Consider the following 227,186-nt stretch of genomic DNA (forward strand, 5'->3'; position numbering starts at 1 on the left):
GGCCCGGCTACATCTCCGCGGCCATCTTCGCGTTCGCCGTCGCGTGGAACGACTTCACCATGGCGCGCGTCGTGATGAGCCGCGACGAGATGTACACCATCACCGTCGGCGCGTCGCTGTTCTTGGACCGCGTCAGCATCGGCTGGGGCGAGACGATGGCCGTCTCGCTTCTCATCTCGATTCCGCCGTTCCTCATCGCACTGTTCCTGCAACGATACCTCCTCCAGGGCTTCAGCGTTGGAGGCCTCGAATAATGGCAACCAGCATCCACCTCGACACCGTCAGAAAGGAGTTTCGCACCCTCGGAAACACGCACGTCGCCGTCGACGACCTCAGCCTCGACATCCCCGAAGGCTCGTTTACGACCTTCGTCGGCCCCTCGGGCTGCGGGAAGACGACGACCCTGCGCATGTTGGCCGGGCTGGAGACGCCCACCTCGGGCACCGTCTCGTTCGGCGACGAGGACGTGACCGACCTCCCGCCGCAGGAGCGCAACGTCTCGATGGTGTTCCAGTCCATCGCGCTCTACCCGCACATGTCCGTCCGCGAGAACATCGGCTACGGCCTGAAGATTCACGGCGTTCCGAAGGCCGAACGCGACGAGCGCATCGACGAGGCCGCCGAAGTCCTCCAAATCGAGGCGCAGTTGGAGAAGATGCCCGCCGAGCTCTCCGGCGGCCAACAACAGCGCGTCGCCCTCGGCGGCGCGTTCGTGCAGGACCCCGACGTGCTGCTTCTGGACGAGCCGATGTCCGACCTCGACGCGAAGCTCAAATCCGACCTCCGCGTCGAGATTCAGCGACTCCACCAGGAACTCGACACGACCGTCGTCTACGTCACTCACGACCAGACCGAGGCGATGACGATGAGCGACCAGGTGGTCCTCCTGCGCGACGGCGAACTCGCGCAGGTCGACCCGCCGAAACAGCTGTTCGACTACCCGAACTCGGAGTACGTCGCGCAGTTCATCGGCATGCCCTCGACCAACGTCGTCGACTGCGCGGTGGAGGCGAGAGATAGCGGGACCGCGCTCGTCGGCCCCGGGTTCGAGCTTTCGCTCCCGGCCGGCGTCGAGGCCCCGGCCAGCAATCGCGTCAGACTCGGAATCAGGCCGCAGTACCTCGACGTGGGTTCCGGCGGGGCGTGTCGGCTCTCGGTCGACGTGGAGGTCGTCGAGACGCTCGGGACCGAGTCCGTGGTCCACGGCCGCCTCGAAGACGGCACCCCTTTCGACGTGGTGAGCGACGCCGTCGACGACGCGGTGGCGGGCGACCGACTCGACGTGTCGTTCGACCTCGAAGACGCGTTCGTCTTCGGTGCGGACGGCGAGACCATACTCTTCGGCTCCGAACGCGCCAGTGAGCGCTCGTCGTCGCCCGCCGGGGCGGGAGGCGTCACTCCATGAGCGGCGATAGCGCCGAGCGCGCCGAGAGCACCGAGAGCACCGAGACTGCCGCGGACGCGCCCGGCTCTGCGACCGCCTCGGCGTCGTCCGGCCTCCCGCTCGACGGCGTGCGCGTCCTCGAACTCGGCCACATCATCGCCGGGCCGTTCTGCTCGATGCTCCTCGCCGACCTCGGCGCGGACGTCATCAAGGTCGAACACCCGGAGGGCGGCGACCTCATCCGCGGGTCGTCGCCGGTCGGAAACAGCTCGTTCAACTACGTCAACCGGGACAAGCGGAGCCTCACGCTCGACCTCAAGTCTGACGCGGCGCTCGACGCGTTCTTCGACCTGCTCGACGAGACCGACGTGGTCGTCGAGAACTACGCGCCGGGGACCGCCGAGCGACTCGGCATCGGCTACGAGCAGTTGCGAGAGACGCATCCGGGCCTCGTCTACTGCTCCATCAAGGGGTTCAACCCCGGCCCCTACGAGTCGTACCCCGCGCTCGACCCCATCGCCGAGGCGCTGTCCGGGCTGATGAGCGTCACCGGTCACGAGGGGATGCCCCCGGTCCGGTCGGGCACGAGCATCGCAGACATGGCCGCGTCGTTCTACGGCGCGATAGCGGTCCTCGGGGCGCTCTACCGCCGCGACCGGACCGGCGAGGGGTCGAAGGTGACCGCGCCGCTGTTCGAGTCCACCGTCTCGATGATGGGCTACTGGCTCGCGTACACCGAGGCCTACGACGACGTGCCGGGGCCGATGGGCGCATCACACCCAAACTGGGCACCCTACGACGTGTTCGAGACGGCCGACGACGAGTGGGTGTTCATCGGCCCCTCCGGCGAGCGCCAGTGGACCGCGCTCTGCGAGGCGCTCGGCCTCGACCTCCACGAGGACGAGCGGTTCGCCACGCTCCCGGACCGCCGGGAGAACCTCGACGAACTCATGGACCTGCTCCGCGCCGAGTGCGAGACGCTCCCCGCCGCCGACCTCGTCGCCGGGCTGCGCGAGGTCGGCGTCCCCGTCGCCAAGGTGAACTCGATGGACGAGGTCGCGACCGACCCGCACCTGCGGGCGACCGACTTCTTCACCGAGGTCGAGACCGCCGAGGGAACGTCGCGGTCGGTCAGCGTCCCGCGGTTCCCCGTCGTCGCCAGCGGCTTCGACCGCCCCGACTCGACCGACCCGCCGAAGCTCGGCGAGCACACCGAGGCCATCCTCTCGTCGCTCGGCTACGACGACGCCGACATCGACGCGCTTCGGCGCGCGGGAGGGGTCTGAGTGGCCGCCGCGGAGCCGGTCCTCCTCGACGTGACCTGCCGCGAGGGCGAGCAGCGCCCCGGGGCGTCCTACACGACGGGACAGAAAGCCGCGGCCGTGCGCGCCCTCGACGACCTCGGCGTCGACTACGTACAGGTCGGCTTCCCCATCGCGGGCGCACAGACCGGCGAGGTCTGCGACGCGGTCGACGTGGAGACGAAACTGACGGGCATCGCCCGGGCCGTCCCGAAGGACGTCGAGGCCGCGGTCGACGCCGGCGTCGACGTCATCGACGTGTTCGCGCCGACCAGCGAGCGACAGCGGACCGAACTGCTCGGGAAGGACGCGGACGAGTTGCGCTCGCTCGTCGGTGAGACGGTCGATTCCGCGACCGAGACCGGGCTGGAAGTCCACTTCACCGCGATGGACGGCTTCCGGACCGACCCCGCGTTCCTCGATAACCTGTTCGACTCGATAGACGCGACGTACCTCACTATCGCGGACACCGTGGGCTCGAAGACGCCGTTCGAGGTGTCGTCGTTCCTCCACGACCTCGACACCGACCCGACCCGCCTCGGCGTCCACTTCCACGACGACCTCGGGGTCGCCACGGCCAACGCGCTCACCGCGGTCGCCCACGACGTGCAGAAGGTGGACGTGTCGGTCGCCGGCATCGGCGAGCGCGCCGGAAACGTCCCCGTCGAGGAGTTCGTCGTCGCGGCCGAGACGAGCCGCGCCGTGAACCGCCCCGCGCTCGACCCCTCGACGCTCATCCCCCGGGCGAGCGACGTGTTGACGGCGCTCGACGAGTCGGTGCCGGCGGAGAAATCGGTGCTCGGCGCGGACGTGTTCTCCCACGAGTCCGGCCTCCACACGGCGGCGATGCTCGACGACCCGGCGACGTTCGAGCCGTTCGACCCGGCCGTCTTCGGCGGGTCGCGGACGCTCTACTTCGGCCCGCAGAGCGGGACCGGCGCGGCCCGGCGGCTCTTGGAGCGCGCCGGCGACGACGACCCCGACGAATCGCGGGTCGCGGCGCTCGTCGAGACGCTGCGGTCGCTGGACGAACCGGTGCCGACCGACGAGGCGCTGGACATCGCCCGGGGGCTCTGAGCCGTCGGCCCGAGGCCGGGCTGGCCGACGCTCTCAGTACTCGGTTCCTTTTCTCGCGCGCTGGCCGGCGTCGATGGGGTGTTTCTCCTTTCGGACGTTGGTCACGAGGTCCGCGGCGTCGGAGAGGTAGGTCGGCTCCTCGTGGCTCCCGGTCAACACGAGTTCGAGGCTCTCGGGCTTGCGCTCCACGAGGTCGAGCACGTCGGCCTCGTCGAGCAGTCCCATCGCCACGGCGTAGAGGAGTTCGTCGATGATGAGGAAGTGGACGCCGTCCTCGGGCGGGCCGTCGAGGGCGAGCGGCTTCGAGAGGTCGGCGTCGGCCGCGGCGTCGACGAGTTCGCGCGCCCGGTCGAGGCCGGCGGCGACCTGCGCCTCGTGGTCTTCGTCGTCGCTGCCGTCGGCCATCCCGGCCCAGCCGTAGTGGCCGAGGTTCTCGAAGGAGAACCCGGGCATCGCCGCGATGGCGTTGTACTCCCCGCGGACGGCCTCGACGGAGTCCGCGCCGCCCTTCAGGAACTGGAGCATGTGGACGCGGTAGCCGTGGCCGGCGGCGCGAAAGCCCATGCCCATCGCGGCCGTGGTCTTGCCCTTGCCGTCGCCCCACCACACCTGCACGAGGCCGAAGTCGTCGGGCGCGGCGGGTTCGATGGCGGCCGCTTCCGGGCGGACGCCGCGGCCGGGGGTGTTCGCCCGAACCGAGTCGGGGCTGGTCTCGTCGTCTGTCTCGGTGGTTCCGTCGGGTGCGTCGGTCATCGTTGTGGGTTCGAAGTCGGGGTCGGTCGTCGGTCAATCGTCAGTCGGTGCTTGTCGCGGCTTCGTATATAGGGGTTCGCCGCTCTCGCGCTCTTGTGCCCTTGCGCTCTCACGCTCTCGCCGCGGTCAGTCCGTCAGTCGCGAGACGAAGCGGTCGAACGCCCCGCTTTCGGGGTGGACGTGCGCGTAGGTGCCGAGGGTTCGGTACTCGGTGAGTCCCTCGCGGCCGTCGATGCCGGAACCGCGCTCCACGTCGAAGGCGAACCGGGCGTCCGTCGCCGGGTCCGCCGACGAGTAGTGGAACTCGTGGCCGCGGAGCGTCTCGCCCGCGTCGGCGGTCAGCGTCCCGTCGGTCGCGCGGAGTTCCACGTGGTCGAGCGCCTGATAGCGCTCCTGCATCGTCACGTCGGCGGGGAGGATGCCGGCCATCTCGTGGGTGTCGCCGTCGGTCGTCGTCAGCGATTCGGTGAGCGCCATCAGACCGCCGCACTCGCCGAACACCGGCAGGCCGTCGGCGGCGCGGTCGGCAAGCGCCGAAAGCGCCGGTGACGACGCGAGGTCCGCGGCGAACCGCTCGGGGTAGCCGCCGGGGAGGTAGACGCCGTCGCAGTCCGGGAGGTCGTCGCCGGCGACCGGCGAGAAGTACGAGACGGTGCCGAGCGATTCCAATCGCGCCAGCGTCGAGGGGTAGACGAAACAGAACGCCTCGTCGCGGGCGACGGCGACCGTCGGGCGGTCCGAATCCGTAGCTTGGACTGGCTCGGCTCGCGTGCCCGATTCGACCTCTTCGGCGTCCCAGTCGGGTTCCCGCGCCACTTCAGCGAGCGCGTCGGCGCGAATCCCGTCGGCCGCGGCGTCGAGCGCCTCGTCGGACAGCGGGGCCTCGTCACCGAGGTGGAGGCCGAGGTGGCGCTCCGGGATTTCGAGGTCGTCGCTCGGCGGGATTCGACCGAGGTACGGCAGTTCCTCGGGGAGTGCGTCGCGGATGCCCTCGGCGTGGCGGCCGCCGTGAGCGCGGGAGGCGATGACGCCGGCCACGTCGGCGTCGATGCCCATCCGGTCCGCGTAGGTCCGGAAGCCGTAGGCCGTCGCCGCGACGCTCTGCATCCCGGCTCTCGCGTCCGCGACGAGGACCACGGGGAGGTCGAGGAGGGCGGCGACCCGAGCCGTCGACGTGTCGCCGTCGTAGAGGCCCATCATGCCCTCGACGACGCAGATGTCGCCCTCGCCGCGGGCGTAGGTCCGGCGCATGCCGTCGTCGCCTTCGAGCCACGGGTCGAGCGTCCGCGACGGTTTCCCGACGATTGCCGCGTGGTGCGATGGGTCGATGAAGTCGGGGCCGGCCTTGGCCGGTTGGACCTCGTAGCCCTCGCGTTCGAGCGCGCGGCACACCGCGAGCGTCGTGACGGTCTTCCCGACGCCGGAGGCCGTGCCGGCGACGACGACGCCTCTCATTCGACCACCGCGGTCCGGGTCGCTTTCGGCGCTCCCGGCGGGTCGCTCGCGAGTCGAGACGGACGTTCAGCAGTCATATCTCCAAGTGAGATTTCAGTAGTCAAAGTCGTGTTGGGTCGAGCCGGGTCGGGTCGCCGGCTCGCGTTCGCCTCAGTTCCAGAGGTCGTACATGTCGTCTTCGACGCCGTCGGCGTAGTGCGTCCCGCCGTAGACGACGCCCGGGGCCGGAGCGGTCGAGTCCGTATCCGCGTTCGAACCCGCGCCGTCGCCCGCCGATTCGACGGTTCCGACCACCGTCGCCTCGATACCCTCGCGTTCGAGCGCGGCGAGCGCGTCGTCGGCCTCGTCTTCGGGGACCGCCGCGAGGAGCGCGCCGGAGCCGAGAATCCGCATCGGGTCGACGCCCATCGCCTCGCAGAGCGCCCGCGTCTCGGGGCGGACGGGCACGTCGTCGCCGTCGACCTCGATTCGGACGCCCGAGGCGCAGGCGAGTTCGACCAGTCCGTTGAGGACGCCGCCCTCGGTCGGGTCGTGCATCGCGGTCGCGGCGGGCGCGAGCACCGCCGACTCGGGGAGGACGCTGATGTCGTCGAAGAAGCCCGCGGCGCGGTCGATGGCCGCGGGTTCGACGCTCGCCGCGTCGAGGTCGGCGCGGAAGTCGGTGGCGAGGACGGCCGTCCCTTCGACGCCGGCTCCCTTGGTGAGAACCACCGAATCGCCGGGTTCCGCGCCGCTCGTCGGGACGTATCGGTCGGTCGGTCCCATGCAGGTGAGCGAGAGGAGCGGCCGCGAGAGCCCGGCGACCGTCTCGGTGTGGCCGCCGACGATGCTGATGCCGAGTCGTTCGGCCTCCGCGTCGAGCTGGGCGGTGATGTCGTCGAGGAGGTCCACGTCCGGTTCGGGGAGGAGGACGGTGCTCACGAGCCACTCGGGGACGCCCCCGCAGGCGGCCACGTCGTTGCTGGCGATGGCGACGCCGAGGGTGCCGATGCGCTCGGCGGCGAGCGAGATGGGGTCGGTGCTGACGACCATCGTCCCCTCGCCGGTGGCGACGGCGGCGGCGTCCTCGCCGTAGCCGGCCCCGACGAGCAGGTCGTCGTTGGGTGCCCCCGTCCGCGAGAAGACGTAGCGGTCGAGGTCCGCAGGTGAGAGTTTGCCCATACACGTGGCTGACGGCGAGGGCGCTTTTGTGCCTTCCCGTCCGCCGCCGGCGCGGGCGGTCACGTTCGCCGGCTGCCGGTCGGTTATCGCTGCCGACGCGGTCGGACGCTCGCCACGGATGCCGTACTGCTAAGACGCTCTGTCCGTAACGGGGATTCATGCTGATGACACCCGGTCCCACGGCCGTCCCGCCGCGGGTCCGCGACCGGATGAGCGAGCCGATGCCGAACCCCGACATCGAGCAGTCCTTCTTCGACACCTACGACGAGGTCTGCGAGAAACTCGGGCGCGTCTACGACACCGACGACGACGTGGTCGTCATGGGCGGCGAGGGCATCCTCGGCCTCGAAGCCGCCATCGCCTCCACGGTCGCCCCCGGCGACGACGTGCTCTGCGTCTCGAACGGCCTCTACGGCGACGGCTTCGCCGACTTCGTCGAGAGCTACGGCGGCGAGCCGACCCTCGTCGGTGCCGACTACACCGACCCGCTCGACCTCGCTGGCGTCGAAGCCGCGCTCGACGACGGCGAGTTCGCTGTCGCCACGATGGTCCACTGCGAGACGCCGACGGGCACGCTCAACGACATCGCGCCGGTGCTCGAACTGCTCTCCGACCACGGCGTGCTGACCATCGTCGACGCCGTCTCCTCGCTCGGCGGCGCGCCCGTCCCGAGCGAGCACATCGACATCAACCTCGGCGCGTCCCAGAAGGCGTTTAGCTCGCCGCCGGGGCTGACGACGGCCGCCGTCAGCGACCGCGCGTGGGAGGCCGTCGAGGAGCGCGACCCCGACTCGCTCTACACGAACCTCCTCCCGTGGCGCGACACCAGCGAGGGCTTCCCGTACACCCACCTCGGCGCGAACGTCGCCGCCCTCGACGAGTCGCTGTCGATGCTCCTCGAAGAAGGGCTCGACGCCGTCTACGAACGCCACGAGGAGGCCGCCGCGCACTGCCGCGAGCGCGGAGCCGACCTCGACCTCGATATCTATCCCGACGCCGAGCGCAGTTCTCCGACGGTGACGGCGTTCCACCTCCCCGGCGAGGCGAAACGCGTCCAAGCCGAACTCGAATCGGAACACGACATCGTCCTCGCGACCGGGCTCGCCGGCCTCGCAGACGATATCCTCCGGGTCGGTCACATGGGCTACAACGCCGACGTGGAGAAGGTCGACCGCGTGATGGACGCGCTCTCGTCCGTCGTCTGAAACCGGCGACCCGTCCGCGACCGGCGACCTGTCTGCGCCCGACCGCCGTCCGGCTGTCAACGTTTTTCCCCGATGCCGACGACAGTCCCGATGAGAACGACCGTGACCGAAACGAGCGATTCGACGGGACGGCGGCGACCGGACGACGGAATCAGATACGCAATCGTCGTCGTGTTTCTGACCGGGCTCCGCCGCCGCAACCCCGCGGCGATGGTGAACGCCGCGTTCGCGCTCGCGGGCACGTACCTCCCCGACGCCGTCGAGCGACTGGTCGGCGTCGAGTTCCGCCCGTGGCAGCGCGTCTACGTCGAGTCGGCCATGCTGACCCACTCGGCCGGGATGCTCGGTCCTTACGACGACGTGTGGTGGTGGGACCATCTCACTCACACCCACTCCGCGACGATTCTCGGCGGGGTCGTCCACGTGCTGTCGCGTCGCCGCGGCCGCGACCCCGCGACCCGCGTGCTCGCGGTTGTCGTCTGCGCCGGCGTGCTCTGGGAACTCGCGGAGTACGCCATCCACCGCGGAGCCGACGCGCTCGGCATCGACCCCGTGCTCGTCTCCTACGGCCGAACCGATACCGCGCTCGACCTCCTGTTTAACCTCGTCGGCGCGGCGCTCGTCGTCCTGTTCGGTGACCGCGTCCTGACGAATCTCGTCTCGCCGCGGGAGGACTAGGCGCGCTCTTTCCCGCGGCCGCCCCGAATCGTCCCGTGGATTGGACACTGAACCGTCAAGCGCGCTGGGAGTGTTCCGCGGACTCGCTTTCGCTCCTGTTCTCGCGGGTCGGTCGCTCGTCCATGTTGTGCGTACGGACCGCGGTCCGGAGACCGACCTCAGCGACGTTGCCGACGTGTTCGGCCGTCCGTTCGAGCGCGTGGAGCGCGTGGGCGAATCGGTGGTCAACGTCGACGTCCGGGTCCGCCTCCTCGAACAGCCGTCGCTCGACCTTCCCGACGCCCTCGCGGACCCGGTCCCGCGCCGAAAGCGCCTCCCGCGCCGCGTCGGGGTCCTCGCCGTCGAGCGCGACCTGCACCGCGTCGTCGAGCGCCTCGGGGACGACCTCGGCGAGTTCGGACACCTCGTCGGCGACCGCGGGGGGCAGCGGGTCGGGGACCGCCGACGCGACGGCGGCGATTCGCTCGGCCTGGTCGGCCACGCGCTCTAACTCGCGGGCCGCGGTGTGGAGGCGGAACAGCTCCGGGCGCGTCTCGCCGAGGGCGTCCACCTCGTCGAGGCGGTCGAGCCCGCGGGTGAAGTGCCGGTCGACCATCGCAAAGAGGCGGTCGGCGCGGTCGTCGCGCTCCGCGAACCCGTCGAGCGGGGCGGCACCGGTGAGCGCGGCGGTCGCGTCGCGGTGCATCGAGACGGCGACGAACTGGAGCTGTCGGACCGACTGGCGGATGGAGACCTCGTTCGCGTCGAGGACGTTCCGAACCGTGACGGACGCGTCCGACTCCTCCGTGATGGTCACGCCGACGAGGTTGCGAGCGACCCGCCTGACGGCCTGTCGCTGTTCGGCGTCGAACGTCCCGTCGGCCTCGACGACGACCTGTTTCGACCCGGCGGCGTAGGCCGCCCGGAGCGTCTGTTCGAGACCGTCACCGGCGGAATCGTCTCCGCCGTCCCCGCCGCCCCCGTCCCCGTCACCGCCGTCGACGGTCACCGTGAACTGCATCGACGCGTCGTCCTCGCACTCGGGTGCCTGTATGACGAGCATCCCGTCGAGGTGCGTGTGGAGGTTGACGACGGTACCGGCGGTGATGCCCTCGCCGTCCGCCCACTCTCTGGGGAGCGAGACGGTGAACGTCCCGTTGCTGACCTGCTGTATCTTGCGTGTCTCCATTGTGTTGGCGTGTCTGAAATCGTGTTGTCTGCGTGCCAGTTCCGCGGTGACGCCGCCCCCGCCTCGGCGGGTGATTCGACTGACGAAAAGCGAGCGTCGCCGGACGCGGGGACGCTCGGCGGGGACCGGCGCTCAGTCCGACTCGGACCCCGGGACGGGACCGGACGTTATCCGAACTTGCCGCTGATGTAGTCCTCGACGCGCTGGCTCTGGGGGTCCTCGAACACCTGGTCGGTGTCGCCGTACTCGACGAGTTCGCCGCCGGTGAGGAACACCGCCGTCTGGTCCGAGATGCGCGCCGCCTGCTGCATGTTATGGGTGACGATGACGACCGTGTACTCCTCCGCGAGGTCGTGGACGAGGTCCTCGATTTTCGAGGTCGCGATGGGGTCGAGCGCCGACGCGGGCTCGTCCATGAGGAGCACCTCGGGGTCAGTCGCCAGCGCGCGGGCGATGCAGAGCCGCTGTTGCTGGCCGCCGGAGAGGCCGAGGGCGTTGTCGTCGAGTCGGTCCTGCACCTCGTCCCACAGCGCCGCCTGCCGCAGGGAGCGTTCGACGAGTTCGTCGACCGCGTCGTCGTCGCTCCGGCCGAGCAGGTTGGCGAGCAGACCGGTGTCGAGGTCGCCGTGCTTCCGCGGCCCGTAGGAGATGTTGTCGGCGATGCTCTTCGGGAACGGGTTCGGTGACTGGAACACCATACCGACGCGCTTGCGCAGTTCCACGAGGTTGACGCCCTCCTGGTAGATCTCCTCGCCTTCGAGCCGGACCGAGCCGTCGATGCGCGCGGCCTTGATGCGGTCGTTCATCCGGTTGAGACACCGAAGAAACGTCGATTTTCCGCAGCCCGAAGGGCCGATGAGCGCCGTGACGCTGTTCTCGGGAATCTCCATGGAGACGCCCTTCAGCGCGTGGTCGTCGCCGTAGTAGACGTCGAGGTCGGAGACCGAGAGCTTCGCGTCGCCCTCGAACTCGTGTTCGACCCACTCCTCGCGGGTCCGCTCGCGCGTCTCACCGCTCGTGACTTCGAGCGGCTGGTCGGTGCCGGGGCTCGCGCTCGCGCCGCCGGCGGGTTCGCTGTCCGTCGTCTGTGCGTCGGTCGTCGTCTGTCCGTCGTCCGCCGTCTGTCTGGTTTCACTCATGGTTACTCGTGCTGAAGTTTACTCCGGAAGTAGTACCGCGTCGCGATGCCGACCGCGTAGAAGCCCAAGACGACCACGAGCAGGATGAGCGCCGTCGCCCACCGGAACTCGTCGATAGCGCCGATGTTCGACGACTGCCCGACGCCCGCGGTGATAAGCGAGTAGAGCTGATACGGCAGCGCCGACGTCGCCTGCATCAGTTCGGGGTTGGTCACGAACGGCGGCGAAAGCGAGAACTGGAAGCCGCCGACCACGTCGACCGTCTGACTCCCCGGCGGGGCGACGCTCCCCGACATCGTCAGGAGAATCGGCGCGGTCTCGCCGGCGATGCGGCCGACGCCGAGGATGATGCCCGTGACGATGCCCGGGAGCGCCGCCGGGAGGACGATGCTCCGAACCGTCTGCCACTTCGTGACGCCGAGCGCCGCGCTCGCGTCGCGGTACTCGTCGGGGACCGCCAGCATCGACTCCCGACTCGTGATGACGACGAGCGGGAGGAGCATGAAGCCGAGCGTGAGCATCCCCGCGAGCAGCGACTTCTGGTTGCCGAGTCGGGGGACGAGGAACGCCAGCCCGAACAGCCCGAAGACGATGCTGGGCGTGCTCCACAGGCCGTTGGTCGCGATTTCGACGACCTGCGTGAAGCGCCCGCGGTCCGCGTACTCGGTGATGAAGACGGCCGCGCCGACGCCCAGCGGGACGGCGAACAGCACCGCCCCGACGACGAGCCAAATCGTGCCCGCGATGGCCGGGAGAACGCCGTTCACGTCGTTGAGGAGCGCGACGCCGTTCATGACGAACGGCCACGAGAGGGGCAGCGAGAACGTCACGCCGACGAGCGTCACTTCGGGACCCGCACCCGCGCCGAACGCGAGACCGTTGAACAGCCCCGGCAGGCCCTTTAGGACCGTGAACGCGACGAGGAGGAACAGCACCGCGATGATGGTGAGGGCGTTCAGGTAGACGAGGACGTACGCGCCGATGTGGCGGCCGCGCGCGCCGAACCCGCCGTAGGCCTTCGCGGCGGCCCAGCCGACGAGCAGGGAACAGAACGCCGTCAGGACCGGAATCGTGAACTCGGCGTTGAACGACGCCTGCTGTTCCCACCCGAGGTCCCACACCCACGACGGGCCGATGACGCCGGTGAGGAAGACGAGACCGGCGAACGCGGCGAGCGCGCCGGCGGGGAGCGTCGAGCCGATGTCCTCGCGGGGGAGCGCGCTCACCGCGAACCCGACCCCGCCGGTGACGAGCGACGCGACGACCCACCCGGCCGTCCCGAGCCCGAGCGTCTGCGAGGCGACGAGTCCACCGACGACGAACCAGACGAGCGCGAACGCTCCCGAAGCGACCAGTCCGGCGGTCGGTCTGGGGTTGGTCGCGACGTAGCCGAGTCGAGAGCCGACGCCGAAGCCGACGACGGCGAGGCCGAGGAGGACCAACAGCCCGCCGAGGAGCGCGACCATCGGCACGCCCGCGACGGGGTCGGTGATGGTCACGAGTTCGAACATCGCCGCGAGCGAGAGGGCGAACAGCACCGCCGCCAGCCCCACCGCGCCGGCGGCGACCGCCTCGGTCTCGGAGGTGTCTTCGCTGACGAGCGTGGATTCGGTCGCGCCCGCCATCAGTCGGTACCTCCGAGCTTCCGGCGCATGCGCGCCTCGATGTACTGCGACCCGATGCTGAGACACAGCACCGTGATGAACAGGATGACGCCCGCGACGAACAGCGCGGAGAGCTGGAGGCCGTCGGCGTCGCCGTAGTTCGCCGCGATGAGCGACGTGAGCGTGTCGTTACCGTAAAAGACGTTGTACAGCGGCTTCGTGAGCCCCGGACTGCCGCGGAGCATCACGGTCGCGGCCATCGTCTCGCCGATGGCGCGACCCACGCCGAGGAGGACCGCGGCCGAGACGCCCGAGAAGGCCGCCGGCAGCGTGATAGAGGTCATCGTCTGCCAGTCGGTCGTGCCGAGGGCGAGCGACCCGCTTTTCATCGACTCGGGGACGCTGTTGAGCGCGTCCTCCGCGACCGAGACGACCGTCGGCAGCGCCATCAGCCCGACGACGATACCGACGAAGAGGTAGGTTCCCTGTCCGACGATGTCGAACTGGTCGGCCGCCCACGGGCTGAGGATGGTAAAGCCGATGAAGCCGTAGACGATGGAGGGGATACCCGCCAGAATCTCGACGCCCGGTTTGACGACCTCGCGGACGGTCCGTGGCGCGATTTCGCTGAGGAAGAGCGCCGCGGCCACGCCCAGCGGCGCGGCGACGGCCGTCGCGATGATGGTGACGAGCACCGTCCCGTGAATCATCGGGACGAGCGAGTACTGAATCGGCGGCGTCACCGGACTCCAGCGCGTCTCGATGAAGAGCCGCAGGCCCGGAATCGGAATACCGAAGACGTTCACGGTCGCGTACTGCACGGTCGGCCACGCCTCCGCGAAGATGAAGACGAGGATGAGCCCGAGGACGAGGATGGTCGAGACCGTCGTCGTCAGCGTGAGCACGCGCGCTGTCAATTCTTGGTGTCTGAGCCAGCCGTACCCCGTCGCGACGAGGAACACCGCGAACGGGACGGCCGTCAGCGACGAGACGGCCAGAAAGCCCGCGAACGCCGCGAGGAGCGACACCGCCGCGACCGTGACCGTGACGAGCGCGTCCGGCGGCGTCTCGTCGACGAAGTCGCGACCGCGCCGGAGCCCTCGCCGAGCCGCCGCTCGGAGGCCGGCACCGTCGGAGTTTGGAAGTACGTTCATGATTGGAGCGTCGATGAATGGAAAGAACGAGGTTCAGGAACCGCTACCGCGTCCGAGCCGCGTTACGCTTGGCTCGGAAGCTTGTCCTTCTCGGCCTGAAGGTCCTTGTCAGGCAGTGGGATGTAGTTGTTGTCCTCGACGAACAGCTTCTGACCGAACGTGGTCAGGAACATGTTCATGAACGCGGCTTCGCGCATGTCCGTCCCGCTCGGGGTGTCCTCCGTGACGGTCGTGTACTGGTGGAGGTCGCGGTTCAGCGGGTAGTCGCTGTCGAAGATGGTGTGCTCCGCGCTCTTGTCCGGCGCGTAGAGCGTGCCCTCGAATTCGATGCCGATAGGCTGGACCTCCGGGCCGGTGAACGCGAGGGCCATGTACGCGATGGCGCCGTCGTTCTGCTGGACGACGGTCGCGACCTGCTGGTTCTGGCCCTTACGGGTGTCGACGCCCTCCATCGAGGCGTCGGCGCTGCCGAGCATGTTGAGGCGGAAGGAGGTGTCCGTCCCGGAGCCTTCCGCGCGGCCGACCACGTAGATTTCCTGGTCGTGGCCGCCGACTTCGCTCCAGTTGGTGATTTCGTCCTGGTAGATTTGGCGGACTTCTTCGCCGGTGAGTTCCGTCACGCCCGCGTCGTAGACGTCCTTCGAGACGACGACGGGCTGACCGTCGCGGCCGAGGACGTGGTCCACGTAGTTCTCCTCGGCCTCGGACTCGCTGATGCCGAGTTCTGCCGTGATCGGCCCCGACGAGTTACCGATGTCGACGAGACCGTCGCGGACGGACTTACAGCCCGTCCCGGAGTGGCTCAGGCCGATAGACGTTGCGAACGCCGGGTTCGCCTGCGTCTCGGTCGGATCGAAGCCGTAGAGGGACGCGAAGTAGTCGGCCAGACGCATGTCCGGTGCGCCGAGTTCGTCCCAGCCGGGGACGGTCGATTCGTCGTTCGAACCCCAGTACTCGCCGTCGCTCGGCGGCGCGTTGGAGTTCCAGTAGGAACTCCCCTTGTTCGCGATGGGGTACACCGTCGACGAACCCTCGGCGGTGAGCATCTGCGGTGCGCTCGATTCGCTCGATTCGCTCGTCTCCTCGGGGGTCGAGGTCGTGGTCTCGGGAGCGTCCGTCTCCGCTTCTTCGGTCGCCGGCGCGTCGGTCTCGGAACTCGACTGCCCCGAACAACCGGCGAGCCCCGCAACGCCCGCCGCACTCGACGCGACGAGGAACTGCCGACGTGATACGCTGCCTGCCAACTTCTTGGAATCTTGCGCCATCACGTGGACTGACCCGGTTTTAAATAAAATGCGTTTATAATACCGGTTTAGTTCTATCAGAGTTCACCGTAACACTAAGAGGCGAAATAGTTCGATATTAGCGCACACATCAGTACGGAGAACTATATACTCGAACGTAATCGAGACGACAGAAAATATAACGGGCGCCGAGATACGTACGGACGATGGCTCAGCAGGACGGAACCACAGGCTTCGAACGTATCATCGGTCTGTCTAAATCTGACGCGGCCGACCGCGTCGTGGACGCGGACGACTCCCGGGACCCCGACACCGTTCGGGCGGTCCTCAGTCACGTGACCGAAGACGGCGCGGTGACGGCCGACGGCGTCGATTCGGCGGTCACGGACACGTCGATGATTCTGTCGACCGCGGAGACGCGCGTCGAACTCGCGTCTATCGACCTCGACGACGCCCGCGAGGCCGCCGGCGACGACGCGGCCGTCGGTGCCGTCCGGTCCCGTCTCGACGTGTTCGAAGCGAAGGTTACGAACGCGACCGAACGGGTCGAATCGCTCGGCGAGGAGTTACAGGGACTCACCGACTGGCGCGACGACCCTCGGTCCGTCTACGACATCGTGCTCGGACTCCGCGAGGTCGCGTCCGAAGCGCAGGCGCTCACCGCGCACGCGGACGACATACAACTCGACGTCGAGGAGTTCGAGCGATGGCTCTCGAACCACGACGTTCGCGTGCGCGGACTCGACGGCGATTTGGCGGCCCTCGGACAGTCGCTCGACGGACTCGCCGGCCGGGTTGAGGCCATCGCCAACGCGGAGAGTTCCGAAGACAGCGCCGACGCCGCCGAGGGCGCTGACGACGACCGCGCGACCGAGTGGTGCAACGCCGCGCTCCGCGCCCGCGTCTCCGCCCTGTTGGTCGAGGACGTACGGGCCGAACTCGACGACTTGCGGGAGTTGGCTCCCGAGTCGGACGCGGCGACTGACGGTCTCGACGAGGCCGCCGCCGACCTCGACGAACACGGCGCCCGCGTACAGCGCCTCCGCGAGCGCCTCGACGGACTCGCCCGACCGTCGTGGACCGACGAGTACGGGGCGCGAATCGAGTCGTTCGAAGAGACGCTGGCCGCGTTCGAACCGCCGGTGTCGTGGGGGGAAGTACAGGCCGAACTCGACGACGCCAGAGTTGGTTCCGAGGCGTGAGCGAGCGCCCGAGAGTGTTTGCACCCATACATATCAAACCCACTACGTAAATCGCGTTCAGCGAAAGTACATGTGTGTTCGGTCCCTCGGTCTAACTGCGAACACCAATGTCAGACTACGAACTTGACCCCCTCCCGTACGAGTACGACGCGCTTGAGCCCCACATTTCCGAGCAGGTGCTGACGTGGCATCACGACACCCACCACCAGGGCTACGTCAACGGCTGGAACGCGGCCGAAGAAACCCTCGCCGAGAACCGCGAAGCAGGCGAGTTCGGCTCGTCCGCCGGCGCGCTCCGCAACGTCACCCACAACGGCTCCGGTCACATTCTGCACGACCTGTTCTGGCAGAACATGTCGCCGGAAGGCGGCGACGAACCCGAAGGTGCGCTCGCAGACCGCATCGCGGAGGACTTCGGTTCCTACGAGGCGTGGAAGGGTGAATTCGAAGCGGCGGCCGGCGCGGCCGGCGGCTGGGCGCTCTTAGTGTACGACTCGTTCTCGAACCAGCTTCGGAACGTCGTCGTCGACAAGCACGACCAGGGCGCGCTCTGGGGTAGCCATCCCATCCTCGCGCTGGACGTCTGGGAGCACTCGTACTACCACGACTACGGCCCGGCCCGCGGCGACTTCGTCTCCGCGTTCTTCGAGGTCGTCGACTGGGACGAACCCGCCGCTCGCTACGAGCAGGCCGTCGAACTCTTCGAGTAACGCAGCGTAGCGCAGCCGAACCACGCGCTTCCCGCGCGACCACAGGTTACCGTGAGAGGGTGCCCGACCGAGGGCATCCGGCGAGGCGAGTTCGCCCCGCCAAATCGGCACCCTCCCGCCGAACGCACGGCACATTTTTCGGTGAGTGACGCGACAGAGGCCGTCGATTGTCTCCGTTTGTTTCAATCAAAATTCATAACTACGCGGGAGAGGATGTGCGGGTAATGAGCAACCCACCGTGGACCGCCGAATTCGCCGCCCTGAAGTCCGACTGCGCCGTCGAACTCGCCGCGCTGCTGGAGAAGTACCCGCAACCGGTCGTCTACGAGGTGATGAGCGAGATGCTTCGCCGCGAGATGCGCGACCAGTTCGCCGTCTCGTTCGCCGAGTCGCAACTGGAAGAGTAGCCGGCGAACGCCGTCACATCGGCCGGCTCCGGGCTCGGCCGACGCGACGACGCCCCGTCAGTCCGTGTTCACGAGAAGGACTCCGACAGCGAGAACAGCGCCCCCGCCGAGGAGTTCGAGGCCGACCGGTTCGCGCAGGAAGACGGCCCCGAGCAGGATACCGACGACCGGCTGAGCGAAGAAGAAGACGCCGACGGCGCTCGCGTCCGCGTACTCCATTCCTTTGTACCAGCAGTACCACGCGGCTGCGGTGCTCAGGAGGCCGAGGTAGAGCACCGCGCCCACGACCGGAAGCGAGGGCGAAATCGAACCGAACGCCGCCGGGTCGAGATAGAACTCCACCGGGACCAACGCGCCGAACAGCGGCACCGACAGCACCGTCGCGTACGTCGCGGTTTCGAGCGCCGAGTACCGCCGGATGAGCGGCTTTGCGAACACGGAAAACGCGGCGAAACAGAGCGACGAAAACAGGAGTAACGCGACGCCCGAGACGCTCCCGCCGGCGAGCGCGGCCGCGTCGTACTGCCCCGAGAGGACGACGAGCGTCCCGACCGTTGCGAGCGCCGTCCCGAGCGATTTCCGGCGCGTGAGGTGCTCGTCGAGCGCTGTTACCCCCAGTACGAGCATGAACACCGGAGTCAACACGGTCAGCAACGAGCCCTGACTCGCGTTCGTCAAATCGGTTCCCACGAACTGGGTCGAAAGCGCCGCGGTCAGCCAGACGGCGAGTGCCGCGAACCGTCGCCACTCGCTTCGGTCGAACGACCGTGCGGGAGTGGTCGCCCGCACGGCGATGTAGAGGACGCCCGCACCGAGTGCGATTCTGAGGAACGCGAGCGTCAGCGGCGGTATCGACCGGAACCCCCACTTGCTGACGACGTACATCCCGCCCCAGATGCTCGCCGCGAGAAGCGGGGCGGCGGCGAGGAGTCGGTCGCGGTCCATAGCCGAGGCACACGAACCGGGACATTAAGAGTGAGGGGAATCCGGAACCGACTGCGTCGGGGGTGTCTCAGGGCGCGCCGAGCGTCGTGCCACACGGTCGCTGGTAATCGAGAGGAATACAAAATATCCGCTTTACCGGGTTTCTTTATCGAGTACGCTAGTGCATGGAACATGGCAGACGTAATCGTCATCGGCGGCGGTCCCGCTGGTCTGACAACCGCCCTCTTCGCCGCGAAGAACGGACTCTCCACGACGGTCTTCGACACCGACCAGACGTGGATGCACAAGGCGCACCTGTTCAACTATCCCGGAATCGGCTCCATCGACGGCTCGAACTACATGGAGACGCTCCGCACGCAGGTCGACCACTTCGACGCGGAGCGCCACCAAGGCGAGGAAGTCACCGACGTGAGCGAGAGCGACGACGGGTTCGTCGTCGCGACCGACGACGACGAGTACGAGGCCGACTACGTCGTGCTCGCCACGGGTGCGAACCGTGACCTCGCGGAGTCCCTCGGCTGCGCGTTCGACGACGACCTCGTCGACGTGGACGTGACGATGGAGACGAGCGTCGAGGACGCCTACGCCACGGGCGCGATGGTCCGCGCCGAGGAGTGGCAGGCCGTCATCTCCGCCGGCGACGGCGCGGCCGCCGCCCTCAACATCCTCTCGAAGGAGAAGGGCGAACACTACCACGACTTCGACGTGCCCGCCGACGCCGAGTCCGTCTTCGGCTCCCTCATCGACGAGGTCTAATCGGCGGCCCCGGTCGGCCCGGTCGGTCCGGCCGACCACGTTTTCTCGCTCCCCCCGCCCCGTTTTTCTTCGACGGCACGACCACCGCGTAGCCGCGCGGCTATCGCCCCGTAACTCTGAAAACGACCGCATCGCGCGTCAGTCGAGTCGCTCGATGAACGAGTCGATGATCCGGATTTCGTCGTCGTTGATGGCGTGGCCCAGTCCCTCGTACAGCCGACTCGCCGCGTCGGCGCCGAGTTCCGCGAAGATTCGGGCCGACGCCTCGACGCGGTCGGCCTCGACGCGGGGGTCGTCGCGGCCGCTTCCGAAGAAAACCGGCGTGCCCTCGAAGTCGGTGTCGCTGCCGTGACCGTCGTGGTCACCATTGCCGTCGTCGCCGGCGGGCCGGCTCCCGAGGTCGGGACCGAGGAGACTCCCCGAGAGCACGACGAGGCCGCCGTACCAGCGGGGGTTCCGAAGCGCGAACTCGGCGGCGAGGCACGCGCCCTGCGAGAACCCGAAAAAGACGACGCGCTCGGGGGGAACCCCGGCGTCGGTGGCGATATCGAGCGCGGCCGACACCCGGCCGAGCGCGGAGGTGAGCCACGGCTCGTTTCGCTCGATGGGACTGGCGGCCGGGGCGGGATACCACGAACTCCCGGCGGCCTGCGGCGCGAGGTACATCACGCCCCGGTGGAGGAACTCGTCGACGAGCGTGAGGACGTGCCGCGCTTTCGACCCGCGGCCGTGGAGCATGATAACGGCCGCGTCGGCGACCTGCGGCGGCGCGCCGGCCGTCGCAATCTCCTGTCCCTCGTGGGGGTCGGTTGCGGACCGGGGCGTGGTCGGACGGGGAGCCATCAGTTCGACCCGCCGTCGCTACTGGGTCCAACGCCAGCCGGCAGGTCCAGCGGGCGCAGTTGGTTCTGTATCATCTCTCGGTCCTCCTCCAGCCACGGCGGGAGGTACAGCGACTCCCCGAGCGTCTCCGGGTCGACATCGAACGTCAGACCGGGACCGTCGGTCGCGAGTTCGAACAGGACACCGCCCGGTTCGCGGACGTACAGCGACTGGAACACGTGTCTGTCTTTCACCCGCGACACGTCGTAGCCGCGCTCGCGGAACAGGTCGTGCCACTCGTACAACTGGGCCTCGTCCTCGACGCGGACCGCGACGTGGTGGATGCTCCCCGCGCCCTCGCGGCCGAACTCCCCGTCCCGGTCGAGGAGGTCCACGACGGTCGCCCGGTCGCCCGGCGCTCGGTAGCGGACGCGGTCGCCCTCCTGCGCGACGAGGTCGAACCCGAGCGTGTCGAGCACGCTTGCGGTCACGAAGGGGTTCGTCGAGTGGAGCGTGACGCCGTGGATGCCGCGAATCGCGCGCTCGGCGGGGACCGGACCGTCATCCCAGGGTTCGACCGACGACTCGCCGGTGACGAGTTCGAGGTCGGTGCCGTCGGGGTCCGAAATCCGAAGAACGGTCTCGTCGAACCGCTCGAACGGGCCGTCGACTTCGACGCCGCGGTCGGTGAGGCGGTCGGCCCAGTAGTCGACGGCGTCGGGGGGTATCACGAGCGACGCGGTCCGAATCTGCGGCGTGCCGGGGCGACCCGGCTCCTCGGCGGGGTACGGGAAGAACGTCAGGGCCGTCCCGGGCGAGCCGGTCTCGTCGCCGTAAAACAGGTGACGCGTGAACTTCTCGTTGAAGTTCACCGTCTGCTTGACGAGGCGCAGACCGAGCGTCGTCGCGTAGAAGTCGACGTTCGCCTGCGCGTCGCGGACGATTCCCGTGACGTGGTGGATTCCGGCGGTGTCTGTGAGCATCGAGTTGGGCGGAGTGTTGGAGAGTGCGTTGGGTGGCGGCGCTTCGCGGCGGGGACGGGTCGGCGCGTCGGGCCGCGGTCAGCGACCGATGGTTCCCTGTCGGGTGACGGGCGCGTCGGGGTCGACCAGGAAGGCGACGACGGTGGCGTCCTCGTCGGCGGTGAGCGTCAGGCCGGCGTCGTCGACGAGCAGGCCGCTTTCGGTCTTCCCGAAGCGCGTGCCGGCGGCCTCGACCGCGCCATCGAACACGTAGAAGTACGCGTCGCGGCCCTCGATTTCGGGGAGGTCGGCGCTCGACCCGGCGTCGAGTCGGAGGTCGAACAGGTCCACTTGGTTGCGGACGAAAAGCGGCGCGTCGGAGCCCTCGGGGCCGAACAGGTGTCGCCACTCGCCCTCGACGGGGGCGTCGATGGGTTCGTGTTGGATGTTCGGCTCCAGCCCGAGGCTGTGGGGTCGGACGAACATCTGGAGCATCCGGAGCGGCGGGTCGTCCGCGCGGGTGAACTCCTCGTGCCAGAACGTCTCGCCCGCGTTCATCACCATCAGGTGGTCGGCGTCGGTGACGAGGTCGTTGCCGTCTTGGTCGCCGTGGCGCATCACGCCGGCGGGCACCCACGAGATGATTTCCTCGTCGCGGTGGGGATGCATCGCGATGTGGGTGTCGGGGTCCATGAACGACTCGACGATGGTCGCGAGCGGGCCGTAGCCGTGGTCCGCGTGGTCCGGGAGGGCGCGACCGGGGAAGTTGAAGTAGGTCCGGAACTTCCCCTGATTCTGGGAGACGTCGGTTCGCTCCGCCTTGTAGAGCTTCGTCTCGGAGCCGACTTTCATTACGTGCGCACCTACGCGTCGAATCTATATACCTTCTCGGCGACGTGACCGAAAGCAGGTGACATCGGTGTCACTGGACTCGGAAATCGAGAACGTTGACGACTGGCCGGCCGCGAGTCGGCGGGACTCGCGAGACGGCGAGGGTCCGGCTCCGCGTCGACCGCGCAGGTGACAACAGTTTTCTTCGTGACAACCGATAGGGTAGTCGACATGGAGGCAAGTCGGCTGACGCCACGGCGAAGTTGGCTGTTCGTCGCGCTGAGTGGCATCGTCGCGGCGGGGGTAGCCTACGTGTTCGGCCCGTCCGACTCGGGTGTCCTCGCATCGGTCGCGGTCGGGTGCGTGGTCAGTCTGATGTTCGCGGTCGGCTACGCGGTCTCGAACGAGCGGGTGAAACAGACGCTCATCGATTTGCTCTCGCTTCTTCCCTGAGTCCGTCCCCGCCGAGCGCCCCCGCGTGACTCACGGCGTCACAACCCTTGTCGCAGTACGAAGGCGGCGTGTCCGAACACGGCGAGCAGGAAGGGCACCGAACCCACACCCGCTCGGCCGATTCCGTCGCCGTCCGGAATCAGCGAACCACTCCCTATCGTGTCGCCGGGCGGAGTCGCGCCAACGGGTCGAGGTCCCATTGCCGTATGCGTTCCCAGAGCAACACTGCGGGCGGGAGTGCGATTACCGCCGCCAAGAACGAATACGTGACGCTCAGACCGATGAGGACGCCGAAGTTTCCGAGAATCGGCGTGATTGCGAGCGCGAGCGCACCGGTACCCAACGCGGTCGTCAGCATACTGCCGAACAACGCGCCTCCCGTTCCGGTCAGCGTAATCATCATCGCTTCGTGCGCGCCCGTCGTCGCGTCGAACTCGTCGATGAAGCGGTGGGTCGTGTGCACCGAATAGGCGATGCCGACCCCGACCGAGATGGAGAGAATCGTCGCGGTCAGCGCGTTCAGCGTGATATCCAGATACCGCATCGTCCCGAGCAAGAACGCGATTGCAATCAGTATCGGGAAGACGTTGACCACGCCGAGCAGCGGTTTCCGCTCCAGGACACCGTATATCGCCACGAGGAACACGGCGGTCAGGACGACCGCGAGAGCGAGTCCCTGAATCGCAGACTGGAAGATACGGTCCATCACCGCTGCGCGGACGACGACATCTCCCGTAGACGTTGCTTTAAACTGGAACTCATCTGCCATCTCTTCCCCACCAGTTGTCACTTCCGTCTGTGACGCATCGGAGTCAGTCTGATATTCGACCAGTGCGGACCGGTAATCTTCAGTGAGATACTGTTCGGCCCGCCCACTCGCTGAGGAAGCGAACAGTTCGTCGTAAATTCGTTCGAGGTTCCGGTCGGGAATCCCGTTATCGTTCTGGTCGTTCCGGGCGACTAAGGCAGCGAACTCTTCGTCTTGCTCCGCGTGGGATTGAATGACCGTCACGATGCTCTGTGCCTCTGCCCGCCCACCGGGTCCAACTGCAAACGACTCCGGGGGATTGTCGTTCGGAGCTGCGAGGGCTTCGAGCGCGTGGTCTTCCTTGAAGTTCCCTCGGGCGTATATTTTCACCGTGCTCCCCTGGCTGCTCCCAAATTTATCATCGAGCAAGTTGATGGTTGACGTAATCGTGTACTCGCCCGGGCTGAACGGCTCAGGTAGCCCTGTGACGTAGGCCGGAAGCTCCTCGGGCGGCAGGAAGTCCTCGTTTTCGAACGAGGTGCCGACGCCAGCCCCGTACGCGCCCATCAAACTACTCGATAGCAGCAACACCAAGACGATCACTGCCGGGGCGTGTTGGCTCACCCGCGCAGGGAACGCTAACACTCGTCCGAGGGCCGACTCTTCTGACGCGATTGGCGAGGTGTTGAACTCCGGGACTCCGAGCCGCGTGCGCACATTGTCGCACACCAACTTGGTCGCGGGTAAAAACAGCCCGAAGATGAGGAACGTGAAGATAATCCCGACCGCCGAGGCGATACCCAGATTCCGAATCGGCGTCAGGTCGGAGATGACGTTTGCGCCGAATCCGAACACCGCTGTCACGGTGACGATGACGAACGCGATGAGGAGCTGGGCGTTCGCTTCTCGCATCGCTTCGACCGCTTCGAACCCGCGTTCGGTCTCTTCTCGGTAGCGGTTGATAATGTGGATGCCGAAGTCGACACCGACCGCAAGCAGTAACACCGGGACCGAAATCATCTGCTGGCTAAACGGAATCCCCGAATAGCCGAGGAATCCGAACGTCCAGATAATCGTCATCACGAGTGCGACAAGTCCCAACAGCACGTCGATGGGGTCGCGATACGCGACCACCAAGAAGAAGAGTAACAACAGGATTACGACGGGCATCACGATCAGAAGCGAGTCCTGTACGGACTGCGAAATCTCCGTTTCGGTCGTCCCCGACCCGAACGCACGAACGTCGCCCGGCGTGTCGTCAGCAATCGCTTGGAGGTCCGTCTGGACAGCGGTCAGGTCGTCGTCACCGAAGCTCCCCGGGAAGTCATGCGAAATCGTCGTAATCGAGGCAGACGCGGAGACGCTGGTCGGATTGAAATCGTTCGAGACCACTCCGGACAGTCGGGACGAGTCGTCGAGTTCGCGAACGGCCTGTCTGATTTCTGACGGAGTCGCCCGTTCGAGCGTTCGCCGGTAGTCTGCCGGTGTCGTCGCCGACGGATTGAGATGCTGCGCAATGATCGGAGCCGGGCCACGAGCCGATTCCATCCGGTACTCATCGTGTTCGGCAACGCGTTCGAGCAGGCGAGCGTCGCGGACGAGCGCCTCCCGAGTCAGAACGTTGCTCTTCGTCCGAATGAGTTGCGTCGTCGTCTGAGCATCCGTCTGGAACGGCTGCTCGAAGTTCTGTTCGACCTCATCGAGGGTTTTCTGTTCGGGTAAGTCATCCGTGAACGCGTCGAGTCCGCCAGCGCTCATCTGCACAGACCCTAACCCGCCGATGAACACACCCGTGAGCAGCAAAAAGGCGACGACGACTACGCGTGGGCGGTCCACGATTGTCGTGTTGAGGCGTTCGGTCGCCGTTTCAATCCTCTCAGCCAGTGACATTACTTCCGCCTCCAGTAGACGACTGCGACACCGCCTGCGACAACCACCCCCAACCCTAAGATGAGCGTCATCGGCGACACGCCGCTGTTCTGGGGCTGAACGGCATCCAGCGGTTTCCTGAACGTGTCCGTGAGGTGCGTGCTGCCGTCACTATCCGTGTAGCGGAAGTCGAACGAGATGGGGTACGTGCTTCCCGCCGTCGCCGCCGACGACGCCGTCACTTCGAACGCCAGCGTCGCGGACTCACCGGGCTCTAAGGACTCGATGTAGCTCGTGTCCGAACCAGCGGCGCTGAGGGGGTCGTCAGCGAATAGACGCGCTTCGATATCGGTGACCGTCTCGTTGAGGTTGTTCGTCACTTCGACGGTGACGACCCTCGATTTACCGACGGTAATCGTCCGGTCGGAAACCGCGAGTCCGAACTCGTCTCGGTCCGGGCCGATAGTCGTCAGGAGGTCGAGTTTGTCGTAGGTCCGCTGGTCTCCGTCGCCGTCACGATACCGAACCTCGACATTGAGTAATTTGTCGCCGACCTCCGCCTCACTCGTAACCTCCATCGGGAGGCGGAAGGATTTGGATTCGCCCGGTGCGAGCGACCCGACGGCGGTGGAGTCCTCACCCGGAATGACTGTTTCCGAACTGTCAACCGGTCGAATAGTCACGCTTCGAACCGTGTGAGGGCCGGTGTTCTCGACTGTGCCGACGACTTCTCCATCTTCGCCCACTCGGAGCGACGAGGAGACGTCCGAGAAGGCGAACGACTGCTCGGGGAGCGACTCGACAGTGGTCGTAATCGGATTAGACGTACGGCTGATACCGTCACTGTCGTCGTAATTGACCACGAGGTCCAGCGCATATGCGCGCGCGGCGGAGCCGGATTGGAGCGCTGCACGGTACGTAATCGTCCGGTTTTCGCCCGGCTCCCAGTCGCCAACGGACGCCGTCGAGGACGTGTCGCCGGACTCGAACGTCAAGGAGCTACTCTTCGACTCTGCGTTCACACTCGCGGCTTTCGCAACTTCCGAGCCGGTGTTCCTGAGCGTGAACGAGATATCGTTGTCATCACCGACTTGGGTCGTCGCGTTTGTTTCGATGATTTCGAACCGAGCGTCGTCGTTGATTCGAATCGTTATCGTGCCGGTCTCCGTTCGCGTGGAATCGGTTCCCTCAGTGGTTCCGCTGGAGCTATACCGAAGCTGGCGAGTGTGCGAATACTCGTAGGTGACCGGGAGTTGATAGGTTCCCGGTTCAGCGTCTTCCGGGATAGTGACCGAGACTGTCTTTTCGGTGCTTCCAGTCGGGAAGTTCCCGAGAGAGACCTGCCCGGTTTGGACGTCGATTGGAGCGTTTTCGTCGTCGATTTCGAACGTTAATCCCCTCGCAGTCATCACTTCCTCTTCGTACTGCGATGGACCGTGTTCGACAATCAGACCGCGATTGACGACCGAGATTGCGAGCTCGTCAGTCGTGCCCGCAGAGAGCGTTCCGGACGAAGTTGCAAACGTGATATCTGGGTTCCCAACGACACTTCCAGACTGCGATGTCTGAGCGGTCGCAACGGCGGGAATCGCGCCGGCAACCAGTCCCATGACGAGGACGGTCGTAAGCGCGACGGTCAACAACCGTGAGCTCCGAAGTATATTCTGTGTCATCCTTACTGAGTACTTAGTCAAATCCCGAGCGGACGGATTAATGTGTCGGTATCGGCCAGTAGCACCCTCAATGCGGACGGGGGAGACGACTCCGAAACACAGGTACGACCGGCCTATGGCTAGACAACTCCCGACAGAGTTGGCAGGTGATTCAATCACAGAGCCGAGTCGTCCAGAGAGAGTAACCGCTAATTGGGTGCAGGGGGAATCGGACAGTATGGACAAACGGGGCCCTCTTTTTGCCGATGAGCCTGAAGATACCAAGACCGAGATTTTGAAAGCGACGTTTGATGCGCTTGCCGAACACGGCTATGCCAACCTGACGATCGACCGGATCAGCCAGCACTTTTCCAAGTCAGAAGGGCTGGTCTTCTACCATTACGATGGAAAAGACGACGTTCTCTTGGACCTTCTCGACTACCTTCTTAACCGAGTCGTACAGGTTGGGATGCCCGTCGCTGACGACGGAGACCCAGAAACCCGACTTCGAACCCTCCTCGACCAGGTCATCCCCGGACCCGACGAGCAAGCGATTCGGGATTACGAAACGGTACTGACGGAACTGCGGATGCAGGCGGCACAAGACGAAGCGTTCCGAGCGTGTTTCAATCAGTCCCAAGACGTTTTCCGCGAAACGATACGGGAGATACTACGAGACGGCATCGAATCAGGGGATTTCAGAGACGTGGACCCAGAACTAGTCACGGACTTTCTGGTGACGCTGGTTAGCGGACTCACCTTCGAACGGGTGACGACAGGGGCCTCCCGTTCCATTCGGTCGGAGCTGGATAGCTATATCGAGTACAGGCTCTTGGCCGACGCCGAAGACGCTGACGGTGGAGACGCCTGAGAACCGTCGTCGCTTAGCTCCCCACATTCGGTTCGTTCCCGGTCGAGATCGGACTCCTCGGTCAAGACAGAACTCTCGACTGATAGCTCATCTCTCGGTTAGCGTACTGCGTTTCTCGGCGACGGCCGACCCGATTGCGGACCGCAACGCCTTCCAATCGACGCGGCCCCGGTCGAGTCGGCCGTACTCCTCTCGAACAACGGTCTCGAACACGCGTGCGTGAACTTCGTCGGTCGTGGGCGACTTCCGAGCCGCTTCGGCGGCTTCGATGGCTCGGCGGACCCGCGTGTCGGTTACGAGGTCGGCGGCGATTGCGTTCGGCTCTCCTCGTATCGGCTCGTAGTCGTCCACCTCGTCGAGGACGGGCCCCTGGACGAGTGCGCGTCCACCGCGCCTATTCTCGACGATAACCCCCGCGGCGGGTCCGTCGTACCACGCTGACTCGGGGATATCGAGCCGGTCGGGGTGAAAGTCACGGACGTTCAGTTCCTTCTGGAAAGTGTTTACCGGCGTCAGACCCAGCCGTTCGAACACTCGCTCGGACTCGTCGATGGGGACGAGTCGTTCGTCGGTCTCGTTCCGGATGGCCCGACCGAGAAGCGGCGGCATTCGCTCCCAGTCGTAGTCAATACCGACGTGACACGGTGCGACGCCGAAGAAGACGTACGACCCCGGCTCATCGACTGCGTCGCGAAACGCGTCGCGGTCGAATCGCTCTCGAACGTGTCGAACGGCGCACTCGTGCGGCGGCGGCGCGTCGTCGAAGACGCAATCCCGGTCCCCGAACAGCAGGCGGCCCGACGACTTCATCTGAAATCGTAGTCGGGGGCCGGCGACGTGCTCGCGGAGCCATAGGTGACCACTCGACAGCAACCCCTCGGGGGCGTCTGCGAGGAGAGGCGTCGACGGATACGGTTTCATGACTGATTCGTTCCACGACGAGACGGATAGTTTTGGGTGTGGCTCCGAGCGCCTCACCCGCCGCGCGCCGACATCCGAACCCCGTCTGTCGCATCGTCGTCGGCCGCACAGGTTTCGATACCCGCGAACGTCCGCCGGTGGCGGTCACAGACGACATCGAGCGAGTGGGCGAACCACCTGAAGGGATATACCGCTCGACGACCGAGAACGGATATGCAACTGTTCGACGGGCCGACGAACGCAACCGAGACCGGAGGTGTGAGGGCGCGGACCGGCGACCAGACGGAGGCCCCGGAACCGTGACCGAGGAGCCGCTTCCCGCCGAGCATCTCTCGCCGCTCGCCGCGCTCGTCGACGAGGTGCTCGCGGGCGTCGGTTACGAGATGGCCGCAGCCACCGATGCCATCGACGACGTAGTATCCGGCTACGGCGGCCTGTTCGACCCCGAGACGACACGGGGAGAGCTGCGACGCGCGCTCGGTGAACTGTCGGCAGCAGAACTCGCCAAACCGCCCGTCGCTGAGCCGACCGACGATTCGTTCGTCCTGTACGTTGACGGCAGTTCACGCGGTAACCCCGGCCCCGCGGGCGCGGGCGCGGTCATCATGGATTTGGAGGAGGCGCAACTCGCCCGACTCGGTCGCCCCGTCGGCTCTCGGGCCGGGAACAACACCGCCGAGTACGTCGCCCTCCAACTCGGCCTGTCCGAACTGCTGTCCCGCTACGAGCCACACAGCGTGGACGTTCGAATCGACTCGATGACCGTCATCCGCGATGTCTGGGGCGGTAACGACCCCACCGAGGCCGGCGTCGAGACGTACAGCGAGTCCATCGCTGCGGCGCTCTCGGAGGTTCCGAACCACCGGTACACGCACCTGGCCGATAGCGACCCGAACCCCGCCGACGCGCTGGCGACGGTCGGTGCCGATATCGCGGCGTTGGGGCCTTGACGGGGGCGACGACACCGCGAACTCCGCGGAGAGCAGACCGATTGTGCCGATTCGGTCGGGTGCTGTCCGCGTCCTCCGATATCCCTTTTCGCCCCTCTCGACGGTTCGTTTCGAGCCGACCTGTTCACGACCCGGGCGCGAACGGCGACGGCGACGGGTCGAACTCGGCGAGGCGGTCGCCGCAGTCCGTACACGAGACCGCGATAACAGCGGTCGTGTGACAGCACGACTCGACCGTCTCGTCGGAGACTCGGGTCGGCCCGCGGCAGGTCGGGCACTGTTCGACCAGTCCGCGTATTCGAGCGGCGAGATCGACCCGCTCCGCGCGACCGAGCGCGTCCCAGGCGGGTCCGGCGAGCGTCCGTTCGGTTGCGAGGTCGGCGACGAGTGCCGTCCGCGAGGGCCACTGCCCGACCCACGACCCGTCGGCCCTCATGACGACGCCGTCGGCGTCCGACTCAGCCACTGTGATCCGCGGGCGGTCGCCCGCAGTCACGGTCGCGGCCGCCCTGTCGAGTGCTTCGGGGTCGCCCGCGAGGGTTTCCGCGGTCTCGTGCCACGCGGCCCGGAACGAGGGAGTGAGCGCGGGGTCGTCTCCGGGGTCTGCCGAGAGGACGCCGAACCCGACGAGTTTCTCGACGGGGTCAGCGTCCGGCGGCACCGCCGTCGAGACGGGGGTCGATAACGTCCCGAACGCGGCGAGGACCGACGCTGGGAGGTAGCGGCGGGTCAGTGCGGGCGTTCCGGGCACGAGATAGCCGCGGAGCCAGATGGTCGTGACGCCGGCGACACCGACGGGTACCGCGGCAACGGGGCTGAGAACCCAGAGTGGACCGACCGCGAGTCCGAGCAGTACGAGGTTGACCGCGGTACACGGGAGACATCGGTTCGACTCGGTGTACGCGGGCTCACGAAGGCGGTCGACGAGCGTGCGCACGGGCATACACTCCGCCTGGGAAAGCGTGCATAAACCAGTATCGGGACGCTGATATATAGGGAACGAAACGCTACATAATCTATGAGACCGAACATAACTGTTGTTGCTGCTCCTTACACTACTGAGCCACACGGAATCGAATGAGTGGTACACATCCGACCGTACCGACCGGACTATCACAAAATATATTTACCCAAACATATCAAAATTACATAACTTATATCAGTAGTCAATCCTGCTGTCCACTCGATGACAGACGATAACGGCAGGCGACGGCGGACGTTTCTGAAGACATCGGCGGCCGCGCTCGCCGCTGGCTTTGCGGGTTGTTCCGCGTCCGGCGGCGGAAATAGCGACTCCGGTGGTTCCGGTGGCTCCGGCGGTTCCAGCGGTTCGGAGTCCAGCGGTTCCGGCGGCGACCCGATGCTCGCGGACGCGAGCAGTTTCGACCCGGCGAACCCGGCCTGGGAGGAAAACAACTACTTGTCGACGGCGCTGGTCGACGAGGACTACCAGCGCGGGTCGACGGTCGACCTCGAGAACATGCGTAACCGCGAGGTCGAGGAGATTCCTCACGGCCAACCCGTCCAGGAGACGCCCGACAACGAAGACGAGTGGCTCGACCCCGACACCCTCGTGTTCACCGAGAGCCCGAGCGAGGACGTTCAAGGCCGGTTCGAAGACGACTTCCAGGCCGTCTTCGACCGCATCGAAGAGGAGACCGGCAAACCCGTCGAGTTCAGCAAGGTCAACAGCTACGCGGCGTCCGTCGAAGCGATGCGCTCCGAACGGGCTCACATCGCGAACTTCTCGACCGGGACGACGGCCTTCGCCGTCAACCTGGCGGGGGCGGTCCCGTTCGCGGCCGGACTCACGCCCGACGAACTGTTCGGATACCGGCTGTTCGCGACCACGCGCGCCGACGCCGACGACATTCAGAGCGTCGAGGACTTCGCCCGCGACGACGTGAGGGTCGGCCACTCCGAGCCCGCGTCGAACTCCGGACACCAGGCACCGTCGGCGCTGTTCGACCAATACTTCGACGTGACCGCCGAGGAGGACTACGAGGTCAACTTCTCGGGCGGGCACGGCAACACGACCCGCGGCATCGCCGCCGGCGACTACGACGCCGGCCCCATCTGTTCGACCTGTATGGTGGACACCGTCGAGGCCCAGAGCGACCTCAGCTTCGACGACTTCAAAGTCGTGTGGGCGTCCGCGCCGTTCCCGAACGGCCCGGTCGCGTACCGATACAACCTCAAACCCGAGATACAGGAGGGAATTCGGCGGGCGTACCTCGAATCGGACTTCGCGGGGACGGCTTTCGAAAGCCGAACCGGCTACGACCAGTTCGTCCCCATCGACTACCGGACGGTGTTCAAAGACATCATGATTATCCAGGGATACAACGGTGTCGAGTACACCGAGAGCGCGCTCGGGTCGTAGATGCTCCGGGTAACCGACCTCCGGAAGACCTACCCGACGGGCGACGAGGCGCTGAAAGGCGTCACGCTGTCCGTCGAGGGAAGCGAGACCGTCGCCATGATCGGCCCCAGCGGGGCCGGCAAGAGCACGTTCATCCGGTGTATCAACCGGCTGACCGAGCCCAGCGACGGCGAGGTCCACCTCGACGACACGGAACTGACCGAACTGGGCGACGATGCGCTTCGGTCGGCCCGCCGGGACATCGGGATGATATTCCAGGAGTACAACCTCGTCGAGCGGCTGACCGTGATGGAGAACGTCCTCACGGGCCGGCTGGGATACGTGTCGGCCTGGAAGGCGTTCCGTCGGTCGTTCCCGGCGGAAGACATCGAACGAGCCTACGAGATTCTCGAACGAGTCGGCCTCGACGGCATGGAGAACAAACGCGTCGACGAACTGTCCGGCGGCCAGCGCCAGCGCGTCGGCATCGCGCGGGCCGTGATTCAACAGCCCAAGATTCTGCTGGTCGACGAGCCGACGTCGAGTCTCGACCCGGAGACGTCCGAGACGGTGATGCGGCTGTTGACGGATATCGCCGCCGAGCGCGAAGTGCCGGTGCTCATCAACATCCACGAGGTCGACCTCGCGATGGAGCACGCTGACCGCATCGTCGGCCTCCACAACGGCGAACTCGTCTTCGAGGGACCCCCGGAAGCGCTCGACGACCGCGGGTTAGATCAGGTGTACCGCGGTGCGGAGGTCCCCGACAACGCCGGTGGGAACGCGGACGCACCCGCCGAAACGGGCGAAAAAGAGGCTGTCCTCGCTAATGTTGACCGGTCGCTGCGGGGGGAGACCTAACGTGGCGGCCGGCGAACGAACCTGGGAACGCCCGACCGTCTTTCGGCGTCGAGAGCTGAAGTGGGCGGTCTACGCCGGCGTTCTCGGCTTCTTCGTGTGGTCGGGGTTCGGAGTCGGTGCCGACCCAGGACGGATCGCACGGGGACTCGGAAGCGCCGTCTCCCTCGTCGGTGATTTCTTCCCCCCGTCGGCAAGCCCACGACAGGCCGACCGAATCGTCGGGAAGATGCTCGAAAGCGTCGCGATGGCAATGGTCTCGACGCTCACCGGCATCGTTCTCAGTGTCCCGATTGCGTTCATGGCCGCGGAGAACCTCTCGCCAAAGCCGTTGTACGCGATTAATCGGGGGTTCATCTCGATTTCCAGGGCGTTCAACGCCATCATCATCGCCATCATCGCGGTCAAGGCCATCGGGTTCGGGCCACTGGCGGGCATCCTCACGATTACGTTCAAGACGGTCGGCTTCTTCTCGAAACTACTCGCCGAGGACCTCGAAGACATCGACATGGGGTCCGTCGATGCGGTGCGGGCCGCCGGGGCGTCGCCGGTTCAGACGCTACTGTACGGGGTCGTCCCGCAGATTATCCCGCGGTTCGCCGGGCTGTCGGTGTATCGGTGGGACATCAACATCCGCACGTCGACTATCATCGGCATCGTCGGCGCAGGTGGAATCGGGTCGGTCCTCCTGACCGCGTTCAACCGTTACGACTACCAGTACGTCACGGCTATTCTGCTGGCCATCATCGCGGTCGTGCTGGTGGCTGAAGGCGTGAGCGCGGTCGTCCGACGGAGGTACAACTGATGGCGACCGACGAGCGCCGATGGGAACGGTTCGACCGGCGGCGGCGAATCAGCCGCTTCGTCCTCACGTTGGTTGCCGCCGTCGCCGTGGTCGGGTCGTGGCAGTTCATGGACATCGGCATCGTCAGACCGGAGACGATTCCTCGGGAGGTCGGCGACCTCCTCACCCGGATGTACCCGCCGGACGTGGCGTACACCACTCGCATCGTCGAACCGCTGGTCGAGACGATTCAAATCGCCGCGCTTGGGACCATCGGCGCGCTGGTACTCTCAGTCCCGGTGGCGTTGCTCGCCGCCGAGAACACGACTCCGAACGCCGTGACCTTCTGGCTCGGAAAACTCATCGTGACCGTGAGCCGGTCGGTCAACACCATCATCTGGGCGCTGTTCTTCGTCGTCATGTTCGGGTCGGGGCCGCTGGCGGGCGCGGTCGCCATCGCGTTCCGCTCGGTCGGGTTCCTCGGGAAACTGCTGGGCGAGGAAATCGAGGAAATCGACTTCGGCCAAGTGGAAGCGGTCCGTGCGGCCGGCGCGTCTTCGGTGCAGGTGTTGCTCTACGGCATCCTTCCGCAGGTGAAGCCCGCGTTGGTCGGGCTCTCGATTTATCGGTGGGATATCAACATCCGCGACTCGACCGTACTCGGGTTCGTCGGCGCGGGCGGAATCGGCGTCCAACTGTTCCGAGCGGTCAACGCGTTCGCGTGGCAATCGGTCGCGACAGTGCTGCTCGTCATCCTCGGCGTGGTCGTCGCGACCGAGAGCCTCTCGGCGTACACGAGGGCGCTCGTCCGGTGACGGGCGAGACTCCCCCGCCCTCTGCGCTGTGGACGGCGTAATGGAGAGCCACGCCGCCGACGCCGCCAGACGAGGCAGTACTGAAACGGAGTCTCCACACCCCACCCCGTTCGCGTTCGTCCATCGTTGCCTGCCGGATACACCGTCCGGGACCCGTTTACTCGTTTTGTGCCCCTCAGTCGTGGGTTTGTACGGAGCCTGACCTGTTGTTACCCTTCTGACGTGGCGAACTCCGTACTCCGCTCTACCCACGACAAGAGCCAGTCCGACGACGGTAACCCGTCCAGTCAGATACCACCCGAAGGGTGTTGGACCAACGTGGGCCGGAGTAATAGGCGAGGTAACATACACAGGCCAGGTTTCATACGCCGAGACAGTGGTGCGACGCACCCCGACATTTGATATAGCGGTATATAATTTATCACTCAAACTCGCAGACCTGCCGGTATTTTACTAATCCTCATTGTCTGGCACCGACAATGAGGTAATCGAAAGTGGTAGTTCGAAGTTATATTTATGCTAACTCCGAAAACCTTGGTTCTTAGAACGAGCCACTAACGGGCGACGCTTGTTTCCGTGCGACGAGGTGCTCGACCGGTCGGGGAGTTCGAGCTGTGACTTACCCTTGTAGGCTGTCGGTTTTCGCTACCTGACAGTCTGTGAGCGACTTTTCTGGAATCGGATAGTCGATTTCAGCGACTGGCACGTCAAGTCGGTACTGTTCCCGATGAGGCCCAGTTGGCTGTCGATGTAGCCGTTGTTGTCGACGCGGACAATCCGGCGGGGGAACGTGTGCGTGGTCAATCTCGTCGAGAACGATAATCACGGTCCCGAGAGCTTGTTGAGTGCATCCCAGAGAAGACGATAGACCTTGGATTGGGGACGACCGGTTTCGGCGGATGTGGTGTTTGGGTCACACGTTCGGTCCACGGGAGGAAATAAACGGTCGAGTTTGGGGAACGGCTGTCGCGTCGCGTCCTGGTCGACGAGGTGACTCGCGCTGTCCGCGAGAGTTAGCGACGTAGTTCCACCAGTGGCTCGTCACACTGCGGGCAAGTGAGTCGCTCGACGGTCACGGACGCACAACACGTCTCGTGAGTCACCTGCTCGTATTCGGTCGGTTCGTCACACCGGAGACAGCGGTCAACCGTTGCGCGGACGCTTCGGAGGAGGGCGGCGATTTCGTCCGGCGGACGTTCGTTCCACCCAGTATATCGCTCCGAGAGGACCGCTTTCGCCCGAAGGTCCGCGTCAAGCGCAAGCGAGGACGGCCACGCTGCGATAGGGTCGCCGTCGTCCGAAAGCGTGTAGCGACCCTGCTGGCTGGTGAACGAGCCGTCGGTCGGAGGGAGTTCGAGGATGTCGCGTGCGAGCGAAGCCGATGGCGACTGCGGCGGGTCAACCGCGGCCAGCGACGCTTTGAACTCCGGGTCGAGAGCGAAGTCTCCATCCGAGGACTCGCGTAAAAGCCCCTGCGAGAGAAGCCATGCGTCGGTGCTCTCCTCGCGTGACACCGTCAGCGGCTGCTTGCCGAACCACGCGAGGAGCCGTGACGGCAGGTAGCGCTTCGTCAGTTCCGGCGTGCCCGGAACGAGGTAGCCTCGAAAGTACACCGTCGCGAGCGCCCCGGTCAACGCCACAACGGCCGCGACACCGGACAGCGGAATCAAGACGACCGCGACGAGTGCCGAGAGAGCAACGTTCACCGCCGTACAGGCCCAACACCGATTCGGGCCAGTGTACTCGTCTCGACGCAGTCGGCCACCGAGGTCGTTCGTAACGCGGGATAGAGGCACGTATGTCACTGCCCCCTACTTAGCACCAGTTCGTCCGGTCAGCACAGACCTCTTCAGCGACGGCTTCGCCGCATCCGGAGAGGGCGTCGGCCACGTCGCAGATGATACCGACGAAGCCGACACAGGTCAGGCCGGCGATGGGGACCGCAATCCCGGTGAGCCCGCAGATGAACGCGCCGGTCGCCGCGCAGCCGACGCTACAAGTGAGGCCGACGGCGAACCCACAGGCGTAACAGCCGTCGACATCGACGTCGTCGTCGAGGAGGTCCCACGCGAGGTTCGTCAGGTCACTCCCCGTGGTGAACCCGTCGTAAATCTCGTCGATGACGGCGTTCGTGTCGACGTTGTTGACGGCCCGCCGAGTCGCATCGGCATCGAGGTCGAGTTCGGTAGACGCCAAGCCATCGGAGCTGTTTGCGGCGGACACCGTCTGTTCACCGGCCCCGGCGTCGAATCGCTCGATACGGGTGGTGAATCCGTCTTTCGTCTTGTGCGTGTAATCGAGAACGCTCAGAATGAGCGAATCCGACGTGGCGTCTTCGGCGAGCACGACGGCGGCTTCGGCGTCGTCGTTCGGGTGCTTGACCGGGTACTCGACGACGTACCGGTGAATCTTCTCGCCGTCCGGCGCGTCGTCGGCGGCGACCTCGACTTCACCGACGGTGACCGACTCGCCGCGAGACACCGTCCCGTCACGGGAGTTCGCCTTCGCTTCGAGACGATCGAACTCGTCGCTCTTCGCCAACCGAGTCGCCACTTTCGCCTCAGCTTCGCCGTCGAGAATGCTGATGTTCTCGGCAGCGACGGCGTTCCCGGCGGCGACAGGGGACAACGCGAGCCCCGTCCCGACCGCGCCGGCGCGACGAACGAAACTGCGTCGGTTGAGTCCGCTCGTCTCCTGTTCGTTACTGTCGTGTTCGTTGTCGTTAGCTCGGGTCATCGTGTTACCCAATCGACACCATGGCGGGGACACACATTGCGTCATGGACCGTTAGAGAACCGCACCGACTGCGGTCGCCGCGCACGAGGTGACGTAACGACACAGCAACTGCACGAATCCGTCACGCTCTGCGGAGACGGTGCAGTTCGGAAGTGGTGACTGCAATCCGGATTTCAGTCAACAGAAATGTCAAGTAATGAAGGTCAAAAGTTGTCGGTGATGCCGTCTCCAACCACCGAAGAGATAATCGACCTCGTCACCCGCCGGTGGGACGTCTTAGAGTCGCTTTCGGATCGCGCATTATCCAAGCCGGAATTAGAGGCGACGCTCGGGGTCTCTCGTTCGACGGTGGACCGGGCAATCGGTGAACTCGAAGCGGCGTCGATGGTCGTCCGCGACCCGTCGAGCGGCTACCGGCTGACGGAGCTCGGTCGGCCGGTGTATCGGCTGTGCAAACGGACTCGACGGTGTCTCGATGCCGTGACCGAAGCGCACTCCCACGGGTCGGCAGTTCCATCGGGCGCGAACGGCGAGCTACCGATGTACGACGGGGCGAGGCTCGTGTCCTCGGAGCCGCACGTTCCGGACAAGCCACTGCAACATCTCCTCGACACGATGCGCGAGGCGGAGTCGCTACGCGGCTACACCCCGGTCGTGTTACAACAGTACGTCGAGGTGTGCCACGAGCACGCCACGCGCCGAGAGGCCGATGTCGAACTCGTCGTGCCCCCGCAAGTCCATCAGTGCCTGCGGACGACGTATCCCGACGAGTACCGACGCGCGCGTCGGGCCTCGTGCGTCCGCCTCCACGAAACGTCGGCCTCGCTGCCGTTCGGACTGCTCCTGTTCGGTGAGGGGGCGGACCGGACGTGCGCGCTCGTGTCGTACTCGAAGGCCGGTGCGACGGGCGTGCTGTTCAACGATACGGCCTCGGCGATTGGTTGGGCGACGCAGACGTACCGCGAGCTCAAGGCCGATTCGACCCCGGTCGACCAGCCGAAAGCGACGCAGTAACCGTGCGCTCATCCGTCGAACTCCGGTGTAAACAGCTCTTCGACGGAACAATCGAAATAGCGCGCGAGCTTGAACGCGAGTTCGAGCGACGGGTCGTACCGCGAGTGTTCGATGGCGTAGATGGTCTGTCGGCTGACGCCGACCGCAGTCGCCAGTTCCTCTTGAGTGATGTGTTCTTCGGCCCGCTTCACTCGGATGTCGTTCTCCATCGGTGTCAGACGCGCTGTCGGAACTCGGTCGCGCCGAGGACGCAGAACATCGTCCCGAGACCTGCGACCGCGAGGAAGGTGACTGCGCTCGGGACCGGCCGGGTACTGAGGGCGTACGACGCGAACACGCCGACTAACGACGCGAGCATGACTCCGCCGGTCGTACTGAGCGCGCGGTCGATGTTGCGCACGTCGCGTTCGTCGACCACGCTGTCGGAGGACGACCCGCTTCGAACCGCGTATCCGACGTTCGCGAAGACGGCGATGACCGCAGGAACGACCACTAACTCACCGACTGAGGGAGAGGGTTCCGCACCGAGAAAGGGAGAGACAACCGCCGACAGGAGCGCCGGAACGACGAACAGCAGGAAACTGTACGTCGGTGGGAGCCACCGCGACATCTCATCGCCCCCCACTTCCGAACTCGCTCGACAGGATTCCGGGGAGGTCGGTCAGCCAACTAACGACCGCACAGACGATCATCACGCCGACAGCGGCCATATAGCCCCACACCGTAACGGTGTCGAGCACGAAGTCGATTGCGACGAATCCCGAGAGGATGACAGCGCCGCTGACCGCCGCCGCGACGACGACGAGCAGCGCACCGTAAGCGCGCATCGGACTGTTTACCATACGAAAAACGTGTATTTCCAACAACATAAATGTAAAGGCCGCTTTCCATAATGTCAAGCGGACACGTCACCCACTCGATAACGATGGCGGCCACAGCGACGACTCTCGCGGAGTTCGAAATCCCGACAAACTATCCGATACGAATCTGGTGACTCGCTATACTGCGGTCGGGTTGGCTCTGGTTCGGCACGCTTGGTGTAGAACGACATATTCCAATCGTTCTGGTTGGAACGACTCCCGAGAACGAGTCGGACAACAGGCGACCACCGCGCTCGCTGAAACGGTCGGTCTGGCCCGCAATCTGCGAACTGCTCTTCCCCGCCGGAGCGCCGGTCGCCATGGCTTTTGGCAGTCGTTCGTCACTCGAACTTGGAGCCGCCTCGAATCAAACGACATATCGCACACTCGACGGCTCGAACAACCGCTCGTCGAGACGTTCGCTATCAGTTATTCGACAGCGTTCCTCGTCGCTCCCTCGTCGGAAGGCTGTGAATCCGCTGTCCCACCAGTCCAGTAGTCGGCTAGCGGACCGTCAACACCGGTGAGTTGAATCCACGCCTGCGAAGTAATCCCGAGAACGACGATCGAGATGATCGACGACTCCACCGAGAGTGCCGTCTGAGTGAGTAAGAAGGTCGGTGAACCGAACGTCGCATCCGGCATGACCTGTCCGAGAAGCAGACTGAACGCCATATTGATTCCGTAGGGAACGATGAGGGCTGCACCCAGTCGGAGGCGGTTCCCAGCGACGGTGCGCCAACTTTGGACGAACGCTGTCGTGACCGTCGCATCGCGAACGGCGATTTCTTGCTCGACAAACGCAAACGTCAACAGGACGAACCCGACTGGCAGCAGACCCACCAGTATCGCTGGAACAACGAGGAGAGGTGTGTACCACGCACCGACGAGCGTCGTCCGCAGTGATTCGGGAAGCACGGCGAAGACCCCGACCGTCCCGAGAGTGACGACGATCACGACGAGGAAGATCAGAACGAACATGGCCAGTACCCTGAGTAACGTGGCGATGAACAGTCGCAGCGTCGCCCAGCCAAGAGTTCGGAACACCAACTGTTCCGGGAGGTGATCGCGCCCGTCGTCGACGAGCGAACGAACCGCAACGATCTGTATCGGTACCGTCAGTACGCCGCCAGTGAGCCCGCCGAGGAGCGCGGCGCTCGCTGAGACCAGCGACGGGAGGGCCGCCCCGGGTGTCGGCGTCCCTGGTGGTGACGCCGCTCCGGCCATCCCGAGCGGGACGTACGTGGTCGCCAACACCCAGACAAACGCGCTTTGGAGAACAGCTGCAACGAAAAAGGTCGCCATGAGGAGGACGCCATTTCGCGTGAGAACGCGTCCAAGTCCGTCGGACACAGTCTGTCGAACGTGGAGGACCATACACCGCGCTTCTCCGTGCCGTGAGTTCAAACCCACGGGTGCTTTTCTGGGTCGGAAAATATCGCGTGCGGGGGAAGGAGGCCCATTCCGGGGGGCCTGACGAACGACAGGAGGACCGAGACGGAGACCGGCACGTGGGACGATGGCAGCGAGACGCTAAAGTGGGGCCGTCGACTTTCTGGCCTGGAAAAAGAGTAGAGGGTATTAATTGCTCCGCCCTGAAGTGTTCGACGTGAGTGAGGAGCCCTCCGCCGAGGAAATCTTCGCGCTCCTCGATGACGAGTACGCGCGTGCGATCCTCGCTCAGACGAGCATCGAACCGATGTCCGCCAAAACCTTGAGCGATCGATGTGATGCCTCCCTACCCACGATATACCGGCGCACGGAGCGGCTCATCGACTGTGACTTACTCGCAGAACAGACCGAAATCGGTGAAAGCGGCCACCATTACAGCGTCTTCGAGGCGCGACTCGACAGTCTTACCGTCGAAGTGGACGAGGGAGACATCTCAGTGAGTCTCGACACGGGCCGGGCCGAAGACCCGGCCGACCGCTTCACCGACCTCTGGGAGGGAATCTGAGATGGTTCAACCCAGCATGGACCTGTACGTGAACTACCTCGTGTTGCTGGCGGTGACGCTACTGGCGTTGGTTCTCAGCCTTGCCATCGTTTTTCAAGCCTACCGCGGATACCGACGCAATCGAAGCCAGCCGATGCTGTGGCTCGCGGTTGGACTGGTCCTCCTCACGGCCGTGCCGTTCGTGATATCGTTGACGGTCGCATCGGCCGGAACCGCGCTCGGGTTCGGCCCGGTTGTGTACACGTACTACGTCCCCATACTGAACAGACTCATCGAAGTCGTCGGACTGGTCTGTATCCTCTATTCGCTTTATAGCCGACCCTGAACCACTGCTATCGCTTCGAGTTCCGCTCGATAGTGCCGTCATCCCGGAACTGTGGCGTCGTTGTATCCATCGACAGGTGATAGCGCCCGGAGGTCGTCCGACAGACCGGAAACGTCTCTCTTGAGGGAGTTGTCTCAGTTCTCCGATGAGGAGACATCAGTCAGTAACGGGGGTTCGTCGTTCACGTCGACCGCTCGTTCGAAGCGACAATCCGCTGGAATCAGAAGGACGGGAGAGGACTCACCTTGCCGTCGGGTCGTCGCTTGAACGCTCGTACTGCTCCGCAGTCGCGTCACGCCGCCCTCGATAAGAGAGCCAGACGACCACGGTCAACGGAACGAACACAATCGCAACGGTAGCCGCCGGTAGAAAGGAAACGAAGGGAGCGAACACCGTCCATGAACTGATGGCGTCGCAGGACACGGACGAAGTGCGTTCGTCGCAATAGACAGTGGGCAGTTCGCGCGTTCGAGAGAAGAACCCCGTCGAAACCGATTCCGCTGGGAAGATTAGTAATCTGACCCACCGGACGGGGCAGAGTGTTTGCGGGCAAACGAACGACTGCGTACTGCGCCGTAGTTCACCCGGTCAGTTCGTCGTAGACGGCGACGGAGAACGTGAGCAGGAACGCCGACACGACACTACCGATGACCGCCGCGAGGAGACCCACGACGACGAGAAGGGGCGTCGAGAGCGTCGGCAGACCGGCCGCCGAGGCGGCGTCGGCGCTAGCCACGAGCGAGACGCCGGCGTAGACACCACCGGAAAGCGCGCCGATGACCAGTGCGAGAAGCATGTACCCGACCGTCGCCAGAAGGTTCCCTCGGACCACGCGATAGCTCCGCTTGAACGAGTCGATTGCGGACGCACCGTCGATGACGATGGCCTGGCCGTAGAACTGGACGAAGAACGCCACGACGAGATACAGGAGTCCCGCAATGGCCGCCAAACCGATAAACGCCGTCCCGATAGAGCCGTGCGTCAGGAACGCCCCGAAGCCGGCCGCGACACCGACCGCACCGATGACGCCGTTGACGACGAGCAAGAGGACGTAGGCGATCAGCAACGAGAGATAGTTGGCCTTCCCGTCGGCGACGAAACGGGACAGCGAGCTACGGGTGGTCAGGGCCTCGTCGGCCATCCCGAACATGCCGCCCTGGATGAAGGGCGTCACGAGGAGGAAAACCGCGGAGATACCCAGCGAGTAGAACGTCGAGACGAGCGGATACGACGACTGCAACAGCAGCTGGGGGACTAGCAGCGCGAACACGATCAGTTGTGGGACCAACAGACCCGGAGCACGCTTGAGCGCACCCGGTGTCCGTCGGAGGGCTTGGAGGACTCCCATGGATGAGAAAACGAGGCCCGATGGTATAACCGCCGACGCTGGTTTTCTGACTCGGAAAATAAGTCACAGTGCCGTTGTTTCGAGAGCCGGAGAACGCCACCGACGAAGAAGGTGAACGGTCTCGACGTGAATTCCGTCAATGAGACGGCTCATTGGAGAGGTCACTCTCGGGGACGTTCCCGACCCCGCATCGGCGTCCGTGAGCATTCGCTATCGCCTACTGAGTAAGAGATACACTGGCCGTGAATCGTTCAGCTCGTTTCACGCCCCCGGGACCCCAGACTGTCCATCGTTGGGGCGGAAGAGGCGGCCGATTCGTCGGGCTAGAGTGCCGAGGGCGAATCCAAGGATTCCGATGGGGATACCCCAGAGTAGTGCGAGGAACAGCGCAGTTCCGAGCGTCTCGACGGCACCGACTGTCTCGAAGTGCATCGCCGTCGTGCCGAAAAGCCGATGAAGGTTACTCGGTGAGAAGTGCGCAATCGGCAGTCCGTATCTGGAGAGACCAATCCCGAAGATGGGGCCCATCACGAGAGCTATCGTCGGCACCAACCCCGAGTTTTTCGTCGAGAAGATTGTCGCGAGCGCCACGAGCGTACTCAACCCGAGGAGGGCGACAGCGGTGGGTCCAGTGGTGCTCCAGAGACCTGCAACCCACTGACTGAGACTGTGGGTGTCACCGATGACGGCGTGCTCGACGTGGCGATACCCATACGTACTCCAAATCAGGAGACCGACAACACTCGCGGTTATCGGTGCCGATAGAACTGCGATAAGCGAAGTCGTTCGGTGTCGTCCGACGGTTCCCGCCCAAATCCGTTCAACCGATGGATAGGTGGTTACGACTGCGCTGAACACGGCGTACAACACCGAAAGCGCGGCGACGAGATGTTTGAACGCAGCGACCATGTGGCTGCGTGCTGTTCGTTCAGATGGGTTTCTTGGAGGGTCGTCGTTGCGGGGGGACACGGCGGCAAAACGTGTTCAAAGAAGTAAAAATCTTATTCCGCTTCGGAGCCGGGGTCCGATACGTCGAACGAACAGGATTTTTGTGACGGCTTCGCGTCTCTCCAGTCATGCGGTGGTCCCCGCTTGCACGCAGCGAATACCGGACAGTGCTCACCTCCAAGGGGGCGTGGATACTCGCGCTCCTTGTCGTCCTCTGGGGGTTCCGACCGACATACGCCGGGTGGGACGCGGTCGGGCGAAACATCACTATCGGGTACGTCCAGATCGGCGTCGATCTGTTCCTCCCTATCGGTGCCCTCCTCCTGTCGTATCAGTCGCTCATCGATGAACGAACCACGGGCAGTATCAAGTTCCTCCTCGGATTGCCGCTGACGCGGACGCAGATTCTCCTCGGGAAGACGGGTGGCCGGTTCGTGGGCGTCGGGACGGCGGCCGTCGCGGCGACGCTCGTTCTCGCCGCTATCGGCCTCATCGAACACGGCACGTTCGCGCTGCTTCCCTTCCTCGGGACGCTCGTCGCGACGCTGTTATTCGCCGGAGTGATGGTCGCAATCGGCGTCTTCGTCTCGACGGTCGCCCGGCGGACCGTGACCGCTGCGACGGGAGTGTTCGCGTACTTCCTCGCGACGGTGTTCTGGAGTCGGATCGTCACGTCGCTCTATACTGCCGTCACCGGCGTCCCGGTCGACCCATACGACGCGCCGGCGAGCGGACCGCTATTTCTCGCGCTCAGACTGACCCCCGACGGCGCGTACAACGTCCTGACGAACTGGTTTCTCGGCGTCGGCAACTCGACGGAGCTATTCCACATCGTCTACACCAAACTCGAACCGGGGGTTTCGGTGAACGCCTTCGTCGTCGAAGCGGCGTTCGACGGCGGTGGCCCGTGGTACCTCCATCCCGCATTGAGTCTGGTCGTCCTACTCGTCTGGGCGGTAGTGCCAGTGGCCCTCGCCCGACGTGCGTTCACCCGGGGTGACGCGCTATGAACTCGACAGAGCCCGCAATCGAACTCGAAACGGTGACCAAGAAGTACGGCGACGTTCGCGCCGTCGACAGCCTCGACCTCGTGGTCGAGCGCGGCGAAACGTACGGATTTCTCGGCCCGAACGGCGCTGGGAAATCGACGACGATCGGTCTGTTGCTCGATTATCTCCGACCGACTTCGGGAACGGTTCGCGTCCTCGGCCACGACCCACGACGCGATGTCGTGGCGGTTCACGACCGCGTAGGGGTGCTTCCGGACCGATTCGGCCTCTACGAGGACCGTTCCGCACGTCAGCACGTCGCCCTCGTCGCAGAGACGAAGCGGGCCGGCGACGACCCGGAGAACCGCCTCGAACGCGTCGGACTCGGTGATGCCGTCGACGACGAGGTGGGTGACTTCTCCAGTGGAATGGAACAACGGTTGGCGCTCGCGATGGCGCTCGTCGGCGACCCGGACCTGCTCATCTTGGACGAGCCGTTCAGCGGGGTCGACCCCCACGGCGTCCGACGCGTCCGGGAAATCGTCCGCGAGGAGAACGAGCGTGGTGCGACCGTCTTCTTCTCCAGTCACGTTCTCGGGCAGGTCGAACTCGTCTGTGACCGGATCGGCGTCCTCCACGGGGGACAGTTGGTCGCCGAGGGAACGCTCGACGACCTCCGAGCACGGACTGCATCACCCAACGACGCGACGATGGAAGACGTGTTCGTCGAACTCACCGACGCCCGTGCCGACGACGGAGGTGACCGGCGATGAAGCGTCGGACGTTCGTGACTGCGAGCACACTGTCGGTCGCCGGTCTCTCCGGGTGTCTGGGTGACACCGAGTATCGAATCGCCGACACGGCTGTGGAGACGCCTCTGGAAGGGCTCTCGCTGTCAGTGGACCTCGCGGTCGCTGACGCGACGATCGAACATCCTGCGGCGCTCACGCTCTCGCTGGAGAACACGGCCGACGACCCGATTCGAATCCGGAGCTACGGCGTCTGGCCGTTCGGTGTGCTCGCACTCGCACCCTCGCTGACGCCCGGCGAAGACACGTGGAAGACGACGCTGTTCTCCCCGTCGTACGAGGCTAGCACCCGCGTCGAAGTCGGTCGCGGCGGGTCGTCACTATCGCTTGACGGGACGCCGATAACCCGGCCGCTCGATGCCGGTGAGAGCGTCAGCAGGCGATACGAACTCCACGGCGACGACCTCTCGGGTTCGGGGACGCAATACGTCGTCGATCGGTTCGAGCGCAAAGCGTCACGATACGCGACGGGTGACGACTGGAACGCACTCGATTACCGGCTCCGTCTCAGTATCGACGAGAAGAGACGGTTTCCGTTCTAGCTGAGAGGGAGTCATAGCGCAGTTCGGCTTCGTCGGGTTCCTCGAAAGGGAAGTCACGTGAATATTCGAGGTATTTGTACAGATAGTACAATACTCTAGCTTCCGAGACCACATCACAATCAACCTATATTTTATAAATAAAACAACACTAGACGGCTCAGAGTGGTTCAGCAGTGAGCAGACAGATGATTCGTTCAAACTAGTACATCGCGAGTAGCTTGTATTGATATCGTCTGACCGTTATCAAGTTTAGTTAATCAGATTGCACTACATATATGTTGAATATAGAACATAGAGTAGCCGAAATATCTCAAAAGGTGTTGTTATAGTACGTGCGCCCTCCTTCTGGATATCATCCCAACGTCGTGTGACCTCATTGGGCCTCGCAGAGTATATTGTAGAATTATAGCAATCACCGGAAGGGAAGAACTAGAATGACGGGAGGTTTCGAAGAGAATCGTTCTCGATGAGCGCAAACTCATTCACCGTTCGGCGGGTCGGCCTCCTGTCGAACCGCGAGGAGTGATAGACTGACAGACGAACCAGATATTACAAAGCTCCCTTTGTAACACACTGTGCCACGGAAGCACGACAGAGTAGCCCAGATTCGCTTTGCATACTATCCGAATGCGGAGGTAGCTCACGCACTGCGGATGAGATTGTGACCCCGGCTGCGTAGCATCTTACAGCGACGCTGGGCTTCCGTCCGGCCAGTCCGCTATCTCGCCCCGTGATGGGCCGAATCAGTCTATCCGCGGGTCCAACGACCCGATCGCGGTCACACGACCGAGCCGTTTGAAACCCGCTGGCGGTATCGACACCGAAGTGTTAGCCCACAGTGAACAATCTACATGACTAGTCCATCGTCGCGTTCGACGAACCACCGGTCGTGACCCGAACGATGGTCGAGTCGGTCTTGCCGACGCTATTGACGGCCGTGAGTCTGTACTCGTAGTCACTGCCCGAACTCACGCCGGCGTCGGTGTACTGGGTGTAAAACGAATTTTCCGCGATTTCGTCCGCGACGACCTCGAAATCACCGTCGGGTGGCCGCCGATGGAGCGTGTAACTCTCCGCGCCTCGCGCCTCGGTCCACGACAGTTCGACACTCGACGACGACTCGTCAGACACCGACAGTGAGGGTGCAGACGGGTCGTTCGGTCCCACAATCGAGTACTCCTGGAGTGCGAACGCCGTGCCGTTCTCGCGGGGCCGTTCGAGTGGTATCGACAGGACCCTCTCGTGTTCCCACCGATATCTATCGTGTTTTCGACCGTCCACTCCACAGAACGGGCCCTCGTGGAGACAGTAGAGCGTCCAGTCGGTCCACCCCGAGGATGCTGTCGCCAACCCCGGCGTAGAGTTGCCCGTCGACGACGGTGTACACGTGGAGCGCGTCGTTGTCGTCGAACAGCAAATCACCGTGGTTTAGCAAGAAGAGATTGTCGCCCGAACCGACGCGTCGATTCGCCCCGAGACCGGCGACCGCGTCGGAATTAGCTTCCGAGACGAGGCGGCCTACCTCTTCGACGCGCAGTCCGGGACGGCCCTCAAGACGAAGACGGACACCCTCAACGCCCCACAGACGCAGTTGTGACGCGCTTCCGCGTGTGTACACGCGAGGAATCAACACCCCAGTACACCGAAGTCGGCGGCGACAACCAGAAGTGGACGTTCAACGCGCCGTGACGGCGAACCAGCGTCCGGTCGGTGCCTCATCGGGGCACGGTCCGGCCGTTATTCTCTTCGGCGTTCGAGAACACGCCGGGCGAGAGCCGCGTTGGCGAGTGGTCCCGTGCCGACTCACTCGGACGCGAGTCCGACACCTCGGATGGATCCGTCGAGTACCGCGGTATCGAACGCGTCGACGGTGGACTCACCGAGCAGGAACCCGGTGGAATCGGGGACGGTCAACGTCACCGGGTCGCTCGTGAAGTTAAGCGCCCACGTATAGCCGTCGCGCTCCATCACGCGCACGCCGTCCGGGAATCGCTCAGTGTACTCGACGCCGGCGGCGTCCAGTAACTCTGTCACGAGTGCGTCGGCAAGGTCGTCCCCCGGCCAGCAGCCACAGTACGTCACGCTCCCGTCTCCGGCGGCGTTCCGCACGATTGCGGTGTTTCCGGCTGCTTCACCCGTCCGGTACTCGCCTCGTGGAACTCCGACTTCGGGGGCCAGCCACGAAGCCCACGTTCGGAACTCGTACGTCGCACCGTCGTAGGAGAGTCGCGTCTCGACGTGGTCGGGAAGCGTTTCGTGACGCGCCACCTGCGCGCCGGTGAGAGCGGTGAGTGGTCCCGGCGCGAGCGACTCGTGAAGCCGGTTGTACGGGTCTTTCTCCCCCGTTCGAGCACCGAGGAGGAGACAGCCACCCGAATCGACGTAGTCGGTCAGCGCGGTCGACAGTTCGTCGCCGACGAGATACAAAGTCGGTGCGACGACCGCGTCGTACCGTTCGAGAGTCGCTTCCGGCGAGACGATGTCGACCTGCACGCCGCGGGCGCGAAGCGCATCGTAGTACGTCCGTAAGTGGTTCCAGTAGTCCCAGTCGGGCGAGAGAGGTTGCGAACGCGTCGCCCACAGGCTCTCGTAGTCGTGGACGAGCGCGACTGACGCATCGACCGAATCCAAGTCGAACAGTTCGTCGGCGGCGGTCGATGCTTCGCGGTACCCGCGGTCCGGAGAGCCGTCCTGCCGCCGAAGCCCGGCGTGGTACTGTTCTTGCCCTTGACGACAGCGACGCCAGCGGAAGTAGACGACGGCGTCCGCGCCGTGGGCGACGGCGTGGTGAGCCCACAGGCGCATCGCCCCGTCGGCCGGTTGCGGCGACTGCGGCGGCCAGTTGATGTCTCCCGGCTGTTGCTCCATCACCCAGAACGGCTTTCCTTTCGCGCCGCGCTGGAGGTCGTGGTTCATGCTCACTTGGTCGGGGTTCCCCGCTCGTAATTCGTCGACCGTCGGCGTGTCCGGCTGTCGGTCCTGCACGAACCCCGTCGGATAGGAGTCCCACGAGAGGAAATCGAGGTCGGCGGCGAGGCGAAAGGCGTCGAGTGAAAAACCACCCATGAAGTTGTGCGTGACGAACCACTCGTCGTTTGCTTCGCGGATGAGGGCTGCGTGCAGGCGGTTGTACTCGGCCACGCTGTCGTTACTAAACCGTTCGTAGGCGAGTACCCGCGAAGGGTGGTTGGCGGCCGGTGTCGGTTTTGGGGGGTCGATACTCTCGAAATCGTCGTACTGCTGGCTCCAAAACGTCGTTCCCCACGCGTCGTTGAGGTCGGCAACGCTCTCATAGCGAGCGGCGAGCCATTCGCTAAATGCCTCGCCACAGTCCTCGCAGTAGCAGGTAACCGTCTCGTGACAGCCGAATTCGTTGTCAGTCTGCCACCCGGCGACGTGGGGGTTGTCGGCGTATCGGTCGGTCAGCACGCTAACGATGCGTTCGGTCTCGGAACGGTAGGTGGGTGAGTTGAAACAGGTGAACCGACGGCTCCCCCACTCACGCGGCGCACCGTCTTGCTCTCGCTGTCGAACGTCGGGATGTTCGTCGACGAGCCATTTCGGCGGCGTCGCTGTCGGCGTGCACAGAACCGCTTTCATACCGGACTTCCCGATGAGTTCGACGGTCTCGTCTAACCACGCGAAATCGAACGTCCCTCGCTCCGGTTCGATTCGTCGCCACGCGAACTCCCCCATTCGAACGTATTCGATTCCAGCCTCGGCCATCTGACTGATATCGGTCTCCCAGCGCTCTCGCGACCAGTGCTCCGGGAAATAGCAGACACCAACTGTCATACACAATGATCAACGTAGTGAGATATAGTTCTTTCCGGTGTCTGAGCACCGATTGATATCCACTACTCGGGTCCTCCCGTACGGGGGTGCCGTCACAAATTTCGGCCCCACCGCCCGCAGTTATGTACCACCGTGAGAGACAGTCGTGCGAACACATGAACGGCTTAACTGTCGGCGTGAACGCCTCCGCTATCGAACGCGAGACCCGGTCGCAAGCCGCCGAGGGGTGTCGATGACGGCTGAACTCGTCACGTTCGGCGAGACGATGATTCGGCTGAGCCCGCCGGCGGGCGAGCGAATCGAGACCGCCCGGTCCCTCGAATTCCGGACCGCCGGTGCGGAAAGCAACGTCGCGGTCGCCGCCTCCCGTCTCGGCTGCTCCGCCGCGTGGCTCTCGAAGCTTCCAGACTCGCCGCTCGGTCGACGCGTTACCACGGAACTCCGAACACACGGCGTCGAGCCGTACGTCCGCTGGGACGACGACGCTCGCCAAGGCGCGTACTACATCGAACAGGGGCGCGCGCCGCGTCCGACGAACGTGATATACGACCGCGCCGATGCGGCAGTCACGACCGCGCGACCGGACGAACTCGCTGTCGACATCGTGGAAGACGCGGCGGCGTTCTACACCAGCGGCATCACGCCGGCGCTCTCCGAGACGCTTCGGGAGACGACCGGCGAGCTTCTGCAAACGGCGACCGAAGCGGGGACGACGACCGCGTTCGACCTCAACTACCGGTCGAAGCTCTGGTCGCCGTCCGACGCACGCGACGCGTGCGAATCGCTCTTTCCAAAGGTCGACGTCCTCGTCGCCGCAGAACGAGACATCCGCGCTGTTCTGGAACTCGACGGCGACGCGCCGACACTCGCATCGGAGTTGGCCGGCGATTTCGATTTCGAGACGGTCGTGGTCACTCGCGGGGAAGACGGTGCACTCGCCCGACACGGCGGAACGGTGTACGAGCAACCGGTCTTCGAGACGGACACGGTCGATGCCATCGGGACCGGCGACGCCTTTGTCGGCGCGTTCCTGTCGCGGCTCATCGCGGACGAACCAGTCGAAACAGCGCTCGCCTACGGCGCGGCGACCGCCGCGCTCAAACGGACAGTTCACGGCGACCTCGCGGTCGTGACGCCTGACGAAGTCGAACGCGTCCTCCGCGGAGGCGACGCCGGAATCGACCGATAACGACCACTTTCGCTGAACGTTTCGGTTCGCCGCGCGGACCGCGCTGAGACGGGAGCCCCGAACTTCCGAGCGGTGGGTGTGCGTCAGTCGCGGCGTGCGCGTTCAACCGCTTCGACGAAGGAACGCGCGTTGGTCTCGATGGTCGCGAAATCGCCGCGCGAGACGGCGTCGTTGTCTACGATTGCGCTGCCGACACCGACGGCAGTCGCTCCGGCGTCGAAGAACTCGTCGACGGTATCGAGGGCCACGCCACCCGTCGGAACCGTCGGGATGTGTCCGAGCGGACCGCCTAGCGCGGAGACAAACTCGGGGCCGAGCGTTCCGGCCGGGAACACCTTCACCATCTCGGCACCGGCCTCGTAGGCGTTGACCGCCTCCGTCGGTGACGCGATGCCGACCATCGAAGGGGCACCGTATCTGTTACCGGTCCGGATGACCCCCTCGTCGAACGTCGGCGTGACCAAGTACTCCGCACCCGCGAGCAGCGCCGCGCGAGCTGTCTCGCCGTCGAGGACGGTTCCCGCGCCGATGGTGACCTCGTCCGCCGTGAACGACGCGGACACGTCGCGGAGCATGCCGAGGACGCCGTCCGTGTTCGCGGTTATCTCGACGGTCGAGACGCCGCCGCGCGTGAGCGCTTCGACGGTTTCGATCGCCGTGTCGGCGTCGGTTCCACGGATGATGGCGATGAGGCCGGTCTCCCGAATGCGGCGTGCTGGGTGGTGGCTCATACTAGCTCCTCTCGGACGAACGGTTTAAACGCGGTGGTCGCCCCATCCCTCGATACCATCTCGACCCGTCGAGCCGACGGCTCAGTCGAGCGTGACCACACGGCCGGACTCGCCTGCGTCGTAGACGGCCTCGATGAGTCGCATATCGAGGACGCCGTGTTCGCCGTCGGGACCGATCGGTGCGTCGGTCAAGATGCGGTCTGCGGCGTAGTCGAACAACTCGGTCATCTGATTGACCTGCGGCGTGTCGAGCGTGACCGAAACGTCGTCGCGCGTCACTCGGATTTCGGTTTCCATGTGGAAGGCAGGCTCGACGAGAATCTCGCCGTTGGTCCCGACGATTCGGAGGCTCGTCGTCGCTTGGGCGTTTTGACTGGCGGTCGCGGCCAAGTACGTTCCGTCGTCGAACTCCACCATGAACGAGCTGTGCTCGTCGGGTACCTGGTCGAACGCGTCGTGAGAAGATTGCATGAACGCCTGCGCGGCAACCGGATCGGAATCGAGCAGGAACCGGCAGGTGTTGAGCGGATAGATGCCGATGTCCGTGACGGTCGCCCCCGGCCCCGCCAGTTCGGGGTCGAGCCGCCATTGATTCGGGTCGGAAATCAGTTCGAGCATCGCTTGCGAGTTCGTCCCGATCGCGTGGACCGGGTCGCCGATGACGCCGTCGCGAATCAACTTTCGCGCGCGTCGAATCGCGGGTTCGGTGTGCATGCGGTAGCCGACGATAAGCGGAACGCCCGCCTCGTCACACGCATCGACCATCTGCTGCCCGCGTTCACTACTGGCTTCGATCGGTTTCTCGCAGAGGACGGCCTTTCCCAACTCGGCGGCCGTTCGCGCATACGGGAGATGAAGCGCATTGGGCGAGCAGATGTACACCGCGTCGTAGGCGTCGGCGGCTTCGCCGGCGTGGAACTCGTCGTACGAGAGACCGTGTGTCGCCGTTTCGACGCCGGCCGCAACCCGTTTCGCTTTCTCCGAGGTACTGCTGACGGTGACGGTCGTCTCGCACAACTCGGACGCGCCGATAGCTGGAATCGCTTGGTCGACGGTCCACCACCCGAGCCCGATGACTGCGATGCGGACCGTCCCGTCGGAAACACGCTGCCAGTTACGGCGCTCGAAATCATCGAGGAACGCTTCTAACGACATACGAGTTGCACATCATGGACGAGTAGTTATAATATCGAGGGTTCGAAGGCGGGCACCGGCGTCACAGTCCGAGAGAAAGATTTTTTCGAGGGACACCCCAACGAATACGTATCGAACCCCATGAGTAAGATTACAGAGTATGAACTGTTCGAGGTGCCACCGCGATGGCTGTTTCTCAAGTTGGAGACGACCGACGGCGTCGTCGGCTGGGGCGAACCAGTCGTGGAGGGGCGCGCCCACAGCGTCAGGGCCGCCGTCGAGGAGTTGATGGACAACTACGTCCTTGGAACGGACCCTGCGGCAATAGAAGACCACTGGCAAGCGATGTACCGGGGCGGGTTCTATCGCGGCGGTCCGGTGTTGATGAGCGCGATTGCGGGTATCGACCAGGCGCTGTGGGATATCAAAGGGAAGCGCTTCGGAGCACCGGTCTACGAACTGCTCGGGGGGGCGACGCGAGACCGAATGCGTGTCTATCAGTGGATTGGCGGGGACCGCCCCTCAGAGGTCGCAGAACAGGCCGAACTGAAAGTCGAGGCGGGGCTGACCGCCGTGAAGATGAACGCCACGGCGGAACTCGAACGGATTGACACGCCCGCGTCGGTCCAAGCAGCGGTCAATCGACTCGAAGAGGTCAGGGAAGCCGTTGGCCCCGAAATCGACATCGGCGTCGACTTCCACGGGCGCGTCTCGAAGCCCATGGCGAAGCGGCTGGCGAAGGCGCTCGAACCGTACGAGCCGATGTTCATCGAAGAGCCCGTTCTCCCCGAACACAACGACGTGCTCCCGGAAATCGCACACCACACGACGATTCCGATTGCGACGGGCGAGCGAATGTACTCGCGCTGGGATTTCAAGCAGGTGTTCGAGAACGGCGCGGTCGATCTGGTTCAGCCAGACCTCAGCCACGCGGGTGGTATTACCGAAGTCAAAAAAATCGCAGCGATGGCCGAGGCGTACGACGTCGCACTCGCACCACACTGTCCGCTCGGGCCGATTGCGCTCGCCTCGTGCCTCCAGGTGGACACCTGTTCTCCCAACGCGCTCATCCAAGAACAGAGCCTCAACATCCACTACAACCAACGGAACGACGTGCTGGACTATCTCGAAGACAAGAGTGCGTTCGAGTACGAAGACGGCTACGTTGCGGTTCCTGACGAACCCGGGCTTGGAATACAGATGGACGAACAGTACATCCGAAAGCAGGCCGAACGCCCGGTCAACTGGCACAACCCCGTGTGGCGTCACGAAGACGGCAGCGTCGCCGAGTGGTGACCGGCCGCCGCTGTCGTTCACTAACTGTTAACAACTTATTTGTACGTCGGTCGAGTGTCGGAGGGTATGCCCAGCGCAGACGACTACGGAATCAAGGCGACGATGACGAGCCATCGAATCCTCGAGACGGTACGGAGTCGCGACCGGCCGACGTTGACGGAGATTGCGCGGGCGCTCGACCTCTCGAAACCGGCGGTCCACAAGCACCTCGCGACGCTCGAAGCTATCGGCTACGTCATGCGACGTGACGGGGGGTACGAAATCGGACTCGAACTCGTGAGTTTCGGCGTCTACGCGAGGCGACGCCAGCGGATATACGAGGTCGCCCGGTCACGGGTGGTCGAACTGGCCAACACCATGCGAGAGCAGGTCTGTCTGGTCGTTCCGGGACAGGGTAGTGAGTGGAACTGCCTCTACATGTTCACGGCCGTGCCAGCGGATGTAGACACTCCGGACCAGGAGGGGGAGATACGACCATTGCACGCGACGGCGGCCGGGAAGGTACTCCTCGCCAATATGGACAAAAACGAGGTTGCGGAGTTCCTCGACCACGACTCGCTCTCCTCGGAGACTGCGAATACGATTACCGAACGCAACGAGTTGCAGTCCAAGCTCCAAGCGATTCGCGACCAAGGAGTCGCATACGACAGACAGGAGCAATCGGACGACTATCGCGGCGTCGCCGCACCGGTCCTCGACGACGACGGTCGCCCGTTGGGCGCAATCGAAGTCCTCGGCCCTCCTCCGCGAATGAGCGGAAAGCGTCTCGAAGAGGACACCGTCGGATTGGTCGTCAGCGGAGCGAAGGACGTGGAGAATAAACTCTCTATCGACTGATAGATTTTCTATTAGTTAACAACTCGGGTGCGAGAGATAGAGATACGGGTACGGAGACCCGAATAGATGCCTATGAAGTTCATGAGAGGCAACATAGTGGATAGATAGACCGGTCGTGGGTTGGAGAGTGTTTTCTAATGGTGAACAACGATGAACTATCTGTATATGTGGCTCTGTGGGGTGGTCGGTGGAAAAAGGCGAATGAGATTACACACATAGACATGTAATTAGACGTCGAGGATTCGAGGTCGAACTCGTGAACCGGGCAAGTGAGTTTGACAGGTCGTTCGAAGGAGTAGTATTTCGATTAATATACACACGTATCGGCACCGCGCGCGCGGCGACTGGCTTACGGCTGTGGAACTGAGTGACACGCATGTGGTGAGCGTGGGATGCGTTTAGATGAACTTTCGCTCAACGTAGTCAAACATACCGACCAAGCAAAATCGAAGGGTAGCAGTCAACTAATTCCGTAATTCCCCCGAGAAATACATCGGTTAGGAGGTCGTGTTTCTCCGGGAGTCAGCAGAGAACCGGAGCAGTCTACGGTTCCATACAGTCCAAACGCTGCATCGTCAAGCAGCGGTTCACGCCAGATACTATTGATAATCTTAGACAAGAATACACCGTGAAGACGTGCCAGCCTGTCCGGTACTGGCGGTCGACATCGACAGTGAAACCTCAATCACGAATATCGTTCAGGTATTCGGTCATGAAGGCTAATGCTCGACTAGCCGAAAAATACTCACAGTCAGATAGATAGTAATAACTGACAGTCTACAAGGGAAAGTCACAACTCGAACCCACCGACCGGTCGAGCAAGTCTTCGATACCAAGAAAGCAAGCGTCGCTCGTTAGTGGTTCGTTCTCAGAACCACGGGTTTCGGAGGTAGAATCGAAATATCAGCTTAGAAAATATCTAAGATATCTTACTTCCGAAGGTAGGTATGCGTCGAAATGTGTAAGTCGACGTATTAACCCCGAAACCCACATTTCGCGAACACAACCTCGGCAAGGAGAAGGCTGGCAACCGCCCCCGCGAGACTCAGCGAAGGCCGTGGTCACTGCGAGGCCAAGCCAGCGTCAACAGAACGCTCAGCGGAGGCGAAACAGCCATGACCGTCGGTTTCGAACGGCGAACCTGAGCGTGACCCACGGAACGAAGCGGGCGGCCGAAGCGTACGACGCAGTCGAGAGTCACGAGGAGTTGATTCGGTGGTCTCGGGCGTACTGCACGCGCGCGGTCGCAGCGCACGGTTTCGACGTGATGCTCGGCCCCGTCTGCTGGGAAGTGTCCACGCGGGCGAAACGTCGCGCGGCCGCGGTGAAGACCCCGACCATCGAGAACGCCAGCGTCGGGAGGGCTATCGACTGGAGTGCACGGGCGAACGGGTTCGGAGAGTCGACGCCGCCCGAATGCACGATGTCGCTGTCGTGGCGGGCGTTCGAGTCGTTCGACCGCGAGGAGTGGTCCGCGACGCTCCGACACGAACTCGTCCACGTCGAGCAGTTTCAGGCGTTCGGCGCGACCGACCACGGACCGGCGTTCAAACGCCGCGCCGAGGCGGTCGACGCCCCGGTTCGCGTCCGCCGGTTCGCGGAGCCGAAGTACACCCTCTCTTGCGAGGCCTGCGGCGCTGACGTTGCCTACCGCTACCGCGAGTGTAAACTGGTCCGCGAGTCGTCGGCCTATCGCTCCGCGTGTTGCGAAGCGCCGCTACACTGTCGAAAACGGCGGGAGTAGCAGGCGGGAGTCGCCCGCCCCGCGAGCGACTATCGGCTCGGCGGGTGCGCCCGCGCCTCCCGAATCGCCACGAAGGCGACCGCGAGGACGAACACGAGCGCCAAGAAGAACTCGACGCCGGGAACGGTCCCGGCGATAGCCCAAACGTACACGTCCTCCGCGCCGAGGATGACGAACAGCGCGACGAGAATCACCACGCCGGTTCGACCGATGCCGAGTCTCATACGTCGATTTTGCCACCGCGACAACATAAGCGTTGGAGGCGACTGTCGTCTCGTGAGAGACAGTGGTATTGCTGATTTCACGAATACTACGTGGCGATTGACGACAAGAGAGTTGTATTGTGGCAGGAAAATTAATATTCAGGAATAATATAAATATTCAAAGAGAATATAAGAATATTCGAGTTAAAATAGTTCGAGTCTAAGAAATGATTTTGTTAAGAATTGATGTTTATTCGAAATACTGCGTAGTCTGTGAGAAGCGAGAAGAGACTCGAAGCCGACGAAATCGGGAGGCCACCACCGTTACCACGCGCTGCGAGAGGAGACTATTTACCGCGCGAGCGTGACCGGAAACCAGTATCGAACCCATGCGACACGTCCCAGGAACCTTCTCGATAGCGGCGCGCGACCCCGAGGCGAACGTCTACGGCGCGGCGGTGACGACCGGAACCGTCGCCGTCGGCGCGACCTGCCCCTACGTGAGCGCCGGCGGCGCGGCGGTCACGCAGTCGTACACGAAGCCCGAACACGGCCGCGACGCGGTCGCCCGCGCGGAAGCCGGCGAGCGCATCGACGACGCCTTCGAATCGCTCCTCGACGACGACGACCACGCCGCCTACCGACAAGTCCACGGCGTCGGCGCGGGCGGCGAGTTCGCCTTCACCGGCGGCGAGTGCGTCTCGTGGGCCGGCCACCGCGTCGGCGACGACTACACCGTTGCGGGCAATATGCTCGCCGGGGAGGGTGTCGTCGAGGCGACCGCCGAAGCCTACGAGGCCGCCGACGGCGACATGGCCGAGCGACTCGTCTCGGCGCTCGAAGCCGGCGAATCGGCGGGCGGCGACGACCGCGGCGAGCTGAGCGCCGCGCTGCTCGTCCACGCGCCGACGCCGGAGTTCTACCACAACCTCCGTGTCGACCTCTCCGACGACCCGGTGGCCGACCTGCGCGGCCTGCTCTCGGAGGCGCGGCGCGCGAAAGCCCAGATTCGACGGGAGACGGACGCGCAGTTCGGTGACTACCCGGACGAGATTCTGGAGTTCGGCGTCAAGTACTGAGTCGACCGCGGCGCTAAAAAAGTGACCGCGCGGGCGGCGTCAGTCCGAGTCGGCCGGGCTGGTCTCCGCGCGCTTCGACGGCGTGATAAACGAGTCGCGTTGGCTCATCTCCTCGTCGGAGAGGTGACAGGAGATGTAGTGGTCGCCGCCGTCGACGGCTTCGAGTTCCGGGAGGTCCTGCTCGCAGACGTCGCCGATTTTCTTCGGACAGCGCGTCTGGAACGGGCAGCCCGACGGCGGGTTGATGGGACTCGGGACGCTCCCCTCCAGCAGGATGCGGTCCGTCTCGCGGTCCGGGTTCGCGTGGGGGACCGCGGACAGGAGGCTCTCCGTGTAGGGGTGGAACGGCGGCGAGAACACCTGCTCGATGCTCCCGAACTCCGCGATTTTCCCGAGGTACATCACGGCCACGCGGTCGCAGATGTGCCGGATGACGCCGATGTTGTGCGAGATGAACAGGAACGAGATGTTCTCGTCTTCCTGAATCTCGTTCAGGAGGTTGAGAATCTGCGCCTGCACGCTCACGTCGAGCGCCGACACGGGCTCGTCGCAGACGATGAGCTTCGGTTCGACCGCGAGCGCGTGCGCGATGGCGACGCGCTGTTGTTGGCCGCCGGAGAACTCGTGGGGGTACTTGCTCGCGGCGGCCCGCGAGAGGCCGACGCGTTCGAGCAGGTCGCCCACGCGCTCGCGCTTTTCCTCGCCGGTGGCGATGCCGTGTTTCTCCATCGCGCGCCCGACGATTTGGCCGACGGTCTTCCGCGGGTTGAGCGAGCTCTGGGGGTCCTGGAATATCATCTGCATCTCGCGGCGCAGACTCCGAATCTCCGAGGAGCCGAGTTCGTGGAGCGGCTGGCCCTCGAAGTACACCTCGCCGTCGGTCGGTTCGAGGAGCCGGAGCGCGGTGCGAGCGACCGTGGACTTCCCGCAGCCGGACTCGCCGACGAGCCCGACGGTCTCGCCGGGGTAGACGTCGAAACTCACGTCGTCGACGGCCTTGACGTGCCGCCGTTCGACGGTCGGCAGGCCGCCGCCCTCCCACGAGAGGTGGACGTTGCCGAGGATTCCTTCGCCGGCGTCGAAGTACTTCTTCAGGTTCCGCACCTCGAACAGCGGCTCGCCGGTGCGGTCGATGTCGCGGCGACCGGCCCCGGCTTCGGGGACCGTGCTCTCCGAGAGGTCGAGGTCGTCGGCGTGGAGACACGCCGCGCGCGACGAGCCGTCGCCGACGGGGTCGAGCGACGGGTCGCCGCCGGTCCGACACGCCTCGGTGGCGTGCGGACACCGCGGCGCGAAGTTACAGCCGCTCGGGAGGTCCCCGAGGTCGGGCATCGCGCCGTCGAGCGTCGGCAGTTCGTCGTAGTCGGTGTCGACCTCCGGGATGGAGTCGATGAGCGAGCGGGTGTAGGGGTGTCGCGGGCGGTCGAACAGGTCGCCGAGTTCGGCCGTCTCCACGAGGTTCCCGGCGTACATGACGCCGACGTGGTCACACGTCTGGGCGACGACGCCGAGGTTGTGGGTAATCATCAGCACGGCCGTCCCCTCGCGCTCCTGCATCTCGTTGAGCAGGTCGAGAATCTTCGCCTGCGTCGTCACGTCGAGCGCGGTGGTCGGCTCGTCGGCGATGATGAGGTCCGGCTCGCAGGAGAAGCCGATGGCGACGAGGACGCGCTGGCGCATCCCCCCGGAGAACTCGTGGGGGTAGTCGTCGATGCGCTCTTCGGCGTCGGGAATGCCGACATCGTCCATCGACTCGATGGCGAGCTGGCGTGCCTCCGACTTGGAGACGTCCTGATGGCGGCGAATCGTCTCCGTAATCTGCTCGCCGACGGTCATCACCGGGTTGAGCGACGACATCGGGTCCTGCGGAATCATCGCGATGCGGTTGCCGCGGATGTCGCGCATCTCGGCTTCCGTCTTCTGGAGGAGGTCTTCGCCGTCGAAGACGACCTGTCCGCCGGTGATTTCGCCGGGCGAGTCGATGAGGCGCATGAGCGACCGCGCCGTCACGGACTTGCCCGCGCCCGATTCACCGACGAGACCCATGGTCTCGCCGCGGTCGAGCGAGAACGACACCTCGTTGGAGGCGACGATGGGTCCGCCCTCGGTGTGGAACTCGGTTCTGAGTCCGCGCACGTCGAGCAGCGGGCCGTCGTCGGCCTCGGCGTCGGTCGCGGTACTGGGTGCGCTCATTCTATCGCCTCCACTTTGGGGTCGAGCACGTCACGCAGTCCGTCGCCGAGCATGTTGAACCCGACGACGGCGATGCCGATAGCCAGCGCGGGGAACAACAACATCCACGGCGCGGTCTCCATGAAGCCGCGACCGGTGTTGATCATCAGCCCCCACGACGGCCGCGGGGGTTGCGCGCCGAGGCCGAGGAACGACAGGCTCGCCTCCGCGAGGATGGCGAACGAGACGTTCAGCGACCCCTGCACCAGCATGGGAGCCATGCAGTTCGGGAACACCTCGCTGAAGACGATGCGCGAGTCGCTCTCGCCGCGGGCGATTGCGGCCTCGACGTACGCCTCGTTGCGTTCGGCCAGCGCCGCGCTCCGCGAGACGCGGGCGATGTACGGCGTGTAGACGAACGCGAGCGCGATGATGACGTTACTCAACTCCGGGCCGAGAACGACCAAGAGCGTGAGCGCGAGCAACACCGGCGGGAACGCCATCGCGGCGTCCATGACGCGCATCAGTATCTCGTCGGTTAGCCCGCCGGCGTAGCCGGCGACGACGCCGACGACCGCGCCGACCGCGAGCGCGCCGGAGATAGCGCCGAAGCCGACGTACAGCGAGATGCGGCTGCCCATGACGACGCGGCTGAAGATGTCGCGGCCGAGGTCGTCGGTGCCGAACGGGTGTTCGACCGACGGGGCCTGCGAGCGGTCTTCGATGTTCGTCGCGTCGATGGGGTACGGCGCGATAACCGGCGCGAAGATGGCGACGAGTACGAGCAGCACCACGATGGAGAAGCCGAGCATCGCCTTCGTGTTACTGCGGAACTTCCGGACGAACCGGGCGATGCGGTCGCGCTGTGACTGCGTGATGGTGAAGCGACCGCGGTCGGTCTCCTGTTCGGTCGCCATCAGTCGTCACCTCCGTAGCGGATACGGGGGTCGAAGTACGCGTACAGCAGGTCTGCGGCGAAGTTCGAGAACATGTAGATGAGTGCGACCACGAGGATGCACCCCTGAATCAGGGGGATGTCGCGGCTCTGAATCGCGGTCAGCGTCAGCCGACCGATGCCGGGCCAGAAGAACACCTCTTCTAACACGACGACCCCGCCGAACGCGTAGCTGAACTGGAACGCGATGACCGTGATGACGGGGATGATTGCGTTCTTGAGCGCGTGGCGGAGGACGATGACCCGTTGGCTCATCCCCTTCGCACGCGCGAGATTGATGTACTCCTCGCTCAGCACCTCCAGCATCGACGACCGGGTCATCCGCATGATGTAGGCGGTGAGCGCGAAGCCCATCGCCCCCGCGGGGAGGACGAGTCGCGTGAGCGACCCGACGAGGTCCTCGCTCGGGGAGACGTACCCCCCGGTCGGAAAGAGGTTCAGCCAGACGGCGAACACCAGGATGAACACCAGCCCCCACAGGAAGATGGGCATCGAGATGCCGACGAAGGCGAACATCGAAGCGCTCACGTCGGGCGCTTCGTTCTGGTTGACGGCGGCGTAGACGCCGAGCGGCACCGACAGCACGACGGCGACGAGCGTCGCGGCGACCGCGAGCATCATCGACCGTGGAAGCCGCTCGGCGATGAGCTGTGCCACGGGCTCACCGAACCGGAGCGATTCGCCCATATTCCCCTGGAGGAGCCCGACGACCCAGTCGATGTACTGCACGTACAGCGGGCGGTTGAGTCCCAGTTGGGTTTGGAGCGCTTCGAGCGATTGTTCGGTCGCGTTGGGGCCCAAGATGAGCAGGGCCACGTCACCGGGCAGGATGTTGGTGACGGCGAAGGCGATGAGCGTGACGAAAAACAGCGTCACCGCCATGAACCCGACGCGCCGAACGACGTAGTTGTACATCGACATTGTGTGGAATCTCTGTTAGCGGTCGAGCCAGTTGTCTCCGAACTGGAGCGTCGACCCGTCGGGCGCGCCGATATCGCCTTTGTACTGCGAGGCGGCCCCGTAGAGACTCGGCTGCCACCACAGGAAGAGGTGGCCGGCGCGCTCCTCGTGGAGAATCTCCGTCGCCTGGTGGTAGAGGTCGGCGCGCTCCTGTTCGTCGTAGATGGTGCGCGCCTCCTCGACGAGCGCGTTGTAGTCCTCGTTCACCCAGTTGGTGAAGAAGAACGCCCCGTTGGGGTGCAGGAACTTGTAGAACGACACGTCGGGGTACCAGAGCGCGAGGTAGGAGCTCGTCGTCGCCTGGAAGTCGCGGTTGGAGTAGACGTCCGAGAGCCACGTGCTCCACGTAATCTGCTGGATTTCGAGGTTGATGCCGACCTCGGCGGCGTCGGCGGCGATGACCTCCGCGGCCTGCACCTGCGTCGGGTAGGACTGCGGAATCTTGAACGTCGCCGTGAAGCCGTCGGACATACCGGCGGCGTCGAGGTGCTCTTGGGCCTTGTCGAGGTCACGCGGGCGCGGCTCGATGTCCGGGTTGACCCACGGACTGCCGGGCGTCGCCGGGGACGCGGTGGTCTGGCCGGTGCCGTAGAGCGCCGCTTCAGCGACCTTCTCCTTGTCGATGGTGTAATCGAGCGCGAGGCGGGCGTCCTTGTTGTCGAACGGGGCCACGTCGCAGTTCAGGCCGAGGTAGACGAGCGATTTCGGGAACTGCTTCTCGAATCGAACGTCGGGGGCCTGCTCGACGCGGGAGACGTCCTTCGGCGCGATGCCGTTGACGAAGTCGTACTCGCCGGCGAGGAACGATTGGAGGCGGACGCTCGGGTCCGGCACCTCGCTTTTGACGATGGTGTCGATGAACGGGCCGTCCTCGTCGGACGCGCCCCAGTAGTCCTCGTTGCGCGACATCGTGAACGAGGTCTCGATTTCGCGGCTCTCGAACACGTACGGACCGGTCCCGATGGGTTCTTCGACCATGTCCTTCTCGGCGTTCTCGGCGGGCATGACCGACAGCTCCGCCGTCGCCATCTTGGCGAGGAACGGCGCGAAGGGTTCGGTGAGTTGGACTTCGAAGGTGTAGTCGTCGGGGGCGCGAAGCTCCTCGACGTAGTCGAAAAAGCCGGTGGCGAGGTAGTCGCCGTTCTGGACGCGCTCGTAGCTCGCCAGCACGTCCTCGGAGGTCATCTCCTTGCCGTTGTGGAAGGTGACGCCCTGCCGGAGGTTGAACGTCAGGAGCGTGTTGTCGTCGGACTGCTCCATCGACTCCGCGAGGTGCGGTTCGATGGAGTAGTCGTCCTGCAGCGCGACGACTTCCTCGTAGATGTTCTCAAGAACGCGCTTCGAGGCCGCGGAGGTGTCGATGTGCGGGTCGAGACCCTGCACCGGCACCGCGCCGCCCCACTGGAGCGTGCCGCCCTGCTTCCCGCCGCTCGCGGCGGTCGTCTCGGTGCTTTCGGTGTCGTCGCTTCCGCCCGAAGTGCCCGAATCTGCGGTCGTGCTGTCGTCTGAACCGCCGCCCGTACACCCGGCGAGCGCCGCCGCGCCGGTCGTCGCCGCCGCCCCGAGGAAAGTGCGGCGGTCGAACCGACTGCGACGCGTGCCGTCGCCGGTGCTGTCGGAGGAGTCGCTCCCCTTGCCATTCTCTTGCATACAGACCCTCAAATCCGCTACTGTGTGATAAAAATTGTGATTGTGTGAGTACAATCATCATATCGAGACGAGAGAGGTGTAACACCAGATACCATTTCGAGCGCCGGACGAGAGGGAACTGTGGAATGACCAATTCCACCCGGTCACGTCCGGGATTACTCCCAGAACGTCAACCCACCACCCCACAGGCGACGGTCCAAATCGACGACCCGACGACGGCCCGCAGGTCGGTCGCGAGCGACCGAGCCGTGCCGACGGACGTCTTCGAGAGACATGGTAGGGGCAGAGTCCGAGAACCCACATCCAGCGTACCGTGCCTGCTGATTTCGGAGAGTGCGCGACTGGCCGGTACTGTCATGCATGTGACCGAATTCCAAACAATAAAATAGGGTGAGTCCCGAATCCGGGAACCATGCGAGTCAATCAGCAGCGACTCCGCAGCGACATCGAGTCGAACGCGGAGTTCGGGGCCGTCCCGACGGACGAAGGTCGGGGGCGGACGGTCCTGACCGGCAGCGAGGCGGACCGGCGGGCGAGAGAGTTCTTCTGCGAGCGCCTCCGGGACGCCGGTCTCTCCATCACCATCGACGAGGTCGGCAACATCGTCGGCCGATGGGAACCCGAGAGCGCGGACCCCGACGCGGCCCCCGTCGCCACGGGGAGCCACCTCGATTCGGTCCCCGAGGGCGGCATCTTCGACGGCCCGCTCGGCGTCTACGCGGGGCTGGAGAGCGTCCGCGCGATGCAGGACGCCGGCGTCGAGCCGGTCCGCCCCGTCGAGGTCGTCAACTTCACCGAGGAGGAGGGCCAGCGGTTCGGCGGCGGCCTCATCGGGTCGGCGGTCGCCGTCGGGGAACTGGGCGTCGCGGAGGCGCTCGATATCGAGGACGACGACGGGATTCCGCTCGGTGACGCCCTCGCGGACATCGGCTACCGGGGCGACGGGCGCGTCGACGCCGCCGACTGGGACGCGTGGATAGAGCTCCACATCGAGCAGTCAGAGCGCCTCGAAGACGCGGCGGTCCCGGCCGGCGTCGTCACGAGCATCGTCGGCCTCTCGCGCTGTGCCGTCGAAATCACGGGTGAGGCCGACCACGCGGGGTCGACGCTCATGGGCGACCGCTCGGACGCGCTCGCCGCCGCCAGCGAGTTCGTCCTCGACGTGGAGCGCGCGACGAACGAGCGCGGCGAGGTCTCGGAGACCGCGGTCGGAACCGTCGGCAAACTCGAAGTCTCGCCGAACGCGCCCAACGTCATCGCCGGGCAGGTCGACCTGACCGTCGACATCCGCGACGTGGCGTACGACTCCATCGAGTACGTCATCGACGAGGCGGAAGCGAGCCTCGACCGCATCGAGGCCGAGCGCCCGGTCGAAACCGCGCTCTCGCACCCGTGGGACCGCAAGCCCGTCGAGATGAGCGAGCGCTGCCGCGCCGCGCTCCACGACGCCGGGGCCGATGCCGACCTCGACACCCTCGACCTCCACTCCGGGGCGGGCCACGACACCATGCACGTCGCGGCCGTCACCGACGCCGCGCTGCTCTTTGCCCCCTCCCGCGACGGCATCTCGCACAACCCCCGCGAGTGGACCGACTGGGAGGACTGCGCCGACGCGACCCGCGTACTCGCCGGCGCGCTCGCCGACCTCGCGACCGAGTGACGAGACCGCCCGCTCGACGACTGTCGTGTTCGTTTCCGTGCTCCGATGAACCACCGCGACTGGTGAGTCCGAGTCGGCTGACTCCCGCATCTCCGCGACGGCCGCGTCGTCGAAACCGCTCGCTCGGGCGAAACACGAATCATCAAGTAGAGCCGCTGAAGACCCGCTATTCTCACAGTTCGAGGCGAATCGAGTCACGTAACACACCGCATCGTTTGTGGAATGAGAACAGAACGAATTAGCGGTCGGATTCGCTGTTTCAGCCCGTTAGAAGACCGAATTCAGTTTCGTTGGCCCCGAAATAGCGCTACGTTGCGGTAATCCGTGCGTTTTATCGGTTCTCTCGAAAGTGAACGTTCGTCAAATACAAACATCTATGGCTCGGGAGCTTCGAACTGGACTATGGCAGACGAACACACGACCGGTTCGCCGCGGACCCTGAAGACGGTGTCTCGTGCGTTCGATGTCGTTCGTGCGCTCGAAGAGCTAGACGGCGCGCGAGTGACCGAGTTGGCAAACCATCTGGACCTCTCGAAGAGCGTCGTCTACAACTACTTGAGCACGCTGCGGGCCGAGAAGTTCGTCGTGAAGGAGGAAGACACCTACCGGCTGTCGCTGCAGTTCCTCCTCGTGGGCGAGTACGTCCGCTACCAGAACATCCTCTACCGAATCGGCAAGCCCGAAATCGAGGAGCTCGCGGAGAAGACCGGCGAGTACGCCCACTTAGCGACCGAACAGCACGGGCTGGGCGTCAACCTCTACAAGGTGAGCGGCGAGAAGGCCGTCGGGAGCGACTACCAGGTGAACAAGCTCCAGCGCGCCGACTACCTCCACTTCTCGGCGACCGGAAAGGCGATTCTCGCCCACCTTCCCAAAGAGCGCGTCGAGTGGATTATCGACCAGTACGGCCTGCCGGGGAAGACCGAGGCGACCATCACGACCCGCGAGGAACTCTTCGAGGAGTTGGAGACGATTCGCGACCGGGGCTACTCGCTCAACGACGAGGAGGAAATCAAGGGCCTGCAAGCCATCGGCGCGCCGGTAACGAACCGCCACGGACGCGTCCTCGGCTCCATCAGCGTCTCCGGGCCCGTCCGCCGGATGAAACAGCCCGAGTACCACGAACAACTCATCGAGAGCGTCGTCAACACCGCCAACGTCATCGAGGTCAACGTCAACATGGAGGAGTCCGACGACGACTTCCCGACGTTCAGTTAGTCGGTCGCGTCCTCGCCGGACATCACGCCGGAGTCGTCTTCACGTCGACATCTCCCGTCCGGTTCACAAACGGAGAACCGGCGGTCTCGACCGCGTCGCGGTCGAGTCGGGGACCCCGAAACGGGACGAGCGGTGGGCCGAGGACTCCCCCCGCTCTCAAATCTCGGCGCCGCGGTGTCGAAGCAGCACTCGGACCGTCGACGCCGTCCGCCAGCCGAGAGTGACGTTTTCGACCATCGGACGGTCAACACGCCCCCAAAAGTTGCGAGAGCGGAACATCGAGGAGTCCAGAGACAACAACTGATAGCCCGCAGTATTGACTATATAAGAACGCGAATAGATAATCAGTCGACGAATATTCGACGAGGCACGAGATTCCAGCTAGTCTCCGAAATCGTCACCGCAACCGAGACGCCTCACCGAAGGGCGGACGACGACTATCACCCCGACGGACGAGCCGAATTCTATTACGAGGCTATGTGTGTAATGCAAGTGCGGTCAAGCGACACAGTTCCGAACGCCGAAGTTCGAATGTCGTCCGCGCACGACCGGGCCGACCGAGTTCGTCGTCGATAGACGAACACTTCGTACCGACCGGACGAGTCGAGACGCGGAAGAGCAGTCGAACACGGTCTTCTGGTCGCGATGATATTGAATACTATAAACAACAGTGCGGTGCCAGATAGGGTTTATCCGTCGCCTGAATGTCCAACTGTCTCGAACGGTAACGGCGATACGAGCGGACCGGCCCAGTGACATATACTAAATATACTAAATAGGATTTCTATAAATTGTAAAATTTTTGAAATGTTCGAAATTTCCAATTCGTTCTCATCAATCAACCCTCTCCAGTGGATATGTTTTGTTGTCGCAATACTATAACGAGATCGTCAGAGAGAGAGACGAGGTGTCCCCTCACGCCGGGTCGGCGTTGTCGACGGGGTCGCCGGGGGCGTCAAACTCGTCGGGCTCGTCGGGCTCGTCGGATTCGGTGTCGAGCGGTCGCCGGACCACGAGCACCGGACCGACCGTCTGTTCGGCGACGCGGTCAGACGTTTCACCGAACAGCCGGCCGCGGAGCGTGGGTTTCTCCTCACCCATCACGACCACGTCGTGGTCGTCAGCGGCTTCGATGAGCGCCTGAAGCGGGTTCTGGGCGACGACGACGACGCGCGAGATGTGTTCGCGGCAGACCCCGAGGGCGGCCAGTTCGCCCGCGACCTCGCTGAGCAGGTCTTCGCCGTCCGAGACCGCGGCGTCCTCTTCGGCGGCGTGGAACAGCGTGAGCTCGATATCCTCGTGTCTCCCGACGGCCGCGGCGACCTTGGTAATCGTTTCGAGGTTGATGTCCTCTTTTATCGGGACGATAACGCGGTCGATAATCGGGGCGGGGTTCGAGAGCAACACCGCGTCGCAGTCCGCCTCCGTGGCGATGCGCTCCATCGTCTGGTCGGCGTCGTGAGTGAACACGAGCCGCGTCTCGACGGTCGCACCGGCGGCTTCGAACACCGAGACGAGCTCGCCGAGCTCCTCGCGCGCCTTCGGTTCGAACTGTTCTCTGGCCTGTTCGGGGGCCGTCTGCTCGGGAATCTCGTGATACGCGAGGATGACGACCGTCGTCCCCGAGAGCAGGCGGGTCAGTTGGTCAGGAATCACCTGTCCTTCGAGCACCGCGACGGGGACGAGCACGCGAACGTCGTCGGAATTACGCATCTGAGCTCACCCCCTTGAGGCGCACGTCTCTGGCGTAGACGAAGTACCACGCCAGCGCCGCGAGCGCGACGACGACGCCGACCGCCTGCGAGAGCGGTTGCATGAACGCGACGAGGCTGAAGCTCGCGAGCGCCCCGAGCACCGGAACGACCGGGTAGCCGGGGACGCGAAACGACGGGTCGTACCACGCGGGGTTCGACCGACGGAGCGCGATGAGCGCCACGCAGATGAGCCCGTAGGTGACGAGGTGCAGGAACGACGCGACCTCTGCGAGCACCTCCGTCCGGCCGACGGCGACGAGGACGACCGTCGGCCCGCCGACGAGCGCGAGCGCGACGTGGGGCGTCCCGTACCGGAGGTTGATTCGCGCGAGTTGCGGCGGGACCAGCGCGTCGCGGCTGAGCGCGTAGAGCGCGCGCGACGAACTGAGAATCGAGGCGTTCGCGCTCGACACCGTCGCGAAGAGCCCGGCGATGAGGATGGCGACCGCGCCGGGGAAGCCGAGGTACGAGCGGGCGACCTCGACGATGGCCGTCTCGCCGAAGGTGGCGAGTCGAGCGCTCCCGAACGCGCCGGTCGAGACGAGAATCGTCACGACGTACAGCACCCCGACGACGACCACGGACCCGACCATCGCCAGCGGGAGGTTCCGGCCGGGTTTCGTTATCTCGCCCGCGACCGTCGCCACCTGCGCGAACCCGAGGTAGGAAGTGAACACGAGCGCCGCCGTGGTGAAGATGCTGAGCGTCCCGTAGGGCATGAACTCCTCGGGGACGGTCTGCCGGCCGAACAGCCCGAGCGTGTCGAGCGAGCCGTAGACGAGGAACACGAGGAGGATGCCGAGAAGCAGGCTCACGATGCCGTTCTGGAGCTTCGTCGCGTTCTCGGTCCCGAACATGCTGAGCGCCGTCAGGACGATGCCGAAGCCGACGCCGAGCGTCGCCACGAGCGGCAGGTCCGAGACCATCGACGCCGCGCCCAACTCCGCCAAGACGGCGATGGCGTACTGCGCGAAGCCGACGAGGTAGAACGCCGAGGCGAACACCAGCCCCAGCCAGAGACCGATGCCGACGACCGCGCCGAACGCCGACCCCATCCCGCGGGAGATGAAGTAGTACGCGCCGCCGCTTTTCGGCATCGCCGTCGCCAACTCGGAGGTCGGAAGCGCGACCAACAGCGCGATGACCGCCCCGAGCGCGAACGAGAGCGCGGCCGCGGGGCCAGCCTGCCCGGCGGCGAGACCGGGGAAGACGAAGATACCCGCGCCGACCATGGTCCCGATACCGATTGCCAACCCGCCGCGGAGGCCGATTGTTCGCTCCAACTCGGTCCCGCTTTCGAGGACCGTCACCTCGTCGGCCGCGGCCCCGACATCGACCGCCGGGTCCGCGTCACCGACCGGTTCCCCGCCGTCGGGCGGGTCCGCCCCGAGCACTGAACCGCCGTCGTTTCCATCGGACATTGTAACGTCCTGTTATCACGGCTCCCCAATATATCTACTACCCATCATATTGAGGGCAGTCGGTCGGCCGGTGGGTGCGACACCGCCGGCGGTGCGTCGTCGCCCCCGACGAGAGAAAGGGTTAATCCGTCCGCGGCACGCCCTGCATACAGAACGATGGCGCACGGAACGCAACGCGGCGGACGGGTCGGGCGGGGTGAGCCGCGGTGAACTGGTCGCGGAAGTCGCTCGACGAGCTCGAAGCGTTCTACTGGGAGACGATAGCGCCGGCGATGGACCGCGACGGGATGGACCCGACGCGGGACGTGCCGACCTACGCGTGGCTGACCGAACGCGGCTGGTCGGGCATCGCCTACGCGCTCCGCGAGAAACACGACCTCACCCCGCGGGAGTTCTTCGTCGAGGTCGTCGGTCTCGGCGACGATGAGGCCGACGAGGGCTACGACTGGGGCGTCGACGACGACCGCACCGTCGAGGCGTTCGAGTCCTACCTCGGCATGCTCGAATCGCGGCGCGGCCTCGCGGACTCGACGCTGCCGACCCGCCGCACCCACCTCGCGCGGTTCGCCCGAATCTACCGCGACCGGTACGGGTCGGCGGACCTGCTTTCCCGGCTCGACGACCGCGACGCCGAGCCCGACGAGATAGACCGCTGTCTCGCGGTCCTCGACGAGTTCGACGCCGAGCTCGCCACCGACGGAACGAAGCTCAAATACCTCCAGACGGTCCGGTCGTTCTACGAGTACCTCGTCGACTTCCGGCGCGCGCGGTACAACCCCGTCGAGAACGCCGCAAAGCAGTTCCGCTGGGAGCAGGGCCAACCCGACAACCGCACGATGACGGCCGACCAAGTGAGCGACGTGTACGCCGTCGCCGACGACCTCGAAGACCGGCTTCTCGTCCTCGGACTCGCCGGGTGGGGGCTGCGACCGAACGAACTCGCGTCGCTCCGCGCCTCCCAGCTCGTCCTCTCCGGCGACGACCCCCACATCGCGTTCGACGAGCGCAAAAACGGGCCGGGAACCGTCGCGCTCCTCTACGGCGTCGACGCCGTCGCCGCGCGCATCGACGCGCTCGCCGCGGACGACGACTGGAACGGCGCGCTGTTTCCCTCCTCGCGGGCCGCCTCGGGACACATCGCCCGCGAGACGGTCAACCGCCGGTTCAAGCGCCTCGCCGACGAGGCCGGCGTGACCGTCGACGGCGAGGTTCCGACCGCGAAACTCTGTCGGCGCTTCTGGTACACGGCATATCAGGAAGCGGTCGACGAGATGCTCGCCCAGTTGGAGGGCGTCGCCGCCGACCAAGGGTCGAAAAGCGCCGGCGTCGTCATGTCGAACTACCTCTCCGAGGAGCGCCGCCGGTCGTTCCGCCGGCAGGCGATGCGCGAGACGCTGGCCGACGTGTTCGAGTCCGCCGGCGAGTCTGCGACCGTCGAGACGCAGATGCCGTGACTGTCGCGTCGGTCGCTGCGCAAGACACGAGGTGGGTCGGCGGCCGGGTAAATCATATGTCGCGATATACAACTATCTCGTGGTGGGAGTGGTATGCAGACCGACAGCGACGCGACCGCATTTCTGTACTGAAAAGCCGCCAGCGTTCGGAACGGACCGGCGGTTCGACGGAAACGCTCTGCTCAGTCCAGAGAGACGTTCTTCCCATCGAATCGCTGGCAGACTACGCACCCGTCGGACACTCGTCCACCCCCGATAATGATGGCTCACCGACGTTTTTGTTACACGACTAACTTTGTAAAGTATAGTGACTCTCGTTCCGGGGAGTAAGACACTTGCGAGCGTCGAAGAGTGTCCGGCGCACACGTCGTCAGGCGTGGGCGACGCTCTCGGCACCGCGCAGACGGTCACCTGTGGCCGTTCGGAATCTATCCCGCAATCTCCTCGGCGGCGAACGCCTCACGGAGTCGGTCTTCGTCCTCGGGCGAGAGGTTCGTCTCGATTATCTCGAACTCGTCGTCCGACAGTTCCGCCTTGATTCGGTCCATCTGCGCGCCGCGGGACAACAGGAACAGCGCGGAGGTTCCGGGTTCGACCGTGTTCGCGACCTCTTTGATGAACGAGTCGTCGACGCCGATGTCGGTGAACTTCCCGCTGAGCGCGCCCGTCACCGCTCCGACCGCCATCCCGAGCCACGGCATCCAGAAGATGACGCCGATGAGAAGCCCCCAGAACGACCCCCCGAGCGCGCCCACGCCGACGAGGCTCTGTGCCTGTTTGACCTTCACCTGCCCGTTCTCTTTTCGAACGGCGATGGCGGCGTCCTCTATCGTAATCAGTTCGCGCTTCTGGAGGTGGTACAGTTTCTCCCGCATGTTCTCCGCGCCGTCCATCGTATCGAACGCGAGTACGACTAGTGAACTCATCTCATCAACTCACTCACACGTAAGCGGGAAACCATAATAAACTGTGTTTACCGCGTCGCTGACTGTCTCGAAGCCGGTAATTCGTCGCGTTCGAAACAGTCAGCCGTCCCTCGAACGAGTGTTTCCCGCGAAGTTCGAGGGATGGCCACCCGACCCGTCACGACCTACGGCTCTATACTCGTCGCCCGCCAACGCTCCGGTATGACTAGTCGGAACTCGTTCACGCCCGCGGAGTGGCGGGCGCTCGCACAGACGCCGGTCGAGGTGATGTACGGCGTCGTCGTCGCCTCGAACGGCGGCCTGCGGCGAGAGCTGAAGACGATTCGTCGGACTCTCCGACACACCGACGAGTTCGGCCCGGAGTCGGAGCTCGTCACCCACGTCGCCGGGGCCGTCCGGGTGAACGCCGACCGGGTGCGACGCGACGCGGAGACGCGAGATTTCACTCGCCCGGTGGCAATCGCTCGCGCGGGCGACCACTGCCGGGAAGCGACGGCAATCGTCCGAGCGCGGGCGACCCCGGCGGAGCGAGACGAGTACGGACGGTTCGTTCGCTGGTGCGCCGAACGGGTCGCGGACGCCGGGGTCGAAGGCGGGATACTCCGACTGGGCGGCCGGCGGGTCAGCCCGGCCGAGCGGGCGTTCATCGACGCCATCGAGGATACGCTCGCCGTTGCCGATACGCCGAGCGAGACAAGCGGGTGAGCTATCCTATCAAAGCACTCATATTATTTAGTGCTTCGTGACGTTGTATCCCGTATGCGACTCGTTCAGGTGCTGATACCCCGGGGGAGCCGAGAGAGCGTGCTGGAGTCGCTCGACGGACAGGGAGTCGACTACGCCGTCTTCGAGGAGGTCGGCCGGGGCGACTTCGAGGCGATGGTGCAGTTTCCGGTCCCGCCCAGCGGCGTCGAGACGGTGATGGAAAAGCTGACGAACGCGGGCGTCCGAGACGACAGCTACACCATCGTGCTCCCGACGGAGACGGTCGTCTCGCAGCGGCTCTCGGCCCTGAAAGAGCGCTTTCCCGGGCTCAGAATCTCCCGCGAGGAACTCCACGCCAGGGCGGAGGACCTCGCGCCGGCGAACTCGACGTTTTTCAGTTTCCTGATACTCAGCACGGTCATCGCCGCGACGGGACTGCTTCTCGACTCCGCGGCGACGATTATCGGCGCGATGGTCGTGGCCCCGCTGATGGGACCGGCGGTTTCGGCGTCCGTCGGGGCGATACTGGCCGACCAACGGATGGCGACTCGCGGCGTCGTCCTCCAGGTGACGGGCCTCGCGGCGGCCATCGCGACGGCCGCGGTGCTCGGAGTGGTGCTCCAGCAGACGATTCTCATTCCGCCGGGCGTCGATATTCAGGCGATACCGCAGGTCGCAGAGCGAACCAGTCCGAACGTCCTGTCGCTGTTTCTCGCGTTGGGGTCGGGCATCGCGGGAGCGATAAGCATCATGCGCGGGTCCGGGTCGACGCTCGTCGGCGTCGCCATCGCTGTCGCGCTCGTCCCGCCGGCGGCGACATCTGGGCTGGGTATCGCGTTCGGACTCCCCGCGGTCGCCGTCGCGGGCGCGGTGCTCGTCGTCGTCAACCTCCTCGCCATCAACCTCTCGGCGCTGATTCTGTTCTACCTGTCGGGGTTCAAACCGCTCGACGCCGACGAGCGGGAGGGCGTCAGAACGTCGGTCGCCACCCGAATCGCCGTCATCGGTGTGGGTATCGCCGTGCTCTCGCTCGTCCTCGCCGGGGTGACGTACGCGTCGTTCCAGACCGCGTCGTTCGAGCAACAGACGCAGGCCGAACTCCAGCGGCAGTTCGACGAGGCGGACATCGAGGGCGTCGAACTCGTCAGCGTCACGGTCGACTACCGGCCCATCGATTACCTCCTCGGGAACCAGCCGCGAGTCGACGTGCTGGTCGGGATTCCGCGGGACCTGCAAGCGCCGCCCGACCTCGCACAGCGGTTCGACGACCAACTGACCGCGGAGTTGGGCCGGGACGTGGTCGTCAGAGTCGGCTTCGTGGAAGCGCAGGTCTCCGACGAGGACGCCGAGCTACTCATCAACGGCGACGCGTTCGGGCTGTGGGAGTTCACCGACGTCGACGGCCTCGACAAGTTCGACGCGCTCGTCGACCGCTATCCGGAGCTGTTCGACCAGTTCGAAGCGACCGGCGAGCGAGTCCCCATCACGCTCATCCCCGGGAATCACGACTACGAACGCGTGGCGAAGGACGCACCGAACGAGGAGACGTGGTTCCAACGGCTCGTCACACCAGCGCCGGGGCGGGGAGACGATATTCCGTCCCGGACGGTCGTCCGACCGACCACCGAATCAAGCGGCGCGGCCGCAACTAACCCGAGTGGCGGTGACGCGACGACCGAGGCTCCGAGGCGTCCGGTGCGCAGAGAGGTTTATCGAACGGGACGTGGTATCGAGGACGATGGACTCTGACGCGAACGCGCACGTTCTCGACGAGGGGGTGGCGAGGACCGATTCGGCGAGCGGGCTGGCGTACTGGGGGCCGGCCGTGGCGGTGAGTCTCGCGATGTTCATCGGGGTCATCGACTCGACACTGATGAACGTCGCGATTCCGTCTATCGTCACCGACCTCGACACGACCGTCACGGTCGTCCAGGGCGCGATTTCGTTCTACGCGATGGTCATGGCGGCGCTGATTCTCCCCGGCGGCAAGCTGTCGTCGATGTACGGGGTTCGACGGCTGATGACCGCGACGCTCCTCGTGTACGGCGTCGGGACGACGCTGGCGGCGCTGAGTTGGAACGTCGTCGTGCTCTACGTGGGCTGGTCGGTCATCGAGGGGGCCGCCGCCGCCGTGTTGCTCCCGCTGACGTTCACCGTCCTCCTCGTCAGCTACGAGGGCGCGGACCGGGCGAAAGCTCTCGGCATCCTCGCCGGCGTGAACGCGGCGGGTGCCGCCTTCGGGCCGCTTTTGGGCGGCGCGGTCACGACGTTTGCGAGTTGGCGCTGGGGGTTCGGCATCGAGGTGCTAATCGTCCTCGTCGCGCTCGCGTTCGTCAGGTATCTTCCGGAGGCGTCCCTGAACGAGACGCCGACGAAACTGGACATCGGCGGCACGCTCCTCTCGGTGGCGGGGACGACCGCCCTCGTCGCCGGCGTCCTCTTGGCCGGGCGGTACGGCTGGCTAGCGGCCCGCCGACCGTTCGTCGTCGGCGGCGTGCAACTGGACTCGTTCGGCGCGTCTCCGACCGTCTGGCTCGTCGGCATCGGCGTCGGCGTCTTCGCGGCCTTCGTCCAGTACGAGCGCCGCGTCGAGCGCGAGGGCGGGTCGCCGCTCGTCCCGGTCCGCCTCCTGTCGAACGGGGCGTTCACCGCCGGCATCGCCACGAACGCCGTTCGGTCGCTGGTCCTCGCGGGGTTCATCTTCGTCGTCCCGGTCTTCCTCCAGACCGGGGCCGGGTACACGGCATTCGAGACCGGCGTCGCGATGCTCCCGTTCTCGGTTGCGACGTTCGTCGCGTCCGTCTTCACGACCGGCTGGCGGCGGTTCGTCGCGCCGAAACTGCTGGTTCAGGCCGGCGTCGTCCTCATGGGAATCGGCGTGCTCGCGCTCGCGTCGCAGACGGCGCTGGACGCGACAGTCGCACAGCTCGCCGTGCCGATGGCGCTCGTCGGCCTCGGGCTCGGCCTCGTGATGGCACAGCTCATCGATATGACGCTCTCGGCGGTCGACCAGCGGGACTCGGCGGCGGCGTCCGGGCTGTTGAACGCGACGATGATGCTCGGCTACTCGTTCGGGACCGCTATCGTGGGCACGTACCTGCTCAGGCGGTTCTACGACGGCGTCGTCGACGGCGTGTTGGCCGCCGCGGGCGCGAGCGTGTCAGCGAGCGAGCGAGGGGCGCTCGTCGTCGCGCTGGAAACCGCCGCCGAGACGGCGACCGAAGGGACCCAACGGGCGTTTCTCGCCGGCCTCACGCCGGCGCAACGGGAGCTACTGGCCGAGGTGTTCGACGCCGCGATAGTGCAGGCACAGCGGGCGACGCTGTTCCTCCTCGCCCTGTTCGCGTTGCTCGTGCTCCTCGTTTCGACGCTGCTACCGGACGAAGGGACCAGCGGCGACCCGTGAGCCGTGAGTACGGCGTCGCTCGCTGCCGTCGCTCTCATCGCTGTCGTCGTCGTGACCAACAGTGCGTCGAATGAGCAGACTGGCGGGAGAGACCGCCATTCGAGATATCCGTTCTGATAATCTCACTCAGAGCAGTATAGTATATATTTAGCAATATAGTCTCAGGATTCCTGAAGAATACCATCTTAGATGCCGATTTTAGCCCTCTAAACCACAAATTTTTAGAATTTTTGAAATGTTTACCAGATGTAGTCGTGTTATATTCGAACATAACCATATTGATTCAGAGACACTTTTGAAATAGTTATATTTGAAGAGTTGTGTTTATTCGATATTATTATATGATATTCCAGACAGTCTGTATCGCCTAATTATCGGATGTGAATCCGCATCTGGCAGCAGTATGATATTTGAGGGAATCAGGGGCCACGGCAGGACGGACAGAGAGGCGAACACTCGATGACGAGGGGGGTCGGGATAACGCGACAGCGGGTGAGTACAGTCGTGTTGGCGTTGGTAACGGTGATGTCGCTCGTCGCGTGGGTACCGGTCGGCGCGGCGCTGACGATATCTGACCCGCCGTCACCGACGGCGACGAACGAGTGAGCGCGTCGGCGAGCGCGAACCCGAAACCGTTCCGAGTCAGGACGAGAAGATAGTCCGAGAGAGAATCCGGCGTCAGCGCTTCTCGCGCGCGGCTTCGACCGACGCGAAGAAGCCGAAGTACGCGACGACGCCCGCACCCATACAGAGGTAGAACGCCCACTGCGGTCCGTCGAGAACGTCGAACAGGACCGAAACGACCGTCACCCACGCCAGGGCGAACAGCAGGTCGGTTAGCATCCCCGAGCGGTGTTCGCGCACGTGGGTGCGAATCGTCTCCGCGAGGCTCATCGACGGGGCACCTCGCCGGGAGTCGCGGGCGACGTGGTCGTCGTCGCGCGGGTGGTGGCCGTTCTCGCGTGGGTCGCGTCGTACATCGGTTACGCGTCCGCTTCTGCTTCCGTTTCCGCGTCCTTTTCGTGGACGTCGACGACGAGCACCGGGAGCCGCGTCCGCCGGAGGACGCGTTCGGTCACGCTCCCGAGGACGACCCGGGAGAGACCGGAGCGACCGTGCGAGCCCATCACGACGAGGTCGATATCGTTGTCCTCGACGAACTTCCTGATGGCTCGCGCCGGTTCGCCCGGGACGACGTGTTCCCGGACGGCCAGCCCGTGTTCGGCGGCGGCGTCGGCGACGTAGCCCGTGGCCGCGTCGGCCGCGTCCTTCACTTCGGGCATGTCGTCGAGGTGGCCCTGCCGGATGCGGTCGACCTGCTCCGTTCCCAGCGAGTAGCTTGTGGCGTCGACGTCGACGACGTACAGCGCGTGGACCGTCGCGCCGTACTTCGAGGCGAGGTCGACCGCCTGTTCGACGGCGTACTCCGCCGCGTCGCTTCCGTCAGTCGGAACGAGGATGTGTTCGTACATTGGTTAATCGTCCGCGGGGGACTGGCCCCCGTCGGCGCTCATGACGACGTCTTCTGCGGACTGTTGCTGGCCCATCGGTTCGGGGCTGTGACACTGCCGGACCATCTTCTTGATTCGCTCGGGCGGTTCGTCAGTCGCCATCGAGACGGCGATGGTGACGACGAACACGAGCGGCGTGCCGACCAGCGCCGCGCCGATGGCCGGCACGAACTCGGCGAAGAGGTCGCTGAAGTGGAAGATGAGGTCGTTGACCACGGCGGCGACCCAGAGCGTGAGGCCGACGCTCATGCCCGCGAGCGCGCCCTGACGGTTGGTGTTCTCCCACCAGAGACCGAGGAAGAACATCGGGAACAGCACGATGGCCGCAAGGGAGAACGCGAGCGCGACCAGTTCGCCGACGAGCGCCGGCGGGTCGAACGCGGTTACCGTCACGATGATGCCGAGCGCGACGATGGTCGCGCGACCGACGAACACCTGCTGACGCTGGGTCGCGTCGGGGTTGATGATGTTCGTGTAGATGTCGTGAGAGACGGCGGACGAGGCGGTGATGAACAGCCCCGCCGTCGTGGCGATGGCGGCGGCGATGCCGCCGGCGGCGACGAGGCCGACGAACCACGTCGGCAGGTTCGAAAGCTGCGCCGCGAGCACCACGATGAGGTCGCCCTCACCGCCGCTCATGCCGCCGTTGGCCGCGAACGTCGGGCCGTACTGGGAGGCGTCGTAGAGGTCGACGCCGAACGCCGCCAGCGCCGGGGCGCTCCAGTACAGGAGCAGGATGAAAAACAGCCCCCAGACGGTCGACTGCCGCGCCGTCTTCTCGTTTTCGACGGTGTAGAACCGCACCAACACGTGCGGGAGCCCGCAGGTGCCGAAGATGAGCGAGAACGCCGTGGCAATCCAGAGGTAGAACCCGGCGTTGGCGAACGGCTCGGAGAACTCGGTGGAGAGTTCGCCGATGAGTTGGCCGTATTCGATGTGCGGGAGGACCGTCGAGTAGCCGCCGGTGAAGCCGACGACGTAGACGGCCGTCAGGAACGCGATGATGAGGATGACGTACTGGACGGCCATGTTCTTCGTCGCGCCCATCATGCCGGAGATGGTCAGATAGCCCACCGTAATCGCCATCATCACGATGACCATCGTGACGTAGTCGGTCCCGAAGACGTACAACCCGACGAGACCCATCCCGCGGGCCTGCCCGACCGAGTAGACGAACCCGATGAGGATGGTCGTCAGCGCGCCGATTGCCCGCGCCGTGTCGGAGTTGAATCGGTCGCCGACGAAGTCGGGTGCGGTGTACTTCCCGAACCGGCGCATCTGCGCGGCCAGGAAGATGAGCAGGACGAAGTAGCCGGCCGTCCAGCCGATGATGAACGCGAGCCCGTAGAAGCCCGAGAGGGCGACGAGCCCCGCTAACCCGAGGTACGAGGCCGCAGACATCCAGTTCGCACCGATTGCCATCCCGTTTTCGATGTTGCCAATCGACCGGCCGGCGACCCACATTCCCTCGGTGTCGGCGACTTTGAACACGTAGCCGATGGCGAGAAACAGGGTCAACATCCCGACGACCATGATGGCAGGCACGAGTTTGAACGAGATGTTGAGCGCCTCGGGAAGCAGGTCACCCGACTGGAGGAACACGCTCGCCGTCATTCGACGCGCCCCCCGTCGGCGACGGCGGCCTCACGCTCGCCCTTCGAGCGCGCTTTCGACGCCGTGTGGTCGATGCCGTACCGCTCGTCGAGCTGGTCGCGCTTGCGCGAGTAGATGAACGCGAGCACGAGCGAACTCGTCGGTGACAACACGGCGACGAGGAAGTAGTGCAGCGGGAAGCCGATGACCGGGAGCTGTGCGGTCATCGTCGCCGGTGCGAAGTAGGTGAGCACCGGCGGTCCGAACGTGAGCAGCGCCCACGCGATAAAGCCGGTCCAGATTACTTTCAGGTGGTCTCGCATGAACGGGGTGCTCGGCTTCAGCAGGTTCACCTCCCGCGACAGGTAGTCTATCTCGTCGTGTCTCGGAGCCGTACTCCGGTCGGTGCTCGCGTCGTGTGAGTCAATCTCTGACTCGGTTGATTCGCGTGACATAGATTGGTTGGTCGTCTCGTAGTTACGCACGATACGCCCGCCGAGTGGGGATTCAGTCGCCCCGCGCGCGGACCTTCGCCGCGATTTCCTCGACGATGTCGGGGTTCCGCAGCGTCGAGGTGTTCCCCAGTTCCGCGCCGTTCGCCACGTCTTCGAGCAGGCGACGCATGATTTTGCCCGAGCGCGTCTTCGGCAGTTCGGGCGTGAACACGACCTGTTCGGGGCGGGCGATGGGGCCGATGGCGTCCTCGACGCCCTCGACGATGCGCGCGCGGAGGTCCTCGCCCTCCTCGTACCCGTCTTCGGTGATGACGTAGGCGTAGACGGCCTCGCCTTTCACCTCGTGGTTCCCGCCGACGACCGCCGCCTCCGCGACGCCCTCGACGCCGACGATGGCCGACTCGATTTCCATCGTCCCGAGGCGGTGGCCCGAGACGTTGATGACGTCGTCGACGCGGCCGAGCACGGTGATGTAGCCGTCGTCGTCGACTTTCGCACCGTCTTCGGGGAAGTAGACCCAGTCGTCGGGGTCGTCGCTGTCGGTGTCGGAGTACTCCGCCCAGTATTCGGAGATGTAGCGCTCGTCGTTGTCGTAGAGCGTCCGAAGCATCCCCGGCCACGGCTTGTTCACCGTGAGATAACCCGCCCGACCGGGTTCGACTTCGTCGCCGTCGGTGTCGACGATTTGGGCGTCGATGCCCGGCAGCGGCGGCCCGGCGGAGCCGGGTTTCATGTTCTTGACGCCCGGGAGCGTCGTTATCATCATCCCGCCGGTCTCGGTCTGCCACCACGTGTCTACCACCGGGCAGTCCTCGTTGCCGATGTGCTCGTAGTACCACTTCCACGCGCGCGGGTTGATGGGTTCCCCGACGGTCCCGAGCAGGCGGAGACTCGACAGGTCGCGCGATTCGGGGTACTTGCTGCCCCACTTCATGAACGCGCGAATCGCCGTCGGAGCCGTGTAGAAGATATCGACGGCGTACTTCTCGACGAGTTCCCACATCCGGTCGCGGTTCGGGAAGTCGGGCGTGCCCTCGTACATCACCGTCGTCGAACCGAGCGCGAGCGGCCCGTAGACGATGTAGGAGTGACCCGTAATCCAGCCGATGTCGGCCGAACACCAGTAGGTGTCTTCCGTCTCGATGTCGAGGACGGCGTGGGAGGTCCACGTCGCGTAGGAGAGATAGCCGCCGGTGGTGTGTTTGACCCCCTTCGGCTGCCCCGTCGTGCCCGACGTGTACATGAGGAACAGCATATCCTCGGCGTCGCGTTCGACCGGCGCGACGCGCTCGCCGCCCTGTTCGTCGAGAAGAGTATCCCAGTCGTGCTGGTTGCCCTTCAGGTCGTGGTCGAAGCCGTCGTCACCCAGTCGGTCGACGACGACCGTGGCATCGACGCCGTGGTCGACGCTGTCGAGTCCCTCGTTGGTTTTGTCGAGGTGGTCGAGCGGGTCGCCGCGGCGGTAGTAGCCGTCGCAGGTGACGAGGAAGCGGGAGTCCGCGGCGTTCATCCGCGTCGCCAGCGCCTCGGCGGAAAAGCCGGCGAAGACGACGTTGTGGGGCGCGCCGATGCGGGCGCACGCGAGCATGGCGATGGGGAGTTCGGGAACCATCGGCATGTAGAGCGTGACTACGTCGTCCTCCTCGACGCCGAGGTCGCGCAGGGCCGCCGCGAACTCGTTCACCTCGCGGTAGAGGTCCTGATACGTGTACGTCCGCGTCTCGCCGTGTTCGCCCTCCCACTTGATGGCGACGCGGTTCTTGTCCCCGTTTTCGACGTGGCGGTCCACGCAGTTGTAACAGGCGTTCAGTTCGCCGCCGGTGAACCACTCGTAGAACGGCGGATTCGAATCGTCCAGTACCTCGTCGTAGTCGGCGTCCCAGTCGAGCAGGTCGGCCGCGCGCTCCCAGCAGTCGGGCCAGTTCTCCTCGAACTCGTCGTAGATGTCGGGGTCCGAGACGTTCGCCTGCGCGACGAACTCCTCGGTGGGTTCGAACTCGTCTTGTTCTGCCAGCCGTGCCTCCAGTTCAGCGTCACCCTGTGCCATAGTACGTGCTAACGAGTCTCGACAAAGGGCATAAGTAGGATAACTAATTATCGAAAGTTAACACCACGAATATACATAATAGTCTGTGAGCACGTGTATAGGCTTCAGAGCCACAGATGAACGGTTCATACTATTGTCCATAAATTTTGGTAATCTATCAATCAATAACGGACGTTCGTGTGCTAATTCGTCGCACGCCTAAGGGTCTAGGGTCGAAGCGCGTTCGTCGGTGTCGTCGTCGAAGAACGCGGTCATGAGTTTCTGCTGTGCGGTTCGGAGGTGCTGGTGGAGCGTCGGTGACGAGATATCTATCGAATCAGCGAGGTCTTCGGCGGTACTGCCGCGGGGCCACTCGAAATAGCCGGCGAGGTAGGCCGCCCGCAGGACGGACTCTTGCTTGTCGGTGAGTCGCGCCACGAGCGATTCCCGGAAGTCGGCGGTGTTTCGCGTGGGCCGTTCGACCTCCTGTTTCGCGACGAGTTCGGTGGCGGGATAGGCGTCGGTCAGGTCGGACAGCACGTCTCGGAGCGGCGTTTCGTTCGAGAACTCGCCGACGAAACGGGCGACGCCGTCCTCCGCGACGAACCGCGAGACGGTGCCGTCGTAGGAGGTGAGCGTCGTAATCGTCGACCCCGCCGAGAGCGCGACTTCGAGGAGGGACTCCGTCCCTCGGTCGCGAATGAGGCGGATGTGCTCGACGGCGTCCGTCGTTTGCAACTCGTCGAACACCGCGTCCGTCGTCGCCTCCCGGACGGTGAGGAAACACAGCAACGACCGCTCTTCGATGGGGACGACGCCGCGGAGCCGAATCGAACAGCCGAGGGCCGCGGAGAGTCGAACGAGCACGTCCTGCTCGTCCGAGGATTCGAACTCCAGTTGGACGACCGTGTCTGCCAGCAGTAGCTTCCGACGCTCGGCGGCGGCGATTGCCTGTCCGACGTGGCGACCCAGCGTCACCAGTACGTCCGCCTCGACGTCGGGAACCGCTTGGCCGTCGAGCGCGACGTAGAGCGCTCCATAGGCGGTGTCGCCGTGCGCCAGCGGAACGACCGCAATCGGCACGGGTTCCGAGTTCGGGAGCGAGTCGGGACGCACCGTCTGTACGTCGCGGGTGTCGCACGCGCGTCGAGTGAAGTCGGTGCCGCGACCGGCGAGCGACCCCCGGACCGCTTCGAGCGACGTCTCGTCGAGACCGGCGGCGGTGCGCGACGTTCGCGCGTCGGTTTCGCCCGATTCAATCCAAGCGAAACGGTAGCGGTCTGAATCGGTGAGCCGGTCACAGACGGCCTGTTCGACCTCGCTTCGGGTGTTCACCGCCGAGAGCGCCGACCCGACGCTTCGCGCGGCTTCGATGACCTGACGCGTTCGGTCGGGGTCGCCGCTGACGGCGCGCCCGTCGCTGTCGGCAGGGGCCGGCGAAAGCGCATCGAGCACCTCGTCTTCGCTCGGTTCACCGAGGAGCGGCGCGAGGCTCTCGATGCGGTCCCAGCCGCCGATTCGCATGACGACGCTCGGCGGGATGCCGTCGGCGAGCATCGTTCGGGCGAAGTGCCGTCGCAGGTCGCGAGTCGAAACCTCCGCCAGTTCCTCGCGGCCGGTCTCCTCGGCGGCGCGCGTGCCGACCGACGCCACGAGCATCTGGAGACGCCGCGGCGTGACCGGAAGCACTCGCTCCGTCTCGTCGATGCCGGTCGCCGTGACGTACTTCCGAACGTCGTGTTCGACCTCGCTCGGCAGATACGCCTCTCGTCCGTCGGTCGGGACGGCGACGAAGTAGAGCTCCGTTCCCCCGTGTCGCCGCTGAGTCACGTGTGCGGGTTCGAACCGGCTCATCTCGGCCGGCGTGAGGCCGACTTCCGCGCCGAGGCGGAGCACGAGGTCCTCGCGGTACGTCTCGGTCGCCCGGCGCAGTCGCTCGTACCCGCCCGCCGACAGCGGCGTCGGTTCGGAGTTTTCGTCCCGCATCCGTTTCGCAACACTGTCGATAAGCGAACTAAAGCTTCCGATGAGAGCACAGAACCGACATGGTGAAAGCGACAATCGGCGTGGAAGTCGCTCCCGAACGATAGTAACTGCGTTTCGCTTAGAGAGAACTGTCCGAAACGTCGTCAGCCGTCACGGACGATGGATTCGAGTTCACCGACGATTTCCGGGTTCTGGAGCGCGGACGTGTCGCCGAACTCCTCGCCGTTGGTGATGTTTTCGAGGAACCGGCGCATAATCTTCCCGGAGCGCGTCTTCGGGAGGTCGGGCGTGAAGACGACGGCGTCCGGCGTGGCAATCGGCCCGATGCGCTCGCGGACGTGTGCGGCGATGCGCTCGCGGAGGTCGTCGTCCCCGGAGACGCCCGTCTCCAGCGTGACGTAGGCGTGGATGCCGCCCGCCTCGGCGTCGTCGACGCTGACGACGGCGGCTTCGACGACGCCCGCGACGCCGACGATGGCCGACTCGATTTCCATCGTCCCGAGGCGGTGGCCCGAGACGTTGATGACGTCGTCGACGCGGCCGAGCACGGTGATGTAGCCGTCGTCGTCCACTTTCGCGCCGTCGCCGGTGAAGTAGTGCCAGCCGTCCACGTCGAGTTTCGCCGCCTCCTCGCCCCAGCGGTGGCCGTGTCGCAGGGCGAGCGGCATCCCGGGCCACGGGCGCGTGAGAACGAGATAGCCGGCCTCGTTCACGGGAACCTCCTCGCCGCGGCCGTCGACGACCCGCGCGCCGACGCCCGGGAGCGGCGGTCCGGCTGAGCCGGGTTTCATCTTCTCGACGCCCGGCAGAGTCGTAATCATCATCCCGCCGGTCTCGGTCTGCCACCAGGTATCGACGATGGGACAGTTCCCGTTGCCGATGTGTTCGTAGTACCAGTGCCACGCGCGCGGGTCGATTGGTTCGCCGACGGTTCCGAGCAGGCGGAGGCTCGACAGGTCCCGCGACGCCGGGAGCGACGTGTCCCACTTCATGAACGAGCGAATCGCCGTCGGGGCCGTGTAGAACACGTCGACGGCGTTCTCCTCGATGAGGTCCCAGATGCGGTCGCGCTCCGGGTAGTTCGGCGTCCCCTCGTACATGACCGCCGTCGCCCCGAGCGCCAGCGGCCCGTAGACGACGTACGAGTGGCCGCTAATCCAGCCGATGTTCGCCGTACACAGATACGTGTCCTCGGGGTCGAGGTCCAACACCGTCTGCGACGTCCACGCGACGTGGGCGAGGTAGCCGCCGGTGACGTGTTCGACCCGCTTCGGTTCGCCCGTGGTTCCCGACGTGTGGATGAGAAACAGCACGTCGTCGGCCGCCCGCTCGACCGGGGCGACCTCCGCGCCGGCGTGGGCGTCGACCAGTTCGTCGTAGGTGTGCTGTCCCGCGCCGAGGTGTTCGGTCTCTCCGAGGTGCTCGACGACCACCATCTCTTCGAGGTCGTGGGCGGCCTTGAGACGGGCGTCGTCGGCCTTGCTCTTCAGGAAGATGGCGCTCCCTCTCCGGTAGTAGCCGTCGCAAGTGACGAGGTACGCCGAATCCGCGCTCTCCAGTCGCGTCGCGAGTGCGTCCGCCGACAGCCCCGCGAAGACGACGTTGTGGGGCGCGCCGATGCGGGCGCACGCGAGCATGGCGATGGGGAGTTCCGGAATCATCGGCATGTAGAGCGTGACCACGTCGTCGGCCTCGACGCCCTGCGCGCGGAGCGCGGCCGCGAACTCGTTGACCTCCCGGTAGAGGTCCTGATACGTGTACGTCCGCGTCTCGCCGAGGTGGCTCTCCCACTTGATGGCGACGCGGTTTTTCGCCCCGGCTTCGACGTGGCGGTCCACGCAGTTGTAACAGGCGTTCAGCGTCCCGCCGGCGAACCACTCGAACGGGGGTTCGTCGTCCGGAAGGACCGACTCGTAGGGGTCGAACCAGTCGAGCGTCGCCGCCGCTCGGGCCCAGCAGTCGGGCCAGTTCTCCTCGAACTCGTCGGAGACCGAATCGTCGGTGACGGTGGCCTGTTCGACGAACTGCGGCGACGGCGGAATCTCCTCGTCTTCGGCCATCCTCGTTTCGAAGTCCGGCCCACGACGGTTCGACATACAGGTGGTACGTCGGCCTCATCGCATTAAAACGTTCGTCGGGGTGGGCGACCCGGCGCGTCGAGCGCGTCCGCCAAGCTTCTTGTGTCAGCCAGTCCCAGCCCACGTATGCCGACACCGTCCCCCTTTTCTCGACGCATCGGGAGCGAGCGCGTCGCGGGAACCCGCGAGTCCGTCATCCGGGAGATGACCCGCGAGGCGCACGAACACGACGCCATCAACCTCTCGCAGGGGATTCCCGACGAGGACGAGACCCCCGCGAGCGTGAAGGAAGCCGCCAAAGCCGCAATCGACACGTCGAGCCAGTACACCATCACGTGGGGGCTGCCGGAACTCCGCGAGGCGGTCTCGGAACGCTACGCCGACTGGAAGGGCGTCCGCTACGACCCCGAAACGGAGGTCACCGTCACCACGGGCACGAGCGAGGCCGTCGTCTCGACGCTCCTCGCGCTCTGCGACCCCGGCGACGGCGTCATCTACTTCGAGCCGACCTACGAGAGCTACATCCCCGCCGTCCAGTTCGCCGGCGGCGAGCCGATGCCGCTCGACATCACCGACGGTCTCGAACTCGACGCCGACGCGCTGTGGGACGCCGCCGAGGACGCGTCCATGCTGATTCTCAACCACCCGCACAACCCGACGGGAAACGTCTTTTCGCCCGCCGAACTCGAACTCGTCGCGGAGGTCGCCGCCGAGGAAGACCTTATCGTCGTCACCGACGAGATATACGAGCACATCGTCTACGCCGACGACTACGTCAGCCCCGTCGAAGTCGACGGCCTCGCCGGGCGGACCGTCGTCTGCACGGGGCTGTCGAAGACGTACTCCGTGACGGGTTGGCGCGTCGGGTTCGCGCTCGCGCCCGAACCGCTTTCGGCCGAGTTGCGGAAGGTCCACGACTACACGAGCATCTGCGCGCCGACGCCGTTCCAGCGGGCGGGCGTCGAGGCGCTGTCGCTCCCGGCGGACTACTACGACGACCTCTCGGACGCCTACGAGCGCCGCGGCGAACTGCTGTACGACGGCCTCCGGGAGGTCGGCCTCGACCCCGTGAAACCGGACGGCGCGTACTACATGCTGACGCGCTATCCGGGCGACGCCGACGACACCGAGTTCGCCCACAGACTCGTCCGCGAGGCCGGCGTCGCGGTCGTCCCCGGGAGCAGTTTCTACACCGAGGGCTCCGCCGACTGGGTCCGGTTTACGTTCTCCCGAAACGAGGCGACCATCGAGGAGGCGCTGCGGCGGCTCGACGAGAACCGCTTTTGGTAGCTCGGCGGCGGTCCAGTAGCGGCCTAGTCGGCCAGTGGCCCGCCGTCAGGCGTCGTCCGACGACGCCGGCCCCGACTCCTGCGCCGAGTCCCCGGCGCGCTCGACGCCGCGAATCACGAACCGCGCGCCGGCGTCCGCAACGTCCTCGTAGCCGACCGACCAGCCGTGAGCGTCCGCGATGGTGCGGACGATGGCGAGGCCGAAGCCGGTGCCGTCGTCGGCCGTCGTGAAGCCGGATTCGAAGAGCTTCGGGCGGTCCGCCGGCGGCACGCCGGGACCGTCGTCCTCGACGAAAAAGCCGTCGCGGGTCGCGCCGACCGTGACGGTCACGCCGTCGCCGACGTGTTCGACCGCGTCACCAGACGCAGTCTGGTTGCCCGTGGAACCATGTTCCACGGCGTCGTCGGGAGAATCCCGACTGCCCGTCGAGCCGTGCTCGACGGCGTTTCGAAACAGGTTCTCGAACAGCTGGAGGAGCCGGGTCCGGTCGGCGGCGAACGACGCGCTCGCTTCGATATCGAGCGTCGCGGCCCCGGTTTCGACGTTCGTCCACGCTTCGGCCGCGACGGCGTCGAGCGAGACCGTCTCGTGTTCGTCGACCGTCCCGCCGCGGGCGAGCGCGAGCACGTCGGCGATGATTTCGCCCATGCGCTCGTGAGCCGCCTCGATTCGCTCGACGTGGTCCGGGTCGGGGCGGTCGGCCTCCTTCACCAGTTCGAGGTAGCCCTCCGCCACGTTCAGCGGGTTCCGCAGGTCGTGGGAGACGATGTTGGCGAACGTTTCGAGCTGTTGTTCGTGCTTCCGTCGGTCGGTCACGTCCTGGGCGTTGACGACGACGCCGCCGACGACGGGGTCGTCGAGGAGGTTCCGACACCGGACGCCGAAGACGCGCCACCCGCGAGTCGAACTGCGGAACCGGAGTTCGGCGGTGGCGTCCTCGTCGGGGCGCTCCAACGCCTCCCGAAACGTCTCGATGGCGGCGTCCTCGTCGTCGGGGTGGAGGAACCGCCGCAGCGACCGCACCTCGCTCGGGTCCTCGTCGGTCCCGAGCGTCTGGGCGGCCGAGTCGCTCAGATAGGTGACCGAGCCGTCGGCGTCGAGGACGAAGATGAGGTCGGAGGCGTTCTCCGTGAGCGCGCGGAACCACCGCTCGCGGACGCGGCGCTCGGTGATGTCGTGGAGGATGTGCAGGTGGCCGCGAACCGCGTCTCGACCGTCGGTCACGGCCGACCGGTCGACCTCGAAGTGCCGCGCCTCGCCGTTGTCGTCGACGACCCGCAGTTCCCCGCCGGATTCGAGCGCCTCGACGGTCTCCGGGTCGAACGCGTCGGCGACGGGCGAGCCGAGCGGCGGGTGTGAAACGTCGAACAGCGCCCTCGCCGCCGGGTTGCTGTCGGCCAGTCTGCCCTTCCGGTCGACGACGAGGACGGGGTCGGCCATCCGCTCGATGACGAGGTCGCGCGCGATGGGGCTGATGTCGAGGATGCGGTACCGCGAGAGCCCGACGGCGAGCAGCGACGACGTGGCGGCGAACGAGATAGCGATGGGGTTCGCGGGCGAAAACGGTATCAGGAGATAGACCGCGCCGACGACGGCAGGGATGAGGGTTGCGACGAACAGGACCAGCGCCTGCTTCCGGTATATCTGTCGGCTCCGGAGACAGTGGACGCCGAGGACGACGAGCGCGGCTCCGATGGCGACGTAGCTGTAAACCACGTCGACCCAGAACAGCGGCCCGGGAACGACCTCGGTCGCGGTGATTCCGCCGACGGTCGCAAACGACAGCGACTCCCACAGAAGCGCGTGGACGCCGAGGGCGTTCGTCGCCACACCCGCGATGGCAAACGCGGGCCACACGGCGAGCAGCGCGGCGGTCCGCCGCGAGACCCACCGCTCGTAGCCCGCGATTTCGAGGGCGAAAAGCAGGGTGAAAAACACCGACGACTCCGCGGGAATCGGCTCCAGCGCGAACCACAGAAGCCGGGTGAACGGCGAGTCAGCGAGGAGGAGAAACGCCTCGAAAAGCGACCAACAGCCGGCGCTGACCGTGAGGGCGATGAACCACCGACCGCTCGGTTCGTCTCGGTATCGCCACCCGTAGCTCGCGACGCCGGCGGATATCACGGCCGCGAGGAAGAGCGCACCCACGTACGGTGACAACGAGAAGGTCACTACTACGTCGGTAGCCGACTCGGCTACTTAGAGACACCGGCAGTCGGACGGCTGTGGGATTCTCTGACGGGGAGATTCGCGGTCCAAAGCCTCTTAACTGACCGGTTAGTAAGCCCGACAGAAGATGGACGCAGAGACCAGAGCCGAGATACTCGAAGCGACCAATCGGGCGCTCTGCGAACACGGGTACGCCGGCCTCACGGTACAGCGAATCGCGGACGAGGCGTCGGTGACGAGCGCCGCGATTCACTACCATTTCGACACGAAAGAGGAGCTTTTGAACGCGTTTCTCGACGACTTAATCGGGCGGTTCGAGTCGGAGCTGTCGTGTGAGTCGGCCGACCCGCGGACGCGACTGAATACGGTTCTCGACGCGGTGTTCAGCCCGAAGAACCCCGGAGCGGACGGCTTTCCCGTGGCGGTCATGGAACTGAAGGCCCAAGCGCCCTACCACGAACTGTTCCGCGAGCGCTTCCTCGACTTCGACGGCGTGATGCGGGAGGTCGTCGCAGACATCGTCCGCGACGGCGTCGACGGCGGAGAGTTCGACGAGACCGACCCCGAGAAGATTGCGCGGCTCATCACGACCATGAGCAACGGCGCGCACGCCCGCGTCGTCGCGCTCGACGAACACCCCGCAGAGACCCGACGAATCGTCGAGGACGCGCTGGAACTCCACCTCGGCTGGCGGCCGGACGCGAGGGCGGACGAATGAGTCTGTTCAAGGGGCAAGACGAGCTCAACCTCACCGAGGGCGGCATCGTCAAGCCGCTTCTCTACCTGTCGCTACCCATCGTCGTCACGAACCTCCTCCAGACGGCGTACAACCTCGCGGACACGTTCTGGCTCGGCCAGTACTCGACGGAGGCGCTGGCCGCCATCTCGTTCGCCTTCCCGATGGTGTTTCTCCTCATCTCGCTCGGGATGGGGCTGTCCGTCGCCGGAAGCGTCCTCGTCGCCCAGCACACCGGGGCCGAGGAGACGGACAAAGCCGAGTACGCGGCCTCACAGACCGTCACGTTCGCGTTCCTCGGCTCCGCGATGCTCGGCGCGTTCGGCTACCCGCTCGTCCGACCGTTCCTCGATTTCCTCGGGGCCTCGCCGGACGTGTTGCCGGGCGCGACGGCCTACATGCAGGTCATCGCGCTCGGCCTGCCGTTCATGTTCGGCTTCTTCGTGTTCATCTCGCTGATGCGCGGGGCGGGCGACACCATCACGCCGATGCTCGTGATGTTCGGGACCGTCGTCCTCAACGTCGTCCTCGACCCGTTTTTCATCAACGGATGGGCACTCGGGCCGGTACAGTTCCCCCGACTCGGGATTCAGGGCGCGGCCATCGCCACCGTCATCTCGCGAGTCCTCGCGATGGTCGTCGGCATCGCCATCATGGTGTCGGGGTCCAGAGGCATCCAAATCCACCTCACTGACATGCGACCCGACTTCCGATATCTGCGGAAGATTCTCCGCATCGGCATCCCCGCCAGTGTCGAGGGGACGGGTCGCGCGCTCTCTATCAACGCGCTTCTCATCGTCGTCGGGCTGTTTTCGACCTCCGTCGTCGCGGCGTTCGGTATCGGGACCCGCGTGTTCTCGGTCATCTTCCTCCCCGCTATCGCCGTCGCCCGCGGCGTCGAGACGATGTCCGGCCAGAACATCGGCGCGGGGAAGTACGACCGCGCGGAGCAGGCGAACTACGTCGCCGCCAAGGGGCTGTTTTTCGTCCTCGGCCTGCTCGGCGTCGCCATCTTCTTCGTTCCCGAACCCATCGTTTCGGTGTTCACCACCAACGCCGAGGTGCTCGACGTGGGCGCGGAGTTCCTGCGATACGTCTCGCTGTCGTTCGGCTTCATCGGCATCATGCGGGCGTTCACCGGCGGCTTCCGGGGCGCGGGCAAGACCCTCATCGCCGCGGTGATATCGGTCGTCACGCTCGCCGGCATCCGGCTTCCGGTCGCCTTCGTCGCGTCGCAGGGGCTCCTGCCGACCGACGTCTGGTTCCTCGGGAGCACCGACGTTCGGGGCATCTGGATCGCCTTTTTCGTCTCGAACGTCGTGGGCGCGGCCATCGCGTGGCTCTGGTTCCGCCGGGGGACCTGGCGCGAGGGCGACGTCCGCGGGACGCCGGCCGGCGGCGAGTTGGAGAACGACGACGTGGAGCTATCGAGCGGGATGGACTGAAAGGCGGGTCGCTGTCGCGGACCCGTCGGGTATCGACCACCGAGAACCGGGCGACCACGGCCGCAAATCGGGCCGGCGGGCGAACACCACCGTGTCCGGAGTAAATCGAAGCTCCAGTTGCCGTCGGAGATAACGGGAGGCGACGAACGTCGCGACGAACCGTCGACCGGTGACCGCGAACGACCCGTTCGAAGGTGTGTGCCGCAGCAGAGACGATACTATCTGTGTCGCGTTGTTACCGATAGCTCTATCATGTTCGCGTCTCAAATTTGAGAGGGCAGAATCGAGGCGGCCGTGACGGCTCGCGAGACTCCCCCCAGCGGGCCAGCGCCGGCACGGTCGGTTCCGGCGGAGGGAAGCGTTGATAACGACCGCTCGAATAGGGGCGAGTGAATGCCCGCAGACTCTTTAGAGACGTTACTGGACAATCCGGCGATGCGGGAGGCGGTCTCGGTCGTCGTCGAACGGTCGAAACGGGGGACCGAAGAACTCCGCTGGTGCGACGTGAACGACGCGCTGTCGAGCGGTCAGTGGGGCCGCCTCATCGAGCGCGGCGTCCTGACCGACGCTGCCGCCGGCGGCTTCGTCCTGTCCGACCCGGACCGAATCGCCTCGAAACTGCAATCGCGCGACCCCGGCGTCGAGGGCGGGAGCGACGACGCCGATTCGTCGTGGTCTCGGTGGGACAGACTCGGCGCGCTCGGCGTCGTCGTCCTGTTCGCCGGCTACTGGAACGCCGGCGTTCGAAACGCGGTCGCCGGCATCGACAACGTCGTACTCGGGGCGCTGGCGCACTCGATACCGTTCTACGCCGTGGTCATCGTCCTCGCCGCGGCGACCGGCCTCTACTCGACCGTGATGCAGGACCGACTGAAGGACACGGAACTCCTCGAACGCCACCAAGCCCGGATGGACGACCTGAAGTCGCGCCGGGAGGCGGCGAAAGAGCGCGGCGACGACGACGCGCTCGAACGCATCGAGGCGGAGCAGATGGAGGCGATGGGCGACCAGTGGAGCGTCATGAAAGCGCAGTTCAAGCCGATGGTCTGGATAATGCTCGTCACCATCCCGGCGTTTCTCTGGATGCGCTGGAAGGTCCGCGGCGGCCACGTCGCCGCCGGCTCCGCGCACGTGATTCTCCCGCTCGTCGGCCGAGTGGGCTGGCAGGACGCCGTCTTCGGCCCCATGCCCGCGTGGATTGTCTGGTACTTCCTCTGTTCGTTCGCCGCCAGACAGCTCTGTCAGAAGTTCCTCGGTATCGACCCCTCCGGGACCGCTCGCTCGGACTCGGAGTCCACGACCTCGTCCTGAGCGACGCGAACTGCCCCTCGAAACTCGCATCGAGGGAGTTGTGACAACCCCTAAGTGATTTTCAAATCGGTTCGTATAAACCGACGCCGCGACGAGAGTTCGACATGGACCGCGAGGAATCCGAGCGGCGAGAGTCGAGCGGCTCGCCCGCGACGACGCCCGAACTCGTCGAAAGCGAAATCGAGGCGCTCGTCGGGTACGTCGAAAACGGTCGGGCACGCGGAGCGCCGAGCGGACGCCGCAACAGGGGCGAGAACCGCGACGGCGACGGGGAAGGCGGGGGCGGAGGTGGAGGCGAAGGCGACGACCCCGGCGACCGAAACGGCGACGCGCTCGACCGTGAGGCGGCGATAGAGCGCTTCCGCGGGCCGGACGAGGTGCTCACGCGAGTCGTGCCGCACGCGGGCTACCTCGAAATCCACAAGCGCGCGCCGTGCGCCGAGGGCTGTCCGTCGTGCCCGCACGGGCCGGCCGTCTACCACGTCCGGTGGGAGCGCCACCCCGGCGGAGAGGACCGGCTCCATTGGATTCTCATCGGCCCCGAGGTCGGCGCGAACTGAGTTTCCGTCGCCGGCTCCGGGGTCGGCTCAGCTGTCGCCCGCCGCGGTTGAGCTCCGCCCGCGAGTCGGACTGCACCCGCGCACCAGTGCACCAGCGCTCGCAGGGGGAGACGCATCGCTCGCGTTGTGGAGCATTCGAGTCACTCTTGCGCGGGAAGGCGTGTCTGTGTCGCGTCGAACAGCCGGGCGACGAGCGGCCGCGAAGCGGGTCAGGGGGTGGCCACGCGCGAGCGCGACGTGCGTCGTGACGACGCAGCCGCCCGCGACGACGCCGACCCACATCAGGAGGTGACCCGCGCCGGGGTCGAACGACACGCCGACGAGCCACGGTCCGACGAGGGTACCCGCGGACTTCGTGGCGTCGGAGAGGCCGCCACGCGCCGCGAGCGTAACGGGCCGGTACAGGCGACGCCCAACAGGAGGACGCTGACGACGGCGTCGGCGTCGTCCGCCGGGGCCGCGGAACACGACGGCCGCGACGGCGAGCGCCGCCGCCGACGCGAGGTCGGCGCCGAGCGTCGTTCGCGCGAGCGAGCGTTCGACCGGCAATCGCGGCTGCGGACTCGTCATGGCTGTCGACCGCGCACCCGCCGACGCGATGCCGAAACAAGGGGGAGTGCGCCGGATGGGGTGTCGCGTGTCGAAGCGGTCAACGGTGGCGACACCGGGCAGGCTAAACCACCGAAGGGGCTGTCAGATCGAAGACGACGGATAGCAGTTGGCCGCTTCGTGGCCGTGAAACACGGCAATCGGTGGTTTGGCGTGGATGCTTATAGTCTTTTTCAAGGACTAATCTTTCGAAACAGCCGACAACCACTTAGTGATTGCCAAACCGAAAACGACACCGCGGCTGCCCGACCACAGCACACCGATGAACCGCGCTTCCGTCGCCCGTTTCACTCGTCTCGTCACCGCAGTCGGGGCCGCCTTCGTCCTCGCCGGACTCGCCGTGCAGGTCACGACGCTTCGACTCGGAGTTCCGCACCTCCAGTGGGGGCTCCGAGCCGCGAGCGACGCCGAGGTGCTGGGCGTCGGCCTCTGGTGGGTCGCCGTCGCCACCCGCCTCGTCGGGCCGCGGCGCACCCAACGACGTGTCGGCCGGGAACGCGACCCGACGCGGCAGGCGGTCTACGTCACTCGCGGGCTGCTCGACGCGCTGTTGGACCGGGCCGCGCGGGCCGAACCGAGCCGCGAATCGCTGTCGCTCGGCACGACCGCCGCGGGCGAGTTAGACGGGGCGGAGTCGCTCAACGCGACCCGACCGGTGTTCAGCCATTTCGTCCACCCGAGCGCCGGCGCGGCGGTCCGGGGCGTCTTCGGCGTCGACCTCTCGACCGCGCCGGGGCGGACGCCGGGGCAGTTCGTCTCGCACCCGTGGGGACCGCTGGCGGCGACGAAGCGCGACACGCTCCGCGAGGTCGTCCTCGTCGCGGTCCCGCCGTGGGACGACGACTGCGTGGCCGCGTTCGACCGTGCGGGGCGGCGGCGTCCGCTCCGCGTCGTCGACGCCGAGCCGTGCGAGTCGTTCGACGAGGCGATTTCGGCGGCCGGTCCCGCGGCGTCTCCGCCGACCTCCTCGGCGGCGGACGGATAGTCACCGCATCGATACAGTTATACACGACGGCTGGCCACGACTGACTGAACCGCCGATTCGCGAGCACAGCGACGGCGTCCGGTGTGGCCCCCGTGCGGCCCCCCGTTCTGACGCCGCTCGCGTAGTGACGACGCCGGTCGGCGCGACAGACCATGCAATCGCCAACAGCCACTCGCAATCGACCATGAGTTGGAAAGACACCGCAGCGCCAGTGCTGAGTCGGATGCCCGCCGTGGCCCGCCCGGAGGGTCACGTCCCGTTCCGCCGAAAGCTCGGCTGGACCGCCGGGATTCTCGTCCTGTACTTCTTCCTGACGAACGTCACGCTGTTCGGCGTCGGGACCGGGAGCCAGGACGTCTTCGGACAGTTCCGCTCCATCCTCGGCGGGGGACAGGGAACCGTCCTCCAGTTGGGTATCGGTCCCATCGTCACCGCGAGCATCGTCCTCCAACTGCTGCAAGGCGGGGACTTGCTCGGCCTCGACACGGACGACCCGGGCGACCAAATCCTCTATCAGGGCCTCCAGAAACTGCTCGTCTTCGGGATGATTGCCCTCCAAGGCCTCCCCATCGTCTTCGCCGGGGGCTACCTCCCGGCCGACCCCGCGGTCGCGAGCGCTCTCGGCGTCGGCGCGGTCGGCGTGAAGTGGCTCATCTTCGCGCAGATATTCGCCGGCGGCGCGCTCGTGTTGTTCATGGACGAGGTCGTCAGCAAGTGGGGCGTCGGCTCCGGCGTCGGCCTGTTCATCATCGCCGGCGTCAGCCAGCGTCTCGTCGGCGGCCTCTTTGCCGACCCCGCCATCGGCGCGTCGACGACCGGCATCGTCTCCGAGTGGGCCCACGTCCTCGCCGGAACCGAGACGGTCCCGTCGCTCGCGACGGCGAGCGGGGTACAGGCGCTCCTGTTCGGCGTGGGGGGCGTCGTCCCGCTCGTCACGACGCTGCTCATCTTCGGTATCGTCGTCTACGCCGAGAGCGTCCGCGTCGAAATTCCGCTCTCGCACGCCCGCGTCAAGGGCGCTCGCGGTCGCTTCCCGGTGAAGCTCATCTACGCGAGCGTCCTGCCGATGATTTTCGTCCGCGCTCTGCAAGCGAACGTCCAGTTCGTCGGGCGCATCCTCAACAGCCAGTGGGCCGGCATGCCCGCGTGGCTCGGTCAGTACACGAGCGGGCAGGTCACCGGCGGCCTGTTCTACTACCTGAACCCGATTCACGCGCCCAGCCAGTGGATGTGGTGGCTCGGGTCGGCGTCCCAGGAGCCGTGGCAGATTCTCGTCCGCGTCGCCATCGACCTGACGCTGATGCTCGTCGGCGGGGCTATCTTCTCCATCTTCTGGGTCGAGACCGCCGACATGGGCCCGGAAGCGACCGCGCGGCAGATTCAGAACTCCGGGATGCAGATTCCCGGCTTCCGCCGCAACCCGCAGGTGATAGAGCGGGTCATGGAGCGGTACATCCCGCAGGTGACGGTCGTCGGCGGCGTCCTCGTCGGCCTGCTCGCCGTCATGGCGAACATGCTCGGCACCATCGGCGGCGTCTCGGGGACCTCGCTCCTCCTCACGGTCTCCATCACGTACAAGCTGTACGAGGAAATCGCGGAGGAACAGCTCATGGAGATGCACCCGATGATGCGGACGATGTTCGGCGGGTAGCGCGCCGGAACGCACCCGGTCGAAAAACACCCGCATGCTGCGGGTGAGAACCCGGCGACGGCGGCTCGAACGCGGCCCGTCGCCCATCGGGCTTTTTCTATCCGGCCTTCGAGGGTTCACCTGATGGCCGACACGCAATCGACCGCGGGGAGCGGCGACGCTCCCCCTGAGGAGTCGGTGGAAACGGAGCTCTCGCGCGACATGAGTCTCGCCGACATCACGTTCATCGGCGTCGGCGCGATGATTGGCGCGGGCGTCTTCGCGCTGACCGGATTCGCGGCGGGGCTGGCCGGCCCGGCGCTCACGGTGGCGTTCGTACTCAACGGGCTGGTGGCGATGTTCACCGCCGTCTCCTACGCCGAACTCGGGGCGGCGTTCCCCGAGGCGGGCGGCGGCTACCTCTGGGTGAAAGAGGCGCTGGCCGACCCCAACGGCTTCTACGCCGGGTGGATGAGCTGGTTCGCCCACGCCGTCGCGTGCGCGCTCTACGCCGTGACGTTCGGCGTCTTCCTCACCGAGTTCTTCGTGGTGTTCGCCGGCCTGCCGGACGGGTTCGTCCTGTTCGGACTCGTCGACCGCCTGCTCGTCGAGAAACTGCTCGCGGTCGTGATGGTGCTCGCGTTCGCCTACATCAACTACCGCGGGGCCGAGGAGACGGGGAAGGCGGGCGTCGTCGTCACGACCATCAAGATTCTCATCCTCGGCGTCTTCGTGGCCTTCGGTATCCTCGCGACGGTGCGCGAGCCGAACTGGACGGCGACGTTCCTCGATAGTCCGTCGTTCGCGCCCAACGGCCTCGTCGGCGTCATCGGCGCGATGGGCTTCACGTACATCGCCTTCGAGGGCTACGAGATAATCGTCCAGTCGGGCGAGGAGGTCGTCGACCCCGGCACCAACGTCCCGAAGGCGGTGTTCTACTCGATGGCAATCGTGGTCCCCATCTACGTCCTCGTCGCCTTCGCGGCCATCGGCGGCATCGACGTGACCGCCGAGCTCGCGGGGCGCGCGGGGCTCACGACCGCCGCGCCGACGTGGCAGGTCCTCGGGAACCTCGGTGAACTCGGCATCATCGAGGCCGCCGGACAGTTCGTCCCGTACGGCGTCCCGCTCCTCCTGTTCGCCGGGCTCGCGGCGACGATGAGCGCGCTCAACGCGACCATCTACTCCTCGTCGCGGGTGTCGTTCGCCATGGGCCGCGACCGCGTCCTTCCGGGCTTCTTCGGGCGCATCCACGACGACAAGCGGACGCCCCACTGGGCAATCGGGCTCTCGGCGGTCCTCATCGGGCTCATGGCCGTGTTGCTCCCCATCGAGAGCGTCGCGGCCGCCGCCGACATCATGTTCATCTTCCTTTTCATCCAGGTGAACTGGACCGTCGTCAAGATGCGGGCGACCCACCCCGACCTCCCGCGGACGTACGAGATACCGTACATGCCGTGGCCCCCGCTCGTCGGCATCGTCCTCCAGTTCATCCTGACGCCGTTTTTGCTCCTCGAACTCGGGCTGACACCGGGACTCGGCGCGGGCTCCGAGGGCTTCGTCGCGCTCGTGACCACGGCCGTCTGGATGGCGCTCGGACTCGTCGTGTACTACGGCTACTCCGAGGGCAAGGAGGCCGAAAAGCTCGAAGCAGAGACCCCGACCGTCGTGACCGAGCGCGCCCCCGAGCGGCGCGAGTCGCAGGTGCTCGTCCCGATTGCCAACCCGGAGAACGCGGCGCAGTTGATGCGGACCGCCATCGACGTGGCGCGCGACCGCGACGCCGAGATTCTCGTGATGAGCGCCGTCGAAGTGCCGTCGCAGACGCCGATTTCGGAGGGGCGGCGGTTCGTCGACGAGAAGCGCGAGACCATCGCCGCCGTGATGGAGCTGGCGACCGACGCCGGCGTACCCGTCGGCGGGACCGTCAGACTGGGCCACGACGCCGGAACGGCCATCCTCAACACAATCGAGGAACACGACAGCGACGCGGTGTTGATGGGCTGGCGCGGCCGGGGTCGCCGCCGCGACTACATCCTCGGGAGCAACGTCGACGAGGTCGTGACCAAGGCCCCCTGCGACGTGCTCGTCGAGCGCATCGGCCCGACGGACGGCGAGGTGGATTCGATTCTCCTGCCGACCGCGGGCGGCCCGCACGCCGAACTCGCCGCCGAGGTGTGCCGCGCCATCGCGCGGACCAACGACGCCACGGTGCACGTCATGAACGTCGTCGCGGCCGACGCCGGCGAGCGCGACCGCGAGGACGCCCAGCGCCGGGTGAATTCGACGGCCGCGGCGCTCGGTGACGACGAGTTGGTGACGACCTCGGTCCGCGAGGGCGACGACGTGGCGGCGACCATCGTCGCCGCGACCGAGGCGTTCGACCTGACGGTCATCGGGGCGACCAGAGAGGGCCTGCTCCAACAGCTCGTCTTCGGCGCGATTCCGGAGACGGTCGGCCGCGACGCCGCGAGCACGGTCATCATGGCGAAGCGCGACCTCGGCATCATCTCGTGGGTGACGCGGTGGTTCAAGCGCCGCCGCGACGACGACCACGTCCCGAACAGTGGCGGCGAGTGAGCGGCCTCACTCACGCCACGGAAGCAGTCGCGCCGAGAGCGCGAACAGCGCGACGGTGAAGCCACAGAGGACAGCGAGGTCGAAGACGGCGGTCAGGAGTTCGCCGCCGGCGACCGCGGCGCGAACGCCGCGCGCGAAGTAGGTGAGCGGGAGCGCGTCGATAACCGGGCGGAGCGCCGCTGGGAGTCTGGACGCGGGGACGAACGTGTCCGCGAGGAGGACCATCGGGATGCCGACGGCGTTGCTGGCGGCGATGACGCCGTCTTCGGAGTCCGCGAGCGAGCCGACGAGGGAGCCGAGCCCGCAGAACAGGGCGATGCCGACGACGAGAAAGGCGACGACCAGCGCGTCGCCGCCGAGCGAGGGGGCCGCGCCGAGGTCGCCGACGGCGGCGAGGACGCCGACGAGCAGGACGCCCGCGAGGCCGATGAGCGCGATGTTCACGGCCGCGTGCGCGGAGAGCCACTCCAGACGCGAAAGCGGCGTCGTCGCCAGCTTCTCGAAGCGGCGGGACGCCCGGTTTCGCGCGACGGTGCTTCCGACCCGCGACAGTGGCGTCAACACGACGACGACGCCGAGATACGCGGGCAGATAGTAGGTGTCCGAGCGGGAGAACAGACCGCCGGTCGCGCCGGTCTTGACGAGGACGCCGAAGATGAGGACGATGAAGACGGGAAAGAAGAACGTGAAGAAGACGGCCGTCCGCCGCCGGAGAAACGCGCGCGTCTCGGCGACGGCCTCCGCGCGGACCCGGCGGGTCGCCCCGGCGAGAGCGCGCGACCGACCGCCGTCGCCCGTCTGTTTCGTCTCGGCCGCCGGGGACGTCTCGTCCGTTCCGCCCGCCTCCGTCGCGCTCATCGCGTCACCCCCGCGTCGCCAGCGACGCCCGCCGGACCGGCGCTCGCGATGCAGTCGTGGCCGCGCTCGCTGGCGAGGTTGAGATACACGTCCTCCAGCGTCGGGTGGACGAGACTCACTTCCTCGTAGGCGATATCGGCCGCGTCGAGATGGTCGAGCATCGCGGTCAGGTCGTCGGGACCGGCGTCGAAAAAGCGGTACTCGTAGTCGCCGTACCGGCGGCCGTCGAGGGGCGTCGCGTCGAGGTCGAGCGCGCGCGGGCACTCGGTCCGGACCGCGAGTCGGGTCTCGCCGCCGAAGCGCTCGACGAGGTCCCGGGGCGGACCGACGCGGACGAGTTCGCCGTCGGTGAGAAGCCCGACGCGGTCGGCGAGGCGCTCGGCTTCGGCCATGTAGTGCGTCGTGAGCACGACGGCGGTCCCGTCGTCGGCCAGCGAGTCGACGAGGTCCCACACGTCGCGGCGACCAGCGGGGTCGATGCCGGTGGTCGGCTCGTCCAGAAACAGGAGTTCGGGGTCGTTGACGAGCGCCGCGCCGACGCAGACGCGGCGCTGTTGACCCCCCGAGAGGTCGGTGTAGGCCGTCGCCGCGTCCTCGTCGTCGAGGCCGACTCGGTCGAGCACCTCGTCGACCGGTCGCGGGTCGGGGTAGAGCCCGGCGTAGTAGGAGACGAGTTCGCGGCCCGTGAGTCGCCGGTGGGGTGAGAACTCCTGGGGGAGCACGCTCAGCCGCGAGCGGTCGACCGCGGTCGGGGACTCACCGAACACCCGAATCGAGCCCTCGGTCGGGGTTCGCGTCCCCGTCAGCAGACCGATGAGCGTCGATTTCCCGGCTCCGTTCGGACCGATGAGCCCGAACACCTCCCCGTTGCGAACGTCGAGCGACACGTCCCGAACCGCGACAGTGTCGCCGTACTGTTTCCGCACGGCCGTCGCCGTGACCGCCGGGCGCGTCGACTCGGCGGCCGCGTGTCTGGACATACTCGTGTTCGAGTCGATATTGACAACGGCTTAGTCCTTGTCAAATAGGCCGGGTACGTGTCGGTGACACAACTATATCAACCGTCGGGACGACCGTACCGTAGACAATGCCAAACCGGCGACACCGGCGGACGGCCCCGACGCACCGCGAGTTGCTCTCGGTGACCGACGAGTTAGCGCTCGCGCGGAAGGGAGAACGCATCCTCGAACGCCGACGCGACAGTCTCGTCTTCGTCCTCCTCGACCTCTTGGACCGGTGGACGGAACTGCGCCGCGAGACCGACGAGGCGTTCCGCGAGGCGGCGGACCTCCACGTCTGGGGCGCAGAGCGGGAGGGCGAAATCGCGCTTCGCACGCTCTCGGAGGCGCGGAGTTCTCACACGGAGCTCATCATCTCCGAGACGAAGCTCGTCGGGCTGACCGTCCCGTTCTTTCTGAGCACGTCGGCGCGGCGGTCGCTCGACGGGCGAGGGTACGGCGTCCTCGGTACGAGCGCGCTCGACGACGAACTCGTCGGCTCCTACGAGTCGGTCGTGGAGGACGTCGTCAGGCTGGCGGAGATACGGGCGGTTCTCCTGCGCCTCCTCGCGGAGATTCGGCGGCTCCGGCTCCGCGTCAACTACCTCACCCAGCGGCTCATCCCGGAGTTGGAGGTGGAAAAACGGTATATCCGCCGATACCTCGACGAGCGCGAACAGGAAGAGCGCTTCCGACAGTTCCGGACCAAACAGCGCAACGAACGACGGCAAGCGGAGCGACGGGAAGCGGAACGGCGGAAAGCAGAACAGCAAGAAAACGAGCGACGGGAAGCCGAGCAACAAGAAAACGAGCGGGGGGTGGAGACGCGACGAGCCGACGGCGGCGACCGCGACTGAGACGAGGTCACCCGCCAAGCGTAGTCTTATTACCGTCGCGCCACCAGTTCCGTGCAACGAGACAATGTGCAAGGTCGACGTGGCAATCGAACGGTACGGACTCGCCGCGCCGACCGGCAGGTACGACTCCGTCGACGACTATCTGCTGGCGCGGTGGACCGGGGCCGACGGCGGCGAAAGCGAGGGGTACAAGTCGCTCACGACGTGGTTCAACAAGCGACTGCTCGCGCGCGTCTACGAGCGGAACGGTCGCGACGTGACCGACGTGCGCCTCGACGCGGAGTACGAGGCCCTCGTCGGTGACGACGAACTCGACTACGGCGACGTGGCCGCGGACCTCGCCACCGACGACATCGACGCCGACGAGGTGACGGGCGCGATGGCGTCGTGGAGCACGATGCGACGCCACCTCAACGACTGCCTCGACGGCGAGAAACCGACCGTCGAGGCGTCCTCGGACTGGGAGCGAAACAGCGTCGACATCGCGCGCGAGACGGTCGTAGAGAAGGCCGAATCGGCGCTCGCGTCGCTGGGGAAGAAAGGGCGACTCGCCGGGGCCGAGGACGCCGGCGTCGACGTGCAGGTGAAGGTGTCCTGCGCGGAGTGCCCGACGCGGGTCCCGCTCGAAGACGCGCTCGACCGCGGGTTCGTCTGTCAGGAGCACCACGCCGGTGCCGACGAGATGGCCGAGGAGGCCGTCCGCGAGACCGGCGTCGCGCCCGACGGCGGGGCCGACTCGGGCGGGCGGCTCCGGGCGGTGCTCCCCATCGGCGCGCTCTCCAGCGCCGGCCTCGCGCTCAGCGAGTACACCGGGACGGCGCTCGAACTCGTCGCGGCCGCCGGAATGGCATGAGCTGGCACCTCGACGTGGAGCACGTCGCCGGGATTCGACGCGGGAGCGCGACGCTCGAACCGGGGTTGAACGCCGTCCGCGCGAGCAATTGGCAGGGGAAATCGAGCTTTCTCGCCGCGATAGCGACCGTCCTCGGGACGGCGTCGCCGCTGACCGAGGGCGCGACCGAGGGGCGCGTCTCGCTTTCGACCGACGACGGAGAGTACGCGGTCGAGTTGGCCCGAGACGGGAGGAACGTCCGGACGACCGGCGAGCCGTATCTGTCCGCCGAGGCCGACCGCGTCTGCGCCGACCTGTTCGCGTTCCTCGGCGAGGAAAACGAGATTCGGCGGGCCGTCCGCGAGGGAGACGACCTCGAACCCCTCCTCACGCGACCGCTCGATTTCGAGGATATCGACGCGAACATCGCCGAGGCGCGCCGCGAGCGCGACCGCGTGGACGAGGCGCTCTCGGAGGCCGAAGACGCGGCCGACCGCCTGCCGACGCTGGCCGGGCGGGTGTCGGAACTCGAAGCCGAGGTCGAGGAGTTAGAGGCGAAGCGCGCGGCGGCCGACGCCGCCGGCGGAGACGAGACGCGCGAGGCGCTCAGCGACGCCCGCGCGGAGCGCTCCCGCGTCCAGAGCCGCATCGACCGACTCGAATCGACCGCCGAGCGGGTCCGAGAACAACTCGACGCGCGCGAGGAGGAACTCGACGGACTCGACGTGGAAGACGACGAGGAACTGGCGCGCGAACTCGACGCGGCGAAGCGGGAACTCGACCGGCAGGAACGCGATATCGAGCTTCTTCGGGGCGTCTACGACGCGAACCGCCGCGTCGTGGCCGAAGACCGGACCGAACTGCTGACCGACGTGACCCACGGCGTCGTCGACGACGAACTCGCGTGTTGGGTCTGCGGTGCCGAGACGGACGCCTCGTCGGTGACCGAGCGGCTCGACGACCTCGCCGAGCGTATCGAACGCCGAACCACGGCGGCCGAAGCCAGCCGAGAGCGCGTCGAGGAACTCACCGAGCGCGTCGAGTCGCGCGAGAAGCGACGCCGACGCGAACGGGAACTTCAGACCGAACTCCGAGAGCTCCGCGAGCGCCGGTCGGACCTCGAACGCCGCCTCGACGACGCGCGCGAACGCGACGCCGAACTCGCCGAGCGTATCGACGACCTCCGCGAGCAAATCGAATCAGATTCCGAACATGTGACCGATATCGAAAGCGAACTGAAGTACGCGAACGCGCGTCTCGACGACGCGAAGTCGGAACTCGAATCGGCTGAATCGGAGGCCGAAAAGCTCGAATCACTGCGTTCACAGCGACAGTCGCTGACCGAGGAGATAACCCGTCTCCGGCGGCGAAAACAAGAGATAAAGAAAGAGACACGAGACGCGTTCGACGACGCGATTCGCGAAATCGTCCCGCTGTTCGAGACGGGGTTCGAGAGCGCGCGGTTGACGAGCGAGTTCGACCTCGTCGTCGCCCGCGACGGCCGCGAGGCGTCGCTGGGCGCGCTCAGCGAGGGCGAGGTCGAACTCCTCGGGCTGGCGACGGCGCTCGCGGGGTACCAGGCGTTCGACGTGGCCGAGCGCGTGCCGGTCATGCTCGTGGACCGCCTCGGCGGCATCGCCGACGAGAACCTCGGTCGGCTGACCGAGTATCTCTCCGGGACGGCGACGTATCTCGTGATGACGGCGTATCCAGAGCACAGCGCCGTCGAGGGGAACGATATCGACCCCTCGGAGTGGTCTGTCGTCTCGGACTCGGCCGCCGCACGGGGAGCCGAATAAAGCCCGCGACGGGTCAGCGGTCGTATTCGGAACCCGTGTGTCTCACTCCAGCGTGAGCGAAAAGCCCCACGCCGCCTCCTGTCTCCCGCCGTCGGACCCCGAGAGCCCACCAGTAGCGAAGTCGGCCTCGAAGCGGAACTCCCCGACCGGGAGACAACTCGCTTCTTCGCCCTCGGACTGGGCGACGCCGTAGAGGTCCACCAGTGCCGACTGTGATTCGCCGGGGTCGAGCGAGAGAATCCGATACTCCTCGGTCACGGCGATGTTGTCTTCGAGCCGCCAACAGCCCGCCTCGACGGGGTACTCACCGCCCGCGGGGAGGAAGATGAGGTCGTTCGTCGTGTCCGAGACGTACTGGAAGAAGACCGTTCTTCCCTCACCGACCTCGACGACCTCGTCGCCGGTGTTCGTCAGCGTGATGCGGACCTGCGGCGGGTGCTCGTCGGTCGCGAGGTCCTCCGTTATCTCGATGTCGTGTTCGACGGGCACGTCGGGCGCGTCGTCGACGCTGACCAGTGAGATGCCGGGACCGCCGGACGGGCGGGTGCCGCCGGCTCCGTCGTCGGTGCCGTTTCCGTCCGGAAGGTCGTCCGTCGTGTCCGTCGGCTCGTCGGTCGTGGGGTCGTCAGTCGGCGTGTCCGTCCGTTCGTCGTCAGTCGGCGCGCCGTCGTCCGACCCGCCGTTGCCGACACAGCCGGCGAGGAGGCCAAACGAGAGGAGGGCGGTCGAACCGAGGACGGTGCGTCGTGTCAGGGACATACCCGGAAGTCGTCGCGGACGGGAATAACCCTACGCGAGAGTCAAATCGCGATTTGAGTCACGGGGCGGCGTCGCGGTGGCGGCGGTAGTGCTCCCACTCCGCGTCGGTGCCGTAGTGGACGACCAAGTCGGTCGCGGTCTGCTCGGCGACACCGGACGCCCGCGTGAGCGCGGCGGTGTTCCGTTCGAGCACCGCGGCCGCGACGGCGTCCGCGCTCCCGAAGTGGTCGAAGAGCGCCCGCGAGACGCGGTCGCCGGCGTTCGGGACCGGCGCGCAGGCCGTCCGGATGCGCGCCCGCTCGGCCCGGTCGTCCACGCGCTCGACCCACGTCTGCGTCCACGCGGCGACCGCCCCGCGCTCGGCGTCGGACGCCGGCGGGTCGAACTCTCGGACCGAGTCGTCGACGACGCCACCGAACCGGGCCGAGACGGAGAGACCGCCGGGGTGCGGGAGGACGTGGACGCCCGGCGAGTCGCCGGAGTCGACACCGACGAGCACCGCGGGGACGGCCTTCTCGAAGCGGAGCGCGAAGTTCGCCGGCCGCGGCTCGCCGGGCGGGTAGATGACCCACTCGTCGCTCGGCAGTTCGACGCGCTCCGGAAGCCAGCCGAGCGCGTCGCTCTCGGCCGGGGTGGCGTCGTCAGTCGCCGGGTCTGTGTCGCGTGTCACGTCGGTCCCTCGGTCCGGGGCGTCGGCAATCGACGCCCCGACGTTCGTCGGGTTGAGGGTCCGACGGAGAACTGATAAGACACGCGGTTGTGACTGACGCGCGACGCGGAGTGTCGCTCCCGACGACAGCTCACGACCAGACCCAGACCGCGATTACTCACACCCGGTCGCTCAAGTATGTCGAGCACGAACGCGTCTCTATGCCCGTCGTAGAAGTCAATCTCCCGGACGAACTGCTCGTCGAGTTCGAACAGCTCGTCGACGAAGAGTTCATCAGCGAAGAACAGGCCGTCGAGGAACTCCTCTCGATGGGAATGGACGCCTACGGTGCCCCCGTCGACGACGAGGACGGCGTCCAGTCCGACTTCGTCCAGAGCGCCCAGAACAACCTCTTCGACACCGCCGGCGACCCCGGCGGCCTCGACGACGACGTGCTCTGAGGCGGCGGTCAGCCCGCGCCATCTGAGTCGTCGCCTCGTGCGGCACCGCGCCGAACTGCTAACTGTTCTTTGTCTTTCGGTCGAGAGCGACTGCCTCGCCACCTCGGTCGGTTCGTCCCGGGGCGACAGTTTCGCCAGTCCCCCGGTATGCTGTGGATAACCGACCCGAAACCGTCGGATTGCTCGACTTTCACGAATCGAATCCGGTTCGTCGCGTCCGAATCCACAGTTCGGTCGCAGGTGCGGCGCTCGCGCAGCGGCGCGGTCCGACCCCGTCGCGGACGGCCGCCCGCGTTCCGACCACCGAGCCGACCGGGGCGAATCGGCTCCCCTCTCCCACCCCGAATCCGTTAGCCGACCCATACTAATTCCGTCACCGCGCGACGGTTCAGGCATGTCCAAACGCGCGCACGCCCGGGAATCGGTACTCGTTCCATCGGGCAACTACACCTGCGTCCGGTCGCTCGGCGAGCGGGGCGTCCACACGGTCATGGCCTCCGAACACGACGACACGCCGGCGGCCTCGTCTCGCTTCTGCGACGAACTCGTCCGCATCCCCGCGCCGAAAGACGACCTCGTGGCCTACAAAGACGCCCTCGTCGGCATCGCCGCCCGGCCGGACGTGAAGACCGTCATCCCGACGCGGCCGGAAGACGGCTACGTCTTCTCGAAGTACCGCGACGAGTTCGAGCAGTACGTGGACCTCGTCGTCCCCGACTTCGAGACGCTCCGCCGGGTCCACGACCGAAAGCTCCTCTACGAGGCCGCCGTCGAGGCCGGCGTCCCCATGCCGCGGACCCGCCTGTTCAGCGAGGTCGAGGCGTTCGACGAGCCGTCGATTATCAAGCCGCGGTACAACGTCGTCGCCGGCGAGTACGTCGAGGGCTACGACCCCCACGAGTACGACATCGTCAAGAGCGTCCGCCACGTCCGGCCCGGCGACCGACCCGACGCCGACGAGATATACGCCGAGATGAAACACGACCCCATCGTACAGGACTACGTCCCGGCCGAGGACAAGTACATGTTCGCGGCGCTGTACGACCACGGAGAGCCACTCGCGACGTTCCAGCACCTCCAGATTCGCGGGAACTCCTACACCGGCGGCGGCGGCGTCTACCGGACCTCGGTGTACGACCCCGAACTCGAATCCGTCGCGCGAAAGCTCCTCGGCCACATCGACTGGCACGGCCTCGCGTGCATCGAGTACCTCAAGGACGCCGAGACGGGCGAGTTCAAACTCATCGAAATCAACCCCCGGATGTGGCAGTCGCTCCCCTCGACCGTCCGCGCCGGGGCCGACTTCCCGTACTACTACTGGTTGCAGGCGACCGGGCAGAAACACCGCATCGAACCGGGCTACGAACTCGGCGTCGGCACCCACTACCTCTGGGGCGAACTCGGCTACGTGATGAGCGTCCGCCGCGACGACTCGCCGCTCGTCGAGCGCCCGTCGTTCGTCAAGACCGTCTGGGAGGTCGCCGCCTCAATCTACCGCGAACCGAGATTCGACCTCGCGCGCCTCGACGACCCGGTTCCCTTCGCCCGCTACGTGCACCACGCGCTGTTCAACCGGGGCGGCGACGAAGCCGACGAGGAATCGACCGCCGACCACGACCGCGGGGGCGACGAATCGGAAGAGCCGAGGACCGGTATCACGCTGACGCCGGGACTCAACTTCAGAGGTCGCTGAGTCGGCCGGGCGTCGTGGCGTCGCCGCTCGCCGTGGCGCTGTGGAACGCCGCGGAGCGCGGTTAGCGGTCGGACCTCGTCAGGAGCGCGCCTTCGCACGCTCGTGATACCATCCGCCGAACGCGCCGAGCGGAACGACCAACCAACCGGCAGCGATAACGGCGAAAACCACGGTCACTGGTAGCAGGAGCGCGGTGAAGACGACGGCCTCCCGTAGAACCATCTCACCGCGGGTGACGTTCGAGACGCCGGCGAGGAACGCAGGCCCGAACCCGCCCGTGACAAGACTTCCGAGTGCAGTCAGCCCGCCGAAAAGCGCACCGTAGCGTTGGCGGTCGTCGTCGGGTCGCAACCGTCGCCAGAGTAGCGTGCCCACGATAAACGAGGTCGGTATCGCTACCGGGACGGCCAGCAGTCCGAGGCCGAAGACGAACCCGAGCGTCCCGTTCATCGCGCCGACGAGGGTCAGCAGCCCCGCAGCACCGAACCAGAGGGTGATTGCCAACAGCCCGGTGGCAGCCATCGCTATCCCGCCGCCGATGTCGTTTCGTCCGGCGTACGGGAGCCGTCCGGGACCGTACCGATGACAGAGCCGAACCATAGGTCGAACTGCGGCGCGCGTCCGGATAAATGGTAGTTTGGATACAGTTGTCGGTTTGCAGCGGAACCGAGCCGGAGTTGCTCTGTCGGCGCTCGCCGTGGCGCTGTTAAACCGACCGGTGACCCGGTTCGATGCGGTCGACGAGTCCGTCGAAATCCGTGTCGAAACTCAACACGGCGTCGATGCCACGCGACTCACACAGCGAGGCGATGGTCGCATCGGTGAAACTGAGGTCGTGGTCCTCGTATCGACGGAGCGTCTCCAGCGACGCCCGGACGTCGTCCGGTTCGACGTGAATCATCCGGAACACGTTCGGGAACGGCTCCTCACCGAGAATGCGACCGGCGACGGTGTCCGCCGCCTCGAACGAATCCGTTCGGGCGCGCGTGAGCGTCACCGTCTCGTCGAGAACGTAGTCGTTCGTGTACGGCTGTCCGAACTCCCCGTCGAACAGGTCGTCGAACGCGCTGACGGCTTGGTCGTGCCGGTCGGCATCCGTATCGTGGTGCGCGAAGAACACGCCGGTATCGACGAAGACGCTCATCCGTACAGCACGTCGTCGATGTCTTCTTCCGTCGTCGTGACGCCGGACGAAACCATCCCGTCGTGGAACCGCTCGCGCTCGGATGCCGAAAGCGGGATGCGCTCCTCGCGGAACGAGTCGATGAGGTCCGCCTTGGACTCGACGGCGTTCTCGACGAGCCGCGCCAAGACCTCCTGCTGCGTCACTCGCGTCCCGGTTTTCAGCCGAATCTCGGCCTGTAACCGTTCGAGACGGGATTTCGTCTCGTCATCCATCTTCACCGACGTGGCCATGTTCGCCGGTAGAACATACTACTGGGTAAGGTTTGCTACTGTGCTGACCAGTGTGGGACGGACCGGGCCACATGCGATAGCCAGTATCCAGCGCGTTCACGGACGGCTGCCGACAACTGAGGACGCAGGCAGTGCCTTCTCAGCGCCCGACGCTCACTCGTCGCGGAACGCGCAGGTCGCGGTGTAGGTCACGTCGTCGAGCGCGAGTTCGACGCCGCGGGTCCGCGTCGGCGGGCCGCTGACGTTGATGCTGGAGTGCTCGATAGCGCAGCCGGACGCGCGGTTGACGAGCACGCCGCCGACCCGGCCGTTCGGCAGGTAGATACAGCTATCGACGATGCGGGAGCCGTTTCGGTTCTCGTCGACGACGACCGCAGAGCCGTAGGGCTGACTCTCGCACGCCCCCGAGATGGTGACGTTTTCGAGGTTCACGCCCCACGGCTCCCGCGCGATATCGGTGTCGACCGGCCCCGCGTAGATGGTCTGGACGCCGGTGTCGTTGATGATGCGGCAGTTACGCATCGTGAAACCGCCGTGGCTCCCGTAGGTCGGGACGGTGATGATGCCCGGCGAGGACGGACTCGACCGGTAGACGAAGTCGCAGTCCTCGATGAGGACGCCCGTGTAACCGTGTCCCGTCGAGTCGATGCGAAGTCCTTCGGGGCTGTCGAGTCGGTCCCCATCCCGGGCGTGCTCGTTGAGGTTGTCGGCGTCGACGATGACGGTTGCGCCCTTGATCCACGAGGTCTTGGTCGGGTGGTCGCCCGCGGAGATGCGCATGTTGGTGTTGTCGTTGTTCTTGAACAGGCCGCCCTCGACGCGGAGGACGCCGCGGGTGTGGGTCGCGCGGAACGACGACGACCCGCGCTGTTCGATGTGGCAGTCTATCATCCTGACCTCACCGACCGACCGCTCGGTGATGCGAATCCCGGCGACGCCGTTCGGATAGCCGGGGAGCGCCGCGCCCTCGCGCATGTAGACGCGCCGGATGACGTTGACGCCCTCGACCGAGGTGCAGTCGAACAGCAGGAGTTGGTCGCGCGCGTGGCTGTCGGTGGGAGTGCGGCCGAGCCACTCGACGTCCTCGATGAGCGCGCCGTCGTCGTTGGCGAGCCAGATGTCGGCGCTCGTGGTGTCGTCGTCGGTCTGCTGGATGGAGAAGTTCTTCAGGACGTGGTTCGTCCCGCTCGTGATGCGGAGCATCCGGAACCGCTCGCCGGGGTCCGCCGGCGGGAAGACGAACTGCACGTCCGTGTGCGAGTCGCCGAGGCCGACGAGTCGGAAGTTCGAGACGCCGCGGTCCCAGTCGTGCTCGCGGGTGATGAGGTACTCGCCCGGCGGGAACTCGATGGCCGTGTCTTCACGGTACGTCTCGTCGAGGATGTCGTCGACCGGCTCTTGGCCCGTCGGGTCCATCCCGAGGTCGTCGACCGCGTCGAAGACGGTGAGTTCCGGCTCCGGCGTGGGCGTCTCCTCGGTCGGCCTCGGCGTCTCGGTCGGCGTCTCCTCGTCCGGCGTGTTACAGCCGGCGAGCGCGGCCCCGACGCCGACCGCGCCGAGCGTCCGCAGATAGGTTCTGCGCTTCACCGGCGGAGAACCTCCGTGCGCTCGCGGCGTTCCGGGCGACTATCCGGCGTCCGTGCAGCGGCGTCGAGTCGTCTCGAAGGGCGAGATGAAAGCGGGAGAGAGAGGGACCAACATCGGTTGCACATGTTTCCCGTCAGTTGGACGGGGAAGGTGATTGGTAAACGGTGTGTAACCGCGGCTGACGGCGCGAGGGGCGCGGAATCAAGGCTCGTCGGTGGCGGCGAATCCGGTGAAGGAGACGTACGAAAACACGGGACAGAACCGGCGTCGCCGCAGTGTTCGCCGCGTTCAGTCCGGTGCGACCGAGATTACGAGTCGCATTACTATCCACTCGTGGCGACAGTTATCCGTATGAATCTTTCACGGCGTTCATACCTCGGACTGGGCGCCGCCGTGCTCAGCGGCTGTGTCGCGAGGGGTGGAGAACCGGCCGGAACGCCCGAGGCGACCGCGACCAGCGTGCCGCCAGTTCCGACCCCACGCTTCAGCTACGACGACCCGAGCGTCGACGCGCCGGGGGACCCGCTTGCGGTCGCGTTCAACAGCCGCGAGCGGTTCAGAGACGCCGGATGGCTCGTCGACGACTTCGAGGACGAGCGCCGGTGGGAGACGTTCGCGGGGCGGTTCGCCGTCGAGGAGGACGTCGTCTACTGCGGGTCTCAGTCGCTCCGGCTCGAGGCGACGCCGGCCGACGAACGGGTGTGGATTTACCGGACGTTCGACGGCGGTATCGACCTCTCCGGGGCGGACCTCTCGCTGGCGGTCAACCTCGAAACGCCCGACACCGAAGGCATCACGGTTCGCCTCGCCGCGCCCGACTACGACAACACGCTGCTTCTCGGCCGGCACATCTGGCGGGCGGGCTGGCAGCGCCTCGACCTCGGGCCGCGGCGCGTCACCGGGTCGCCGGACCTGACGAACGTCACCGAGATAAGCATCCAACTGTACACCGGCGGCGGCACGACGGCGCGGTTCTACGTCGACTCGCTCCGGGCCAAACCCCGGGCCGACGCGGGTAAGGTGATGATTACGTTCGACGACAACACCCGGAGCCAGTACGACACGGCGTACCCGATACTGGAGTCCCACGGCTTTCCCGGCGTCGTCGGCGTCATCCCGTGGACCGTGGGGTCGAGCCACCGCATCCCCCGGGACGGGATGGACGAGATGGTCGACGCCGGTTGGGACATGGTGAGCCACCCCCAGCGGTCGGACTCGTTCCGCGACCTCTCGCCGGTCGACCAGCGCGCGAGCATCAGGGAGTCGAAGGCGTGGCTCGTCGAAAACGGGTTCGAGCGCGGGGCCGACTTCATCATCTGGCCGTACGGCCGGTACGACGAGTCGGCGCTCGACGCCGCGAGCGACTACCACTACCTCGGTTTCGTGACGGTCGGCGGGCCGACCGGCGCGATATCCGACCCGCAAATCGTCGGCCGGACCGACGGCGACGACGTGAAGAAGGCGAAGCAGGCGCTCGATTTCGCCGCCCAGTACGACCAACTCGCGGTGCTCATGTACCACGACGTGACCGGGAAGGGGCGCTCCGTCAGCCCGGCGGCGTTCGCCGAGACGATGGACTACGTGGACGAACTCGGGCTGGACGTGGTCACGGCGTCGAGCTACTGGGAGTCGGTCCGAGACGCCGTCTGACGCGGCGACTCGCTCGGAACGGAACCCCGCCCGGCACGCCGGCCCTGCGGGCGACATACCGATTTTCATGACAGTCTCGAATAACTTGATTCGAAGGTAGTCAGTCACGTTTCGAAGAACGTTAGACACCCGCACAAACCGTCTGAAACGCCTGAAATTCGCGTTTACGTACGTGTTGCTGACGACTAACAAAGACCCGAACCGCCCAATCTGCGGGTCGAAGTATCGATGTTCCTACGCACTCTCCAGCTCGATTCGTCGCCGCGGGGACGACGCCCCCGACGCGGTGGGCCGGCGGCCGCACGGCGTTCACCACAGCGGACCCACGCGAGGGACGATGTATCGCGGTAACGCCGTGGGCGTCGTCGTCCCCGCGTACGACGAGGCGCGGTTCGTCGGCGGCGTCATCGACACGCTCCCCGCGTTCGTCGACCGCGCCTACGTCGTCGACGACCGCTCGACCGACGGGACGTGGGAGGTGATTCGGCGGCACGCCGCGCGCGAGAACGAACGGGAGGCCGCGCCCGTCGTCGCCGCGGCCGACGGCGGCGCGCCTCTCGACCGGCGCGTCGTCCCGATTCGACACGCGGTCAACCGCGGGCGCGGCGCGGCCGTCAAGACCGGCTACGAGCGCGCGCTCGCCGACGGCATGGACGTTATCGTCGTGATGGACGGCGACGGCCAGATGGACCCGGACATCATGCCCGCCATCATCGACCCCGTCGTCGACGGGGACGCCGACTACGCCGTCGGTGACCGGCTCGCGGCTCGGGACACCCGCCGGGGGATGCCCCCGTGGCGGCTGTTCGGCAACCTCCTGTTGTCCGGGCTGACCCGCATCGCCAGCGGCTACTGGCACATCCGCGACCCGCAGAACGGCTACACGGCCGTCTCGGCGGACGCGCTCTCGGAGTTGGAGTTCGACCGGCTGTACGACCAGTACGGCTTCCTGAACGACCTGCTCGTGAACCTGAACGTCGCGGGAAAACGCGTCGCGACCGTGCCGATGCGCGCCCGCTACGGCGACGAGGAAAGCGGCATCAGGTACTCGACGTTCGTCCCCGGACTGTCGTTCCTCCTGCTCAGAGACTTCCTCTGGCGGCTCCGGGTTCGGTACCTCGACGGCGGCGTTCACCCGGTGGCGGTCCTCTACGCGCTCGGCGTCGTGGGCGTCCTCGCCGGCGTGCTCCGACTGGTCGGCGGCGTCGCGTCGAAGGACCGCGACGGTGCGGGGCGAGCGACCCTCGCCGGGGTCATCGGGGGGGTTGCGTCCCTGGGCGGCGCGATGCTCCTCGACAGCCGCGCGAACGAACCGCTTCGAATCGCGGCGGCACCGTCCGCGTCGTTCGAGCGGGACGAGCCGAGCGACTCGCAGTCGTCTCGCGTCGGCGGCGACGACGAGAGCGACCGACGAGGAGACAGCGAGAGCGAGACCGACGGTGTCGCAGACCACGAGGTAATCGGGGGTTAGTCACCTCGTACCGCCGAAATCGGGGGCGTGAGGCGCTCAATAACAACAGCCTAGTCGCGTCATCTATCCAGTAATGGGGTCCACATCACACAGCAAAAGACGGTTAAACCGGGCGCTCGGCGAACTCTCGCTGGACGTGCCCTTCGCGCTGGTCATCGTCGTTGCGAGTAGCCTCGTCGCGGCGCTCGGCGTCGTTCCGACCGTCCAAGCCCTCGTCGGGCTCCCCGTACTGCTGTTTCTCCCCGGATACGCGCTGTTGCTCGCGCTGTTCCCCGCCGGGTCGTCGGACGCGCCCACCGAGGGACCGTCGTTCGGTCGGTTCGAGTGGCAGCCCAACCTCAGCCTCGCGGAGCGCCTCGCGCTCGCCTTCGGAATGAGCGTCGCGCTGCTGCCGGTCGTCGGGCTGACGCTCCTCTGGACCGGCGTCGGGTTGGACACCGCGCCCGTCCTCCTCGCTCTGGCGGCGGTCATCGTCGTCGGTCTCGCGGTCGGTGAAGCCCGGCGGCAGCGACTCCCCGAAGCAGAGCGGTTCCGCGTTCCGATTCGCCGCTGGTACGCCGACGTGGTTCGGTCGTTCGACCAGCCCTCGCGGGTGGACTCGTTTCTGAACGTCGCGCTCGCTTTCGCGGTCATCGTGGCCGGCGCGAGTCTGGGCTACGCGCTCGTCGCGCCGGGGACGGGCGAGTCGTATTCGAGCCTGTCGCTTCTCACGCAGGACGCCGGGGGCGAGTTCGTCGCCGCCGACTACCCCGAAGCGCTGACGGTCGGCGAGCAGACCTCCCTGTTCGTCTCCGTCGAGAACGTCGAGGGCGAGGCGACGAGCTACACGCTCGTGGCCGAACTCCAGCGAGTCGAGCGAGCGAACGGCGAGGTGACGGTCGTCGAGCGGCAAGTCCTCGGGTCGCGGACGGAGACCGTCGAAGACGGCGAGACGTGGCGGACCCGCCACAACTTCGCCCCGGCGCTGACCGGCGAGGACCTCCGGCTCACCTACTTCCTGTACGAGGGCGACGCGCCGGCGGAGCCGAGCACCGAGACGGCGTACCGCTCGGCGTACGTCTGGGTCACCGTGACCGAAGAGCCGACCGCCGGCGGCGCGGACGACGCGGGCGACGACGCGTAACGCGAGCTCGCCCGCGGCGCGTCGGCCCCGGCGAAGCTGGCGGTCGTTCGGTCGTCGAGTAGAGCATCGAAAAAACCGCGTCGGAATGCGAACGTGGGTGCCTCTGTCGTCTGCGGCGTCACCGCGCGAGCGGCGCGCCGCGCGTAGTTTCTGTGTCCGTGCTGTGCCGTCGTGTCGTTTTCCTGCGTCGCCTCAGCCGTCGTTGTCTTCGAACGTCAGCGCCGCGTCGCCGGCCAGGTTCATCTTCGTGATGTCGCCCGAGAACCGGAAGGCGTCGATACCGTCCGTGACCGACCCCTTCGCCTTGCCGTTGGTGAGGCTGTCGTCGCTCTCCGTCGGCCCGACGAGCGGGTCGTTCAGGATGTCGCCGGAGACCATGAAGTCGTACGTCGTCTCCGTGCCGTCGCCCTCGACGACGAGGGTGTTCGGCAGGGAGAACACGGCGGGGTCGACCCGCGTGCCGTTGACGTAGACCTCGGCCTCGCCTTCGAGGAACGACAGCGACGTAATCGTACCCGTGAAGGCGTACACGTCCTCGACGCCCTCGGTGGTCACCCAGCCCGTCGCGGAGCTTTCGGACACGTCGTCCCACTGTTCGATGGTGTCGCCAGAGGCTTCGAGCGTGCCGCTGACGGTGACCTCGTACTGCGTCTCGGCACCGGTGCCGACGAGGCGCAGTTCGTTCTGACTGTCGGTGGTGTCGTCGGTCGAATCCGTCGACCCGTCCGTGCCCGAGTCGGTCGAACCGTCAGTGCCCGAGTCCGTCACGGCGTCCGTGACGGTACTCTCGGTCACCTGCTCGCCGTCGACGTAAATCTCGGCCTCGCCCTCGACGAAGCCGAAGGAGGTGACGCTTCCAGCGAAGTTGAACGTGTCCTCGACGCCCGCGGTCGTAATCCACCCGCTGGCGGAGGTGCCGTCGATGGTGTCCCACGTCTCGATAGTGTCGCCCGAGGCTTCGAGCGCGTCGCTGACGGTGAACTCGTACTGGGTCTGCGTGCCCGTACCGACGAGGCGCAGTTCGTGCGAGAGGTCGGTGGAGTCGGTCGTCGAGTCGTCGGTCGAATCCGTCGACCCGTCCGTGTTCGAATCGGTGGAGTCGTCGGTCGTCGCGCCCGTGACGGTACTCTCGGACACCTGCTCGCCGTTGACGTAAATCTCGGACTCGCCTTCGAGGAACGAAAACGAGTCGATGTCGCCGGAGAACGTGTAGGCGTCTTCGACGCCGTCGGTCGTAATCCAGCCGGTCGCGGTGCCGCTTTCGATGTCGTCCCACTCCTCGATGGTGTCGCCCGACGCCTGGAGCGAGTCCGTCACCGTGAACTCGTACTGGGTCGTCGTGCCCGTGCCGACGAGTCGAATCTCGTTCGGGAGGGGCTCGGTCGTGGAGTCGTCGGTCGAATCCGTCGAGTCGTCCGTCGTCGACGAGTCGCCGCCGGTACTGCCATCGGCGCTCGGGAGCGGACAGGAATCGCCGCTCGTGATGTTGCTCGTGTCCACGTCGGCCCCGCTGAACACCGTCGCCTGCCCGGAGACGTTGATGTTCGAGTCCACGATTTCGCAGTTCGTGGCGTCGTTGACGAGGACGCCGTCCACGTCGCCGTTCGGGAAGTGGATACAGCTGTTCTGGACGGTCGAGCCGTTGCGGTCGTTGTCGATGCAGACCGCCGCGCCGGCGGGCTGAGACCGCGTGCTGCCCGTGATGGAGACGTTTTCGAGGTTCACGCCCCACGGTTTGTCCGCGGTGTCGGTGTCGACGGAGTCGGCGTGAATCGTCTGGACCGACGTGTCGTTCTGGATGCGGCAGTTGCGCAGGGTGAAGCCGCCGTGGCCGGCCCACGTCGGCGACGAGACGATGCCGCGCGAGGTGGGGCAGGACTTGAAGATGAAGTCGCAGTCCTCGATGAGAACGCCCGCGTACCCGTTGCCGGTGGAGTCGATGCGGAGCCCCTCGGGGCTGTCGAGGCTGTCGCCGTCGCGGGCGTGCTCGTTGAGGTTGTCCGCGTCCATGATGACGGTCGCGCCCTTGATCCACGAGGTCTTTTCGGGGTGGTCGCCCGCGGAGATGCGCATGTTGGTGTTGTCGTTGTTCTTGAACAGGCCGCCCTCGACGCGGAGGACGCCGCGGGTGTGGGTCGCGCGGAACGACGACGACCCGCGCTGTTCGATGTGGCAGTCCACGAGGCGAATTTCGCCGACAGAGCCGCCCTGCACGCGGATGCCCGCGACGCCGTCGGGGTAGCCCGGAAGCTCGGCACCCTCGCGCATGTAGACGCGGCGGGCGACGTTGACGCCGTCGACGGAGGAACAGTCGTACGCGAGGAGCTGGCGGCGAGCGTTGTTGTCGGTGGGGGTGCGGCCGAGCCACTCGACGTCTTCGATGAGGCCGCCGTCGTCGTTTATCATCCAGATGTCCGCCGTGGTGGTGTCGTCGTCGGTCTGCTGGATGGAGAAGTTCTTCAGGACGTGGTGGTCCCCGCTCGTGATTTCGAGGAACCGGTACTTCTCGCCGTTGTTGCCCGACGGGAAGACGAACTGCACGTCCTTGTGAGAGCTACCGGTGCCGACCATCCCGAAGCGTGAGACGTCGTCGTTCCAGTACTGCGTCTCGGTGGCGAGATACTCACCCGGAGGGAATTCGATGAGCGTCCCGCTCTCGTACGCGGAATCGAGTTGGTCGTCTATCGGTTCGTTTCCGTTGGGGTCCATTCCAAGGTCGTCCACCGCGTTGACGACGCGGTCCCATTGGATACCGAAGCGCTCCTCTGGTCCAGACGCAGCCGACGCGACGCCGGCAGAGAGGGCAGTCGATGCGGCCATCGCACCGAGTTTGAGGTAGTTCCGCCTGTTGAGTTGCGATTCGAGGATGGAGTCCGAATCCGCGGCGGATTCGTCGTCGTCTCCATCGGTTAGTCGTACCATATCTCAGGAAAGCCCTCGTTAAGGTGATAATCATTATTGCAAGGTATAATCTGATTAGCTACGATTACTTGCGGGATTGCTTCGGATGGAGGCCAGTTAGTTACCAGTTGTATATCAAAGACACACCTTATATTCTCACAGATAAGCATCAACTAAATACTAATATCGCGGCGATTTGAGCCCGTAAAACAACCGCTTAATCGGGACAATACGGGGCGAATCGGTAGCCCGTGTCGAGTCCGCTTTGGCCCGTGAAACGTCTCTACCCGTCGGATAATCAATCTATGAACTGGTAATTACGCTCCCACCGAACCTTGCGAGGGCGTTCGTTTCACCGCACCCACATTTTCTGACTGTGTTCTGATAGGTTTGATTCACGTCGAAGCTTCAGCTAGCAATGAGAGTCAGTCGAATCGACCACTCGCCGGGGCGTCAAATCGGCCGAACGCCTCCCTCACTTCGACATCACGGAGACGAGTTCCCGGAGGTTCTGTTTGACCCGCCAGTCGAAGAGCGTCATGAGCGACGCGGCGCTGACGACGTAGGCGGCGACGCCGATGGCGACGAGGAGCGCGAACTCGACGAGCGGCGACCCGACGCGGTTCTGCGCCGCGAGGACCGCCAGCGCCATCGCGCCGCTGGCCGCGACGGGGTACGAAAGCTCCCGGAGGAACCGTCGGTAGGTCGTGTCGAGGGTGCGTTTCATCTCGCGCGCGTAGAGGGGGACCATCGGGAACGCGAGGATGCCCGTGACCGCGAGGGCGGTCCCCTCGATGCCGTAGGCGCTCGTCGCGGGAACGATGGCGACGGCGAGCAGGGCGACCCTAAGGAAGCCGAGTTTGGTCTGTACGTCGGGGCGGCCGACGGCGCGCCAGACGGGGTTGAACGTCGCGAAGAGCGTCCGAAAGAGCCCGTAGGCGACGAGAATCTGCATGGCGAGCACCATCGGCAGCCAGTCCGCACCGAGGAACGCGCCGACGAAGGCGGGCGCGACGAGGTAGATGCCGACCGACATCGGCAGGGCGACGAACGCCGTGAGTCGGAAGGTGCTGAAGAACGTCTCGCGGAGGGCGCGCTGGTCCTCTTGGAGCTTCGAGTACGTCGAGAACATCACGCTGGAGACGACGACGGCGATTTCGGTCGCCGGCGCGTTGGAGATGCGGTAGGCGAGCTGGTAGTAACCGAGCGAGGTCGCGGTCAGGAGCCAGCCGACGACCGCGTCGTCGCCCTGCCCGTAGAGGAACTCGACGATGGACGACCCCGTGACCCACTTCCCGTAGCCGATGAGCTCGGCGGCGTACGCGCGGTTCAGCGCGGGACGCGGGCGGTAGGGGTGCAGGAAGTAGGTCGCGACCGACCGGACGCCCGCGTCCGCGAGGTAGCCGAAGATGAGCGCCCAGACCGTCGGGCTGACCGCGGCGTAACCGAGCGCGACCACGACGTAGGCGGTCGTGCCGCTGACCCGGTAGGCGAACTCCTTGTGAAACGCGAGGTCCTTCTTGAAGTAGACCATCGCGGGGTTCCGCAGCGCGAGGAAAATCGGGACCAGCGCGATGGCGCGGATGAGGTCCCGCGCCGCGGGTTCGCCGAACAGCGAGGCGAGCGACGGCGCGGCGAGGTAGAGAATCGAACTCATCAGCAGGCCGCGGAGGAGTTCGAGCGTGAACGTCGTGTTCAGGTAGTCGTCCACGTCGTCGTCGACGCGCTGGATGAGCGCGGCGTCGATGCCGAGGTTCGTCAGGCTCAGAAGCGCCGAGATGGTGAGCAGCGCGATGCCCATCAGCCCGATGGCCTCGGGGCCGAGCAGTCGCGCGAGGACGATGAACATCACGACCTTCAGCACCCGGTCGAGGACGTTCATCGCCGACACCCACATCCCGCTTTTCACCGTCCGCTCTGCGAGGTCGCCGTCGTCGTCGCCGGGGACGAACCGGCGGCGAATCGTCCGGACGACCGAGCGTATCCTATCTCTCATCGAAGGCACCTCTCGGGCCGCCGCTTCGACGACGACCCGGCGTATTCACGAACGGTAACACTCGGCTACACATCGGCTCACGAGGCGATTAATTATTGACTCGCTACTGGACTCCGCGGGGGGCGGGGCTCCCGCGGCCGCGGGAATTAGGCGCTGTTTGACGGGACGACGGACCCGACGGCCCGACGGCGAGTGACGGCGACCGAGGGAATCGAGATGGTGGGCGACCGGACGACAACGCCCACGGACGCCGACGAGTGTGGGGGCTCCCGGAGTCGAAGCGGAAGTCGAAAGTCGCGGAGTTTTAGGCCACGCGAAAAATGATAAGAATCAGATTATAGAAGGTTCGTGTCGCCTAAAACTGCGCTGTAAGCCCTATATCCTCCGAATTTAGGCACCCCTAATAGGACATATTTATTACAAATAAAGCCGTACGTTCACCTGTAATATGAGCGCGCAATCACTCGAGCGACGAACCCGGAACTACCTGAGCAACAACGTCCCGCAGATTCAGGAACACGGCGGGCACTTCGAAATCGAAGACGTGGACGACGAGACGGGCGAGGTCACCATCGCAATCGGCGGGGCGTGCTCCGGATGCGGCATCGCGCCGATGACGATGAAGGCCATCAAACAGCGCATCGCCACCGAGGTCGACGACGTCTCCGAAGTGACCGTGCGACAGGCCAGCGGCCCGCGGGCCGCCGTGATGCCGTCGAAGACCGACGAGATGGACCAGATGGAGGAGTACGAGGACTACAACCCGCCGTTCTGAGCCGGTGGGGCGTCGACACCTCCCCTCGTTTTTCTGACCCGCGGGTCGAAGCGGGCGAGCAACCGAACGGAAGAGACAGCGGCGGCACCGGCCGGAGCGGCGAAATCGACGGCAGCAGCTACGGCGGCGAAAAACGAAAACTCGGACTCGGTGTCGCTACCCGGACACGTAGTAGAGGTCGGCCGCGCCGTTCGACATGACGCGGTTCACGTTCGGCTGATTCTGGACCGCGGTGAGGTTCGCCTCGGTGTAGCGGAGTTCGCGGTACGCGACCACCTCGCGGTCGTGATCGGTCTTCGAGACCATCAGATACCGCGGGCCGTCGTAGTAACTCGGCAGGTCGGTGAGTGCCTCGTCCGGCGTCGTGAAACCGAGCGCCGGCGTGGGGCTGTCGGGGAGCGCATCGACGAAGCGGTCGGGGTTCCCGCGGATGCCCACGTACCGAATATCCTCGTCCGACATCCCGAACGCGGTGTCGTACGCTCCGATCTGCTGGGCGGGGACGTGGTTCGACGGCAGGTAGATGTACGGCGACGGGAACATCACCATGAGCGTGAGCCCGATGACGAGCGCCGACGCGACGGGCGCGCCCGTCCTGACCGCCGCCCCGTACTTCGACCAGTACTCCGTCCCCGAGAGCCACTCGAAGGCGTAGAACAGCCCGACGCTCCCGACGACGGTCGAGAGAATCATCGCGAAGCCGACGTGTCGGAAGAAGAAGTTCGTCTCCGAGATGACGCCGAGGAGGTGCGCGAAGAAGTACGGCACCAACACGACGAGGCCGAACGTCAGCGTCCGCAGGACCGACCGGCCCTGAGCCGACAGCCGCGAGAACCGCCCGAACAGGACGCCGAGGAAGACACCGAGAGTCATCAGGGCGTACACCGCGTTCACGAGGAACAGCTTCACGAACACGTCGAAGATACCGCCGCCGACGGCCGTGACGGAGCCGGTGCGCTGGGAGATGGCCGTCCCGGCCTCGGAACTTCCCGAGAGGATGCCGAGCACCCCTTCGACGAACAGGCCGCCGGTCGAAAAGCCGACCGTGTACTGCGTCAGCCAGTAGACGAACGCCGCGGCGAAGACGAGCGTCAGGCCGTACACCGGACGCTGTTCAGCGACGGCGTCCGGGGTCCGCCAGCGCTGGACGAGCTGGATGCCCGCGGCGACGGCGAACAACACGAGATAGTTGACGGCGACTTGCAGATGGTACGACACCAGCGCGACCGTCCCGACCGCGAACAGGACGGAGACGGGCGTGACGTGGCCGCGCCACCGGCTCTCGACGGCGTCGGTCCCGGAGAACTGGTGTTTGAAGAAGAGGTACAGAAGCACCAAGCCGAGGAACGACGCCATCGAGTACGGGAAGAACATGAGCTTGAAGCCGTTGAGGTTCACCGGCAGGAACAACAGCGCCGAGAACACGGCGACGAGGACCGCCCGGCGGTCGGAAACGACGAGCGAGACCAGAAGCGGGACGAACACGAGGTAGACGGCCGAGACGAAAAACACCACCAGCATCATCGCGGTAGTGAGTTCGACGCCGAGGGCGGCGCTGACCATCCCCGCCGAGACGTGGCCGCTCGGGTAGACGATGTCCAGCGGCGTCAGCGTCTCGGAGACGAGCGACTTCGCCCAGCCGAGGTGCGTCAGCGAGTCGTTGAACCCGTAGAAGTGGTACGCTCGGACGAGCGGGAGGGCGGAGACCGCGGCTATCGCGAGCGCCGCCAGCGCCACCCCGCCGGCCGCGAACCGACTGTTCGGGGCGCGAACGACGACGACCAGCGCGGTCAACACCGCCACCGCCACGCCGACCCAGAACGCCGCCGGCGTCGACTGGTAGATTGAAACTTCGTACGCGCGCGCCGGCGACGCGCGAGCGACGAGGATACCGACGGCTATCGCGAGAAATCCGACGAGGAGGAGCGTTCTCGTGAGCCGCGAATCACGTTGCGTCATCCCGTGAGAGAACGCGAGTCGCGTAGTTTGTTATTGAGCGTGTAATCGACTCAGGCGGCGTTATAGGCGTTCTTCCCGGTGTTTTCATCGGGCGTCGCGCGCCGAACGAGCGAACGCCGAGGGTCCGGCCGGCACAGAGGCCCCATGAAGCCGGGCTACCGTTCGGTTCGGCGGCGTTCGACACCGCCACGCGGCCGTATAGGTGCGTGATAACAAAACCCGACGCACGCGGATATCGGGCAACGATGTCACTCACAGCAGTCACGCCGCAGACCGCCGAGCGAACCGAACGCGAGGGCCGTCGATGACCGGCTTCGTCGGCGGCGCGCTCGACGCGGCGACGCTCGACGCCTGCGCGGCCGAACTCCACCACGAAGACTGGTACGAGTCGGCGGCGCGGTCGACCGGCCGCTTCGGCGTCTCGGTGCTCCACCACGGCGCGAGAGACCCCGAGGGCTGTACCGTCTGGGAAGACGGCCCGCGCGTGGGAGCGATATACGGCGCGGTGACGAACCTCGACGAACTCGAACTCGACGTAGACGGGCTGTTCGCCCGACTGTTCGAGGACCCACACGCCCTGCTGCCCGAACTCGACGGCTCGTTCCTCGTCGTCGCCGTCGACGGCGACGCGGAGCGCGTCGTGCTCGCCAGCGACAAACTCGGGACGCGACAGTGTTTCTACGTCGCGGGCGAGCCGTTCGCCTTCGGGACCGAAGTCGGCGCGCTGACGACCCTCCTCGACGACCCGCAGGTCGACGAACGCGCCATCAGCGACCTCCTCATGATTGGGCACGTCTGGGGCGACAAGACGCTCGTGCAGGGCGTGAAGTTCCTCCCCTCGGGGACCGTCCTCGACTACCGGGCCGACGCGGGGCCCGAGCTCGACTCCTACTGGCACCACACGTTCGAACAGAGCCCCGACGACTCCTACCTCGACGACCTCACCGAGGCCTACCGCGAGGTCATCGCCGACATGGCCGACACGATAGACGGCGATATCGGCCTGTGGCTCTCCGGCGGCCTCGACAGTCGCTCGATGGCCGGGGAGCTCAGCCGCTACCACGACTTCACGACCTACACCTACGACTCGAACCCCGCGAACGGGAGCAATCTCGAACTCGCCGCGAAGGTTTCTGCGGTGCTCGGCCTCGAAAACCGGCGCGTGCCGGTCGAGTCCGACGCCCTCGTCGACTCGCTCGACAAATCGGTCCAACTGACCAGCGGGATGGTCGGTCTCTCCACGTTCGTCAACCTCGCGAACGTGTTCAACATCGAGGACATGCCCGACGTGCTCATCGAGGGCTGCGGACAGGGCGGGATGATGGGCGACGGCATCGGCCGGGCCGCCGTCGAGGGGAGCAAGTCGCCCGAGGCGGCGCTCTACCGCGCGAAACACCGCATCGACGTGGACGACGCCCGCCGGCTCCTGCGGACGGAGTTCGACCCGATGACGACCTACCGCGAGGAGGTTCGCAAGAGCGACCAGCCGGACCTCTTCAGCACCGCGATGGACTGCTACTACCGCAACTACTTCCCGCGGTGCGACTTCGCCAGCAACCCCATCGCCGAGAGCCAGGCCGGCACCCGAGTCCCGTTCAGCGACACCGAGTTCCTCCGGGCCGTGACGCGGATGCCGCTGTCGCACCGCGTCGGCTCGATTCCACTCACCAACGGGAAGATTCCCGCCGGAACGGCCTACCCGAAGGTCGAACTGGTCCGCCGCCTCGACAGCCGACTCGCGGCCATCCCCTACGAACGGACGAAAGTGCCGCCGGCGCGCCCGATGTGGCAACACGCCGCCGGCTTCGTCGTCGGCACCTCCGTCGACCGCATCCGCGAGCGCCTCGTCGGCGACGTCCACACCTACGGCGGCCGCTCCACTATCGGCGACTGGTACCGGACGAACCGCGCGCTCCGCGAGCGCATCGACGACCTGCTCGACTCGGCGTGCGAGCGCCCGTACTTCGACGCCGACGAGATTCGCCGCCTCCAGCGCGAGGAGCGCACGGGCGAAGTCGAACACATGAGCGCCATCTCCGGCATCATCACCGGCGAGCTCTGGGTCCGCAAATACATCGACCGCGAAGGTCGCGGCGTCGAGGAAGGTCCCGTCGGTGCGGCGGAAGCCGAAGACGCGCCGCAACCGGCCGACTGAGTTACTCGAACCACTCGATGGACTGTCCAGTCGTGTGGAACTGCGATTCGTTTCCGTCGACCCCCCGGGGAAGCGAGGACTACTGAGGGTCGACGGAAACGTTCTTTTGAATTCGGTTCGTACGCGACGCTACGCCCGTGATTTCGGGACGGTTTCAGACGAACCCTTGTGGGATTGAAGCAGGCGTTCGAGAGCGCGATTCTCGACCTCGCGTTTCAGACGAACCCTTGTGGGATTGAAGCGTCTATCAGACTGTCGTCAACAACGACGTGCATGCGGTTTCAGACGAACCCTTGTGGGATTGAAGCTCGTACCCCGACCCCGACATCGACGCGCTCGACGGTTTCAGACGAACCCTTGTGGGATTGAAGCGCGTGACCGAGCGAATTGTCGACGTGAGGGAAGGTTTCAGACGAACCCTTGTGGGATTGAAGCGTGGACGAGACCTTCTACACGCGGATGGACGACCGCGTTTCAGACGAACCCTTGTGGGATTGAAGCGGAACTAGAGCGCTCGCCAGTCAGCGGGTTGACGAGTTTCAGACGAACCCTTGTGGGATTGAAGCTCGCTCGTCGCTTGTCGCTCCTGTTGCGAGCCTTGTTGTTTCAGACGAACCCTTGTGGGATTGAAGCCGCGCGCTCGAACCCGAGACGTGGGAGAAGGTGCTCGTTTCAGACGAACCCTTGTGGGATTGAAGCGTCGTCGTTGAACGTGCGGCCGTCGTCCTCAACAACCAGTTTCAGACGAACCCTTGTGGGATTGAAGCACGGCACGCTGCCAGTTGGTCGCCATACCGGACTATCGTTTCAGACGAACCCTTGTGGGATTGAAGCGACAAGTGGGAAATCGACAGCGTGACGTTCAAGAACGGTTTCAGACGAACCCTTGTGGGATTGAAGCGTGCTCGGTCGTGAAATCAACCTCTGCGATTTCGTTGTTTCAGACGAACCCTTGTGGGATTGAAGCGAAACGCAGGGTTCGGACCAGAACATCAACGTGAGTCGTTTCAGACGAACCCTTGTGGGATTGAAGCCGTCGTCCTCGACGCTCTCAACGCCGTGATAGACGGCGTTTCAGACGAACCCTTGTGGGATTGAAGCTGCCGGGTTGAAGCGCGCGCCGTTGGGCCGGATGGGTTTCAGACGAACCCTTGTGGGATTGAAGCTTAGTCGTCGAACCTCCCCTAAGGGGTCTGAAGACGGTTTCAGACGAACCCTTGTGGGATTGAAGCGCTCACGCCGGACCCTCCTCGGCCGGGTCATGCATCGTTTCAGACGAACCCTTGTGGGATTGAAGCTTGCGCGAAGTCGTCGTTGACCCGGACCTTGAGGATGGTTTCAGACGAACCCTTGTGGGATTGAAGCAAGTGCCTACGGCGGGAGTGGTCTCGACGACAACGTGTTTCAGACGAACCCTTGTGGGATTGAAGCGAAGACCTGGACCTCACCGCCGAGGACGTCGAGGCGTTTCAGACGAACCCTTGTGGGATTGAAGCGTGCTGTTCGACGCGGACGGGTCGCCGGTCAACTAGTTTCAGACGAACCCTTGTGGGATTGAAGCGGTATAGCTATCGCCAGTCGCCGCCGTTACGTCGCCCGTTTCAGACGAACCCTTGTGGGATTGAAGCTACAACGCGTTCGCCTACGAGGGCGGCGGCGATGTCGGTTTCAGACGAACCCTTGTGGGATTGAAGCCGCGCCGCCAGTCTTGCGTACCTCAGGCATGATTGTTTCAGACGAACCCTTGTGGGATTGAAGCCCGTAGATGCCGTTCGAGACGAGGTCCATCCACTCGGGTTTCAGACGAACCCTTGTGGGATTGAAGCGCAGAACGACCAGACGCAGGCGTGGCCGACCGGGTCGTTTCAGACGAACCCTTGTGGGATTGAAGCTCCGTGAGCAGGGACGAGGGCCGGACGGCTACCGAGTTTCAGACGAACCCTTGTGGGATTGAAGCGACGAGGCGAGTTCGGAACTCACGGCTCAGAACGGTTTCAGACGAACCCTTGTGGGATTGAAGCCACTCACGCCTCCCGGAAGGCCCGGTCCCGGACGAACGTTTCAGACGAACCCTTGTGGGATTGAAGCCCGAGGATGCGCCCATCCCCGACGATATTGCCACGTGTTTCAGACGAACCCTTGTGGGATTGAAGCATCGTCTCCGAGGAGTTCACGAACGCGTCGACCGGCGTTTCAGACGAACCCTTGTGGGATTGAAGCCGCACCGGGCCGGTTGTGTGTGCCTGCTCGGCAAATGTTTCAGACGAACCCTTGTGGGATTGAAGCTCCTGTTGCCACTCGGGTACGTTATGCCCATAGCTGGGGTTTCAGACGAACCCTTGTGGGATTGAAGCTACTGCGAGCTTTGCGAGGCCAACGTCGACATGTCGGGGTTTCAGACGAACCCTTGTGGGATTGAAGCCGTCGACGAGTCGCGGACCTCAAAACGCGACTCGTCGTTTCAGACGAACCCTTGTGGGATTGAAGCCTCCCACGTCTCCGATGGCACGAATCGGTAGACGTAGTTTCAGACGAACCCTTGTGGGATTGAAGCCGCTGTTGCTGTAAAACAGCTTGCAGTGCGTGCAGCGTTTCAGACGAACCCTTGTGGGATTGAAGCCGCTGTTGCTGTAAAACAGCTTGCAGTGCGTGCAGCGTTTCAGACGAACCCTTGTGGGATTGAAGCGACGAAGAGACACCAAACGATGACGGTGGCCTCGAGTTTCAGACGAACCCTTGTGGGATTGAAGCCCGAAGCGCAGGCGGTCGCCGGCGCTGACGAGATGGTTTCAGACGAACCCTTGTGGGATTGAAGCGATGACTTCGAGTCCGAACCCCGGCATTACATCGGTTTCAGACGAACCCTTGTGGGATTGAAGCGCAGCCTCGTCGGCGGCGATGGTCCGGATGGCGCGTGTTTCAGACGAACCCTTGTGGGATTGAAGCTGGGTCGAACTCGCAAATGACGGCTCCACGTTCACGCGTTTCAGACGAACCCCTGAGCGATTGAAGCAGAGAAACCACCCAACGAAAACAATCACCCGAACAGTCAATCCTGGTTTCAATTATTGCTGACCCGTCAAACTACGGGCATAATTTTATGTCGGGGAGCAAACAATCACAGGTACAACAATGAGTAGAGAAGGAGGTATCGGATAACGTGCGAATCATGGCACACTTATCAGCGCGTTCCGATGCTGCGTATCAGAACGATTACCATCACAAGATTCGCGGGCGAATCTGGAACGCGCTCGATGGGACGGCCTACGGAGAACGACACGATTCCGGCGAGCCGCCGGGGTTCGCTTACTCGAATCCGTTTCCGCCTCGAGATATGCGGGAAGGTGACGACCGGAAGTTACTGGTCGCGTCGCCCGACGAGGAACTACTCGCAAACGTGGCGGCGAATCTGCTCGACGACCGAGAGTTCAACGTCGGTGAGATGCCGTTTCACGTCGACGAGGTAACATCCCTCGAACCCGACGTGGGCGAGCCAGGGACCAGGGGGACGCTCGAAACCGGGACCGGACTCCTCGTTCGAATCCCGCCGTGGCGGTGCGACGAGTACGGAATCGACCATCCCGGTGGCGATACTGCGACGTTCTGGCGGCCGGAACACACCACGGCCCCGCTTCGAGAGCAGTTGGAGGCGAACCTCGACCAGAAACACGACCGGTTCGTTCACGACCATCTCCCCGGGCCGAGCGAGGTCTCGGGCGAGTTGTTCGACGGCTACGAGCTATTGAAGACCTTCGCGCTTCCATTGACCGTGACCGAGGGACAAGAGATGACCTACGTCCTGAGCAAGTGGAAGTTCGAGTACACCGTTCGAGACGACGACCACCGAAGACATCTGAACCTCGCGCTCGACTGCGGACTGGGAGAGCGGAACTCGCTCGGACTCGGATTCATGAACGTTGCAGAGCGAACTCGTCCGGGTGAGACGATGGGAGAGGAGCGCGATGCTTTCGCCTAGCGAGTTTCGCGACCGATATCCAGAAGACGAGTTGGTCGACGACCTCCCGGATTCACCGGTCGGCTCGCTCCGCGATTTGCAGTACCTCTACGGGAAACTCTACACGCTCGCCACGACGGGTGGCGGAGAGTACGCCCCGTATCTCACACCGGATGCGGCACGGGACCTCGTAGACACGGACGACAGTCTCATCGTCGTTCGCGTCGATATCTCGGGAGACGAACCACAGCTAGCCGACGATGCCCGTGGGCCAGTACTGGTGACGCGGTACACGGAAGACCTGATTCAACAGGTAGGACACTCAAAATACCCGGCTGCGCGCGGAATCGACCACAGTATCACCCACCAAGCCGGGCGAAACAGCGACCCCGAAAAGCTCGCGCGATACGCCAAAGAACGGCTCACGAAATGGGCGACCGACGACGTCGTCGCGACTGCTGCCAGTGAACACCCGGACGGCTGGGTTATCGACCGTCTCGCTGAGCTTGGAACACGGGACGCTGCGCTCGAAGCCATCGAAGAAGCGGTCGTTCGGGCGTTAGGCGGCGAATCTGCAACCGCGCTGTTGACGGTCCAAGTAAAGACCGAACGAGATGGCGACTATCGATGGCCCGGCGACATCGCCGCGTTCAACGAGGCGATGCGCCAACGCAAACTATCGAAACTCGTCACGAAGAACAAGGCCGACGACTCGTCGGGAGACGCGACCGATATCGTAACCGGGCGACCCTCCCGAACGGTTGGAACCGCAGAAGATCCACAGAACTACTTCCTTGGCAAGCAACTCGAAAAGTTCCCGGGGCTGGATATCGAAAACGCGTGGCGTGCCCACCCAATCTCGGAGGACGCCGCAGTGACGGTGATGAACGCCGAGGCGTTCGTCGAGGCGTGTACGTATCGGACGTTCGGTGCGAAAGTGTACTATCTGCCGTATTTCTTCGGACGGCTGACGCCAGAGCGAGTGTATCGCCTCTACGAGATGCTGTGTAGTGCAGTCGAAGACGGCGGTGACGTGACACCAATCGAGCAGGCGTACATGAAGGAACGAGAACTCGACGACGCCGATACGAGGCTCCGGTTCTACGTCTCGGCGGTCATGCCACACCAGATGTCCAGGTACGACGTCTTCGGCGAAACGCTAAACGGCCGCTTACACTATCCGAAAGAACTCGCGTTCACCCACAATCGATTCGTCCGAGACGCGTCCGCGTTCAACTCGGACACCGACTGGACGGCACCACTCCCGAAAAACGACAAGTGGGGGCTGCTGTCGGTGAACGACGAGCAACTCCACGCGGTTTCGACGGGGTGGTACTTCTATCAGACGTTCGCAGAGCGGGACGACGCCGAAGCGGACGCGGACGACCCGCGAATCGAAGCGCTCGTGAGCGTACTGAGCGGGGACGCGATAGCCGTCGAAGTGCTGCTCGAAGAGTACGTCGCCCGAATCATCGACGGGGAGTCAGACGACGACTTCGAGGGGTTTCCGTCGTTTCTGGTCGCCAGCCAGTTTGCACAGCTCTGTGCGCTCGCCGATGGCGAACTCGAGCTGTTGAAGACGAACGACCCCGCGAAAAGCCAGATTACCCGCGAACCGACCTACGGGAGATTGACGATGCCAACACTAGACGAAATCCTTATCGCCGACGGGGGTCACCCCGCCGAACAGAAACTCGAATCGTTCATCACCGACACGCCCGCGCTCTCGCCGGCGCACGACGACGACGAAGACTCCGTGACCAGCGAGCGCCGGGGGGCGTTCCTTCTCGGTGCGCTCGTCGGAGACATCGGAAGTTACCAGGAGTACTCCGAGGACCGGTCCACGACGCTCGTCGACCAGTACCCGGTCAAGTCAATCACGCGAGCGCGAATCAAGAAAGTCACGCAGGAGACCGTCGCCAAGACCCTGACCTACACGCGCCAAGAAAAGAAGAAAGGAAAGAGCTACCCGGGGACGAAAGCCGAACACATCGTCGAACGACTCCGAGAGACGGTTCTCGACCCCGACCCCGACGACTGGGAGATCGACACCGACGATCTCCGCTTCTACTACGCCCTCGGCGTGACCTACGGCATGAACGACCATCCGGACTGGAACCAACAGAACAGCGACGCGAGCGACAAACGAACCACCGACGAGGAACACTAAGATGTCAGACACGAACGACGCCGTCACGAATCGCTCGGAAATCGTATTCCTGTACGACGCGGTCGACGCGAATCCGAACGGGAATCCCCTCAGCGGTTCTAATCGACCTCGAATCGACCCGCAGACTCAGCAGGCCATCGTCACCGACGTTCGGCTGAAGCGCTACCTCCGCGACCAGTTGGACGACGACGGCCACGGCGTCTACATCAGGAACGTCCAGCGCGAGGGGAACCAGTACACGCGGGGCGAACTCCTCGAAGACCGCCTCAAAGAAGTCGAACCGGACGAATACGACCTCGACGATAGCGACGAGGCAGAGCGGTTCCGAAACGACGTGTTCGGCGAGTTCCTCGACAACAGCGTCGACGTTCGATACTTCGGCGCGACGATGTCTGTCGATACCGACGACGTGTACGCAAAGCACCTCCCCGACCACTTCACCGGCCCCGTCCAGTTCTCGCCGGGGAAATCAGTACACGCTGTCAGCGAAAACGAGGAGTACGACAGCCTCACGAGCGTTATCGCCACGCAGGACAACAAACAGCAAGGAGGGTTCGACCTCGACGACCACCGAATACAGTACGGACTCATCCGGTTCCACGGACTCGTCGACGAACACGGTGCCGCCGACACGAACCTCACCGTCGGCGACGTCGAGCGACTCGACACGCTCTGTTGGCGGGCCATCAAGAATCAGACCATAAGCCGAAGTAAAGTCGGTCAGGAACCGCGGCTCTACTGCCGCGTCGAGTACGCCGACGAGAGTTTCCACCTCGGCGGTCTCGACAGGGACCTCGTTCTCGACGACGACCGTTCAAAGCCGGACGAAGAACTCCGGACGGTTCGGGACCTCACCCTCGAAATCGACGGGTTCGTCGACCGACTTGCGGACGCGAGCGCCCGGATTAACCGGATTCGAATCGTCGCGAGCGACGTCCTCGACGTCTCGTACGACGGAGACGTGGGCAGTGCCGAACTCCTGTACGATGCGCTTCGGGAGGTCGTGGGGGACGACGCCGTCGAGATCGTCGATGTCTACGAGGAACACACCGAGACGCTTCCGGCCGGCGACGCCGCATAAGATGGAACAGGAATCGTTGGACGAGTGGGCCGATGACGGCGGTGACGGCCGCCTGGATCGCTGTCTGTCGTTCACCGTCAGCGGGCCGTGGGGACACTTTCGGCGGGTCGAGGGGAACGTCGTCAAGCAGACGTACCGAATCATCCCGCGGACGACGGTGGCCGGACTGCTCGCAGCCGTACTCGGAATCGAGCGCGACGGCTACTACGACCTGTTCGCGCCCGGTTCGTCGGGGATTGCAATCGAACCGGTTCGGGCGGTTCGAACGCTCAATATGCCGATGAACACGTTGTCGACCGCGAGCGGGAACTTACAGTCGCTCAACGGTCACGGGAAGATCAGCGTGAAGCTACCGAATCCGACGGCGCTCCGCCAACAACACAACTACGAGGTGCTCGTCGAACCCGCTTACCGGGTCGACGTGTGGCTCGCAGAAACCGCTCGGTACAGGGAGCTTCGAGAGCTACTGGAAGCCGGGAAGTCACACTACGTTCCGAGCCTCGGTCTGTCGGAACACCTCGCAGAAATCGACTATCACGGCGAGTTCGATATCGAGTCAGGCTCCGAAGCCGGCCGAGTCGAAGTAGACTCCGCCGTTCCGAACGCGGTGGACGACATCGTGCTGCGAGAAGGGATGCGGTGTCAGGTGGAAGAATCACCCGCGTTTATGCGAGCGGACTCCGGTGGCCGAACGACGACGGAGTTCACGACGTACGCGTACAACCCTGACGCGGAACCGCTGGTCGTCGACGGTGTCGACAGCGTCGAGGTCGACGGCCGGAACGTGGTGTTCGTCTGATGCCGGAGCGGTACTCTCACCCGCCGAACGACGTTCACGACGGCGTTCCGCTGGTCGGCCATCTCGGAGACGTCGCCGAGCGTGTCAGATACGTCATTCCGGCCGACGCGAAGACGCCGGCCGGAGAACCGCTCCGGGCGGTCGTCGAAACGCTCGCATACGTGCACGACTTCGGAAAGGCGACGACGTACTTTCAGGACTACCTGTTGCGGTCGAAAGAACCGAGATACGAGCAGTATCGCTACCACGCGCCGCTCGGCTCGTTCGCCGCGTACTACGCGCTCAGCACCCAGAACTTCGACTCGGAGACCTGTCTCGCCGGCTTCGTCGCGGTCGCAAAACATCACGGTCGACTCCCCGACGTTGCGGCGTACGTCTTCAGCCGATCGAACCGCCGCGAGAACGTTTCGCGGGGGAGCCAAAACAGTGCCGAGCTGCAGCAGGCGGCGATTGCGAAGCAGCTCAAAGACATCGACGAGCACGCGCCGGAACTCGCCCGAGAGGTGTTTCAGAGCGCGACCGACGGGGAGGGGTCGTGGTCGTCGTTCCGAGGGTCGTTCAGGGAACTCCTGACGGAAGTCAAAAGATCGACGGGGTCGAGCGCAACGACGATTAACCGTGAAACGCTCTCAGAGCGCTGTTACGGGCTTGTGTTGGAGTGTTGGGGGTCGCTGGTCCTCGCAGATAAGACGAGCGCCGCGGCGGCCGCGAGCGGTTCCGACGCGTCCGCGGGAACCTACGACGCAGAGAAGCCAACGTTCGAACGGCTCGACGAGTACATCGAGTCGATAGAGCGAACCGCCGACGCCGACCGAGACGGAAACCGGAGCGAGCGATTGAATTTCCTCCGAGCGAAAGCGAGGACGTCGGTCCTGTCGAATGTCGAATCGTTCGCCGACACCGACGGTGGGGTCGCGACGGTCACGCTTCCGACCGGGATGGGAAAGACGCTCACCGGCCTGTCAGCGGCTCTCAGCGTTCGCGACCGAGTCGGTGGGAGGCGCGTGGTTTACGCGCTCCCGTTTACGAGCATCATCGACCAAGTCGTCGCCGAAGTCGAAGGGATATATCAAGTCGATACGACCGGGCGGTTGCTGACCGCGCATCATCATCTCTCGGAGGCGACAATCGTCGATGAAAGCGACGAGAGCGCCGACGAAGCGGACGCGAACGACGATGTCGCCGGGATGCTGGCCGAAAGTTGGCGCGCCGGAATGACGGTGACGACGTTCGTCCAACTGCTCGAAAGCCTCGCCGGACCGGCCAACAGGCAGTCGATGAAGCTCCCGGCACTCCGGGACAGCGTCGTCGTGTTGGACGAACCGCAGAGCCTCCCGTTGGACTGGTGGAAGTTGGTTCCGCGGCTCGTGAGAATGCTCACTGAGCAGTACAATGCAACGGTTATCGCCATGACCGCCACGCAACCGCAGTTGTTCGACGACGCGACTGAACTGGTCTCCGAACCCGAGACGTACTTCGAGGCGACGGAACGCGTCCAATACGAGCTTGACGACTCAACGACTCGGTATATCGAATCACGGGAAGAACCGAAATCGTATACCGAGGCGGCAAGTGCGATAGTCGACGAGACTGCCGAAGCCAATGGAACCAACAGCGACGAGGCTGGTGAAACAGAGTCGGTGCTCGCGATTTGCAACACTATCGACAGTGCACAAGCGCTGACGGCGCACGTCACCGAGAGCCTCTCAGACGCGATATCAGTCGGGTCGGTCTACGCCGACGTGCTCGAAAGCACCGACCGAGATAGTACGGACACAGAGGTGACGACAGTCGCAGAGCGAGTCGCCGACGCCGGAGGGCAGCCAGTCCTCCACCTCTCCACTCGATTACGTCCGGTCGACCGGCTTCGGCTCATCGAGACCGCGAAACTGCTCACCGAACGAAGTTGCTCGCTCGTCGTGGTTTCGACCCAGCTCGTCGAAGCCGGCGTCGACATCAGTTTCGACCGCGTCTACCGAGACCTCGCACCGATAGATAGCATCGTCCAGGCCGCCGGACGTTGCAACCGTTCGTTCGAGAGGGACCGCGGTCGCGTCGTCGTCTGGTGGCTCGAAGCGCCCGACGAACAGACGAAGACGCCGTCGGAAGCGGTGTACAACCGAGGAACGGCGCTACTCCCCGTTGCGACCGAGACGCTCGACGATATCGGTGGGGGCGAAGGCACGATTCCGGAAGCGGCGGTTTCGAAAACGGCCGTCGAAGAGTACTACCGTCGACTCCACGACGAGAAGAACGTCGGCAAAGACGCGTACGTCGAGTACGTGAACGAGGCGAGAGCGGACGAACTCGGGGAGTTGTCGCTGATCGAACAACGGCGGAGCGTGGAGGTCGTCGTCTGTCGGACCGCCACTGAACGAAAACGAGTCGAAGCCGCCAGAGTCGCGTGGCGGGACTACGAGTTCGAGCGGGGACGCCAACTTATGGATAGTCTAAAGGAAGCGACCGTGTCGATTCCGATATATCGGAGCGATTCGGAAGAGGCACAGGCACTCAGCGGCTTAGCGCGTATTCACGAAGACACTGAAACGCGGTGGATCGACACGAGAGACGTCCGGCACGACAGTTACTTCGATTCGACGACCGGACTGGTTGCAGAGAGTAGCGTCGACAACCGGATATTATGACGACGAGCGATCCGGTCGACCGGCTACTCGCGACCGCACGGGGGGCGCCCGTCGACGAGCCGTTTCGCGTCACCGGAGTGATGATGCAGTACTACTACGTCTGCGAGCGGGAGCTCTGGTTCGAAAGCCGGAGTCTCGAAATCGACCGCGAGAACGCGACCGTCGTGAGAGGAACTCGGGTCGACGAGACCGCGTACGACGAAAAACGGGAGAGCCTCCGCCTCGGAATGATCTCACTGGACTTGCTCGACGACGGCCGAGTCGTCGAAGTCAAACCCTCGTCGGCGCTCACCGAGCCCGCCGAAATGCAACTGTCGTACTACCTGTGGTATCTCGACAGAGTCGCCGGCGTTCGTCGTGATGGCGTCCTCGCCCACCCGCGAGAGCGCCGCCGGCAGTCGGTTGAGCTCACGGAAGAACGAGCGAAAAAAGTCGAGTCGTCGATTCGTGCGATTCACGAACTCGTACGCCGACCTTCGCCGCCGCCCGCCGAGCGAAAGCCCTTCTGCGAGTCGTGTGCGTACCACGACTTCTGCTGGTGTTGACAATGGACAGTAACTATCACGTATTCTCCGACGGTCGACTCGAACGAAGCGACGACACGCTCAGGCTCGTCACCGAAACCGGCGACAAGAAGTACGTCCCGATAGAGAACGCGGAGGCGTTCTTCTTGCACGGACAAATCGACTTCAACACCCGACTGATGTCGTTTCTCAATCAGCGCACGGTCGCACTCCACGTCTTCGGCTGGGAGGATTACTACGCGGGCTCGGTGATGCCGAAGCGCGGGCAAACCTCCGGTCGAACGGTCGTCGAGCAGGTCCGTGCGTACGAGGATACCGACCACAGGCGGCGGCTCGCGGCGGCAATGGTCTCGGCAAGCATCCACAATATGCGGACGAACGTCGTCTACTACAACAACCGGAATCGAGGGTTAGAGACTGAGATTGACGATTTGGACGCCGCGTCGGCGCGCGTCGACCAGACGCGTCCGATTGACGAACTCATGGGCGTGGAAGCGACTGCCAGAAAGGCGTACTACCGGAGTTTCAATCAGATTCTCCCCGAAGAGTTCCGATTGGAACGCCGCGAATACAACCCGCCGCCGAACGAAGTCAACAGCCTGATTTCGTTCGGCAATGCGCTCGTCTACGCCAACTGCGTCTCGGCGATTCGCGCGACCGCGCTCGACCCATCGATTAGCTATCTCCACGAACCCGGCGAGCGTCGCTACTCGCTCTCGCTTGATCTCGCCGACCTGTTCAAACCCGTCCTCGCTGATCGCGTGCTGTTTCGACTCATCAACAGAAATCAGATTACTGCGAGCGATTTCGAGTCCGAACTCGGGTCCTGTCTCCTCAACGAAGGCGGTCGAAAGACGTACACGAAAGCGTTCGAGGAGACGCTCGAACGAACCGTCGAGCATCCGAAGCTCAACCGCAAAGTGAGCTATCAGTACCTGATGCGGCTCGAAGCGTACAAACTCAAAAAGCATCTGCTGACCGGAGAGGAGTACGAGCCCTTCGAACGGTGGTGGTGAAATGTACGTCGTGATGGTGTACGACCTCGAAGCCGAACGGACGCACAAAGCGCTCAAGCTTGGGCGACGCTATCTGACGCACGTTCAGAACTCCGTCCTCGAAGGCGAAATTTCAGAGGGTGATTTAGCGACGCTTCGAAACGAGGTCGAAGACCTGTTGAAGCCGGGTGAGTCAACGATTATCTACGAACTGTCTTCTGACACACTTCTCAACCGCTCGGTCTACGGCGACGACCCGACCGACGAGAAACGCTTCCTCTGAGTTTCCGTCGACCCCCCGGTCGGCTCGGGTTACTGACGGTCGACGGAACTTCTTTATCGTAGTCACCCCTCAGAGAGTCTGTGTCCTCGATATCGGACATGGTTTCAGACGAACCCTTGTGGGGTTGAAGCGGGTGTGAGGGTCCCGGTGAGAAGATCAATCTTGAAGACGTGTTTCAGACGAACCCTTGTGGGGTTGAAGCGTGTGAATCAGTAGTACGTCGCCGACCGGAGACGCGTTTCAGACGAACCCTTGTGGGGTTGAAGCGACCGAGAGACGGCTCGGCTGTCGTGGTCTGAGTACGGTTTCAGACGAACCCTTGTGGGGTTGAAGCAGCCCCAGAAGGGCGAGCCACGCCACAACGAGGAGCAGTTTCAGACGAACCCTTGTGGGGTTGAAGCGCTTGCAGAGTGATTGGAGACGGTATAGACTAACTCGTTTCAGACGAACCCTTGTGGGGTTGAAGCTTGTACATCAGCTCGTAGACCTCGTTATACGGGAGGTTTCAGACGAACCCTTGTGGGGTTGAAGCCGCTCGCTCACGAGTGACACGAAGAGCCGGTACGACGGTTTCAGACGAACCCTTGTGGGGTTGAAGCGGTGTCGGCGGCGGTGAGAACGAGGCGCTCCGGCGGAGTTTCAGACGAACCCTTGTGGGGTTGAAGCGACCATCGTGAACATGTCGGCGAGCATCATCCCCAGTTTCAGACGAACCCTTGTGGGGTTGAAGCTCTTGCAACGCCGACCAATGTCCGCAAGAAGTCCGGTTTCAGACGAACCCTTGTGGGGTTGAAGCACTGACTGGGTCGGCGTCGAGGTCGTCGACGCTCATGCGTTTCAGACGAACCCTTGTGGGGTTGAAGCCGACGACTCTCGCCAAACGTCGAGCACTCGCGGCGCTGTTTCAGACGAACCCTTGTGGGGTTGAAGCTTGTGGAAGACTGTCCACATCCCGGTCTGTGCCGAGGGTTTCAGACGAACCCTTGTGGGGTTGAAGCTTCTCGTGTGTCGAACCCGTCGACGAACGACGCCAGTTTCAGACGAACCCTTGTGGGGTTGAAGCGCATACGGTCGACCCGCACCTCAGCAACGGCTTGTTTGTTTCAGACGAACCCTTGTGGGGTTGAAGCCCACAGACGCCGCTGGCGGGCGGTGCTGGCGGGGAGTTTCAGACGAACCCTTGTGGGGTTGAAGCGGTCGCGCTCGTAGCAAGAGTCACCCGCATAGGGGGTTTCAGACGAACCCTTGTGGGGTTGAAGCTCCATTCGATATTTCAAATCCGTCCCCTCCCCCTGTTTCAGACGAACCCTTGTGGGGTTGAAGCCGCCAAATCACATCCGCTCGTCTCTCCATCACGTGTTTCAGACGAACCCTTGTGGGGTTGAAGCGCATCCGAGAGACGATTGCGTCATTTAATATCAACGGTTTCAGACGAACCCTTGTGGGGTTGAAGCGACCGGCGCGTCGCAGGTCGGACACGAGACGGAGCCGGGTTTCAGACGAACCCTTGTGGGGTTGAAGCGTGTACGCGGGAGCTCTCGAGCGCGTCGTAAGCGTGTTTCAGACGAACCCTTGTGGGGTTGAAGCATCGACGAACACCCCCGTCTGCCGCGACGACCTCGTTTCAGACGAACCCTTGTGGGGTTGAAGCGACCTGTTCGGTGACGACCGCGACGTCGTCGACGTCGTTTCAGACGAACCCTTGTGGGGTTGAAGCGTCGGGTCAAGGTCCCCAGCCGAATACGACGCATGTTTCAGACGAACCCTTGTGGGGTTGAAGCGCCGGGGTCAGAACCCAGTACGAACTCACCGGCGTGTTTCAGACGAACCCTTGTGGGGTTGAAGCGTCGAACCAGTAGGCCGTGTTGTCGACGAGTTCGTGAGTTTCAGACGAACCCTTGTGGGGTTGAAGCGGGAGTTTCGGGAGTCCTACCTCGAAATTCCACGCGTTTCAGACGAACCCTTGTGGGGTTGAAGCGGGGTCGGCCTCACGCCGGAGGGCGGCACGGACTTGTTTCAGACGAACCCTTGTGGGGTTGAAGCTGTTAAGATTGAGGACGGGTGGTACCTGAGATGTAGTTTCAGACGAACCCTTGTGGGGTTGAAGCCTATCGTCGAGGTCGGTTACGTCTGCCGAGTTTGCACGTTTCAGACGAACCCTTGTGGGGTTGAAGCACGACTGTTTCCTGTGCGCCGAATGCCGGTTTCAGGGGTTTCAGACGAACCCTTGTGGGGTTGAAGCGCGTGTGTAAGCACCCAAATCCAGACGCGGCGCGGGTTTCAGACGAACCCGGGGTTGAAGCGCTCACCTCGGCTCTGCCGTCGACGAGGACGACGAGTTTCAGACGAACCCTTGTGGGGTTGAAGCTGCATCACCGCGACGTCGCCGCCGCCCTCGTAGGCGTTTCAGACGAACCCTTGTGGGGTTGAAGCGGCACCTACGACCGCCGCTACAACGACGACCCGCGTTTCAGGCGAACCCGTGTGGGATTAAATCGAAAACTCGTCGGGACGAAACCACGCGAAAGAAACAGAACCCGGCGCTACGCCGCCTCGGCGTACATCGCCACCAGCTCGTCCGCGTTCGACTGCCACGAGTAGCGCTCTTCGATGGCCGAGCGGTTCGTCCGACCCATGCGGACGGCTTCCGCGGGGTCGGAGACGAGTCGGGCGAGCGCCCGCGCCAGTTCCTCGGCGTCGCCGGGTGCGACGAGAATCCCGCGGTCGTCGGTGATGACCTCGGGGATGCTGCCGACGGGCGTGGTCACGATGGCGTTGCCGCCGGCCATGCCTTCGAGCATGGCGATTGGAAGCCCCTCGGCGTAAGTCGGGAGGACGAACACGGTTCCGCGGCTGATGAGGTCGCGTTTGTCTTCCTCGGAGAGGAAGCCGAGGTACGAGACGTTGTCGTGGGCGGCGGCGACCGCCTCGGCGCGGTCGGCGTGGGGGCCGCGGCCGCCGATGCTCACCACGAAGTCGAGGCCGGGCGTGGATTCGAGTATCTCGACGGCGTCGAGGAACTCGCGGATGCCCTTGCGGTCGATGAGGTTCGAGACGAAGACGAGGTGGACGGGGTCGGTCGGGTACGTCGGGTCGTACTCCGCGGGTTCGACGGCGTTGGCCATGACGTGGACTTTCTCCTCGCCGGCGAGTCGGGAGACGAGGCCGCGCCAGTACTCCGAGAGGACGACCACGTCGTCGACGGCGTCGAAGACGAGCGACTGGAGTCGGCGGACGACCCGCGAGTCGGTGGCGAGGAAGTCGTCGAACGACGAGCCGTGGATGTGAAAGACGACGGGGACGCCCCAGACGTACTTCGAAAACAGGGCGAAGAACGCCGCGCGGTAGAACGAGTAGGTGTGCGACGAGTGGACGTGGACGATGTCCGGGCGTCGCTGGAAGGGAAACAGAGCGACCGCAATGAGCGACGAGAGGAGCATCCGCGCGGCGAGTTCGAGCCCCTCGCCCTTCGGCGCGGTGTAGCGGGTGTAGACGCGCACGTCCATGCGGTCTTCGAGGTAGCGACGCTGTTCGGTGATGTAGCGGTCGATGCCGCCGGTGCCTTTCGGGCCGACGATGAGGAGTGTTTGCTTGGGTGTCATGGGTTGAGTTTGGGGTCGCGGTCGAGGAGTCGCGGACCGAGTCACGGGACGCGACGCGGACGCGAGGTGAGGTGAGACGCGTCGAGACGGGCGCGAGCGCGCCGGTCACTGCGGGAAAATTCGGTGGTTCGGCGGTTAGTTATGGGTCGATTGAACGACCGTGGAGAGGCGAGGAACGCGCGGAGGGAGCCGCTACGCCGGGACACTGTGTCGCGTCAGCGACTCGACCGTCTCGACGGAGCCGTAGTTCAGCGCCACCTGGACGATGACCTCGGTGAGGTTGACTTTGTCCGCGAGGAACGCGTCGCGCTTGTCGGCCCAGCGGGCCTTCGCGCCGTCGTCGTCGAGGAGTTCCTCGGCGCGGGCCAGCACGTCGTCGAACGATTTGAGGTTGGAGATGAGCCCCCGCCGTTCGAGTTCGACGAAGTTGCCCATGTCGTCGTCGCCGACGAAGGAGTTCGACCGGATGGCGGGCGTCCCGAGGAGCGCCGCCTCGGTGACCATGGTCTGGGTGTCGGCGACGAGTAGGCTCGCCTCCGCGAGCACGTCGTGGACGAGCGCGGGGTGGAAGTCGAACGGGCGGGCGTCGAGGTCGCCGTCGCGGCGCTCCTCGCTCTCGTCGAGGACGAAGACGGTCGCGCGCTCGCCCAGCAGCTCGATGAGTTCGCGGCGGCGCTCGGGCGTGAAGCCGCCGTGGCCAACGTCGTGGTGCGAGCCGAACGCGTTGAACCGGACGACGACGAACGTCTCGTCGGGGTCGAGGCCGAGTTCGGCCCGGATATCGACCGAGGGCTCGTACACGTCGGGGTGGAGGTACGCCGTCTCTTTGAACCCGCGGAACTGGTAGTGGTTGTCCGCGAGGTCCTTCCCGAAAGTGTGCGGCGTCAGAATCGCCTTGGCGAACGGCCGGGAGACGACGTGGTCCAGCGAGGTCGGCTCGGAGTCGAGGAGGAGAATCACGGGCGTCCGCGAGACGGCCCCGGCGTGGGCCGCGTAGCCGCCCATTCCGAAGATGAGGTCGGGCTTGAACCGCCGCACGGCGCGGAAGATATTGACGTAGTGGAACGGGAGCGACTTGAAAAGCGAGTACTTCGTCGTCCCGCAGGAGCCGTAAATCTCGTGCGGGAGGTCGTAGTATTCGAGGAGGTCCTTGGTACAGCCGTAGTCGCGGCCGAGGACGAGCACGTCGTGACCCATCGCCTGAAGCTCTCTGACGGCGTACTTGTAGAGGTGAACGTGCGCGGGCGTGTTGGTGAAGAACAGGTATCGCATACTCTCTGGCAGTTCCACGCGCCCCGCGAGAGTAGTTATACGGCGTCTACCCGCCGCGGGCGGTCGGAGAGACGCCGGGTCGCCGCCGCGACGACCGACCCGGGGCCGTTACGGTCGCCATAACAAAATCCGGACGAGCACTCGGGTTCCCTGACCGGGCGCTCGCGCGCCGTTTCGCCCGTTCGCGTCGACGCAGACAGGCAGTCCGCACCCCCGACGCGGACGGCATCCCCGCCCTCCAAACCGACCGCGACGCGCCCCACAAGCCAAATGTTTCAGACGCCTATTCCGACGCTCACTCCGCGACGACGAACCGCCGACGCCAACGCGACGACCCGGAGCGACCGCTGATGTTTCCGTGGGAACACGCCGCCGTCGGCTACATCCTCGTCTCGCTGTGGGCGCGAGTGACCGGCCGGCGACTCGACGGCTGGGCCGCGCTGGCGGTGCTCGTCGGAACGCAGTTCCCCGACCTCGTCGACAAGCCGCTGGCGTGGTCGTTCGGCGTCCTCCCGAGCGGTATCTCGATGGCGCACTCGATTCTCGTCTCGGTTCCGTTCTCGATAGTCGTCGTGGCCGTCGCGCGGCGCTACGGGGCGGCGACGGTCGGCGTCGCGTTCGCACTCGGCTACCTCTCGCACATCCCCGCGGACCTGCTGTTCAACGGCTTTTTCTTCGGGAACTACGACGTGATTCGGGCGTTCCTCTGGCCGCTGTCCCACGGGAGCGAGTCGTCGATGGGCGGCTTCTTCGCCCAGACGTGGTTCTACCTGCGCCGCTTCGTCGTGTTCCTCCGCCGGCCCGAGGCGTGGGTGCTGGTCGCGTTCGAACTCGCGTTGCTCGGGAGCGCCGTCTGGCTCTGGCTCGGCGACGGCGCGCCCGGCGTGGCGCTTCTCAAGCGCTCCGTGACCGGAATCCGCCGCGGCGTTACGAAGTGACTGCGACCGGAATCCGGGCGGCAATCACTCCATAACAAAGCCCTCACCGAGACTGAATTTCGCTAAGGCAGGCAGACTCCCCGCCGACATGATATGAGATTCCAGATTTTCCAGTCAATTCGGCCGACCGCCGAGTCGACACAGACGGCCGACGGAGCGCGACCGACGCGAGGTGGACGCCGATGAGCGCCGAGGTGGGCGTCGAATCCCACGTCGACGACGGCGTCACCATCGGCTACGGCGACGGCGACGACCCGGTCATCGGTGACCGGGCGCGAATCCGCGCCGGCACCATCGTCTACGACGACGTGACCATCGGCGACGACTTCGTCACCGGCCACAACGTCCTCGTCCGCGAGCACACGACCATCGGCGACGAGGTGCTCCTCGGGACCGAGACGGTCGTCGACGGCACCACGACCATCGGGTCGCGCGTGAGCATCCAGACGAACGTCTACATCCCCACCAACACCCGCATCGGCGACGACGTGTTCGTCGGTCCGGGCGTGGTGATGACGAACGACCCCTATCCGGTCCGCACCGACGCGGAGCTGGTCGGCCCGAGAATCGAGAACCACGCCTCAATCGGCGCGAACGCGACGCTCCTCCCCGGCGTGACAGTCGGGGAGGGCGCGTTCGTCGCCGCCGGCGCGCTCGTCGTGAACGACGTGCCGCCGCGCACCCTCGCCGTGGGCGTCCCCGCCGTCCACCGCGACCTGCCGGAACAACTGCGGGGAGAAAACAGGATACGACGATGAGTGCAGACCACATCTCAATCGCCGCGCCCCAGCTCGGCGCGGCGGAACGGGACCGAATCGCGGCCGTCCTCGAAAGCGGCATGATAGCCGACGGCCCCGAGGTCCGGGGCTTCGAACGGGAGTTCGCCGACTACTGCGAAGCCGACCACGGCGTCGCCACCTCCAACGGGACGACGGCGCTCCACGCCGCGCTCCACGCGCTCGGCGTCGGCCCCGGCGACCGCGTCCTGACGACGCCCTTCACGTTCATCGCCACGGCCAACGCCGTCGCCTTCGCGGGCGCTGAAGTGGGCTTCGTCGACATCGACCCGCGAACGTACAACATCGACCCCGACGCGCTCGAAGCGCGGCTCCGGGCCGGCGAGCGGGTGGACGCGGTCATCGCGGTCCACCTCTACGGCCTCCCGGCGGACATGACGCGGCTCGCGGAGCTCGCAGCGGAGTACGACTTCCTGCTCGTCGAGGACGCCGCGCAGGCTCACGGCGCGGCAGTCGAGGGACGACGCGTCGGCTCCTTCGGCGACGCCGCGTGCTTCTCGTTCTACCCGACGAAGAACATGACCACGAGCGAGGGCGGCATGATTACGACAAACCGCGCCGACGTCGCCGAGCGCGCCGCCCGGTTCGTGGACCACGGCCGCGTCTCCGGCTACGAACACGCCGAGGTCGGCCACAACTTCCGCATGACGAGCATCGCCGCGGCCATCGGCCGGGTCCAACTCGAACGTCTCCCCGAGTTCACTCGCGCGAGACAGGCCAACGCCGCCGCGCTCACGGAGTACCTCGAAGACTCGCCGGTCACGACGCCTCACACGCCGCCGGGCCGGACCCACGTCTTCCACCAGTACACCGTCGCCTGCGACGGTATCGAGCGCGACGCCCTCAAGTCGTACCTCGACGCGAAGGGCATCGCCACGGGCGTCTACTACCCGAAGCCCGTCCACAAGCAGCCCGCCTACGAACACCTCGCGGTGTCGGCTCCGGTCGCGGAAGAAGCCGCGACACGGGTGCTCTCGTTGCCGGTCCACCCCGGACTCAGCGAGGCCGACGTGGAGCGCGTCGGGACTGCGGTCGCCAACTACGCGGAGGTGGCGAGGTGAGCCGAAAATCCGCCGGACTCCGCGCCGACGGCGGCCAAGAGCGGCCGGTTCGAGCGGGCGTCGTCGGCGTCGGGTCGATGGGAACCAACCACGCGCGGGTCTACGCGGAGCTTCGCGGCGTCGAACTGGTCGGCGTCGCCGACGCGGACGCGGACCGCGCCGCCGAGGTCGCCGCCGACTTCGGCACCGACGCGTACGGCATCGACGGCCTGCTCGACCGCGTGGACGTGGTAACGGTCGCGGTGCCGACGCCCTATCACGCGTCGGTCGCCCGGCAGTGCATCGACGCCGGCGTCCACGCGCTCGTCGAGAAACCCTTCGTCGACGACCTCGGCGTCGGCGCGGAGTTGGCCGCGCTCGCGGAGGACCGCGGCGTCGTGCTCCAGGTCGGCCACATCGAGCGGTTCAATCCGGCCGTCCGCGCCCTCCCCGACCTCCTCGACGGCGTCGAACCCATCGCCATCACCGCGAACCGGCTCGGCCCGCCGCTGAACCGCGAGATGGGCGACGGCGTCGTCATGGACCTCATGATTCACGACATCGACGTGGTGCTCTCGCTGGTCGATGCCGAGGTCGACCGCGTCGCCGCGACCGCCACGCCCGACGAGCAGTACGCGACGGCGCAGGTGACGTTCGACAACGGCGTCATCGCCTCGCTCACGGCGAGTCGGCTCACCCAGCAGAAGACGCGGACCCTCGACATCACCGCGCGCGACCGGCTCATCCGGGTGGACTACCTGAACCAGTCGGTCCAGATTTTCCGCCAGTCGCGCCCGGACTACCTCCGGGACAACGGGGGCGTCCGCTACCGCCACGAAGTGGTGATGGAACAGCCGATGATTTCCACCGGCGAGCCGCTGAAACGCGAGTTACAGGCGTTCGTCGACGCCGCGACCGACGGCGGCCCCGTCCTCGTCTCGCCGGCCGACGGCCTGCGCGCTATCGACCTCGCCCGGCGCATCGAGGCCGACGCCGAATCGACGGTTCGGAGCGTCGAGACCGCGGAGACTGCGGAAAATGCAGAGACCGCGGAAGCCACGGAAAACGCTGAGACTACGGAACCCTCGGAGGGTCGACGATGAGCCGCGAGCACCCCGGACTGTACGGCTCCGACCGCTCGCCCGACGAACAGACGCGGGCCCTGCGCGCCGGCGAGGTCCCCGTCGCGGTGTACGGCCTGGGGAAGATGGGCCTCCCGCTGGCGGCCGTCTACGCCCGCGCGACGGGCACCGTCACCGGCGTCGATATCAGCGAGGACGTGGTTCGCGGCGTCAACGACGGCGAGTGCCACGTCGCGAAGGAACCGGGACTGCCCGAGTTAGTCGCCGAGCAGGCCGAACGCGGCGCGCTCCGGGCGACCACCGACGGCGTCGCCGCGGCCGAGGGAGCCGCGATTCACGTCATCATCGTCCCGACCCCCCTGACCGACGACCGCGAACCCGACCTCGCGGCGTTCGAGGCCGTCCTCGACAGCATCGCGCGGGGGCTCGCGCCCGGCGACCTCGTCGTCGTCGAGTGTACCGTGCCGCCGGGAACGAGCAAAGACCTCGTAATGTCGTACCTCGCGGACCGAAGCGGCCTCTCGGCCGGCGAGTTCGGCGTGGCGTTCTGCCCCGAGCGAACCTCGTCGGGCCGGGCGCTCCGCGACATCACCGAGTCGCACCCGAAAATCGTCGGCGGCGTCGACGCCGAGAGCACCCGCGTCGCGGCGCTCGTCTACGGCGAGCTTACCTCGAACGAGGTGATTCCCGTGCGCGACGCGACGACCGCGGAGGCCGTGAAGCTGTTCGAGGGCGTCTACCGCGACGTGAACATCGCGCTCGCCAACGAACTCGCGCGGCTCCGCGACGACCTCGGCATCGACGTGACCGAGGCAATCGACGCGGCCAACACCCAGCCGTACTGCGACATCCACGCGCCCGGGCCGGGCGTCGGCGGCCACTGCATCCCGTGGTACCCGTACTTCATCACGAGCCGCGTCGAGGCCGGGACGCCCCTCCTCCTGACCGCCCGCGAGGTCAACGACAGCATGCCGGCGTTCACCGCCGACAAGCTCCGTGACGAGCTGGCTGCGGCGGGCCGAGAGATACGGGGCGCGACCGTCGCCGTCCTCGGCGTCACCTACCGCCCGGGCGTCGCCGAGACCCGCGCGACCCCCGCCGCGGGCGTCATCGACCGACTGAACGACCTCGGCGCGACCGTCCTCGCGGTCGACCCGATGCTCTCAGACGAGGTCGTCGCGTCCTTCGGCGCGACCCCCGTCTCGCTCTCCGACCTCCCGAACCGCGCCATCGACGCGGCCGTGGTCGTCACGCCGCACGAGGAGTTCGACGGCATCGACTGGGCCGCCTTCGACGACCTCGTCGTCGTCGACGGCCGCGGCACCCTCGGTGACATCGGCCACCGCGTGTACGAAATCGGCGGCGGACCGCGGGGCGAGTCGTCCGAGACCGAGGCCGGCCCCGAGATTGCGGCCGACTCGTCGCACGGAGGGCCGGGCCGATGAGCCGTCTCAAGGTGCTCTCGGTCGTCGGCGCGCGCCCGCAGTTCATCAAGGCGTTCCCCGTCTCCGACGCGCTCAGACGCGACCACGACGAGGTGCTCGTCCACACCGGCCAGCACTACGACGAGTCGATGTCGGGCGTGTTCTTCGACGAACTCGCCATCCCGGAACCGGACTACAACCTCGGGGTCGGCTCGGGCGGCCACGCCGCCCAGACCGCCGAGATGATGACCCGGCTGGACGCCGTCGTCTCCGACGAAGCCCCCGACGTGGTGCTCGTCTACGGCGACACCAATTCGACGCTCGCGGCGGCGCTCGTGGCCGCGAAGCGCGACCCCGCGCTGGCGCACGTCGAGGCCGGCCTGCGGAGCCACAACTGGGCGATGCCCGAGGAGGTCAACCGCGTGCTCACCGACCACTGCTCGGACCTGCTGTTCGCGCCCTCCGAGTCGGCCGCCGAGACGCTGGCGGCCGAGGGCATCCGAAACGGCGTCTCCGTCACCGGCGACGTGCAGTACGACGCCGTCCTCCGGGTCCGCGAGGCCGCCCGCGAGCGGTCGACGATACTCGACGACTTCGACCTCCGAGACGGCGAGTACGTCCTCGCGACGGTCCACCGCGCCGCCAACACCGACGACCGCGACCGCCTCGGAGGCATCGTGGAGGGGCTGGCGTCGTCGGAACTCCCGGTCGTCTTCCCGGTCCACCCGCGGACCGAAGGGGCGCTCGAAGCCAGCGGCCTCTGGTCGCGGCTCGCAGACGCCGAGAACGTCGTTCTCGTGGAGCCGGTCGGCTACCTCGATTTCGTCCGCCTGCTCGACGGCGCGGAGCGCGTCGCCACCGACTCCGGCGGCGTCCAGAAAGAGGCGTTCTACCTCGACACCCGGTGTCTCACGCTCCGCGACGAGACCGAGTGGACAGAGACCGTCGACGCCGGCTGGAACGTCCTCGTCGGCGCGGACGCGGCCGCGATTCGGGCGGCGCTGGCCGACGACGACCCACTTCCCGAAAAGCCCTCGCTGTACGGCGACGGGAGCGCCGCCGAGCGAATCGTCGCCGCGCTCTCGGAGTACGGGGATGCGTGAGAAGACGGGAGATGCGGACGCGCGAGATGGCCCCGGCGAGACCGCCTCGGAACCGAGCGGGCCCGGCGAACCCGGCTCCGGTCCCGGCTTCGCGGTCTGTCTGACTCACGACGTGGACCGCCCGTACAAGACGTATCAGGGGCTGTACTACGCGGCGAAGTCGAACCCCGGCTACCACCTCCGGACGCTCCTCCGGCGGGAGAACCCCTACTGGCAGTTCGAGGATATCATGGCGCTCGAACGCGACCTCGGCGTCCGCTCGTCGTTCTACTTCCTCAACGAGCCGAGCCTCCTCGAAACAGGGTCGCTCTCGGACTGGCTCGAACCGAAAAACTGGGTCGAACACCTCGGCCGGTACGACCTCGACTCGGCGTCGATAGCCGACGCCGTCCGCGACCTCGACGGGGGGGGCTGGGAGGTCGGCATCCACGGCTCGTTCCGGTCGTGCGACGACTTCGACCGCCTCCGAACCGAAACGCGCGAACTCGAAGCGATACTCGGCCACGAACTCGTCGGCGGCCGCCAGCACCACCTCAAACTCGGGCCGAACACGTGGCGCTACCACCGCGAACTCGGCTTAAAGTACGACGCCAGCCCCGGGTCGAGTTCGGAACACGGCTTCCAACACGGTTACCGGCCGTTCAGACCCTTCGACGACGACTTCGTCGTCTTCCCGCTGACGCTGATGGAGGTGTCGCTTCCCGACCCCGGGTCGGCGTTCGATGAGGCGTGGGCCGAATGCGAGCGCCTGTTGGACGAAGCCGAGGCGAACGACGCCGTGATGACGGTGCTGTGGCACCCGCGGTACTTCAACGAGGACGAGTTCCCCGGCTACCGCCGGCTCTACCGCCGCATCGTCGAACGGGCGCTCGACCGCGGCGCGTGGGTCGGCCCCGTCGCGGACTACTACCGCGAGTTCCTCGCCGAGCGCGATTCCAGCGACTCCGACGATGCCGGCGACGATTCGGACGGGAGGGCGACCGACAACGCGACCACCGACAACGCGACCGCCGGCGGTTCGAACTACTCTCTCCCCCGGTAGAATCCGGCGTCGTCGGTCGGTATCGGCCCCATAACAAAGCCACGAGCGGGCTTCCTCTCGGACAGCCAACACCCTTCAGAGAGGCTATTCTGCACCATGAAACAACCAACGCAGTATCACCGCGACGGCGACGACGCGGCCGACACGGAGCGACTCCAGCGGTACGTCGAGGTGCTCGACGACGTGCTCGACTACGCCCGCGACCGCGACTACAAGGGCTGGGACTACGGCGACGGCATGAGCAGCAGGCTCCTGCTTTCGGTCCCCATCGACAACCGCTGGTTCAACCTCGCGGTCCAGGAGTTCATCAAGCGCTCGCCCGTCAACGTCCGCCCGCTGTTCCTCGTGGAGCAGCGCCGGAATTTCAAGGGCATCACGCTGTTCGCCATGGCGAACCGGACCCGCGCCCAGTTGGCCGAGCGGTTCGACGGCGACCGCCCGGCGGAGACGTACCGCGACGACGCGGCATCGCTGACGGAGTGGCTCGTCGAGAACCAGGCCAGGGGGTACAGCGGCTTCGCCGGCAGTCACCGCCACGTCATCCAGCACATCTCCGGTCGCAACGGCCCGCGGTCGGGGATTCCGCACTCACCGAACATCGTCTCGACGGCCTACGGCGTCAAGGCGCTCCTCGCGGGCCGGGAGTTCGACCCCGACTACCCGGACATCGCCAAGACCGCCGTGGACGTGCTACTCGACGACCTCAACTACCGGCCGAAAGACGACGGCGCGGTCATGGACTACTACCTCTCGCACCCGAAAGACAGCTACACGCTCAACGCGCTGGCCATCGGGGCGCGGCTGTTCGTCGAGCTGTACGACCACTTCGATGACGAGGAACTGCTCGAACGCGCCGAGAAGGTGTACGACTTCGTCGCGTCGAAGCAGACCGACCGCGGCGGGTGGTACTACCGCGAGCCCGCGAGCGCCTCGCACCTCTCGATGGATAACCACCACAACGGCTTCATCGTCGAGTGCTTCCAGCGCTACGAACAGGTCGTCGGCAGCGGTCGGTACGACGAGACGCTCGCTCGCGGCCTCGACTTCTACGCCCGCGAACTGTTCGACGAGGACGGCGCGCCCAACTTCGACGAGGAGCATCCCTACCCGCGGGACATCCACGCGACGGCGCAGGGCATCCTCGTGTTCGCCTACGCCGGCCAGTACGACCGCGCCGAGCGCGCCATCGACTGGGCGCTCGCGAACATGTACGTCCCGTCCGAGGGCCGGTTCTACTTCCGCAAACACCGCTTTTACACCAAGCGCATGACGCTCATGCGGTGGTGTCAGGCGTGGATGGCCTACGCCATCGCCGAGTACGTCGCCACCAGAATCTCCGGGGAACCGACGCACGGCTACGGCATCGACGCCGACGGTATCGAGCGCCTACGGGCGGCGACAGAGACCCCCTGACGGCGTGTAGGCCGGCGCGAACGCCGGCTAGTCGCTTCATAACAAATCCCCGTCCTCCCGTCACAGTAGTTCGAGAATGTCTTTTCGAATGATACACGCCGACGCGACCCGACCGAATCGCGGGTCGATTTACGGAGCCGCCGAATCGGCCGGTGAATCGGCTTATTTCGGCCGGTTCGGTCGGACCGGACATCTCGAACGCGTCGCCCGGAATCGCTGCTGTCGACGACAACGGACGCAATGCGAAGACCGCCGGTCGGCCCGCAGTCTATGACCATCGAAATCGTCGAGTTCGACGAGCGCGACCGCGACGAGTGGGACACGTACGTCAGTCGGTCGAGTCAGGCGAGCCTCTTTCACCAGTACGAGGCGCTTCGGCTCCAAGCGAACTACTCGAACTCGAAGCTCCACCTGCTCGTCGGCTACAAGACCGAGGAGCCGGTCGGCCTGTTCCCCGTCTTCGAGATTCGAAAGGGGCTGGTCAAGACGGCGTTCTCGCCGCCGCCGCACATCGGCGTCCCCTACCTCGGGCCCGTGATGCTCGACGCCGGCAACATCAAGAGCCGGAAGTTCGAGCGCCGCCGCAACCAGTTCATCGACGGCTGTACCGAGTGGCTGGGCGAACACATCGGCCCGAGCTACACGCACGTCCGCGTCGGTGACTACTACACCGACATGCGGACGTTCCTGTGGGGCGGCTGCGACGTGTCGCCGAAGTACACCTACAACGTCGACCTGACCCGCGGCGAAGAGGACCTCCTCATGTCGTTCAGCCGGAGCGCCCGCCGGAACATCCGCGACGGTCGAAAGCTCGTCTCGGGTATCGAGGAGGGCGACCGCGACGACATCTGTTCGATTCTCACGCTGGTCAAGAACCGCTACGAGGAACAGGATTTGTCGTTCGACGTGCCGCCGCAGTTCGTCATGGACCTGTACGACTCGCTCCCGAAAGGCCAAGTTCGGCCCTACGTCTTCCGGTACGACGGGGCGTTCGTGAGCGGAATCGTCGTCCTCCAGTACGGGGACACGCTCTACCGCTGGCTCGGCGGCGTCCGCCCCCAGTTCGATTTCGGCATCGACGTCAACGACCTGCTGGACTGGCGCATCATGCGCGACGGCATGGACGACGGGATGCGCCGCTACGACCTCGTCGGCGCGAACAACCGCCGACTCAACCGCTACAAGAGCAAGTACAACCCCGAACTCGTCACGTTCTACCAGATAGAACACGGCGCGCTCCCGGTCAGAACCATCGCGCACCTGTACAAGAGCCGCCTCGGCCCCGGCATCGAGATGCTGTCCCGGGGAAACGGGACGAGCCTCCCGTCGCGGCTCGTCTCGGGGTTCCTCCAGCGATGACGACCCGCTCGACGAGCCGACCGACGCACCGACCGACGCGTCAACCCACGCACCAACCGACGACCACCCACCCACACGACCACGACCTATGTCACAACTCCGTATCGAACCCCTGAGCCTCGACGAGTGGGGAGCCGCGCTCCCCGCGTCGGGCACCGAAGTCTTCCACACCCCCGCGGTGCTCGCCGCCATCGACGAGCACTTCGACGGCGAAATGCACCTGTTCGGCGTCTTCAAGGGCCAAGAGCCGGTCGCGCTGTTCCCGACGTTCGTCCGCCGGAACCCCCTCGGACGGGTCGTCGTCTCGCCGCCGCCGTCGATGGCGATTCCGTACATCGGCCCGGTGATGATGCCGAACAGCCCGAAACAGAGCGCCTACGAGTCGGTGAACCGCGAGTTCGCCGACCTCGTGGTCGAGGAGCTCGGCATCCGCTCGAACCGGACGTTCGTCCGCCTGCTCTGTTCGCCGGCGTACCTCGACCCCCGCCCGTTCGAGTGGACCGGCTTCGCGGTCAAGCCCTCCTTCACCTACCGACTCGACCTCGGCGGGCGCTCGCTCGACGAGATACAGGCCCAGTTCAGCAGCAGCCTCCGCCGCGAGATTCGGCAGGCGCGCGAACTCGACATCACCATCGCGGACGAGGGACTCGACGGCGCTCGCGTCGTCTACGACGACGTGGTCTCGCGGTACGACGAGCAGGACGAACCGTTCGGGATGCCGTGGGAGTTCGTCGAGTCGCTGGTCGAGAACCTCGGCGACCGGTGTCGGGTGTACGTCGCCCGCGACCCAGGCGGCGAGTATCTCAGCGGGATGATTGTCCCCTTCTCCGACGAGGTGGGCTACTTCTGGCTCGGCGGTGCGCGGGGAGAGTACGACGGCGTCAGCATCAACAGCCTGCTGCACTGGACCATCATCGAGGACATCGTCGAGGACGAGGCGCTCGCGTCGGTCACGAAGTACGACCTCGTCGGCGCGAACACGGAGCGGCTCTGCAACTACAAATCCAAGTTCGGCGGCGAACTCGTCCCGTACTACGTCGTCGAGTCGACCGGCGTCGGGATGAACCTCGCAAAGCGGACCTACCAGCTCCTGAACAAGGGGTCGGAGCGAATCGCCACGAAGTGAGTCGTCGGGGTCACACGACACGCCGCAGCGCCCGCGAGACGCGGGCGACCGCGCTCACGCCATCTGCTGTGTTTGGATGACGTGCCAGATGTTCTCGGCGTCGTCGGTGATGCCGTACACCCGCCCTTTTCGGCGCTGTTCCGGGACGAGCAGTTCCACGAGCGAGCGGTCTCTGAGTTCCTGTAACGCCCGCGAGACGTGGGCGACCGCGCTCTCGGAGTCGGTGGCGATTTGCGTCGGCGTCGCCGGCCCCTCCGAGAGTCTATCGAGAACGGAGACGCGGTAGCGAGAGCTGATGACGAAGCCCACGTCGTCCCACGGCACGTCGTCGGTTCCACCGACGGAGCTCACGCAACGCCCACCTCGCTTAGGGCGGCGGGGCGGTCGGCGGTCGTGACAGCCAACGGGGACGGGACCGCCGACCGTGACAGAGACGAAACTACCGAAAACAGACGAGTTAACGGAACGTTAACCGCGATGTCGGCGGGTGCCCGGCGTGCCGGCCGCATCGGTTCGGTGCGCATTCGTTCGTTAGTACGAACTTAATTACATAAAGTCACCGTTTGAATTATATTCGGCTATTCCTGAGTGTCTCGAGTTTATGGATGTCACGCTGACAGGAGTTCGGTCGAGTGCCCGTCGGCGTGGAGGAGGCTCGGCGGTCGACGGCGACGCGGCGATGCAGCGGCACGGCGATGCAGGCGACGCGCGGGAGGACGCGGCCTCGGCTCAGAATCCGGAATAGCTACGGCGACCGGCGGAAATGCACGACTCGATGACCGACACCTCGTCTTCGCTTCGAATCCTCCTCACCAACGACGACGGTATCGACGCGCCCGGCATCGCCGCCATGCGCGAGGAACTCACCGCCGTCGGCGACGTGACCGTCGTCGCGCCCGCCGAGAACCAAAGCGGCGTCGGCCGCGCCCGCAACGAACACGCGGTCCGCCGCGACCACCCGTGGGGGTACGCTCTCGAAGGAACCCCCGCGGACTGCGTCGCCTACGCCCTTCGCGGCCTCGACGCCGACTTCGATATCGTCGTCTCCGGTATCAACGACGGCCCGAACGCGGGCAACTACGTCGTCGGCCGGTCGGGAACCGTCGGCGCGGGCGTCGAGGCCGCGTTCCTCGGGACGCCCGCCGTCGCCGTCTCCAGCTACCACGCCCGGGACTTCTTCTGTCACCCGCCCGAGGAGTACGACTTCTCCCGTCCCGCGCGGGTCGCCCGTGCCCTGACCGAGCGCGTCTTCGGGACCGACGCGTTCGACGAAGTCGACCTCCTGAACGTCAACGCCCCGGCGGACGTGCCGAGCCCCCGAATGCGCGTGACCCGCCCCTTCGCGGACTACGACCAGCAGGTCGACCACGACCCGGACGCCGGCGCGCTTCCGGACGGCGACCGCGAACACGACCTCGACGACGACGAGGTGTACGTCCGGTTACAGGACATTTCGTGGCCGGACTCCGTCGGCTTCGAGAACCCGTTCCCGCTCGACGACGAACACCGCGACCGCTATCCGGTCGGGAGCGACCGCCGCGCGATGGTCGACGGCGAAGTGAGCGTCTCGCCCCTCGCGGTCCACCACGGCCACGCGACGGACCCGCGGCTGGCGAGCATCGTCGAGAGCCTCTCCGAACAGGTGGAGTAGCGCGGAAGTCAGCCGGAAGCGACGACGCTACGACCGCGCCAACTGCCCGGTCTGCGAGAGGTACGCGGCGAGGTCCGACGTGGCAATCATCCCGATGACGCCCTCCTCCTCGTCGACGACGGGCATGTGGTGAAAGCCGTGTTCGGTCATCGACTCCGCGACGGAGAGGATGGAGTCCTGCGCGCCCGCGGTAATCACGTCCGTGGTCATGTACCGCTCGACGGTCGTCTGCGCTTTCGGCTGGCTCTTGGCGACGATGTCGACGAAGTCCGTCGTCGTCAGGATGCCTTCGAGCCGGTTGTCCTCGTCGACGACGATGACCGAACTGATGTTGTTGTCGAGAATCAACTGCGCCGCGTCTTCGACGAGCGTGTCTGGCGTGACCGTGTGGAGGGTCGTGGACATGAGTCTCGCGACGAATACGTCTTCCATGGTAATTGCTGACAGACAGGGCGGATAAATGTTGGCTTCGCGTACAGTTTCGTGGGGAGGTACATCGGGATGACGACCGCGGGCCCCGGCCGCGACTGCCCCCGCCGCGGGGCTTAATTCCCCGGCGACGTAACCGAGGCTATGGGAAGCACACAGACTGCGACGTTCGGCGGCGGCTGTTTCTGGTGCGTCGAAGCCGCGTTCAAGGAACTCGACGGCATCAGCGAGGTCACCTCTGGCTACGCCGGCGGCGAGACGGAGAACCCGAGCTACGAGCAGGTCTGTTCGGGGAGCACCGGCCACGCCGAGGTCGTGCAGGTCGACTACGACCCCGCGGTCGTCGGCTACGACGAACTGCTCGACGTGTTCTTCGCGGTCCACGACCCGACCCAACTCAACCGACAGGGGCCGGACGTGGGGACGCAGTACCGCTCTATCGTCCTGTTCCACGACGACGAACAAAAGCGACAGGCGTCGGCCTACATCGATGCGCTCGACGAGGAGTACGACGACGAGGTGGTCACGGAGTTAGTTCCGCTCGAGACCTTCTACGAGGCGGAGGAACACCACCAGGACTACTTCGAGAAAAACCCCAACGATGCGTACTGCCAGTTCCACGCGAGCCCGAAAGTCGAGAAAGTCCGCGAGAAGTTCGCCGACAAACTCGCCAACTGAGCCGGGTGCGGCGGCCGGTGGACACCACCATGTCCGCAGTATACTCTCGATAGCGCCGCTGAGTAATCGATTTCTGGTGAAGATGGTGACCCGTGCAACGTCGGAGGCGACGTTCGAACAGTCGAAACCGGACGGACTTCGAGCGCGGTGGAAACCGCGAGGAGAGCGCGGACAGTCGGGGCAGTCTGAACAGTCAAAGCGGTCTCGACAGTCAGAGCAGTTCAAACGGCGCGAACAGCGAAGGCAGTCGAAACCGTCCACGCGGTTCGCACCGCTCGCGAAGTCCGCACTTCCCCCGAGTTTTAGAATTCGTATACAGTCTACAAATTGTGGGAATTGTAGAATCTTCAGACAGTTTGTGCCGCGTGAGATTCGTACGCTGTGAGAACAGCAAAGAATGCGAGCGATGTCCGAGAATCGGACACGGTGAGCGAAGTAGAGACTTCTCAGGCCGGGACGGAGGCGAGTCACCGGCCGTCGATGGTCGAACGTTTACAATTTGTAGAAATTGTAAAAATTATAAAGAGTGCAGAATGTAGACGAAGTCCCAACGGTTCAAAAGTCGTGGATAAAATTATGTGGCATGCCGCGGAACGTCCGTTCGAACCTCCAGATGTCCGCACAGTCCGCAGTTCAGACGGAGTTTGCACCGCCCAAACAGCAGACACAGTGTAGACTGTGTACAATTTGTAAACATCGCGTTCCGCGGGAGGGCAGATAGGTGTCGCGAGCCGTGAGCGTCTCCCTCCAGAAGGGCGGGGTCGGAAAGACGACGATAGCCATCAACCTCGCCGATGCACTCGCCGCGCGGGGGAACGACGTGCTGTTGGTGGACCTCGACCAGCAGGGGAACGCGACCGAGGGCGTCGGGCTGAAAGACGACTACGAGTCGTCGGAGCCGAACATCGGCGACGTGCTGACCGACGACGACCCCATCGACGTGCGCGAAGTGATACGCGACCGCGAGGGCTTCGACGTGCTCCCGTCTCACGTCGACCTCGACGACATCGAAGACCGCGTTCGGAACTCGACGTTCGGCATGCTCTGGGTCCGTCGTCGAATCGTCGACCCGCTTCTCGGCGACGACTACGACTACATCGTCATCGACTCGCCGCCGAGTCTCGGCCCGCTGTCCGACGCGGCGCTCATCGGAACCGGGAACGTCGTCGTCCCGCTCCTCATGAGCGAACCGAGCGTGAGCGGCTTCGAACGGATGTTCGAACAACAGATCGGCCCGATTCGCCGCGAGGTCGACCTCGACATCCTCGCTATCGTCCCGAACGACCTCACCGGAAACAACGAGGAAAAACGAATCATCCGCGACCTCGAAGACTCGCCCTTCGAGCAGTTCATCCCGCCGTTCGCCCGCTCGGACCTGTTCGACGACCCCGACTCCAAGGGGCCGGGCATCAGACACCGAATCGCGTTCAGTCGCGCCTGGCGCGACGGGAAGACCCTCCGAGAGTACGACCCGTCGAACGACATGTTAGACCGACTCGACCGGCTCGCGGAAATCGTCGAGCACGGAGGGACCGACGATGCCTAAGGAGAACCGATTCGCCGGTCTCGGCGAGGCGATGGAATCCGAGTCGGAACCGGACGCAGAATCCGACGACGAGCAGACCGCGGACGAGGGCACCACTGACAAATCCGAGAAGTCGGAACCCGAACCAGCGGTCGAATCCGAGTCCGAGGGCGACTCTACGCCGGACTCGAAAGCCGAATCCGACCCGGAATCAGACGAAGCGAGCGAGAGCGATGACGCGGGCGAAGGCAGCGAAGTCGCTGAGAGGAACGACGGCGACGAAGCCGAAGAGGCAACTGAATCGAACGCCGAGGCAGACGGCGCGGAAAGCGCCGCCGACACGGAGCAGGCGACGGAGACGGCGGGCGGCCCGGCGTTCGAGTTCGAGGCGACGACCGCAAAGAGCATCTACGTCCGAACCGCGACGCTCGACCGACTTGACGACGCCGAGTTCGAAGTCGAGTCGCTCCTCCGCCGAGAACACGACGTGCGCGACCTGACCGGCCGCGAGTTCCACGACGCGCTCGTCCGCGTCGCCGCCGAGTACCCCGAAGAAATCGTCGATGCCGTCCTCGAACGTCGCAACGAGTGACGCGTGGCAAACGAGTCCGGGGAGACCGTACGGTGATGGCGCGGAGCGGGACAAACGAGCGCTGGAAGAGACAGTAAAACCGTTCCGGACATCGGAAAAACAGCGGACAACGTGGTGTTCGAGACCCGTGGTCCGTCGACTGCCGACTGACCAGCGATAATCGACGACGAATCCGAGATAAGAGATAAGCGACTGGCGAACACCGCCGCGTCCGCTGTTGTCACAGCCCCGAGACCGCAGGTCGATTTTACACGGTGAAAACGCGACATCGAACACCAGTATGTCCGCTGTTGTGACGATGACGAGCCGCACAGAGCGTCGCTACCGGGGAGATAGCTCGTCGTGGGCGGACGGTCACACCACGATGTCCGCTGTTTCAGTAGTCGGCTAACGTTGCCGGATTACTGCGGACAGAGTGGTGTTCCGACTGGTCGGGACTGAACCGAGCGGTCGGCGCACCCGACCGAGCCACGTTTCCGCAGAGCAGGTCAACGACCAGTCGTGCCGACGCCGCCACGGGGAACTGTTCCACCGAAACCGGATGTGCCACCGAAACCGGATGCGAGGTCACACCACGATGTCCGCGGTACTGAGCGTCGACCTACCTACTGCTCGATGAAGTCGTCGAGCGTGCTCGTTTTGTCGCCGTCGAGGAAGGGTTCGACCGTCTCGTGAACGCCGACGAGTTCGATGGTGTCGCGCATGGCCGAAACGATAAGTCCGACGTCCATATCGAGGGCGTATTCGCGGTACGTCCCGCCGCGTCGACCCTCGTTTCGCTCGGTGACGGAGACGATACCGAGCATCGCGAGCTCGCTGAGGTGGTCGCGCATCCGCCGCGGGACGAGCGGGTCGCGGTTGGCGAGTTCGGTAAACCGGGTGTAGCGGGGGCGAACGTCGCGGGAGCGAATCGGCGTCTCGTCTTCCAGTTCGAGCGTCAAAAGCGAGTAGAGCACGAGGTGGCCGTGTTCGGTCAGTCCGTTGATTCCCTCCTTGATGCGGCCGCGTTCGAGGGCGCGTCGGCCACGTTTGACGTGCTCTTCTTCGATGCGGTCGGTGTCGTCGTCGCGGGCCAGGTCGCCGGCTTTCATCAACAGGTCGATAGATTGGCGGGCGTCCCCGGCGTCTTTCGCTCCGTAAGCGGCACAGAGCGGTATCACCTCGTCGGAGAGGACGCCCTCGCGGAACGCCACTTTCGCGCGCTGTTCGAGGATGGCTCGGAGGTTCTTGGCGTTGTACGCCGGGAAGTGAATCTCCTGTTCGCACAGGGAGCTTTTGACCTTCGGCGAGAGGTCGTCGCGGAACGAGAAGTCGTTGGAGATGCCGATGAGTCCGACCTTCGCCGCGTCGAGGTTCCCATTGGCCCGCGCTCGCGGAAGTTGGTAGAGAATGCTGTCGTCGTTGACGTGGTCGATTTCGTCGAGGACGATGATTATCGTCCCGCCGCAGTCGTCGAGTTCCTGCCAGAGCATCTCGTAGACGGAGCCGAGCGGGTAGCCCGTCGTGCTGATCTGGTTCGACTCCGACCGGAACTCGTTGACGAGGCGGGTCGCAATCTGATACGAACTCGTGAGTCCGTCGCAGTTCAGGAAGACGACGGTGAGGTGGATGTCGTCGTAGTGGCTCGCGTCCTCGCGGAGGTGACCGAGTAAGTACCGCGACGCGGCGGTCTTGCCGACGCCGGTCTTCCCGTAGAGGAAGATGTTGTTGGGCTGTTCGCCGTTGATAACCGGTTGCAGTGCAGCCTGGAAGGTACGGAGTTCCTCGTCACGCCCCACGAGTTCCTCGGGTTGGTAGTCCTCGCGAAGGGCGTCCCGGTCCCGATAGATCTCGGTGTCCCGCTCGAATAGGGGCATACTACCACGGTTCGACCACTTCGTTGATAAAACCACCGCGTCCGGAGTGTCCGCTGTTCTCGTTCTTTATATATTTAGGCGGGGACACACCCCCTCCACTTTGTCCGCTGTTCTGGGAGACGACGGTAACCGGTGGAACAAGTGGACGGGTTTGTTTGTCTTGATATAGAGAAAGATTTATAATACTATAATTTAAACTAAGTCCGTAATACAGGCAACTATACTAGTTATATAGTAGCTGTTTGAGGACGGCTTGTTTTATTCGCTCATCTATACATCTAAACTAACCTTCCCGATTGGAAATCCGTGGAAAAGAGCCGTCTCACGCCGACGGGGGGTACCGCTTCGCACCGAGAACAGCGGACAAAGTGGTGTGAGTGTTCCCCGTCTCACCAGCCGACTCGTCTTCACACCCACATTCGTCGAGAACAGCGGACAACGTGGTGTCTGTGTCAACACTCACCGAACACATCTCGACCGCTCGTCGACGTGGGTCGTCACACAATCGCGTGGTTTGTCTCGTCCGGTCGAGTCGACCGACTTCGTCGCTCGCCTTCGGTTACCGACGGAATCCGTTCTCCGTGGTTCTCTGTGACTCTACGAAGCTCCGTGAGTCGGTAAAAGCGTCTTTTTAGGAGCTGACACGACGAACAACTGCGGACATAGTGGTGTTGTAGGGGAATCGTGGATGGCCTCGTCAAATCGTGAACGACCCCGTCACCGCCTGCTCTCAGCGACGACTCAGTGTCGACTCAGTGACCACCCAACGACGAACCGGCGATGGCCGACCGCGAACATGGCCGACCGCGAGCGAGGCCTCCAACGGAATCACCAACGAAACCTCGAACAGTGTTTGTGGGTCGTTGTCACGACGTATCTCCCTCTCTTGGCGGCCAATCTGTCGGAAAACAGCGGACAACGTGGTGTTCGAACCCCCAACCATCCAGTTTCAACGCCGTGACATTTGCTATCACGAGTATCCGATAAGTTATCCGTCTCCGTCCCCGAGCAAGAATGTGAGTGAAAATCAAGGGCGTCGAAACCTTCGAATGCCCAACGACAACGAGCTGTTCGCAGTCGTCACAGAGCACAACGGTGGCAACCACGTCCGAATCCGCTGTGAAGACGGAAAGAACCGCATGGGCCGCATCCCCGGCCGCATGAAGTACCGCACGTGGATCAACGAGGGCGACGTCGTGCTGGTCGAACCGTGGGACTGGCAGGACGAGAAAGCCAACATCGAATGGCGCTACACCGGCGAGGACGCGGACCAGCTTCGGCGCGAAGGCCACATTCAGTAATCATTTTCTCCGAAAGGAGAGTTTATCTCGCCTGACGACCAGCCGCGGCTCTACGATAATCTCGGAGTTTCTCTCCAGCGATACTCACTTCGCGCCGACCGACCAGAACAGCGGACATAGTGGTGTTGTTCTCGTCGCGGTCCGCGGCGGACCGTATCGGGTGTCCGCCTCGATTCTGCGTTCGCCTCACTCGAACACGTCGACGAACCGCGGCGCGGAAAGCGCCCGCAGGTCGTCCGGCGTGAGTTGGAACACGGCTTCGGGAGTTCCCGCAGCGGCCCAAATCCGGTCGAACGACTCGAACGTCGGGTCCGCGAGGACGGGACAGTCGGTCGCGTGGCAGGTCGGCGGTACGCCGCCGATGCTCCAACCGGTCGCCGCTTTCACTTCGGAGGGGTTGGCGCTTCGAACCGAGCCCTGTTCGGCATCGAACTCGGAGCCGAGCGAGGCTTCGTCGACGCGGTTCGCACCGCTCGTGAGGACGACGACCGTCTCGTCGCCCACGCGCATCACGATGCTCTTGACGATTTGGGCGACGTCGCAGCCGACGGCCGCAGCCGCGTCGTCGGCCGTCTTGGTTCCCTCGGGGAACTCCTCGATGGTCGCTTCGAAGCCGTGAGAATCGCGTACTTGGTCGGCAAACTTGCGCGCCGTGGGATGCATGCCCAGGGCTTCTGCGTCGGTGGATATGAACGTTTACCGCCGTGGCAGATACTGCGCTGCACTCACCACTCCCCGTCGAGTCCGTCGCGAAGCGCCGCCACGTCCGACTCGTCGTTGAAGTTGTGGAACGACGCGCGGACCGCCGTCGGTTCGGGAAGCGTCCGGACGACAACCCCCGCCGATTTGAGCCGTTCGACCGTCCCCTCCGGGTCAGGGACCTCGAAGGAGACGAGCCCCGACTCCGGGTCGTGCGGACTCAACAGCCGTCCCTCCGGGACGGTTTCGATGAACCGGCCTGCGAGGTCGCGCACGTGTTCCTCGGTTCGGTCGAGGCCGACGCGCTCGGCGATATCGATAGCCTCTCGGAGCGCGACGTGCGGCGCGGGGTTGGTGGTTCCGACCTCGAAGCGTTTCGCTCCGGGCGCGAAGTCGAGCCCGTCGGCGTTCGGCTCCGTGACGCCGCGGTAGCCGACGGCGTGGGGTTCGATGCCCTCCGCGACTTCGCGACGGACGTAGAGGAAACCCGCGCCCCACGGCCCGAGCAGCCACTTGTGGCCCGCGCCGGCGACGATGTCTGCCCCCCAGTCGTCCACGGCGACGGGGTACTGGCCGAACGACTGGACCGCGTCGACCACCGACAGCGCGCCGGCGTCGCGGGCGATGTCGGTGAGTTCGCGCACGGGGAGCCGCGTCCCGTAGTTCCACGTTAGGGCGCTGAAACAGACGAGGTCGGCGTCGCTGACGGCCTCGGCGTACTGGTCCATATCGAGCCGCCCTGCCTCGCTCTCGACGACGCGGACTTCGACCCCCTCGCGTTCGAGTCGCCGCCACGGGAGGATGCCGGCCGGGTGTTCGAGGTCGGTTCGGACGACCACGTCGCCCGGCTCCCAGTCGAGCGCGGTGGCGATGCGGTTGATGCCGTCGGTGGTGCTCTGGGTTAGTGCCACCTCCTCCGTTTCGGCACCGATGAACGCGGCCACGTCCTCGCGGACGGCCTCGTAGGCGTCGAACGCGGTCGGATAGGGGCCGTCGTCGCCCGGCGACTCGTACTCGTGGTATTCGAGGAACTCGGTCGCACGCTCCACGATGGGGCGCGGACTCGGGCCGTGCGCGCCGGTGTTGAGATACGTGACGTCGTCGAGGGCCGGAATCGTCGTTCGGAGTTCGTCGGGTGTCATAGTGTGTTATCGGGTGTCATCGGAGGTGTTCTCTCGTCGGTCGCGCCGCGAAGGAGTCGTGTCTGCTGGTGATACGCCCGTCGAATCAAACGTTCTGGTACCACTATCGAATTGCCGCAACAACTCGTCGGGGAGGCGGGCGTACACCTCGGCGTTGCCGACGAGCGCCTCGACGGTGGTGAACTCGTCGACCGCGTGCGCCGTCTCGGTCCCCAGCCCGAACTCGACGGTCGGGACGCCGGCGTTTCGCATTCGCTTCGCGTCGCCGCCGCCGGTCGCGCTCCGGCGGTACACACGCCCGCCGGTGACGCCTTCAGCGACCGAGACCACGGCGTCCGCCAGCGCGCTGTCGGGGTCTTCGAACGTCCCGACCGACCAGTCCGCGTCCGAAGTCTCGACGCCGTCGTGACCGGCGACGACCTCCCGAACGCGGTCGAGCACCGCCGCCGTCTCGACGCCCGCCGTCACGCGAATATCGAGCTTCGCCCGCGCCGCGTCGGGGACGACGTTCACCCGGTCGCCGCCCGAGAGGACGCCCAGATTGACCGACGGCCGCTCGAACAGCTCTCGCGCCGCATCCGCGCCGAATCGCGGCGCGTAGTACTCGACGGACTCGTCGACGAGCGCCCGCACCGCGGGGTCGAACTCGAATCGGTAGTCATCGAGCGTCGATTCGATGTCGCTCACGGCGCGGTAGAGCCGGTGAATCGCGTTCTCACCGAGCATCGGTCGGGAGCCGTGGGCGGCGGTCCCCGTCGCTTCGAGTTCCAACCAGATGCTTCCCCGGTCCGCGACGGTCACCGAGTGGCGGTCGCTCTCGCAGGTCGTCTCGCCGATGACGCAGGCGTCCGCGGCGAGTCCGCGCCGGTCGAGAAGCGTCGGCAGCCCCGCGCTCCCGGCGACTTCCTCGTCGCTCACGAACGCGAACACGAGGGTCGTCGACGGCACTGTGTCGGTTTCGACGTACGCGTTCGCCACCGCGAGCATCGCGGCGACCGCTCCCTTCATGTCGGTCGCGCCGCGCCCGTAGAGCCGGTTTCCCGCCCGTTCACCGAGCGGGTCGCGCGTCCACTCGCCAGCATCGAACGGGACCGTATCGAGGTGCCCCAGCAGGACGAGCGTCCGGTCTGTCGCGCCCGGGAGCGTCGCCACGAGATTCGGCTTTCTCGGGTCCGAGGTGACGCGTTCGGCCTCGATACCGAGGTCGGCAAGGAACGATTCGACCCACGACGCGAGGTCCCGCGTGTCTCCCGGCGGGTTCTGCGTGTCGTGGCCGACGAGCGTCGCCGCGAGGTCGACGACGTCCTCGCGGTGCTCGCGGAGGGAGGCGACGACGGCGGGTGGGTCGCTGGACATGGACTCTCTGTCCGGATGTACGTACTGACGACGAATAAGTTTGTGCTAAAAATACAATATTGGTGGGGCGAGATACGGGTGCCTCTGTGGGACGGGTCCGAAAGAAATCGTCACTCCGAGTGGTGGAGGGTGGGGTGGGATGGGATGCGGTGCTGATTCCGGTATCAGGCGTTGTAGGTCCACCGCTGGAGCGTCGCGGAGTTGGAGCCGGATTCGGAGGTCCAGACGACGCGGACTGTGTCGCCGTTGGCAAAGCCGTCCTCGTCAGTGTCTTGGACGACGACGGACTCACCCGCGCTGATGGTGTCTGAGCCGAGGGCCGACCACTTGTTTGCCTCGCCATCAACGGTGACGTTGATGTCGCCAGCGATGGTGACTAAATCGCCGTCAATCTGCGCGCCGCTTTCGTGCGTAATGGTCAGTTCCGTTCCGTCGTAGTCGAACGTGAAACTCGCTTGGGGAGCGGTGTCACCGACCTGGTCGCCGAGACCGAGGACGAAGGTGCCGATGACGGCCGCGAGGATGACGGTAATCGCGACCATGAGGATGACGCCGATGACCGGCGAGACTGCGCGGGACTCCGTGAACATTGTCTTGATTTGCATAGTTGTTTCTCCTAGGTGTGCCGGACGAGAGGCGACCGTTGAGAAAAATACGAATCGGTCCTCGAACGCCTGCGTTCTAACCTAACAGATTGTCTGACGTTCTCCGATGATATAAACTAGTATTGAGAAGGCGTTTCACGTCTCATGCGTGATTCGTACCAGAATTGGCTGGTGCTGTCGCTCACGGTGTAACGTTCGAAAAAATCGAGGTTCGGTTGGCTGTGTCGCCGCGGACCGTTTAGTGCGTGTACGTTTGCAGGGTCGCGGAGTTGGAACCGGATTCGGAGGTCCAGACGAGGCGCACTTCGTCGCCATCCACGAGCGGGCCACCGAACGTGACCTCGATACTGTCACCTGCACCCATGTTTCCGTCACTGTCTCCGTCGTTGTCGACCGTACTGCTGGTCTCGTCTGAAGTCTCGGACACGCTCAGACTCTCGAAGTCGATTGCGTCACCGCTTTCGTGCGTGATGGTCACGGTGTCGACACCGTCGTAGTCGAAGCTGAAACTCGCCTGCGGGGCGGTGTCACCGACCTGGTCACCGAGACCGAGGACGAAGGTTCCGATGACGGCCGCGAGGATGACGGTAATCGCGACCATGAGGATGACGCCGATGACCGGCGAGACTGCGCGTGATTCGCTAAGGAATTTCTTGATATCCATTGTTCTACCCAGGGCCGGCCTCTGACCCACCTCGTGCCCACCTGCACGGGACCGCGAGCGGCCACATGTTCCGGCTCCTGTTGGCCTTCCGTATGTTCCGGATATATTTAATTTCGCAGCGACTTACCGGTCTATTCGAGGGGTTAGGGCGCTCCTAACCGTCGAATTCGGGATTTAAGCCGTTCCATCCCACCTGCGTACCATCCGCAGGGGAGGTCGGTGCTGAACCGCCGACCTGACGCGCTACACACGCGAATCCGACTCTCTCGCTCGCGCGACGCACTCGCTCGAACTGTTGCGCTCCCGATTTCTGCGGACATGGTGGTGTGGGTTCGGGAGGGTGTCGGCCGCGGCGCGCGTCCCATACGCGTCGCTCACGCGACTCGAAACGCGGGGGCGGTCGAAAACGTCGGGAAAACGGCCTACTGGGAGGCGTTCCAGAACCGCGGCGTCGACTCGAAATCTATCTTCGCGTCGGAGGGCGCGCGCTCGTAGAGTGCGTCGTGGACGGCCTCGTAGGCCGCGCGCGGGCCTTCCTGTGCGAGTTTCGGGTGGTCGCGGGTGTCGAAGACGACGCGCCACGTCCCGTTCGTGAGGTGCAGTCCGAGGATGTACTTCCCGCGGACGTTCACGACCAGTTGGTAGGCGTGCTGGACCGTCTCGCCGTCGCGTTCGATGTTGTAGCCGCGGACGGCGACGGCCTGCTGAATCGCCTCCTTCGTCTCGAGTTCGGCGACGAACGATTTGGGGACGGCCCGTCCGGGGAGCGACTCGACGAACGGTTCGCTCACGGTCGCACCACCTCGCGTCGCGCACCTGTCGGTTCCATCGTACCCTATCTGGGCGGCCGAGCGGGTATATGCGATACGGTCTTCGCCGGCGCGGGTCCGGACACCGACCGACTCGCGTCGCCCCGCGTTCCGAGCGAAGCGCCTTTGAGGCTCTGCGCGCGCAGACGAACCGTGAACTCCACCGCACACCACGTCGGTCTCACCGTCCGCGACCTCGATTCGACGCTCGAATTCTACCGCGACGCGCTCGACCTGCCGGTCGTCTCTCGCTTCGAAGTCGGCGGCGAGGAGTTCGCCACCGCCGTCTCCGTCGACGGCGCGTCGGCGCGCTTCGCCCACCTCGACGGCGGCGACGTGCGCGTCGAACTCGTCGAGTACGACCCGGTCGGCACCGACACCGACGAACCGACGCTCAACCGTCCCGGTGCGACCCACCTCGGGCTCTCGGTCGAGGACGTCGACGCCGCGGTCGCTCAACTCCCGGCCGACGCCGAGACGCTCAGCGAACCGCAGACGACCGAGACCGGCACGCGAATCGCGTTCGTCCGCGACCCCGAGGGGAACCTCGTCGAACTCCTCGACGCCTGACCCGGCCGCTTCGTTCGACGGGTTCGCCGCTCGAAACTCGCCGTTGAATTGTTCTCGAACTGCAATACTAGGGCGCTGGTGTGGTCACTCGTCGGTCGAAAACCACGCCCGCGGCCGCTCCGACCCGATTGGAAGCTTCAGCGTCACGGCCGTCCCCCCGAGGGAAGACGGTTCCAACTCCATGCTCCCGCCCGCTTTCTTGACGACCCAGTGGACCAGCCACAGGCCCATCCCGGTCCCGTGTTCGAGCGGCGTCTCCTCGCCGCGCTTGATGACTCGCCACTCCTCGTCGGGGATTCCCGGCCCGTCGTCGTCGACGCGCACGACGAGTTTCGAGTCGTCGGCTTCGGTTCGGCGCACGTCGATACGGACCGTTTCGCCGCCGTGTTTGAGCGCGTTCGCGATTAGCTCGTCGAGCGCCGCGCCGACGCGGCTGTCGACTCGCGCGTAGAGCCCCGTCTCGATGTCCGTCCGCACCGCCGCCTCCGGGTACGTCGATTCGGCCCTCGACACGGCGTCTTCGACGAGCGCCGAGACGCGCCGCGGCGTTCCCTCGGATTCGAGGGCGTCCGAGACCGTCTGCGCCTTCTCGGAGAGCGACGCGAGGTCGTCCGCCGCCTCGACGATGGCCTCGGCGGCCTCGGCGAGTTCCTCGTCGGTGTCCGTGGCCTCGTTCTGGCGAATCAGCTCCGCGTAGCCCTCGATGACGTTCATCCGGTTTCGGAGGTTGTGCCGGAACATCCGGTTGAGGACGCCGAGTCGCTGTCTGGTCACCTCCGACTCGGTGACGTCGGACTGGATGGCGACGTAGCCGTCGATGTCGCCGTTGCTCTCGATGGGCGCGATGGTCTGTATCGCGGTGTAGAGCTCGCCGCTCTTCCGTCGGTCGATGATTCGCTCTTGCCACGTCTCGCCGGACTGGAGGGCGCGCCACAGTCGCTCGTAGTACGTCTCCGGCATCTCGCCCGAACTGAGTATCGACGCCGGTTCACCGATGACCTCCGCGGCGTCGTAGCCCGTCGTCTCCTCGAACGCCGGGTTGACGTACGTAATCTCCCCGTCCGGCGTGGTGAGGTAAATCGCGTGGCCCGCCTGCTCGACGGCCTGCTCGAACTCGCGGAGGCGGCGCTCCCGCCGCTGCTGTTCTGTCACGTCGACGAAGACGCCGACGACTTCGGCCACCTCGCCGTCGGCGTCGCGGACGACCGCCGTCGAAAGCCGAAACTCGCGGAGGTCGCCGTCCGCCGGCTGTCGCTCGACTTGAACGTCCGAGAGGCCGTTTTCTGCGATGGTTCGCCGGATAATCTCCTCGCTATCCTCGCTGTCCGCGCCCGCGTCGTAGGGGAGCGGTCCGCCGAGCACCTCCTCGCGCCCCCAGCCGAACGTCTCCGTGGCGGCGTCGTTCCACCTCGTCACGCGCCCCTCGGGCGTGGCCGCGATAATCGGCACCGGCGACGCGGCGACCACGGTCCGAAGCTGGTCCAGCGACGACCGAACCGACGCCTGCTGGCGCTCGATACGACGGTTCTTCCGGGAGACGAGCGCCCAGACGAACGCGGTGGAGACGGCGACGAACGCGAGTCCCTTGACGAGTTCGGCCTCGGGGGCCGGGGGCGCACCCAGCGTGGCCGACAGGAGTAGCTCGCCGCCGAGGATGCCCGCGGTCCCGAAGCCGAGATACGCCAGCGCGATGGCGCGGGCGTCGAGACCGTCGAGCGGCGAGTCGTTCATCATCCGAACGGAGCGCGAGCGAAAATATAAACGTGGTGCGGTAATCCGGGAGTTGATAACGACGGCACCACCCCTCGAAACCCGACGCGGAAGCGCAACCGACATTGCCACTGGGCCGCTAGCACGGGTGACTCCCCGCTTCCCGAGACGCACGACATCGTACCCATGCCCACCACGAGCCGGCGAGACGCCATCGAGACACCATGAAACGACGAGACGCACTCAAGACACTCGGCATCGGCGCACTCGCCGCCACCGCGGGCTGTCTCGGCGGCTTCGAACAGCAGTCGGCGTGGCGCGACCCGCCGCTCGTCGACGACCGCCCGGACGCGGTCTACCTCCCCGCCGTCACCGAAGGGATGAAGATGTACGGGAAGACGACCGCCGGCCCGTACGGCGTCGCGCTCACCTACTCGTACCCCCATCGCTTCTGGACCGCCGCCGGCTCCGACCTCGGGAAGACCGTCGTCGAGGCCGACGACTCGATTCACCTCATGGCGTCGCTGTGGGACGCCGAGACGGGGACCGTCCTCCCGCTGGACGCCGGCGTCTCCATCGAGATTCTCCGCGACGGCGACCTCGTGAGCGAGGAGGTCGCCTACCCGATGCTCTCCCAGCAGATGGGGATGCACTACGGCTCGAACTACGTCCTCGACGGCGAGGGCGACTACGTGGCCCGCGTGCACGTCGGCGGCACCTCGCTTTCCCGAACCGGCTCGTTCGCCGGGCGGTTCGAGTCGGCCGAGACGGCGACGTTCGAGTTCGCGTTCGACACGGACGACCTCTACGACGTGGAACTGCGCCGCCTCGGCGACGAGGCCGGGTCGCGCGGCGCGGTCCCGGCGATGGAGATGATGGGCGTCCCGACCGGCAAAGCCCCCGCCGTCAGCGACCTCCCCGGTCGCCACCTCGGCCGGCAGACGAGCGCCGACGCCCTGTTCGACGCCTTCGTCGTCGACGACGGCTCCCGGTTCGGCGTCGACGGCGCGTACCTCTACGTCTCGGCGCGGACGCCGCACAACGAGTTCGTCCTGCCGATGATGGGCGTTCGGGCCACGCTCGAACGCGACGGAACGACGACCCTCGACGGCGCGCGACTCGCCCGGACGCTCGACCCCGACCTCAGCTACCACTACGGCACGGGCGTCGAGGCCGTCGACTCCGGCGACGCGCTGACGCTCTCGGTTGACGTGCCGCCGCAGGTGGCCCGCCACGACGGCTACGAGACGGCGTTCATGGCGTTCGAGCCGATGCGGTTCGAGGTCTGAGGTGTCGCTTCGTCGCCGCTTCACCCCCCGTCGGGCGACCGGGGCACCCCGACGCGGACGGCGCGATGGAAACGTTCAGAAGCCAACAACCCCGAACTCTCGGTGACTCTCGGATGACCACGGACACAGACGCGACGCGCGACCGCCACACCTGCACAGCGTGCGGCGAGGCGTACCCGACCGAGCGACTACTGGTCCTCCACCGGGGTGCGAGACACCCCGACGACCTCGACGCCGAAGAAGTCGAGGCGTACCGCGAGGCGTACCACGAGGAGGAAGCGGAACTCAAGTCGTTCCGCGTCCGTGCGCTCGGCGTCATCGTGCTGCTGTACTTCGGCTTCCTCATGCTGTTCATCGTCTTCGCATCATGACCCGACTCCGACCCATCTCCCTCAGACGATTCGGTCTCGGTCTCCTGCTGGCGAGTCTTCTGTCGCTCCTCGCGGACCCGGCGGCCGCGAGCAACGCCGCGGTCGGACTCGCGGGCGCGTCGCAGGACAACCTCGCGGTCCCGCGGTGGCTCTATCTCGCCACCGGCGGCGCGACCGTCGGAGCCTCCGCGCTCCTCGCCAGTTTCGTCACCGACCGCCGATTCATCGAGCGCGTCCACCTGTGGCAGACCGGTCCCGATGCGGGCGTCTCGGACGGACTCCTGCGCGCGCTCCGAGTCGCGGGCGGCGTCCTCGGCCTCGCGGTCCTCGCGCTCGCGGTCTCCCTCGGCTACACCGGCCCGCAGGTCCCGACCGTCAACTTCGCCGTCATCGTCGTCTTCGCGGGGCTCCGCGCCGGCTACACGATGCTCTCGTATCTCGTCGCTGATACGTGGCGCGCGCTGAACCCGTGGCGAACCGTCGTCTCAGCGGTTCCGAACGGCTTCGTCTCGTACCCCGAGCGACTCGGCCGCTGGCCCGCGGTGGCGGGGATTCTCGCGCTCGTCTGGGTCGAGACCGCGACCGCCGTCACGACCCGGCCCTCGGTCCTCGCGACCGCGCTCGTCGCCTACTCGGTCGTCACGCTCGCCGGCGCGGTCGCCGTCGGCGCGGACGCGTGGTTCGACAAGGTCGACCCCGTCTCCGTCTTCCTCCAGTTCTACGGCCGGGTCGCGCCGGTTCGCCTCGACGACGACGGCCTCTCGTTCCGCCTGCCGGGGATGCGACTCGTCACCGACGACGACCTGACCGACCTCGGTGACGTGGCCGTCGCGGTCGTCCTCGTCTGGGAACTCACCTTCAGCGGTTTCGTCACGACCGAACAGGGCGCGGCGGCCGTCCGGTGGCTCGCGGGCGTCGGCCTCCCGCCGCTTTTCGTCTACGGACTGCTCTACCTCGGCGGCTTCGGGGTCTTCCTCGGTCTCTACGTTCTCGCCGCGCGGGTGACCGCCCGCCGCATCGACACCTTCGAGACGCCGCTCGACCTCGCGGTCACATTCGCGCCCTCGTTGCTCGCTATCGCCGCGGGCTACCACCTCGCGCACTACGTCGGCTTCTTCGTCTCGCTGTCACCGATGCTCGTCCACGCGCTGTCGTCGCCGCTGTCGTCGCCGGCGAACCCGGTCGTGCTCACGCTCCCCGCGTGGTTCGGCGGCCTGAACGTCGCGTTCGTCCTCCTCGGCCACCTGCTCGCGGTGTGGGTGGCGCATTCGCAGGCCTACCGAACCTTCCCCAGCAGACTGCAAGCCGTCCGGAGCCAGTTCCCCTTCGTCGCGGTGATGATTCTCTACACGATTCTCAGCCTGTGGCTCATCTCGCTGCCGACCGCGAACCCGCCGTTCCTCTGATTATTAACTAACTGGCTTCAATTTGTGAAGTTACAATATCTAACCCCCGTTTTCTAACAGGTGAATTATTAACCGGTCGCTGACTACTGCCGAGTATGAGCGAACACGACGGACGCGACCCCGGCCCCGGTGACGGGGCGGACGCGTCCACGGACCCGCAGGGCGGCGACAACTGCGGGTGCGACGACGCCTGCGAGGTCGGGGGCGCGTCGGCGTCGGGAGTGCCCGGCGAGACGGAGCCCGGCGACTCGGCCGGCGAATCCGCCGGTGCGGTCCGCGCGGAATTCAGCGTCCCGGACATGGACTGCGCGTCCTGTGCGAGCAAGGTCGAAACGAGCGTCCGGAAACTCGACGGCGTCGGTGATATCGACCCGCGGGCGACGACCGGCCGACTCGTCGTCGAGTACGACCCCGACCGGACCACGCCCGACGACATCCGGGGTAACGTCGAGGGCGCGGGCTACGCCGTCGAAGACGGCCCCTCGACGCGCGAGGTGTCGTTTTCCGTCCCCGACATGGACTGCGCCTCCTGCGCCGGGAAGGTCGAACACGCGCTCCGCGGCGCGCCGGGCGTGCTGTCGTACGAGACGCGCCCGACGACCGGGACCGCCGTCGTCACGCTCGCGGCCGACGCGGACCTCGATGCGGTCGTCTCGGCCATCGAGGGCGCGGGCTACGAAGTCGTCGGGACCGACGTCGCTGACGCCGTCGACGGCGACGACGGCCACGGCCACTCTCACTCCCACGGCGGGACCACCGGCGCGGACCGCGGGAGCGTCTGGCGCAGCACGCGCGCGGCGAAAACGTGGGTGAGCGGCGGCTTCCTCGCGGCGGGCATCACGGTTGAGTACCTGCTCGGGTTGGAACTCGTCGTCGCCAGCGTCCTCGGCGTCTCGTTCACGGCCGCCGAACTGCTGTACGTCCTCGGGGCCGCGGTCGGCGGGCAGGCCATCCTCCGCAACGGCTACTACTCCGCGAAGAACCGCAGTCTCGACATCGACTTCCTGATGTCGACGGCGATTCTCAGCGCCGTGGCCGCCAGCCTCATCTCCGGGCCGACGAGCCTCTACTTCGAGGCGGCGACGCTCGCGTTCCTCTTTAGCGTCTCCGAACTGCTCGAACGCTACTCGATGGACCGCACGCGCGACTCCCTCCGCGAACTGATGGACCTCTCGCCCGACGAGGCGACGGTCCTCCGCGACGGCGTCGAGACGGTCGTCCCCGTCGAGGAACTCGTCGTCGGCGACGTGGTCGCCGTCAAACCCGGCGAGAAGATCCCCGTCGACGGGACGGTGGTCGAAGGCGACAGCGCGGTCAATCAGGCCCCCATCACCGGCGAGTCCGTCCCGGTCGACAAGGCCGACGGCGACGAGGTGTTCGCAGGCACGGTCAACGAGGCGGGCTACCTCGAAGTCCGCGTCGACTCCGCCGCGGGCGACGACACCCTCTCGCGCATCGTCTCGATGGTCGAAGACGCGCAGGCCAACAAGACCGAACGCGAGCAGTTCGTCGAGCGCTTCTCGTCGTACTACACGCCCCTCATGGTCGTCATCGCGGTCGCGGTCGCGGCGATTCCGCCCATCGCGTTCGGCCTCGACTGGGTGACGTGGTTCGTCTACGGCATCACGATGCTCGTGCTCGCCTGCCCCTGCGCGTTCGTCATCTCGACGCCCGTCTCGGTCGTCTCGGGCATCACGTCGGCCGCGAAAAACGGCGTGCTCATCAAGGGCGGTACGCACCTCGAAGCGATGGGCTCGGTCGAGGCCGTCGCCGTTGACAAGACGGGCACGCTCACGAAAGGCGAACTCACCGTCACCGACGTGGTCCCGCTCAACGGCAACTCCGAGGCGGACGTGCTGCGGTGCGCCCGCGGCCTCGAAGCCCGGAGCGAACACCCCATCGGCGAGGCCATCGTCTCCCACGCCGAGGGCACGGGCGTCGCGGCCCGCGAGGTCGACGACTTCGAGAGCGTCACCGGCAAGGGCGTCCGCGCCGACCTCGACGGCGTCCCGCACTTCGCCGGCAAACCCGGCTTCTTCGAGGAGCTCGGCTTCGACCTCGAACACGTCCACGTCACCGGCCCCGGCGAGGCGCTCTCCGCGGAGGTCCGACAGCTCTGTGACCGCCACGGCTGTCTCAACCTCGTCGCGGACACGATTCCGCGCCTCCAGTCCGAGGGCAAGACGGTCGTCGTCGTCGGGACCGAAGACGACCTCGAAGGCGTCGTCGCCGTCGCCGACGAGGTCCGGCCCGACGCCCGCGAGACGGTCGCAAAGCTCCGCGAGGCCGGCCTCTCGGTCGTCATGCTCACCGGCGACAACGAGGGGACCGCCCGCGCCATCGCCGAGCAGGTCGGCGTCGACGACTTCCGCGCGGGCCTCCTCCCGGAGGACAAGGTCGCCGCCGTCGAGGGACTGCTCGACGAGTACGGCTCGGTCGCCATGGTCGGTGACGGCATCAACGACGCCCCGGCGCTCGCCACCGCCACGGTCGGCGTCGCCATGGGCGCGGCAGGTACCGACACCGCCCTCGAAACGGCCGACATCGCCCTCATGGCCGACGACCTCTCGAAGCTCCCGTACCTCTACGAACTGTCCCACCGGGCCAACGGCGTCATCCGGCAGAACATCTGGGCGTCGCTCGCCATCAAGGCCGTCCTCGCGGTCGGCGTGCCCTTCGGCTACGTCTCGGTCGCGCTCGCGGTCCTCGCGGGCGACGCCGGGATGACGATGGGCGTGACGGGCAACGCGATGCGACTCGCCCGGATTCGGCCGGACGAGTGAGACGTGAGACGCGGGAGGCTGACCTTCTCCGAATTTTCCGGTCCGTTCCTGCCAGATTCGCGCATCCGTGTTACTTAGTAGCGTGACACTATCAACGCGTCCGCAATTCTTGCCACACGAGAAACGGCTGGCTGGGTTTTGCCGACGCCGCGCGTCAGAGATTGGCATGGGAGACGACGAGCGGACGCCACGCAGAGACGCGAGCGAGCGACCGGCCCGACCGATACGGAGCCGAGACGCCCGCGACGCCGGCGATTCCGACCGCACCCGACGACGGTTCATCTGGCTCGCCGGGACCGCCGCGATGGCGGGATTGGCCGGCTGTTCCGGCGGCGGTGGCGGCGGGGCCGAGCCGTCCGAGACGACCGCGACGACGACGCAGTCGTCGGGTTCGACCGGGGGCGTCCCCGAGGCGTACGCGACGGCCACCTCGCTCGACGGCACGCAGCGCAACCCCGACAGCCTCTCGTCGCAGGAGGCCGTCTCGTATCAGGACGAACCGAGCGAGGGCCGGCAGTGTTCGACCTGTCGGTACTACATCGAGGACAGAAACGGGGACGGCGTGGGCGCGTGCGCCATCGTCGCGGGCGAAGTCGCTCCCGAGGGCTACTGCGTCTCCTACGTCGAATACGAGGGGTAGCTCGGGGGCGGCTTCGTCGTCAGGACTCCTCGTCCGTCGGCCCGACGGCGCTCTGAATCCGACAGCGGATGGACTCCTCGACGCCGTCGCGCTCGACCGGAATCACCCACTTCTCGCCGCAGCCGAGGACTGTCACCATCTCGCCGTCCTGTCGGTGTTTCACCGAGACGAACACCTCGCCGCGCTCGGGGTCGTAGTCCACGAGTTCGACGAGCACGTCCTCGCCGGCGATGAGGAGGTTCTTCGCGCCGTCCAACTCGGTGACGTAGGACTCGGTGTTCCCGGCGGGGTCGGTGACGAACAGTTCGACGACCGGCACGTCCTCGCCGTCGGGATAGCTCGCGTCGACTTCGATTGCCCCGTCCTCGAGCCGGATGCCGTGTATCTCGACGAGCGACGCCGCGACGCCGAAGCTGTCAGCGACCTGCTGACGGAGGTCCCCCAACGGGATTCGAACCGACTCTCGAATCGTTCCCATGCCAGCCCCTACGAACGGGGGGTGTATGAGCGTGTCCGCTAGTCGTCGCCCCAGAGGGCGTCCGCGAGCCGCGACCCCGACGGGACGGCCTCGCGGAAGGCGACCGAGTCGAACGCGAGCGGCCCGTTGAGCGACAGAAAACCGAGTTCGCCTTCGGGCGCGCGGTCGAGGTTCGTCAGAAAGGCCACTTTGCGGGCGGCCTCGACGCCTTCGACGGTCGCCTCGGGGTCGACCGACTCGTACAGGGCGGCGTGTTCCCGGACGTGTTCGACGCAGCGTTTCGTCGGCGCGAACAGCAACAGCGCGTGGACGCCCGGCCCCTCGCGGCCGAGTTTCGTCCGGATGGCGTGCTCGTCGTCCTTGTAGAAGTAGCGCTCCATGCGGCGGTACTGGCGGAGTATCTCGTTCGCGCCGGTGGCGTGGCGGACGGCGGCGTCGGCCTTGAGTTCGATGAGGTAGTCCACCGGCTCGGGCGTCCGCACCCGGACGTACACGTCGGCGACGCCGCGGTTCCCGTAGTGGTCGTACGGCTCTTCGAGGTGAATCTCCACGTCGTCGAAGGCCGCCCGGAAGTGCTCGACCACCCGCGTCGCCAACTCGTCCTCGCGCATCTGTCGGTCGAGACGTGGCGACCGTCGGGGAAATGTCCCGCGGTTCGGCCGGCGGCGACCCAGTGCATCGGAAAACACATACCGCCGGCGTTCGGTTGGGGAACCGACAGATGTCCCTGCCGACCCGCAGACAGGTCCTCCGCGCCGGCGGCGCATCGCTCGTCGCCGCGCTCGCCGGATGTTCCGGCGAGGGCTCCGGTTCCAGTTCCAGTTCGGACGTGCCGTCCGGTCCCTCCCCGGACACGCTCGTTTCCGACTACGACCAGCTCCATCTTCGAAACGACGCCGAGAGCGGCATCTTCCGGGACGCCGCCCGCGACGACGAACAGACGGAGTCGTCGTATCTCGACGACTTCCTCGTCACCACCGACGAGGAACGCGGGGACGTGACCTTCGCGGCCGAACCCGACGGCGTCGACGAGGCCCGCGCGTTCATCGACGAGACGGATTTCGACGAACAGACGCTTGTCATCACCCAGCACCGCGTGGACGCCTGCCACCGGGTGAAACTGCTGTACGTCACGCACCCGCCGGACAGCGTCGTCGACCTCGACTTCTGTCGCCCGCTCCGGCCCGCGTCGGTCGAGTGCTCCGTGGACGACCGCCACGTCGTCGCCTCGCTGGTCCGACTGCCCTACTCGTCGCAGGGCGAGTCGAGCTGGGGCCACGGCGGCGGAAGCAGTTGCCGCATCCCGTCGTCGCTCCGAACCGAGACGGAGGACGCCTGAGATGTCCCGAACGCGACGCGACGTGCTCGCCTCGCTCGCCGGAGTCGGGGTCGCCGGACTCGCGGGCTGTACCGCCCTCGACGCGGGCGAATCTGACTCCGATGACCCGACGCTCGACCCGGCGGCGCTCCGGGAGGTCATGGAACTCGGGTCGCCGGCGTTCCCGGCCCGCGTCCCGGCCCCCATCGCGGAGTCGTACCTCGAACAGAGCCGCGGCCGCGCCCGCGAGCTCCTCGATTCCTGCCCCGAGACGATGTCTCCCGAGGAAGTCCCGAACGAGGGCGTCCGCAACGTCTACGCCGAGGCGTACGCAGACGCTACCGCGGCCCTCGCCCCCTCGGACACCGACGAGTCGCCCTTCGAGACGCTTCAGGGACTGCGCTACGCTCGCGGGGCCGCGGCGATGGCGAAGGGAACCTACGACGCCGCGGTCGGTGACCTCACCGAGGCCGACGTGCGCGACGAGGCCGAATCGGTCCGCGCGGATATCGAGTCGTTCCGGCTCGGTACGCGCTACCTCGGTGACGACCCCGACCGGGCGCTCGTCGTGTACGAGGCCGTCGAGAACCTCGTCGCGGGGGCGGTCCGGTCTCTCGACAACGCCGACGAGTACGGCCGCTACGCCGACAGCGCCCCGCGGGTCGGTGAACTACTCGACGCGGTCGAATCCGCGCGGGCGTCGCTCGACGGCGCGCGCCACGTCCGCGACCGCTATCTGGCGTCGATTGCCGACCCGATAGACTTCACCGACGCGTTCGCGTCGACCGCGTCCTCGCTCGGCGGCGTCACCGAGGACCGCCGGGCCGAGTATCCCGAGGAGAGAGGGCTCGAAGCCGTCGTCGCGGGCGAGGGGTTCGACCTCGAACAACTCGAATCCACGCCGGCCAAGGACCTGCTGGTGGAGACGTTCGTCGAAGTCGAACGCGGGCTTCGAGACGCCCGTGAGGGCCTCCGAAGCGACCGCTTCGCCACCGCGCTCGTGGGAGCCCACACCGCCGAGACGCACCGCCGGGCGTTCGAGGAGGCAGTCACGGCGGTCAAACGAGGCCGGTACGAGTCGGCCGAGTCCGCGGCCGCGGTCAGAGACGCGAAACTCGGCGCGCTCGAAGCCCTCGAAGCCGCCCGTTCGGACGGGTCGAACCCGCACCTGACGCGGCGCGCGCTGGTCGATATCGCCCACATGGTCGACCGCGGAGACGGCTACTTCCGCGACGACTACTACGAGGACGGCGACCCTCGGGCCGCGCGAAACGCGCTCGCGCAGTACGCGACCACCGAGTTCGCCGCGCGCGAGACGCCCGACGTGAGCGCGTGGGTGCTCGGGACGCTCGCGGCCGAGCGCGGCGGCGTCGGCCACTGACGGGCCGGTACCTCCGTCTTCAGCACGCTCTCGACCGTCGCCGGCGCGTCCGTGCGCCCGCCCCGTCCGGCCGGGGAAATTACGTGTCGGCGGGTGTACCACTCTCTCACGATGCCTGCCGAACCATTCGTCGTCGTCGGCGGCGACGCCGCCGGACTCTCCGCCGCGAGCAAGTTCGCCCGCGCCGACACCGACCGCGAGGTCGTCGTCTTCGAGAAGGGCCGCTGGGTTTCCTACGCCCACTGCGGGACGCCCTACTTCGTCAAAGGCGAGGTCGACACGCTCACCGACATGCTCTCGCTGTCGCCCGAAGCGGCCGCCGACCGCGGCATCGACCTCCGGCGCGAACACGAGGTCGTCGCCGTCGATACCGACGAGCGGGTCGTCACGGTCGAGGGCCCGGACGGGACGTTCGAACAGCCCTACGGCGACCTCCTCGTCGCCACCGGGGCGCGGGCGCTCCGCGAACCGATAGACGGTATCGACCTCGACGGCGCGTTCACGCTCCACGGCCTGGACGACGCGGCGGCGATTCGGTCGTTCCTCACCGACCCGGACGAGGCCTCGGTCGCCGACCTCGGGGGCGGCGGGTTCGTCGACGAGGCGCGCGCGGCCCGCTTCGGCGCGATGGAACCGCCCGAGTCGGTCGCCATCGTCGGCGGCGGCTTCGTCGGCGTCGAGATGGCGGAAGCGTTCACCGTCCACGGCCTCGATGTCCACCTGTTCCAGCGGTCCGGGCACGTCCTCAGCTCCTTCGGCGACGCCGTGGGCGAGCGGGTCGAGGAACATCTCGAAACCCACGGCGTCACGCTCCACCTCGGCGCGTCGGTGGAGCGACTCCGCGGCGACGACGCGGGCCGGGTCGAGGCCGTCGTCTGCGAGGGCGACGAACTCGCGGTCGACGCGGCGATGGTCGGTATCGGTCTCCGCCCCAACTCGGACCTCGTCGCCGACGCGGTCGACCTCGGTGAGACGGGCGCTATCGCGGTCGACGACTACGGGCGGACGAGTGCCGAGCGCGTCTACGCCGCGGGCGACTGCGCCGAAATCGACCACGTCGTCACCGGCGAGCCGACGTGGAACACGCTCGGTCTGCCCGCGAACCGCGCCGGGCGCGCCATCGGCCAGACCGTCGCCGGCGACCCCGAACCCATCGGAACCGTCGCGAACACTTCGGTCGTGAAGGCGTTCGACCTCGAATGCGGCCGCGCCGGCGTGACCGACTTCGACGAGGCGCGCGATGCGGGCTTCGACCCCGTCTCGGAGACCATCACCGCCGGCTCGCGGTCGGGATACTACCCCGGCTCCGCCGAGACGACCGTCACGCTCGTCGCCGACCGCGACACCGGCAGACTGCTCGGCGGGACCATCGTCGGGGCCGACCGCGCCGCCGTCAGAATCGACACCGTGGCGACCGCGCTCGCCGCCGAGTTGACCGTCGCCGAGGTGGAGCGACTCGACCTCGGCTACGCGCCGCCGTTCAGCCCCGTCTGGGACCCGATTCTGACCGCGGCGAAGGTCCTCCGCGGCTCGCTGTAAGCTGCGAGCGGTTCGAAATTCGAACCGAACAAAACGACTATTATTGATTGTGTGGTAACGATACGCTCACGTGCTGGATATTACTGCAACCGAACGCGGGCGTCTCGAATCCGTGTCGGCGGAGACGGAACGGTCGACGCGGCTGAAACGGACGGCGGAACCGACGGAGCGGCCGAGTTCGCCGGAGCCGCGCCGCCGCCCGTCGAGCGGAGCGTGGTGTCGGTGAACGGCCGGGTCGCCGCCGGGCTGTTCGTCCTGCTGGGACTGCTCTGGGGGAGTTCGTTCGTCGCAATCGAAGTCGGCCTCGCGTACTTCCCGCCGCTCCAGTTCGCGGCGCTTCGGTTCTTCCTCGCGGGGCTCATCGTCCTCGGCTACGCCGCCGTCTCGACCGACTACTGGCGGCCGCACAGCCGGACCGACTGGACGCTCGTCGGCGTCTCCGGCGGCCTCCTCATCGGCGCGCACCACGCGTTTCTCTACCTCGGACAGGAGCACGTCCCCGGGGCGGTGGCGGCCATCGTCATCAGCCTCGGGCCGGTCCTGACCGCGCTGTTCGCGACGGGTATCCTCGGTGACCGCATCTCCCCGCTCGGCGTCCTCGGCTTCGGCTTCGGCTTTCTGGGTGTCGGCCTCGTCGCCCGACCGGACCCGAGCGCGCTCCTCTCCAGCGACGTGGTCGGCGTCGCCACCGTCCTCGTCGCCTCGGCGTGTTTCGCCCTCGGTGCCGTCCTGACGCGCCCCTTCTCCTCGGACATCCCCGCGCGGACCCTTCAGGCGTGGGCGATGCTGTTCGGGGCCGCGCTCCTGTCTGTCGCAGGCGTCGCCACCGGCGAGTCGCTCGCGACCATCGAGTGGTCCGGCGTCGCCGTCGGCTCCCTGCTCTACCTTGCCGTCGTCAGCGGCGCGGGCGCGTTCCTCATCTACTTCGAACTGCTCGGTCGCTTCGGTCCGACGCAGATAAACCTCATCGGCTACCTCGAACCCGTCTCCGCGACGCTTCTCAGTTGGGCCTTCCTCGGCCAGCTCATCGACGCCGTGACCGCGCTCGGCTTCGTCTCCATCTTCGCCGGCTTCGCGCTCATCAAGCGCCGGGCGCTCGGGGAGTTGGTCGCGGGTGCACGCGACGGGGCGGCGGAGTGAGTCCGCGGTCGCGTCCCGCGTCCCGCGTTTCACCCCCGGAGCAACGGGCACAAGTAGTCGAGCGAGCGAACACTCACTCACCATGCCCGCCGACTCCGTGCCGCCCGAGCAGAAAGCACAGATTGCGAACGCGGTCCGCGCGGCGCTCGCCGAGCACGGCTACGCTCGGCTGACGACGAAGAAGGTGGCCGCGGAGAGCGACAAGAGCGAGGCGGGACTGTACTACTACTACGACTCGAAAGACGAGATGATAGTCGCGTTCCTCGAAACCTCCGAGGACTACCTCGCGCGGAGCCTTGACGACATCGACGCCGAGGGCCCCGAAGCGCGACTGCGAGCGGTCTGCGACATCCTCCTCGTCGACGAGGGCGACGCGGCCGCCGCCGGCGTCAACATCGCCGTCATGGAACTCCTCTCGCACGCGCCGCACAACGAGACGCTCCGCGAACCCCTGCTCAGGATGGAGCGCCACACCCTCGGCGTCATCGCCGACATCGTCCGCGACGGCGTCGAACAGGGCGTCTTCCGCGAGGTCGACCCCGAAGGAACGGCCGCGTTCGTCCTCTCGGCGACCGACGGTTACACCGGCTTTGCCCTCGCGCTCGGGATGGAGGGCGTCGGGGACGACCTCCGGGCGTCGCTGTCGGCGTACATCGACTCGCTGTTGGTCGTCGCGTGAGCGCGCCCCCGACCGTCTACTTCCGCCGACCACCTTTCGGTCCGGCGCATCTCCGCCGAATCGGCCGTATGGAGTGGACGAACGCCTGTCGAAGGGTCGTGGTACCTTGACTCTCAGAAGTGTTATCCGTCGGACGACCCTCGATTTGTACGTAATGGCACACGGCAAAGTTGATTTCTTCAACGACACTGGCGGCTACGGTTTCATCTCTACTGACGACGGCGACCTCGACGACGACGAAGACGTGTTCTTCCACATGGAAGACGTCGGCGGCGACGACCTCACCGAAGGCACCGAAGTCGAGTTCGACATCGAGTCCTCGCCCAAGGGCCCCCGCGCGGCGAACGTCGTCCGGCAGTAACATCGAGACGCGACTGCCGGTCACAGCTGGCAGACGCCGACCTCGATTTTTCAGACGACTACGCCCCGAGCAGACGCGCTCGACACGACGGTTTCACCCCCGTCGCACTCCCACCCGTCTCCAAGTAAGTACTTACTCAGTAGATTTATATCGCTTCTCGAACGACTCGATTCCATGCCGAACCCGTTCAGCGTCCGCGTCCCGTCACATCGAACCCAGCATCCGCGCCCGGCCACAGCTCTCGGAGTTCCCCGATGACGCTCGTCGAGGACGCGACGCTCGGCGTCCACATCCTCGCGGGGTTCGCGGCGCTGTTCGCCGGCTTCGGCGCGATAGTCACGACGAAAGGCGGTCGTCGCCACCGGCGAGCGGGGCGGATTTACGTCGCGGGGATGACCGTCGTCGCGGTCACGTCGCTCGCGTTGTTCGCCCTCGCGCCGACCCGCGGGCGGACGTTCCTCGCGCTCGTCGCCGTGTTCAGCTACTACTTCGTCTTCTCGGGCGACCGCGTCCTCTCGCGGAAGCGCCCGACCGACGGGCCGGAACCGCTCGACTGGGTCGCGGTCGGCCTGCTCACCGCCGCCGGCGTCGGTCTCCTCGCCATGGGCGCGCTCCGGTTTCTCGCCGGTGACGGTTTCGCCGCCGTGATGCTCGTGTTCGGCGCGGCGGGTACCGGCTTCGGCGTCCGCGACCTCGTCACCTTCCGCCGCGAGCGCGCCGCGTCGCGCGAGTGGTTCTTCGAGCACATCGGCCGCATGGGCGGCGGCTACATCGCCACCGTCACCGCCTTCTCGTCGGTCAACTTCGACTTCCTCCCGACCGTCGCCGCGTGGCTCTGGCCGACCGTCGTCGGCACGCCGCTCATCTTCGCGGCCATCCGGAAGTACAGACGCGGGCCGTCTAGTGGGGCCGCCCCGACCGCGGATTGACGCCGGTCCGCGGGTGGTCGCTCGCCTCGCAGTCTGCGCATTCTCTCTTATCGACGTTCCGCTCACCACCACGAACAGCGGCGCTCACCGGCGACTCCGTCACCAGCACAAACTAATAACATAGCAATATAGAATAGCAGAACTTATTATCTCTAAGCAGTTTTCTAATAACATGCCAACGAAGACCCGACGCAGGTTCCTCGCGACAGTCGCCGGAAGCGCCGCCGTCGGCCTCGCGGGTTGTCTCGGCGGTGATGACTCGTCCGATTCGGCTGGTTCGACCGACTCACCCGCCGCCCCGGAGACGACGGCGACGGCTTCCTTTTTCGTCTTCGGGGACGTGGCGCGCCACGTCGCTGGCGACGCCGCGTCCGTCGAGACGCTCGTCCCCATCGGCCAGCACGGCCACGGCTGGGAGCCCGGCCCGGACGTGCAGGGTCGGGTGCTCGAATCCGACCTGTTCGTCCACGGAATGCCCGGTTTTCAGCCGTGGGCCGACGACATCCGCACCTCGCTCGAAGCCGACGACTCGGGTGTCTCCGAAGTCGACGCTTCCGCCGACGTGGAACTCCACGAAATCGGCGCGGACGGGCACGTCCACGACGACGAGTCACACGACGAGACGGAACACCACGAGGAGGAGACGCACGCCAACGAGACGGACCACACCAACGAGACCGAACACCACGAGGAGACCGAACACCACGACGACGAGCACGCCGAGGAGTCGGAGACGCACGACCACGGCGAACTCGACCCGCACTTCTGGCTGGACCCCACGCGGGTCGCCACCGCGACCGAGACGCTCCGCGACGCCTTCCAGTCGGTCGATGCCGCGAACGCCGACGCCTACGCCGCGAACGCCGAGTCCTACCGCGAGACGCTCTCGGAACTCGACGCCGCATTCGAAGACGGCCTCGCGGACCGCGAGCGCGACGTGCTTCTCGTCGCCAGCCACGACGCCTACGGCTACCTGGCCGACCGCTACGACCTCGACATCGTCGCGCTCACCGGCATCTCGCCCGACGAGGAGCCGTCGCCGCGGGACATCGAGCGGGCGCAGGCGACCATCGAGGAACACGGTATCCGACACGTCCTCGCCGACCCGCTGGAGTCCGACCGCGCCGCGCAGCAACTCGTCTCCGAGACGGACGCCGAAAACGTGCTCCCGCTCACGCCGCTTCCCGGCGTAATGACTGAGTGGGAGGAAAACGACTGGGGGTACGTGGACATCATGCGCGAGGTGAACCTCCCGTCGCTCCGGACGGCGCTCGGCGCGCAATGACGGCCGTCTCGCTCAGCGACGTGACCTTTTCGTACGGCGATGTCCCGGTCGTGGACGGGGTTTCGCTCGACGTGCCCGAAGGCGAGTTCCTCGGGCTCGTCGGCCCGAACGGGTCGGGAAAGAGCACGCTCCTGACGCTGATGCTCGGCCTCCAACGCCCGACCCGAGGCGAGGTGCGGCTGTTCGACCGCCCCGCCCACGAGTTCTCCGACGGCGAGCGCGTCGCCTACGTCGCACAGGACGCGACGGACGCGGCCCGCGACATGCCCGTCACCGTCCGCGAAGTCGTTCGGATGGGGCGCTACCCGCGGAACCTGTTCGGCCGCTTCTCGGCCGCCGACCGCGAGGCGGTCGCCGCGGCGCTCGACCGCGTCGATATCGCGGACCTCGCTGACCGCCGGGTCGGAGCGCTCTCCGGCGGCCAGCGCCAGCGGGTCTTCGTCGCCCGGGCGCTCGCGGCCGAAGCCGACCTGCTCGCGCTCGACGAGCCGACGGTCGCCCTCGACGCCGAGTCCCGCGAGGCGTTCTACGACCTCCTCGGCGACCTGAACGAACAGGGGATGACGGTCGTCCTCGTCGAACACGACATCGGCGTCGTCACGACCCGCGCGTCCCGAATCGCCTGTCTCAACAAGCGGCTGTACTTCCACGGCGACCCCGACGACTTCGCCGACAGCGACGCCCTCGCCGCGGCCTACGGCGCGAACCAGCGCGTGCTCGACCACGACCACGGTCACGGCCACGCCGAACCGGAGGACGAGTCGTGACCGGCCCCGTCGCGCTCGCGGCGACCGACCTCCTCGCGGTCGAGTTCTCCGCGGCCGACTCCCTCGCGCCGCTCCTCGTGACCGACGCGCTCACGGGACTCTTCGACTGGTTCCTGACGGCGGTCGTCGGCGGCGCGTTCTCGTGGCTCGCCGGCGTCACCGGCCTCGACTTCCTCGGCTATCCCTACATGCAGCGGGCGTACCTCTCGGTGCTCTGCATCGGCGTCGTCGGCCCGCTCGTCGGGTCGTTCCTCGTCTATCGCGACCTCTCGATGGTCGGGGACACGCTCGCCCACACCGCCTTCGCGGGGGTCGCGCTCGCGCTCTTTCTCGACGCGACGCTCGGCCTCGCGGTCCCGCCGCTCCTCGGCGCGCTCGTCGTCGCCGTCGTCGCGGCGCTCGTCGTGCAGGCGCTCATCGAGTACACCGACGCCCGGAGCGACGCCGCGCTGGCGATGGTTCTGACCGGCGGCTTCGCCCTCGGGAGCGTGCTCATCTCGCTGACCGGCGGCGGCATCTCGGTCGGCATCAACCAGTATCTGTTCGGCTCGCTGGCGACCGTCTCGCGGGCCGACGTGGGCCTCCTCGTCACGATGGGGCTCGTCGTCGTCGGCTCGGTCGCGGTCGCCTACCGGCCGCTCGTCTACGTCACCTTCGACGAGACGGCCGCCCGTGCCTCGCGGCTCCACGTCCGCGCCGTCAACACGCTCCTGTCGATTCTCACCGCGTTCGTCGTCGTCAGCGCGATGCGAATCATGGGCGTCATCCTCGTCGCGGCGCTGCTCGTCATCCCCGTCGTCACCGCCTCCCGGCTCGGGCGGAGCTTCAAGCAGTCGCTCCTGTACGGCGTTCTCGCGGGCGAACTCGCCGGCCTCGCCGGCGTCACCGTCGCGTACCTCTACGGGCTCGCCGCCGGCGGCTCCATCGTCCTCGTCGCGCTCGCGGGCTTCGTCGCCGTCGCCGCCGGCCGCCGACTGGCCTGAACGCGCCTCGCTTCGGCCCTCCCACCGAACCCCGGCCGCGCCGACTCCGGAGTGATTCCGGAGAGCCCGGCTGCGACTCCGGAGAGCCCCGCCGCGACGCCGACCTTGACGGCACAACTGATTTCACCACGACCCGACGATTTCCGGTTCTATCAGCGCCGGTAGTCTGGTATCTATATCGTAATATCCTGCTCGTATCTGTCCTCTCAGGCCGCTTCGAGGCAATTAGCGGCAATATGGGGTTATCTCGTTTGATACTGCTCGCGAATACTTATCACTTTACTCTCACACTCGTTCGTATGGAACTCGAGCGAAACGACCGGGAACCGGCCGCCGGAGACGGGCCCGCCTCCCGACAGCACGACGCGTATTCCGGCCCCGGTGCCGCCGGCGCGGCGACAGACGAGGTCCTCGACGACGTGGACGACGTTGACGACGCGACCGACGAAATCGGCACGGCCGTCGCCGAACTCTCCCGCGCCTCCGAGAGCGTGGCCGTCAGCGCACAGGAGATAAGCGACCTCGCGGGCGACCAGTCGACCAACATGCAGGAGGTCGCCGGCGAGGTGTCGAACCTGAGCGCCAGCGTCGAGCAAATCGCCTCCAGCGCCGACCAGACGAAGGCGATGAGCGACCAGGCGCGCGACCTCGCCGCCGAGGGCCGAAGTTCCGCCGACAACGCCGCGGACGCGATGGAGACCGTCGACGACGTGACCACCGACGTGTACGACGAAATCACCGCCCTCCGCGCGAAAGTCGACCAGATAGACAACGTCGTGGAAGTCATCAACGACATCGCCGACCAGACGAACCTGCTCGCGCTCAACGCCTCCATCGAGGCCGCTCGCGCCGGCGAGGCGGGAGCCGGCTTCGCCGTCGTCGCCGACGAGGTCAAGAGCCTCGCCGAGCAGTCCCGCGACAGCGTCTCCGAAATCGAGGCGGTCGTCGGTGACATCCAAGAGACGACCGAGACGACCGTCGACAACATCGAAGAGGCCAACGAGGAAGTCAACGACGGCATCTCTGAGGTCGACGCGGCCGTCTCCGCGCTCCGGAACATCGACGCCGCGGTCGGCGAGGCGGCCGCCGGCGCGGAGGAGGTCGCCCGCGCGACCGACCAGCAGGCCGCGAGTACAGAGGAGGTGGCGAGCCTCGTCGACGAGACCGCTCGGGGCGCGGAGGAGGTCGCCGGCGAAATCGACCAGGTCGCCGCGGCTACCGAAGAGCAGACGGCGAACATCTCGGAGGTCGCGCTCCTCGTCGACCACATCGACGACGAGGTGGACGACCTCGAAGACGAACTCGACGCGGCCGACGACGGGCGCTTCGCCCGGGGTGCGTAGATGTCGCTCACCGACGCGCCCGACGGCGCGCTCGCGGAGCCGACGCAGGTCCTCGAATTCGAACTCGGTGAAGAACGGTACTGCGTCGTCCTCGACGCCGTCACTGAAATCATCGACCGCACATCGGCGCGCTCGCTGCCGGACTCGCCGCCGCACGTCGTCGGCGCGATGGACTACCGGGGCGCGACGACGATGCTCGTTGACACGGCCTCGCTCCTCGGCGTGGGATCGAACCCCGACGCCTCCCGCGTCGTCGTCTTCGACGCCGCCGAGGACGCGACCGCCTTCGGCTGGCTGGTCGACGAGGTCGACCGCGTGACGGAAATCGACCCCGAGGCCGTCGACGACGCGCCGTTCGGTGACGAACTCACCCGCGGCGTCGTCAGGACCGACGACGGCCTCGTCGTCTGGGTCGACCCGCCGGGCGACGACTGAGCCGACCGCACCGTACTTTCTTGAACGCTCCCGCGAACCACTCGGACGATGAATACGCGTCGGGACGCCGCCGTCGATAGCTTCGATTCCTTTCGGCAGTTCATCGGGCTCGAACGCGACGTGCTCGTCCTCTCGGTGGCGATGTTCGCGTTCAGTCTCTCGTTTCAGATGACCGGGCGGTACGTCCCCGAGTACCTCCGAGTGCTCGGAGCCGGCGCGACCGTCGTCGGTCTCTACGGGAGCGTCGGCAACCTCATCGGGGCGCTGTACCCGTATCCGGGGGGCGCGCTCTCCGACCGACTCGGGTCTCGCCTCTCGCTCACGCTGTTCGGCACACTCTCGTCGGCCGGCTTTCTCTTCTGGTTCGTCGCCCCGCAGGTCCCCGAGGTGACGCTCGCGGGCGTCTCGCTCGAACCGTGGCTCTGGATTTTCGTCGGCCTGTTTCTCACGCAGGCGTGGAAGTCGTTCGGCCTCGGCGCGACGTTCGCCATCGTCAAACAGAGCGTCCCGCCGGAGCGGCTGGCGATGGGGTTCGCCAGCACCGAGATTTTCCGCCGCGTCGGCTTCCTCCTCGGGCCGCTCATCGCGGCCGCGCTGCTGGCGGCGACGGCGACGTTCGTCGAGGGTTTTCGGTACGTTCTCATCGTCGCCGCGGCGTTCGGCATCGTCGCCACCGTCGCCCAGCACCTCCTCTACGACGCGGGCGAGGACTCGCTGGGCAGGTCGTTCGAGGGGCTCGCACAGCTCCGCGACGACCTCCGGTCGCTCCCCGAGACGCTCCGGCCGCTCCTCGTCGCGGACACGCTCATCCGGTTCGCCAACGGGATGGTGTACGTCTTCTTCGTCATCGTCGTCACGGAGTTCCTCGAAGTCGGCTTCACCGGCTTCGGCGTCTCGCTCCGCCCGGACGCCTTCTTCGGCGTCCTCCTCGGCGTGGAGATGGTGGTCGCGCTCCTGACGAAGCTCCCCGTCTCGAAGCTCGCCGAGCGGACCGGGCTCAAGCCGGTCGTCGCCCTCGGATTTTCGGTGTACGCGATGTTCCCGGTCCTCCTCATCTTCGCGCCGGCGGACCAGTGGGTCGTCGTCGCCCTCTTTGCGTTCTCCGGGCTCCGGTTCGCCGGCCTCCCCGCGCACAAGGCGCTCATCGTCGGCCCGGCGGAGCGAAACGCCGGCGGGCGGGTGACGGGCGCGTACTACCTCGTGCGGAACACCATCGTCATCCCGAGCGCGGCGCTCGGCGGCTGGCTCTACGCGCGCGACCCGACCCTCGCGTTCTCGGTCGCGTCGCTCGTCGGCGCGGTCGGCGTGGTCTACTTCGCCCTCCGCGGCAAGGAGTTCGCGGCGTACGCGGGCGGGGCCTGACGCTCAGCCACCGGGAGCGCCCCGCGATAGAGACGGTCTGAGCCGCCGATACGGCATTTTAACGGCAGTATAACCAGCTCGGCTGGTGACCGGTCGCTCCGCCCCCGACCACACAAAGATTGAACTTCGTTAACATACATCTTTGTTCATGGATATAGGAATCCTCGGTGCTGGTCGACTCGGTGGGACGTTGGCCCAGCTTTTGGTGGAGTCGAACCACGAGGTGGCGATAGCCAACGACAGCGGAGTCGAGTCGCTCGAAGACCTCTCGGAGACGCTCGGCCCGCAACTGCGCCCGGTGGAACCGAAGCAAGCCGTTCGGTTCGGTGACGTGGTCTTTCTCGCGATTCCGTTCCGCGAGCGCGACTCGCTGCCCGACGCGGCCCGGTTCGCGGAGAAAATCGTGGTCGACGCGATGAACCCCTACACGGAGAACTTCCACGTCATCGACCTCGGCGACGACACCTCCTCGGAGCTCGTCGCGTCTCAACTCCCGGACGCGAGGCTGGTCAAGTCGTTCAACACCATCCACTGGGAGACGCTCCGAGACCTCGGCCACCCGGACCTCCCCGAATCCGAGCGCCTCGCGGTCTTCCTCGCCGGTGACGACTCGGACGCCAAAGCGCGCGTCGCCGGCCTCATCCGTGACATCGGATTCGGCCCCGTCGACGTCGGCGGTCTCGTCTCCGGCGGCGAACTGCTGGAGCCCGGCTCGGCGCTCTACAAGCGCGAAATCACGGTCGAAGAGGCGCAAGACACCGTCCAAACGCTTCGTGCCCGACAGGGCTGACCGTCGTCACCGCAAAACTATCATGGTTTTTGATTGTGTATGTTCGGCACCAGATTCCCCGCGTCGAGTACCACTCCTGTATCCGTTCGATTCCGTGACAGTCACGAATTACAACTGTTCACAAATAGCATGGATTTAAGGGTCACCGTCGCACACAGACGCCTGTTAAGGCACCCATGATGGCACAGACGAACGACTGGAAGGACTCGCGCGTGACGTACGACGAGTCGACCGGCTCATACCGGGTCGACCGCGATTCTTCCGAACTCCTCAGCACGAACGTTGTATTGAGTATTGCGGCAATCGAGGGCGTCCGCCCCACGCAGCTTCCGCCGCTCGCACAGACTATCGACCCCGACGCCCTCGAAACGGTGTTCGGCTGTTCCGAAGACGCGATTCTCTCGTTTTCTTACGCGGGCTACCGCGTGACGCTCGACGCGCTCGGTTCTATCGAAGTGGTCCCCATCGGCGACTCCCAGCCCCTCCAGTGAGGCGACTCGCCGCCTAACCGCCGACCACTCACCGCTCACTCGCCCCGACGAGTGGCGACGCGGCCCCGATTCGGTGCGCCGACCCCGCGACTCGTCCGCGTTCGCGGTAGGTGCCGCCTGACCGACCGGTCGTGACAGTAGGCGAAACATACCAAAACGTCCTGTCACCGTCTCCCACGGTATGTTCGGAACGAGTGGAATCAGAGGTCCGGTTGGCCGAACCGTGACCGCCGAACTCGCCCTTCGAATCGGCCGCGCGGTCGGCTGCGACGCCTGCACCGTCGTCGTCGGCCAGGACGCTCGGCTCAGCGGCGATGTCCTCGCTGACGCCGTGAGCGCCGGGGTCCGCGAGTGCGGCGCGAACGTGGTCCGACTCGGCGTCGCCTCGACTCCGACGGTCGCCCGCGCGGTCGGCTGGGCCGGCGCGGACGCCGGCATCGGAATCACCGCGTCCCACAACCCCGCCGCCGACAACGGCCTGAAGCTCTGGACGCCCAGCGGCCGCGCCTTCGACAAGGCCCAGACGCGCGATATCGTCCATCGACTCAACCGCGACGAGGTGTCGCTCGCCGCGTGGGACGAACACGGCGAAGAGCGCGCGTGGCCCGACGCCGCGACCCGCCACGTGAGCCACCTCGTCTCGTCGTTCGACGACCTCGACGACGTGTCCGTCGCGTTCGACCTCGGCAACGGCACGGGCCGCGTCTCGGTCGACGCGCTCTACGAACTCGGCGCGACGGTCAACACCATCGACGCTCAGCAGGACGGTCGGTTCCCCGCCCGAAAGAGCGAGCCGAACGCCGAGACGCTCACGGCGCTCCGCCGAACCGTCCCCGCGCTCGGCGCGGATGTTGGCCTCGCTCACGACGGCGACGCCGACCGACTCGTCGCGGTCGACGAGACCGGCGCGTACGTCCCCGGCGACGCGTTGCTCGCGCTGTTCGCGCGCGACGCCGTTTCCCCGGGCGACGCCGTCGCCGTCCCCGTCGATACGAGCCTCCTCGTGCAGGACGTGGTCGAGGCCGCCGGCGGGCGCGTCACCTACACCCCGGTCGGTGACGTCCACGTCGCCGAGGCGGTCGCCGAACCCGGCTACGTCTTCGGCGGCGAGCCCTCCGGCGCGTGGATTTGGCCCGACGAGACGCTCGCCCCCGACGGCCACTACGCGGCGCTCACACTCGCTGACCTCGTGGCCCGGGGCGCGCCGCTGTCCGAACAGGTCGCCGACCTCGGCGGCGCGGGGTACGCCACCCGTCGCGCGAGCCTCTCGTTCGACGACAAACACCAGGCGATGGACCGTATCGCTCGCGACATCCACGCGACCTACGACGAGGTCGACACCATCGACGGCATCCGCGTCGACACCGACGACGGCTGGTTCCTCGTCCGCGCCAGCGGGACCGAACCGCTGGTCCGCATCACGGCGGAGGCCCGCGACGAGGACGACGCCGACCGCCTGTTCGAGGACGTTCGCTCGCTCGTCGAGGGCGCGCGCATCGTCGCCTGAAGCCCTCGATTTTGTGACCCGTCCGCCTCCTCGCCCGAGGGTAGTTCAGTTCGCGCACGCGAGCGACCGTTCTCACGGTTTATGTACCGTGACGCCCGACCTCCGCGCAAGCGACGATGCATCACGACTCTCCGCCGCGCGACGGTTCGACGGGTTCGCTCACGCGCCGCGCCGCGACGAAAGCCGTCTCTCTCGGCGCGCTCGCGGCCCTCGCGGGCTGTCTCGGCGGCGGTTCGAACGCGGGGCCGACGCCCGAACCGGTCGATCTCTCGGGCGGGAAGGAAGACGACCAAGGCGGGATGGTCATCGGCCTCCACGCCGGCCCGAACGGACAGATTTTCTACCGCGACAATGCGCCCGAGGGCCACGACAACCCGGCGTGGTTCCACACCCTCAGCATGGGGCTGTTCCCGTACTACTTCGAACACCGGGAGCGGGGTTGGGAGGCGACGGCGGTGTACGTCACGGACTACTCGACGGTCGACTACGAACTCTCGACCGAGGGCGGCGACACGTTCATCTCGACGCCCACCGGCGCGGATACGTTCGGTGACGCCACCGAGATGACCTACGCCGTCGAAAGCGAGGTGCTCGGAGGAATGGGTAAAGACCTGATTCCCTTTTCGTCGGAGTCCGACGCCGACGGGTTCGTCGCCGAACACGGCGGGAAGACCGTGGTGTTCGACGACGTGACGCCCGAGTGGCTCCGCGGCTACATGCGGTCGTAGCGCCTCGCGCCGCCGCTGTCGTCGGGTGAAAACAACGAGCAGCTCGGCGGCGCTCAGAAGGAGTTGTCGGGGACGCGGACGCCGTCGACGTAGACCGACACCGCGTCGGTCGACCGGAAGTCGGTGATGTCGCCCGCGAACTGGTAGCGCCGCGAGTCGTCGCTGACGGTCCCCTCGGCGGCGGGCCCGACCGTTCCGGTCGTGCTGAGCGCGCCGTTCGACTGGAGCGGTGAGATGGACCCGCTGACCGTCACTTCGAACGACGAGACGGAGCCGGTGCCGGCGACGACGAGCGTGTGCCCGTCGCCGTCGGCGGACTCGCCTGTCTGTTCCGTCGCCGAGCCGAGCCCAGAGAAGCCCGCGAGCGCGCCGGCGGCCGATACCGACCCGCACAGCGCGAGGTATTTGCGTCTACCGACGTCGTCGTCAGTCGTCGTCTCTGGGTCCTGCCCGGTGGACCGTTCTCTTACCATGTCTCAGGGGTTGCGGATTACACCCATAAATGTTGCGATAATTACATTAGTAGGAATACATGAATGTCTATCGATGATATTATTGGCGGTGTTACTGTTCGATTTGACGACAAGTCCTGTCGATTCGTTCGAGGGACGAAAACGCTTGACTGTGCTCTTTTATTCTCGAATTAATCCGTTTCTTATGGCTGCATTAATCCCGGATTCGGGACGCCGATTCGACTATCCGAGTTCTGATATTTTTGGCGCTCCCTGAGTGTACTAACTTCTGATACGAACACTCGGCGCGGTGCGCCGCAGTCCGCTGCCCGCGGATATCACGCCGCGCCACGCCTCGTTCTCCGCTCAGACTCCGGCCGGGTCGGCCGGGGCGGCTCGGCGTCGAGCGTCGTCGGATGCGGTCGCGCTCGGTGTGGGTTCGGTGCGGTCGGACGGAGTCAGCGCTCGGTGCGGTCGCTCGGGTCGAACCGGCGGCGAAAGGAGGAGGGGGCCAAACGAGACCGCGGGGACCGATGCGGCCACCAGCGACGAGTCGTTCTCGTCTTCGGTTTCTTCCGGGGCGAGCGTCCCACTCGCGCCCGCGGGCGTTCGAACGGACGGTTCTTCTGTCTACGAGCGTGCGCTATCCGAGGAACCCGACGCGTCGGTTTTCCCAGTCTCGGCGTTGGACGATGGACTCGCGTCCTTTCTCGGACATCTCGTAGAAGTTCGTCCGACGGTCGTGTTGTCCCTTGTTGACGTACCCCTGTTCGACGAGGGCGTCGAGGTTCGGGTAGAGCCGACCGTGATTCACCTCCCCGACGTCCTTGCTGATCATCTCTTTAATCTCCTGCCCGGACGGGCGCTCTGCGCCGGCGATCACGTACAGCAGGTCGCGCTGGAAGCCAGTCAGTTCGAACATGTAGTCTCGAATCTAAGTATCGCCGCCATCGGGTATTGTTAGCCACCTCTATACTGGACAATTGGGTTCCTTACCGCCGTTGTCGCGAGTTTGCTCCCGTTTCGGCGCGAGGTTTTTTCTCTGAATCCGCGAGGTGTGTACTCGTCTCTGAGACCGCAATTACTCCCTCTCGCTGACGGTCTGCGCCCCGATAACAATCGCGTGAAGATGAGCTTAATACGCGGGAGGGACCGACTCGGTGCCTCCCGGAAACGTCACGATAACAAAGGTTGGGTGTGGTGTAGTACGACCCAACCGGGTCGGGTCCCCCTTTCGCACCGCGTGCGGGACCACCCCCGCACACGACGATGACAACACTATCAAAAGACGAGCTATTCCGCATCCTCAGCAACTCCCGGCGGAGGCAGATTCTCTACTTCCTCCATCGGGGGGGCGAGGCGATTTCGCTGAAGGAACTCGCAGCGATGGTCGCTGCTCGAGAGAACGGAACGGCGGTCGAAGACGTGACCGACGAAGAGCGACAGCGCGTGTATATCTCGCTGTACCAGACGCATCTCCCGAAACTCGAGAGCGCCGGTCTGGTCGATTACGACGAGGAGGAGCGCTCTGTCGAACTCGTTCCGAACGTCGCCAAGCGGGGGTTCTTCTGGATGCAGCCCGGCGCGAGCGAGTCGTGGAGTCGGTACTACGCGCTGCTCGGCGCGCTCAGCTGGGCGCTCATTCTCGGTCTGTGGGCGGGGCTCCCCGGATTCGCGCTCGTCTCGTGGAGCGCCGTCGCGGTGTTCGTCTCCGCGGCGCTCCTCGTGTTGGTGCTCGCGCAGTATCTCTCGGAACGGAACGGGGGAACTTCGGCCGACGCCTTCGAGGCGCTCGTGGAATAACCGCCGAATAAACCTGTCTTGTCGCGGCTCCCGAGAGGGCCGTCGCCAACCGCACACGTATTCTCAGTCGATGCTACTGCCGAACCGTCGTGCTCGTGTGACTAACTGACAGTACGAATTTATTTCCTCATCTAGAAACGACGCTCGCCAGCCAAAAACGGGATACGCGGTCGTCTTCTGGTCGGATTCTATTACTGTTGGATGTATTGAAAGTCTGAGTTGGTATAGATTGTTACAACCACTTTACTTGCAGATTTTGAGACCCTAACAGTCGGAGAAATCAGAGTGTGGGATTGTCAGACAAGTATATATCCTCGTTTAACCTATTAGTTCACTGACCCTCTGTATCTGGGGCGCGCTTGGTGGGGCGCATCCAAAGGTTGTGGTCTGTGCTAACGTCTCGTGGTCACCCCTCTCGACCGACCACGACACACGGTAGCACCCGACTACACAGTGGGGGAGGAAGGAACAATGGTTACCGATTCACTGCAAGCCGACACCGACGTTGTTGACCAGACGGCGAACGAACGACTCGCGGAGACGACTGGTGGGTCTCACGCGGCCGCAGCACAGCAGCAACAACCCGAAATCGAAGCGCTCTCGAAGGACATCGTCTTCGAGATTCTGAAGAACCAGCGCCGGCGCGACGCGCTCCGGTTCCTCAAGGAGAACGACGGCGAAGCGAAGCTCGGCGACATGGCCGAGTTCATCGCCGCGAAGGAAAACGGCATCGAGATAAAGGCGCTGTCGTCGAGCCAACGCAAGCGCGTGTACATCGGTCTGTACCAGTGCCACCTGCCGAAGATGGACTCGGCGGGCATCGTCGACTTCGAGAAGAACCGCGGTGACATCACGCTTCTCGACACCGCGAAACAGCTCGACCAGTATCTCGACGGCGACATCGTCAGCACCGACGCCGACGACGAGCAGTCGGCGTCGCTCGCCGCGTCGCCCAAGCGGAACCTCGTTATCGCCGCCGGCGTGGCCGCGACCGTCTCCGGCGGACTGCTCGGCGTCCCCGGACTCGAACAGGTCCCGGCCGCCGGCTGGGCCGTGTTGAGCACCGCGACGCTCATGGCCGTCACCGCGATGGAGTCGTACAAGGACCGCCTCGACCTCTGAGTGGGTCAGTCCTCATCGCGTCCGCGACGATACCGATTTCGAACGACTGCACCCGGATTTTACTTCGCTCCGCTTTCGAACAGCCGCGGCGCTCGGCCCGCCTCTTTCCGTTTCCCTCCCCGCTGTCTGCTCTCCTTTTTCCTCCTCCCGCCGAATCAGCTCTCCCCGGCTCCCCCACCGCTGTCAGCTCTCACCCCGCGGGTGTGATTCGCAGTCCATACCACCGACGCGGCGGCTTCGTCGCGCCGCGACACTGTCGGTGGGACACCATCCGATTAGGCGCGTCCGAACCGTCCGCCCTGCCGATTTCGGACTGTGGCCTCCGCTTGCAACAGTCTCACACGCGACCCTAACGCGAGACCGGTTCGGGGAACTCGCTGTATAACAATCCCCGTCGCGGTCCCTGTTGCTTTCATGACTCGCACACCGTCACGGTCACGTTCTGAACGCCCGTCGCTCGCGGGAGGTCACGCATGAACGGCCGTCTCACCGAGGCGGTCGTCCTCGCGGCCGGCGAGGGGCGGCGGCTCCGTCCGCTCACCACCTTCCAGCCGAAGCCGATGCTCCCGGTCGCAAACCGGCCGGTCGTCGAGTACGTCCTCGACGCGCTGTTCGAGTCGGGCATCGAGCGCGTCGTCGTCGTCGTCGGCCACCGCGCCGACCGCATCCAGTCGCACCTCTCTGCGACGTACCCCGACGCGGACATCGAGTTCGTCCACCAGGACACCCGGCTCGGAAGCGGGCATGCGCTCCTCCTCGCCGAGGAGCTCGTCACCGGCCCGTTCGTCGTCTGCAACGGCGACAACGTCGTCGACGCCGACATCGTCTTGAAGGCGCTCGAACGCTTCTCGACGACCGACTCGGTGGCGACCATCGCGGTCGCCGAGTCCGACACGCCCGAGGAGTACGGCGTCGTCGTCGAGGACAACGGTCGCATCGCTGACATCGACGAACACGCCGTCGACAGCGAGGGCTATCTCGTCAACGCGGGCGTCTACGTCTTCGACGACGCCGTCTTCGAGGCGCTCCGGCGCACCCCGCCGCACGACGGCGAGACGCGGCTTCCCGACGTGATTCACTACCTCGACGGGCACGTCACGTCCGTCCTCGTCAACGGCGGCTGGCTCGACCCCTCCCACCCGTGGGGGCTCCTCTCCGTGACCGAGACGCTCCTCGCGCGCAGACACGACGACGCGGTCGCCGCGTCGGCGCGGGTCCACGAGCGCGCGCTCCTCGGCGACCACGTCGTCGTCGGCGACGACTGCGACGTGGGGCCGGGCGCGGTCGTCAGCGGTGGCTCGTGCCTCCAGAACAACGTCTCCGTCGGCGCGAACAGCGTCATCGAGCGCTCCATTCTCTCGACCGACGCGCGGGTCGGCGCGGGCGTCGTCCTCCGCGACTCCGTCGTCGGCCCCGGCGCGACCGTCGGCGACGGCGTCGTCTCGCCCGGCGGCCGCGCCGATGTCATCCTCGAAGGCCGGCTCTACACCGACCGCCGCCTCGGGAGTATCATCGGTGACCGCGCCGAGGTCGGCGCGAACGTGACGCTCACGCCCGGGAGTCGCGTCGGTGCTGAGGCCGTCGTCGGCCCCGGCACGGTCTTACACGGCGACGTTCGCGAGCGCGTGGAGGTGACCCACTGATGTGCGGCATCACCGCCTGCATCGGCGCGGACGACTCCGTGGACTCGCTCGTCGACGGCCTCCAGCGACTGGAGTACCGCGGCTACGACTCGGCCGGTATCGCCGTCAAAAACGGCTCGGGCATCTCGCTGACGAAGCGCGTCGGCGAGGTCTCCGAACTCGTCGCGGCCGTCGAGCAGAACCCCATCGCCGGCGACTACGGCATCGGTCACACCCGCTGGGCGACCCACGGCGGCGTCACCGACGGCAACGCCCACCCGCACACCGACGAGTCGGGCCGCATCGCCGTCGTCCACAACGGCATCATCTCGAACTTCCAATCGCTCCGGAGCGACCTCGAAGCCCGCGGCCACGTCTTCAGCAGCGAGACCGACACCGAGGTCGTCCCGCACCTCATCGAGGAGAACCTCCGCGACGGCGCGACTCCCGAGGAGGCCTTCCGCGCCGCGGTCGGCAGCCTCTCGGGAAGCTACGCCCTCACGGCCATCATCGGCGACGAGGAGGCCATCTTCGCCACTCGCTCGGGGTCGCCGCTCGTCCTCGGCGTCGGCGACGGCGAGTACTACCTCGCCAGCGACGTGCCCGCGTTCATCCAGCACACGGCGCGCGTCATCTACCTCCACGACGGCGACTTCGTCGTCACTCGCTCGGGCGGCTACGAAATCACCGACTCGGCCGGCCGGGCGGTCGACCGCCCCGTCGAACACGTCGAGTGGGACCCCGAGACGGCGACGAAGGGCGGCTACGAGCACTACATGTACAAGGAGATTCACGAACAACCCGGCGCGCTCCGGCGGACCACCCAGAGCCGGCTGAACACCCACGCCGGCGGCGTCGAACTAGAGGAGTTCCCGCCGGAGTCGTTCGCCGACGTGTCGCAGGTCCACCTCCTCGCGATGGGGACCTCGCACCACGCCGGAATGTACGCGGCGTCGCTGCTCAACTCCCGGGGCATCCCCGCCTACGCGTTCATGGCCGGCGAGTACTCGGTCATCAAGCCGCCGGTGACGACAGACACGCTCGTCGTCGCGGTCAGCCAGTCGGGGGAGACCGCAGACACCCTCGACGCCGTGCGCCGCGCCCGCGCGGCCGGCGCGCGGACCCTCGCGGTCACGAACGTCGTCGGCTCGTCGATAACCCGCGAGTGCGACGACGAACTGCTCATCCGCGCCGGCCCGGAAATCGGCGTCGCGGCCACCAAGACGTTCTCGTCGCAGGTGACGGCGCTGACGCTCCTCACCGAGCGCATCGTCGAAGACGTGACCGGCGCGAAGTCGCCCGAAGCGCGCGACCTGATGGAGGCGCTGTCGCGGCTCCCGGGCGACGTACAGGAGGTGCTCGATACCTCGATGGCCCGCGAAATCGCCATCGAGTACGAGGGCAGCGACGCGTACTTCTTCATCGGCCGCGGGGTCGCCCACCCCGTCGCCCTCGAAGGCGCGCTGAAGTTCAAGGAGATATCCTACGAGCACGCCGAGGGGTTCGCCGCCTCCGAACTCAAACACGGCCCGCTGGCGCTCGTCACGCCGCTGTCGCCGGTGTTCGCTATCTTCACGGGCCACGAGGACGAGGCGACGCTGAGCAACGTCAAGGAGGTCCAAGCTCGCGGCGCGCCCGTCATCGCCATCACGAGCGACCGCTCGGGCGAAGTGACCGAGTTCGCGGACCACGTACTCAGAATCCCGGACACGCATCCCGACATCGCCGGCGTCCTCGCCAACGTCCAGCTCCAGCTCGTCGCGTACCACGCCGCTGACCTGCTCGAACGACCCATCGACAAGCCGCGCAACCTCGCCAAGTGCGTCACCGTCGAGTGAGCCGTGAGCGAGCGGTGAGCAGGTGGTGCGGTCGTGGCGGGTCTCACCGCCGTGTTCCGACGTTTCGCACCCATTAATTCGCCGCAGTCGTTCGGTTTCGGTCCCCGACCGCTGTTTTCAGAGATTCGAGACTGTTCGTGGATAAGCGAAGCTTATCTCGATTGTAGGCACCGATTACATATTACCCGCCCGCGTCAGGTAACATGCGATGACCCGACGCGACCTCGTCGACGACGTTCTGTCGGCTTCTGACGAGCCTCCCGGCCCACTGACTGACGAGAGCGACGCCGCGGCGGCGGCCGACGAGACCGATATCACTCCGGAGTCGTCCGACGACGACCTCCTCGACGCGCTCGGAGACGACGTTTCCCGGAGCGTGCTGTTGGCGTGCAACCGCGCGCCGATGACCGCCGAGGAGCTGGCCGAGAGCTGCGAGGTCTCCGAATCGACAATCTACCGCCGGCTGGAGACGCTTTCGAGCCTCGGCTTGGTCGAACGGACTCAGCGAGTCGACGCGCCGAGCAAGACGTGTTACGAGACGGCCGTCGACGGCCTCTCGATTCACCTCGGCGACGGCCTCCGCGTCGAGGCGGGGTCGAGCAACTACGTCGTCGACGCGATGCGCACGCTTCTGGCCGCCATCGACGTCCAGCAGCTCGCGTACGACCGCGAGCAAAACAGCGTTGACGTTCGGTTTCGACTGGCTCCGACCCTGCTCGACTCGCTGGTCGAACTGTACGTCAGAGACACGAATTCGCGCGAGAAGTAGTCCGCCGGCCGCCGAGTCCGCGTCGCTCGCCGCGACGAGCGACCTATCGCCGCCACGACCCGTCGACCTCGCCGAGGACGAGCGCGAGCGCGTCCCTCGCGCGGCCGACCGCGATGAGTTGGCGGGCGGCCGCCGCGGTGACCGGACCGATGGACTGCGAGGCTTCGAGTCCGGCGACGATGTCGGGGACCTCGGCGGCGAACCACGGGCCGTCGCCCGTCCCGCGTTCGTCGTCGACTTCCGCGGGGGTCCGAGAACGGGGCGCGTCGGAAATCATACTGAACGTACACGCTTGTGGGGCATAGTTAGGACGCTGTTCTCTCCCGGTAACGACTTCCTTCCGGGCGAGTCGACCGGTTTCGCGTCCCGACTCGCCGGTCTCGCATACCATATTATTGCAAAGAATGATAACCCGTTGTAGCGTTCTCCCGGTAATGTCTCTCAGCGAACTCATCTCCGGCGTCGCCGCCTCGGAACGAACGCTGACGGTGTTCAATCCGACGCCAGGCGTCGTCGGGCGACTCGCCGAGCATTTCGCGGATCGAAACGTCTCGGTGGTGTCTGCGAGTTCCGACGAGGGTCCGTCGAACTACGCGGTGCTGGGTACCGGCGACGAGTTCCACACGGCCGTCTCGGTCGACGACCTCCTCGCGCACCCCGAGGACGTCGAACCGGGGTTCGAACGCGACTCGTACGCGCCGATTCTCGACCACCTCGACGAGACGCTGTTTACCTCCTACGACCGGCAGCAGATGCTCAACGCCACCCGCGAAATCGAGGACCGCGCGTGGCGCGTCGGCGCGGGCGAACTCCACTCGGGCTTCCAGTCGGGCGGGAACCTCCGCCCGCAACTCGAAACCTACCGCCGCCTCGGCGGCCGCGACGACCTCTCGGTCCACGCGTACATCTACCCGAACGGCGAGGTCCCGCAGGCCGACCAGTTCCAACTCCATCTCGCGCGCTCCGACGAAATTCGGCGCTCCTGGTTCGTCGCCTACGACGGCAACGGCGTCGGTGACTACAAATGCGCGCTCGTCGCCGAGGAGACCGAACCGGGGTTCAGCTTCACCGGCTTCTGGACGTACGACCCCTCGACGGTCGACTACATCGTCAACCACCTCGTCTCGTCGTACTCGATTATCGAATCCGATGGCTCTGGCGACGACGCGGACGACGGCTGCCAGCTGACTGCTTGACTGAGCTCCCGTCGGTAGCCGAGTGCTCCACGGAACCTCGAAAATCAATTCGGAGAACTGGACGCGAATACTTAGGAGCGCCCGCTCGGAATCGGGCGTATGGTTGACGGAATTCTCCTCGACGCCTCGCACCTGAAAGGCAAAGTCAAGGGCGGTCGCGCCGGGGCCGAAATCGCCGGGATGAGCTACGTCGGCTACGAACTCGCGGTCACGGAGCGGAGCATCCACGTCTACGGCGACCACTGTAACGCCGACATCCAAGACGAGGAGTACCGCTACCTCGTCATCCCGCTCGATTCGGTCCGGGGAATCGAGTTGAAGGACCTGTCGGACCGGGGCCGCTGCGTACAGATTCACGGGCCGGACGACGGCGTGACGCTCTACTCGGAGAATCAATCGAGCCTCTCGAAGAACCTCAAGCGCGTGTTTCTCCTCCTCTCGCGGCTGCTCGCCTGAGCGACCCGGTCGGCTGGTCGGCAGCCAGCCGGTCGTCGGTCGGTGATGGGTCAGTCGGAAGCCAGCCGGCCGGTCTGTCGGTCCGGAGCCGAATCAGGTAACGTTTCGAAAGCAGGTGTACTAACCGAACTGCTAAAGAGGGTCGAAGTCGATGTGGGGATATGGCCACGGATATGACCCTCGACGACGCCCCCTGCCCCATCATCGACTCGCTGAAACAAATCGGGTCGCAGTGGCGTCTCATCGTCCTCCACGACCTCCAAGACGGTGAAAAGCGGTTCAACGAGCTGAAGCGTTCGACCGGCGCGAGCTCGCGGACGCTCTCTCGCGTCCTCGACGACTTGCAGGAACACGGCTTCGTCGACCGCCGGATGGAAGAGGACGCGCCGGTGGCGACGTACTACTCGCTGACCGACAAGGGCGTCTCGCTGTGCCCGGTGTTCGACGAGATACAGGAGTGGGCCACCGAGTGGCTCGACGCCGAGCGCGAGGAGTCGGCCGAGGGTGAGACGGTGCAGTCGACGGCCTGAACCGCGCTCCACGCCGCGCTACGCTTCGAGCGGGTCGCCGTCCGCCGTCTCGACGATTTCCGCGTGGACGTCCGCGACGGTGACCGAGTCGAGTTCGTCGAGCATCGCCTGAATCGCCGGTTCGAGCAGTTCCCCGAGCACCGGCTGGATGTGTTCGCCGACGGTGCACTCGTCGTTCGGTTCGTTCGTGTGGAAACAGAACGGCTCGGCGTCCTCCACCGCCTCGTAGATGTCGCGAAGCGTGATGGCGTCCGGCTCGTGGGCCAGCGTGAAGCCGCCGGTCGGGCCGCGCTTGGAATCGACGAGGTCCGCCTCCCGAAGCGAACACAGGAGCTGCCGGATGACCACCGGATTCGTGTTGACGCTCCACGCGAGACGGTCGGAAGACAGCCGCTCGTCGCTCCGCACCGCCAAGTTAGTCAGCACGTGCGTCGCGACGACGAATCGGCTGCTGTTCGACATACACGTTCTTTGGAGCTACGGGCATTTTAGATTTCACGGTGCTGCGCCGATTTCGCCGGATTCGTCGCGGAATCGACGTTTTTCAACCCTCATCTCGACTCGGGGACCCGATATTCGACTTCGACGACGAGAACTGACCGAATGGAGGCTTCGAATCGTCGAAGCGGAGACTCGTGGTGGTGCCGTCGGCCGGTCGCTCGGCGCGACGGCCGATTCAGCCCTCGTCTCGTCCCGGTCGCGTCTCGTCTGTGCCGTCCTCGTCGGCGCTCGTCGGGAGCGCGTCGACGTCGGTCGCTCGCATGAGCGCGATGACCACGTTGTCAGCGACCTCAGCGGCGAACCGCCGCTCGTCGCTCCGCCACCGTCGCGGCTCGCCGACGTGTTCGTGACAGACGACGCCGACGACTTCGCCGCCCGACCTGACCGTCGCGTCGAGCAGCGACGCGATGCCCTTCTGTTCGAGGTAGCCGCCCCGAAGCTCTGCGGTCGCGGGGTCGGTCCGAACGTCGTCGACGCCGAGCGACCGATTCGTCTCCAGCGCCGCGAAGTACGACGGGTAGTTCGAGGCTGTCAGCGTCGTCCCGGCGTTGTGCTCGCCCGACGACCGGTCGTACTGGTCGACACAGCGGAGCGTCTCGGCGTCGTCGAACAGCCAGACGCTCGCGCGCTCGACGTCCAACACCGTCGCCATCGTCTCGGTGATTCGCGGCAGCGCGTCCTCGAACGAGCCCGCGATGACCGTCTCGTCGGTCGCGAGGTCGATGAGCGCCCGCTGTTGGCGCTCCCGTCGCTCCCGCTCGCGGTAGGCCTCGGTCACGTCGCGGAACACGGTGACGACGCCCTCGACCGACCCGTCGTCGGTCCTGATGGGCGACATGCTGTCTTCGATGTAGCGCTCGTCGCCGTCGCTCGTCACGAGTTTCGTCCCCGCGGCGAGTTCGACCGCCCCGTCCGCGTCGGCGACGCGTCGCACCGGGTCGATGCGCTCGCCGGTCGCGCCGTCGACGAGGTGGAGCACGTCCGAAAGCTGCTCGCCGACGGCGGCCTCGGCGTCGTAGCCGGTTATCTCCTCGGCGGTCCGGTTCAGTTGGACGACCGTCCCGTCGGCGTCGGTGGCGACGACGCCCTCGGCGATGGAGTCGAGGGTGACGCGGAGATACGCCTCGCGCTCGCGGAGTCGCCGTTCCGCGCGCCGGTGTTCCGTGATGCGGACGAGCGTCTGCCGGAGGACGCCGTACTGCGCCGTCGGGTCGCCGCCCTTCTGGAGGTAGCTGTCCGCCCCGAGGTTCAGCGCCTCGATGGCGACCTCCTCGCGGCTCCGTCCGGTGAAGATGACGAAGGGAATGCCGGAGTCGCGCCCGTCGCGGAGCTCCGACAGCAGTTCGAGTCCAGACATCTCGGGCATCTGATAGTCGGAGACGACCGCGTCGAACGACTCCGATTCGAGGAGTCGCAGCGCCCGCCGCGGCGAGTCGGTCGTCTCGACCTCGATACCGTCGTCCGACGATTCGAGAAACCGCTTCGTCAGCGCCAACAGCCCCTCGTCGTCATCGACGTAGAGCACGCGTATCGCCGACGACTCCCCCTCGATTACGTCCATGCGCTGTGGCTGTTGTTCGACGGTCTGTCTGATAACTGTTTGGCAGATTAACTGTTATTATATTGTCAAAACGAATCCGACGCGTGTTCGTTCACGCCTCGCTCACTCGTCTCTCCCGTCCGTCTCGTCCGCAGCCTCTCGCTCGTCGATGCGGTCGTAGAGGACGGACTCGCCGGGTTTGACCGTGCCGCCGGTCGGGATTCTGACGCCCGCGTTCAGCGAGGCGTTGATGCCGGTTTTCACCTCGTCGCCGAGGACGACGCCGTACTTCCGGCGACCCGAGGAGACGAGTTCGCCCTTGAGCATCTGCCGGACGGCTTCGCCGTCGTGGCGGAGGTTCGCCACCTTCGTCCCCGCGCCGAAGTTCACGTCGCGGCCGAGGAGGCTGTCACCGACGTACGAGAGGTGGCCGACCGTCGCACCCTCCATCAGAACGCTGTTTTTCACCTCGACCGCGTGGCCGACCTTGGCGCGCTCGCCGACGAGCGTGCGCCCGCGGACGTAGGCGTTCGGCCCGACCGTGGCCCCGCTGCGGACGAGGACGGGACCCTCGATGACCACGCCCGAACGGACCGTCGCGCCTGCCTCGACGACGACCGGCCCGTCGAGTTCGGCGCGCTCGGACACGTCGCCGTCGATTCGCGGGTCGAGTTCGTCGAGTTTCCACTCGTTGGCTTCGAGGAGTTCCCACGGCCGCCCCACGTCGAGCCAGCGGTCGAAGGCGACGCCGCGCACGTCGTAGGCCTCGCAGGTCGCCGCGAGCACGTCGGTCAGTTCGAGTTCGCCCCGGTCGCTCTCGGCCACGTCGAGCCAGTCGTGGGCCTCGGCGGGGAAGACGTACGCGCCGGCGTTGACGAGGTCCGACGGCGGGTCGGCGGGCTTCTCGACGACGCCGGTGACGAAGCCCTCGTCGTCGGTGTCGAGGACGCCGTAGGAACTCGGGTCGTCGACGCGGAACGACCCGACCGCGGGCGTCCCCTCGTACAGCGTCGACAGCGACGGCACGTCGTACAGCGCGTCGCCGTTGAGCACGACGAACGGCTCGTCGGGGTCGAGATGGGGGGCCGCGGCGCGGACCGCGTCGGCCGTCCCGCGCTGTTCCGACTGGACGGCGAACTCGACGGGGACGCCCCCGCGCTCGTCACCGAAGTAGTCGCACACGTCAGCGGCCTCGTAGCCGACGACGAGCGTGATGTCCGTCGCGCCGGCCGCGACGGCGGCGTCGGCGGTGTGCGCGACCAGCGGCCGGTCGGCCACGGGGAGCATGGGCTTGGGTCGGCGGTCCGTGAGCGGACGCATCCGAGTGCCGCGGCCGGCGGCGAGAATGACTGTCTGCATACCCTCCTAAGGGACTGCGCGGAAGAAATGTCTTCGGTCGGAGATGTACTGAGGCGGGGACCAATCGCGACGTTGTGGGTTGCCTCTGATCCACCTACCGATACCGACTCGAGGTGGCACGGCCGGTACGGCAACTATCTGTCAATATCAGCCTACCAAAACGCTTGCGAACTCCGCGCCGGATTCGAGTCCGGTAGCTCGCTCTCGCGCGGTGCGGTCGCTCGCGGACGGTTCGAACCACACGGCCCGCGAACGGCGACTGTGTTGGGGTTACGATGGGTCGGAGATTCGCACGAGCGCGGCGCCGTGTGTTAGTGAACGGACGAACGCCAGCGTGTAATAGTTTCGTTCCGCGGCGACGCGAACCGCGTTCGTCGGCGTTATGACCCTCGCACCCTTCGGCTGTGGAGGGTTACGATGGAGATTCGCACAGGACTCTCTTACGGAGACGTATTGCTGGTTCCGCAGCGCTCCCCGGTCGACAGCCGGAGCGACGTGGACCTCTCGACCAACGTGACGCCCGACTTGCGCCTCGACACGCCGCTCGTTAGCGCGGCCATGGACACCGTCACCGAAGCTGAACTCGCGGGGACGCTCTCGGGCCTCGGCGGCCTCGGCGTCGTCCACCGCTTCCTCGACGTGGACGAGCAGGCCGAACAGGTCCGCCGCGTCGCCGAGGCGGGCGGGACCGTCGCGGGCGCGGTCGGCATCAACGAGGACTACCTCGACCGGACCGAGGCGCTCCTCGACGCCGGCGCGGACGCGATTGTGATGGATATCGCCCACGGCCACATGGAGCGGTGTCTCGACGCCGTCGAACGGATTCGCGACGAGTTCGACCCCGAAATCGTCGCGGGCAACGTCGTCACGCCGGCGGCGGTCGAGGACCTCTGGGAGGCCGGCGCGGGCTGCGTGAAAGTCGGGGTCGGACCGGGGTCGCACTGCACGACCCGCGAGGTCGCGGGCGCGGGCTACCCGCAGCTCACGGCCGTCTCGGAGTGCGCCGAGCGGGCGCACGACCTCGGTATCCACGTCATGGCAGACGGGGGGATTCGGACCTCCGGCGACGCCGCGAAGGCGCTCATGGCCGGCGCGGACACCGTCATGATGGGCAGTTTCTTCGCCGGGACCGACGAGGCACCGGGCCGGGTCGTCGAGGTCGACGGCGAGACGTACAAGCGCTCCCGCGGGATGGCCTCCACGGAGGCCGCCGACGACCGCGAGGACAAACAGAGCGACGTGGACGCCGGCGAGGGCGTCGAGGCGCTCACGCCCTACAAGGGACCGGTCGAACCGCTCGTCGAGGAGTTCCTCGGCGGGATTCGCTCCGGCGTGAGCTACTGCGGCGGTCACACGCTCGCGGACGCTCGCGAGAAGGCCTCCTTCGTCCGCGTCGCGGCGAGCGCGAAGGAGCGCGAGGGCGCACACGGCGTCGTCTTCGCCGAGGGTCCCGTCGAGGTCGACGAGGAGGCCGAACGCGAGTTGCAGGCCCCGATGGCCGACTGACTCCGGCGTCGTCGCGGCCGACCCGCGACGCGATACGACGCGATAGAGCGAGGGTGAAACCGCCACGCCGGCGACCGCGCCCTCGCAGAGCGACGGCGCTCGCCTCGACACGTCGGTCGCGCCGCGCTCGTCCGATTGTCAGATTAACCGCTGTTCCCACGTTCATTTTTGAAAACTGCCACGTACTTCGAGTCGATATATACTCCCGGACCGACTCGAAGCGCTCGACACTCGAACCGAAAACGGGCCGCCCCCACCGAATCACTCGTCACGACGACAACCGACTTTTCGCTCGAATACACCGCGTATAGCATCAAAAACGCATCGTTCGTCCTGTTTGCGTCGCCGCGAGTGGAACTCGCTCCCGGCCGTCGAAACGCTGACCCCGAATCGAGTTTCCTCTCCCCGCGAGAGTCGGTGACGAAAACATATCATACTCGTGTGTGTTCCAATCTTAGTGATATGTCCGCCGACGTGCTCGCTCGATTCCGGCCGTGGCGCGTGACGCCCGTATCCGTGTCACGGGTCGTGCCGAGTCGATTCGTTCACCATTACAGAGCTAACTTTGTAATTCAAATCGGACTTCGTCGGTTCGGTCCGAGCGACGCTGAGTCCGACGCGTCCGTCGTCGACTATCGCTCGCGATACGGCACAGCCGAACAGTTGTTCCTCACGGTAAGACGCTACGAGTACGTCGCGCGGATGCCGATGACGCGGGCGGCCTGCGTCACCATCTCCGGGACCTCCGTGTGGTACCACTCGCCTTTCATCCGGGTGGTCGGGCCGGAGACGCTAATCGCGCCGAGGATGGTTTCGTCGTCGGAGAGAATCGGCGCGCCGACCGCCCGCATGCCGGTGATGCGCTCTTCGTCGTTGAAGGCGTAGCCGCGCTCGCGAATCGTCGCCAACTCGGCTTCGAGGGCGTCGCGGTCGTCTATCGTCTTCGTCGTCAGGCGCGTCAGTTCGCCGTCGAGTATCTCGTTTCGACGCTCCTCGTCGCAGAACGCGAGGTAGGACTTGCCGACCGACGTGGTGTGGAGGTCGACGGTCGTGCCGATGTGCGAGTCGGTCTGGAGGCCCTGTTCGGACTTCACCTGATAGATGTAGACGCCGCGGCCGTTCTCCTCGACCATCACCTGTCCGCGCTCGCCGACGGCCTCGACGAGGTCGTCCATCTCGCCGATAGAGGCGTGGTACAGCGCGTGTCGCGTCCGGGCGTGGTCACCGAGGTCGAGGAACTTCAGGCCCAGCGCGTACTCGTCGCCCTGCCTGACGACGTACCCGAGTTCCGCGAGCGTCTTGAGGTGGTTGTGAGCCGTGCTCTTCGAGATTCCGAGGCCGTTCGCAATCTCCGACACCCCGCTCGCGTCGTGGTCTCTGATGTGTTCGACGATGCCGAACGAGGTTTTCGTAGCGCCGATTGTTCCCGCCGCGCCGTTTCCGTCCGTGTTCATAGTTATCACTAATCGAGTGCGGTAATAATTGTTACCGTCTCGTTCGGACTGAACGAACGAGTGTTCGGTTTATCGCCGCGTCAGCGCGGCGACGGTCTCGCGGACCGGGTTCGCCCCGACCGACGAGAGCGCGTCGAGCGCCGCATCCGCGGCGTCCTCACCGAGACCGAACGCGAGCAACGCGCGGTTGCGCGCGGTGAGGTCGGACTCCGACAGCGGGTCGCGGAAGTCGCCGCGGGGGTACTCGCGCTCGCCGACGTAGCGGCTCCCGTCGCGGGCGGTCACTTCGACGCGCGCGCCCCAGTCGTCGGGGAAGGCCCGCTCGAACGCCTCGTCGGCGTGGAGGTGGACGCGCTCCGAGAGCGCCTGCACGGCCTCGTCGTCGAGCGCGTCGTCGAGGAAGTCGTCGAGTTCGACGCGCCCGTCCGCGACCCAGCGGGCGAGGACGTACGGCGTCGAGAACTTCGCCGCGGTGAGCGTCTCGGGCCGCGCGTGACTCATCTCGACGCCGTTGCGGTAGGTGTACACGTCGATTCGGTCCACGTCGTCGGGTGCGAGGTCGTCCGCGCCGGCGTCCCGAAGCGCGTCGAGCGGGGCGTGGGTGTAGCGACACGACGGGTACGGCTTCTGGTAGGCCTCGGTGAGCCACCAGTCGTCGCCGAGCGAGTCGAACAGCGCGGCGAACTCGCCGTCCGCGAGGAGCGTCTCGAACGGGTCGTAGACGGCCTCCATCGCCGCGGGCGACCCGCGGAGGCCGACGGCGGTCAGCGTCGCGGCGCTCACGCCGGCCTGCGCGGAGAAGCCGGCGGTGACGTTCCGCGACGGCGCGCCCTCCGCGAAGGGGTCGTGCATGGAGACGACCGCGAGGTTCAGCGCGGTGCGAACCGTCTCGCGCACCTCGTCGGGCGACTGCCCCGCGCAGACGGCGGCGGTCAGCGCCGGGCCGAGCGTCGTCCACGTCGAGTGCGGATCGCGGACGAGCCACGGTATCGCCTCGTTCATCCGCGCCTTCATGGCGAAGATGGCGTACTCGAAGCGCGCGCAGAGCTCGTACGAGCGGACGCAGGCCTCGACGAACGTCTCGCCGTCGACGTCGTTGGCCTCGGCGACGCCGACCGCGCCCGCGACGATGCTCGCGCCCACGTGGCCGCCGCGGTTGTGGCCCTCCTCTATCTCCTGTGTTATCGCCGCCGTCGCGTTCAACAGCGCCGCCTGCGACGGGTCGACCCGGCGGTCGGTCCCGAGGACGGACGCCGGGCCGTCGGCCAGTTTCGCGTCGCGGAAGACGCCCGCGTGTTGGGGCGCGGCCGCTCCCGCGACGGTCGCCGCGAGTACGTCCGCGACGATTCGCTCGCCGTCCGCGCGCACGTCGTCGGGGAGTTCGTCGGTCAGAAAGCCGTACAGCTGTCGTTCCCAGTCTCTGACTGGCTCGTGTGAAATCATGGTTTCAGTGGTCTCAGTGAGTGTCGGGGTGCTCAGGCCCGAGTGAGGGCGCAGAGCACGCGGGGTGCGGCGGGCTCGGTCGCCGCGGTCCAGAGGCCGTCGACGCCGCCGTCACCGATGACGGGCGCGACGAGTCGGTCGAACTTCGCTCGGAGTTCCGATTCGGTGACGGGGTCGTGTTCGCCGCCGCGGGCGGCGCGCACCTCGCGGGCGTACCGCTCGCCATCGGCCGTCTCGACGGTGACGCGCGCGCCGCGCTCGTCTGGTGCGCGGGCCGCGAACTCCTCGGTGGCGACCACGTCCACGCGCCGGGCGAATCCGAGGGCGGTCTTCGTCAGCGCCTCGTCGGTGAACGCCTCCTTGCCCGTCTCGCCGGTCGTCAGCGCCGAAGCGACGGCGAAGGGAACCGAGAACTTCGCTTGCAGGGCGTTCTGGGGTGCCGGCTCCGATAACGCGGCCGCGGCGGGGTACGTCTCGACGGTGACGGCGTCGATGTCGGCCGCGCCGACGCCCGTCTCCTCGACGAGGAGCGCCACGGCGTCGAGGGCGGCGTGGGTGTAGCGGCAGGCCGCGTGGACCTTGAAGTAGCCGCGCTCGATTTCCCAGCGCTCGCCGAGGCCGTCCGCGAGGGCGCTCCGGTCGGGGCCGTTCGCGGCGACGGGTTCGAGGTGTCGGGCCACGCCGTCGTCGAGGCCGGTGAACCCCGATTCGGCTTGGTCGACCGCGAGCAGCCCCGAGAGGTTGCTCATCCCGACGTAGCCGTTTCTGACGGTCGCGCCCTCGGTGGCCGCCTCGAACCGGGTGTGCTGGGCGTAGTTCGCCGCCATGCGCATCGCGTCGAGCGTCGTCTCGGCGTCGAGGCCGCGGAGTCGGGCGACGGCCGCGGCGGTCCCGACGCTGCCCCACACGCCGTGGGGGTGGAGACCGTCCGCGAGCGGGACCACCGTCTCGGCGGCGCGGACCGCCGCCTCGTAGCCGGCCACGAACGCCGTCAGGAACTCGTCGCCGCTGCGGTAGGCCGATTCGCCGTCCGCGAGGAGCGCGGGCAGGACGTGAATCGCCGGGTGACCGGCCGCGAAGCGGTGGCCCTCGTCGAGTTCGAGAACGCTCCCGGCGGTCGCGTTGACGAACGCGGCGCGGTACGCGGTGGTCCGCTCGCCCGCAGTCCCCATGATGGTCGATTCGCCGCCGTTCTCGTCGGCCCAGCGGCGCGCCAACGCGGCGACCGCGGGGTCCGACGCGCCGCCCAGCACCGCGCCGATGGTGTCAGCGACGACGAGGGACGCGCGCTCGACGACCGACGCGGGGAGGTCGGTCCGGTCGAGGTCGGAGACGAACGACGCGAGCGCTTCGTCGGTCATCTTACACCCCGAGGTACGCCTCGACGACGCCCTCGTCTTCGAGGAGTTGGTCGCCGTCGGCGGTCATGCTGATACGGCCGTTCTCCATGACGTAGCCGCGGTCGGCCAGCTTGAGCGTCTGCTGGACGTTCTGTTCGACCATGAGCACCGTCATGCCCTGCGCGTGGATGTCCTCGATGACGTCGAACACCTCTTGGACGAGGTGCGGCGCGAGACCGATGGAGGGCTCGTCGAGGATGAGCAGGTCGGGTTCGCCCATGAGCGCGCGAGCGAGGGTCAGCATCTGCTGTTCCCCGCCGGACATGGTGCCGGCGCGCTGGTTTTTGCGCTCCGCGAGCCGGGGGAACAGCTCCAGCATCTCGTCGAGGTTCTCCTCGCGGTGCGCCTTCGCCTCCTCGGTCTGCGCGCCGAGAAGCAGGTTGTCGATGACGGTCATGTTGGTGAACAGGTCGCGATTCTCCGGGACCTGCACGATGCCGCGCTCGACGATTTCGTGGGACGCCTTCGAGTGAATCGCCTCGTCGCGGTAGGTTATCTCGCCGTGACTCGGTGAGAGGATGCCGCAGATGGTGCGCATCGTCGTGGTCTTGCCCGCGCCGTTCGAGCCGATGAGCGCGACGATTTCGCCCTCGTCGACGTGCATGTCGACGCCGTGGAGCACCTCGATGTCGTCGTAGCCGGCGCGGACGCCGCGCAGCTCAAGCATCGACGTCGAACCCCCCGATGTAGGCCTCGATGACGCGGTCGTCTTCGACCACCGTCTCCGGCGCGCCGAAGGCGATGCCCTTCCCTTGGTCAAGCACTTTCACGTAGTCCGAGATGTTCATGATGGCTTTCATGTCGTGTTCGATGACGAGCAGGCTCGTCCCGCGCTCGCGCAGTTGGCGGAACAGGTCGAGCATCTGCTGCGACTCCGACGGGGTGAGCCCCGCCATAATCTCGTCGAGAAGCAGGATTTCCGGCCGCGTCGAGACGGCGCGGGCGAGTTCGAGGCGCTTCTGTGCGCCCACGGTGAGTTCGCCCGCCTCCTCGTCAGCCTTGTCCGCGAGCCCGACGAATTCGAGGTTCTCCATGGCGATTTCGCGCGCCTCGCTCCGGCGGCGCGTGTGGATGTGCGCGCCGACCATCGCGTTTTCGACGACGGTCAGCTCCTCCAGCGGGCGCGTGATTTGGAACGTCCGCGCCAGCCCCGCCCGCGCGATTTTGTGCGCCGGGAGGCCGGAGATGACCTCGCCGTCGAGTCTGACGGTCCCGCTCGTCGGCGGGAACGCCCCGCTGATGCAGTTGAACAGCGTGGTCTTGCCCGCGCCGTTCGGCCCGATGAGGCCGATAATCTCGCCGCGGTTGACGGTCATGTCCACGTCGTCGAGCGCTTGCAGGCCGGAGAAGCGCTTGCCGACGCCCTCGACCGACAGAATCCGCTCGCCGTCGCGGTCGATGTCGGCGTCCGGGTCGTCGACGCTCTGCGCGTTCGTCTCGTCTGCCGACATCACTCGCTCACCTCCTCGTCACCGCGGACGCGGGTCCAGAGCGCGCGCGCCTGACTCGGCCAGCTCACCACGCCGCGCGGCGAGTAGATGACGATAGCCACGAGGAACGCGCCGTAGATGATGCGGTCGAGGCCGTTGATGTCGGAGAACGTCGTCCGCGCCACCTCGCTGACCGGGGTGACGATGAACGAGCCGACGATGGGGCCCAAAAGCGTTCCCGGGCCGCCGACGACGGCGGGGAGGAGCAGTTCGACGTTCTTGAACAGCGCGAACACGGTGTCGGGGCGGATGGTGTTGAAGTACATCGACCAGTAGGCACCGCCGAGGGCGGTGAAGAAGGCGCTGACGGCGACGCCGATGAGCTTGTACCGGAAGCTCGGCACGCCGACGCTGGCGGCGGCCCGCTCGTCCTCGCGGATGGCGAAGAAGTACAGCCCGACCCACGAGTTCTTGATGACCCACGAGACGAGCGTCACGACGAGCAGGAAGCCGACGATGAGGTAGTAGTACGGCAGGTCGTTCTGGAACTGGAAGGCGACGAGGCCGTACTCCGCGCCGTAGTCACGCGGGAACGGCTTGAAGTAGCCGTTGGCCCCGCGGAGCTCCGACATGTTGGTGACGACGAAGCGGAGCAGTTCCGCGAACGCCAGCGTCGCCAGCGCGAAGTAGTGGCCTTGTAGGTTGAAGCGGAACGACAGCGCGCCGATGACGAGGCCGTACCCCGCCGCGAGCACGCCGCCGACGAGCATGCCGACCCACGGGTTCACCGCGAAATCGACGACGAGCGCCTGCGTGGCGTACGCGCCGACGCCGAAGAACGCCGCGTGCCCGAACGAGAACTGCCCGGTGTAGCCGGACATGATGTTCCACGCCTGCGCCGTGTAGGCGTAGATGACCGTGAGGATGAGCACTTTCAGGCTCAACAGCGCCGCGATTTCCATCCCGGCGACGTCGATTTCGATGAGCGTCGGGAGCGCCGCGAGCAGGCCGAACAGCGCGACGCCCTTGACGAGCGGGGCGTACCGCCGGTCGTCGAACGTCCGGTAGCGGTCGCGGACGGACTCGATTGCGCTCACGCCTCAGCACCTCCGAAGAGTCCCTCGGGCTTGACGAGGAGCGTCCCGATGAAAAGCAGGAAGATGAGCACCTGCGCGGTGGTTCCGGGGAGGTAGTAGCCGCCGAACACCTGAATCAGCCCGACGATGAGGCCGCCCACGAACGCGCCGGGGAACGAGCCGAGGCCGCCGAGGATGACGATGACGAAGGCGTTGATGAGGTACGTCTCGCCCGTGAAGGGGTCGAACCGCTGGAACAGCGCGATAGAGCCGCCGGCGACGCCGGCCAGCGCCGCGCCGATACCGAAGGTGAGGTAGTTGATGCGGCGGACGTTGATGCCGACGTAGCGCGCGCCGTCGCGGTTGTCGGCCGTGCCGCGGATTTTCCGGCCGAGGTCGGTCCGGTTCAGGAACGCCCGCACGGCGAGCATCGTCCCGAGCGCGATGACGAGCGCGTAGAACTGTCCGAGCGGGATGAACACGTCGCCGACCTGCACCGACCCGAGCGACAGTTCGACCTGCTGGGGGTCGGGCGTGAACACGATTTCGATGGCCGACTGGATGATAAAGAGGACGCCCAGCGTGGCGATGAGCTGGTTCTGCTGGGGGGCCTCGATGATGGGTTCGACCGTGAGTATGTGGACGACCACCCCGAGGGCGAACAGCACCGCGGCGGCGATGGGTATGCCGAGAAACGGGCTGATGCCGGCCGTCTCGGAGACCAACCACACCGAGTACATCCCGACGACGAGGAAGATGCCGTGGGCGAAGTTGATGACGTCCATCACGCCGAATATCATCGTCAGCCCCAGCGCCGTCAGCGCGTAGACGCCCCCGAGCAGGAGGCCGAACGCGAGCAGCTGCAGGAGGACGGGCTCCAGATTGGTGATGTCGGTCAGGAACTGTGCGAACGGGTCGATGAATCGGCCGAGGCCACCGCCCTGGAGCGGCAGCGGCGCGACCGATGTGACTAGGTGTCCCATGCGGTTTCTACGCTCGGGAATTGTTGGCAACCCCCATAAAAGGTGGCTATCTTTCGAGACGGTTCGTTGACGTGACGGCGGTCGCGGGTAGCGGTTAGACCTGCGGTTCGGCCTCCGCGTACTCCTCGGGGTAGACCACTCTGACCGAGAGGTCCTGGACCTGGTTCACCGGGCCGAGCGCGTTGACGTTCTCGCCTTGGTCGTCGAACTCGATTGCGCCCATCGCGGAGATGTGGTCCTCGTAGCTGAGCCCCATGAGCGCCTCGTTGATGTCGTCGGGGTCGACGCTGCCGGCTTCTTCGACCGCCTGGATGATGACCTCCGCCGCGGTGTAGGCCATCCCGACCGACGCCGAGAACTCTTGGTCGTAGTTGTCGCGGAACTGCGAGCGCACCTCGGCGGTCTTGTCGACCGTCGGGTTCAGCGCGTAGTTGTTGTCCAGCACGCCGTTCGCGAACTCGCCGATGTCGCTGACGGCGTCGTCGTCGGTGAACGTCGCGGACGCCGAGGCGGTCAGGTACGGCGGCCGGTAGTCCTGGTCCTGCAACGCCTGTGCGAGCAGGACGCCGCCGGCGACGTACGTCGTGGCGATGATGGTGTCGGGGTCGGCGCTCCGGAGCCGCGACACCTGCGTGTTGGCGTTCGACGCGCCGAACTCGATGGCCGTCTCCTCGACGATTTCGACGTTCTGCTCGGGGAGGAACTCGCGGAGGCTGTCCCGAATCGCCTGCCCGTAGCTGTTGTTGATGTAGAACAGCCCCGCCGTGTCGATGGTGCCGCCGCCGTCGCGGATGACCGACGGCACGAGGTCCGCGTAGTCGCTCGCCAATCGGCGCGCCGGGGGTTGGGGCCGGTAGACGTAGTTGAAGTCGCGGCCTTGCAGGATGTTGTCCGCCGCCGCGATTGAGATGACGAAGGGGACGCCCTGTCGCTCCGCGACCTGCGTCGCCGCCGTCGTCACCGGCGAGGAGTAACAGCCGGTGAGGACGTCCGCGCCCTCGCTGAGCAGTTCCTCGCTGACCTGTCCGCCGAGCTCCTGTGCGCCCTGGTTGTCGCCCTCGATGACGGTCACTTCCGCGCCGTCGAGCGACTCGATGCCGCCCTCCTCGTTTTTCCGCATCGCGGCGAGTTTGATGGCGTTGCTCATCCCGACGCCCGTCGCGGCGAGACTGCCCGAAAGCGGGTGGTTCGACCCGATGACGACCTCGTCGACGGACTGCTCGGGCGTCCCCGTCGCGGTGCCCGTCTCGCCGCCGGACCCGCCCGAGTCACCGCCGGAGTCGCCGCCCGACCCGCCGCCGTTTCCGGCGTCGTCGCTCGCACAGCCGGCCAGTGTCAGTGCCGCGACGCTCGCGCCCGTTGCTTTGAGGAAGCGTCGCCTGTTGCTCGTCGAAGACTTGAGAGTCTTACCCATGGCAATCGGTATCGAGGTTAGTGCCTACTGTAATAAATCCTCCCGTACTCGTGTTGTCACGTTCTGTGGATATTCCTGCAACGAATCGAGTACGGGTCGGCAAATTGAGTCGAAAACGAGTCGTTTCGATTGTTCTACTCCGGGGCCGTGACCCCGCCGCGGCGTCAGTCGAGCGATTCGCGGGCGTGAATGCCAGCGAGGCGGCCGTAGCCGAGCGCGGTCGTCAGCCCGTTGCCGGAGAGATAGCCGCCCGCGCCGTGACCGCTGATGCCGCAGGCGGTGCCGCCCCCGGCGTAGAGGTTCTCCACCGTGCTCCCGTCGGTTCGGAGGACGCGCCCGTGTTCGTCGACGACGAGGCCGCCCTGCGTGTGGAAGAGCGCGCCGGTGACTTTGGCCCCGTAGAAGGGCGCTTCCAGCGGGCTCGCGCCGTCGACGCGACCGACTTCGTCCGGCTCGCCCGCCGCGGCCGCCTCGTTGTAGGCGGCGACCGTCTCCGCGGCGGCCTCGCCGTCGGCACCGAGTCGCTCCGCGAGGGCCGCGACCGAGTCGGCGGTGTGGTAGGTCCCCCGCTCGATGGCGTCGTCGAAGTCCTCGAACTGCCCGCGGAGCTTCTCGAAGATGCGTTCGTCGAACAACTGAATCGCCTGCTCGCCGGGTTGTTTGAGCACCGAGATGGCGAACTCGCTGTACCCCGCGGACTCGTCGCCGAAGCGCTCGCCGTCTCGGTTCACGAGGATGCCCCCGTTCATCGTGACCGCGTAGGTCGACAGCACGCCCGTCTGGCTCGCCACCGTCGCGTGGCCCTGATAGGCGTCCATGCAGGCGAGTTCGCCGCCGAGCTCCGCGCCGAAGCGGACGCCGTCGCCGGTGTTGCCGTCAGCGCCGAAGTACAGCGCCCGCTCGACATCCGCCTCGCAGTAGTCGGTGACCATCTCGCGGTTGCCGGCGAAGCCGTCGGTGGCGAGGATGACCCGCTCGGCCTCGATGGCCTCGTCGTGGCCGAGGCCGGCGACGACGCCCCGAACCGCGCCGTTCTCCGCGACCAGTCGCTTCACGGGCGCGTTCGTCAGGAGTTCGATGTTCGGCGTCGACTCGACGCGCTCGACCAGTTCGGCGACGAGGTTCTCGCCGTTTCGGCCCTCCGGGGCGTGCATCCGGTACTCGGAGTGTTTGGGATACTTGAAGTCGTCCACGATGTGGAGCGTGATGTCCCAGTCGTCGACGAGCCAGTGGATGAGGTTCGCGCTCTCCTCGCAGAGGTACTGGACGCGCTCCTCGTCGGCCTCGTAGTCGTTTTTCTCCAAGATGTCTCGGGCCATGTCCGCGGGCGTCTCCTCGATGCCGGCCTCGCGCTGGAGGCGCGTCCCCGCCGCGGGGACCATCCCCGTCGACAGCGACGTGTTGCCGCCGCACTCGGGCGCTTTCTCCAGCACCGTCACGCGAACGTCGGGGTTCTCGCTGGCCGCGAGCGCGGCGACGAGGCCGGTTCCCCCGCCGCCTGCGACGAGTACGTCCGTGTCGATGTCCCACTCGATGTCGTCGACCGAGACGACTTCGGTGACGCCGTCGCTCGGCGTCCGCCGGGCTAGTTCGTCCATGCAGTCTGCTAGGTAGACTCTATCGTAAAACTACCGCCTCCGGCGGCGGTGGTGTCGCCGTTTCTCACCCCGCGTCGCCGCCGCGTCCGCCGGTTTTCTCGGTCGCGCGCGTGAGAACAATACCCTCGTCTCCTGCGGCGTTTGCCGTCGCGCCGACTCGAACAGTCAGGAACGGCAGACGGTCAGCAATCCCGGAGTGAAAAACTATGTGTGTCGAGAACACCCATACCGCATGGACTCGCCACGAGACATCGTCGAGGAGTTCTTCGACCGCATGGAAGACGACCGCAGGAACACCGTCGGCGACCTGTTCGCCGAGGACGCCGTCATCACCCTCCCGGGAGCGACCTTCGAGGGACCGACCGCGGCCTACGACTTCCTCGCGCACCTCGAACCGCGGTACGAGTGGGCGGCGAAGGAGTTCGACCGCTGGCTAGAGGCGGGTGACACCGTCGTGAGCGTCGGGTCGCTCTACGGCGTCGCCAACGACGGTTCGGAGTTCTCCGACGTTCGCTACGTCGATATCTACGTCGTCCGCCGGGGTCTCATCGAGCGCCTCGACATCTGGAACGACCTCGCGGTCGACGGCGTCGTTCCGGTCTCGGACGCGGACGCGCCCGCGACCCCGGCGGAGGAATGAGCGACCGAACCGCGGTTCTGTTCGCGCTTCGCGACGACCCCTCGCTCGTCGTGCGCGCCGAGGAACTCGGCTACGAGTCGGCGTGGGCCGCCGAGGGACAGGGCAAGACCGCCTTCGGAAAGCTCGAACGCTGGGCCGTCCACACCGAGGAAATCGGCCTCGCGACCGGCATCGTCAACGTGTTCTCGCGGACGCCCGCGGCGCTCGCGGCGGCCGCGGCGACGCTCGACGACCACTCCGACGGGCGCGCGATTCTCGGCCTCGGCGTCGCCCACCCCGGCGTCGTCGAGGCGTTCCACGGCGTCCCCTTCGACCGCCCGCTGTCGCGCCTCCACGAGTACGTCGAACTCGTCCGGCGCTACCTCCGCGGCGACGCCGACTCCTTCGACGGGGAGTTCTTCTCGCCCGAGCGCACGAGCTTCTGGGACGCCTTCGAACCCGTCCGCGAGGAGATACCCGTCTACAACGGCGCGCTCGGCCCGGCGAACGTCCGACTCACCGGGCAGGTCGCCGACGGCTGGCTCCCGAACCTCTATCCCCGACCGCAGTTCGAGGCGGCGCTGGAATGGCTCGACACCGGGGCCGCCCGCGCCGGGCGCGACCCGAGCGACGTGGACGTGGCGATGTACGTCCTCACGGCCGTCCACGACGACCCCGACGAGGCGCGGCGGGCGGCGGCCGAACACGTCGCCTACTACCTGCGGGACGTGCCGGGCTACTACGACCGCGCGGCCGAGCAGGCCGGCTTTGCCGACGAGGTCGAGGCGGTCCGCGCCGCGCCGACGACCGAGGTCGGGGCGCGCGAACTCTCGGCGGAGTTCCTCGACCTCGTGGCGCTGGTCGGCGCGCCCGACGACGTGCGGGGGCGACTCGTCGAACTCCGCGAGATGGGCGTCGACCTCCCGGTCGTCCGCGCGCCCGCCGGCGTCGACCGCGAGTGGGTCGCGCGGACGCTGGAGGTGTTCGCCCCGTAACATGACGCCGGCGGACCGTGCCGTACTTTTATGCTGGATGCCACCGCATCTCAGGCGAAGCGAGTCATGACAGACCGTATCTGGGAGGACCTGCTATCCGAACAGGATAAACAGGTCATCACGAAGGCTGGTTACGACAAGGAGGGCGCCTCGTCGTGGGAGTCCCGCGGCATGGGCGAGAACCCGATGGTTCTCGTCATCGACATGCAGCGGCTCATCGTCGGCGAGAACGCCCCCATCCTCGACGCCGTCGAGGAGTATCGCACCGCGATGGGCGACATCGCGTGGGACGCCATCGAGCACATCGACCCGTTCCTCGACTTCGCGCGGGAGCGGGGGCTTCCGGTGACGTACACGCGGGTCGTCCCGTCGAGCTACGACGACCCCGACCACCCCGACCTCGACATCGTCGACCCGGTCGCGCCCGAGGAGGGCGACACCGTCGTCGACAAATCCTACGCGTCGGCGTTCTACGGGACCGACCTGCTCTCGCGGCTCGTCCGCGGCGGCCACGACTCGGTCATCATCGTCGGCAACTCCACCAGCGGGTGCGTCCGGGCCACCGCGGTGGACGCGAAACAGAACGGCTTCAGCGTCGTCCTGCCGCAGGAGTGCATCTTCGACCGCATCGAGGCGTCGCACAAAATCGGCCTCCTCGACCTGTGGATGAAGTACGCCGAGGTGCTGGAGACCGAGTCGGTCGAGGAGTGGGTCGAGACGCTATGACCCACGACCTCGTCATCTCGAACGGCACCGTCGTCACGCCCGAACACGGCAGCTTCGCGGCCGACGTGGCGGCCGACGGCGAGACAATCTCCGCCGTCGCCGCGCCCGGCACGCTCTCGGGCGAGACGGAAATCGACGCGACGGGCAAGCACGTGCTCCCGGGCGCGATCGACCCGCACACGCACCACGGCATCTACCGCGGACTGGAGGCCGACGCCGAGTCCGAGTCCAAGTCCGACCTCGTCGGCGGCGTGACCACCATCGGGAACTACTTCCGGCGGGCCGGGGCCTACGAGGAGATTATGCCGGGCTACTTCGACGAGGCGGAGCCGAACTACTACCACGATTACTTCTTCTCGCTCGGCCTGCTCTCGATGGAACACGTCGAGGAGATTCCGACCATCATCGAGGAGTTCGGCATCACGACGTTCAAGTGGTACATGAACTACAAGGACGCCGCCCGCGAGAAGTTCGGCGTCGACTGCGACATGCACGACGACTTCGGCGACGCCTTCGTGCGGAAACTCGCCGAACAGGACGTGCCGACGACGCTCGGCTACCACTCCGAGAACGTCGAAATCACGAACGCGCTCGCCGGCGGCAACGTCTACGTCACCTCCGAGTCCGACGACACCGACGCCAGCGAGGACGAGGGCTACGAGGTGATGGTCGAGGAGTTCCCCGGCTACGCCGAGACCCAGAGCATGGTCGCCGGGGCCGCGCTCGCCAAGGTTCACGGCTACGACGACCGCTTCTACGCGGTCCACATCTCCGCCGGGGAGACGGCCGACGAACTCGCCGCGCTCCACGACGCGGGCTACGAGGCGTGGGGCGAGACGTGCATCCACTACCTCGCGCTCACCACCGAGGAGTGCGACGAGCGCATGAAGGTGAACCCGCCGGTCCGGTCGAAAGCCGACCAAGAGACGCTCTGGGAGCGCCTCGCCGACGGCACCATCTCGACTATCGGCACCGACCACTGCGCCAACCTCGCGGAGAACAAGTTCGGCGAGGGCATCCGCGACAGCCTGCTCGGCTTCCCCTCGACGCCCGTGATGCTCCCGCTCATCCTCTCGGAGGGCGTCAACGAGGGCCGCATCTCGCTCGAACGCGCCGTCGAGGTGACGAGCACCAACGCGGCGAAGGCGTTCAATCTCTATCCGAAGAAGGGGACGGTCCGGGTCGGCAGCGACGCCGACCTCGCCGTCGTCGACCTCGACGAGACGAAGACGGTCACGCCGGAACTGTTACACAGCGTCAGCGGCTACTCCCCCTACGAGGGCCGAGCAGTCACCGGCTGGCCGACTCAGACCGTCGTGAAGGGCGAACTCGCCTACGACGACGGCGACATCGTCGGCACGAAAGGGCACGGAACCCACATCGACCGGCCGGTGTGACCCCGTCGGACGGCCGGAGCCACCACCCGACCGGCTCGACCGACTCGACCGACCCGACCGACCCACCCCACCGACGACGCGGACTGACCGGCCACGCAGAACCGGGCACACCGACGACCGGCCGCCCGCGACCGGGCACGCGGACGCGAACACGCACCACCAGACGACCACCACACGCGACACAGAACGAGAAGACACACACGACATGACGAACGACACGAACGGACCACTCGACGGCCTCGTCGTCCTCGAAGCCGGGTCGATGATATCCGGCCCGACCGTCGGCCGCTTCATGGCCGACTTCGGGGCGACGGTCATCAAAATCGAACACCCGGCGTTCGGTGACCACATCCGCCGCTTCGGTCCACAGAAAGACGGCGTCGGCCTCTGGCACAAGTATCTCTCGCGGAACAAGCAGTCTATCACCCTGAACATCTCCACCGACGAGGGTGCGGCGGTGTTCGAGGACCTCGTGGGCGAGGCCGACCTCCTCATCGAGAACTTCCGACCCGGCACGCTCGAACGCTGGAACGTCGGCTGGGAGCGACTCTCCGAGGTCAACGACGACCTCGTGATGCTCCGGATGTCCGGCTTCGGCCAGACCGGCCCGTATTCCGAGCGCCCCGGCTTCGGGACGCTCGCGGAGGCCATGTCCGGCTTCGCCTACCTCAACGGCTTCCCCGACTCGCCCCCGTTGCTCCCGCCGACCGGCCTCGCAGACAACATCGCGGCGCTGTTCTCGACGTTCGCGGTGATGTTCGCGCTCTACCACCGCGACGTCCACGGCGGCGGCGGCCAGTACATCGACACGAGCCTCATCGAACCCATCTTCGGCCTGCTCGGGCCGCAACCGCTCCGCTACGACCAACTCGGTGAAATCGAGTCGCGGTCGGGCAACCGCTCGACCTCGTCGGCTCCGCGGAACGTCTACCGGACGGGCGACGACCGCTGGGTCGCCATCTCCGCGAGCGCGCAACCGCTCGCAGAACGGACCTTCGACGCCATCGACCGCCCCGACCTGAAGGACGACCCGCGGTTCGAGACCAACGAGGACCGACTGGAACACGTCGATGAACTCGACGCCATCATCCAAGACTGGATGGACGACCACAGCCGCGAGGAGGTGCTCGACGCGTTCGAGGCGGCCGACGCGACGCTCGCGCCCGTCTACAACGTCGAGGACATCCTCAACGACGAGCACTACGCGGCGCGCGAGGCGTTCCTGACGGTCGACGACCCGGACCTCGGCGAGGCGGTCGTCCAGAACGCCTTCCCGAAGTTCTCGGAGACGCCGGGGCGAGTGGACCACCTCGGACCGTCGCTCGGTGAACACAACGACGCGGTCTACCGCGACCGACTCGGCTACGACGAGTCGGTGCTTTCGGACCTCGAATCGGAGGACGTGATATGAGCCTCCTCGACTCGCTCCCCGAGCGCGTCCACGTCGTCGAGATGCTCCCGCGTGACGGGTTCCAGCGTCTCGACGAGTTCGTCCCGACCGACGAGAAAGTCGAGATAATCGATACCCTCTCGGACACCGGCGTGGACGAAATCGAGCTCTCCTCTTTCACCCACCCGAAGGCCGTCCCGACGCTTCGGGACGCCGACGAGGTGGCGACGCGAATCACCCGCCGCGACGGCGTGACCTACCGGGCACTCGTCCCCAACCTCCGGGGCATGGAGCGCGCCGTCGAGGCCGAGGTCGATAAGGTGAACGCGCTCGTCACGGTGAGCGAGACCTACACGAGCAAAAACCAGAACCGCACCCGCGAGGAGGTGCTCGCGGAGATGGACGACATCGTCGCCCTCGCCCACGACCACGGCATCGAGGTCGAAGCCGGGATGGGAACGAGCTTCTACTGCCCCTACGAGGGCGCAATCGACCCGGCGGAGACGCTCGCGGTCGTCGACAGCGTCGTCGACTCCGGCGTCGACGAGGTGACGCTGGCGACGACGATGGGTCTCGCCAACCCCGTCGAAATCACGGAGCGGTTCACCGCCGCGTTCGAGGCCCACCCCGGCCTCGACATGGGCCTGCACCTCCACGACACGAACGGGATGAGCCTCGCCAACACGCTGGCCGCGATGGCCGTCGGCGTCGACCGCTTCGACGCCTCGGTCTGCGGACTCGGCGGCGGCGTCGTCCTCCCGGGCGATATGTCCGGCGTCGGCAACACGCCGACCGAGGACCTCGTCCAGATGCTCGACCGCATGGGCGTCGGCCACGGCGTCGACTTCGGCCGCATCGAGGCGGCCGCCCACGACGTGTCCGACCGACTGGGCCTCGGCCTGACGAGTCACGTCCTCGCGGGCGGCACCGTCGAGGGCGTCCTCGACACCGTCGCGGCCGACGGGGAGGGCGACTGAGATGTCCGGCAAGACCCTCGCGGAGAAACTGCTCTCGGAAAAATCGGGCACCGACGCCCGCGCCGGCGACTACGTCGAGGCCGACGTGGACGTGGCGATGGCCCACGACATCACCGGGCCGCTCGCGTTCCAGACGTTCGACGAGGTGACGGGCGACGACGGCGAGCTGTTCGCGCCCGACCGGACCGTCTTCACCATCGACCACCACGCCCCCGCAGACGGGGTGCAGGCCGCGAACAACCACAACGCCGTCCGCGAGTTCGCGGCGAAACACGGCGCACACCAGTTCGACGTGGGCGACGGCATCTGCCACGCCGTCCTCGTCGAGGAGGGCTTCGTCGGCCCCGGCGACCTCGTCATCGGCGCGGACTCCCACTCGACGACCTACGGCGGCATCGGCGCGTTCGGGACCGGCGTCGGCTCGACCGACCTCGGGACCGCGCTCGCGACGGGCGAACTCTGGTTCCGCGTCCCGAAGACGCTCCGCTTCGAGGTCGACGGCGACCTCGGAGACGGCGTCTACGCGAAGGACCTCATCCTTCGGTTCATCGGTGACGTGGGCTTCGACGGCTGTACCTACATGGCCGCCGAGTACGCCGGGAGCACCATCGAGTCGCTCCCGATTCACGAGCGCCTCGTCCTCTCGAACATGGCCATCGAGATGGGCGGCAAGACGGGCCTCGTCGCGCCCGACGAGCGCACCGAGTCGTACCTCGAACGCCAGACCGGGAACGGAATCGACCTCGCGGACGCGTTCGTCTCCGACGAGGACGCCGACTACGAGGCGGTCCACACGTACGACGCGACCGCCCTCGCCCCGCAGGTCTCGAAGCCGTCGAACCCCGAGAACGCGGTGGACGTGACCGAGGTCGCGGGAACCGAACTCGACCAGCTGTTCGTCGGCACCTGCACGAACGGCCGGTACGAGGACATCAAGGTCGTCGCCGACATCCTCGAAGGCGAGACCATCGCCCCGAACGTCCGGCTGGTCGTCGTCCCCGCCTCGAAGGCCGTCTACCAGCACATGCTCCAGACGGGCGTCTTCCAGACGCTCACCGACGCCGGCGCGGTCATCCAGAGCGCCGGCTGCGGCCCCTGTGCGGGCTACCATCAGGGCGTCCTCGGCGACGGCGACGTCTGTCTCGCCACGGCGAACCGGAACTTCCCCGGCCGCGAGGGGTCGATGGAGTCGTCGGTCTACCTGTCGAGTCCGGCGACCGTCGGCGCGAGCGCGCTGTACGGCGAAATCACCGACCCCCGCGAGGTCGAGACGAAACGCTACGACGACACGGTGTTCGCGGAGGTGCTGCCATGACGGGAGCCTCCGACGGCGCGGACGGCGGCCGTCCCGACCCCGCCGAACCCGGTCGCGCGTGGGTGTTCGGCGACAACATCGACACCGACCAGATAACCCCGTCGCGCTTCATCGTCTCGTCGGACCCCGACGAACTCGCCAGCCACGCCTTCGAGGACCTCAGACCCGAGTTCTCCGAGTCGGTCGAGACCGGCGACTTCGTCGTCGCCGGCGAGAACTTCGGAAGCGGGTCGTCGCGGGAGCACTCGCCGCTGTCGCTCGTCGGCGCGGGCGTCTCGGCGGTCGTCGCGCAGTCGTTCGCGCGCATCTTCTTCCGCAACGCCATCAACCTCGGCCTGCCGGTGCTCATCTGCCCCGGCGCGGACGCCATCGAGGACGGCGACGAGATTCACGTCGACCTCGACGCGGGCGTCGTGACGAACCACACGCGAGACGAAACCTACGAGGCGGAGGCGCTCCCCGAGTTCCTCCAGTCGCTCGTCGAACAAGGGGGATTGAAACCCTACACGAAGGCGAAACTCGACGGCTGAGCGGGCACTCGGCTCACGTCATACCGCTACCGCCACACCCGACGCACCGACCGACGACCGAAACAGAGGCACCCGCGAACGCCATTCCGAGACGACGATTTTTATCTGCTCTCACTACTTTCGCGCGTCCCAGTAGAGCAGCCCGGCGGCGACGACGAGACAGACCGCGAGTCCCGCGAACGCGGCGACGTAGCTCGCGTAGGTGGCGACGATGCCGACGTAGGCCGGCCCCAGCGCGTTCGCGCCGAGGAACAGCGCCCGCGCGGCCCCGAGGTCGGCCCCACGGTCGGCGTCGGGCGCGTTGTCCATGATGATGGCGTCCGCGAGCGGGAACTCCGTCTTGTAGCCGGCCGCGAGCGCGACGACGGAGACGTAGATGAGCGGGCGGGCCGCCACGGCCGAGAGGACGGCGAGCGCACCCGCGGCCGCGAGCATCCCGACGACGGCGATTGATTCGCGTCGGAACCGGTCGCTCAGGCCGCCGGCGACGGGTTTGATGGTGATGCCGACGGCGAAGACGATGGCGAACGTCGCGCTCGCCA

General features: G+C 65.9%; 200 protein-coding genes and 2 CRISPR repeat arrays (2 of these 202 cut by a window edge). Of the genes, 115 read left to right on the forward strand and 85 right to left on the reverse strand.

Features of this window, described 5'->3' with window-relative positions:
• The 4 genes in view from DEQ67_RS16885 to DEQ67_RS16900 are tightly spaced (each overlapping or abutting the next) and all read left to right on the forward strand, a layout consistent with a single transcriptional unit that may run on beyond the window.
• On the forward strand, positions 1-254 hold the end of the coding sequence (locus DEQ67_RS16885; protein ID WP_004040845.1) for a carbohydrate ABC transporter permease. 613 nt of this gene lie to the left of the window's left edge; only the last 254 of its 867 coding nucleotides appear in the window; its start codon lies beyond the left edge, outside the window; the stop codon is at positions 252-254.
• Complete coding sequence (locus DEQ67_RS16890) at positions 254-1,405, forward strand: ABC transporter ATP-binding protein (protein ID WP_006600949.1); 1,152 nt, start codon at positions 254-256, stop codon at positions 1,403-1,405. Before DEQ67_RS16885 ends, DEQ67_RS16890 begins: the two co-directional genes overlap by 1 nt.
• Entirely contained in the window at positions 1,402-2,670 is a 1,269-nt protein-coding gene (locus DEQ67_RS16895; protein WP_115891601.1) for a CaiB/BaiF CoA transferase family protein, read from the forward strand. The genes DEQ67_RS16890 and DEQ67_RS16895 overlap by 4 nt, the downstream gene beginning before the upstream one ends.
• On the forward strand, positions 2,671-3,762 hold the full coding sequence (locus DEQ67_RS16900) for a LeuA family protein (protein ID WP_115891600.1): 1,092 nt from the start codon (positions 2,671-2,673) through the stop codon (positions 3,760-3,762).
• Between the two features lie 33 nt (positions 3,763-3,795).
• Here the strand turns inward: DEQ67_RS16900 and DEQ67_RS16905 are convergent, their stop codons facing one another.
• From DEQ67_RS16905 to DEQ67_RS16915, 3 genes are all read right to left on the reverse strand, one after another.
• Positions 3,796-4,515 (reverse strand): cob(I)yrinic acid a,c-diamide adenosyltransferase, encoded by a 720-nt coding sequence (locus DEQ67_RS16905; protein WP_004064463.1) that lies wholly within the window; start codon positions 4,513-4,515, stop codon positions 3,796-3,798.
• Between the two features lie 126 nt (positions 4,516-4,641).
• Complete coding sequence (locus DEQ67_RS16910) at positions 4,642-5,970, reverse strand: cobyrinic acid a,c-diamide synthase (protein WP_115891599.1); 1,329 nt, start codon at positions 5,968-5,970, stop codon at positions 4,642-4,644.
• 150 nt (positions 5,971-6,120) lie between these two features.
• Positions 6,121-7,131, reverse strand: a complete 1,011-nt coding sequence (locus DEQ67_RS16915; protein WP_115861926.1) for an AIR synthase family protein — start codon at positions 7,129-7,131, stop codon at positions 6,121-6,123.
• Positions 7,132-7,289: 158 nt separating this feature from the next.
• On the opposite strand from DEQ67_RS16915, the gene DEQ67_RS16920 reads away from it, so the two are divergent.
• Together DEQ67_RS16920 and DEQ67_RS16925 are read left to right on the forward strand one after the other, a co-directional pair.
• Positions 7,290-8,336 (forward strand): pyridoxal-phosphate-dependent aminotransferase family protein, encoded by a 1,047-nt coding sequence (locus DEQ67_RS16920; RefSeq protein ID WP_004064469.1) that lies wholly within the window; start codon positions 7,290-7,292, stop codon positions 8,334-8,336.
• Between the two features lie 90 nt (positions 8,337-8,426).
• The gene (locus DEQ67_RS16925; RefSeq protein WP_115803723.1) at positions 8,427-9,014 is read left to right on the forward strand and encodes a hypothetical protein; all 588 of its coding nucleotides are present in this window, start codon (positions 8,427-8,429) and stop codon (positions 9,012-9,014) included.
• A 55-nt stretch (positions 9,015-9,069) separates the two neighbouring features.
• Here the strand turns inward: DEQ67_RS16925 and DEQ67_RS16930 are convergent, their stop codons facing one another.
• From DEQ67_RS16930 to DEQ67_RS16950, 5 genes are all read right to left on the reverse strand, one after another.
• Positions 9,070-10,182 (reverse strand): PhoU domain-containing protein, encoded by a 1,113-nt coding sequence (locus tag DEQ67_RS16930; RefSeq protein WP_115891598.1) that lies wholly within the window; start codon positions 10,180-10,182, stop codon positions 9,070-9,072.
• A 167-nt stretch (positions 10,183-10,349) separates the two neighbouring features.
• Positions 10,350-11,321, reverse strand: coding sequence for a phosphate ABC transporter ATP-binding protein PstB (gene pstB, locus DEQ67_RS16935; RefSeq protein ID WP_115803721.1), 972 nt, complete (start codon positions 11,319-11,321; stop codon positions 10,350-10,352).
• Between the two features lie 2 nt (positions 11,322-11,323).
• Positions 11,324-12,946, reverse strand: coding sequence for a phosphate ABC transporter permease PstA (pstA, locus tag DEQ67_RS16940; protein WP_115891597.1), 1,623 nt, complete (start codon positions 12,944-12,946; stop codon positions 11,324-11,326).
• Positions 12,946-14,079: a phosphate ABC transporter permease subunit PstC gene (gene pstC, locus DEQ67_RS16945; protein ID WP_115891596.1), complete on the reverse strand. Its 1,134-nt coding sequence runs from the start codon at positions 14,077-14,079 to the stop codon at positions 12,946-12,948. The genes pstA and pstC overlap by 1 nt, the downstream gene beginning before the upstream one ends.
• A 62-nt stretch (positions 14,080-14,141) precedes the next feature.
• On the reverse strand, positions 14,142-15,344 hold the full coding sequence (locus DEQ67_RS16950; RefSeq protein WP_115861934.1) for a substrate-binding domain-containing protein: 1,203 nt from the start codon (positions 15,342-15,344) through the stop codon (positions 14,142-14,144).
• A 185-nt stretch (positions 15,345-15,529) separates the two neighbouring features.
• Here DEQ67_RS16950 and DEQ67_RS16955 point away from each other — a divergent pair, with 185 nt between their 5' ends.
• The 3 genes from DEQ67_RS16955 to DEQ67_RS16965 all read left to right on the forward strand — a co-directional run bounded on the left by DEQ67_RS16955 (position 15,530) and on the right by DEQ67_RS16965 (position 17,642).
• Positions 15,530-16,525: a halo transducer protein gene (locus DEQ67_RS16955; RefSeq protein WP_115891595.1), complete on the forward strand. Its 996-nt coding sequence runs from the start codon at positions 15,530-15,532 to the stop codon at positions 16,523-16,525.
• A gap of 107 nt (positions 16,526-16,632) precedes the next feature.
• Positions 16,633-17,235, forward strand: a complete 603-nt coding sequence (gene sod, locus DEQ67_RS16960) for a superoxide dismutase (protein ID WP_170076540.1) — start codon at positions 16,633-16,635, stop codon at positions 17,233-17,235.
• Positions 17,236-17,459: 224 nt separating this feature from the next.
• The gene (locus tag DEQ67_RS16965; protein ID WP_006600938.1) at positions 17,460-17,642 is read left to right on the forward strand and encodes a hypothetical protein; all 183 of its coding nucleotides are present in this window, start codon (positions 17,460-17,462) and stop codon (positions 17,640-17,642) included.
• 57 nt (positions 17,643-17,699) lie between these two features.
• Here DEQ67_RS16965 and DEQ67_RS16970 read toward each other — a convergent pair whose 3' ends face one another.
• Entirely contained in the window at positions 17,700-18,587 is an 888-nt protein-coding gene (locus DEQ67_RS16970; protein ID WP_004064489.1) for a DMT family transporter, read from the reverse strand.
• 171 nt (positions 18,588-18,758) lie between these two features.
• Here DEQ67_RS16970 and DEQ67_RS16975 point away from each other — a divergent pair, with 171 nt between their 5' ends.
• The gene (locus tag DEQ67_RS16975) at positions 18,759-19,343 is read left to right on the forward strand and encodes an NAD(P)/FAD-dependent oxidoreductase (protein WP_004040826.1); all 585 of its coding nucleotides are present in this window, start codon (positions 18,759-18,761) and stop codon (positions 19,341-19,343) included.
• Positions 19,344-19,481: 138 nt separating this feature from the next.
• Here the strand turns inward: DEQ67_RS16975 and DEQ67_RS16980 are convergent, their stop codons facing one another.
• From DEQ67_RS16980 to DEQ67_RS16990, 3 genes are all read right to left on the reverse strand, one after another.
• A complete protein-coding gene (locus DEQ67_RS16980) occupies positions 19,482-20,186 on the reverse strand; it encodes an alpha/beta hydrolase (RefSeq protein WP_115861938.1) in 705 nt (234 codons plus the stop codon).
• Complete coding sequence (locus DEQ67_RS16985) at positions 20,186-21,148, reverse strand: ring-cleaving dioxygenase (protein WP_115861940.1); 963 nt, start codon at positions 21,146-21,148, stop codon at positions 20,186-20,188. The genes DEQ67_RS16980 and DEQ67_RS16985 overlap by 1 nt, the downstream gene beginning before the upstream one ends.
• 78 nt (positions 21,149-21,226) lie before the next feature.
• The gene (locus DEQ67_RS16990; protein ID WP_115803878.1) at positions 21,227-21,979 is read right to left on the reverse strand and encodes a pirin family protein; all 753 of its coding nucleotides are present in this window, start codon (positions 21,977-21,979) and stop codon (positions 21,227-21,229) included.
• A gap of 210 nt (positions 21,980-22,189) precedes the next feature.
• Here DEQ67_RS16990 and DEQ67_RS16995 point away from each other — a divergent pair, with 210 nt between their 5' ends.
• Positions 22,190-22,411, forward strand: a complete 222-nt coding sequence (locus tag DEQ67_RS16995) for a hypothetical protein (protein ID WP_004040822.1) — start codon at positions 22,190-22,192, stop codon at positions 22,409-22,411.
• A gap of 154 nt (positions 22,412-22,565) precedes the next feature.
• Here the strand turns inward: DEQ67_RS16995 and DEQ67_RS17000 are convergent, their stop codons facing one another.
• Together DEQ67_RS17000 and DEQ67_RS17005 are read right to left on the reverse strand one after the other, a co-directional pair.
• Positions 22,566-25,049, reverse strand: coding sequence for an efflux RND transporter permease subunit (locus tag DEQ67_RS17000; protein ID WP_004064510.1), 2,484 nt, complete (start codon positions 25,047-25,049; stop codon positions 22,566-22,568).
• Entirely contained in the window at positions 25,049-26,437 is a 1,389-nt protein-coding gene (locus tag DEQ67_RS17005; RefSeq protein ID WP_115803877.1) for a COG1361 S-layer family protein, read from the reverse strand. The genes DEQ67_RS17000 and DEQ67_RS17005 overlap by 1 nt, the downstream gene beginning before the upstream one ends.
• Before the next feature lie 481 nt (positions 26,438-26,918).
• Between DEQ67_RS17005 and DEQ67_RS17010 the strand changes: the two genes are divergently transcribed.
• Positions 26,919-27,551, forward strand: a complete 633-nt coding sequence (locus DEQ67_RS17010) for a TetR/AcrR family transcriptional regulator (RefSeq protein WP_115803876.1) — start codon at positions 26,919-26,921, stop codon at positions 27,549-27,551.
• Positions 27,552-27,638: 87 nt separating this feature from the next.
• On the opposite strand, the gene DEQ67_RS17015 is transcribed toward DEQ67_RS17010, so the two are convergent.
• The gene (locus DEQ67_RS17015) at positions 27,639-28,361 is read right to left on the reverse strand and encodes a hypothetical protein (protein WP_115861942.1); all 723 of its coding nucleotides are present in this window, start codon (positions 28,359-28,361) and stop codon (positions 27,639-27,641) included.
• 410 nt (positions 28,362-28,771) lie between these two features.
• Here DEQ67_RS17015 and DEQ67_RS17020 point away from each other — a divergent pair, with 410 nt between their 5' ends.
• Complete coding sequence (locus tag DEQ67_RS17020; RefSeq protein WP_115861944.1) at positions 28,772-29,422, forward strand: ribonuclease HI family protein; 651 nt, start codon at positions 28,772-28,774, stop codon at positions 29,420-29,422.
• Between the two features lie 124 nt (positions 29,423-29,546).
• On the opposite strand, the gene DEQ67_RS17025 is transcribed toward DEQ67_RS17020, so the two are convergent.
• On the reverse strand, positions 29,547-30,365 hold the full coding sequence (locus tag DEQ67_RS17025) for a hypothetical protein (protein WP_115861946.1): 819 nt from the start codon (positions 30,363-30,365) through the stop codon (positions 29,547-29,549).
• A gap of 417 nt (positions 30,366-30,782) precedes the next feature.
• Here DEQ67_RS17025 and phnD point away from each other — a divergent pair, with 417 nt between their 5' ends.
• The 4 genes from phnD to phnE (DEQ67_RS17045) are packed head-to-tail and all read left to right on the forward strand — an operon-like array spanning position 30,783 to position 34,241.
• The gene (gene phnD / locus DEQ67_RS17030; RefSeq protein WP_004064519.1) at positions 30,783-31,805 is read left to right on the forward strand and encodes a phosphate/phosphite/phosphonate ABC transporter substrate-binding protein; all 1,023 of its coding nucleotides are present in this window, start codon (positions 30,783-30,785) and stop codon (positions 31,803-31,805) included.
• On the forward strand, positions 31,806-32,645 hold the full coding sequence (gene phnC / locus DEQ67_RS17035) for a phosphonate ABC transporter ATP-binding protein (protein WP_115861948.1): 840 nt from the start codon (positions 31,806-31,808) through the stop codon (positions 32,643-32,645).
• Position 32,646: 1 nt separating this feature from the next.
• On the forward strand, positions 32,647-33,447 hold the full coding sequence (gene phnE / locus DEQ67_RS17040; protein ID WP_004040815.1) for a phosphonate ABC transporter, permease protein PhnE: 801 nt from the start codon (positions 32,647-32,649) through the stop codon (positions 33,445-33,447).
• Entirely contained in the window at positions 33,447-34,241 is a 795-nt protein-coding gene (phnE, locus tag DEQ67_RS17045; protein ID WP_004040814.1) for a phosphonate ABC transporter, permease protein PhnE, read from the forward strand. Before phnE (DEQ67_RS17040) ends, phnE (DEQ67_RS17045) begins: the two co-directional genes overlap by 1 nt.
• Positions 34,242-35,254: 1,013 nt before the next feature.
• On the opposite strand, the gene DEQ67_RS17050 is transcribed toward phnE (DEQ67_RS17045), so the two are convergent.
• Positions 35,255-35,947 (reverse strand): hypothetical protein, encoded by a 693-nt coding sequence (locus tag DEQ67_RS17050; protein ID WP_004064528.1) that lies wholly within the window; start codon positions 35,945-35,947, stop codon positions 35,255-35,257.
• A 109-nt stretch (positions 35,948-36,056) separates the two neighbouring features.
• Positions 36,057-36,977, reverse strand: coding sequence for a halocin C8-like domain-containing protein (locus tag DEQ67_RS17055; protein ID WP_006600928.1), 921 nt, complete (start codon positions 36,975-36,977; stop codon positions 36,057-36,059).
• Positions 36,978-37,196: 219 nt separating this feature from the next.
• Here DEQ67_RS17055 and DEQ67_RS17060 point away from each other — a divergent pair, with 219 nt between their 5' ends.
• A complete protein-coding gene (locus DEQ67_RS17060; RefSeq protein ID WP_008605799.1) occupies positions 37,197-37,991 on the forward strand; it encodes a helix-turn-helix transcriptional regulator in 795 nt (264 codons plus the stop codon).
• Positions 37,992-37,999: 8 nt separating this feature from the next.
• Here the strand turns inward: DEQ67_RS17060 and DEQ67_RS17065 are convergent, their stop codons facing one another.
• The 4 genes from DEQ67_RS17065 to DEQ67_RS17080 form a co-directional block, all read right to left on the reverse strand.
• Positions 38,000-38,200, reverse strand: a complete 201-nt coding sequence (locus DEQ67_RS17065) for a helix-turn-helix transcriptional regulator (RefSeq protein ID WP_004043228.1) — start codon at positions 38,198-38,200, stop codon at positions 38,000-38,002.
• A 5-nt stretch (positions 38,201-38,205) separates the two neighbouring features.
• Positions 38,206-38,601, reverse strand: coding sequence for a hypothetical protein (locus tag DEQ67_RS17070; protein WP_206042983.1), 396 nt, complete (start codon positions 38,599-38,601; stop codon positions 38,206-38,208).
• Between the two features lies 1 nt (position 38,602).
• A complete protein-coding gene (locus tag DEQ67_RS17075) occupies positions 38,603-38,833 on the reverse strand; it encodes a hypothetical protein (protein ID WP_049896198.1) in 231 nt (76 codons plus the stop codon).
• A gap of 447 nt (positions 38,834-39,280) precedes the next feature.
• Complete coding sequence (locus tag DEQ67_RS17080) at positions 39,281-40,228, reverse strand: hypothetical protein (protein WP_008605801.1); 948 nt, start codon at positions 40,226-40,228, stop codon at positions 39,281-39,283.
• Between the two features lie 223 nt (positions 40,229-40,451).
• On the opposite strand from DEQ67_RS17080, the gene DEQ67_RS17085 reads away from it, so the two are divergent.
• Complete coding sequence (locus DEQ67_RS17085; protein ID WP_004064541.1) at positions 40,452-40,808, forward strand: winged helix-turn-helix domain-containing protein; 357 nt, start codon at positions 40,452-40,454, stop codon at positions 40,806-40,808.
• 1 nt (position 40,809) lies between these two features.
• On the forward strand, positions 40,810-41,133 hold the full coding sequence (locus DEQ67_RS17090; protein ID WP_004064542.1) for a DUF7521 family protein: 324 nt from the start codon (positions 40,810-40,812) through the stop codon (positions 41,131-41,133).
• A gap of 580 nt (positions 41,134-41,713) precedes the next feature.
• On the opposite strand, the gene DEQ67_RS17095 is transcribed toward DEQ67_RS17090, so the two are convergent.
• A complete protein-coding gene (locus DEQ67_RS17095) occupies positions 41,714-42,421 on the reverse strand; it encodes a hypothetical protein (protein WP_006600926.1) in 708 nt (235 codons plus the stop codon).
• 321 nt (positions 42,422-42,742) lie between these two features.
• Positions 42,743-43,450: a hypothetical protein gene (locus tag DEQ67_RS17100; RefSeq protein ID WP_233506110.1), complete on the reverse strand. Its 708-nt coding sequence runs from the start codon at positions 43,448-43,450 to the stop codon at positions 42,743-42,745.
• A 107-nt stretch (positions 43,451-43,557) separates the two neighbouring features.
• Here DEQ67_RS17100 and DEQ67_RS17105 point away from each other — a divergent pair, with 107 nt between their 5' ends.
• Genes DEQ67_RS17105 through DEQ67_RS17115 form a run of 3 tightly spaced genes read left to right on the forward strand, consistent with a single transcriptional unit; the run spans position 43,558 to position 45,769 of the window.
• Positions 43,558-44,439 carry an ABC transporter permease gene (locus tag DEQ67_RS17105; RefSeq protein ID WP_049896187.1) on the forward strand — a complete coding sequence of 294 codons (882 nt, stop codon included), beginning with the start codon at positions 43,558-43,560 and terminating at the stop codon, positions 44,437-44,439.
• The gene (locus DEQ67_RS17110) at positions 44,436-45,191 is read left to right on the forward strand and encodes an ABC transporter ATP-binding protein (protein ID WP_008605803.1); all 756 of its coding nucleotides are present in this window, start codon (positions 44,436-44,438) and stop codon (positions 45,189-45,191) included. Before DEQ67_RS17105 ends, DEQ67_RS17110 begins: the two co-directional genes overlap by 4 nt.
• Positions 45,188-45,769: a hypothetical protein gene (locus tag DEQ67_RS17115; RefSeq protein ID WP_004043238.1), complete on the forward strand. Its 582-nt coding sequence runs from the start codon at positions 45,188-45,190 to the stop codon at positions 45,767-45,769. The genes DEQ67_RS17110 and DEQ67_RS17115 overlap by 4 nt, the downstream gene beginning before the upstream one ends.
• 855 nt (positions 45,770-46,624) lie before the next feature.
• Here DEQ67_RS17115 and DEQ67_RS17120 read toward each other — a convergent pair.
• Positions 46,625-46,936, reverse strand: coding sequence for a fibronectin type III domain-containing protein (locus DEQ67_RS17120; RefSeq protein ID WP_233509324.1), 312 nt, complete (start codon positions 46,934-46,936; stop codon positions 46,625-46,627).
• Positions 46,937-47,572: 636 nt separating this feature from the next.
• The gene (locus tag DEQ67_RS17125) at positions 47,573-49,495 is read right to left on the reverse strand and encodes a beta-galactosidase (RefSeq protein ID WP_008605805.1); all 1,923 of its coding nucleotides are present in this window, start codon (positions 49,493-49,495) and stop codon (positions 47,573-47,575) included.
• A 301-nt stretch (positions 49,496-49,796) separates the two neighbouring features.
• Here DEQ67_RS17125 and kdgK2 point away from each other — a divergent pair, with 301 nt between their 5' ends.
• Complete coding sequence (gene kdgK2 / locus DEQ67_RS17130; protein ID WP_115803867.1) at positions 49,797-50,753, forward strand: 2-dehydro-3-deoxygalactonokinase KdgK2; 957 nt, start codon at positions 49,797-49,799, stop codon at positions 50,751-50,753.
• 83 nt (positions 50,754-50,836) lie between these two features.
• On the opposite strand, the gene DEQ67_RS17135 is transcribed toward kdgK2, so the two are convergent.
• On the reverse strand, positions 50,837-51,484 hold the full coding sequence (locus tag DEQ67_RS17135) for a bifunctional 4-hydroxy-2-oxoglutarate aldolase/2-dehydro-3-deoxy-phosphogluconate aldolase (RefSeq protein ID WP_004064554.1): 648 nt from the start codon (positions 51,482-51,484) through the stop codon (positions 50,837-50,839).
• An 81-nt stretch (positions 51,485-51,565) separates the two neighbouring features.
• Positions 51,566-52,639, reverse strand: a complete 1,074-nt coding sequence (gene gfo6 / locus DEQ67_RS17140; protein WP_115891621.1) for a D-xylose 1-dehydrogenase Gfo6 — start codon at positions 52,637-52,639, stop codon at positions 51,566-51,568.
• A 120-nt stretch (positions 52,640-52,759) separates the two neighbouring features.
• On the opposite strand from gfo6, the gene dgoD reads away from it, so the two are divergent.
• From dgoD to DEQ67_RS17155, 3 genes are all read left to right on the forward strand, one after another.
• Positions 52,760-53,914, forward strand: a complete 1,155-nt coding sequence (gene dgoD / locus DEQ67_RS17145) for a galactonate dehydratase (RefSeq protein WP_115861954.1) — start codon at positions 52,760-52,762, stop codon at positions 53,912-53,914.
• Positions 53,915-53,980: 66 nt separating this feature from the next.
• The gene (locus DEQ67_RS17150; RefSeq protein ID WP_115861956.1) at positions 53,981-54,751 is read left to right on the forward strand and encodes an IclR family transcriptional regulator; all 771 of its coding nucleotides are present in this window, start codon (positions 53,981-53,983) and stop codon (positions 54,749-54,751) included.
• 1,147 nt (positions 54,752-55,898) lie between these two features.
• The gene (locus DEQ67_RS17155) at positions 55,899-56,495 is read left to right on the forward strand and encodes a SprT-like domain-containing protein (RefSeq protein ID WP_004043246.1); all 597 of its coding nucleotides are present in this window, start codon (positions 55,899-55,901) and stop codon (positions 56,493-56,495) included.
• Positions 56,496-56,524: 29 nt separating this feature from the next.
• Here the strand turns inward: DEQ67_RS17155 and DEQ67_RS17160 are convergent, their stop codons facing one another.
• Complete coding sequence (locus tag DEQ67_RS17160; protein WP_004043247.1) at positions 56,525-56,719, reverse strand: hypothetical protein; 195 nt, start codon at positions 56,717-56,719, stop codon at positions 56,525-56,527.
• Positions 56,720-57,087: 368 nt separating this feature from the next.
• Between DEQ67_RS17160 and DEQ67_RS17165 the strand changes: the two genes are divergently transcribed.
• Positions 57,088-57,777, forward strand: coding sequence for a DUF1028 domain-containing protein (locus tag DEQ67_RS17165; RefSeq protein WP_004043248.1), 690 nt, complete (start codon positions 57,088-57,090; stop codon positions 57,775-57,777).
• A gap of 39 nt (positions 57,778-57,816) precedes the next feature.
• Here DEQ67_RS17165 and DEQ67_RS17170 read toward each other — a convergent pair whose 3' ends face one another.
• The 4 genes from DEQ67_RS17170 to DEQ67_RS17185 are packed head-to-tail and all read right to left on the reverse strand — an operon-like array spanning position 57,817 to position 63,514.
• Complete coding sequence (locus tag DEQ67_RS17170; RefSeq protein WP_115861958.1) at positions 57,817-59,970, reverse strand: ABC transporter ATP-binding protein; 2,154 nt, start codon at positions 59,968-59,970, stop codon at positions 57,817-57,819.
• Complete coding sequence (locus tag DEQ67_RS17175) at positions 59,967-60,866, reverse strand: ABC transporter permease (protein ID WP_004064566.1); 900 nt, start codon at positions 60,864-60,866, stop codon at positions 59,967-59,969. Before DEQ67_RS17175 ends, DEQ67_RS17170 begins: the two co-directional genes overlap by 4 nt.
• Positions 60,866-61,825 (reverse strand): ABC transporter permease, encoded by a 960-nt coding sequence (locus tag DEQ67_RS17180; protein ID WP_004064568.1) that lies wholly within the window; start codon positions 61,823-61,825, stop codon positions 60,866-60,868. The genes DEQ67_RS17175 and DEQ67_RS17180 overlap by 1 nt, the downstream gene beginning before the upstream one ends.
• A gap of 15 nt (positions 61,826-61,840) precedes the next feature.
• Positions 61,841-63,514, reverse strand: coding sequence for an ABC transporter substrate-binding protein (locus tag DEQ67_RS17185; RefSeq protein ID WP_008605829.1), 1,674 nt, complete (start codon positions 63,512-63,514; stop codon positions 61,841-61,843).
• Positions 63,515-63,926: 412 nt separating this feature from the next.
• On the opposite strand from DEQ67_RS17185, the gene DEQ67_RS17190 reads away from it, so the two are divergent.
• Positions 63,927-65,174 carry a Zn-dependent hydrolase gene (locus DEQ67_RS17190; protein WP_004064586.1) on the forward strand — a complete coding sequence of 416 codons (1,248 nt, stop codon included), beginning with the start codon at positions 63,927-63,929 and terminating at the stop codon, positions 65,172-65,174.
• Between the two features lie 402 nt (positions 65,175-65,576).
• Positions 65,577-66,392, forward strand: a complete 816-nt coding sequence (locus DEQ67_RS17195; protein ID WP_004043255.1) for an IclR family transcriptional regulator — start codon at positions 65,577-65,579, stop codon at positions 66,390-66,392.
• A 915-nt stretch (positions 66,393-67,307) separates the two neighbouring features.
• Here DEQ67_RS17195 and DEQ67_RS17200 read toward each other — a convergent pair.
• Together DEQ67_RS17200 and DEQ67_RS17205 are read right to left on the reverse strand one after the other, a co-directional pair.
• Entirely contained in the window at positions 67,308-68,105 is a 798-nt protein-coding gene (locus DEQ67_RS17200) for a universal stress protein (RefSeq protein WP_115803861.1), read from the reverse strand.
• Positions 68,098-69,567 carry an APC family permease gene (locus DEQ67_RS17205; protein WP_115861962.1) on the reverse strand — a complete coding sequence of 490 codons (1,470 nt, stop codon included), beginning with the start codon at positions 69,565-69,567 and terminating at the stop codon, positions 68,098-68,100. The genes DEQ67_RS17200 and DEQ67_RS17205 overlap by 8 nt, the downstream gene beginning before the upstream one ends.
• 206 nt (positions 69,568-69,773) lie before the next feature.
• On the opposite strand from DEQ67_RS17205, the gene DEQ67_RS17210 reads away from it, so the two are divergent.
• A complete protein-coding gene (locus DEQ67_RS17210; protein WP_006600917.1) occupies positions 69,774-71,021 on the forward strand; it encodes a tyrosine-type recombinase/integrase in 1,248 nt (415 codons plus the stop codon).
• Positions 71,022-71,449: 428 nt separating this feature from the next.
• On the opposite strand, the gene DEQ67_RS17215 is transcribed toward DEQ67_RS17210, so the two are convergent.
• Positions 71,450-71,914 carry a DUF1269 domain-containing protein gene (locus tag DEQ67_RS17215; protein ID WP_115861964.1) on the reverse strand — a complete coding sequence of 155 codons (465 nt, stop codon included), beginning with the start codon at positions 71,912-71,914 and terminating at the stop codon, positions 71,450-71,452.
• A gap of 234 nt (positions 71,915-72,148) precedes the next feature.
• Here DEQ67_RS17215 and DEQ67_RS17220 point away from each other — a divergent pair, with 234 nt between their 5' ends.
• From DEQ67_RS17220 to DEQ67_RS17230, 3 genes are read left to right on the forward strand one after another with little or no spacing between them, the layout of a single operon-like run.
• Positions 72,149-72,652, forward strand: coding sequence for a hypothetical protein (locus DEQ67_RS17220; protein WP_115891623.1), 504 nt, complete (start codon positions 72,149-72,151; stop codon positions 72,650-72,652).
• Positions 72,653-72,706: 54 nt separating this feature from the next.
• Complete coding sequence (locus DEQ67_RS17225) at positions 72,707-74,401, forward strand: TIGR00341 family protein (RefSeq protein ID WP_115803857.1); 1,695 nt, start codon at positions 72,707-72,709, stop codon at positions 74,399-74,401.
• Positions 74,391-76,058 (forward strand): MFS transporter, encoded by a 1,668-nt coding sequence (locus DEQ67_RS17230; protein ID WP_115891620.1) that lies wholly within the window; start codon positions 74,391-74,393, stop codon positions 76,056-76,058. Before DEQ67_RS17225 ends, DEQ67_RS17230 begins: the two co-directional genes overlap by 11 nt.
• Positions 76,059-76,736: 678 nt before the next feature.
• Here DEQ67_RS17230 and DEQ67_RS17235 read toward each other — a convergent pair.
• The 7 genes from DEQ67_RS17235 to acs (DEQ67_RS17265) form a co-directional block, all read right to left on the reverse strand.
• A complete protein-coding gene (locus DEQ67_RS17235; RefSeq protein WP_004064598.1) occupies positions 76,737-76,952 on the reverse strand; it encodes a hypothetical protein in 216 nt (71 codons plus the stop codon).
• An 89-nt stretch (positions 76,953-77,041) separates the two neighbouring features.
• On the reverse strand, positions 77,042-77,530 hold the full coding sequence (locus tag DEQ67_RS17240; protein ID WP_004064599.1) for a universal stress protein: 489 nt from the start codon (positions 77,528-77,530) through the stop codon (positions 77,042-77,044).
• A gap of 3 nt (positions 77,531-77,533) precedes the next feature.
• Positions 77,534-79,183 (reverse strand): VC_2705 family sodium/solute symporter, encoded by a 1,650-nt coding sequence (locus DEQ67_RS17245; RefSeq protein ID WP_115861970.1) that lies wholly within the window; start codon positions 79,181-79,183, stop codon positions 77,534-77,536.
• The gene (locus tag DEQ67_RS17250; RefSeq protein WP_115861972.1) at positions 79,180-79,617 is read right to left on the reverse strand and encodes a DUF4212 domain-containing protein; all 438 of its coding nucleotides are present in this window, start codon (positions 79,615-79,617) and stop codon (positions 79,180-79,182) included. Before DEQ67_RS17250 ends, DEQ67_RS17245 begins: the two co-directional genes overlap by 4 nt.
• A gap of 52 nt (positions 79,618-79,669) precedes the next feature.
• Positions 79,670-81,664 carry an acetate--CoA ligase gene (acs, locus tag DEQ67_RS17255; protein ID WP_115803855.1) on the reverse strand — a complete coding sequence of 665 codons (1,995 nt, stop codon included), beginning with the start codon at positions 81,662-81,664 and terminating at the stop codon, positions 79,670-79,672.
• Between the two features lie 198 nt (positions 81,665-81,862).
• Positions 81,863-83,629 carry a bacterio-opsin activator domain-containing protein gene (locus DEQ67_RS17260; protein WP_115803854.1) on the reverse strand — a complete coding sequence of 589 codons (1,767 nt, stop codon included), beginning with the start codon at positions 83,627-83,629 and terminating at the stop codon, positions 81,863-81,865.
• A gap of 143 nt (positions 83,630-83,772) precedes the next feature.
• Positions 83,773-85,689, reverse strand: a complete 1,917-nt coding sequence (acs, locus tag DEQ67_RS17265) for an acetate--CoA ligase (protein WP_115803886.1) — start codon at positions 85,687-85,689, stop codon at positions 83,773-83,775.
• Positions 85,690-85,833: 144 nt separating this feature from the next.
• Between acs (DEQ67_RS17265) and DEQ67_RS17270 the strand changes: the two genes are divergently transcribed.
• Positions 85,834-86,997, forward strand: a complete 1,164-nt coding sequence (locus DEQ67_RS17270; protein ID WP_008609988.1) for a pyridoxal phosphate-dependent aminotransferase — start codon at positions 85,834-85,836, stop codon at positions 86,995-86,997.
• A gap of 45 nt (positions 86,998-87,042) precedes the next feature.
• On the opposite strand, the gene DEQ67_RS17275 is transcribed toward DEQ67_RS17270, so the two are convergent.
• A complete protein-coding gene (locus DEQ67_RS17275) occupies positions 87,043-89,145 on the reverse strand; it encodes a histidine kinase N-terminal 7TM domain-containing protein (protein WP_115803853.1) in 2,103 nt (700 codons plus the stop codon).
• 148 nt (positions 89,146-89,293) lie between these two features.
• On the opposite strand from DEQ67_RS17275, the gene DEQ67_RS17280 reads away from it, so the two are divergent.
• The 7 genes from DEQ67_RS17280 (at position 89,294) to DEQ67_RS17310 (ending at position 99,022) form a co-directional block, all read left to right on the forward strand.
• Complete coding sequence (locus DEQ67_RS17280) at positions 89,294-89,884, forward strand: TetR/AcrR family transcriptional regulator (protein WP_006600907.1); 591 nt, start codon at positions 89,294-89,296, stop codon at positions 89,882-89,884.
• Positions 89,881-91,347: an MATE family efflux transporter gene (locus DEQ67_RS17285; protein ID WP_004064615.1), complete on the forward strand. Its 1,467-nt coding sequence runs from the start codon at positions 89,881-89,883 to the stop codon at positions 91,345-91,347. Before DEQ67_RS17280 ends, DEQ67_RS17285 begins: the two co-directional genes overlap by 4 nt.
• A gap of 393 nt (positions 91,348-91,740) precedes the next feature.
• Positions 91,741-92,658, forward strand: a complete 918-nt coding sequence (locus DEQ67_RS17290) for a DUF106 domain-containing protein (protein ID WP_158543173.1) — start codon at positions 91,741-91,743, stop codon at positions 92,656-92,658.
• A 104-nt stretch (positions 92,659-92,762) separates the two neighbouring features.
• On the forward strand, positions 92,763-93,218 hold the full coding sequence (locus tag DEQ67_RS17295; protein WP_115861978.1) for a hypothetical protein: 456 nt from the start codon (positions 92,763-92,765) through the stop codon (positions 93,216-93,218).
• 871 nt (positions 93,219-94,089) lie between these two features.
• Complete coding sequence (locus tag DEQ67_RS17300; protein WP_115861980.1) at positions 94,090-94,812, forward strand: hypothetical protein; 723 nt, start codon at positions 94,090-94,092, stop codon at positions 94,810-94,812.
• Between the two features lie 184 nt (positions 94,813-94,996).
• Positions 94,997-96,463 (forward strand): preprotein translocase subunit SecY, encoded by a 1,467-nt coding sequence (secY, locus tag DEQ67_RS17305; RefSeq protein ID WP_004064623.1) that lies wholly within the window; start codon positions 94,997-94,999, stop codon positions 96,461-96,463.
• 123 nt (positions 96,464-96,586) lie between these two features.
• Positions 96,587-99,022 carry an amino acid permease gene (locus DEQ67_RS17310; RefSeq protein ID WP_115861982.1) on the forward strand — a complete coding sequence of 812 codons (2,436 nt, stop codon included), beginning with the start codon at positions 96,587-96,589 and terminating at the stop codon, positions 99,020-99,022.
• Between the two features lie 6 nt (positions 99,023-99,028).
• On the opposite strand, the gene DEQ67_RS17315 is transcribed toward DEQ67_RS17310, so the two are convergent.
• Complete coding sequence (locus DEQ67_RS17315; RefSeq protein WP_115861984.1) at positions 99,029-99,880, reverse strand: ABC transporter permease; 852 nt, start codon at positions 99,878-99,880, stop codon at positions 99,029-99,031.
• A complete protein-coding gene (locus tag DEQ67_RS17320; RefSeq protein ID WP_115803848.1) occupies positions 99,877-100,860 on the reverse strand; it encodes an ABC transporter ATP-binding protein in 984 nt (327 codons plus the stop codon). Before DEQ67_RS17320 ends, DEQ67_RS17315 begins: the two co-directional genes overlap by 4 nt.
• Before the next feature lie 107 nt (positions 100,861-100,967).
• On the opposite strand from DEQ67_RS17320, the gene DEQ67_RS17325 reads away from it, so the two are divergent.
• The 3 genes from DEQ67_RS17325 (at position 100,968) to DEQ67_RS17335 (ending at position 104,366) form a co-directional block, all read left to right on the forward strand.
• Positions 100,968-101,735: a V-type ATP synthase subunit D gene (locus DEQ67_RS17325; protein WP_115861986.1), complete on the forward strand. Its 768-nt coding sequence runs from the start codon at positions 100,968-100,970 to the stop codon at positions 101,733-101,735.
• A 64-nt stretch (positions 101,736-101,799) separates the two neighbouring features.
• Positions 101,800-102,588: a rod-determining factor RdfA gene (gene rdfA / locus DEQ67_RS17330; RefSeq protein ID WP_115861988.1), complete on the forward strand. Its 789-nt coding sequence runs from the start codon at positions 101,800-101,802 to the stop codon at positions 102,586-102,588.
• Positions 102,585-104,366 carry an archaea-specific SMC-related protein gene (locus tag DEQ67_RS17335; RefSeq protein ID WP_115861990.1) on the forward strand — a complete coding sequence of 594 codons (1,782 nt, stop codon included), beginning with the start codon at positions 102,585-102,587 and terminating at the stop codon, positions 104,364-104,366. Before rdfA ends, DEQ67_RS17335 begins: the two co-directional genes overlap by 4 nt.
• Before the next feature lie 42 nt (positions 104,367-104,408).
• On the opposite strand, the gene DEQ67_RS17340 is transcribed toward DEQ67_RS17335, so the two are convergent.
• Positions 104,409-105,125 (reverse strand): hypothetical protein, encoded by a 717-nt coding sequence (locus tag DEQ67_RS17340; RefSeq protein WP_115803844.1) that lies wholly within the window; start codon positions 105,123-105,125, stop codon positions 104,409-104,411.
• Between the two features lie 58 nt (positions 105,126-105,183).
• Positions 105,184-105,795, reverse strand: a complete 612-nt coding sequence (locus DEQ67_RS17345) for a hypothetical protein (RefSeq protein WP_115861992.1) — start codon at positions 105,793-105,795, stop codon at positions 105,184-105,186.
• A 200-nt stretch (positions 105,796-105,995) separates the two neighbouring features.
• Between DEQ67_RS17345 and DEQ67_RS17350 the strand changes: the two genes are divergently transcribed.
• Together DEQ67_RS17350 and DEQ67_RS17355 are read left to right on the forward strand one after the other, a co-directional pair.
• Positions 105,996-106,235, forward strand: coding sequence for a DUF7120 family protein (locus tag DEQ67_RS17350; protein WP_004978002.1), 240 nt, complete (start codon positions 105,996-105,998; stop codon positions 106,233-106,235).
• 394 nt (positions 106,236-106,629) lie between these two features.
• The gene (locus DEQ67_RS17355; RefSeq protein ID WP_115861994.1) at positions 106,630-107,928 is read left to right on the forward strand and encodes a carboxylate--amine ligase; all 1,299 of its coding nucleotides are present in this window, start codon (positions 106,630-106,632) and stop codon (positions 107,926-107,928) included.
• 78 nt (positions 107,929-108,006) lie between these two features.
• Here DEQ67_RS17355 and DEQ67_RS17360 read toward each other — a convergent pair whose 3' ends face one another.
• The 4 genes from DEQ67_RS17360 to DEQ67_RS17375 all read right to left on the reverse strand — a co-directional run bounded on the left by DEQ67_RS17360 (position 108,007) and on the right by DEQ67_RS17375 (position 110,931).
• Positions 108,007-108,450: a hypothetical protein gene (locus DEQ67_RS17360; RefSeq protein ID WP_115862103.1), complete on the reverse strand. Its 444-nt coding sequence runs from the start codon at positions 108,448-108,450 to the stop codon at positions 108,007-108,009.
• A 184-nt stretch (positions 108,451-108,634) separates the two neighbouring features.
• Positions 108,635-109,072 carry a type II toxin-antitoxin system VapC family toxin gene (locus DEQ67_RS17365; RefSeq protein ID WP_115861996.1) on the reverse strand — a complete coding sequence of 146 codons (438 nt, stop codon included), beginning with the start codon at positions 109,070-109,072 and terminating at the stop codon, positions 108,635-108,637.
• Positions 109,069-109,344: a hypothetical protein gene (locus tag DEQ67_RS17370; protein WP_199506019.1), complete on the reverse strand. Its 276-nt coding sequence runs from the start codon at positions 109,342-109,344 to the stop codon at positions 109,069-109,071. The genes DEQ67_RS17365 and DEQ67_RS17370 overlap by 4 nt, the downstream gene beginning before the upstream one ends.
• A 153-nt stretch (positions 109,345-109,497) precedes the next feature.
• Positions 109,498-110,931: a twin-arginine translocation signal domain-containing protein gene (locus DEQ67_RS17375; protein ID WP_115803838.1), complete on the reverse strand. Its 1,434-nt coding sequence runs from the start codon at positions 110,929-110,931 to the stop codon at positions 109,498-109,500.
• A 393-nt stretch (positions 110,932-111,324) separates the two neighbouring features.
• Here DEQ67_RS17375 and DEQ67_RS17380 point away from each other — a divergent pair, with 393 nt between their 5' ends.
• The 3 genes from DEQ67_RS17380 to DEQ67_RS17390 all read left to right on the forward strand — a co-directional run bounded on the left by DEQ67_RS17380 (position 111,325) and on the right by DEQ67_RS17390 (position 115,175).
• Complete coding sequence (locus DEQ67_RS17380) at positions 111,325-112,581, forward strand: polysaccharide deacetylase family protein (protein ID WP_115861998.1); 1,257 nt, start codon at positions 111,325-111,327, stop codon at positions 112,579-112,581.
• A 337-nt stretch (positions 112,582-112,918) separates the two neighbouring features.
• Positions 112,919-114,052: a glycosyltransferase family 2 protein gene (locus tag DEQ67_RS17385; RefSeq protein WP_115862002.1), complete on the forward strand. Its 1,134-nt coding sequence runs from the start codon at positions 112,919-112,921 to the stop codon at positions 114,050-114,052.
• 136 nt (positions 114,053-114,188) lie between these two features.
• Complete coding sequence (locus DEQ67_RS17390; RefSeq protein ID WP_199519425.1) at positions 114,189-115,175, forward strand: DUF1616 domain-containing protein; 987 nt, start codon at positions 114,189-114,191, stop codon at positions 115,173-115,175.
• Positions 115,176-115,367: 192 nt separating this feature from the next.
• Here the strand turns inward: DEQ67_RS17390 and DEQ67_RS17395 are convergent, their stop codons facing one another.
• Positions 115,368-118,097, reverse strand: a complete 2,730-nt coding sequence (locus tag DEQ67_RS17395) for a hypothetical protein (RefSeq protein ID WP_115862006.1) — start codon at positions 118,095-118,097, stop codon at positions 115,368-115,370.
• Between the two features lie 454 nt (positions 118,098-118,551).
• Positions 118,552-120,072 carry a lipopolysaccharide biosynthesis protein gene (locus tag DEQ67_RS17400; protein WP_115862008.1) on the reverse strand — a complete coding sequence of 507 codons (1,521 nt, stop codon included), beginning with the start codon at positions 120,070-120,072 and terminating at the stop codon, positions 118,552-118,554.
• A gap of 448 nt (positions 120,073-120,520) precedes the next feature.
• Here DEQ67_RS17400 and DEQ67_RS17405 point away from each other — a divergent pair, with 448 nt between their 5' ends.
• On the forward strand, positions 120,521-120,847 hold the full coding sequence (locus tag DEQ67_RS17405; protein WP_004064658.1) for a NifU family protein: 327 nt from the start codon (positions 120,521-120,523) through the stop codon (positions 120,845-120,847).
• Between the two features lie 156 nt (positions 120,848-121,003).
• Here the strand turns inward: DEQ67_RS17405 and DEQ67_RS17410 are convergent, their stop codons facing one another.
• The gene (locus DEQ67_RS17410; RefSeq protein WP_115862010.1) at positions 121,004-122,806 is read right to left on the reverse strand and encodes a hypothetical protein; all 1,803 of its coding nucleotides are present in this window, start codon (positions 122,804-122,806) and stop codon (positions 121,004-121,006) included.
• 304 nt (positions 122,807-123,110) lie between these two features.
• On the opposite strand from DEQ67_RS17410, the gene DEQ67_RS17415 reads away from it, so the two are divergent.
• The 9 genes from DEQ67_RS17415 to cas2 all read left to right on the forward strand — a co-directional run bounded on the left by DEQ67_RS17415 (position 123,111) and on the right by cas2 (position 137,413).
• Positions 123,111-124,961: an asparagine synthase-related protein gene (locus DEQ67_RS17415; protein ID WP_115891619.1), complete on the forward strand. Its 1,851-nt coding sequence runs from the start codon at positions 123,111-123,113 to the stop codon at positions 124,959-124,961.
• Positions 124,962-125,112: 151 nt separating this feature from the next.
• Positions 125,113-127,974: direct repeats of the CRISPR family, unit length 30 nt; unit sequence GTTTCAGACGAACCCTTGTGGGATTGAAGC.
• A gap of 156 nt (positions 127,975-128,130) precedes the next feature.
• The gene (gene cas6 / locus DEQ67_RS17420; protein ID WP_115803831.1) at positions 128,131-128,937 is read left to right on the forward strand and encodes a CRISPR-associated endoribonuclease Cas6; all 807 of its coding nucleotides are present in this window, start codon (positions 128,131-128,133) and stop codon (positions 128,935-128,937) included.
• Positions 128,924-131,086: a type I-B CRISPR-associated protein Cas8b/Csh1 gene (gene cas8b / locus DEQ67_RS17425; RefSeq protein ID WP_115862012.1), complete on the forward strand. Its 2,163-nt coding sequence runs from the start codon at positions 128,924-128,926 to the stop codon at positions 131,084-131,086. Before cas6 ends, cas8b begins: the two co-directional genes overlap by 14 nt.
• A 1-nt stretch (position 131,087) precedes the next feature.
• Positions 131,088-132,167, forward strand: coding sequence for a type I-B CRISPR-associated protein Cas7/Csh2 (gene cas7b / locus DEQ67_RS17430; protein WP_115891618.1), 1,080 nt, complete (start codon positions 131,088-131,090; stop codon positions 132,165-132,167).
• 1 nt (position 132,168) lies between these two features.
• Positions 132,169-132,966, forward strand: coding sequence for a type I-B CRISPR-associated protein Cas5b (gene cas5b / locus DEQ67_RS17435; protein ID WP_115891617.1), 798 nt, complete (start codon positions 132,169-132,171; stop codon positions 132,964-132,966).
• Positions 132,966-135,611: a CRISPR-associated endonuclease Cas3'' gene (locus DEQ67_RS17440; RefSeq protein ID WP_115891616.1), complete on the forward strand. Its 2,646-nt coding sequence runs from the start codon at positions 132,966-132,968 to the stop codon at positions 135,609-135,611. The genes cas5b and DEQ67_RS17440 overlap by 1 nt, the downstream gene beginning before the upstream one ends.
• On the forward strand, positions 135,608-136,156 hold the full coding sequence (gene cas4, locus DEQ67_RS17445) for a CRISPR-associated protein Cas4 (protein WP_115803826.1): 549 nt from the start codon (positions 135,608-135,610) through the stop codon (positions 136,154-136,156). Before DEQ67_RS17440 ends, cas4 begins: the two co-directional genes overlap by 4 nt.
• Before the next feature lie 2 nt (positions 136,157-136,158).
• Positions 136,159-137,151 (forward strand): type I-B CRISPR-associated endonuclease Cas1b, encoded by a 993-nt coding sequence (gene cas1b / locus DEQ67_RS17450; RefSeq protein ID WP_115891615.1) that lies wholly within the window; start codon positions 136,159-136,161, stop codon positions 137,149-137,151.
• A gap of 1 nt (position 137,152) precedes the next feature.
• On the forward strand, positions 137,153-137,413 hold the full coding sequence (cas2, locus tag DEQ67_RS17455) for a CRISPR-associated endonuclease Cas2 (protein WP_115803825.1): 261 nt from the start codon (positions 137,153-137,155) through the stop codon (positions 137,411-137,413).
• A gap of 101 nt (positions 137,414-137,514) precedes the next feature.
• Positions 137,515-139,656: a CRISPR direct-repeat array (repeat unit 30 nt; unit sequence GTTTCAGACGAACCCTTGTGGGGTTGAAGC).
• A 300-nt stretch (positions 139,657-139,956) separates the two neighbouring features.
• Here the strand turns inward: cas2 and DEQ67_RS17460 are convergent.
• Both DEQ67_RS17460 and DEQ67_RS17465 read right to left on the reverse strand, forming a co-directional pair.
• Positions 139,957-141,015 carry a glycosyltransferase family 4 protein gene (locus DEQ67_RS17460; RefSeq protein ID WP_115803824.1) on the reverse strand — a complete coding sequence of 353 codons (1,059 nt, stop codon included), beginning with the start codon at positions 141,013-141,015 and terminating at the stop codon, positions 139,957-139,959.
• A 192-nt stretch (positions 141,016-141,207) separates the two neighbouring features.
• Entirely contained in the window at positions 141,208-142,287 is a 1,080-nt protein-coding gene (locus DEQ67_RS17465; protein WP_115862018.1) for a DUF354 domain-containing protein, read from the reverse strand.
• A gap of 350 nt (positions 142,288-142,637) precedes the next feature.
• On the opposite strand from DEQ67_RS17465, the gene DEQ67_RS17470 reads away from it, so the two are divergent.
• The 10 genes from DEQ67_RS17470 to DEQ67_RS17515 all read left to right on the forward strand — a co-directional run bounded on the left by DEQ67_RS17470 (position 142,638) and on the right by DEQ67_RS17515 (position 153,611).
• A complete protein-coding gene (locus DEQ67_RS17470; protein ID WP_115803822.1) occupies positions 142,638-143,225 on the forward strand; it encodes a metal-dependent hydrolase in 588 nt (195 codons plus the stop codon).
• A 182-nt stretch (positions 143,226-143,407) separates the two neighbouring features.
• Entirely contained in the window at positions 143,408-143,983 is a 576-nt protein-coding gene (locus tag DEQ67_RS17475; RefSeq protein WP_006601032.1) for an acyltransferase, read from the forward strand.
• Positions 143,980-145,083, forward strand: a complete 1,104-nt coding sequence (locus DEQ67_RS17480) for a DegT/DnrJ/EryC1/StrS family aminotransferase (protein WP_004043138.1) — start codon at positions 143,980-143,982, stop codon at positions 145,081-145,083. The genes DEQ67_RS17475 and DEQ67_RS17480 overlap by 4 nt, the downstream gene beginning before the upstream one ends.
• Complete coding sequence (locus DEQ67_RS17485) at positions 145,080-146,165, forward strand: Gfo/Idh/MocA family protein (RefSeq protein WP_115803820.1); 1,086 nt, start codon at positions 145,080-145,082, stop codon at positions 146,163-146,165. Before DEQ67_RS17480 ends, DEQ67_RS17485 begins: the two co-directional genes overlap by 4 nt.
• Positions 146,162-147,589: a nucleotide sugar dehydrogenase gene (locus DEQ67_RS17490; RefSeq protein ID WP_115862020.1), complete on the forward strand. Its 1,428-nt coding sequence runs from the start codon at positions 146,162-146,164 to the stop codon at positions 147,587-147,589. Before DEQ67_RS17485 ends, DEQ67_RS17490 begins: the two co-directional genes overlap by 4 nt.
• On the forward strand, positions 147,586-148,671 hold the full coding sequence (gene wecB / locus DEQ67_RS17495) for a non-hydrolyzing UDP-N-acetylglucosamine 2-epimerase (RefSeq protein ID WP_115862022.1): 1,086 nt from the start codon (positions 147,586-147,588) through the stop codon (positions 148,669-148,671). The genes DEQ67_RS17490 and wecB overlap by 4 nt, the downstream gene beginning before the upstream one ends.
• Positions 148,664-149,713, forward strand: coding sequence for a polysaccharide deacetylase family protein (locus DEQ67_RS17500; protein ID WP_115803818.1), 1,050 nt, complete (start codon positions 148,664-148,666; stop codon positions 149,711-149,713). Before wecB ends, DEQ67_RS17500 begins: the two co-directional genes overlap by 8 nt.
• A gap of 96 nt (positions 149,714-149,809) precedes the next feature.
• The gene (locus DEQ67_RS17505) at positions 149,810-151,126 is read left to right on the forward strand and encodes an antibiotic ABC transporter permease (protein WP_115862024.1); all 1,317 of its coding nucleotides are present in this window, start codon (positions 149,810-149,812) and stop codon (positions 151,124-151,126) included.
• Between the two features lie 270 nt (positions 151,127-151,396).
• Positions 151,397-152,485, forward strand: a complete 1,089-nt coding sequence (locus DEQ67_RS17510; protein WP_115803816.1) for a lipid II:glycine glycyltransferase FemX — start codon at positions 151,397-151,399, stop codon at positions 152,483-152,485.
• Between the two features lie 88 nt (positions 152,486-152,573).
• Positions 152,574-153,611 (forward strand): lipid II:glycine glycyltransferase FemX, encoded by a 1,038-nt coding sequence (locus DEQ67_RS17515; protein WP_115862026.1) that lies wholly within the window; start codon positions 152,574-152,576, stop codon positions 153,609-153,611.
• A 54-nt stretch (positions 153,612-153,665) separates the two neighbouring features.
• Here the strand turns inward: DEQ67_RS17515 and DEQ67_RS17520 are convergent, their stop codons facing one another.
• Entirely contained in the window at positions 153,666-153,962 is a 297-nt protein-coding gene (locus tag DEQ67_RS17520) for a winged helix-turn-helix domain-containing protein (RefSeq protein ID WP_004043146.1), read from the reverse strand.
• Positions 153,963-154,386: 424 nt separating this feature from the next.
• Between DEQ67_RS17520 and surE the strand changes: the two genes are divergently transcribed.
• Positions 154,387-155,262, forward strand: a complete 876-nt coding sequence (surE, locus tag DEQ67_RS17525) for a 5'/3'-nucleotidase SurE (protein ID WP_115891622.1) — start codon at positions 154,387-154,389, stop codon at positions 155,260-155,262.
• A 27-nt stretch (positions 155,263-155,289) separates the two neighbouring features.
• Here surE and DEQ67_RS17530 read toward each other — a convergent pair whose 3' ends face one another.
• On the reverse strand, positions 155,290-155,694 hold the full coding sequence (locus DEQ67_RS17530; protein WP_004043148.1) for a CBS domain-containing protein: 405 nt from the start codon (positions 155,692-155,694) through the stop codon (positions 155,290-155,292).
• A gap of 141 nt (positions 155,695-155,835) precedes the next feature.
• Between DEQ67_RS17530 and msrA the strand changes: the two genes are divergently transcribed.
• The 3 genes from msrA to DEQ67_RS17545 all read left to right on the forward strand — a co-directional run bounded on the left by msrA (position 155,836) and on the right by DEQ67_RS17545 (position 158,486).
• Positions 155,836-156,369 (forward strand): peptide-methionine (S)-S-oxide reductase MsrA, encoded by a 534-nt coding sequence (msrA, locus tag DEQ67_RS17535; protein WP_004064715.1) that lies wholly within the window; start codon positions 155,836-155,838, stop codon positions 156,367-156,369.
• A 721-nt stretch (positions 156,370-157,090) separates the two neighbouring features.
• Positions 157,091-157,915, forward strand: a complete 825-nt coding sequence (locus DEQ67_RS17540) for a ParA family protein (RefSeq protein WP_115803814.1) — start codon at positions 157,091-157,093, stop codon at positions 157,913-157,915.
• Positions 157,908-158,486 carry a hypothetical protein gene (locus DEQ67_RS17545; RefSeq protein ID WP_115862028.1) on the forward strand — a complete coding sequence of 193 codons (579 nt, stop codon included), beginning with the start codon at positions 157,908-157,910 and terminating at the stop codon, positions 158,484-158,486. Before DEQ67_RS17540 ends, DEQ67_RS17545 begins: the two co-directional genes overlap by 8 nt.
• Before the next feature lie 605 nt (positions 158,487-159,091).
• Here DEQ67_RS17545 and DEQ67_RS17550 read toward each other — a convergent pair.
• Positions 159,092-160,342, reverse strand: a complete 1,251-nt coding sequence (locus DEQ67_RS17550; protein WP_004040991.1) for an orc1/cdc6 family replication initiation protein — start codon at positions 160,340-160,342, stop codon at positions 159,092-159,094.
• A gap of 1,016 nt (positions 160,343-161,358) precedes the next feature.
• Here DEQ67_RS17550 and eif1A point away from each other — a divergent pair.
• Positions 161,359-161,643 carry a translation initiation factor eIF-1A gene (eif1A, locus tag DEQ67_RS17555; protein ID WP_013035036.1) on the forward strand — a complete coding sequence of 95 codons (285 nt, stop codon included), beginning with the start codon at positions 161,359-161,361 and terminating at the stop codon, positions 161,641-161,643.
• A 186-nt stretch (positions 161,644-161,829) separates the two neighbouring features.
• Here eif1A and DEQ67_RS17560 read toward each other — a convergent pair whose 3' ends face one another.
• The 6 genes from DEQ67_RS17560 to DEQ67_RS17585 form a co-directional block, all read right to left on the reverse strand.
• Positions 161,830-162,306 carry a YbaK/EbsC family protein gene (locus tag DEQ67_RS17560; RefSeq protein ID WP_004040989.1) on the reverse strand — a complete coding sequence of 159 codons (477 nt, stop codon included), beginning with the start codon at positions 162,304-162,306 and terminating at the stop codon, positions 161,830-161,832.
• A 62-nt stretch (positions 162,307-162,368) separates the two neighbouring features.
• The gene (locus tag DEQ67_RS17565; RefSeq protein WP_115891614.1) at positions 162,369-163,484 is read right to left on the reverse strand and encodes an aminotransferase class V-fold PLP-dependent enzyme; all 1,116 of its coding nucleotides are present in this window, start codon (positions 163,482-163,484) and stop codon (positions 162,369-162,371) included.
• Positions 163,485-163,490: 6 nt separating this feature from the next.
• Positions 163,491-164,840 carry a M20 family metallopeptidase gene (locus tag DEQ67_RS17570; RefSeq protein WP_115891613.1) on the reverse strand — a complete coding sequence of 450 codons (1,350 nt, stop codon included), beginning with the start codon at positions 164,838-164,840 and terminating at the stop codon, positions 163,491-163,493.
• 164 nt (positions 164,841-165,004) lie between these two features.
• Positions 165,005-165,445 carry a type IV pilin gene (locus tag DEQ67_RS17575; protein ID WP_115891612.1) on the reverse strand — a complete coding sequence of 147 codons (441 nt, stop codon included), beginning with the start codon at positions 165,443-165,445 and terminating at the stop codon, positions 165,005-165,007.
• A gap of 238 nt (positions 165,446-165,683) precedes the next feature.
• Positions 165,684-166,109: a type IV pilin gene (locus tag DEQ67_RS17580; RefSeq protein ID WP_115891611.1), complete on the reverse strand. Its 426-nt coding sequence runs from the start codon at positions 166,107-166,109 to the stop codon at positions 165,684-165,686.
• 422 nt (positions 166,110-166,531) lie between these two features.
• Positions 166,532-166,900 (reverse strand): hypothetical protein, encoded by a 369-nt coding sequence (locus DEQ67_RS17585; protein WP_004040984.1) that lies wholly within the window; start codon positions 166,898-166,900, stop codon positions 166,532-166,534.
• Between the two features lie 171 nt (positions 166,901-167,071).
• On the opposite strand from DEQ67_RS17585, the gene DEQ67_RS17590 reads away from it, so the two are divergent.
• Positions 167,072-167,488, forward strand: coding sequence for a VOC family protein (locus DEQ67_RS17590; protein ID WP_115891610.1), 417 nt, complete (start codon positions 167,072-167,074; stop codon positions 167,486-167,488).
• 84 nt (positions 167,489-167,572) lie between these two features.
• On the opposite strand, the gene DEQ67_RS17595 is transcribed toward DEQ67_RS17590, so the two are convergent.
• Complete coding sequence (locus tag DEQ67_RS17595) at positions 167,573-169,222, reverse strand: PAS domain-containing sensor histidine kinase (RefSeq protein ID WP_115891609.1); 1,650 nt, start codon at positions 169,220-169,222, stop codon at positions 167,573-167,575.
• A gap of 200 nt (positions 169,223-169,422) precedes the next feature.
• Between DEQ67_RS17595 and DEQ67_RS17600 the strand changes: the two genes are divergently transcribed.
• The 5 genes from DEQ67_RS17600 to DEQ67_RS17620 all read left to right on the forward strand — a co-directional run bounded on the left by DEQ67_RS17600 (position 169,423) and on the right by DEQ67_RS17620 (position 175,687).
• Entirely contained in the window at positions 169,423-170,487 is a 1,065-nt protein-coding gene (locus tag DEQ67_RS17600; RefSeq protein ID WP_115862034.1) for a DUF7350 domain-containing protein, read from the forward strand.
• Between the two features lie 113 nt (positions 170,488-170,600).
• A complete protein-coding gene (locus DEQ67_RS17605; protein ID WP_004064732.1) occupies positions 170,601-170,858 on the forward strand; it encodes a hypothetical protein in 258 nt (85 codons plus the stop codon).
• A complete protein-coding gene (locus tag DEQ67_RS17610) occupies positions 170,855-172,264 on the forward strand; it encodes a hypothetical protein (RefSeq protein ID WP_115803806.1) in 1,410 nt (469 codons plus the stop codon). The genes DEQ67_RS17605 and DEQ67_RS17610 overlap by 4 nt, the downstream gene beginning before the upstream one ends.
• Before the next feature lie 95 nt (positions 172,265-172,359).
• Entirely contained in the window at positions 172,360-175,047 is a 2,688-nt protein-coding gene (locus DEQ67_RS17615; RefSeq protein ID WP_115891608.1) for a heavy metal translocating P-type ATPase, read from the forward strand.
• Between the two features lie 166 nt (positions 175,048-175,213).
• Positions 175,214-175,687 (forward strand): high-potential iron-sulfur protein, encoded by a 474-nt coding sequence (locus DEQ67_RS17620; RefSeq protein WP_115891607.1) that lies wholly within the window; start codon positions 175,214-175,216, stop codon positions 175,685-175,687.
• 19 nt (positions 175,688-175,706) lie between these two features.
• Here the strand turns inward: DEQ67_RS17620 and DEQ67_RS17625 are convergent, their stop codons facing one another.
• Both DEQ67_RS17625 and DEQ67_RS17630 read right to left on the reverse strand, forming a co-directional pair.
• The gene (locus tag DEQ67_RS17625) at positions 175,707-176,165 is read right to left on the reverse strand and encodes a hypothetical protein (protein WP_115803804.1); all 459 of its coding nucleotides are present in this window, start codon (positions 176,163-176,165) and stop codon (positions 175,707-175,709) included.
• 38 nt (positions 176,166-176,203) lie between these two features.
• Entirely contained in the window at positions 176,204-176,776 is a 573-nt protein-coding gene (locus DEQ67_RS17630) for a hypothetical protein (RefSeq protein WP_004064755.1), read from the reverse strand.
• Positions 176,777-176,886: 110 nt separating this feature from the next.
• Between DEQ67_RS17630 and DEQ67_RS17635 the strand changes: the two genes are divergently transcribed.
• The 17 genes from DEQ67_RS17635 (at position 176,887) to DEQ67_RS17715 (ending at position 193,203) form a co-directional block, all read left to right on the forward strand.
• The gene (locus tag DEQ67_RS17635) at positions 176,887-177,504 is read left to right on the forward strand and encodes a hypothetical protein (RefSeq protein WP_115803803.1); all 618 of its coding nucleotides are present in this window, start codon (positions 176,887-176,889) and stop codon (positions 177,502-177,504) included.
• 1 nt (position 177,505) lies between these two features.
• Positions 177,506-178,864 carry a hypothetical protein gene (locus DEQ67_RS17640; protein WP_115862038.1) on the forward strand — a complete coding sequence of 453 codons (1,359 nt, stop codon included), beginning with the start codon at positions 177,506-177,508 and terminating at the stop codon, positions 178,862-178,864.
• A 111-nt stretch (positions 178,865-178,975) separates the two neighbouring features.
• On the forward strand, positions 178,976-180,403 hold the full coding sequence (locus tag DEQ67_RS17645; RefSeq protein WP_115862040.1) for an FAD-dependent oxidoreductase: 1,428 nt from the start codon (positions 178,976-178,978) through the stop codon (positions 180,401-180,403).
• Positions 180,404-180,619: 216 nt separating this feature from the next.
• Complete coding sequence (locus tag DEQ67_RS17650) at positions 180,620-181,543, forward strand: DMT family transporter (RefSeq protein ID WP_004064762.1); 924 nt, start codon at positions 180,620-180,622, stop codon at positions 181,541-181,543.
• A gap of 82 nt (positions 181,544-181,625) precedes the next feature.
• Positions 181,626-182,222 carry a TetR/AcrR family transcriptional regulator gene (locus DEQ67_RS17655; RefSeq protein WP_006601011.1) on the forward strand — a complete coding sequence of 199 codons (597 nt, stop codon included), beginning with the start codon at positions 181,626-181,628 and terminating at the stop codon, positions 182,220-182,222.
• A gap of 154 nt (positions 182,223-182,376) precedes the next feature.
• Positions 182,377-182,583, forward strand: coding sequence for a cold-shock protein (locus tag DEQ67_RS17660; protein ID WP_004040969.1), 207 nt, complete (start codon positions 182,377-182,379; stop codon positions 182,581-182,583).
• Positions 182,584-182,837: 254 nt separating this feature from the next.
• Positions 182,838-183,512 (forward strand): hypothetical protein, encoded by a 675-nt coding sequence (locus DEQ67_RS17665; RefSeq protein WP_115862042.1) that lies wholly within the window; start codon positions 182,838-182,840, stop codon positions 183,510-183,512.
• 172 nt (positions 183,513-183,684) lie between these two features.
• A complete protein-coding gene (locus tag DEQ67_RS17670; protein WP_115803799.1) occupies positions 183,685-184,797 on the forward strand; it encodes a metal ABC transporter substrate-binding protein in 1,113 nt (370 codons plus the stop codon).
• Positions 184,794-185,564, forward strand: coding sequence for a metal ABC transporter ATP-binding protein (locus tag DEQ67_RS17675; protein WP_115862044.1), 771 nt, complete (start codon positions 184,794-184,796; stop codon positions 185,562-185,564). Before DEQ67_RS17670 ends, DEQ67_RS17675 begins: the two co-directional genes overlap by 4 nt.
• The gene (locus DEQ67_RS17680; RefSeq protein ID WP_004064772.1) at positions 185,561-186,547 is read left to right on the forward strand and encodes a metal ABC transporter permease; all 987 of its coding nucleotides are present in this window, start codon (positions 185,561-185,563) and stop codon (positions 186,545-186,547) included. The genes DEQ67_RS17675 and DEQ67_RS17680 overlap by 4 nt, the downstream gene beginning before the upstream one ends.
• Positions 186,548-186,846: 299 nt before the next feature.
• Positions 186,847-187,890 carry a methyl-accepting chemotaxis protein gene (locus tag DEQ67_RS17685; RefSeq protein WP_115862046.1) on the forward strand — a complete coding sequence of 348 codons (1,044 nt, stop codon included), beginning with the start codon at positions 186,847-186,849 and terminating at the stop codon, positions 187,888-187,890.
• A complete protein-coding gene (locus tag DEQ67_RS17690; RefSeq protein WP_004064776.1) occupies positions 187,891-188,325 on the forward strand; it encodes a chemotaxis protein CheW in 435 nt (144 codons plus the stop codon).
• Positions 188,326-188,373: 48 nt separating this feature from the next.
• Positions 188,374-189,687 (forward strand): MFS transporter, encoded by a 1,314-nt coding sequence (locus DEQ67_RS17695; RefSeq protein ID WP_115862048.1) that lies wholly within the window; start codon positions 188,374-188,376, stop codon positions 189,685-189,687.
• 148 nt (positions 189,688-189,835) lie between these two features.
• Positions 189,836-190,477 (forward strand): NADPH-dependent F420 reductase, encoded by a 642-nt coding sequence (locus tag DEQ67_RS17700; protein ID WP_013035211.1) that lies wholly within the window; start codon positions 189,836-189,838, stop codon positions 190,475-190,477.
• Between the two features lie 176 nt (positions 190,478-190,653).
• Entirely contained in the window at positions 190,654-190,968 is a 315-nt protein-coding gene (locus DEQ67_RS17705) for a HalOD1 output domain-containing protein (protein ID WP_008610372.1), read from the forward strand.
• A gap of 223 nt (positions 190,969-191,191) precedes the next feature.
• Positions 191,192-192,475 (forward strand): phosphopentomutase/phosphoglucosamine mutase, encoded by a 1,284-nt coding sequence (locus tag DEQ67_RS17710; RefSeq protein ID WP_008610371.1) that lies wholly within the window; start codon positions 191,192-191,194, stop codon positions 192,473-192,475.
• 116 nt (positions 192,476-192,591) lie between these two features.
• Positions 192,592-193,203, forward strand: coding sequence for a nitrous oxide reductase accessory protein NosL (locus DEQ67_RS17715; RefSeq protein ID WP_115862050.1), 612 nt, complete (start codon positions 192,592-192,594; stop codon positions 193,201-193,203).
• A 53-nt stretch (positions 193,204-193,256) separates the two neighbouring features.
• On the opposite strand, the gene DEQ67_RS17720 is transcribed toward DEQ67_RS17715, so the two are convergent.
• Together DEQ67_RS17720 and DEQ67_RS17725 are read right to left on the reverse strand one after the other, a co-directional pair.
• Positions 193,257-193,676, reverse strand: coding sequence for a hypothetical protein (locus tag DEQ67_RS17720; protein WP_004064785.1), 420 nt, complete (start codon positions 193,674-193,676; stop codon positions 193,257-193,259).
• Positions 193,677-194,298: 622 nt separating this feature from the next.
• Positions 194,299-194,577 carry a PadR family transcriptional regulator gene (locus DEQ67_RS17725; RefSeq protein WP_004040955.1) on the reverse strand — a complete coding sequence of 93 codons (279 nt, stop codon included), beginning with the start codon at positions 194,575-194,577 and terminating at the stop codon, positions 194,299-194,301.
• 347 nt (positions 194,578-194,924) lie between these two features.
• Here DEQ67_RS17725 and DEQ67_RS17730 point away from each other — a divergent pair, with 347 nt between their 5' ends.
• From DEQ67_RS17730 to DEQ67_RS17750, 5 genes are all read left to right on the forward strand, one after another.
• Positions 194,925-195,458, forward strand: coding sequence for a DUF7344 domain-containing protein (locus tag DEQ67_RS17730; protein ID WP_049896204.1), 534 nt, complete (start codon positions 194,925-194,927; stop codon positions 195,456-195,458).
• A gap of 471 nt (positions 195,459-195,929) precedes the next feature.
• Positions 195,930-196,580: a DUF7344 domain-containing protein gene (locus DEQ67_RS17735; RefSeq protein WP_115803792.1), complete on the forward strand. Its 651-nt coding sequence runs from the start codon at positions 195,930-195,932 to the stop codon at positions 196,578-196,580.
• Between the two features lie 473 nt (positions 196,581-197,053).
• On the forward strand, positions 197,054-198,223 hold the full coding sequence (locus DEQ67_RS17740) for a sugar phosphate nucleotidyltransferase (RefSeq protein ID WP_115862054.1): 1,170 nt from the start codon (positions 197,054-197,056) through the stop codon (positions 198,221-198,223).
• Entirely contained in the window at positions 198,223-200,040 is a 1,818-nt protein-coding gene (gene glmS / locus DEQ67_RS17745; protein ID WP_115862056.1) for a glutamine--fructose-6-phosphate transaminase (isomerizing), read from the forward strand. The genes DEQ67_RS17740 and glmS overlap by 1 nt, the downstream gene beginning before the upstream one ends.
• A gap of 208 nt (positions 200,041-200,248) precedes the next feature.
• Positions 200,249-200,809 (forward strand): helix-turn-helix domain-containing protein, encoded by a 561-nt coding sequence (locus DEQ67_RS17750; RefSeq protein WP_004064794.1) that lies wholly within the window; start codon positions 200,249-200,251, stop codon positions 200,807-200,809.
• 43 nt (positions 200,810-200,852) lie between these two features.
• On the opposite strand, the gene DEQ67_RS17755 is transcribed toward DEQ67_RS17750, so the two are convergent.
• Complete coding sequence (locus DEQ67_RS17755; protein ID WP_004040949.1) at positions 200,853-201,086, reverse strand: hypothetical protein; 234 nt, start codon at positions 201,084-201,086, stop codon at positions 200,853-200,855.
• A 157-nt stretch (positions 201,087-201,243) separates the two neighbouring features.
• On the opposite strand from DEQ67_RS17755, the gene DEQ67_RS17760 reads away from it, so the two are divergent.
• The 3 genes from DEQ67_RS17760 (at position 201,244) to DEQ67_RS17770 (ending at position 202,991) form a co-directional block, all read left to right on the forward strand.
• Entirely contained in the window at positions 201,244-202,005 is a 762-nt protein-coding gene (locus DEQ67_RS17760) for a DICT sensory domain-containing protein (protein ID WP_115803789.1), read from the forward strand.
• Between the two features lie 99 nt (positions 202,006-202,104).
• Positions 202,105-202,461, forward strand: a complete 357-nt coding sequence (locus DEQ67_RS17765; RefSeq protein WP_004040947.1) for a hypothetical protein — start codon at positions 202,105-202,107, stop codon at positions 202,459-202,461.
• A 161-nt stretch (positions 202,462-202,622) separates the two neighbouring features.
• On the forward strand, positions 202,623-202,991 hold the full coding sequence (locus DEQ67_RS17770) for a winged helix-turn-helix transcriptional regulator (protein ID WP_004040946.1): 369 nt from the start codon (positions 202,623-202,625) through the stop codon (positions 202,989-202,991).
• An 18-nt stretch (positions 202,992-203,009) separates the two neighbouring features.
• Here DEQ67_RS17770 and DEQ67_RS17775 read toward each other — a convergent pair whose 3' ends face one another.
• The 3 genes from DEQ67_RS17775 to glmU all read right to left on the reverse strand — a co-directional run bounded on the left by DEQ67_RS17775 (position 203,010) and on the right by glmU (position 206,391).
• A complete protein-coding gene (locus DEQ67_RS17775; protein WP_004040945.1) occupies positions 203,010-203,453 on the reverse strand; it encodes an Rrf2 family transcriptional regulator in 444 nt (147 codons plus the stop codon).
• A 214-nt stretch (positions 203,454-203,667) separates the two neighbouring features.
• Positions 203,668-205,053 carry a response regulator gene (locus DEQ67_RS17780; RefSeq protein ID WP_115862058.1) on the reverse strand — a complete coding sequence of 462 codons (1,386 nt, stop codon included), beginning with the start codon at positions 205,051-205,053 and terminating at the stop codon, positions 203,668-203,670.
• 102 nt (positions 205,054-205,155) lie between these two features.
• The gene (gene glmU, locus DEQ67_RS17785) at positions 205,156-206,391 is read right to left on the reverse strand and encodes a bifunctional sugar-1-phosphate nucleotidylyltransferase/acetyltransferase (RefSeq protein WP_115862060.1); all 1,236 of its coding nucleotides are present in this window, start codon (positions 206,389-206,391) and stop codon (positions 205,156-205,158) included.
• A gap of 417 nt (positions 206,392-206,808) precedes the next feature.
• Between glmU and DEQ67_RS17790 the strand changes: the two genes are divergently transcribed.
• Complete coding sequence (locus DEQ67_RS17790) at positions 206,809-207,897, forward strand: guanosine monophosphate reductase (protein ID WP_115803786.1); 1,089 nt, start codon at positions 206,809-206,811, stop codon at positions 207,895-207,897.
• Positions 207,898-208,580: 683 nt separating this feature from the next.
• Here the strand turns inward: DEQ67_RS17790 and DEQ67_RS17795 are convergent.
• From DEQ67_RS17795 to DEQ67_RS17835, 9 genes are all read right to left on the reverse strand, one after another.
• Positions 208,581-209,351, reverse strand: a complete 771-nt coding sequence (locus DEQ67_RS17795; protein ID WP_004064807.1) for an IclR family transcriptional regulator — start codon at positions 209,349-209,351, stop codon at positions 208,581-208,583.
• Between the two features lie 69 nt (positions 209,352-209,420).
• Positions 209,421-210,794, reverse strand: coding sequence for an MmgE/PrpD family protein (locus tag DEQ67_RS17800; protein ID WP_115891606.1), 1,374 nt, complete (start codon positions 210,792-210,794; stop codon positions 209,421-209,423).
• Positions 210,795-210,826: 32 nt separating this feature from the next.
• A complete protein-coding gene (locus tag DEQ67_RS17805; RefSeq protein WP_115891605.1) occupies positions 210,827-212,155 on the reverse strand; it encodes an MmgE/PrpD family protein in 1,329 nt (442 codons plus the stop codon).
• Between the two features lies 1 nt (position 212,156).
• Positions 212,157-212,861: an ABC transporter ATP-binding protein gene (locus tag DEQ67_RS17810; protein WP_004040938.1), complete on the reverse strand. Its 705-nt coding sequence runs from the start codon at positions 212,859-212,861 to the stop codon at positions 212,157-212,159.
• A complete protein-coding gene (locus tag DEQ67_RS17815; protein ID WP_115803783.1) occupies positions 212,854-213,645 on the reverse strand; it encodes an ABC transporter ATP-binding protein in 792 nt (263 codons plus the stop codon). The genes DEQ67_RS17810 and DEQ67_RS17815 overlap by 8 nt, the downstream gene beginning before the upstream one ends.
• On the reverse strand, positions 213,645-214,721 hold the full coding sequence (locus DEQ67_RS17820; RefSeq protein ID WP_004064811.1) for a branched-chain amino acid ABC transporter permease: 1,077 nt from the start codon (positions 214,719-214,721) through the stop codon (positions 213,645-213,647). Before DEQ67_RS17820 ends, DEQ67_RS17815 begins: the two co-directional genes overlap by 1 nt.
• A complete protein-coding gene (locus DEQ67_RS17825) occupies positions 214,718-215,683 on the reverse strand; it encodes a branched-chain amino acid ABC transporter permease (RefSeq protein WP_006600998.1) in 966 nt (321 codons plus the stop codon). The genes DEQ67_RS17820 and DEQ67_RS17825 overlap by 4 nt, the downstream gene beginning before the upstream one ends.
• Positions 215,684-215,777: 94 nt before the next feature.
• Positions 215,778-217,097: an ABC transporter substrate-binding protein gene (locus DEQ67_RS17830; protein WP_115803781.1), complete on the reverse strand. Its 1,320-nt coding sequence runs from the start codon at positions 217,095-217,097 to the stop codon at positions 215,778-215,780.
• A 164-nt stretch (positions 217,098-217,261) separates the two neighbouring features.
• Positions 217,262-218,695 carry an FAD-dependent oxidoreductase gene (locus DEQ67_RS17835; RefSeq protein ID WP_115862065.1) on the reverse strand — a complete coding sequence of 478 codons (1,434 nt, stop codon included), beginning with the start codon at positions 218,693-218,695 and terminating at the stop codon, positions 217,262-217,264.
• Positions 218,696-218,927: 232 nt separating this feature from the next.
• Between DEQ67_RS17835 and DEQ67_RS17840 the strand changes: the two genes are divergently transcribed.
• From DEQ67_RS17840 to DEQ67_RS17875, 8 genes are all read left to right on the forward strand, one after another.
• Entirely contained in the window at positions 218,928-219,335 is a 408-nt protein-coding gene (locus DEQ67_RS17840) for a nuclear transport factor 2 family protein (RefSeq protein ID WP_115862066.1), read from the forward strand.
• The gene (locus tag DEQ67_RS17845) at positions 219,332-220,309 is read left to right on the forward strand and encodes an LLM class flavin-dependent oxidoreductase (RefSeq protein WP_115862067.1); all 978 of its coding nucleotides are present in this window, start codon (positions 219,332-219,334) and stop codon (positions 220,307-220,309) included. The genes DEQ67_RS17840 and DEQ67_RS17845 overlap by 4 nt, the downstream gene beginning before the upstream one ends.
• 66 nt (positions 220,310-220,375) lie before the next feature.
• On the forward strand, positions 220,376-221,035 hold the full coding sequence (locus DEQ67_RS17850; protein WP_115862068.1) for an isochorismatase family protein: 660 nt from the start codon (positions 220,376-220,378) through the stop codon (positions 221,033-221,035).
• On the forward strand, positions 221,032-222,432 hold the full coding sequence (locus DEQ67_RS17855; RefSeq protein ID WP_115862069.1) for a dihydroorotase: 1,401 nt from the start codon (positions 221,032-221,034) through the stop codon (positions 222,430-222,432). Before DEQ67_RS17850 ends, DEQ67_RS17855 begins: the two co-directional genes overlap by 4 nt.
• 205 nt (positions 222,433-222,637) lie before the next feature.
• The gene (locus DEQ67_RS17860; RefSeq protein WP_115862071.1) at positions 222,638-223,843 is read left to right on the forward strand and encodes a CaiB/BaiF CoA transferase family protein; all 1,206 of its coding nucleotides are present in this window, start codon (positions 222,638-222,640) and stop codon (positions 223,841-223,843) included.
• On the forward strand, positions 223,840-224,799 hold the full coding sequence (locus DEQ67_RS17865) for a hydroxymethylglutaryl-CoA lyase (protein WP_006600992.1): 960 nt from the start codon (positions 223,840-223,842) through the stop codon (positions 224,797-224,799). The genes DEQ67_RS17860 and DEQ67_RS17865 overlap by 4 nt, the downstream gene beginning before the upstream one ends.
• Before the next feature lies 1 nt (position 224,800).
• Positions 224,801-226,114 (forward strand): 3-isopropylmalate dehydratase large subunit, encoded by a 1,314-nt coding sequence (locus DEQ67_RS17870; protein ID WP_115862075.1) that lies wholly within the window; start codon positions 224,801-224,803, stop codon positions 226,112-226,114.
• Entirely contained in the window at positions 226,111-226,644 is a 534-nt protein-coding gene (locus DEQ67_RS17875) for a 3-isopropylmalate dehydratase small subunit (RefSeq protein WP_006600990.1), read from the forward strand. The genes DEQ67_RS17870 and DEQ67_RS17875 overlap by 4 nt, the downstream gene beginning before the upstream one ends.
• Before the next feature lie 114 nt (positions 226,645-226,758).
• Here DEQ67_RS17875 and DEQ67_RS17880 read toward each other — a convergent pair whose 3' ends face one another.
• Positions 226,759-227,186 carry the 3' portion of an MFS transporter gene (locus DEQ67_RS17880; RefSeq protein WP_049896210.1) on the reverse strand. The gene runs 703 nt beyond the window's last position, so the window shows 428 of its 1,131 coding nt (coding positions 704-1,131); its start codon lies beyond the right edge, outside the window; its stop codon occupies positions 226,759-226,761.

Origin of the sequence: Haloferax sp. Atlit-48N, assembly GCF_003383015.2 — an archaeon.
In the GTDB taxonomy this organism is placed as follows: Archaea; Halobacteriota; Halobacteria; order Halobacteriales; family Haloferacaceae; genus Haloferax; species Haloferax volcanii.

What these genes read in the sequence shown, in the direction of transcription:
- cas2 (WP_115803825.1), top strand. Translation starts at nt 137,153, where the DNA reads ATGTACGTCGTGATGGTGTACGACCTCGAAGCCGAACGGACGCACAAA.
- sod (WP_170076540.1), top strand. Translation starts at nt 16,633, where the DNA reads ATGTCAGACTACGAACTTGACCCCCTCCCGTACGAGTACGACGCGCTT.
- DEQ67_RS17320 (WP_115803848.1), bottom strand. Translation starts at nt 100,860, where the DNA reads ATGTCCAGACACGCGGCCGCCGAGTCGACGCGCCCGGCGGTCACGGCG.
- DEQ67_RS17825 (WP_006600998.1), bottom strand. Translation starts at nt 215,683, where the DNA reads ATGGGACACCTAGTCACATCGGTCGCGCCGCTGCCGCTCCAGGGCGGT.
- DEQ67_RS17250 (WP_115861972.1), bottom strand. Translation starts at nt 79,617, where the DNA reads ATGTCACGCGAATCAACCGAGTCAGAGATTGACTCACACGACGCGAGC.
- cas8b (WP_115862012.1), top strand. Translation starts at nt 128,924, where the DNA reads ATGCTTTCGCCTAGCGAGTTTCGCGACCGATATCCAGAAGACGAGTTG.
- DEQ67_RS17830 (WP_115803781.1), bottom strand. Translation starts at nt 217,097, where the DNA reads ATGGGTAAGACTCTCAAGTCTTCGACGAGCAACAGGCGACGCTTCCTC.
- DEQ67_RS17180 (WP_004064568.1), bottom strand. Translation starts at nt 61,825, where the DNA reads ATGTCGATGTACAACTACGTCGTTCGGCGCGTCGGGTTCATGGCGGTG.
- DEQ67_RS16925 (WP_115803723.1), top strand. Translation starts at nt 8,427, where the DNA reads ATGAGAACGACCGTGACCGAAACGAGCGATTCGACGGGACGGCGGCGA.
- DEQ67_RS17840 (WP_115862066.1), top strand. Translation starts at nt 218,928, where the DNA reads ATGGACTCGCCACGAGACATCGTCGAGGAGTTCTTCGACCGCATGGAA.
- DEQ67_RS17550 (WP_004040991.1), bottom strand. Translation starts at nt 160,342, where the DNA reads ATGCCCCTATTCGAGCGGGACACCGAGATCTATCGGGACCGGGACGCC.
- DEQ67_RS17285 (WP_004064615.1), top strand. Translation starts at nt 89,881, where the DNA reads ATGAGTCTGTTCAAGGGGCAAGACGAGCTCAACCTCACCGAGGGCGGC.
- DEQ67_RS17770 (WP_004040946.1), top strand. Translation starts at nt 202,623, where the DNA reads ATGGCCACGGATATGACCCTCGACGACGCCCCCTGCCCCATCATCGAC.
- DEQ67_RS17200 (WP_115803861.1), bottom strand. Translation starts at nt 68,105, where the DNA reads ATGCGTAATTCCGACGACGTTCGCGTGCTCGTCCCCGTCGCGGTGCTC.
- msrA (WP_004064715.1), top strand. Translation starts at nt 155,836, where the DNA reads ATGGGAAGCACACAGACTGCGACGTTCGGCGGCGGCTGTTTCTGGTGC.
- DEQ67_RS17205 (WP_115861962.1), bottom strand. Translation starts at nt 69,567, where the DNA reads ATGTCCGATGGAAACGACGGCGGTTCAGTGCTCGGGGCGGACCCGCCC.
- DEQ67_RS17340 (WP_115803844.1), bottom strand. Translation starts at nt 105,125, where the DNA reads ATGTCCCTGACACGACGCACCGTCCTCGGTTCGACCGCCCTCCTCTCG.
- DEQ67_RS17800 (WP_115891606.1), bottom strand. Translation starts at nt 210,794, where the DNA reads ATGATTTCACACGAGCCAGTCAGAGACTGGGAACGACAGCTGTACGGC.
- DEQ67_RS17315 (WP_115861984.1), bottom strand. Translation starts at nt 99,880, where the DNA reads ATGAGCGCGACGGAGGCGGGCGGAACGGACGAGACGTCCCCGGCGGCC.
- DEQ67_RS17310 (WP_115861982.1), top strand. Translation starts at nt 96,587, where the DNA reads ATGGCCGACACGCAATCGACCGCGGGGAGCGGCGACGCTCCCCCTGAG.
- DEQ67_RS17110 (WP_008605803.1), top strand. Translation starts at nt 44,436, where the DNA reads ATGAACTCGACAGAGCCCGCAATCGAACTCGAAACGGTGACCAAGAAG.
- DEQ67_RS17630 (WP_004064755.1), bottom strand. Translation starts at nt 176,776, where the DNA reads ATGCGCGAGGACGAGTTGGCGACGCGGGTGGTCGAGCACTTCCGGGCG.
- DEQ67_RS17505 (WP_115862024.1), top strand. Translation starts at nt 149,810, where the DNA reads ATGAAACAACCAACGCAGTATCACCGCGACGGCGACGACGCGGCCGAC.
- DEQ67_RS17565 (WP_115891614.1), bottom strand. Translation starts at nt 163,484, where the DNA reads ATGACACCCGACGAACTCCGAACGACGATTCCGGCCCTCGACGACGTC.
- DEQ67_RS16970 (WP_004064489.1), bottom strand. Translation starts at nt 18,587, where the DNA reads ATGGACCGCGACCGACTCCTCGCCGCCGCCCCGCTTCTCGCGGCGAGC.
- DEQ67_RS17300 (WP_115861980.1), top strand. Translation starts at nt 94,090, where the DNA reads ATGAACCGCGCTTCCGTCGCCCGTTTCACTCGTCTCGTCACCGCAGTC.
- DEQ67_RS17500 (WP_115803818.1), top strand. Translation starts at nt 148,664, where the DNA reads ATGCGTGAGAAGACGGGAGATGCGGACGCGCGAGATGGCCCCGGCGAG.
- DEQ67_RS17600 (WP_115862034.1), top strand. Translation starts at nt 169,423, where the DNA reads ATGAAACGACGAGACGCACTCAAGACACTCGGCATCGGCGCACTCGCC.
- wecB (WP_115862022.1), top strand. Translation starts at nt 147,586, where the DNA reads ATGAGCCGTCTCAAGGTGCTCTCGGTCGTCGGCGCGCGCCCGCAGTTC.
- DEQ67_RS17440 (WP_115891616.1), top strand. Translation starts at nt 132,966, where the DNA reads ATGCCGGAGCGGTACTCTCACCCGCCGAACGACGTTCACGACGGCGTT.
- DEQ67_RS17160 (WP_004043247.1), bottom strand. Translation starts at nt 56,719, where the DNA reads ATGAGACTCGGCATCGGTCGAACCGGCGTGGTGATTCTCGTCGCGCTG.
- DEQ67_RS16980 (WP_115861938.1), bottom strand. Translation starts at nt 20,186, where the DNA reads ATGGCTCCCCGTCCGACCACGCCCCGGTCCGCAACCGACCCCCACGAG.
- DEQ67_RS16905 (WP_004064463.1), bottom strand. Translation starts at nt 4,515, where the DNA reads ATGACCGACGCACCCGACGGAACCACCGAGACAGACGACGAGACCAGC.
- DEQ67_RS17640 (WP_115862038.1), top strand. Translation starts at nt 177,506, where the DNA reads ATGTCCCGAACGCGACGCGACGTGCTCGCCTCGCTCGCCGGAGTCGGG.
- DEQ67_RS17695 (WP_115862048.1), top strand. Translation starts at nt 188,374, where the DNA reads ATGAATACGCGTCGGGACGCCGCCGTCGATAGCTTCGATTCCTTTCGG.
- DEQ67_RS17410 (WP_115862010.1), bottom strand. Translation starts at nt 122,806, where the DNA reads ATGACGCAACGTGATTCGCGGCTCACGAGAACGCTCCTCCTCGTCGGA.
- DEQ67_RS17065 (WP_004043228.1), bottom strand. Translation starts at nt 38,200, where the DNA reads ATGGAGAACGACATCCGAGTGAAGCGGGCCGAAGAACACATCACTCAA.
- DEQ67_RS17175 (WP_004064566.1), bottom strand. Translation starts at nt 60,866, where the DNA reads ATGGCGACCGAACAGGAGACCGACCGCGGTCGCTTCACCATCACGCAG.
- DEQ67_RS17725 (WP_004040955.1), bottom strand. Translation starts at nt 194,577, where the DNA reads ATGTTCGAACTGACTGGCTTCCAGCGCGACCTGCTGTACGTGATCGCC.
- DEQ67_RS17240 (WP_004064599.1), bottom strand. Translation starts at nt 77,530, where the DNA reads ATGTACGAACACATCCTCGTTCCGACTGACGGAAGCGACGCGGCGGAG.
- DEQ67_RS17245 (WP_115861970.1), bottom strand. Translation starts at nt 79,183, where the DNA reads ATGACGGCGAGCGTGTTCCTCCAGTCGGGTGACCTGCTTCCCGAGGCG.
- DEQ67_RS17480 (WP_004043138.1), top strand. Translation starts at nt 143,980, where the DNA reads ATGAGTGCAGACCACATCTCAATCGCCGCGCCCCAGCTCGGCGCGGCG.
- DEQ67_RS17625 (WP_115803804.1), bottom strand. Translation starts at nt 176,165, where the DNA reads ATGGGAACGATTCGAGAGTCGGTTCGAATCCCGTTGGGGGACCTCCGT.
- DEQ67_RS17845 (WP_115862067.1), top strand. Translation starts at nt 219,332, where the DNA reads ATGAGCGACCGAACCGCGGTTCTGTTCGCGCTTCGCGACGACCCCTCG.
- DEQ67_RS17070 (WP_206042983.1), bottom strand. Translation starts at nt 38,601, where the DNA reads ATGTCGCGGTGGCTCCCACCGACGTACAGTTTCCTGCTGTTCGTCGTT.
- DEQ67_RS17090 (WP_004064542.1), top strand. Translation starts at nt 40,810, where the DNA reads ATGGTTCAACCCAGCATGGACCTGTACGTGAACTACCTCGTGTTGCTG.
- DEQ67_RS17015 (WP_115861942.1), bottom strand. Translation starts at nt 28,361, where the DNA reads ATGAAGTCGTCGGGCCGCCTGCTGTTCGGGGACCGGGATTGCGTCTTC.
- DEQ67_RS17190 (WP_004064586.1), top strand. Translation starts at nt 63,927, where the DNA reads ATGCGAGTCAATCAGCAGCGACTCCGCAGCGACATCGAGTCGAACGCG.
- DEQ67_RS17395 (WP_115862006.1), bottom strand. Translation starts at nt 118,097, where the DNA reads ATGGTACGACTAACCGATGGAGACGACGACGAATCCGCCGCGGATTCG.
- DEQ67_RS17400 (WP_115862008.1), bottom strand. Translation starts at nt 120,072, where the DNA reads ATGAGAGATAGGATACGCTCGGTCGTCCGGACGATTCGCCGCCGGTTC.
- DEQ67_RS16890 (WP_006600949.1), top strand. Translation starts at nt 254, where the DNA reads ATGGCAACCAGCATCCACCTCGACACCGTCAGAAAGGAGTTTCGCACC.
- cas7b (WP_115891618.1), top strand. Translation starts at nt 131,088, where the DNA reads ATGTCAGACACGAACGACGCCGTCACGAATCGCTCGGAAATCGTATTC.
- DEQ67_RS17230 (WP_115891620.1), top strand. Translation starts at nt 74,391, where the DNA reads ATGGACTCTGACGCGAACGCGCACGTTCTCGACGAGGGGGTGGCGAGG.
- DEQ67_RS17460 (WP_115803824.1), bottom strand. Translation starts at nt 141,015, where the DNA reads ATGACACCCAAGCAAACACTCCTCATCGTCGGCCCGAAAGGCACCGGC.
- DEQ67_RS17270 (WP_008609988.1), top strand. Translation starts at nt 85,834, where the DNA reads ATGCCGACACCGTCCCCCTTTTCTCGACGCATCGGGAGCGAGCGCGTC.
- DEQ67_RS17290 (WP_158543173.1), top strand. Translation starts at nt 91,741, where the DNA reads ATGCCCGCAGACTCTTTAGAGACGTTACTGGACAATCCGGCGATGCGG.
- DEQ67_RS17665 (WP_115862042.1), top strand. Translation starts at nt 182,838, where the DNA reads ATGACGCTCGTCGAGGACGCGACGCTCGGCGTCCACATCCTCGCGGGG.
- DEQ67_RS17795 (WP_004064807.1), bottom strand. Translation starts at nt 209,351, where the DNA reads ATGAACACGGACGGAAACGGCGCGGCGGGAACAATCGGCGCTACGAAA.
- phnE (WP_004040814.1), top strand. Translation starts at nt 33,447, where the DNA reads ATGGCGACCGACGAGCGCCGATGGGAACGGTTCGACCGGCGGCGGCGA.
- DEQ67_RS17325 (WP_115861986.1), top strand. Translation starts at nt 100,968, where the DNA reads ATGCCAAACCGGCGACACCGGCGGACGGCCCCGACGCACCGCGAGTTG.
- DEQ67_RS17705 (WP_008610372.1), top strand. Translation starts at nt 190,654, where the DNA reads ATGATGGCACAGACGAACGACTGGAAGGACTCGCGCGTGACGTACGAC.
- DEQ67_RS17850 (WP_115862068.1), top strand. Translation starts at nt 220,376, where the DNA reads ATGACAGACCGTATCTGGGAGGACCTGCTATCCGAACAGGATAAACAG.
- DEQ67_RS17475 (WP_006601032.1), top strand. Translation starts at nt 143,408, where the DNA reads ATGAGCGCCGAGGTGGGCGTCGAATCCCACGTCGACGACGGCGTCACC.
- DEQ67_RS17595 (WP_115891609.1), bottom strand. Translation starts at nt 169,222, where the DNA reads ATGATGAACGACTCGCCGCTCGACGGTCTCGACGCCCGCGCCATCGCG.
- DEQ67_RS17670 (WP_115803799.1), top strand. Translation starts at nt 183,685, where the DNA reads ATGCCAACGAAGACCCGACGCAGGTTCCTCGCGACAGTCGCCGGAAGC.
- DEQ67_RS17515 (WP_115862026.1), top strand. Translation starts at nt 152,574, where the DNA reads ATGTCACAACTCCGTATCGAACCCCTGAGCCTCGACGAGTGGGGAGCC.
- DEQ67_RS17720 (WP_004064785.1), bottom strand. Translation starts at nt 193,676, where the DNA reads ATGGTAAGAGAACGGTCCACCGGGCAGGACCCAGAGACGACGACTGAC.
- DEQ67_RS17010 (WP_115803876.1), top strand. Translation starts at nt 26,919, where the DNA reads ATGGACAAACGGGGCCCTCTTTTTGCCGATGAGCCTGAAGATACCAAG.
- DEQ67_RS17815 (WP_115803783.1), bottom strand. Translation starts at nt 213,645, where the DNA reads ATGTCGGCAGACGAGACGAACGCGCAGAGCGTCGACGACCCGGACGCC.
- secY (WP_004064623.1), top strand. Translation starts at nt 94,997, where the DNA reads ATGAGTTGGAAAGACACCGCAGCGCCAGTGCTGAGTCGGATGCCCGCC.
- DEQ67_RS17260 (WP_115803854.1), bottom strand. Translation starts at nt 83,629, where the DNA reads ATGCGGGACGAAAACTCCGAACCGACGCCGCTGTCGGCGGGCGGGTAC.
- DEQ67_RS17510 (WP_115803816.1), top strand. Translation starts at nt 151,397, where the DNA reads ATGACCATCGAAATCGTCGAGTTCGACGAGCGCGACCGCGACGAGTGG.
- DEQ67_RS17780 (WP_115862058.1), bottom strand. Translation starts at nt 205,053, where the DNA reads ATGGACGTAATCGAGGGGGAGTCGTCGGCGATACGCGTGCTCTACGTC.
- DEQ67_RS17025 (WP_115861946.1), bottom strand. Translation starts at nt 30,365, where the DNA reads ATGCCCGTGCGCACGCTCGTCGACCGCCTTCGTGAGCCCGCGTACACC.
- DEQ67_RS17470 (WP_115803822.1), top strand. Translation starts at nt 142,638, where the DNA reads ATGTTTCCGTGGGAACACGCCGCCGTCGGCTACATCCTCGTCTCGCTG.
- DEQ67_RS17360 (WP_115862103.1), bottom strand. Translation starts at nt 108,450, where the DNA reads ATGGCTGCCACCGGGCTGTTGGCAATCACCCTCTGGTTCGGTGCTGCG.
- DEQ67_RS17005 (WP_115803877.1), bottom strand. Translation starts at nt 26,437, where the DNA reads ATGACTGCGAGGGGATTAACGTTCGAAATCGACGACGAAAACGCTCCA.
- DEQ67_RS17560 (WP_004040989.1), bottom strand. Translation starts at nt 162,306, where the DNA reads ATGCATCCCACGGCGCGCAAGTTTGCCGACCAAGTACGCGATTCTCAC.
- pstA (WP_115891597.1), bottom strand. Translation starts at nt 12,946, where the DNA reads ATGGCGGGCGCGACCGAATCCACGCTCGTCAGCGAAGACACCTCCGAG.
- DEQ67_RS17575 (WP_115891612.1), bottom strand. Translation starts at nt 165,445, where the DNA reads ATGCAAATCAAGACAATGTTCACGGAGTCCCGCGCAGTCTCGCCGGTC.
- DEQ67_RS17000 (WP_004064510.1), bottom strand. Translation starts at nt 25,049, where the DNA reads ATGTCACTGGCTGAGAGGATTGAAACGGCGACCGAACGCCTCAACACG.
- DEQ67_RS17855 (WP_115862069.1), top strand. Translation starts at nt 221,032, where the DNA reads ATGACCCACGACCTCGTCATCTCGAACGGCACCGTCGTCACGCCCGAA.
- DEQ67_RS17165 (WP_004043248.1), top strand. Translation starts at nt 57,088, where the DNA reads ATGCGACACGTCCCAGGAACCTTCTCGATAGCGGCGCGCGACCCCGAG.
- pstC (WP_115891596.1), bottom strand. Translation starts at nt 14,079, where the DNA reads ATGAACGTACTTCCAAACTCCGACGGTGCCGGCCTCCGAGCGGCGGCT.
- DEQ67_RS17465 (WP_115862018.1), bottom strand. Translation starts at nt 142,287, where the DNA reads ATGCGATACCTGTTCTTCACCAACACGCCCGCGCACGTTCACCTCTAC.
- DEQ67_RS17685 (WP_115862046.1), top strand. Translation starts at nt 186,847, where the DNA reads ATGGAACTCGAGCGAAACGACCGGGAACCGGCCGCCGGAGACGGGCCC.
- DEQ67_RS17620 (WP_115891607.1), top strand. Translation starts at nt 175,214, where the DNA reads ATGGGAGACGACGAGCGGACGCCACGCAGAGACGCGAGCGAGCGACCG.
- DEQ67_RS17870 (WP_115862075.1), top strand. Translation starts at nt 224,801, where the DNA reads ATGTCCGGCAAGACCCTCGCGGAGAAACTGCTCTCGGAAAAATCGGGC.
- DEQ67_RS17865 (WP_006600992.1), top strand. Translation starts at nt 223,840, where the DNA reads ATGAGCCTCCTCGACTCGCTCCCCGAGCGCGTCCACGTCGTCGAGATG.
- DEQ67_RS17655 (WP_006601011.1), top strand. Translation starts at nt 181,626, where the DNA reads ATGCCCGCCGACTCCGTGCCGCCCGAGCAGAAAGCACAGATTGCGAAC.
- DEQ67_RS17715 (WP_115862050.1), top strand. Translation starts at nt 192,592, where the DNA reads ATGCATCACGACTCTCCGCCGCGCGACGGTTCGACGGGTTCGCTCACG.
- DEQ67_RS17415 (WP_115891619.1), top strand. Translation starts at nt 123,111, where the DNA reads ATGACCGGCTTCGTCGGCGGCGCGCTCGACGCGGCGACGCTCGACGCC.
- DEQ67_RS17185 (WP_008605829.1), bottom strand. Translation starts at nt 63,514, where the DNA reads ATGCAAGAGAATGGCAAGGGGAGCGACTCCTCCGACAGCACCGGCGAC.
- acs (WP_115803886.1), bottom strand. Translation starts at nt 85,689, where the DNA reads ATGGCCGAAGACGAGGAGATTCCGCCGTCGCCGCAGTTCGTCGAACAG.
- cas6 (WP_115803831.1), top strand. Translation starts at nt 128,131, where the DNA reads ATGGCACACTTATCAGCGCGTTCCGATGCTGCGTATCAGAACGATTAC.
- DEQ67_RS16910 (WP_115891599.1), bottom strand. Translation starts at nt 5,970, where the DNA reads ATGAGAGGCGTCGTCGTCGCCGGCACGGCCTCCGGCGTCGGGAAGACC.
- DEQ67_RS17835 (WP_115862065.1), bottom strand. Translation starts at nt 218,695, where the DNA reads ATGGACGAACTAGCCCGGCGGACGCCGAGCGACGGCGTCACCGAAGTC.
- DEQ67_RS17810 (WP_004040938.1), bottom strand. Translation starts at nt 212,861, where the DNA reads ATGCTTGAGCTGCGCGGCGTCCGCGCCGGCTACGACGACATCGAGGTG.
- DEQ67_RS17170 (WP_115861958.1), bottom strand. Translation starts at nt 59,970, where the DNA reads ATGAGCGCACCCAGTACCGCGACCGACGCCGAGGCCGACGACGGCCCG.
- DEQ67_RS17385 (WP_115862002.1), top strand. Translation starts at nt 112,919, where the DNA reads ATGTATCGCGGTAACGCCGTGGGCGTCGTCGTCCCCGCGTACGACGAG.
- DEQ67_RS17805 (WP_115891605.1), bottom strand. Translation starts at nt 212,155, where the DNA reads ATGACCGACGAAGCGCTCGCGTCGTTCGTCTCCGACCTCGACCGGACC.
- DEQ67_RS16950 (WP_115861934.1), bottom strand. Translation starts at nt 15,344, where the DNA reads ATGGCGCAAGATTCCAAGAAGTTGGCAGGCAGCGTATCACGTCGGCAG.
- DEQ67_RS17350 (WP_004978002.1), top strand. Translation starts at nt 105,996, where the DNA reads ATGCCCGTCGTAGAAGTCAATCTCCCGGACGAACTGCTCGTCGAGTTC.
- DEQ67_RS17125 (WP_008605805.1), bottom strand. Translation starts at nt 49,495, where the DNA reads ATGGCCGAGGCTGGAATCGAATACGTTCGAATGGGGGAGTTCGCGTGG.
- cas5b (WP_115891617.1), top strand. Translation starts at nt 132,169, where the DNA reads ATGGAACAGGAATCGTTGGACGAGTGGGCCGATGACGGCGGTGACGGC.
- DEQ67_RS16955 (WP_115891595.1), top strand. Translation starts at nt 15,530, where the DNA reads ATGGCTCAGCAGGACGGAACCACAGGCTTCGAACGTATCATCGGTCTG.
- DEQ67_RS17790 (WP_115803786.1), top strand. Translation starts at nt 206,809, where the DNA reads ATGGAGATTCGCACAGGACTCTCTTACGGAGACGTATTGCTGGTTCCG.
- DEQ67_RS17370 (WP_199506019.1), bottom strand. Translation starts at nt 109,344, where the DNA reads ATGGCCACGTCGGTGAAGATGGATGACGAGACGAAATCCCGTCTCGAA.
- kdgK2 (WP_115803867.1), top strand. Translation starts at nt 49,797, where the DNA reads ATGACGGCTGAACTCGTCACGTTCGGCGAGACGATGATTCGGCTGAGC.
- DEQ67_RS17660 (WP_004040969.1), top strand. Translation starts at nt 182,377, where the DNA reads ATGGCACACGGCAAAGTTGATTTCTTCAACGACACTGGCGGCTACGGT.
- DEQ67_RS17055 (WP_006600928.1), bottom strand. Translation starts at nt 36,977, where the DNA reads ATGACCCGAGCTAACGACAACGAACACGACAGTAACGAACAGGAGACG.
- DEQ67_RS17615 (WP_115891608.1), top strand. Translation starts at nt 172,360, where the DNA reads ATGAGCGAACACGACGGACGCGACCCCGGCCCCGGTGACGGGGCGGAC.
- DEQ67_RS17645 (WP_115862040.1), top strand. Translation starts at nt 178,976, where the DNA reads ATGCCTGCCGAACCATTCGTCGTCGTCGGCGGCGACGCCGCCGGACTC.
- DEQ67_RS16920 (WP_004064469.1), top strand. Translation starts at nt 7,290, where the DNA reads ATGCTGATGACACCCGGTCCCACGGCCGTCCCGCCGCGGGTCCGCGAC.
- phnC (WP_115861948.1), top strand. Translation starts at nt 31,806, where the DNA reads ATGCTCCGGGTAACCGACCTCCGGAAGACCTACCCGACGGGCGACGAG.
- DEQ67_RS17740 (WP_115862054.1), top strand. Translation starts at nt 197,054, where the DNA reads ATGAACGGCCGTCTCACCGAGGCGGTCGTCCTCGCGGCCGGCGAGGGG.
- DEQ67_RS17225 (WP_115803857.1), top strand. Translation starts at nt 72,707, where the DNA reads ATGCGACTCGTTCAGGTGCTGATACCCCGGGGGAGCCGAGAGAGCGTG.
- DEQ67_RS17355 (WP_115861994.1), top strand. Translation starts at nt 106,630, where the DNA reads ATGTCCAAACGCGCGCACGCCCGGGAATCGGTACTCGTTCCATCGGGC.
- DEQ67_RS17295 (WP_115861978.1), top strand. Translation starts at nt 92,763, where the DNA reads ATGGACCGCGAGGAATCCGAGCGGCGAGAGTCGAGCGGCTCGCCCGCG.
- glmU (WP_115862060.1), bottom strand. Translation starts at nt 206,391, where the DNA reads ATGCAGACAGTCATTCTCGCCGCCGGCCGCGGCACTCGGATGCGTCCG.
- DEQ67_RS17080 (WP_008605801.1), bottom strand. Translation starts at nt 40,228, where the DNA reads ATGGTCCTCCACGTTCGACAGACTGTGTCCGACGGACTTGGACGCGTT.
- DEQ67_RS17220 (WP_115891623.1), top strand. Translation starts at nt 72,149, where the DNA reads ATGACTAGTCGGAACTCGTTCACGCCCGCGGAGTGGCGGGCGCTCGCA.
- cas1b (WP_115891615.1), top strand. Translation starts at nt 136,159, where the DNA reads ATGGACAGTAACTATCACGTATTCTCCGACGGTCGACTCGAACGAAGC.
- DEQ67_RS17675 (WP_115862044.1), top strand. Translation starts at nt 184,794, where the DNA reads ATGACGGCCGTCTCGCTCAGCGACGTGACCTTTTCGTACGGCGATGTC.
- DEQ67_RS16895 (WP_115891601.1), top strand. Translation starts at nt 1,402, where the DNA reads ATGAGCGGCGATAGCGCCGAGCGCGCCGAGAGCACCGAGAGCACCGAG.
- DEQ67_RS17760 (WP_115803789.1), top strand. Translation starts at nt 201,244, where the DNA reads ATGTCTCTCAGCGAACTCATCTCCGGCGTCGCCGCCTCGGAACGAACG.
- DEQ67_RS16930 (WP_115891598.1), bottom strand. Translation starts at nt 10,182, where the DNA reads ATGGAGACACGCAAGATACAGCAGGTCAGCAACGGGACGTTCACCGTC.
- DEQ67_RS17765 (WP_004040947.1), top strand. Translation starts at nt 202,105, where the DNA reads ATGGTTGACGGAATTCTCCTCGACGCCTCGCACCTGAAAGGCAAAGTC.
- DEQ67_RS17545 (WP_115862028.1), top strand. Translation starts at nt 157,908, where the DNA reads ATGCCTAAGGAGAACCGATTCGCCGGTCTCGGCGAGGCGATGGAATCC.
- DEQ67_RS17610 (WP_115803806.1), top strand. Translation starts at nt 170,855, where the DNA reads ATGACCCGACTCCGACCCATCTCCCTCAGACGATTCGGTCTCGGTCTC.
- DEQ67_RS16990 (WP_115803878.1), bottom strand. Translation starts at nt 21,979, where the DNA reads ATGAAAGTCGGCTCCGAGACGAAGCTCTACAAGGCGGAGCGAACCGAC.
- DEQ67_RS17235 (WP_004064598.1), bottom strand. Translation starts at nt 76,952, where the DNA reads ATGAGCCTCGCGGAGACGATTCGCACCCACGTGCGCGAACACCGCTCG.
- acs (WP_115803855.1), bottom strand. Translation starts at nt 81,664, where the DNA reads ATGGCACAGGGTGACGCTGAACTGGAGGCACGGCTGGCAGAACAAGAC.
- DEQ67_RS17335 (WP_115861990.1), top strand. Translation starts at nt 102,585, where the DNA reads ATGAGCTGGCACCTCGACGTGGAGCACGTCGCCGGGATTCGACGCGGG.
- DEQ67_RS17775 (WP_004040945.1), bottom strand. Translation starts at nt 203,453, where the DNA reads ATGTCGAACAGCAGCCGATTCGTCGTCGCGACGCACGTGCTGACTAAC.
- DEQ67_RS17580 (WP_115891611.1), bottom strand. Translation starts at nt 166,109, where the DNA reads ATGGATATCAAGAAATTCCTTAGCGAATCACGCGCAGTCTCGCCGGTC.
- DEQ67_RS16915 (WP_115861926.1), bottom strand. Translation starts at nt 7,131, where the DNA reads ATGGGCAAACTCTCACCTGCGGACCTCGACCGCTACGTCTTCTCGCGG.
- rdfA (WP_115861988.1), top strand. Translation starts at nt 101,800, where the DNA reads ATGTGCAAGGTCGACGTGGCAATCGAACGGTACGGACTCGCCGCGCCG.
- DEQ67_RS17690 (WP_004064776.1), top strand. Translation starts at nt 187,891, where the DNA reads ATGTCGCTCACCGACGCGCCCGACGGCGCGCTCGCGGAGCCGACGCAG.
- DEQ67_RS17570 (WP_115891613.1), bottom strand. Translation starts at nt 164,840, where the DNA reads ATGTCCAGCGACCCACCCGCCGTCGTCGCCTCCCTCCGCGAGCACCGC.
- dgoD (WP_115861954.1), top strand. Translation starts at nt 52,760, where the DNA reads ATGAGTAAGATTACAGAGTATGAACTGTTCGAGGTGCCACCGCGATGG.
- DEQ67_RS17730 (WP_049896204.1), top strand. Translation starts at nt 194,925, where the DNA reads ATGACAACACTATCAAAAGACGAGCTATTCCGCATCCTCAGCAACTCC.
- DEQ67_RS17195 (WP_004043255.1), top strand. Translation starts at nt 65,577, where the DNA reads ATGGCAGACGAACACACGACCGGTTCGCCGCGGACCCTGAAGACGGTG.
- DEQ67_RS17605 (WP_004064732.1), top strand. Translation starts at nt 170,601, where the DNA reads ATGACCACGGACACAGACGCGACGCGCGACCGCCACACCTGCACAGCG.
- DEQ67_RS17490 (WP_115862020.1), top strand. Translation starts at nt 146,162, where the DNA reads ATGAGCCGCGAGCACCCCGGACTGTACGGCTCCGACCGCTCGCCCGAC.
- DEQ67_RS17635 (WP_115803803.1), top strand. Translation starts at nt 176,887, where the DNA reads ATGTCCCTGCCGACCCGCAGACAGGTCCTCCGCGCCGGCGGCGCATCG.
- DEQ67_RS16965 (WP_006600938.1), top strand. Translation starts at nt 17,460, where the DNA reads ATGAGCAACCCACCGTGGACCGCCGAATTCGCCGCCCTGAAGTCCGAC.
- DEQ67_RS17060 (WP_008605799.1), top strand. Translation starts at nt 37,197, where the DNA reads ATGCCGTCTCCAACCACCGAAGAGATAATCGACCTCGTCACCCGCCGG.
- DEQ67_RS16995 (WP_004040822.1), top strand. Translation starts at nt 22,190, where the DNA reads ATGGAGGCAAGTCGGCTGACGCCACGGCGAAGTTGGCTGTTCGTCGCG.
- pstB (WP_115803721.1), bottom strand. Translation starts at nt 11,321, where the DNA reads ATGAGTGAAACCAGACAGACGGCGGACGACGGACAGACGACGACCGAC.
- phnD (WP_004064519.1), top strand. Translation starts at nt 30,783, where the DNA reads ATGCTCGCGGACGCGAGCAGTTTCGACCCGGCGAACCCGGCCTGGGAG.
- DEQ67_RS17075 (WP_049896198.1), bottom strand. Translation starts at nt 38,833, where the DNA reads ATGGTAAACAGTCCGATGCGCGCTTACGGTGCGCTGCTCGTCGTCGTC.
- DEQ67_RS17755 (WP_004040949.1), bottom strand. Translation starts at nt 201,086, where the DNA reads ATGATTTCCGACGCGCCCCGTTCTCGGACCCCCGCGGAAGTCGACGAC.
- DEQ67_RS17530 (WP_004043148.1), bottom strand. Translation starts at nt 155,694, where the DNA reads ATGGAAGACGTATTCGTCGCGAGACTCATGTCCACGACCCTCCACACG.
- DEQ67_RS17875 (WP_006600990.1), top strand. Translation starts at nt 226,111, where the DNA reads ATGACGGGAGCCTCCGACGGCGCGGACGGCGGCCGTCCCGACCCCGCC.
- DEQ67_RS16975 (WP_004040826.1), top strand. Translation starts at nt 18,759, where the DNA reads ATGGCAGACGTAATCGTCATCGGCGGCGGTCCCGCTGGTCTGACAACC.
- DEQ67_RS17215 (WP_115861964.1), bottom strand. Translation starts at nt 71,914, where the DNA reads ATGGACGGCGCGGAGAACATGCGGGAGAAACTGTACCACCTCCAGAAG.
- DEQ67_RS17750 (WP_004064794.1), top strand. Translation starts at nt 200,249, where the DNA reads ATGACCCGACGCGACCTCGTCGACGACGTTCTGTCGGCTTCTGACGAG.
- surE (WP_115891622.1), top strand. Translation starts at nt 154,387, where the DNA reads ATGACCGACACCTCGTCTTCGCTTCGAATCCTCCTCACCAACGACGAC.
- DEQ67_RS17700 (WP_013035211.1), top strand. Translation starts at nt 189,836, where the DNA reads ATGGATATAGGAATCCTCGGTGCTGGTCGACTCGGTGGGACGTTGGCC.
- DEQ67_RS17860 (WP_115862071.1), top strand. Translation starts at nt 222,638, where the DNA reads ATGACGAACGACACGAACGGACCACTCGACGGCCTCGTCGTCCTCGAA.
- DEQ67_RS17405 (WP_004064658.1), top strand. Translation starts at nt 120,521, where the DNA reads ATGAGCGCGCAATCACTCGAGCGACGAACCCGGAACTACCTGAGCAAC.
- DEQ67_RS17735 (WP_115803792.1), top strand. Translation starts at nt 195,930, where the DNA reads ATGGTTACCGATTCACTGCAAGCCGACACCGACGTTGTTGACCAGACG.
- DEQ67_RS17135 (WP_004064554.1), bottom strand. Translation starts at nt 51,484, where the DNA reads ATGAGCCACCACCCAGCACGCCGCATTCGGGAGACCGGCCTCATCGCC.
- DEQ67_RS17150 (WP_115861956.1), top strand. Translation starts at nt 53,981, where the DNA reads ATGCCCAGCGCAGACGACTACGGAATCAAGGCGACGATGACGAGCCAT.
- DEQ67_RS16985 (WP_115861940.1), bottom strand. Translation starts at nt 21,148, where the DNA reads ATGCTCACAGACACCGCCGGAATCCACCACGTCACGGGAATCGTCCGC.
- cas4 (WP_115803826.1), top strand. Translation starts at nt 135,608, where the DNA reads ATGACGACGAGCGATCCGGTCGACCGGCTACTCGCGACCGCACGGGGG.
- DEQ67_RS17365 (WP_115861996.1), bottom strand. Translation starts at nt 109,072, where the DNA reads ATGAGCGTCTTCGTCGATACCGGCGTGTTCTTCGCGCACCACGATACG.
- DEQ67_RS17115 (WP_004043238.1), top strand. Translation starts at nt 45,188, where the DNA reads ATGAAGCGTCGGACGTTCGTGACTGCGAGCACACTGTCGGTCGCCGGT.
- DEQ67_RS17105 (WP_049896187.1), top strand. Translation starts at nt 43,558, where the DNA reads ATGCGGTGGTCCCCGCTTGCACGCAGCGAATACCGGACAGTGCTCACC.
- gfo6 (WP_115891621.1), bottom strand. Translation starts at nt 52,639, where the DNA reads ATGTCGTTAGAAGCGTTCCTCGATGATTTCGAGCGCCGTAACTGGCAG.
- glmS (WP_115862056.1), top strand. Translation starts at nt 198,223, where the DNA reads ATGTGCGGCATCACCGCCTGCATCGGCGCGGACGACTCCGTGGACTCG.
- DEQ67_RS17280 (WP_006600907.1), top strand. Translation starts at nt 89,294, where the DNA reads ATGGACGCAGAGACCAGAGCCGAGATACTCGAAGCGACCAATCGGGCG.